Origin of the sequence: Brumicola blandensis (genome assembly GCF_031846165.1) — a bacterium.
GTDB lineage: Bacteria > Pseudomonadota > Gammaproteobacteria > Enterobacterales > Alteromonadaceae > Glaciecola > Glaciecola blandensis.
Genome location: NZ_JAVRIE010000006.1, coordinates 115343 through 306575, shown reverse-complemented (window position 1 = coordinate 306575; position 191233 = coordinate 115343). Strand labels below are relative to the sequence as shown.

The following is a 191233-nucleotide window of genomic DNA, read 5'->3' as shown; positions in this document are numbered from 1 at the left end:
GCGGTGATGTTTAATTGAGCTTTAAAGTAAAGCCAAGGCTTCATTTACTTACCTACTACACGCTACTGCCAAACTTTGCTTTTGCAATAGCCTTACTTATTTTAAGTCAGTTTGGGCTATCAGATAGCTTCAAGTATGGTGCATTTTTTTCAATTGCTTTAGGTTCATTTTGCTTAGCGATAATTTCACTGTTCAAAGGATTATTGTCAGAGATAGAATTTACTGATGGTCACGTAATTTACGTAACTGAATTCGGTGGCTTGGCAGATGTAGACTTATCAAAACTAGTAGCTGAAAAAAGCACAATAACTAAGAGCGCATTGGTCTTAGTTGACGCAAATGGAAATAAAGCAAATATTCAACTAAACCTATATTTTGCGGCTGATGTTGAAAAGGTGCTTACATATATTTTGGATCATATAGAAGATTAAGCCCTAGCGTCGCTCTGTCTCTCAATAGTTATCCTCAACGGTCGTTAGTCAGCTACTTTCGGGTTCGCGAGCATTTGCTGTTTAGTCTTCGCTAGTCGACATCAGTTGTTGTTTTAACGTCAAACGAGTATATTTTTACCTAAATGGTTAACGCAAGGAGGCAGTAAGTGTTTTATCAAGGTCAAGTTAAATCAACCGGTGCTAACAAACGCATCAACCTCGCTACGCTCGCGCAGGACAGTTTTCTGGTTGGGACTATGCCCACCCAAAAAACTGCCCGTTATGCGGGGTGTTAGCGTGCTAGGTAAATAGATCGCTATGAGAGCCAATTCTTGCTAGCTTTAATATGTTGGAATCAACTTTATAAATTAAAACCAAATCAGGCTTTATATGACAGTCTCGATATTCGGACCAATTGCCTGAAAGTGAATGGTCTGAGTATTTTGGAGCAAGGTGCTCACCTTTTTGCAAAGTCGAAATTACGTTACCAACTTCAATAATATCGGGTATTGATAATTTAGTTATTTTCTTAAAATCTTTCTTGAATTGGTTCGAGTATTCAAGGCTAAACATTGTCTAGCTTACCCTCGCTCAAGTGAGAGAGGAGCTCATTTGCATCATCAGCTTTGTTTCCTAAACCACTCTCTAGCTGAAGGATTGCCGCTAGTGTATCTTCATTAGGGCGTTTTGCTTTTAAATCAAAAGGTATACCGCCATGATTGATAACAGCTTTAGCAAAAAGCTTAATTGCTTGTGATGGACTTAAACCAACTTCGTCGCAGATATAAGTAAACGCAACCTTTGTATCGTGGTCTATTCGAGTGCTTAACATTTCCGTTTTCATAAATCACCTCATGTATTACATTGTCATACATTGTATTCTAATATGCTTCGTTTTTCTACAGTTTTGATTTAGGTATAAGCTCATTCTTTCAAGAGTTACTCTCATCTATTTGTCAGAAATTCTATTACGGGTTCGCGAGCATTCGCTGTTTGGTCTTCGCCATCGAACATCAGTTGTTGTCTAACCGTAAAACGAGTACGATTCAAACTGAATGGTTAACGCAAGGAGGCATTAAATGTTTAATCAAAACCGAGTTAAATCAACCGGTGCTAACAAACGCATCAGTTCACTCCCTTCGGTCGCTGGGACAAGCTTACGGGCGCATTTCGCTTCGCTCAAAAGCTGCACCCATAAACTTGCCCTCTATGCGGGGTGTTATTTGCCTTCGAATATCAGTTGACAAGGTACGGCATTGCCGTATTATTGTAATATGGTTTTTATTGAAACAAGTCTCTTTACTAAAATACTCTCCGAATACTTATCTGATGATGAGTACAGAGCACTGCAATCCTACCTGCTACAGAAACCAGATGCAGGCGATATTGTCAGAGGTTCGGGCGGTGTTAGAAAAGTGAGGTGGGCTTCTTCAGGAAAAGGTAAAAGTGGCGGCATACGCGCTATTTACTATTGGAAGAAAGCAGAACATGAAATTTGGATGCTTACTTTGTATAGTAAATCGGAACGCTCAACTATTGCAGGCCATATACTGAAACAAATAGCGGAGGCAATCGACAATGAGTAATCGAGATATTGGTGCCGAAATATTAGCTGGTATAAATGAGATTAAGGAATACAAAAAGGGAAAGGCCTCCCTCAGAACAACAGAACTTAGTGAGCCTTCCGCGCCACAAGTAATTCGTTCAAAACTAAAAATGTCTCAAGTTATGTTTGCTGGATTACTAGGCGTAAGTACAAGAACCTTGCAGGATTGGGAGCAAGGGCGAAGAAATCCTCAAGGGCCAGCAATAGCTTTATTGAGAATTGCTGAGCAACATCCTGAAGTATTTAGTGAATTAAGATAGATGTAGGGGCAAATAACAAAACTATGAAGACGGACATGCCAGAAGAGCACTGGCCTGCCGCTTATAGTAGGTGTTATGTTTCTCTTGTTTTGTGATGCGCACCGCGCTACACTCATTTCATGATCAAATCGTTCAAGCATAAAGGCCTTAAGGTGTTTTACGAAAAAGGTAAAACTTCTGGCATTAAAACTCAGCATGCAAAAAAACTTCGCATGCAGCTCGCGGCTATAAATACCGCGCATGAAATAGAGGATATTAATATTCCGGGCTTTTCCTTACACAAGCTAAAAGGTGAGCGATCGAATATCTGGTCTATATCCGTAAATGGAAATTGGAGAGTAACATTCGAGTTCAAGGATGGTAATGCTTACATTCTAAATTATGAGGATTATCACTAATGAATATGCATAACCCACCGCACCCAGGTGAATTTATCGAGTCAGTCTATCTGGAGCCTTACGGTGTAAGCTGTAGAACTTTAGCATCTCACTTAGGTGTAGCCGCATCAACGCTAAGTCGAGTAGTAAAAGGTAAAAGCGCTATAAGCCCAGAAATGGCGCTAAGGTTGTCAAAAACTCTTGGCAGAACACCCGAAAGCTGGCTCAGTATGCAAGATAATTACGAATTATGGCAAGCTAAGCAAAGCCTAGACTTGGCGAAAGTGCAACGATTAGATTTAAACGCAGCATAAGAGTGCTTTTGCAGTATTGAGTTAGAAGTAAACTGGTTCTTTCAAGAGTCCCTCTCATCTGTTTTTAATGAGTTAATTTCGGGTTCGCGAGCGCATAATGTTTGGTTCACGCTACTAACCATCAGTTGCTGTATCTGCGCCAAACGAGTATTTTTTTACCTAAATGGTTAACGCAAGGAAACATGGAATGTTTTATCAAAACCGCACCAAACCGAAACAACATAACAATCGCATAAACGCCCTCCCTTCGGTCGCTGGGGCAACATTACGTGCGGCTGCACGCAATGCTGCCTGTTATGCGGGTGTTATGTCTGAATGCATGCAGTCTGAAGCTTCATGTGCTGAGTGAACGGAAGGAAGTCGCGATCTGTAAAAAGCAGTGGGATGTTTTTCTCAATGCAAAAAGTAGCGATAATTACATCTGCTGATTTTCGAATAGTAATGCCCTGCTTACGCAAAATTCGATAATTTTCGGCTGCTTTTATTGCAAGGTCAGTAGTAAGCATATTGAATTGATATAGAGCAGCGAGGCTTTGTTTTGCTATCTGATAATCTTTATCGCTTCGGAATCCTTGGAGAATTTCAAGTAGTATCAAGTCACCAATAGCTACATCCTCATGACTTAACGCAAGGTCCAAAAAGTTTGTTTCTTGAGTTTCAATACCTTTGAAATAGTCAATCCAGACGCTTGTGTCGACTAGAATCATTTAGATGCTCTCATCTCTTCAAGGTCCCCGTCCCAATGAAGTTTACCACGAAGGTTTTTAATATTAGTTTGCTTCTTTAACCGAATGAGAGCTTTTAATCCCTCTTCCACCGCCTCCCTTTTCGTTTGTAATCCGGAAGCTCTTAAAGCATCAGCCATAAGTTCATCATCAATAACTATGTTTGTTCTCATATGTCACCAGTGTGTATATATTTTGATTTTATACACATTAACATCTTGTTATATAAATACAATCATATTTTGCATTATTGAAAGCTCTTTCTTTCAAGAGTCACTCTTATCTGTTGTTAATAAGTTCTTTTCGGGTTCGCGAGCATTTGTTGTTTGGTTCACGCTGCCAACCATCAGTTGCTGTATTAGTTTCAAACGAGTATTGTTTTACCTACATGGTTATCGTAAGGAAACAGGGAATGTTTTATCAAAACCTCAATAGATCCAAGCAACAAAACAATCGCATAAACTCACTCCCTTCGGTCGCTGGGGCATCATTACGTGCGGTTGCACGCAATGCTGCCCGTTATGCATTGATGTATACAATTTTTGCGGTTCAATGGTATTCTTAACACATTACAGGAGATTTGCTATGTCTAATGCAGTTGAAGATTTGGTTGATGGTGCACTCTCATTATCAACGAACGAGAGAGTCGCTCTAGTTGAGAAGTTACTAGAAAGTTTAGATGCACCAAATGAAAGAATAAACGCAATTTGGTCCGCAGAGTCTGAAGATAGAATAAGCGCTTATGATGATAAGCGGGTCGGATCAAAATCGGCGGTAGATGTTTTTGCAAAGTACTAATAAAAATAGATTTTTTAGACCTTGCAGAAGCTGAACTAGATGATGCTTTCGAATATTATGAAGACATTCAAAAGGGTTTGGGCAGTCGGTTTATTGCCGAGATAAAATCCACTTTGAGTCGAATTCAACATAACCCTGAAGCTTGGCAGAAATTCGGACAGCGAATGCATCGCTGCTTACTCAATCGTTTTCCCTATTCAGTGATTTATCAAATTAGAGTAGATTTGATTTTGGTTATTGCAATAGCTTGCAATCATCAAGAACCCAATTATTGGATAAACAGAGCCAAAAATTAACATTCTTATTTGGCTCGTTCTTTCAAGAGTCACCCTCATCTGTTTTTAATAAGGTATTTTCAGGTTCGCGAGCATTGGTTGTTTGGTCCACGCTACTAACCATCAGTTGCTGTATCAACGCCAAACGAGTATTGTTTTACTTAAATGGTTATCTCAAGGAAACATGGAATGTTTTATCAAAACCTCAATAAATCCAAGCAACATAACAATCGCATCAACTCACTCCCTTCGGTTGCTGGGACATCATTACGTGCGGCTGCATGCAATGCTGCTCTTTCTTTGGGGTGTTTTAGGTATGAGTAGGTTTTTTACTCGCAGTATTATCATCGTTTTAGGACTGTGTTTATCAGCGTTAGTTTATGCACTTGATGGTGGTAAAAATTCGATTCTATACTGGGGATTGCTGCCTGGATTGCCTTTTGTATTGATTGGGTTATATGGTTTGATAAAAAAGTCAGGTGCAGTTAACAGCAATATGATAGGTGCGTCTGTCGCTTGTGTTTTAGTCACAGCAATAGTGTACGGCAGTATTTATGTTGTACCTCATATTGGCAGTGGAGGTGAAGGCACAAATATTGGGTTAGGCATCGCTTTCATGGGTTTGCCAATTTACTATATTATTGGTGGCTGGTTTGGATGGAAAATTGGTAGCAGATATGGTGTCGAGAGCTAATATTTATCGCTCAATTTAGTAAATGTTTATTTCCCTAATAAGTGGAGTTTTTAATGGTCGAGATAGTTAAAGAAAAAATTAAACCTATATGTCCACACTGTGAAAAAGAGTTGGATAAACTCGTGGAGGTTAATCGTGGTTGGTTTAGTGTAAATAGGGTATTTTGTTGCCCTGAATGCCACAAAATTGTTGGTATGTCTGCAGGAGCGCAATAATTACCATTGGTAGTGTGTAAACATAACAAGCGATTAAAATCGGGCTTTTCTAAGATTGTTCGGTTTCGCTTCGCTACACAATATACTACTCACTCACTGACTCAATCATGGCGATGGTGTCTATAAGTATCGTGTCGCTTATATGGATGAAAAATGTAATGACTGCTATCTATTGTCTTAGCAGCAAGTCTTAAAATAAAAGGAAAAAGAAAAGATATGGAAATGCCTTATAAGGATCTTAAATCCAAAAATTTGAGCTCTCTAGTCAACGTGATCAAAGTAGTTACAGTGATAAGCTACATTATACTGGCCATATCGCTAGTGATAGTGGTATTTGCTAATGTTGGTTTGATTCCTGTTACTGGTGCGCTCATGCTGCCTTACGCAATCTTGGGTCTATTACTGTCTGGCTTTTTGGCTATATTAGTATCATTAGAAGAGACTTTTAGATTAAAGGTCACAAATTCGATTCAGACTAAAGAGAGTGATTTATAAGTGCAAACTTAATGCCTGTCGGCTTTTTGTCGTCTGTTTGTCATTACCGACAGGAAGCCAGTGGTATATAGTTAGTAGCAATCTATAAGGCAAGGCGATATCTATGAAATTACTGAGACTAGAAAAAAGATGGTCCCAAGAAGAGTTGGCGCAGTTAAGTGATTTAAATGTAAGAACTATCCAAAGGGTAGAAAAAGGGGAAAGCGTTGGGATAGAAACTCTGAAATCTTTAGCGTCAGTTTTTGAAATTTCAACAGATGAGCTGATAGATGCAATAGCTCGTGGTAAGCAAACACCGATAAAAGAAAACGAGGTCACTTCCATAGACCAATCTCAACAACGTGAAGCTCGAGAGAGAGTGAAATCTATCAAATATTTTTATGCACTTTCTGCATTTCTAGTTGGGATATTTCTTCTTTTAATGTTGCCCAACTACAACGGAGGAGAGAATTTAGGACCGTTGATTGTCGTATTTCTATCCTTTTTTGCCATCATTGCTGGCTACGCATTTATCGTATTTCAGCCATTTGGTGAAAAATGGGAAAAAGAAAAAATATCCCAATTATTAAATCAACAAAGCGAGAATAGCAGGTCAAACTCTGAGCGCTAAACAGTCAAAGGTCCACAACGATAACATGAAGATAGGTTTGCCGAAAAAGTACAATCAAACCACTTTCTTAAAGTGTTAGGTTTGTGTTGATGAGACTTTTTTCAACTTTAGTTTTTGCAGTCATTCTTCCAAGCTGTTCACTGCTTCCTTCAATTAAAGATAGAGTATATGTTATGGAGCAAGGGCCTAACTCTTACATCGTTACCGTAGGCTGGGGAAAGTTTTCTGAATTAACAAAAATGGCAATCAGTACTGAAGATAAAGTATCGCTATTGTCTGGTTTTGCGCTTGAAGAAGTTGTTGCTAGAGGCTTGTGCGAAAGTGCGGGAGTCCCAAATGGAGATGTTGAATTGTTGGGATGGGAAGGTCGCGGAGACAAAGGTATTAGGGTTGTTTGTACAAACTTGCACTAAGAAAATATTTGGGAAGTTCTTTCTTTCCAGGATAGTTACCGCAAGGAAACATGGAATGTGTTATCAACAGCGCCATAAATTCAAGGCAAATAACAAACGCTTAAACGCCCTCCATTGATAACACAATCGAGCATTACAAACGCAATCAGCATTAGATTCAAGGGAGTAGCAAAGATGCGATATACAGAATGGATGTTAGAACAGTTTCCTGAATTGATAAATGAACCAACCGCAAAAACGTTTGGGTTAATAGATAAGGCAAAAGAACAAGCGAAGTTGAGTATGCGCTTTGTAGGTTACGCTTGCACATTGGTTGCGATAGTTATCGCTTTTATTGTTGCGTCATTTTCAGAGGATTTTACAAACATCGACTTTCCGATTGTACTTGGTGTTGTTTACGGCTTGGTTTATGTCGTCTTAGGTTTAATTCAAAAAAGGGTTGAACAACAAATCATCAAACAGAAAATAACAGAGCTAATGCGAACTAAAGACATGTAATTTTTATGATGCTGATGAGTGACTTTCGAGTTCGCGAGCTGAATTTACCCTCCGCTCCCAGCCATCATTTGCAGTACCCGCAATAAACGGGTACTGTTTTATCCAAGTGATTCTCAAAAGGAAAAATTATGAAAAAGTATCAATACAAAGTTGTCGATACACGAGATGTTGAATCTGCGGGTCTATTCAAAGGCAGACAACGTAGTGATGTCGAAGAGTACTTGAATCTTCTCGGAAATGAGGGTTGGGAACTGGTCAATGTAGATTTTCGTGAGTTGGAAGGTGGCCTTGAGTTCGCTGGCATCATGAAGAAAGAGCTATAAGTTCGAACTCACTAAAAACCGCTGCTATTAACGGTTGTTCGCATCGCCCTAGCTTGCATATGGTGCATACTTCTTATGGCGCAGGCTATTTTAAATCAAGGAAGATATATGGTGTCACTTCGAAACTTTACCGAAGACGATAAAGATAGGCTCACAAGTATTCTTAATAACGAGTCTGTCACTGAGTTTCTGTCAACAAAAATACCCTCCCCTTATACGCCTGAAGATGCTGATTGGTGGATAAATGAAGGCAGCAAAGGTGATTTAATTAAAGCCATTTCGTTCAACGGTATTTTAGTTGGTTGTATAGGTGTAAACCGCGGGGATTTTGAATATGAAAAGTCAGGAGAAATTGGTTACTGGTTGGCTCAAGAATATTGGCGTAAAGGAATAACACGCTCGGCCATTCAGCAAATGACAGAGTTTGTTTTTTCAAATACAGATATCGTGCGTTTGTTTGCCGCAGTATTCTCTGACAATAAGCCATCAATGGCGTTATTGTTAAAATCAGGGTTTAGCCAAGAGGCAGTATTAAAGAAAGCGATATTTAAGAACGGAGTGTTTTTCGACAATCATATATTTGCTAAGTTAGCTATTTAACGATTGAGTCGGGCTCTCTTAAACTCGCTTATGTTTATCGGTTCACTTATGCAGATACAGTTATCAGACGTAGACACAGCCTTAGCAGTTGTCTTGAACCCTGAATTGCAAAGCATGAACTATGATATTTTAAGCAAAAAGTTAGATGGTTTAACTTACGATGAAGTGTTGGAGTTAGCTTCACAGTCAGAAACCAAAATTGACATATCGTTCAATTAAAACCGTCAGATAAGCAATGCCAAACAGCTAATATCACCGTATAGTTCAAGCATGCATTGGGGAATGCCAAACGGCTATATTGGAATAAGGCAGATAAGAAAATGAATAAACCTAAATTTAGCGGTGTATTTGGGTATTTGCAGGCCATTGTGCTGAGCAATGTCGCGGGCGCGATTACTTCCTTTATTGTTGCGTTCTTGGTTTTTTGGCAAAAACAAAGTGACGCTGCTGAAGGGATGAGTTCGATTGCGGACAATGCATTAAGTGTCGGCAGCTTCTTATTTTTTGGCGGGCTGACGTATAGCATGATTGCAATCAGTCCGGTTGTTTTTATGCTTAAAAAACAAAAAAAGACTCAGCAAAGTCTCGCTTTAGCTCTCGCTATTGCACCAGGGCTGTTTATGCTTGGCAGCGGATATTGGGACATATTAGCTTTTAGTTATGGTATTTCGACAGCGTTGGTGTTTTTGTCGATATACTCATTAAGCAATATGCCGCGTAATTAAAATAAAAAATGGGTCTGTTTTTTCGCTGAGACATTAGTCGATCGATTTAGTGAATGTTTGGGAGTCATAACAATGAAAGTCACACTTGTATTAATTATATTAATGTTTAGTCACTTTAGTGGCGCTAGTGATCGCGCCTTTTCGGGCTTAAGTGCTACCGAGTCAGATCCAAAGAAAATGGATTGGATGGTTGGTTTTCCTCCGTCGTCAAATAAACTCATTATGCAACCAGAGTCAGATTTTTTTAGCTTTCCCAAATTACGATGGACTGTTTGTCATATTCGACAGTTGATGCCTACAAAGCAGGTAAGTCGAGGGATTGGTGCGCCATCCTCTCTCAATTACGATATAGATAAAAATATCGATTCATTGACGTTCAAACCCCTTGGAAGTGAGCACGAAATGACATGGAATGAATCACTCCTAGCAAATTATACTGATGGAATTCTTATTTTACATAAGGGCCAAATAGTATATGAAAAGTACTTTGGTTGTTTAGAGGAGAATGGCAAACACGCCGCTATGTCGATGACTAAATCGCTCACCGGTTTAATTGCAGAAATCCTCGTTGCAGAAGGTAAGCTTGATGAAGGTGCGACGGCTTCTTCGATCATTCCTGAGTTAAGCGACAGCGGGTTTGGGAGTGCGACAGTTCGACAAATCATGGATATGACAAGCGCATTGGATTACAGCGAAGACTACTCAGACCCACAGGCTGATATCTGGCTATACTCAAAGGCAGCAAGTCCCCTACCGAAACCTGCGGATTACAGAGGGCCGAATGGTTATATTGAGTATTTACAAACTGTGAAAAAAGAGGGCTCTCATGGCGAAGCGTTTGGATATAAAACAATTAATACCGATGCTCTGGGTTGGATCATTGCTCGTGTTACTGGAAAAGATGTTGCGCAACTTTTTTCAGAACGTATCTGGAGCAAAATAGGCGCGGAACAAGACGGTTACATGACTGTTGATGCCAAAGGAATGCCGTTTGCTGGTGGTGGGCTTAGTGCAAGTTTGAGAGATCTCGGGCGCATTGGATCCTTAATGTTAAACCGTGGCAAGTTAAACGGTCGTTCGCTTTTCCCTGAGACGGTCGTTGAAAGTATCATTGCAGGCGGAGATAAAACTGCTTTTGCAAAAGCTGGATACAATACACTCCCTGGTGGTAGCTATAAAAGCATGTGGTGGGTTTTTCATAACGAGCATGGCGCGTACGCGGCACGTGGCGTCCATGGTCAAACTATCTATATAGATCCAGCTGCAGATATGGTTATTGTTAGGTTTTCTTCTTTCCCGACAGCCAAAAACTCAAAGATTGATCCAACATCATTGCCTGCGTATCAGGTTGTTGCTGAGTATCTAAAAAACAAAAAAGTTAAAAATTGACTATCAAGCGACTATTTTAACTAAATAGTCATTTTGTGAAGTTTCGACCAAAGTTGCCAAAGAATATGCGATTGTTGTTAGTCATGTCGAATATCATAAAGGCCCTATTCAGATGGCAATAGGGGTGGCAACGCAACGGCGATAACCAGATGTTTAATTGCATTGTTATTCTGGTATATTGCGGTTTATCGACAGCGTATTTTGAAGGATTGAAGACTTCGTTTATTCAAACGTGCATTGGAGCCGATTGTTAAATAATAGGGAGATAAGATGAGTTCAGATGGGTTGTTTGTCACCGGTAATTTATTCAAAGCTAGGATCACAAGAATCGAGCCGATGCTAGCGGCCGCTTTTGTAGATTTTGGGGCTGAACGATATGGGTATTTACCTTTTAGTGCTATCCAAGACTATGATGAACGACTACACAAGGAGGGCACTATTATAACGGTTCGTATTACGGCACCTGAAACAGGTAAAAAGGGTGCTGCAGTGGAAGCGTTAAAGGATGCTCCTAATGACGCAATTGTGCATGAACTTTACTCCCCACAGCAAAAAAATATTCTAAAAACGTCTATCAATTATCTCCTGACCTTATGCATGGTTGGCATCATTCTATATTTCATCAGTGGTGGAACGTTCGCCCAAGAAAAGCAGGATGATATTCGGTCTATCTTAATTGAAGAGCTCGATGCGCCCATTAGAGCGGAACAAACCCTTTTTATGATTCATTTACAAGTAGAAGCTCAATATGGATAAAACACTAGGTCTTGTCGGCTGTTGCTTATTAGCTGTTTCAGTCCTTGATTTTTTCTCGCTCTATTCAGTTTTGTTAAGCCTTTTCTAGCAAGGGGTGATTCATGGTGAGGCTGACCCAAGAACGATGGCCGGGCAAATTAGTCAAGAGATTGTGCTACAAATGGTCTCGTCTTTTCACTACCTTATTGCCCTTATATTAATATCTATGGCGGCCTTTAAATATCGTTTAACTACAAGGTGGTTTACGCTGTCGTTGCGTATCTTTGGCGTGATTTTACTATTGACGCCAATTGCGAATTCTTTGATAGGTGTTTACGTTTTATTTATTGGCTGGAAAAAGCCAATTACCAAAGGTGAATAGATCAATGAGACAAGAACTAAGAAGTAAAATTATCGAAGTTTGTAATAAGAAAATTGCCAGTAAAGGAGATAATGTCGGTCTTTCTTTCTATGCCTTTTTTGCCAATAAAAACGATAACCCAGCGCTATTGATGGAAGCCGCTAGCTGGTGGATACAAACGCATAAATTGGATCATTTTGAAAAGGCGCAGAAGATAAAGGAAATGGTTCAGAAGAACTTGTAGCGCTTGATACTTCACCTTCACTTTTTTCAGGATGATTATAAAGATGACTAAATTAGAAAAGTACACGCCAAACCATGTCCCTGGAGTGGAACGAGTATTCAATATTTTTTGGTCGCTCATTTTGCTTGCTTTCGCTTATCTTAGTTTTACGAGCGATTCATTTCACTTGCCGGGAAGAGGTGCTTCAGATGGCATTATCTTTACTGGCTACTCTCTTTGGGTATTTGGCTCAGCGCTTGTATTTGGTGTGGTTAATTTGTTAGTGAATGTTGTTGACCACTATGACAAGCGCAACAATGAAACTCAGTATAAAATGCTGAGTAGGATCTTAACTTCAATTACCGTTATTCTAGTTATTTGGGCAACAAGCCTAGCGTATGGTGACGCTCAACCACAAGCAGTGGTTGTATAACATGGCGCTTTCAAAAGAGTGTGCTTGAGTAAGCCAGCACAATACAGGAGCAGAGTTTTGCAGATTCAAAAAGTACTAAAGATAAGTTCCTTGGCAGTAGTGTCTTGCTTGCTAATTGTATATGGCTTTTATTGGAATGAAGCCAGAAAAGAAGTCTTCTTCCTATGTGGGAATTTTGCGCCAGGCGTCACTAAAGCAGACGTCATCAGGCAACTTGATACAGCAAACCTGTCCAATTATGTTGTTTCTAATAACGACAAGGGTTCAAGCATCATATTTAGCAGTAAGATCAACTTTTCATTTTATCAATGCAGCATTGAAATAGATAAAAAAGGGCTGGTAAGCAACGTTAGGTTTTCGTAATTGATATGAACAAACAAGAAGTTATTCACTCTCGTCTGCAAAGGGCTTATGCACCCAGAAGCAATTTGCAAATTGGTCTTTACTAAAGACTTATCAGTAAAGGAAACAGTATGTCAGTAATAGCAGATACGCCAGCGCCTCCTTATTATGCGGTCATATTCACGTCTACTCGAACCGAAGGTGACAGGGCCTATGTAGAAACGTCAGCCCGCATGATCGAATTAGCAGAACAACATGATGGTTATCTTGGGATCGAATCCGCGCGTGAAGAGTTGGGTATCACCGTATCGTATTGGAAAGACTTAACATCAATAAAGGCCTGGAAAGCGAATGCAGAGCACATTGAGGCTCAAAAAAACGGTCGAAGCGTTTGGTACGACACCTTCAAAATTCGTATTGCGAAAGTGGAGCGAGATTATGGAGTGTAGCCTAGTCACTTCGCAGCTAAGAAAATTAACGATACTAGCGGCACTGCTTAGCTCTGTATTTGTGGTTGATTCTTCCTTTGCAGGAGGCAACTTTTTTCCAATAAAAATAACAGAGCTTCAAGCTGAGGGAACTTTTTTTTCGATAAAAGCTGACATTTTACCAGGAGCAAATGACGCCTATATTGATGATTGTGGGTCAATCAAAATTGTTGGGGAATATGACAAAGCTCGTTGGGAAAAATACACTAAACTCATCAATGTTGATATTCATAAACAAGCTATCGCAATCCTTAGTGCAGCTTTCAAAGATGGTAAGGCAATTAATTTTGGTTATATTAGTCAAGGCCTTAAGAAAACCGAGGAATGTTCTTTTTTGAGCAAAGGACTGTTTTTTGATAGCAAAGGTGTTCACTCAATTCATAGTTCGTTATAGCAGAGTTAAGCGTCAATGACACAGGAAACCAATCACAAGGAAGCTTCACATGAATGATTTTAGGGCTGTTTTAGCCATATTTCTCTTTGCCACTGGTGTGTATTTCATCATCGATATGTTCATGTATGGCTTCAATTGGTCATTGCTCATTTTCAGCATCATCGCTTTTTTATTAGTGCATATCATTTGGCCACCTAAACGCGACGGCGAAAGTAATTGGTACGATATAATAGAGCTCTTGGTTGACCTTCCCTATCAAGGCATGGCTATGATGATTAGAGGCGTAGGAAAGATCTTCAAAAACGGTGATGTAGGACTGGATTTGTAAATCTGGAGTCTCTACTATAAACAAGAGTTTACGAACAAAAACGGTTCACATTAAACAAGGAAGAAACATGCATATCATACTTGGGATATTGGGCGCGCTAGTCACTATTCTAATCCTCGCAAATCGCTTGCAAGACAATGGTATTGATGTTGGCTGGCTGAACCCCTTTAGCTGGGCGCGACGTCGCAAGTTTCGTAAAGAGTATCAAATGCATCCCGCATATACTCTAGAGTCCCCTTTAGATGTAGCTGCCTTATTCATGGTTGCCGTGGCTAAAGCCATGCCAATAAAAGCCATACCGCAATGATGTTTTCACGCTTAATGATAGCGGCGTATCTACTTTCTTCATTTGGGCCTATTTGGGCACAAGAAGTCAGTACGCAGCAGGTTACCACAGAGCCAGTTAGCTCTAATACCCTTACGCATCCGCTAGCGATTGCAGCTAAAGAGCGCTTAGCGCATGAAGTGAGATACGACGGTCGATACATCTCAATTCCTTATCCCAATGGAGATGTGCCTGAGAATATAGGCGTGTGTACAGATGTTGTAATTAGGGCTTATCGAACAACTGGCATCGACTTGCAAAAGCTGGTGCATGAGGACATGAAGAGAGATTTTGATGCCTACCCCTCAAAACGTATTTGGGCCTTAAGTAGGCCCGATGCAAACATTGATCACCGTCGAGTCCCGAACCTGCAGGCCTTCTTTAAGCGTCACGGTGAGTCTTTGGATATCACACAAAGAGCCGAGAATTATTTGCCCGGTGATATCGTGTCCTGGATGTTGCCAGGCAACCTTCCTCATATTGGGATAGTGGTAGACGAATACGATAGTGACTCTGGTAGGCCCTTAGTTGTGCATAATATTGGCAGTGGGCCGCAACTTGAGGATATGTTATTTGCCTACAAAATAACTGGCCACTATAGGTTTTCACCTTGAGTTTTGGGGGCTTTTACCTCAACCCGATTGAGTATCTTTCGCAGGCTGAAAGTGAAGAGTGAGAATGCACAATCTTGTTCACTTATGACTGTAATTCTGAGAGTATGGAATGATGAATACTAACAATAAATCAAAACTTGCTAACAACATCCGAATACTGATTGGTCTTGCTTCTTTACCGTCGTTGTTTTTGGGCTTTATGTTGGTAAGTGCTCTTTTGAATGAGCAAGCGGACACTATTGGTGCCTTTGAAGTGGTTTACGCTTTGGTAGGTTTAGTCGGCGTTTATATTGCGCTGAGTGGTAAACGCCTATTTTGATAACTCATAAACACAAATATTCACGGCACTCGCTAGGTTTAGTGAATCTATTGCGCCACTTCCAGCGATAGTAAATGCCTCTGCATTAAAGCTCGACAATGCATCCCGCGGCACGCCTCTGGCTTCGTTGCCAAATAAATAACAATCAAAGTTTGTGAATTCAGCAGTGTTAACCGCACTTCCCTGCATATCTAAATAGGCAAAACGCGAATAGCGTGTGGCTAATTCGTTTAGCTCTACATCCAATTCAATCGGTACATGAAAAATTGCGCCCATGCTAGAACGCACAACTTTAGAGTTGTATGGATCGACACTATTGGGGCTGAGTAATAGTGTGAAATTGCCAAACCACGCGAGTGTTCTCAGAATAGTACCTAAATTACCAGGGTCTTGAATTTCATGTAGATAAATGACCTTTTGTTGCACAGAGCCAGGCGCTTGTGTTGGCAAGTGGGGCTTTGGCAAAGGTACACAGGCAATAATGCCTTGCGGGCTTTTTGTATCGCTGAGCTGGTCCATTTGGCGTTCGCTAACAAGCTGAACATTCAGGTCGCTTACAGCCGTATTTGCCCATTTTTCATTGCGGTCAGTAACGTATAGAGTAATAGCCGAACGGGCTGCTTTGCTGGTGGCTTTGTACAGTTCTAGAACGAGATGCTCACCTTCCACCAAGTAATAACCGAATTGTGTTCGGTATTTTTTTTGATGTAGCTTTTTTACGTCGTCTAGTTTCATGTCGCCCTGCTTAAACCCGCTGTAAACTGAATCTTGCTTGCCGCATTCCTTGAAAAGCACGTTTTTTGCCGTGATTGCTGGAACAGGTTTGCAAATTGAGCGTGCAAGCTTACAATATGTGCCGTTTTAGCGCTACCAATAGCAGACTCAATCTATGGCTCGATCAAAAACCAGTAAGAAGTGGATGGATGAACATCTGAATGACCCTTATGTAAAAAAGGCGCAAGCAGATGGTTACCGGTCTCGTGCCAGCTATAAATTGATTGAGTTGAATGAGAAAGACAAGTTGTTCTCGACGGGAAGTGTGGTGATGGATCTTGGTTCTGCGCCAGGTGGATGGTCACAGATTGTTGCGCCGGTGGTGGGCGATTCCGGTAGAGTTATTGCCTCAGATATTCTCCCAATGGATGGTATCGCTGGGGTTACTTTTATTCAGGGTGACTTCACCGAAGAAGCAGTTTACGACCAACTGTTAAAAGCGTTAGGTGATGATACTAAAGCCGACCTTGTCGTATCGGACATGGCGCCAAACATGAGCGGTGTGAATACGACAGACCAATACGCATCTATGTACTTGGTCGAACTCGCTTTAGATATGGCGCGTAACGTACTTAAACCAAATGGCAGCTTCTGCGCGAAGGTTTTCCAAGGGGTTGGCTACGAAGAATATGTGAAGGATGTGAGACAGTCGTTTAAACAAGTCTTCGTGCGTAAACCAGCAGCATCACGCCCACGTTCTCGAGAAGTGTATCTCGTTGCAAAAGGCTTTAAAGGCTAATTACTTTTCTAGTAAAGCTCTCTTGTCTGGCACGCCATTCCACTTGTCTGCATCTTCTGGTGCGGACTTCAGTTCGGTAATATTTGGCCATTGAGCGCAAAGCTCTTCGTTTAACTCAAGGTATTCAATTTGGTCAGCAGGCAGTTCGGTGTCTTGATAAATTGCATCTGCTGGGCACTCGGGCACGCATAACGCACAGTCTATGCAGATGACTGGATCAATAGCCAAAAAGTTTGGCCCTTCAAAAAAGGCATCCACAGGGCAAACTGCCACACAATCGGTGTACTTACATTTAATGCAGTTGTCGGTTACTACAAAAGTCATGGAGTGCGAATATTCTCGTTTCTAAATACCGCTGCTAGTGTAATGCACAAATCGCGAAACACAAGTATCTTGGGTGTTTCAAGCTAGGTAAAGTGGCAAGTCGAGAAATGATTCAGCGCTATCTATCAAATCGGATCTGATTTAAAATGGCGTTGAGCGAAAGCTCCGTTCTGACAGAGAGGCTGTCCGGCGTTTTAGAGAGTCATTTCATATGTTGCGTTTAACCGATATAAAACTCCCCCTTGATCATGCTGAGCACGCTATTGAAGATGCGATACTCAGCAAGCTCAAAATCCAAAAGAGCCAATTACTCGGCTTCAATCTGTTCAAGCGTGGCTATGACGCTCGTAACAACAAAAACATTCATTTAATTTATACACTCGACGTAGAAGTTGCTGATCAAGACGCTCTATTCGAACAGTTTTCTCGCGACCCGCATGTGCGTATTACACCGGATATGACTTATAAGTTTGTTGCCCAAGCGCCAGAAAACATGACAGAGCGCCCAGTGGTTGTTGGCCTTGGTCCTTGTGGTTTATTTGCAGCGCTGATCTTAGCGCAAATGGGCTTTAGGCCGATTGTATTGGAGCGCGGTAAAGCCGTTCGTGAACGCACCAAAGATACTTTCGGGTTTTGGCGGAAAAAGCCACTAAACCCGGAGTCTAATGTGCAATTTGGAGAAGGCGGTGCAGGTACTTTTTCCGATGGTAAACTTTATAGCCAAGTGAAAGACCGCAATCATTACGGGCGTAAGGTGTTACATGAGTTTGTGGCAGCCGGCGCTCCCGAAGAAATCATGTATGTGAGCAAGCCGCATATCGGTACCTTCAAACTGGTGAACATGGTTGAAAAAATGCGAGAGCAAATTATCTCGCTTGGCGGCGAAATTCGCTTTAGTACTCGCGTTGAAAAACTCGACTTGAATGAACATAAAGAAGTGCAAGGTTTGCATCTATCAACAGGTGACTATTTAGCCTGCAAGCATGTCATCCTTGCGGTTGGGCATAGTGCCAGAGATACTTTTAAAGCCTTGCATGAGCAAGGTGTATATGTGGAAGCTAAGCCATTTTCTGTTGGTTTTAGAATTGAACACGAACAGAGCATGATTGATCAATGTCGCTTTGGTGACAATGCGGGCAACCCGATTTTGGGCGCGGCAGATTATAAGCTTGTGCATCATTGTAAGAACGGCCGCACTGTTTACAGTTTTTGTATGTGCCCAGGCGGAACTGTGGTCGCGGCAGCGTCAGAGCCAGGTCGTGTTGTGACTAACGGAATGAGCCAATATTCTCGCCACGAACGCAATGCCAATAGCGCGATTGTGGTTGGTATTACCCCTGAGGAAGATTATCCGGGTGATCCGCTAGCGGGTATCGAGTTACAAAGAAAGTTAGAAGAACTTGCATTCTCGGTAGGCGGTGAAAACTACCATGCACCAGCACAACTGATTGGCGATTTTCTTGCAGGAAAATCTAGCGCCGATCTAGGTGAAGTGAAACCCTCTTATACACCCGGTGTGACGCTAACCGATCTTAGCCAAGTTGTTCCAGACTATGTGACCCACGCGATTCGTGAAGCTATTCCTGCATTTGATAAGCAAATAAAAGGTTTCGCGAAACAAGATGGATTGCTGACAGGCGTTGAAACACGTACATCTTCTCCAATTTGTATAAAGCGCGATGCCGATTATCAAAGTATCAATACCAAGGGTTTATATCCCGCAGGTGAAGGCGCAGGTTATGCTGGTGGTATTTGGTCAGCAGGTATTGATGGCATCCGTGTCGCTGAGGCGCTTGCCTTAGACATGCTAGAACAATTACCAAAGTAAGATCAGAGAGTCGCCAAATATGATCGAAATACGCGAAGCCACAGAACACGATTTTGAAGCTATTTGGCCCATTTTTCATGAAGTGGCAAAAGCGGGGGAAACCTATGCTTATTCGCCAGACACAAATAAAGAACAAGCATTCTCTATTTGGATGAGCGCACCTAACTATACTTATGTGCTTGTTGAAAATGGCGAGGTAATGGGGACTTATTATTTGAAGACCAATCAAGCTGGTCCCGGTCAGCATGTGTGCAATTGTGGCTATATGGTATCGAGCCTTGCAAGAGGAAAAGGTTTTGCGACCATAATGTGTGAACATAGTCAGCAAAAAGCGGTCGAATTTGGATACAAAGCTATGCAGTACAATTTTGTAGCGGCAAGCAATGACTTAGCAGTAAAGCTGTGGTTGAAGTTAGGTTTCTCTGTGGTTGGCACGCTACCAAAGGCCTTCAATCATCCTCGCTTGGGTTACGTAGATGCTCTTGTGATGTACAAGTGGTTAGCTGAATAGAGGTCCTTACCGCTGTTTTTCAGGGTATGGTTATAATGTAAATTAGGGTTATTTATGCTTTCAAAAACGATATTTTCTTCGCTAAAGCGCAGCGTAATTTGGCTATGTTTTTTTAGTATGTCATACGCTGCAAATGCAAAGTGGTATTCTGAAAACGCAGCGATTATGGGCACTAACATTTATGTTGAAGTGTGGTCGGAAGATCCTATTCAAGGTCAACTGGGCGTGAAAACAGTGTTGGCAGAAATGGAGCGGATTAATCAGCTGATGAGCCCTTACATAGAAAGCTCTGAGTTAAGTAAAATCAATAACATAGCAGGCAGAGAAGCGCTTGTGATTAGCCCTGAGATGTTTGAGTTATTAGATAAATCGATCAAGATATCAGAACTCACTAAAGGCGCATTTGATATTACGTTCGCCAGCGTTGGATACCTTTATAACTATAAGGAAAACCAACGACCCGACGACAAGACTATTGATTCTCTATTGAGCGCAATTAACTATAAACATATTCAGTTGAATGCAGAAAAAAGTAGCGTTAAGTTTTTAAACGACAAAGTAAAAATTGATTTGGGCGGCATTGCAAAGGGGCATGCAGTAGATAATGCAATATCTTTGCTTGAAAGAATGGGCATTACCAATGCGCTTGTTACTGCGGGTGGTGATACACGCTTGTTGGGAGACAGACAAGGAAAGCCATGGATTGTGGGTATTCGTGATCCACGTAATCGTGACAAACAAGCGGTGTTATTACCGATGGAAAGCTCAGCGATGTCGACGTCTGGTGACTACGAGCGTTACTTTGAGGAAGATGGGCAACGCTATCACCACATTCTTTCGCCAAAAACCGGAAAATCAACCTACGACGTTCAGTCTGTTTCGATTATTGGGCCCAGCAGTACCTATAATGACGCCTTATCAACGGCGGTATTCGTGATGGGCTTGCGCGAAGGTTTGGGTTTGATCAACCGCATCGACGGTTACGATGCGGTTGTGATGGATAATCAACGTAAGATGCATTATTCAACCGGCTTGCAACAGTAAAGAGCAGGCCGTATTCGTAACTATTGTTGTTGTTCAGCCTTTACTAAGACTAAGTCTTCTTGCGGGGGGATCAAGTACTCCGCGCCGTCTTCGGTAATGTGCACCATCTCTTCAACCGAGATGGTTTTAGGTTCGCCGCTAGGTAAGTGCCAACTGTAAAAGCCATCAAACGCGAAGGTCATGCCAACAGCCAACTTTCGCTGTGCGGCGGGTCTAACCGAAACAGCTTTGGAGCCACCTAGGTTTGGACCGGTATCATGAGCAACATAGCCTACCGGATGTCCCGTACTCCACATGAGAGGGAGTGAACCTGTATCTGCCATTACCTTTCTTTGCGCCGCATCCACATCGATACCTCTAATACCAGGCTTCATGGCTGAAAACGCCGCATGACGACCTTGCTTTGCATTCTGCCAATAGGTCGCAATATCTTCTGGCGCTTCCGTTTCACCCTCTTTCAATACATAGGCGAAGCGCTGAATATCGGTCACCCATCTATCATACACGCGAATACCAAAATCAGTCTGAATGACATCTCCGGCTTGTATCACTTTGTTTGTGGCATGGCTGTGCCCGCGGTCTGTACCTGAATTAACATTAGGGTTTTGAGCGGGTGCCCAAGCATCACCGACACCAGCGGCCTTCATTTTAGCTTTCAAAAAGCGTGCAACATCGGCATCTGTGGTCACGCCAGGAATAATTTCTTGGTAAGCCTCAATTTGCCATTGTGCGGTCAACGCAGCGGCTTTGCGCATAATGTCTATTTCTTCAGGCAGCTTAATGGATAGCCATTGATAAACTACTTCATCGGCGGATACCAAACGTTTGCTCGCCTCTGGGCCTAAGGCTTTACTCAATGCGATATGTTGCGTGTAACTCAGACCATCGGCTTGAGCGTTAGTCGACGATATATTAATAGCTACTTTGTTGAAGTTTTTTTCGTTAATGTAGTTGGCAACCATATCAATTGCCGAGCCGCTTCTTTCTACCGAGATCACTTCGTCTAGCAACTGGCTGTCTCGCAGTGCAGTTGATTCACCAGAGGGTGAAAAGGCCATAGAGTGGAATTGACCAGCATGGTTGTAAAACAAAAAGGCAGCTGTTTGGCCGGCGTTTTCACATCCTACATGGTCGGCAAGCGGGTCATTGTTATTTTCTCGGCATATAACCAACCACGCATCTACTTGCGCAGCGTTTAGTGCATTTGGTAAAAGAACAGCGATTCTCTTTTTACGAATTTCTGGCCACGGAGAGGTATCAAAATAGCTAGCTTGAGCAAGTAGTGAGGTGAACAACAAGCTAATTAACGCAACGGCTTTCAACATAATATCATCCTTAATCAACACCTAGTTTTAGGCGTTCGTGTAAATGAGTATATCTTGAAGGCAAAAATTCGCAAACAGCGCGTAACTGAGTGCGAATTTTAGTGTGTAGTGCGTAGTGAAAAAAGCAAACATCCTTGTTTGGCCCTGCTTCCTGCATGGGCTTTTCCCACTTTGACTGTTACCGATTTTGTTTGCGCACTAGGCGCCAATTGTCCCGTTTACAATAGGTTCAAAAGCGGTGAGTGAATCCATTAACGCAGCATTTCCTAAGCCCGTTTGAGGGAATAGTTCTCGCATACGTCCTTGTTCGCCGTGTAATGCGAGGTAATTAAGGATAACGGTTTCTACTAATAAGTTAACGTTGTTCGCGGCTGGTGTTGCTGATGTTTCCACTGAACCGTCTCGACGCATATAGCCGATCTGTTGGCTAACAGCTTGTTCTTCAGGGGTAGCGCCGATCAAGTTTGGCGTACCATTGGGATTGTAAACTAAGAAGAATGAAGCAGCGGTGGACGAGTTATCTCCCGTCCACACTCCTTTGCCTCGACCACCTTCAGAATCGTCAATCATGCCGTTACTAAATACAGAGCCATCGCTGACCACATACATCATGACGGGGGTATTCAAGCGAGCGGCATATTCAAGGACGGCGCCCATGCATCTGCCGGCACGTAAATCTCGCGCTTCACCGGTTGAACGGTTACCCGTATGATAATCGTAACCACCCATGGTAATTGTGCCCGCACCAGCAAAGCCATTCATGACTAGCTTCATTACGGAAGCCGTCTTTTGGAATTCGCGATCACCGTCAAATTCTTCTTGAGTGAAGATACCAGCAGGTCCGACAATATCAGTGTCTAATTCAGGGTTAAGTGACGATGGGTCACCGAATCTATCGGCAATATCCGCACTTTTCACATAACCACAACGGACTAACTTTTTCAGATCGCTATCACTAGCAACTTGCGTGTTCACGTTAGACAGTTTCATGTCGCTAATACGTTGAATTGATTCCATTACTGATACTGCGTCGCCTTGGTTTAACAAGCCAACAAGGTCGCCAGTATCAACTAAACCGGTCACATCAGAGGGGCGATCTACCTTGGTTGGACGCTTTGCAGCATCAATCATGGCAGCGGGTGACATCGAACTACCGCCACTATCAGAGTTTCTTGATCCGATGAGGGTAAGCAATGAGCCATCAGCACCTGCACGGTTAATGCCGTACATTGGGTTGTGTGGGTTATTACCGGTATCATTTTCTGAACGCGCTGGAATAACAGCACCGTTCACGTTTGCTCGATTAGTTATTGCGAGTTTATCTTGGATGCCGCGTAAAAAGCCGCTATCGGCATGGAACGCTAAGCCAAGTTCGTTGTTTATAAAGTCTGAAAGCTCGCCGTCTGGATTTGCAATGCTTGGGATCATATCGCCAGGTAAACCTTGGCGGCTATAGCCTTGGGTGCTCAAGAAGTCTAACTGACCACCACGACCACCAACTAAAACATTTGAGCCAGCAACGTTCACACCGCCGGCCAAATCAAACACGATAAATGGAATTTTGCCTGCACCTTGCGTTGCGATACCGCAATCACCTTTTAGCGCTTCCAAATCAGCTGATAACGAGGCATGCGCTTTATTCGGCGCTAACATGCTCAGTACAGAACCACCTACAACAGCCGCGGTTCCGGCACAAAAGCCTTGAGAAATAAACTCTCGACGTGTGACTGGACGGCCATGGTCTTGGTGAAACAGGGGCGCATCAACATCGGTACCATCACGGCCGCCTAAGCCACCATGATCAGTTCGTGCGCTGGCACCGACAGAGTATTTCTTTGAAAATGTATGTATTGTCTTTTTCATATTATTCACCTTTTCTCTCTGCTATTGCATGACAACAGCAGCACTGCCGAGCACGGCTGCACAAGTTGCTTTCGCTACTGTGGGTGTAGTTTGCGCAGAACAAGAATTGTTATTCGAACAAGTTGTTAAGCGGTCGATGAGTGAGTTTAATTCTGTGCCAACTAAACCTGTATCAGGTTGTGAGGCTAATCCTGGGCCAATCATTCTGTCGACCAGTGGATTTATAAGCGCTTCTCTATCATCGCTATTAAAACCTTCATTCGCATTCTTCGAGAAATTAAATGCTGGGAACATGCCCGAGCGCAGACTGGTATCTTCAACTAAAACGTCACAATAACGTATAGCCATTTGCGTTATAGCCATCTGGTTCGAGGCCAAGAAACTACCCATATCTGTTACACTGGGTAACTGTTGACGAAGTTGATTATAGGTTTCATTTACTTGAGTTTGTGAGGCCGACACGCCAGTCAGTGCAGACATACTGGCATTCACTTCAGCGAAATTACGAATACCGATATCTGATTGTGGCGGTAAATCAACAGGTGGCGCGGCAACTGGAATTTCTGCTGCTGGACGCGAAGACACAGAGTCACCTAATACTTCGAACGTCAGGAAGAACTCGTCTTGAACGGGTCCCTTCAGCACAGGAATAATAGTACCTTGAGTTGAAAGCGGCATACCCAGTTCACCTTCAGATGCTTGCACACCATCAACAGTGAGATTCAAGGTTGCAAATACTTGACCGCCTGTCGCTTCACGACCATTCACACCAATGCGAATACCGGTTAATGTGATGCCATCTAGGTTAGCGTTTTCATCTAAACTGATCATAAATGGTTCGGTAAATAAGTAGCTGTATGTATCGAACTGACTCACTTCAAAGCCAACATAGCTTTGTGGTACGTTGATCACATCTGAAATACCGAACAGTAGGAAGAATTTCTCACCTACACCAGCATCGAAGTTCTTCACGATTTGTTCTTCTGTTAATACACGGTTGTGCATAGCCGCCATACGAATAGTACCCGCCCATGGAACATCGCCAGAGACTTCATTACCCAATACAAACGCGAAGCTATCGTCCCAATCGTTCAAGCCAGTGGCTTCGATTTCATCTTCATCATCAGTGAATTCGCCATTGACATAGATTCGACGACCGCCGTTACCATCATAGTTCACAACTACGTGTTGTAAGGCTGCTTGTAAATCTTCATCTGCGTCACGTGTACTTAGCGCAGGCATACCGTTTGTATCAGTGTTGCCGTGGCGAAGTAACATATCGTAATTATAGAGTGTTTGACCTAGCGTGAAGTTTCTTCTGTCGCGGCCACCTGAATAGCTCACTATTCGTGCTGGTCCTTCTTGAGTGACATTGGCTGGAGCAACCCACGCTTCAATCGCGAATTCGCCAGTGGCTACAATTAAGTCGTGAATTTTTTTACTGTCGCTGGTCGCACCTTGTGCTTTACCGTCAGTAAGCTGTATACCATTGCCACCAACCCATTCGTAACCGCCACTTAAGGTAAGGTTTAGTGCTGGTTCAATACCGCTGGTATCAAATGCAATGTTGCCTGAGCCTGTTTTAAACTCCCATTTTGCGATCACATTGCTTTCGAATCGACCACCGCCGGTTGCTAAAGTACCGTCAAACAGTGTTAGGGCATGCGAGCTAACTAAATCAGGATTTAATTCTGTCACCACAATCGCATCTGACATTGCACGAATAGTGTCTGCTAGCGCTTGGCCATCTGCAGCACAGTTATCAGTCCAGCAGTTATGGAATTCATCACGCAAACGGGCAACGACACGAGAATCTTCAGGTGTATCAAGATTCATTTTCGAAATAGATGCAGCGTAAGCTTCGCTAATATCCGACGACGCTAAATACGGCGAAATTGGAATGGCAGCTGATGACTGGTGACAATCAACACAGTGTGCACGCAATACCGGATATACTTCAGCTTCAAAAAGCGCAGGGCTTTCAGGGAAGTTTTTGTTAGCCCCCGGAATTTTGACTACCGGAGCTTGTAGCTCAATGCTGGTTGCTGTTTCTTCTGTCGCCAACCAGTTGCCGATCCATGTCGTCATAATATCAGCACAAGCATTGTCATCGCTTAGCCAGCAGTTATGGCCGCCAGCGACTTTTGTCACAATGGCAGATTCACTAATTTGCGATTGATTAACCAGTGCATTTACTTCTGAGTAAGCAAGGTTGATGTCATCGAAGCGAGCAAAAGGTGGAGATTGCTGGTCTTGCACGTGACACGCGCCGCAACGATCTGCTTTGGCAATATTGTCCCACACGGCTAATTTAAAGTTTTGTACGTCTGTGGTTGCTGGAGCAGGACCTGAGTAGTTTACTACGGGTTGCTCAACAGGAGGTGGCAATGGCGTTTGTTCAACTTCGGTATCACTACCGCCGCCGCAACTTGCTAATAACAGGATGGCTACACTAGCAACGCCAACATGACGAAGCGCGCTTAAAAAGTTGTTTTCACTTGATGTAGGGTTAGAAGTAAACATGATTATTCCCCCTTGCAGTAGTCTGCTGTGGCGGCAAACACGTTTTTAATATTGTAATTATTTCCTACAAAATCAGCTTGGATATCGCTGATTGCGCTGCGGTCGGCCGCATCTTGAGGGTCACGTAAGCATACATTCTGGAATACTTTTGTTACTTGGCATTGTGCAAAGGTCTGGCTATTCGCTAACTCTTCACCCATAGATTTAGCGCCGCTACCAGTGCCCGGTAGACTAGACGACCAACCGATGGTTTGATTTTGGCCTTCTCGCCAGTAGTTGTCCCACGTATCGTCCATGGTGACAAAACCAAACGGGAAGTTGTTTGAGTTGATCCAGTACTTGGCTTGCACTCGAAGTTGCGTTTCAGGATCAGTTTGTCCTTCACTGTTATATACGATGCTGCCGTTTTCACCTTCAGGATCCGCTTCAACATTATATTCATAATTATAATAAGCAAAGGCTTGAGCTAGCGGGTCCATACCAGAGTGACAACCCGAGCAGGAGTTAGTGAAAATTCGACTATCGCCGCCTGGACTGCGACTGAGATCTTGTCTAATTCTATCTGGTGGTAAACTTGTATCTTTAAATGCTTCCAAATCACCACACATGTGGTTCATTAAGGTAAAGCGGAACATTGCGCGATTAGTACCATCTTTAAAGAATGATTTTGCAGCTGCGCGCGTTGTCATCACACCGGCCGTTGCTTCTGCGGGAATGCCCGTGAGCGAAGACTGAGTTGTGGCAACCAATACGCTTGAAAGGTCTGCACCATTATTTTCTAAGCTTTCGTAATGAGCATTATTGGTTCTGCTATAAGCTGGAGCACCAGTACTGTTATCGCCCACGTATAAGATATCGCCCATTAATACTTGGCGAAAATCCACATCATCTCTTACCATGCCGATCACAGTTGCAGTGTAATCATTTAACGGAGCGAATACATCAAACTCTTCGTTGGTCCAAGGGGTAACCCAATTTTTAATGGTGACGTTGTAGAAGCTTGGCGATGCCATTGCAATTTCGGCAGCGGCTTGAGCGTCTCCAGATTCGATGAGGTCGGCCATTTGTTGAATGACTTCTGCACTACCCGGAACACCTGCTAGGCGATCATGCATGCGCTTGGCTTGTTCTAGGGAACCAGCAGTAGCAGTGGCGCACAATATGATTAGAGGAACAGCAACACACGCCTTCTTTAGCATCCTGCTTGCAGAGGCGATGGTTTGCTTTCCTTTATAGATAGCAGATTTTTGTGATAGCGGGCGTTTGGATTCATTATTAAACAAATACATCGAACCAACTCCTTTTATGAATTTGACCTACGTTATACCCGCCTTTCGTTGTCAGTAAGTTATTTTGTGCAATCAATAAGTGTAGAGTGCTATACCGATTCATACTTTTCTCGGTCATTGATCAAAATACGAACAACGCAATTGGGCTTAAAAGTTGAGCGTTACAAGAAACGTGCCGCGCGGCCTATCTATCTGTTTTAACATATAAATATTTGAGGTGGCCTTGCCTTTCTAGCTTCTTTTTACAAAAATCGGAGTCAAAGGTGTTTCCAATGACAGACAGTGCAAAGGTATTTTTTTACACAAATTCAGTATAAAATTTGAACTTGTTTGCTGGGTGCCTTGCAAGTTCTAGGGTGTAGAGGAAAAGTACGTGGTATGGAGAGATTCACGGATACCCTAATTCTGCCGACAACGCTGTTATATGCCTATTTTTGTATATAACTTATTGTGCAAATCGTTTTATTTTTATATCAGTTTGGTTATAGATAGTCGCAAATGTAGGGTAGAAAAATATACCTAAAACCGACGGTATATTATTTAATCCGTACATATAGAAAACAAGATTGCTGTAGGCACAGTATGCTGTCAGTCTGTTCATCCTGACGCAAATTGTACCTTTAAGCAAGGCTGTTTTAGGTGCAAATAAATATACGTTTAAGGCTAGGTGAGATAAGGCGTTGCACTTTGGTGACACTATAAATCATAGCACTAGAGCAGTATCGTTAGGATGCGAAATAATCTGTAAAGTGAGCAAAGAAAAATGAAAATTCAAGCGTACAAAACTGACAAACCGTTCAATAAATATAGCCGAAACGTTTTTCTTTGCTCATTGCTGTTAGGACTTGCTGCGTGTGGTGGTGAAAACATTACCTCAGAGGAGCAGGACCCCGACCCCGTTGTTGTTGACGTACCAATTGCTGTTATTAAACGCGACTTAAGTGTAGAAGATGCTGATATGCAGCGTTCTATTACTGAACCTGCTTTATTCATACCTGGCGCATCACTCATTATCAAAGCGCGCGCCAATGCTAGTGCAGCAGAAGTTGATATTACTGCTGACGTTTTTGCTGATCGTGTTGACGAAGAGGGTGAGCGCTTACCTATTGATGTGAAAGATCTAGAGAGCTCTTACGATGGCTCACGTCTTATTTTTAGTATGCGTGCGCCAGAAGATGAAGATGCTGATGATGATGAGCAACCTACCTGGAATATTTGGGAATATATTGTTGAGACTAAAGAGCTCAGAAGAGTCATTGGGTCGAACATTGTTGCTGAAGCGGGGGAAGATACCGGACCTGTCTATTTAGCAGATGGGCGCATATTGTTCAGTTCAACACGCCAACGTGGTAATCAAGCGGTCTTGCTTGATGAAGGCAAACCCCAGTATGCAGGCCTTGAGGAAGGTAGAGACGTGCATGCGTCCGTTCTGCATATCATGGATGCAAATGGCGAAAATATTCAGCAAATTTCATACAACCAAAGTCATGACCTAGACCCTCTAGTAACGCCTAATGGAAAAATTATTTTTAGCCGCTGGGATCAGTTTTCTGGCAATAAAGGTGTTCACCTTTACCAAATGAATCCAGATGGAAGCGATTTAGAATTATTATATGGCCGACACAGCCATGTCGATTCAAACGGCGATAATGCAGACATTCAATTCACGCAAACACGAGTGACACCAGACGATCGTATTCTTGTTGCCCTCACCCCTTTTGAAAAGGAAGAGTTAGGGACTGATTTTGTTGCTATCGACGTTGCTAATTATATTGATAATTTCACACCTATTGCCTCGGCCGATTCACTTAGTGGTCCGGCACAAGAGAAAGCATTGTTTGATAACATCGATATTGAAGCTGAAATTTCCCCAGGTGGCTATATAGCCGCTTTGTATCCTCTGTTTGATGGTAGTGGTCGTCAGTTGTTTTCATGGTCTCAGTGCCGCCTATTAGCACCATTGCCTGCAGATGCTGAAGAAGATGCTGTGCGCTCTATCGTGCCTTGTGATGAACAAAATTTAAATGATCCTGAGTTTGAACAAGCGCCGCCTTTATATGGTTTGTGGATGTTTGACCCGGAAGAGGGCACGCAACTACCGTTAGTGGTGCCACAAGAAAACTTTGCCTATTCAGAAGTAGTTGCGGTTGAAAGTCGCCCGTTTCCGGCCGACCCAGATACGACGATAGACAGTACTGAAACGGCCTTAATTGATGCTGGCATGGGTATTATTCATATTCGCAGTGTGTATGACTTTGCCGGTGAAGATTTAAGCCCTGCGGGCTTAGTAAATATGGCCGATCCGACACAAGTAGCCGTCAACGACCGTCCTGCACGCTTCCTACGTATTGTGAAAAGTGTGTCGATTCCAGATGAGGATACTCTCGACTTAGATAATAGCGCCTTCGGCCGTTCACGCGACCAACTGATGCGCGAACTATTGGGTTACACACCTATTCAACCTGATGGTTCAGTGAAGGTGGCAGTGCCTGCTAATTTGCCCTTCGCCTTAAGCATTGTCGATGCTGACGGTAAACGTATTTCAGCACGCCATGAAAACTGGTTGCAAGTGGCACCGGGTGAAACGAAAACATGTAATGGTTGCCACAACGGCAGCAATAACTCTGACATTACATTTCGGCCGCATGGTCGTGCAGATGCAGAAGCGCCTTCAATTAATTTAGGGGCACCTAGCACCGGTGTACCTTTTCCGAACACTAATCCTGCATTGTTTACCGACCTAGGCGAGACGATGGCAGAAACAGTCACACGCATTAACGGTGTGCCAAATTTAACACCAGATATCATTTTTGAAGATGTGTGGACTGACCCCGCTGTGCAAACGCCAGCAGAGTCTTACGAACTTGCTTATGCCGATTTATCAACCGCGCTACCCATTACGCAAAGCTGTGCACAAACGTGGACCTCTATTTGCCGCACGGTGATTAATTTCCCTGATCATATTCAGCCTTTATTCGAGCTAGACAGATCCATTGTCGATGTTGATGGAATGGTCGTGAGCGACAATACTTGTGTAGCCTGTCATAACCGGTTTGATGCTGATAATGTCTTGCAAGTACCTGCTGGTCAGTTAGAACTTACTGGTAATCCGTCGCCAGCTGATGCAGACTTACTCACTAGCTATCGCGAGCTACTGTTTAATGATGTTGAACAAGAGCTTGTCGACGGCGCGTTATTGCCACGTTTGGTTCCAGTATTCGATAATAATGGCGATCCTGTCTTTGAGTTAGATGAAGAAGGCGAGCCTATTGTCGACCCCGAAGGTAACTTCATTCAAGTCACACAACAGGTTCCTGTTGCTTCATCTATGAGAGTGAACGGCGCGCGCGCAAGTGGCCGGTTTTTTGCTGTGTTCGAAGAAGGCGGCAGTCATGAAGCTTGGCTAACGCCAGCTGAATTGAAAATGATTAACGAATGGCTAGATGTCGGTGGCCAAAATTATAATAACCCATTTGATGCACCAACTAATTAATGAAACTACATTTTAACTTTGTTGTACTGCTTGTTTTAACGTGGGCAAGCTGCTTCAGCTTCTCGGCAAAAGCCGATGAACTGGTAGTGACCATCGTTGAACCTTATATTGATTTTCGTACTGGTCCTGCTAGTGAATACCCCATTTTTCACGTGGCTGAACAAGGGGAAGCGATCACCATTTTGAAAAAGCGAACTGGCTGGTACAAGGCTCGCACCGAGAAAGGTGAAGAGGGCTGGGTGTCAGCTGAGCAATTGGGTAAAACCATTAAGCCGAGTGGTGAAGTGCTTTATGTGCCCACCGGAACCTTTGAAGACTACGGCAATCGGAACTTCGAATTCAGTGTTTTTGGTGGTGTACTTGAGAGTGTGACCTCTCTATCGGTTGGCACATCTTGGAAATGGACCGATAACCTTATTGCAGAGGCAACATTTGCACAGGCACTGGGGAACTTTTCTGAAAATATTTTATGGTCAGCGCGTTTGCAACACCATACCTTTCCGGAATGGAAATTAAGTCCTTACTTAACCATTGGCGCAGGCCAAATAAGAACACGTCCGCGCTCTAACTTAGTGCAGAGTGGTGATGAAGTGCGAAAAAGCGATATGTATGAAGTGGGTGCCGGTTTACGTTACTACTTTGCTCGTAACGTAGTGGTGAAACTAGAGTACCGAAACATCGTTGCGTTGACCGACAGAGACGATCAAGAAAGACTAGAAGAAATTAAACTCGGGTTTGCGGTGTTCTTTTAAGATAAAGAATAGTCGGCCTAAAAAACACCGACGCAAGCACGACATTACGATGACCAATACCATGGTGAAATGAATGACAAAACTGAAAACCAGCTTTCAAAACTTAAGCTGCCTGAGCATCGGCAAACTGCTTATCGCAAGCGCCTTGTTATTAAGTGCGCAGGTAAGTGCCAATTCAGCGCCTAGCGCTCAAGATCAAGAGGCCCAAGAGCGTCCGCCAGCCTTAATCGATCCCAATGTTGAGCGTCGTGAAATTGATGAGTCAGATATCGATACAGAAAATTTCGAAATCGGTGTGTTTGGTGGCTTTATTAGTATTGAAGATTTTGAGTCAGATGCCGTAGTTGGCGCTACGATTGCGTATCATGTGAACGAAAATTTCTTCTTGGAAGCTGCCTATGCGCAGACCACTGCAGGACAGACAAGCTTCGAGAAACTCTCGGGTGGCGCGCCGTTTCTTACCGATGAGGAACGTGACTATAGGTATTATAACTTATCACTAGGTTATAACATCAATGGTGAAAGTTTCTTCACAGATACATTAGTCTTTAACTCAGATTTTTACTTTACGGTAGGCGCTGGTAGCACCGAATTTGGTGGTGATGAGCGTTTTACTGTGAGTGTTGGAGCAGGATACCGACTGCTGTTTACCGATTTTTGGGCGCTAAGAATAGACGTGCGTGATCACGTTTTTAATAGCGACATCATCGGGGTAGAAAAGGATGTTCACAACTTAGCATTTACGCTAAGCACAACATTCTTCTTTTAATTGACGGGACCAGACAATGATTTTTAAGCAAACAAATTTAAGTAAGACAAGCTCACGCAAAGCCAGCTCAAAGAGTACTTTGGGCAAATTCATCCTATTAGGCGCAGCCACTTTAAGCTTGTGTTTGGGTGCTGCAAACGTATCTGCGAAACCAGTATCTGGTGAGAAGTCACCTGATTTTACCCTGAAGAGTAAAGATGGCGGTAACATGCGTTTGTCTGAACAGCGCGGCAATATCGTGTTGGTAAACTTCTGGGCAAGCTGGTGTGGCCCATGTCGTGAAGAACTGCCGGCATTTGAAGAGTTGTATCAAGAATATCAAGATTTGGGTGTTGAGATTTTAGCCGTCAACGTTGATGACGACCCTGAGAAGGCAAATGTCTTGCTTGACGATATTGAAGTGAGTTTCCCAGTATTGTTTGATACGTCTGGTGATGTCAGCCAATTATATGATGTAAACGCAATGCCAACGACGGTGATGGTTGACCGTGACGGCAATGTGCGTTTATTGCACCCTGGTTACCGTAAAGGTGACGAAAAGAAATATGAAAAAGCGATTAAAATGTTGATGAGAGAGTAATGACCATGAAATTTTTCAGTAAATCTTCACTCAAATTATCAGTAGTCGCCTTAACAGCAATGTTAGGCAGTGGTTGTGCGAGCACCTTCGAAATATCTAACCCATTGGCGAATCTTGAACCGTGGGTTAAGCCTTATGAGCGCAGTAATTTAGCCGATCCGATTATGAGTATGAATCGTAATCCGGTGGCATTAGCCTATGCAAAGCACGTGTTTGAATCTCGTGAAGGCGCGCGTGGCGCAGATGGTGGCGCAGGTGGTGGTTGTGGTTGCAACTAGCACAGACACAGCAAAAGCCATTCGTCAGAATTTGAAATTGATCAAAGTCTGTTTAGTAACACTCGCGCTGATAGTGAGTTCTATTGTGGTGAGCGTCACTAATGCTGCCGTGTTACCGACAGAGCGTGCTGATGTTCTGTATCACGCTTACGAAGGTGATGGTGTCACGATAGATGGTCCTTCAGTGCTGTTGCGTAAGAATATTGGCGGCAAAGTCTCAGTATCTGCAAATTATTATGTTGATACTGTATCTGGCGCATCTATTGATGTGCGTTCTACCGCAAGCCCATATAAAGAAGTACGCAAAGAAAAAACCGTCGGAGTGGACTTCTTACATAACAAAACCTTGTTGAGTACTAGCTTCACCAACAGTAGCGAAAATGACTTCGAAGCAAACTCAGTGTATGTCGGTATTAGCCAAGATTTCTTCGGCGACCTAAGTACCATTACTTTAAGTTATTCTAAAGGATGGGATGTTGTAGGACGTCGTGGTGACGAAAGCTTCGAAGAAGAAGCTGATCGTCAGAAGTTTGGTTTCGGGTTTAGCCAAGTGGCAACCAAAAGTTTGATAGTTGGTTTTAACGTTGAGCATATATCCGACGAGGGCTATTTAAATAACCCTTACCGTGCAGTTCGCTTCTTAGATTCCAGCACCGACAGAGGTTTCAGCTTTGCAACGGAGTCTTATCCTCGTACTCGTTCAAGTACCGCGTATTCTGTTAATGCTAACTACTATCTTCCCTATCGTGCCGCGGTTTACGGCGATGCCAGAACCTATAGCGATACCTGGGGAATTCAAGCGAAAAACTTCCGTATTGGCTATATCCAACCCTATAAAGACGAATGGTTGTTTGAATTTTTTGTTCGTTATTACGAACAGGACAAAGCGGATTTTTATCAAGATTTATTCAGTCGCCCAAATGAGTTTAACTTCATGGCCCGCGACAAGGAAATGAGCACCTATAACGGTATCACTGCCGGTATTAGCGTTGCTTACGAATGGCAATTCTCTCAAACCGCTATCTTTAAAAAGAGCGCGGTGCATTTTGAATGGGATTACATGAAATTTGCGTACGATGACTTCAGAGATGCTACGGCCGAAGCGCCAGTAGGTGAAGAACCATTGTTCGGGTTTTCTGCAAACGTGTTACGCATTTTTGCTTCAGTTTGGTACTAATTTATGACAACAACTTTGAATAAACTTATTCAACTTAGCGCAATGATGCTGTTTGCACTTTCTATGAATATCGCAATGCCAGTGGCAGCACAAGAACCATCGGAAGATACGGCCAATGATGATGCGCCAGTATTAGCGCCCGTCGCGCAAGTAACGCCTATCCCTGATAGCGAACTGGCGGCAGAGATGGAAACTCTGAAACAAGCGCTAGTGAATTTGAATAGAGACCTATTTATCCTAGAAGAAGACTTACTCTTCCCTTCTAGCACGCAAGTGGCCGTTTATTTAGCGATGGATGTTGGTGAATACTTCAAATTAGATTCTGTCGAGTTAAAAATTGATGGTGAGTTGGCGACTAATTACTTATATACCGACCGACAAGTGAACGCCCTATACAAAGGCGGCGTGCAACGCTTGTATGTGGGTAATGTGAATCAAGGGACGCGTGAAGTTACCGCGATATTCATTGGTACCGGCCCTGAAAACCGTCCGTACAAGCGCGCGGTTACACTTGAGTTTGACAAAGATGATGAAGCTGCCACTGTTGAATTAAAGATTGTTGATTCGACCAGCAAGCAGCAACCTGTTTTTGAAGCTTCATTGCTATAGGGTTTATATCGTTTATGAAGCCTAGTGCGTCAATCCTCATTCGTTTGAAAAACACCGGTAAGCTGCTTTCTGTTGCCGTGCTAACAGCTGCCTTGTCGGCCTGCTTTTCAACGCCAAAACCTGATCCCGAACCGGAAGATACCCGTTCTGCTGAGCAAATATTAGCGCAAAAGCGCCAGCAGGTAGCGTTTGGACAAGTATTGTATAGCTATTTTCAAGACGTGCCTGATCAAACTTTGCTTCAAGAAGCGCTTACTCGCTTAAACGAACAAATCGCACAAACTCCCTACGAGACTGACAACAACGACCGTCTGGAATTGATGAAAGGTGCAGTGAGTCTTCAGTTGGGCATGACACAGCAGGCCGAAATCATATTCAACCGTTTGCTTAGTGACTCTACAGATGACTATATTCGCGCGAATACTTGGTTCTGGTTAGCCAAGTCTGGTTTTGCCCAGAAACGTGACCGCATTAGTCAGCGTGCCTATGCGGCGATTATGGACAATGATTTGGATGACGAGCTGAGTGAAGAGCATTTTGAAGAGTTGTTGTATCAGGTAAGCCACGAAAAAATGGAAGCGGGTGAAGACTGGCTAACGATCGCCAATGAGTTGCCGAGTGATTCTATTTATCAAACCTACTTACTTGCAAACCAAGCAGTGATATCGCATAGCCAAGCGGACTATGAGACCGCGAATAACTATTTTATTGCAGCTAAACAGCAATTAGATAATACACCGATAGAGAATGCAGTGCAGGATCCGGCCGACAATAACAGTTGGTGGTCATGGTTCGACTGGTTTGGCAATGGCTTAAGTGCGACGCAAGAGGAACAAGCCAATAAAGAGCGCAATGCTTTATTTGATCGTCTGAACTACGGTTTGGGCATCAGCCTACTTGATAACAAAGACTACACTAATGCTTTGATCGCACTCCAACAAATTGGTCGTGAATCTTTAGAAGCGGAACAGTCGTTACTTACCTACGGTTGGACCTTAGCACAAGAAAATCGCTGGCCGCTAGCGATGGCGGCTTGGCAATATTTGCGTGACAATAGCCAAGGTATTTATGCCTTGCAAGCCAGTCACGGTTTAGCGTTTGGTTACGAACAACAAGGTGCGTTGGCTGAGGCTTTTCAGTCATTACGTGATTCTTCAAGGCAGCTTGATATTGCCATGAGTACGCTGGAAACGTTTGATTTGGCAGTCCAAGAAGAAGACTTTTTCGACACGGTGACGGACGGCAATTGGCCGGTTGAACATCGTGACCTTCAGATCTTATTACTCAGTGGTGATGGTGAGATAGATTCTGCGTATTTGCTAGATGTAAGGCGTCAAGCTAAGCAACTGCTGAATACACTCGACGGGAATTTGCGCCAGATTGATAGCATGTATCGTTTGCTAGACGAGCGCGAGCAAGCCTTTATTGAACGCAGTGAGAATCTATCACTTACGACCGCTCAGCTTACTTTGGATGAGGCCCTAACTCGCATAGAAACTTATGAAGAAGCGTTGAACGCAGCCAATGTCCCAATGACGCTATTTGCTAATGAAGAACAACTGTCAGCCATTGCTCGATTAGAAAAGTCAGAGCAACGTATTGAGCGCATTAATAACGAACGTGAACGCAAGTTATCGAAGAAATACGCACAGCGCGTCGCCAGATTGAAAGGGTTTTTAGCTTGGCAACTTTCTGAAGCTTACCCTGAAAGCCGATGGCAGCATCAAAAGCAGCTGAATCACTTGAAAGGTGCGTACCAACAAGCGGACAAACAATATCAACAACTCAGCTCTTTACAGAACAACACGGCAATTATAGATGAGCAGCGTAGTCGCGTTGATGCTATGGCGGTGAGCGCAAATGCTGACTATGTGAAAACCAAAGCGTTAGTCGATTCAATCACAGCTAGACTAACGCAATTCTTGCGGGCCAACATGGCGATGCGTATGCAGGAATTAGCTGATCAACAAGTTGCCACACGTTTAGCCATTATCCGTTTGCAAGATTTAGCGCAACCTGAGAGGGGGCGTTAAGATGCAAAAGTTCATTCAAACAGCCCTTATCTTGTCATGCAGTATATTCGTTGCTAGTTGCGGGATATTTAGTTCCGAGGAAGAATCTGTCATCAATGAAGGGGTGAGCAATCGTCCGACCTTGGCTGAGCTAGATTTACAACCTTTAAAGGTTGAACCATCGATAGCACCGCGACTTTCATTGAAAGAGACCCGAGATGAATATGCAGCGCTCCTTCCACTGTTGAAAGATGAAAAACAGAAGCAGCAGGTGGCTTTTCGTTTAGCTGATATCGAAATGCAATTAGCAGAATTGGCACAGGAAGAAGGTATTCCTCTGGAAACTCAGCAAGCACAGAGTCAAGCTGACAGCCGCAATGTTGATACAGGTATCGATCAAGGTATAGGCACGCTGCAACCTGCGAGCTACTTTAATCAGGCCATTTCACGCTATCGCGAAGTGCTTGAACAGCAAGCTTCAATTGTGGCTGAAGCACAGCGCTTAGCCGAAGAAGCGGCCAACTCGACAATTACCGACAAAGAAATTCAAGCAAGACTGGTAGAGGCAAAACGCACTGAAACCAAATATATGGATGCGATGTATCAGCTGTCGCGTGCGCTTGACCTAGACGGCAAAAAAGTCGAGAGCGTCGAAATAGCGCAGCGCTTTTTACGCACTTTCCCTACCGCAACGCACTCTGTGACTAACTATCATATTGAGTTGTATTTCCGAATTGGTGAATACTACTTTACGCGTGGCGATTACCCAGCCGCCGTAGACAACTATGGCCAAGTATTGGCGCTATCTGAACAAACTTCTAGCCTGACCGCAAATAATTTCTACGGTATCTCTGCTTACATGCAGGGGTGGAGCTTCTTCAAACAAGAAGATCATGGCAACGCTTTGGTATCTTTCTCAAAAATGCTCGATGACACCTTAGAAGATAACTCATACACGCAAACCTTTATCAGTGTGGATGAGCTGCCTTTAGGGCAACAAAAGTTGGTGAAAGACACGCTTCGTATCATGGCACTACTATTCTCTTATCAGGGAAATGGTGAAGCAATCAAAGATTTCTTTGCGACCAATGGTCAGCGTGCATATGAGAACCTTATTTATGAAGAGCTTGCTCAGCAACATTTAAACAATGACCGCTTTAAAGACAGCGCGGATACCTTGCTTGTTTTTGCGAATACCTATCCTATTCATGAGCGAGCAGTTGAGTTTTACGTGAAACACATTGATGCATATATCTTAGGTGATTTCCCAGCACTTGTGTTAGAAGCAAAACGCGGTTTTGTTGAAGCTTATGGGGTTGATGGACCGCACTTTGACGGTTTACAAACGCTTGTTGGACGTCAAACCAGTGATTACCTGCGCCAATATCTGAAAGAATTAGCACAAAACGAGCACAGCATAGCCCAAACAGTTGAAGCCATGATGGCAAACGCATCATCTTCAAAAGCAGCAGAGTCTGGCGCAGAAACGGCAGCCAGTTCGTTTGTGGGTAGCCAAGTGAGCGAGGCGCAAAGTTCCTCTTGGAGCACAGCATCAATCAACGATTTAATGAAAACAAAGCAAGAAGCCTTTGAGCTTGCTGCAGTTTATTATGACCAGTTTATCCGTACTTTCTCGCCAGATGATGAAGTGCCACAAATGCGTTTCTACTTAGCTGAAGCCTTAAGCTCAGCAAATAAATTGAATCGCGCAATAGAAAGCTTTGAGATTTATGCATACGAAGACTCGCCGAACCCGCTGGCTAGTGAAGCTGCTTATGCTGCATTAATATTGTTTGAAACCTTGACGGAACGTGCGGTCGACCGGGATGTTAGCTTCAAAAATCAATTAGAAGCTCGCAAGATGGTCAGCCAACAGTTATTCGTTGAAAACTTTGCCAGTGACCCTCGCACAGTCAATGTTGCGCAGTCTCTTATGCAGCGTTTATTCGAGCAAGAGAAGTATATTGAATCAATGCGCTGGGCGAATTGGTTGCTGTCGGGCGATAAGCTAAACGGCTTGGCATATGCTCGTGCAAACTTGCCTGAGGCAAGCCTAAGTGAACAACACATTGGCGTGCACGAGCTAGAGAAAGAAAGCCTTATTTCAGCACGCTTAGTGCTAGCGCATGGTAACTTTGCCTTAGAAAACTATGTGGTGGCGCAAGCTGGTTACGAAACCCTCTTAAGCATATTACCGGCGGATGATGAGCGTATTAAAGAGCTCACTAATCGTCTCGCGGCTACATTCTTCCAGCAGTCTGAACAAGTACTTGCCCGTGCAAATGTGAAAGAAGCCTTAGCTGCACCCATTCCCGAGGGTGAAGATATTGCGGTACTCAGCGAAACACAAAAGTTAGCGTTAGCTGACAGTGTGGCCTTACTGCAACGCATTATGCGTCAAACACCAAATTCGACGTTCAGAGCGGCTGCGCAATACGATACAGCAACTTACTTACTTGCTTTAGAAGACTGGTCTGCGGCCTTGCCGCTATTATTAGATTTCCAAACGCGCTTCCCGAAAAACGAGCTAGTATCCACTATTCCAGGCAAACTCTTGGTCGCATATGAGAAGTCAGAGCAATGGGCTCCCGCTGCTAAGCTATTGATGGCTCAGCATGCAGCAAATCCGGACAGCCAGCTTGGTAGAGAGTCTATGTTTGTGGCGGCTGAATATTACTTAAAGGCAAATGACCGTGAGAAAGCATTAGACACTTTCCGTTCCTATGCGCATCGCTATCCAAATCCGCTTTCAGATGCGAATGAAGCGCGCTTTAAAATGACCGAGTTCTATCAAGAAAGTGGCGAAGAATCGAAACGCCGTTTCTGGTTAAATAAATTGATCGAGGCGGACCGCAATGCTGGTGACCAACGCTCCGCTCGCTCGCGTTACTTAGCTGCGATGGGCTCTATGGTCTTTGCTAAGGATGCCGACAACGCTTACCAAAAGATCAAGCTAACATTGCCACTCAATAAGAGCTTACAGCGCAAGCAAACAGCATTGAAAACAGCCATTGCTCGCTACGACGGCGTGATGTCTTACGGCATTGCTGAGTACACCACAGAAGCAAACTATGCATTAGCAAATCTGTATTCTGTGTTGGCCGTTGATCTGATGGATTCTGCTAGACCAAACGGTTTATCGGCGCTGGAAATGAGTCAGTACGAATTATTGCTAGAAGAGCAGGCTTTCCCGTTTGAAGAAACGGCGATTACCTTGCATGAAAACAATGCCAAACGCGCTCATGATGGTTTGTATGACGATTGGGTGAAAGAAAGCTTACGTACACTAGAAGGTTTCCTTCCTGTGCGCTATCGCAAGCCAGAACAAATTGAGGACTTGAGTGTTGAAGACTTTGAATAACAAACGACTCCTGCAATCGCTGCTTGTCTTGAGCTTTGGCGTCATGATGAGTGCCTGTTCTAGCTTACCTTCTCTCCCAACTTTTGGGAGTGATGAGCAAAGCGCGACAGAAGCAGAGCAAAAAACGGAAGAAGTACTTAACGATGGTACTGAACCAGCAGCGCAAGTAATGAGCGAAGAAGAACTAGCTGAGCAAGCCTTGATGTTAGAGGCTCAGGGCTTGATGGCATCCATAAACGCTTATCAAGTGGAAAACCAAAGTCAGAAAAAGCTGAATGCCAGTCAATTACAGAATGTACAAAATGCGATGAATGCCTTGGCTGCAGGAAACACTGACGGCGCATTAAGCGAGGTTCAGCGAGTACTAGACGATCCCGATTTCTTTGCCGCACCGCATACCTCAGTCTGGGTCTTACGTGGTGATATCCATCAGCGAGCGACAAACATTGAACAGGCGATTAAAGATTACGAAGTCGCTATTGCGCTGTCACCAAACAATTATCAAGCGCTGAATCGCTTGGGCAAATTGCACAGAGATATGGGCAACTTTGAGCAGGCAAAAGAATATTACAACCAAGCCTTAAAAGCGTGGCCTGGTAATGCATCGACTTATCGTAATCGTGGCATTTTAAATGACTTATACATTGGTGATAAAGCGTCAGCCCTTAGCGATTATAGGCTGTATAAAGCTTTACTCGATATACAAGTACAAAGTACTGATACGCCAGCCAAAGCACTGTTGAAAGAACAACGCTTAGCAGGGCAGTGGATCACCGATATTAAACGCCAATTAAAGGCCATCGCGCGGGAGCAAGCTAATGGGTAAATTCGTTTTCAAACGTAGCACTTCATTACTCTTGTTATTGCACTTTGGTCTTTCAGCAGCAATCGCTCAAGAACCAGAGACAGAAGCTTTAGAAGAGCAGTCTCCCATTGATGTGCGCGTCGCATCTGACGGAAATGTCTCAGCTAGCGGTGATGTGCTGCGCTTAGAAGAAACGATTCGTGGAAACAAAGAACAGCCAAAGGTATTGTCAATTGTACCTTGGCAGTTGCCATTGCATCAGCGTATCGATCGCAATGAAAACCGGTGGGCGCCTATTAAAACATCACTTAAGCCACTGGTAAGAAACAAATTTTTAAAGGAGATTAATCTTCTTGAAGGGATACAAAATAGCCAAACTACCACATCGGTTACCGCTGAAAAGTAGCTCTTGGGTATAAATTCAGCAACTTGTTGATGGTACAGAATACATAAGTTCAAAGCGTATTCACATACACTGTCAGTAGTCAAAATTGCATAACTTCACCAAGCCTTCAAAATGCAGTGTTCATAAGAACGATTGAGGCTTGATAAACAACTGATCACTACATTTTGAGAGGATATCATGGATACCATCGTACGCTTTTTCCAAGAAGGGGGTTCGTTTATGTTCCCTATCTCTATCGTTCTAGCTATTGGTTTAGCAATCGCTTTAGAGCGTTATTGGTTCTTGGGTTCTGCCCGTCGCACGAATAAAAAAGCGTTTAAAGAGCTGGAGCCTTTACTTGCTAGCCAGAACTTCGACAAGATTATTCAAATCACTCAAAATAGCACTGCACCCATTGCACGCGTTATTGGTGCCGGCATCACACGTTTAGGTGTAAGCCCTCGTCGTGAAGACATAGAATACGCAATGGAAGAAGGCTTGATGGAAACTGTTCCTCGCCTTGAAAAACGTACACAATATTTGGGCATGCTAGCCAACATCTCAACCTTGTTGGGCTTGTTAGGTACTATCATCGGTCTGATTGCTGCATTCTCGGCCGTCGCAAACGCTGATCCATCAGAAAAAGCGAGCTTATTGTCGCAAAGTATCTCTGTTGCGATGAACACAACGGCTTACGGTTTGATTGCTGCAATTCCTCTATTACTACTTCATTCATTGTTACAAACGAAAACGACTGAAATCGTAGAAAGTATGGAGATGGCTGGCGTGAAGTGCTTGAACACACTCATTGCTAAAGAAAACCTAGCGCCAAAAACACGTACGACTGACCAGTAGGAAGCATTCTCATGATTGGACGACGCCACGGGCGTAACGCCAAGAAAGAAGACGCTGAATTAGACATCACCTCGTTCATGAATTTGATGATCGTACTGGTGCCTGTCTTATTAATGATGATGGTGTTTTCGAGAATTACGGTTGTTGAACTTCAATTACCGGGCATTGAGGCACTTGCTGCCGACGATGAGCCAATTGAAAATCAAAGCTTAGAAATTCTTGTGACCGATGACGCATTAAATATTTTCTTCCCGCAAGGCTATTTGGTACGTAGTGTGCCGAAAATACCCGCCGTGCCTGAAGAAGGTGAAGCGCCTGCTCCAACTGGCACAGAACCTGTTATGCAGCACGATTATAAAGGGCTGCAAACACAACTTAAACTAGTGAAACAAACGCTATTAGCACAGTCTATCGACAAGAAAGACATTGTGTTAATGCTACCGGACGAAACTGACTATCAAACGATTATTAGCTTGATTGACGCGACACGCTCCTACAAGGCCGTTGTTGCAGTATCGGTAGTCGACGCAGAGTTGTTTCCAGAAGTCTCTTTAGCAGAAGCACCAGCTCGCTATGAACTTAAAAATGCGGGAGGTGCACAATGAAGCAATCAGCACGCGCTAAACGCATGGCTCGCGCCAATAAAAGTCGCACAGCAAAGTTGAGTCTAGTATCGCTGATGGATGTTTTTACGGTACTCGTTTTCTTTCTAATGCTAAATGCTTCAGATGTGCAAGTATTGCAACGTGATAACTCTGTTGAACTACCAAAATCAACAGTAAAAACACCAGCAAAAGAAACGCTGTTGTTGATGATCACTGCGCAAGACATTCTGTTGCAAGGTAAGTCATTAGCGAAGACCAATGATTTGTACGAGCAGCGCGAATATACGATTGATGCGCTGAAAACGGAGTTGTTGTATCAAGCTTCGCGTACCGTTGCTGCGCCAGTAGATAGTGATGATCCTGATGCAGAAGATCCGGGCTTATCGATTACTATCATGGGCGATAAATCGGTTCCTTACGAGATCTTAAAGAAAATCATGCAAACCAGCGCTGAAGCCGGTTATACCAATATCGCCTTGGCGGTAGAGAACCAGCTTGAATCAAATAGTGATGTGGCTGCACCAGTTGATGACGCAAGTCAGGGTGGTGGATAATGAGCAGCGCGAACTACAGTAAGGTTTATTTTCATTCAGAGCTCCCTTGGGAAAGCAGTTCAAGGGAAAATGCAGCATTCACCAAAATAACGATCGTGTTGCTATTGCTCACGCTAGCAATTGCGGTGTTTGTGCAAATAACAGAGTTACCTGAGATACCGCGAGCGGAGCGTGAAAAACTGCCACCGCAATTAGCTAAGGTAATTAAAGCGAAGGAACCACCTCCGCCACCGAAGGTGATTGAGCCAGAGCCTAAACCAGAGCCTGAACCTGAAAAACCAAAGGAAGAGCCAAAGCCAGAGCCGAAGCCAGAACCAAAACCTGAGCCTAAGCCAGAGCCGAAGCCCAAACCTAAGCCGAAGCCAAAAGAGCCGACTTTAGAAGAGAAAACGAAAGAGGCGCGTGAAACGGCGAAAAGCAAAGGTGTACTCGCCTTGCAAGATCAACTTGCCAGTATGCGTGATGCCGCCAACTTAAATAATTTGGCGAATACACAGCAAACTCAAGGCGGTGGTCAACAAGAAAGCACGCAACGCAAGATTCTAGGTCGTGAAACTAATAAAACCAGTGGCGGTATTGCGCTGGGAAGTTTGAGCTCCGACGTTGGCGCTGCGGGTGAACTTGAGGGGCGTCGTAATACTGAATTTGTGGCAGCTGAAATAGGTGAGGCGTCATTGGCGACCAAGCGTATTGAAGAAGAGCAGCAAATTATTGGTAGTCGTGATCTCGATAGTATCAGGCAAATACTCGACGCCAACAAAGGTGCAGTATATTCCTTGTATCGTCGTGCCTTGCGTCAAGACCCTTCTATTGAGGGTAAGCTAACCGTGCGTTTGGTAATTGAGCCGGATGGTTCATTGTCAGAAGTGAAGTTAGTTAACAGTGAGCTGGATGCACCTGAACTGGTGGAGAAACTCATTGGACGTATTGGTCTTATTAACTTTGGTGTTCAAAACGTTACCAAAACTGAGTTAGAATACTCGTTCAATTTCTTACCATTTTAGAATTATGAACGATAATAGCTTAAAGGGCGAAGCAAATGCTTCGCCCTCTTCCTCACCTAATGACTCATCAGCAGACACTGCGAGTGAGCCAGCAGCACAGCAAAATCAACAAGCGAACAACCCACTGCATGGCGTTAAGTTACAAGTAATTGTAGAAAAACTAGAGGCTGAATACGGTTGGGAAGGGCTTGCTTATCGTATCAACATCAATTGCTTTAAGTCTGACCCTTCAGTGAAAAGTAGTTTGAAATTCTTGCGCCGTACGCCGTGGGCGAGAGACAAAGTAGAACGTTTATATTTGAAGACTTTCCATAAGAAATATCGTCCTGAGAGCTATTAGCGACAGTTGATCTTTGGGTCAATTCATTGCACAGTTAAGTCATGACATGGCTATCCAGGACCCGCAAGATGCACAGACGCACATTTTCACCCCGTCACCTTTTTTCCTTGTGCTTCATCGTTTGTTTTTCTATTTTCGTATCTGCATGCGGAAGTACGCCTTCCACAAAAGGCACTGCTCAAACGAGCAATCAGGCCCAGAGTAAGGTAGATGCAGAGAAAGCGGCATTGGCCAAGCAGCAACAAGAAGCTGCAAAAAAACAAATTCTCAATTATGCAAAAGCAGATGCTGACTATCGTGCGCTCGTGGCTAAATTCAGATCGGGCCAGGCGAGCAATGGAGATTATGATGCGATTACCCGAGTATATCCCCTCACCTCAAATTACAATCCCTACGCAAGTGCGGAACAAACCCAAAAGCTGGTCGCTTTCGAGCACATGGAAAGCAAACAATGGGATGCCTGTTTGCGTGCCACTGATATTATTTTGAATGAGAACTTCACGAGCTTAACAGGCCACTATGGCGCGATGGTGTGCCATTATGAACAAGGTCAACAAGCGCAGGGCGAGTTTCACAATCAGCTGTTAGATGGGTTCATCGATGCGGTGTGGCGCTCGGGTGATGGGCGCTCGCCGGCCACAGCGTTTTATATCACCAGCAGTAACGATTTATACGCCTTTGTGCAAATGCATGGTTTTATCGTGACTGGCCAGTCGTTGGTTTATCATCAAGAACGCCCGATGGATGCCATTAGTGTTGAAAACCCCGAAACGGGTGAAGAAGCAACATGGTATTTTGATGTCACAGCGCAGTTTAGGCGCGGGATCCTAGACGATCTAGAAGCCCGCTAAGGCGGTAGGTACGCGTTATTCCCGCACATATGTCATTCCCACAGATATGTCATTCCCGCGCAGGCGGAAACCCAACCGATACGCGTCATTCCCACACAGATGTCATTCCCGCGTAGGCGGGAACCCCACTCTATCGTTTACGCACAGGCTTATACTGAGTAGAACAATACCCTCTGCTCACATCGGGGCTGCGGAGCTTAATATGCTTGGTTTTACGTCCGCTCACTCTAGCCCGCCAATTATTAAAGGTTTTACGCTTTATATTGCTGCGCATGATTTCAATCACTTCTGGCTCAGACACGCCAAATAAGCGCTCTATCGCCTCAAATGGCGTGCGATCTTCCCACGCCATTTCGATAATACGCGAGGTCTCATCTTCGCTGAGTAATTTTACTTTGTTTCTGACACTTGTTTTCATGCTTTCCTATACGCAAAAAACTAAAAAGGGGGTCAGAGTTAATTTAAAAAGGGGTCAGAGTTAATTTTTTCTTTCTGTTCGAACAGGTCCTCAACAATGTAAACACGCTGTACGGCATCCTGCCCGCTCCCAAACGGCATTTATGCCGTTTGAAGGTTTACATTGTTCAGGACCTGAACAAACCACAAAAAACTAACTCTGACCCCTTTTTAAATTAACTCTGACCCCCTTTTTGCTGTTTTGCATAGTTTACGAAAAAACAATTCTTGTTAAGGCTTTGTTAAATTTTGTTATTGTAATCGTTTACATTATTGGTTTTAATGGCGTCTGGCGATTTATAGGGCAGTGGAAAATGAAAACAGTTTTTAAACAGACGATGACAAGTATGGTTGTGGCGAGTGCGCTTCTAATTGGCGCGTGTGGAAGTGGTGGCGGTGCAGGAAATTCTTCACCAGATATGCCAACTACACCACCTCCACAACCAGCTCCAAGTCCTGAAACCAGTGAATTGATCAAAGTGAATCAGTTGGGTTTCTTGCCTGATAGCGTCAAAGAAGCAGTGATCCCTGCTACCAATAGCACGAACTTCGAGCTTGTTGATATGAGCACAAACACGGTAGTGATGAGCGGTGACTTAGCAGTAGAACGTACTTGGTCTGTCGCAAACGATACAGTGCAACTCGCCGACTTTTCTTCACTGACTACTCCTGGTGAATATGCACTGCGCGTAGCAGGTGTCGAGACAGATGCTACAGTTGTAATTGGTAGTGACGTATTTCTTAGTGCCCACGATGCTGCGCTGAAAGCGTATTACTTCAACCGTGCCAGTTTTGCCCTCGACGGCGCTTACGCTGCTGATTGGGCGCGTCCTGCAGGTCATCCTGATACAAATGTGTTGGTCCACAGCTCGGCTGCTGATGCTAATCGGCCAGAAGGAACCGTGATCAGTGCGCCAAAAGGATGGTATGACGCAGGGGATTACAATAAATATATTGTGAACAGCGGTATTTCAACATACACACTTATGGCTGCTTATGAGCATTTCACGAGTTTCTATCAGAACCGCGATGTAAACATTCCTGAATCGGGTAATTCGATCCCAGACATACTAGAAGAAATAAAGTGGAACTTGGATTGGATGATGGCCATGCAAGACCCCAATGATGGTGGTGTTTATCACAAGCTCACCACACTCAACTTTTCTGGCACGCAAATGCCACACCTTTCCACTGCACAGCGTTACGTAGTGCAAAAAGGAACAAGTGCTGCTTTAAATTTTGCTGCCGTTATGGCTTCAGCCAGTCGTATATATGCGGACATACCAGAATATCAGAGTGTTGCACAAAGCTACCAAAGTGCAGCAGAAAGTGCATGGACTTGGGCACAAAGCAATCCGAACGTGGCCTATAATCAGCCCAGCGATGTCTCGACTGGAGAATATGGTGACGGTAACTTTGACGACGAGCGTTTATGGGCTGCCGCGGAACTGTTTTTGTTAACGCAAGACCAGCAATATCTGACTAGCTTCAAAGCGATGAGCAGCCGTCAAAGTGCTCAACCAAACACACCAGCGTGGCCTGAAACAGCTACCTTAGGCTATATATCAATGCTATCGGCCGGTAAGATGTTGATTGAGCAGAGCGATTTCAATACCTTTCAAGCGTCTTATATCGCTTTAGCAGACAGCATTGTTGCTCAATATGAAACTTCAGCTTATGGTGTTGCCATGCAAGAGGAAGACTTTGTGTGGGGCAGTAACGCTGTTGCGTTAAACAAAAGCATGGTCTTGCTGTTTGCCTATGAGCTAAGCGACAATATGGCATATAAAAATGCTGCGGTTGGCCTAGTGGATTACGTATTGGGTAGAAACCCAACAGACTATTCCTTCATGACGGGTTTTGGTAGCAAAACGCCAATGGATATTCATCATCGACCGTCATTTGCTGACACTGTTTCTGAACCGGTACCAGGGTTTGTTGCTGGTGGGCCTCAGCCTGGTCAGCAAGACAACTGTAATTATCCATCGCCTTTACCAGCTTTGAGCTACTTGGATGATTGGTGCAGTTACTCAACTAACGAAGTGACTATCAATTGGAATGCACCGATGGTCTATTCATTAGCTGCTTTACATACAGGCCAATAAGTAAAGCGCCTGCAAACGCTGAGCCTTAATCGATTTGGTAGCCTACTCGCTTCTCATTGATTAAGCTCAGTAGTTCGCTTGCTGCTACGGCATCGGACATTGCTCGGTGATGGCGTTGCATATCAATCTCAAAATGCTTAGTTAAGTTTGCCAATGAGTATGAAGGTAAACCCTTATAGTATTTCCGCATCTCTCTAACAGTGCACAATTTTGGACGTCGAAAACGACGCTCTAACCTTTCAAATTCGGCCTTTATGAAGCCGTAGTCAAAGTTAACGTTGTGCGCTACGAATACACAGTCTTTAGTAAACTCGTCTATATCGTCTGCGACTTCTGCAAATAGCGGTGCATTGGCAACTAGTTCGTTATCAATACCGGTGAGAGAAGTGATATTGGCGGGAATGCGTCGCTGTGGATTGATCAACGATTGCCATTCAGCAATCACTTCACCACCACTCACTTTCACCATGCCAACTTCGGTAATTCTGTGATGTTGAGCTCGCCCGCCCGTAGTTTCTATATCGACCACTACGTAGGTCTGCATAGGGTCAAAGGTCCACACGACATTCGTGATGCGCACATCAAAGTTAAGCGCTTGCAGCTTCTGAATGCTCAATAACTGATTACGACGCAATTGATCGCCTTCGGATTTTACTTCTTCAAAACGTAATTTATCGTTTTCTATTAACATTAAATCAGGAAAACCATCGCTTAAATTTTGCCAGTCCTGTGTCATACAACGCAGCAGTGACAAGAGCTGTGATAGTTCGCTGTGTTTTATCAGTAAATTCAGTCGTTCTAAAATGTTCTTACGCCAGCGGAAAACAATGTTTCCTTCGCCATAGTGCTTGGTTGCCACAAAGCTGAGTTGCTGAAATAAGCTAGCTTTGGTGTGGGTGTTGTTGATGCGGGTTTCAATATGTTCCTTGGCCAAATCATAGAACTGATTAGACTTTAATGAAGTGGGCACATGGTCGAACTCATTGCTTAAGCCCAAGCCATCGAGTTCGTATATTTCATACCAAAAATACAAGCCAAATAATGCCCGCCATATTTCGTTTTCGGTGCGAAGAGCCAGGATGTCACGTTGCTCATAATAGGCCACGACGCCGCGCTCAACCGCGCCTTTATGAATTTCGTCAATCGCGATCGTTTGGGAGTTGTCGCGCAACATATCGGTCAACACGCTGGTGCGCTTTTTATGATACTTTCGAGCAAGGAAATCTTCTGCAAAGGCTAAGAGATCTTCACACAAAGGTGCTTGGATAATACTTTCTAACCTTGCTTCCACGGCCTCGGTGTGACCCTGTTTATACGCTTCGCGGATCCATTTCTCGCTGGCTGCACTCGAACCAATATTTTCTAAAACATCGAGTGCATGTGTTGCATCGAAAGACAGTAGATCATTGGCAAGTAACAATTGTAGTCGTTGATGTAATTCTGTGGCCTTGTCACCCATCGGAGAGCACATAGTGGATAGCTGCTCCAAGATATAAGCCTTGTGCTCGTCTTGATGTTTTTGACCTTGAACTTGATCGTTTGGTGGTGAGTGTTTGAAATTCGCCAAAGCAATGCGCACGTCGTTGAGTTGAAAGTGCAGGTTAAATGCACTCTTTGCGCTGTCTATGCTGTCGAAACGCGCTAAAACCTGAGCTTGTTCTTTACGCGTACGCATGACGCCTAAATCTCGCATAGAAAACTGGTTTAGTTTTGCGTGAAAATTACCAAAATAGAGGTATAAAAAGTAATGAATGGGCCTCTCAAAATTGCCCTCCCAATAATCGCTAGCAATACTGCTGTCACAAATTTGTTCGGCGCTAACTTCCGATAACAAGACATCGACAAGCGTCGACTTCGGCGCCGATTTCTTATATTCGATGGCTTCTTCCAGCAACACATTGATTTCTTCCAATAGGCTAAGAATGTCTGCTTTTGTTAAATGCTCGACAAACTCCGCTGCATGCTTGCGTTGAATAGGTCTGAACCATTTGTCCTGAAAAAGCTGATAAAAATTATCATCAATGTTATCGATTTCATCATACACGTACGTACTCGGTTTAATAAATATCGACTTACGATTAACGAACCGAATGATTAAACATTGTTGGTCTTTGCTGAGCGCTTGAAAGCGCTGGATGAACGTTTGATCCTCTTCATCTAATAATGAGGCACATGGGCCTGTCACAAATTTCAAGAATTCATGAAAGTGGGTGTGATAATAGTAGGTTGGTAAGTCGCGCACGTTATCCAAAAAGCTAAATGTTTCTATGCCGCAAAGCATACTAAATAACTGTGTAAATATACAGTGCTGATTTGGATGCTATAAATGCATGCTTCACAATCGTTACAAATGTATGCTTTACTAACATTTCTTTAAACGAATACGCAAAGGAAGCTCATGTTTAGTCATATCATGTTGGGTGCAAACGACATTCAAGAATCAAAGAAATTTTACGACGCAATCTTCGCTGTGCTTGGCTGCAAGCCAGGTGTCATTGATGATAAAGGCCGTTGTTTTTGGTACGAAAAAACCGGTGTTTTCTCAGTAACAAAACCCATTGATGGCCAGCCTGCGACTCACGCAAATGGCAGTACATATGGATTTGCGGCAAAATCAACCGATGAAGTGGACGCTTGGTATCAAGCCGGTTTAGAGAACGGCGGGACAGCCTGTGAAGATGCTCCGGGTTTGCGTAATAATGGCAAAGTCGACCTGTATCTAGCCTATTTACGCGATCCGGCGGGAAACAAAGTTTGTGCGCTTTTTAAGCCTTAATTTTGGCTGTTATTAGTACAATCGGGCCTTAAGGTTGGATACTAATATTTATGAGAGTGCCGTTCGTAGCGCGCTAAAAGAGTTTAGTCTAAAGCAAGCGATCGTACTCTCTCTAATATGTTGCCATCGTGTCGGTAGCTATTATGACCGTTTTAGTAGAGCCGAAACTTGGGGAAATCCAGATAAACTGAGAAACGCGAGAACGGCTGTTTACAATTGGTTGAAAGGCGTTAATACGGATTACAAAGGGCAGAGTGCATCACTTGAAGTTGAAATTCCCGATTCTGATGATTTTGGTTCGGTTGAAGCAACTCTCGCGCAGGTCGCTGCCATTGCTCATTATTATATGGTTGAGCAGCTCGAATCGAAGGAAATACAATTGACACAGTTGGTACTAGATCGCTGTTTAGAAATAGCTGATGTTCGAATCCAAGAGCTATTAGATAAAGATTCAAGAATGGAACCGTCGATCGCTGCAATAGAGTCACATAACATTTATCAAAAAGAAATGCGCTTGCATGTGGAGCTTCTGAAAGGAATAAAAGGTAGCTTAGACCCGGTTGAATTTGTAGATAAAGTGTTAGCAGTAAAGAAAGACAAACAAGAACAATTTGATTTCAGGTTGGACGAAGAAAATTAACAAGGATTAGCATGAAGAATTTACTCACCGTTTTAGTGATATTTTTAACTTATGGTTGCAGCTCGACGGCTAATAATAGCCAATTTACAGGTGATCTCTCGACAAGCTCAACAGATCCTCAATATGGTTATATTGAATCAAAGCCGGTTGAACTGGGTGGCTTTATGCGAGGAACAAAATACGAGGGTGCACACTTTGAGTACTTCAGTAGCTTACTTGGGCCACAAGGGCAGAAGGTGAAGGTCGAGCGCCTAGGCAGCTGTTGTGAATTTGAGGATGCATCTTTGCCTCTCGGTGGTGGTTTACTAGATCGTTATGAGCTTACCTATGAGGGCCAGAAAAAACCGGCTGTCATTTACGTCAATCTCTACCGTTTCGAGCAACCCAAAGCACCGCAGGGGTTTACACTCTTGTAAGGCAATGTCTGAATTAAGGGATTAATTATATATGAAAAATGGCATCAACAACTTCGTTAAAACAGCCAATCAATATCTATTATTTACTGGGCTAATCATTATAGTCGGTTTTTTTGCCTATCAACTCGCCAAAGAAATCTTCAAAAGTGATTATCAAAAACACAATTCAATAGCACTTGTCGATGAAACTGAATTGGAAGAATATCCTATCGAGCTCCAAACAAGTTTCGTTAACAAATATAAGGATGTGTTCCTTTTCAGGGTAAGTTCAAACAGGCTCGCAAGAGAAGATAAAGAAGTCAGCAATTTAAGAAAACCGTTAGCTATGATGAGTAACAGCTTCGGAGGTTATGAGGATCTAGAAACTGTTAATTTCTTATTCACAGGCGCCAGTTATAAAAGAACCTTACTCGACAAAAATTCCCTGATTCTCGATTACACTTTTCTTAACGATACGGTAGACATTGACTCTTACAATCGCCAATTCAAGTTAGATAAACACCTCTTTACCGTTGTGAAAGACGATACGAATAAAGACAAGCAACTGAACCGCAAAGATAGTATCGATCTATTGGCGAGTGATTATGACGGCAGAAATGTCACCACCGTTTTTTCAGATATCGAAAATTATGAAATTGTTGATCACAATGTCTTACTTGTTATCCGAATGGTTGACGAGAAAAAAGAAGCAACTCTTTATGACTTGGTTAGCGGTGCTAAGACAAAGATTGATATTGATGTACCAACGACCTAAGCGTCATGGCGTGAGACCAGGGAGAACAATCAACCAACCTGAATTTTCTGCTTCGCTACCCATTCAAAATATTCGGTCAGCTCTGGATTATCTTGTATTAGCGAGAGGCTGTTGAGGTGTTTGGCTAACTCCATCTCGCTGAAGCGTCGATGTAATCCGTTGTGGCACTGTCTACAAATATCGATGCCCTGAGCTAGCTCGGCTTTGCTGTAGTGTTTTTTGAAATAGTTGCGTCGATGCATCTTTTTTGGGATCAAGTGATGGAAGGTCAGGTGCGTTCGTCGATGACACAGGGGACATTCGCCTAAACTACTTCGGCGAGGATATTTGCGGGTTTGGCTTCGGCTTCTATTTTCCATATTTTAAGTTACGTTATATGTGACGATTACGATTTTGAAAAACATTTTAGTTTTTGCACGTCCTAAAACGCATTCATCTCGTAGTAATATCAAACACGTAAATTTGTATAGGTAGTTCGTATGAGTTTAACCAGTGCAGCCACGTTTGAGTGCCCTTACTGTATGACGTATAACGATCTAGAGATAGACGAACAAAATGATGTGGGTCAGCAGCAAATTGTAGATTGTCAGATTTGTTGCTCACCTATAGAGCTAAGCATAATAGACAACGGCTTTGGTATTGAAATCATTGCCAAACGAGATGACGAATAAAATGACGATAAAAGCTTTCAACGCCAGTGACATTGAAAATATGCCGCAACGAGTGCGAGCAAATTTTATCAATTCACTTTCAGGGTTTAAAAGTGGCAACTTAATTGGTACCACCGATAAACACGGTATCGATAACCTGGCTGTCGTGAGTTCGGTCTTCCATGTTGGGGCCCATCCTCCCTTGCTCGGCATGATAATGCGACCGCATTCGGTACCGCGTGATACCTTGCAAAATATTAAAGATAGCGGTGAATATACAATCAATCATATTTGCACCGACTTAGTTGAAAAAGCGCATCATACATCTGCCCGTTTTGATTCTGATGTGAGTGAGTTTGAACCACTTGGCTTAAGCCCACAAATGAGTGAACAGGTGAAAGCGCCCTATGTACTTGAAGCTCAAATCAAGTTGGGTATGCAGGTGCAAGATATTCAGGTACTCGCAATCAATCAAACTGAATTAGTCATTGGGCAAGTCGTTGAAGTGATTCTGAACGAAACGTGGGTCAGTCAAGATGGCTATGTGGATATTGAATCAGCCCAGTCTGTTGCTGTATCAGGTCTTGATTCTTATCATACCACTTCTCGTTTGGGGCGCTTTAGTTATGCAAAACCAAATGAAAACTTACATCACCTAGATATAAAAACTGGAAAAGCTAGAGAGAACTCATGATCCCGAATTTAGACCAATTATTGATTGTTTGCGGTATTGCAATCGTTGCTGTTGCTGTGATTGTATGGATTTTGGTTAAGTTACCAATGGATGACCAATCTAGCCGCGATGAGTAAATACTAGTTTAAGCTAGATCAAATAAAGTTAATTTTTTGAATAGTTTTTGTAGATGGATCCAAAAACTTTCGGTATAAGTATCAATAGTGGTAAACATTAAAAGCACCACCCTTTGCAAACTCGTCATTTTTTGGCGAGTTTTTTTCGTTTAAGGGCCAGTGTAAAAGAGAATCATTTTTATTTTCGTCTACAAATTGGGAAACGCATTATGAATAACGTTAATCGTCGCGACTTTTTAAAATTATCAGGCTCTACTCTAATCGGCCTTACATTGGGTGGCGTTGCATTAAATGCCAACGCGCAAGAAAAGCTAAAACTAGATGATCCGACAGCTATGGCGCTTAAATACGTTCATAAGTCTGAAGTTGAAGGCAAGAAGTGTTCAAACTGCCTATTGATTCAAGGTGAAGATGGTCAAGAATGGCGTCCATGTGGTGCATTCCCAGGTAAGCTTGTGAATGCAAATGGCTACTGCTCAGCTTGGGCATTAAAGCCATCATAAGATAGTTTTACTAAAAAAGTAAAAAAGGGGTCAGAGTTAATTATTTTTTCTTTCTGATTTGCACAGGCCCTTAATAATATAAACACGCTTTTCGGCATCCTGCCCGCTCCCAAATGGCATCCATGCCATTTGAAGGTTTATATTATTAAGGACCTGAACAAACCGCGAAAAAATAATTAACACTGACCCCTTTTTTGTTATTTTATTGGGCGCATAGCGTCTTTAAAGTGCTTATGTTCATAAGCGCCATTTGCAAAACTTGGTTTGAGAATCGCTTTATTTGCTTTTTCATAGTGGTAGGCCAAGTTTAATAGCAATGCTTCATCCCAAGCAGTGCCCATGAAGCTTAAATTAATGGGTAAACCTTTCATGTCGCCCATCGGAACACTCACTTGAGGGTAGCCCGCAATAGCGGCTAACCAACCCGCTCCAGCAAATCCTCCAGGAAAGCTGTCACCATAAACGGGGTCAATCAAGAAGGCCGGTGTTTGACTCGGCATCATGATAGCGTCTACATTGTGGTCCTTCAGAAGCTTGTCGATGCCATTGTCTTGTGTTGAGACTCTTAAGAATTCTTTGATTTCTTTATAGTCGTCATCATAACCATTCTTTGCTTCTGCCTGAACAAACAAGCTTTGGTCGAAGATAGCGAGCTCTCTTTCACTACTGTCATTGAACTTCATTACATCTGCTAATGTGCGTGTAGTCACCGCTTGTGCACTGTTAGCCAAATATGCATTTAGCTCGTGTTTGAATTCGATCAGTAAAAGATCTAGTGCCTTTCCCCAGAATCCTTCGGGTGTTTCGAACGCTTCAATCATAACCAGTTCAACACCATAGCCTTTCATGATCTGCTGAGCATTTTCAAAGGCTTCAATGATTTCTGGATGGTCACCCTGCACGGCTTTAAATACGCCTATTCGCTTGCCTTTGAGGGTTTTCCCTAGTTCGTTTAAATAATCTTTAGCGTGCAAGTCGGCTTCTTTCGTGTACGAGTCCATAGGATCGCTTCCAGCCATAACTGACAGCATTAGTGCGGCATCTTCAATACTTCTTGTCATTGGTCCTGCAGTGTCTTGCGTCACAGAAATAGGTACGATATGTGTGCGAGATAACAAGCCAACAGTCGGTTTGACACCCGCAATGCCGTTCATGGCAGTTGGGCAAATAATGGAACCGTTGGTTTCAGTACCAATTGCCAAGGAGGCGAATTGCGCAGCGATTGCCGCGCCTGAACCAGATGATGAACCGCAAGGTGTTCTGTCCAAGCTATGCGGGTTTCTTGTTTGGCCACCTAACGCACTCCAGCCGCTGACCGAGTCGTTTGAGCGGAAGTTAGCCCATTGAGATAAATTTGTTTTACCTAAAATGATCGCACCCTCGGCTTTGAGTTTGGCGATAATGGGCGCGTCACGCTCGGTCATATTATTAGCTAACACAATCGCACCGGCGGTTGTTGGCAGTTCGCTGGTTTCCACGTTGTCTTTTACCAGCACGGGTATACCATGTAACTTACCTAAAGCATTGCCTTCAGCTCGATCTTTGTCTTTCTGTTTGGCTTCAGCTAGCGCGTTTGGGTTTAAGGATAGTACTGCTTGTACTTTTGGTCCCTTGCGATCTAAGGCATCGATACGTGCTAAGTAAGCAGCAACCAATGTTTCAGAACTTAACTCTCCTTTTGCAATTAATCGCGCTTGTTCTACGGCACTTAAATCTAATATTGCGGGGGTGCTAATGCTGGTTTGATAAGCTGCTTGCTCATGCTTTGCATGTCCATCCGCCCCGAAGGTGTTGAAAGAAAGTGCTATCAATAGGCCGGTGGCGCTGAGGGTACGAACTAGATTTCTCATATTATTTTCCATGTTATAGAGCAAGCTAATGATGTGAAGCCAAGGCTTGTGCAAATAAGCTACACTGTCTAAGCCGGTCTCAACGGTATTAATTGTTATCGAAAAATGCAAGTATCAAGGTTCTTTTATGGAGGGAAGTTTATGACAAGTGTAAACGAGTCTGCACCACAACATGATAAGTTGAATTATGTCGAGTTTGCAGCGCGCGACTTAAAAGCCACAAGCATATTTTTTAATAAAGCCTTTGCATGGGATTTTACTTGGTATGGTGAGGAGTATGTGGCATTTTCAAATGAAGGATTAGATGGCGGTTTCTATCAAGCTGACTTGAAGACACGTGAAGAAACTGGCGGGGCGCTACTCATCTTTTATTCCAATAATTTGGAGTCAACGATGGCGAAAGTCAGTGAATCTGGCGGTGACATCGTCAAGCCTATTTTTTCTTTTCCGGGCGGACGACGTTTTCACTTCTTAGAGCCCAGCGGTAATGAGTTCGCGGTGTGGTCAGATTTAGGTTTGGAGGAAGCATGAAAATTTACGGTGATATAAAATCAGGTAATTGTTATAAAATTAAACTGACATGCGACTTACTCTCCTTGCCCTACGATTGGATTCACGTAGACATTATGGCTGGGGACACAAAAACCCCAGAGTATTTGGCAAAGAATGCTGCGGGGAAAATCCCCCTTCTCGAATTAGATGATGGTCGGTTTCTGAGTGAGTCGAACGCGATTATCAATTTCCTTGCACACAATACGAGCTTATTACCAAGCGACCCATATGCACTTGCGCAGGTTCAGCAATGGCAGTTCTTTGAGCAATACAGCCATGAACCCTTTATCGCCGTTGCCCGTTTTATCAATAAGTATCTGGGTATGCCAGAAGAACGCAAAGCGGAGTATGAAAAACTTCAAGCAGGTGGACACAAAGCGCTCAGGCTGATGGAGTCGCAGTTGGGAAAAACGCAATACCTTGCTGGCGACAAACTGACTACTGCGGATATAAGTTTGTATGCTTACACGCATGTGAGTGACGAGGGTGGATTTGATTTAGCGAGCAATCCAAATATTCAAGCTTGGCTAAAACGGGTTGAAGCACATCCAAATTATTCAGCTATGTCTTGAAGTATTAATTCAAAATACGGCAGTGAGTGATAAAAACGGCTATTTGCATTCTAAGGTTGGAAACATCAACTGAGAAGTGAGTGAACATACATCCGTTTTGTGCAAAAGGTGGTAGGTTAGGCTGAGCCTTTCGAAAAAGTCTTATATCTAATGAATGACTACAAAGCCAAAGATTATAGACAATGCACTTAAAGTGACAATTCGACATTTAATGAGTTGCTTGCGGTTTTAGTTGACTGACAAAAAAAACATCCAAAAGCCGTCGTTGACGAGTACAGCAAATTTAAATATCGATGCTCTCTGAAATCTCTAATGCGTCGTCAACTTCGATGCCCAGATATCGAACTGTACTCTCTAATTTAGAATGACCGAGGAGCAATTGACACGCCCTAATGTTTTTAGTCTTTTTGTAGATCAAAGATGGTTTGGTTCGCCGTATCGTATGAGTACCATAGTGCGTCCCTTCTAATCCGATTGAGTTTATCCACCCATCGACAATACGGCTATATTGACTAGTAGAAAGATGCGGTGAATCCTTTATACGAGATTTGAAAAGATAATCGGAATTATCAAGCGCTTCTTTTTGAATCAATGCTTTTATTGCTGCTCTAGTCTGCTCAGTAATTTCAAATTGAACAGGTCTGCCAGTTTTTTGCTGAATTATCTTAGCTCGCGACTGAATATTCATTCCTAGCGCAATATCTCTGACACGCAAGGATACTAAATCACAGCCCCTGAGTTTGCTATCTAGGCCAAGACTAAATAATGCTAGGTCCCTTATGTTGCCAGAAATTTCTAACCTGATTCGAATCGCCCATATTTGCTTTTGTTTCAAAGCTAGTTTTTGACCAACGAGCTTTCCCTTATTCCAAGGCTCTTTTTTCTTGTAAACGGCAATTGGGTACATAAGTATTCTCCAGAGTTCAGATAAACAGCAAACTTAGAGAATATGATTGCAATACAAATGCCATGTATAATAGTATTTAATACTACCAATTAGGCTGTGAAGTAAATTATGGGCATGATTAAAAAGAGCATCACTGTTACTGATAAACAAAATGAGTGGATGCAAAGTCAGTTGAAAAGCGGCGAATACGCCAGTGATAGCGAATTACTGAGAGATTTAATACGCAAAGAGCAACGTCGAAACGAAGACATTAATGTCATCAGAGAGGCGCTAATTATGGGGGAGCAAAGTGGTTATTCCACCAAGTCCGCTGAACAAATTTTGCAGGAGTTTAAAGACAAGCGCCGTATAAATGCATGACTATAGGCTAACACTTGCCGCAGAAATGGACCTTGCTGACACTTTAAAATATGGCGAAGCTCATTTCGGTACCCAATCAGCACTTGAGTTTTATGAAGGTCTACTGAACGTATTTCCAAAAATAGTTAATAATCCTGCTCAATTTGCCCGAATTGATGACGTGCGCAAAGGATACCGCAGAACAATTTATCAAACGTATTCCATCTATTTCATCGAGCGCGAAAACTTCATAGAAATAACGCGCGTTATACGCAAGTACCCAGTAAAACTATGACCAAACTGTTAAGAAACGACTAACAGGAATCATCCAGTTGCAGACATAGTCTGAGTGTTTGCAACCTATAGCCAGACATCCATATCTTGACTACCAAGGATGGCCATAACATCTACCCAGTCCTGATTAATACGATAGTAAATAACATCTGCGCGATGAGGAAATCGTCTATAGCCTTGCCTAAAATGGTCGATTGATTGATAAGCTAGAGGTGTTGCTGCTATCTTTTCAAAGGCGTCAAAGAAACTTTGAAAATACTCATCAGCTTGCTTTTCACCAAATTCTTTATAGCCATAGACATATATTCGCCGTAAATCTTCTTTCGCTTCAGAAGTTAAACGGTACTTAGTCACCATCATTGACGCTATGTTTGAACTCCGCAAGCATTTCTTGAGGGGATTGATACACAAAATCGCTTTTTTCTGCTCGGTCAAACTTTTGATTAATATATTCGGCTCGTCTAGCTCGTCTGACTAAATCATTGATTAGTTCACTTTTGTTAGCGTAATCGCCAGCACCATCGACTTGCAGTTTGAGCCACTCGTCGTTCTTTTCAGTTAGAGTTACGCTTTGCCTAGGCATATATTATTGCTCCTATTTAAGTGGTGCAATATTACACCAATCAATTTAGTCTTTCCACTTGAACTTTAGTCCAGATTTGTTTGATCGAAAAACGATAAATAGGGAACCCAAGCGATACTTTCTGGGTGATAACAGGTATAAAGCAAATATTGAAGAGGAAATTAGGGCCTGCTTGCATCCACAAGCAGTCATTCGCAAACTGATAATTAAGCAATCACTACTCGACTCATAACGTTGAATAACACCGTCGTCAAGATATTTGTTTCGAAGGGTCAGAACCACTAGAGGCCGAATCCTCACCTCGGTTAGCAGAAGGTTGCGATATCGCAAATTAAAGCTTTAGGCATTGATGGCAGCTCGAAAAGCTTACGTAGTATGGGGCTTAGAAATGATATAAATACAATTGCACTGAGAGTTTATATGTTACAAGCTTTGCATGAATCAGAATGAAAATAACCAGTTGTTCAACTGACTACTTTTTAATTACAACAACTGTTGCCCTCTTGAATTGGAGGGCATTTCACTGTTCCATATGAGCAGTAAACGCAGCAGTCGCCGCTTAGAGGCTTTAGCAGTGTTTTACATTTATTGCATTCATAAAAAAATTGGCATGCAGTGGTTGGCATTTCTTCTTGCTGGCTGTAATTGCAATGTGGACAAGTAATCGTCGACGAGAGTTCTATTTTTGCCATAGTTTTGTGTTCCTTTGAGGATTTCAATATCGCGCAACTAGTGATGGCCTACGACTTCACTAATGAAGGATAACCGGCATTCTTTGTAGCCTTTGTTAGTGCATCAGTATTTGTTATCTCATCGTCAAATGTTACAACAGCAAGTTTATTTTCAAATGTCACTTCCACTTGTTTTACGCCTTTAACGCGCTCAAGTGCTTTTTCTACTGTTATCGGGCACGTTATACAATCCATGGACGGAACTTCTAACGTAACAGTTACAACTTTCCCAAACGACACCGAACTGCTTATCAATAATAATGTTGTAATCAATAACTTCTTCATTTTTCTCTCCAATTAGAGTTAAGTGATAGCACCTATACGACCCACATGATCCAGTAGTTACTAGTAACAAAAACAAACGCTAACAGTGTGGTAAACCAAAATACTGCTTTTCGTCGTGTTCTTACTTTTGGGACTGCACAAACCTCATCATCCGCACAGTTTTCAACAGGCTGATGTATCCTCCACCCAGCAAAGCCAAATAAAACTACAACCACGAATATAAAAATAGGACGATAAGGGTCTAAGAGTGTTAAATGACTAATCCATGAACCACTTATACCCAATAACAGCAAAATAAGTGGCCCAGCACAGCAGGCACTGGCACCGATCGCTGCGGCGAGCCCGCCTAAGATTGATAGTTGACTACTTTTTGCCATATTTAGGTTTATTACACTATTCTTTTAAGCACAGTATAAACTCCGTATATGGGTACGGAGTCAAGTGATGTGTCATTTTAAGGTTGGAGTGACCTAATTATCGGGCACTCTTTATCACTTGGATTATTTTTACAGTCTGAAACGAGTGAGACAAGGCTGTCTTTAAGGTTAAGCAAATCTCTTAACTTATCTTCAATTACTGCGAGCTTTTGTTCAGCGAGTTGCTGAACATCTTCACAATTACTAGCACTTAATATTAATAATGATGATATTTCCGCCAACGTAAAACCTAAATACTGTGCACGCTTGATGAACAATACTCTTGAAAGTGCTTGTTCTGTATATTGCCTGTATCCCTGAATTGGTTTGATGGGTTGTTCAAGTAAGCCTTTGCGTTCATAGAAACGAATGGTCTCTATACCAACATTTGCCGCTTTGGCGAGTTTACTAATTGTATACATTGGCTACCTTAAATATTTTGGTTAATTCAATAATATACAAAACGTCTAATTAACTCATGCTTCAAAAGAAATATTTGCATATTTATTGAAGTAGACAAAACTAACTGTTACCTGAATTACGTCAAATTCGCTCGGTAATTAGACCGACACTATTCCTTGGTAATTACACTAAAACAGCAAATACAGTGAAAATCTAATGACAGTTTATGCACCAAAACGACCGTCCGGTTACTGCGTCATAGGAGTCGGTTGCCAACCTCGTTCCAACCAATGCTAGCTTTATAGATACAACTCAAAAAAGGTACTTTCCAACCTTAGAATGCAAATAGCCATAAAATCTAATCTTGTAGCAGCAACTAAAAGAGTTATTTTCGCTCTCATCTACGTTGCAGCCAAAACGACTGCATATGCTCAAATAGGCTGAGTAAGGGGGCGACGTCAATCTCTTCGCTTTTCTGCAATACATAGGCAACGGCCTCTAGGGTCGATAAGCCATTGTCGATGCTGGTCTTTCGGATGTGATAAAGGCTGTCTATTTGCTCGTCGAAGTGTAGACTTTTGCAAAAATCCATCCACGGATTTTCTAACCAAATGCGCTTAGCTTTTCGCCATGTAGCATCGATGAAAATGAATGTTTGTTTTTCTTGTTCTGTTTTTTTGTGTAAGTTGGCGCTAACACACATATCCTTTTTGCGTTTAGATACTTCCGTTTCAAAGCTTTGGCTTTCAGCATTCGGAAACACAAAGTAGATCCCTTGCTTTGCATTCAAGCAAGTCGCTTTCAGTGTTAGCATCGCTTCTTCATCGGCGCTAGATATGACGGTTAATTTATTCAGACTTAAGCTTAACAAACGAACGGTATTTTTAGCATTCTTTGCCTCACTTGGGTGCTGAACAACAAGAATGTCGTGCTGATTATTACATTCTTTTACAGCCGAGCACACGCAGGTCGATTGAGGATAGTGGCACGTTAAGCAGACCGCACGTTTTGACAAAACCTCTCCCTATGTAGTGAATCCGGATGACGAATTTCATCAAGTATACTAAAGCTTGAGCAAGTTTAAGACTATCTCTTTGATTTATCATTAATGAATTCAAACTGGCCAGCAGAAAAAAGAATAAAAGCGTTGAGAAAAGAGCACGCGCAATTTAGTCTATGAGTACTCCCTTAATTAATATCAACAATGAGTGCTATGACTGCATCCAAAGAAAAAACTTTTTTAAATGTCGCGGTTTTAACGATATCTGATACCCGCACGGCGGAAAATGATACCTCGGGCAACTACCTTGCAAGCGCTATCGAAGATGCTGGGCACACAGTACACAGCCATCAAATAGTGAAAGACGATGTATATCAAATTCGAGCGATAGCCTCTGACTGGATCGCTAACGAAAATATCCACGCCATTATCACGACTGGCGGTACCGGTTTTTCTGGTCGCGATTCAACACCTGAAGCTATGTCTGTGCTTTTCGACAAGCATGTCGAAGGTTTTGGTGAAGTATTCAGAGCGATTTCTTTGGAAGAGATTGGCGTCTCTACCATACAATCTCGAGCGCTTGCGGGCTTAGCAAATAACACAGTCATCTTTTGTGTACCAGGCTCAACAGGCGCGTGCAAAACAGCTTGGAATAACATCATTGGTAAGCAGCTCGATAGTACTTACAGGCCTTGTAATTTTGTGGGCCATCTCACTGAGAAATGGACGAAGGTATAAGCGAAATGACTAAAAATACCCTTTCTCATGTGGACCAAAAAGGCAACGCGAATATGGTCGATGTTACTGACAAGGCCGTGACCAAACGTGTGGCTGTCGCAGAGGGTTTTATCTATCTGAATGACGAAGCTATGGCGCAAGTGCAAGATAACACAAACGCAAAAGGTGATGTCTTATCAGTGGCAAGAATAGCAGGGATCCAAGGTGCGAAAAGATGTGCTGACTTAATTCCGCTTTGCCACCCTTTAGCATTGACCAAAGTGTCTGTCGATTTTGATATTCAAGCCGAAAAGAAGCGCATTCGTGTTGAGGCACTTTGCCAGCTATCAGGCAAGACGGGTGTTGAAATGGAGGCATTAACGGCGGTTTCTGTTGCCCTATTAACACTTTTTGATATGTGCAAAGCTGTCGACCCCTTCATGCGGATAGAAGGCACACAAGTGATACACAAGGAAGGTGGTAAATCAGGAAACAAGTATGCGTAGTTTGGGCCTTAAGTTGGCACATGACGCTTTCTATAACTGAGACAAAAATGAGGAGTACAGATTGTGGCGACCGTTAAATTTTTTGCTTCGGTGAGAGAGCAACTTCACACGTCTGAAGTCGCTGTATCCATTCACGAGATGACTGGCGAAACCAGTGCGACAGTGACAGAGTTGGTCACCGGCATGATAAAAGATGACGAAAAGTGGCAACTATTAAGCGCCGAGCATTTACTTGTCGCGGTTAATCAAACCATGAGTTCGCGCGATACAGTTATTAAAGATAGCGATGAAATAGCCTTCTTTCCAGCGGTTACTGGCGGTTAAGATTGTTTGGCGCTAGCCAATCAACCGCGGCAAAGACACTCTAACCGCTAAGCCTCCTTCATCGCGATTATACAGGCCGATTTGGCCGTGATGGGCGTCGATAATTTCTCTACATAAGGCTAGGCCTAAACCGCTGCCGCTGGGTTTAGTTGAATAAAAAGGAATGAGCGCGTTGCTCATTACATTGTCGGAAATGCCTTCTCCGCGGTCGAGTACCAGTATGATTACCTCAGTACCACGAAGCTCCACTTCTATAACAACTTGATCCGCTGCAGAGCCAGACTCATGTGCATTCTTAAGCAAGTTAATCAGCAACTGTTCAATTTGTACTTGGTCCGCGTGAATACTGAGATTTGTGGGGGCTACACTATGTGAGTCATCGATGCCTCTTTCCAAGTAGCTAAATTGCCATTGCTGGGATAATTCTTCTATCAACGCTTGCCAGTTAATCGCTTCAATCTTCGGTTCAGGTAGCTTGGCAAATTTACCATAGCCCTGAACAAAATCACTGAGATGCTTGATACGGTCATCGATGGTTTCAAAAACACGCCCCAACTTTTCTTCGTTAAGTTGCTCACTTAATATTTTGCCGCTATGAAGCATAGAAGAAATTGGGCCGAGAGAGTTGTTTAACTCGTGACTGATAACGCGGATAACTTTTTTCCAAACCGCCACTTCTTGGCGGCTTAACTCGCGTGTCATTTGCTTTAAAATATATAAAGTATGAGCTTGATTGTTTAACAAGAAATGACCTGTCGACATATGCCACGTTTGTGGTTCGCTGTCGCTAGGTAGCAAGGTAAATAGGCCTTCCTTTCTTGCTTTTATGGCTTCAGCTGCGCCCTGAGGGGCCCCATCGACCAATGCTGAAAGCATGCTGCCATCTAAACCTTTTGGGCTTTGGAAAAACTGTCTAGCGGCGATATTGCTAAAGATGATTTGCTGTTGGTCGTTGACTAAAAAGAGTACTTCAGGTGAGCTTTGAGTCACTTTATCCAGAAGTAATTCACGCTGATAAAGCCAATGCTTTTCAGCGCGAAGCTGCATGGCGGTGTCGTTGTACAAATCACAAAGATGACCAATTTCGTCACTTTTTTTGTAAGCTAAGGTACTTGAAAATTCGCCGTCTTTTAGGTTGAGTAAACCGGTTTCTAATGCGCTTAAACCCTCTTTTAAATCTCTCAATAAATAACGAGTCGCAGCCATGGCAATCAAGACGGTGGCAATGACGACAACAATCTTACCTGGTAAGCTTAATGGGCTGAGAAAGAGTAAAGGAAGTGTCGCTAGTAGACTGATGCACGCAACGACGATATAAATTCGAGGCAAGGTATTTATGCGCATTAATAGGCAACTCCGTGCTTATCCAGTCTGCGATATAATGCTTGTCGGCTTAAGCCAAAATGACGCGCAACTTTGGCGACGACACCTTGGTATTCTCGCATCGCATCTTCGAGTTCTTGTTTGCTTGGCTCAATTGCGTTTTTAGTGACGTCATTCTTGCTCTGCTGCTTACCCGCAGTATCCATTAGCGCAAAATCTTGCGCTTCTATTACACCTACAGGTTTTAGTACAGCGACTCGTTTACATGCATTTTCTAGTTCCCGAACATTGCCATTCCAAGGGTGTTGGCGCAGTGTATTTTCGGCAGCCAAACTGACTTCGCGGTCGCCTAAAAAGTGGTTTACCAAGGGCATAATGTCGTCAATTCTTTCACTAAGCGACGGAAGGGATAGTTCGATAACGTTTAGGCGATAATATAAATCTTCTCTGAATTCACCGCTTGCGATTGCATCAACTAAGTTTGAATTTGTAGCGGATATCACTCTCACTTTGGTGTGTAAGGTATTCACCGAGCCTAAGCGTTGAAATTCACCGGTCTGCAATACTCGCAACAGCTTCGTTTGGCCAGAGTATGGCAAATTACCGATTTCATCTAAAAACAGCGTGCCGCCATTCGCCGCTTCAAATAGGCCAACCCGCATTTTGTTCGCACCAGTATAAGCACCCGCCTCTGCGCCAAACAATTCGGCCTCGATTAAATCGGCGGGCAATGCACCACAATTAACTTTGATAAATGGGGCTTCATAGAGTGGTGAGTTAGCTTGTATGAGTTCGGCTATTTTTTCTTTGCCGCTACCGTTAGCACCCGTTATCAATACAGATATGTCAGACTTGGCAACCTGCACAGCCATGTCGACGACACGCTGCATACCGGCGCTAGCGTAGACTAAACCAACGTTTTGTGCAGATGTTTTACTACCTTCTAAGGCTTCTTTTTGGCGTTGTAGCTTTTCTGAGGCTTGATTGGCTTTGCCTAGGGCAACAAGGTTGGCGATTGTATTGATTAACTTTTGGTCGTCCCAAGGCTTAGCGATGTAATCCACCGCTCCCGCTTTGACCAATTCAACCGCCTGCTCAAGATCCGTCCATGCTGTGATCAGAATCACGGGCAAGTGAGGGTTAAGCTCACGCATGGCGAAGAATAAACCTTTGCCTTCTTCGCCAGACGTAGTGTCGCGAGTAAAGTTCATATCTTGAATGACCAAAGACACTCGCAACTGATCGACATACTTTAAAGCCTCCGCCGGAGACGTTGTTGTAATCACTTCGTAGCCATGGATTTCTAACAGTAACGACAGGGCCTGAAGTACAGCGGGTGTATCGTCAACAATCAGAATCTTATCCATGTGTTTACCACTCTTGTTTTATGACTTTCAGTGGGACAATATGCCCGATTAAATGTGCCCGACTAAATATGCCAGATCAAATACTACGCGTCGCTATACTCGGAGCTATGTTCGCAGCGCGTATCGCCGGAAAAATAACAGAAACCAAGCTTATCACTAAAACGAACACTGCAGTGGTGAGGATATAATTTATATCCAAAGCCGGGATAGAAAAGCGTGTCATCAATGAATTACCTAAAAAGACGGCAGCGACTGAACCTATAAGCATTCCGCTAATACAAATGATACTGTTTTCAGTTAAAAAGTACTTCACGATTGCTGATTTTCTCGCACCCAAAGCTCTACGTGTTCCAATCTGCTTGGTACGCTTATTAATATTAAACAAGGTCATACCGAATATGCCCAACGCTGTTACTAATACGAGCACGACAATTAATACCACAAGCATTCGCAGCATCAGGATATCAGAGGCATTGTAATTGTCTTTAGCTTCATCCATGCCACGTTTAAACATGATCACCCGCTTGTTGTGCTCTGCTAGTAATATATCATCTATCTGGCGCATTACAGCAGCACGTTGATCGGCTTCAGCGCGAACAATGAACTTTTGCTGCTTGTCCGCTCGCGCAATGGGCATAATAACCACGTTTTGTGCTTGATTGTCCTTCAGCCAAGGACCAACCATTTCTTCAACAACACCCACAATTTTTAATGGGTCATTTCCAAAATAAATAGTTTGTCCTAAACCGTTGCCTTCAGGAAATTTTTGGTCAATAAAAGCTTTGCTTACAATAGCAACTTGGGCTACCGCATTCCTATCGGTGCCAACAACAACCTCATTTTTCTCAAAGTTGCGCCCGTCAAACACACTAAGGCCGAGCGTGTTGAGTATATGCTCATCGCCAGTAAAGTAGGCCGCTCTTATCTCTTCACCTCGTTCACTACTAGGCTGTGAACCAAATGTAGAGGCGGAACCGCTGCCAGAGACAGGCACTGCGTTCACGAGGCTTGCATTTATTACTCCTGGTATATTCCGTATTGTTTCTTCGGTTTGCTCTAACATAACCGAAAGATCATTAATTTCACCAAAGCTACTAATCGAAAACGAAAAAATTTCTTTCTCGGGGTAACCCGTTTCAGTGTTTAAGTATTGAATACGATCGTTAATAATAAATGCGGCATTGCTTACAATGGCCGTGGTAATGGCAATTTGTATGAGCAACATGAGTGCCCCCGCTTTTGAGCGAAGTAGAGCACGAAAAATAGGGATAATTTCTGACATGATTGTTGCTCCTATTGGGTTTTCAAGTAAATAGCTGGCTGCGTTCTGCAGACTAACCAAGCTGGATATAAGCCAGCGAGAATACAGGCCAATATTGCAATGCCTGGCGCTGCCAATAACATGCTAAGGTCCATTGATGCCAATGCGTTGTACTCTTGATTTGTCGTTCTTACGCCCCACAAACCGATCTGAGCCACCACAATACCCAGCGCGCCGCCAAGCAAGCCCAACATTGAGACTTCGATAATATGTTGTAGGAATATCTGGCGCTTATTAGCTCCTAACGCTCGACGCACCCCCACTTCGGGCGCTCGCTTAAGAAACTTACCTAATAACAAGCCCAAGATATTTGCTAAACACACTGCCAGAAAAAGAAAACTTAAACCGACTAGTACTTTGTTATCTTCGGAGACGACATTGTTGTATTCCATCCATTCATTCACGTCCCTTAGCTTGTACTCTGGGGTTTTGCGCTCAAAACGGTCTAGCTTTCCTTGTTCCTCTAGGTACGCAAAAAGGAAACTTTCATAGTCTTTCTTGGTTCGCTGGTCGGGGAGCTCGACCCAAAACTGTAACCAAACGAGTTCGGATTGAAGATAGGATTCGAAACTGTCTATCTCTTCAAACTTCCAGCCATTAGTATTGCCAGAATTATCTAATTGTTGAGCTTCAATCAAGGTGATCGGCAGAAAAATTGATTCGACGCCAGAGAATGCGCCATTGTTAAGATCGTAGTACTTCGTGTGTATGTCCCAGTTTTTTGTAACACCCACTATTTGATATGACCTATCATCCAGATAGATTTGCTCACCCACTGAGTTTGGTCTTCCAAAGTGCTTTTCACTCGTTTCTTCATCTATAACGATGACAGGTGCAGCAAGCTGTTCTTGTTCGATCGTCCATGGCCCACCATAAATAAACTCTAGTTCAAACATATTAAAAAACTGATGCCCAACAACTCTAGTTGCCGCTAAATAAGGCTTCAATTCATCATTGTTCATATGAACGGTAGCCATCCCTTTCATTGAGGCTGTTTTACGAAACGCCGATTCTTGATTATGTAGAAACATCGCGTCTTTATAGGTCAGTTGCAAAGCAATATTGTCTTCGGTCCACCAATCAGTGCCCTCATCAGTGGTATTGAGTTGGACCGCAAAAAGTTGATCGCTTTTTGAGGGGATCGGATCCATCGACATCATGTGATAAACCGATAAGCTCGTCATGGTGATACCGATACCAATGGCGATAGCGCAAACCATGAGAATCGACACCATTGGCGTGCGTTTTAAGCTTCTCCACGCCAGGTCAATATAGTGAGTAAACATGCTTAAGCCTCCACTACCGGCGCTGAAGCCGCAATCGCTTCAATTGTTTTGTTTTGATACATGGTGAAGTCAGCAAGTTGACCGTCAACAACCTGTATATTGCGTGGCGCACGGCGGGCAAGCTCAGGGTCATGCGTTACCATAATAATGGTTGAGCCATCTTCATTGATTTTTTCTAAGAGCTCCATGACTTGACGCGCCATGAGCGAATCTAAATTACCGGTTGGCTCATCGGCTAGCAAGAAACGAGGTTTACCCGCTAAAGCCCGCGCAATCGCGACACGCTGTTGTTGTCCACCCGATAGCTGTTGTGGCAAGTGTTTTGCGCGGCTAGCTAAGCCTACTTTTTCTAAACATTCTTCAATTCGAAGTTTGCGCTCACTTCTCTTTATGCCAGCATATCGCAATGGAACTTCAATGTTTTCATATAGGTTCAAATCTGGAATGAGATTAAAGCCTTGGAAAATAAAGCCAATTTTTTGATTTCGTAAATCAGCAGTTTGGTTGTCGTTAAGCTTACCGATATCTACGCCGTCTAAGCTGAATTCGCCACTTGTAAACGGTTCAAGCATGCCTGCAATATTCAAGAATGTGGTTTTACCTGAACCTGATGGGCCAGTCACTGCTATAAATTCACCTTCTTCTACTTCAAGGTTGAAATCGCGTAAAGCGTGCGTTTGGACTTTTTCTGTTTGATAAACTTTACTGATATTCTTCATACTTAACATGATGTATTCCTTTTTTTAGTTCAAACGCAGTTGTTCGATACCGTTAAATTCGTCGTAATTTGAAATAATAATTTGGTCGTTAGGTTGCAAACCGCTGAGGATTTCAACTTCCCTCATGCTGCTAGCACCGGTGCTAATGTTTATTTTGGTGGCAATATCACCATCAACTTTATAGGCTACGAAACCGCCAGATTGCATGAAGCTGCCACGTCTAACTTTGACGACTTGTAATTTGTTATCGAGTAAAATTCGTGAGGAAACCTGCTGGTTCTGACGGATACCTTCAACAGATTCTTCATTAAAACGTACTCGTGTTTTGACTTGTCTGTTTTCCACTTCTGGAGAAATGGCGGACAAGGTGCCCATGACCGTATTACCAGATACCTTGATTTCAACTGGCATGCCAATCGCAATATCGTTTGCATAGCTTTCCGCTACATTCAGTTCTACTTCGTAGGCACTTAAATCAACTAAGGTCATTAATGCGTCGTTTTTGGCAACGAGTGCTTTGGTTTGGACAAGCAAGTTACCCACAACGCCGTTTACACTTGCTTCGATGTTCAATTGCGCAATCTTTCGTTCTAGTTCTTCAACCACTAGGCTTTGTCTAGCAAGTCGGCTGCGTGCACTATCAAGTTCAAACTGCAGTCTATCTTTTGCGATGGCAACTTCTTCTTTTGCATGTTTCTGTGTGAGTTTCGCCCGAGCAAGGTCATCCACCGCTTTCTCAAAATCAATTTGGCTAATTAAGTTACTTTGAATAGATGCTTGCGCTCTGCGGTTTTCGCGCTGAGCCGCTTCGAGGTCTACTTGTGCAATATCGAGTTGCTTGGTTAATTGCAAGGCTTGGCTACGTGAATCAAGCTCTTGGCGAGATAACTCACCCTCTAATCTATTCATTTCGGAGCGCTGCTGTTGCAGTTCGTTCGCAAGTTCAGGACTTTCAACGACGGCAATGATTTGTCCAACTTTTACGCTATCGCCTGCATTGACTTTCAGTTCCACAAACCCTTGCTCTGGGCTATAAACTTGAGGCGCATTGGCTGCGACGATTCTACCGTTTGCACTGACATCACGAATCAAATCACCCAATTCAACCGTCGCGACTTGTACAGTACTTCTATCGAATGAGCGGCTAGCTTCGGCGTTGAAAATAAAGGCCTTGGCAGCAAATGCAATTAACAAAGCGACAACAGCGATTGAAATGACGATCTTAGTTATATTGCGCTTAGGGCTGACCATGACATCTTGAGCGCTGGTATCTTTAATCATTATCCAAACTCCAATTTTTATCACTTGTACACGAGAAAATTTGTGTTATTTGATTAACAAGGCTAGCAAAAACGACGATGCAAACAGGTGTTATAAGAAGATAAAAAGCCAACATTTGTTTAATCCTTTGTTCATTTTTAATGATATAAAGCGATGTTTGTGCCAACTTTTAAGTGTATGTTTTTGTTGGTTTAATTTTTATTTTGTGGCTTTTTTAAGCGTCCGCGGACACTTGTAGTGTCCGCGCCGGACAGTTTTTCCGATTACACCAATCGGTTTTATTCAGGACCATAAATCTATTTTCCTGCCTATACTGATTCATACGGTTTACTCGCGCAGTAATTTGCTTGCACAGCATTTGCGCACGAATTGTTTTTGCTAGCAAACAATTCCAAAGCTTTGAATAAACCCAAAAGGACTATCCGCTGTTGCCGTCAATCCGGGTTAGGCATGAAGTGGATATTTTTAATGTTCAACACACATATGTTCACGAAGAGGAACAACAACATGAAAAAGCAAAACTTGTTTTCAAAAGCATGTATTGCAGGATTAGTCAGCGCAATTTGTTTGTCTGGCGCCGCAATGTCGACAGCCGCTGAAACGGCGGAAATCACTAAGCCAAAAGGTGCCATGGGAACTGGCAACGTCAGAGATGGCCAAGCAAAAACGAATCAATTTTGGTGGCCAGACCAACTCGATCTTTCTCAATTACGCGATCAAGATGGTCGTTCCAATCCTTACGGTGCGGACTTCGACTATGCTAAAGCATTCAGCGAACTCGATTACGATGCTGCAAAGAAAGACATCGACAAACTACTCACGACGTCTCAAGACTGGTGGCCTGCTGACTTTGGCAACTACGGCCCATTCTTTATCCGCATGACATGGCACAGCGCAGGAACCTACCGTACACTAGATGGGCGCGGCGGCGCAGGTGGCGGTCAACAACGTTTCGACCCGCTAAATAGCTGGCCGGACAATGGTAACCTCGATAAAGCTCGCCGCTTACTGTGGCCAATCAAACAAAAGTACGGCGAAAACCTTTCATGGGCTGACTTAATGGTCTTAGCCGGTAACGTTGCTCTAGAGAACATGGGCTTTGACACCTATGGTTTTGCTGGTGGCCGTGCAGACGATTGGGAGCCTGATATGGTGTATTGGGGCCCAGAAGTTGAAATGCTTGCTAGCGACCGCGAAGACCGTGAAGGTAAATTACAGCGTCCACTTGGCGCTACACACATGGGTCTAATTTACGTAAATCCTGAAGGTCCTCGTGGTAAACCAGATCCACTTGGTTCCGCGAAAAACATTCGCGTGGCGTTTAGCCGCATGGCAATGAACGATGAAGAAACGCTCGCGTTAATCGCAGGTGGCCATACCTTCGGTAAAATGCACGGTGCTCACAAGCCAGCAGATTGCGTAGGTCCTGAGCCAGGTGCAGCACCAATCGAAGAGCAAGGCTTAGGCTGGAAGAACAAATGTGGCAAAGGTCACTCTGAAGATACAGTAACCAGTGGCTTAGAAGGTGCGTGGACGCAGGCTCCGACTCGTTGGACGTCATTGTACTTAAGCAATTTATTAAACTTTGAGTGGAAGCAAACACGCAGTCCAGCAGGTGCAATTCAGTGGATCCCAACCGACGAATCACTGCATAAATCAGTGCCAGACGCACATGTGAAAGGTAAGTTTAATGCACCAGTGATGACAACGGCCGACTTAGCGTTGAAGTTTGACCCTGAGTACAGAAAAATTGCTGAGCGTTTCTTAGCTGATCCGAAAGAGTATCAATTGGCTTTTGCTAAAGCCTGGTACAAGTTAACGCATAGAGATATGGGTCCACCTGCTAATTTCTTGGGTAAAGAAGTCCCGAAAGAAGTGATGATTTGGCAAGATCCGATATCGGAAGATACGCAGTCAACGATCAATTCGAATGATGCGAAAAAACTGAAAAAACAAATCTTAGATTCAGGTTTGTCAGTGTCAGAATTGGTTCGAGTAGCTTGGGCGTCAGCAGCAAGCTATCGTCATTCAGACATGCGCGGTGGCGCAAACGGTGCTCGTATTGCTTTAGCTCCGCAGAAAGATTGGGCGGTAAACAACCCGGCTGAAACGGCGAAAGTCATTAAGGTACTTAAAGACATTCAAGCGAAAACAAACAAAGGCAGTAAAAAGGTGTCTTTGGCTGACCTTATCGTACTAGGTGGTGCAGCGGCAATAGAGAAAGCTGCTGATGATGCGGGTTTCAATGTTGATGTACCGTTCAACCCAGGACGTGGTGATGCCACACAAGCTCAAACTGACGAAAACTCATTCAGCCTACTCGAATTGCAAGCCGATGGGTTTAGAAACTACTTCGATGCTGAGGAAAGTTATAAATCGCCGACTGAAGCACTGGTAGATAAAGCCGACCAGCTAAATCTAAGCGTGCCAGAGATGACAGTGTTAGTAGGTGGATTACGTGCGCTAGATGCAAATCATGCCAGTGCTAGTCACGGTGTACTTACTGGGAAACCAGGTACGCTAAGCAATGATTTCTTTGTGAATTTGCTGGACATGTCGACAGTTTGGCAAAAAGCGTCACAAGAAGGTGTTTATGAAGGACTTGACCGTAAAACGGGCAAGACTAAGTGGACAGCCAGTTCAGTAGATTTGATCTTCGGTTCAAACTCAGAGCTACGTGCTGTAGCTGAAGTGTATGCTTATGACACTTCCAAGCAAAAGTTTGTCGATGATTTTGTTGCCGCTTGGACTAAGGTAATGAACTTAGATCGGTAATAGCTCTCACTATTTTTGATTGTTGATAGAAAAGCCACCTCAATTTAAGGTGGCTTTTTACTTTGGGTCTTGGCTAGCATAGCTGCCGCTAGAGTTTATGGAGAAGCATCAACAAGTTAATTCATCTAACTTCGCTCTATTTCGTCTGGATAGAGTTAAGGTTTCACCACAATCTAAAATTACCGAGTAATCACCTTTGTCATTTGGGCGTAGTTCTACAACATGTTTTCGTTGCACGATCGATGATCGATGAATACGCACAAACAAACTTGGGTCCAGTTGCTTTTCTAGCTCACATAAGGTCTCACGATGTAGGACTGTTTTGCCATCGTTCAGATGAATTTCCGCGTAGTTACCTGCGCCTGCGATATAGTTGATCGTTTCAACATCAATTAGACGAATTCGACCCGGATCTTTAATCACTAAACGCTTTCGGTACTCACTTTGCCTTTCTCTTAACAGCTGTTGAAAGGCTTCTTGAAGGCTTTGGAAATGTTGTGACTCTTTGTCCCGAACGCGCTCTGCAGCACGCTCTATAGCTAGCTCAAAACGTTCGTCTTCAAAAGGTTTTAAAATATAATCTGCAGCACTTAGCTCAAAGGCTTCAACAGCGTAATCATTGTATGCGGTGGCGAAAACAACTGTACTGCGCTCGGGTAAATGTTTCGCCAATTCCAAACCAGAATAGCCAGGCATCTCGACATCTAACAAGACAATATCTGGGTCGACTTCATGTGCTATTTTAAGGGCTTCAGTGCCATCTTTTGCTTCATACACTTTGCCGATGTATGGAATTTCGCTGAGTAACAGTTTTAAGGTTTCGCGTGCTAAGTGTTCGTCATCTGCGATCAGTATATTAAGCATCCTTTGCTCCTATGGGTATGGCTAAAATTGTTTGAAACACACCGTCATTCAGCGGCGTTAGCTCTAGTCTGAATTTCTGATACAAGCGGTTTAATCGTTCCCTCGTAGTAGACAAACCGATGCCAAATCCATCGTGTTTATCACCTCTTGAAATCTTATTGGTTAACACGAACATAAGCTCATTGTCGCTGCGAGTGATGTTCAAATTGACAGGGTTGCTATTCGATTCCATTTGCGAGCCATGTTGCACTGCGTTCTCAACTAATGGCTGTAAAAGCATATTGGGTATTTCAATTTCCATACAGTCTGGCTCAACGCTAATATTGGTATTCAATTTGTCTGCAAAGCGCATCTTTTGGATGGTTAGGTAGCTTTGGATAAACGAGATCTCATCCTTCACTTTGATATCGGTGTGTTCTTTGTTTTCTAATATTTTTCGTAGCATCATACTGAGCTCAGACAAGGCACTTACTGCATCTTTTTCTCTCTTTAATCGAACCAAACTAGCGATTGTATTTAAGGTATTGAATAGGAAGTGCGGGTTGAGCTGAGTCCGTAATGCCTTGAGCTGCTCTTGTACTAGATCATTTTGCACGCGACGCAGTTCCATGCTTTCTTGCATGGCTCTGTGGTAGAAATTGATACTAAGAGCAATGACAAGAACACCCACGTATATTGCAACATCAAGCTGAGCACTATTAGTGAATATATGGGTTGAGACATCCCATAAATCGCTAAGACTATCATCTCGTAGCAGTATTCTAATAGAGCTGCAAAAGAGCCAGTAAAACGATAGGAGTAAGCCCGCCCAAACCGCATGACTCAGAATTTTTGCAGCTAGGTGTTGGTCGCGACGAGCGTTATGACTCACTACTTTGAAGATCACTGCTGTAACGGGTATCCATGTTAAAAACCAAGGGCTCATGAGGACCCATGTTCTTCCCCAAGACAGTTCTTCTGCAGTGCCAAGCACCGTGCCATATTGAATATGAACAAAAATGCCCAACACGGCTACCCAAAAAGCACTGTTGGCCAACCAAAAGTATCGAGACTTTAGCATTCGCATTTCTGTCATAGGTCACAATCACTTGTTTATTTTTTATCCTTTTTATTACCATAAACGTGTTTTATTCAATTAGCCAACTTTTGCACCTCCCCTTTTCACCCTATGTTCGATACCTTTGGCCCCAAGGCTTGATTCTTATGCCTTCAAGGAAATGTCTAAAAATTGTATCTAATTGTAATAATTTGTTATTAAATTCAGTGGATTATCTTTAGTTTTCCGTCCATCACTAAGATGGCTTCTCATACAACGTTGTTGTTTAGCAAAAATAGTTCCCCCCGTTTATCCAGCAATTCATGCCTTTTGTCACATCGTTTTGTCGTTTCGTGGATAGTGCCTAGTGAGACCGTACCTTTGCGCCTAGTTTAGAGTTGGGCAAACCAATTTGCTCACATAAAAATAAAATATCGCTACGCCAATTTCAGCTAGATCGGTGAGCGGTTCTCAGGGGAGAAACCAATGTTTACAAAGTCAAAATTAGCCAACTCGGTCAGTCTGGCGCTTTGCGTGGGTATTATGTCAAGCATGACTATCGCTACGGCAAGCGCGCAAGACACTGCGGAGGCAGAAGAGAAAGTCATAGAGAAAATCTCTGTTACTGGCAGTCGAATTCGAGCACCAGGTATTGAATCGACAAGTCCAATTATTTCTATCGGCGAAGAAGAAATTACATTCGCACAAACACCAGAATTTGAGCGTGTATTACGAGCATTACCTTCCACCATTCCTGCGGATGGTAGTAACGCCAATAACGGTACCGCGGGTGCTGCAACGATTGATCTTCGAGGGCTAGGTGCACAGCGAAACCTTGTTCTTTTAGAGGGCAAGCGAATGGTGCCGTTTAACTTTAATGGTCAAGTCGATACAACTAACATTCCAACGGCCTTAATTGAGCGAATTGATGTGGTAACTGGTGGAGCTTCCGCCGTTTATGGTTCAGACGCTGTAGCAGGCGCAATAAACGTTATCCTAAAGAAAGATTTCGAAGGTGTTTCGTTGTCAATGAATCACTCACAAACGGATGAGTCGGATGGTGATCAAGACAGCATTGCCTTAACCTTAGGTTCCAATTTTGATGATGATCGTGGAAATGCCGTTTTATCTATATCTTGGTTCGAGCGTGAGGCTATTCGATTGGGCCAAAGACCGCTTGGGCAGCTAGGTATTAACTCAAATACTGGCGCTGGCTATTCTGAATTTCTTGCAGGGCAAACGCCAGCTGAACCCGTCGCTGGTTGTGGTGGCCCGAATGTTGTAGATTTTGTGAATGGCAGTGGATCAACAACCGCAATTCCTACCCGCTTTGAGCTGATTGGTACCGGCGTATCTGGACAATTTAGAGACGACAGAACCTTGGGTGATCAATGTAGTCGTTTTAACTTCAACCCGTTCAATTTCTATCAAACACCAGCGCAACGATACTCAGCAACTGCCTTGGCCCACTACACGATTAATGACAATGCCGAAGTTTATGCGTCATTTAATTATTCAAACAGTTCAGTTGATCAACAAGTAGCTCCTTCGGGTACTTTCGGCGCTGCATTTGATCTACCACTTTATAATCCATTTATTAGCGACCAAGCTTTACAATGGATATTAGATGGTGCGAACGATGCAGTGGCTGGCGGCTCCTTAGTAGATGGCGGCAGTTGGACTGATGCTAACGCGAATGGTGTTGTAGATTCTGAGGACTCCTTAAATGTGCGCTTGCGCAGAAGAACCTTGGAACTTGGCCCACGAACTGAACGATTTGATTCAGACATCTGGCAGTTAAATTTAGGCGTACGTGGTGAGATTTATGATGGCTGGGAATATGATGTGTCCTACCAATACGGTGAATCAAACCGAACAACTGTTCGTGATGGATATACAAATTTACCCAATATTCAAGCAGCGCTTGATACGCGAGATGGCGTAACATGTGCTTCCGGTGGTACTTGTGTGCCTATCGATCTGTTTGGTGGTTTTGGTACGATTACCGAAGAGCAGGCTGGCTTTGCGAGAGCTATTGCCATTCAACAACAAAAGTATGAGCAAGAGATTGGCTCCGTGGTTTTCACTGGTCCGGTAGATGCGATTTCGTTGCCGACAGCTGATGCACCGCTATCGATGAGTTTCGGTTTCGAATTTCGGAATGAAACTGGCTTGCTAGAGCCTGATGAATGTCTAAAACTTGCTCCAGCAAGTTGTCAGGGTGGCGCTGGTGGTAATCTACTACCAATTAAAGGTGGTTACAGTACACAAGACATCTATTTCGAAGCATTATTGCCGCTTGTAGACGGTGCCGCATTTGCTGAGAAGATCGATTTGGAACTTGGCTTTAGAACCTCAGACTACGACACTATTGGTACTACCGATTCATGGAAATATGGCGTGAATTGGCGACCGGTTGATGAGTTGCTTGTAAGAGTGATGAAGCAGCGTGCTAATCGCGCACCTAATATTGCGGAATTGTCTTCTCCGGTAACTTCAGGTTTGAGCAACGCCACTTTAGACCCTTGTTCTGTTGAGAATGCCACGAATATTGACGATAGACTTCGCCAACTCTGTATTTCAACAGGTATGTCTGCTGCACAAGTCGGTGTTATACCGGATATTATTTCTGGCCAAATTAACACCTTTGCTGGTAGCGACCCTCAAAACCCGCCTGGTCCAGAAGAAGCTGATACCACTACCGCTGGCTTTGTTTGGACTCCAGACTTTGACACTTTCTCAAGTTTCACTGTGTCAGCCGATTACTACGACATAGATATCAAAGATATTATCGGCAACTTCTCCGCTCAGGAAGTCCTTGATTCTTGCTATATACAAGGACTTGAAGGTGAATGTTCGAAGATAAATCGTGTTGGAGGAGATCTAACCGGGAGTTCAGCTGGTGTTAACTTATTCACTAGTAACTTGAAGTTCTTAAGAGCTGAAGGTTTAGAGATTACCTTTAATGTTGGTTTTGACCTTGATGAATACGGCGACTTAAATTTCTCAGGGAATATAAATAAGTATTTAACACAAGAGTCTCAAAGTTCTGATAACGTACCAGTTATTGATTGTAAGGGCTTCTACGGAACAAGCTGTACGCCGATTTCAGATTTACGTTGGATACAGCGTACTACGTGGACAATGGACGAGTTAACAGTGTCCTTGCAGTGGAGACATATCAACTCAATTGATGTGGAGTTGCCAGAAGCAGCTGGCAGGTTCGAAGCATTCAGAAAGATTGATTCGTATGACTATTTTGACCTGTTCGCTAGCTACAACGTAACGGATTGGGCAGTAGTAACCGCTGGTATCGACAATATGTTGAAGAAAGATCCACCTGTGCTGGGCAACCAGATTGGTGCAACTCGAGCAAACTCGGGTAATACTTTCCCAAGTCAATTTGATACTTTAGGGCGCATTTATAAGGTGGGCGTAAGTTTCACTTTCTAGTACCCTCAAGATCAAAAAACGGAGCCAATAGCAATATTGAGCTCCGTTTTTTATGGTTTTATTTTAGTGTCTTCAAGGTGTTGCGATGAGTAGACAGACTTGGAATGAGGGCATAAAAAAAGAGGGCTAAACTAGCCCTCTCAAGTACCTAGTGTCTAGGGATTAGAAGTAGGTAACAGTTTTATCATACGAGTTTGAATGGGTAAAAATAGTGCTTTGGGATGAAAGGTCGATTTGATGTGATAAGTGTGACAGGAGCGATTGCTAATAGGAAAAACCTATGTATAACAGCAGTTTGCTTGAGTGCTACCAAGGTGGTATTAGCTGTTTGAAATAAACTAACTATACTCAACGATCACACTTGTGATTCTTCAAACCACAGCGGAGATTTTATGTTTAAAGGTATTTTGATTCAGAAAGATGACGACCAGTACACAGCACAATTACAAGACATTGACGATTCAGTATTGCCAGAAGGTGATGTTAGTGTTGATGTGAGTTACAGCACGCTGAACTACAAAGATGGTTTGGCGATTACGGGTAAAAGTCCAGTTGTGAGGTCATTCCCGATGATCCCTGGTATCGATTTGGTTGGGACGGTGACTTCAAGCGAAAATACTAAGTTTGCAGTGGGTGACAAAGTTCTTCTGAACGGCTTTGGTGTGGGTGAAGTACATTGTGGTGGTTTGGCAGAAAAAGCACGTTTAAAAAGCGACTGGTTAATTAAATTACCTCATGGAATTTCAGCACAACAAGCCATGGCAGTTGGTACAGCGGGTTATACTGCCATGCTATGTGTGATCGCTTTAGAAAAAGATGGCGTGACGCCAGATAAAGGCGAAATTCTTGTCACCGGCGCAAATGGTGGAGTAGGAAGTTATGCAATAAAGTTGCTATCTAAACTGGGTTATACCGTCGTTGCTTCTACGGGAAGACCCGCAGAAAGCGAGTACTTAAAAGCCTTGGGTGCCAGTGACATTATTGATCGCAATGCGTTATCTGAACCAGGCCGTCCAATGGCGCGCGAACGTTGGGCAGGTGCAGTTGATTCAGTGGGTAGTCATACTTTGGCAAATGTGTGTGCGAGCACCAAATATGGCGGCACTGTAGCTGCCTGTGGTCTTGCTCAGGGCATGGATTTTCCAGCTAGTGTGGCACCGTTTATCCTTCGCGGGATCACATTACGTGGTATTGATAGTGTGATGCGTCCTTTGGCTGATCGCGAAGAAGCTTGGTCTCGTTTGGCGGAACTCCTCGAAGCGAGTGACTTTGACGATATAAGTCATGTCATTGGTCTTGAGGATGTGGTGAACACTGCTGGTGAGCTACTCGCGGGGAACGTGAGAGGGCGTGTTATCGTTGACCTGAAGTCATAACCTCTAAGTTAGTTTGGAAAGGAAGAGTAGGTAGAGCACCTACGCTTCCATCCTGCTAACCAACGCTGCTCAACTTCTTGCTGCGGTGAATTTTCAACTCGACGAGTGAGGATGTCACCGCAGGCTTTGGTGAACGCTTGATTAATGTTTTTCTTATCTGTTTCCATGGCGAGCAATACTTGTAATAAACCCCAACCTTGCCCTTGGTATTTCTCTGAATCTGCGGTGCCTTCCCCTTTGAAGTTAACGTAATCTATCAGCGCGTACATGCCGGCTTCAGTTTCTGCTAGTGCCTTAAATCGCTCGTTTACCAAGGATTTTTCCACAGGATCGTTAAGCTCATTTAACATGGTATCAAGCGCGCCTTGCATGCGTTGATAAATGAACTCGACCTGTTGTTCAAAAGTGGATGCCATGAGCTTGCGAAGCGACATCATCTTTTCGCTATTTTGTGCGTTGTAAAATGCCGGTTTGGTTTGCCAAGGGCAGTCTCGCTCGGCAAGCAACCATTGCGGAACGGCTACATCGCGCGATTCAAAATAAGAAATTAAACCCGGAAAAGTTTCGGTAAACGGGCTTTCTAGGTTTTCTGGAAACCAAATAAAATGACCAATGCCCAGACTGGCAAAAGATTCACCATCATTCCAAGCGACCAAATGCTCTGCTTTACCGCCTGTTTCATTCAAATAAATCTTTTCGCCAATCAACTTCAATTGCTCAGACGTGAGTGCCTGCACAGCATTAGCCGCAGAGCTTAAGTGTAAGAATATAAGGCTAAGAAAAACTAAAACTGCTTTCATAAAAAAAGGGGTCAGAGTACATTTATGACATCATACTAGGGAAAGATGAATGATGAATAAACAAAAATATAAAAAGGTTTGCTAAACGCAATAATCGTGCGCGCGTTAAAACGATAAAAACTCATCTAAAACATCACTATTTGTCATCTTTTTTCATCCGCTTGCGAACATTTTTATAATGCAAGTAAGCCGGTAAAATCACGAAAAATGCGATTGTTAATGAAATCCAGTGAGTGCCGTTACTAAACAAAGACAGCTTAGAAACTTCATAAGCGATTTCATTATTAACTTCATGTGCGTATGCAAATGTACCGATTGCAGCCTCGTGTGCAACGGAGAATCCGTGGCTAAAAGCGCTTTCCCAACCTAAAGATGAAAGTGAAGCATAGGCTTTATATCCTATTGCGGATGAGCCAAACGCGAGGCCCCCAATTGCAGCAGCGCCAAAGCTGAGAAGGCCTAGACTAACAGCACCAATACTAAAAAAACCTACTGAAATAACCCCTACGCTAACGGGCGCCACCGCAATAAGCCCCCAAGCGAAGATGACGCCATATGCCTTGCTTCCAGCTGCAATCCATCCAACTGCCGCGGAGTCGCCATGTTCGGGAGTGCCAAATTGAAAGTGCATTAATGGAATGCCAAACAATTTGAGTGCACTTTTGTATTCTCGCCTTTTGTAATCCTTCTGATCAATTTCCCTGTAAAATGCTTCGGGTTGAAATATACGTTCCCTAGCCCTTAACTCTTGGACTTGATGCAGTGTTGCGAAGGTAAGTAAAAAGTAACTAAGAATAAACAGGAAAACCAAGGCATGGGCAAAGAGAGTATACAGAATTGCATCATCTGGTTGGTTCAATGCAATATGTTTTAGTGCATAAGTGCCGGAAAGCCAGATAAGCGCAAACATCATATACAAGCCAACTACTTTGTATGTTAACTTTCTCTCACTCTCGGTTCTTGATTGGTAGAGACCGGCACGTAAACCAAAAAATGCACTGATGAGACCAGAAAACGACGCCAACAGTGTGAATAAGGTTGCGGCCTTAAATGTTGAAGCTGTTTTCATTGAACCGGCACTCAGCGCAGCCGCAGATGCAGATTTAGTCACATCTGTTAGCATCGCAGCAACACCTGCGGTAAAGACGGCCCCGGGTTTGCTTTTATCTAGAGCGGTGCCCACAAAGTTTAGCATGGCCGTTTTCAATAGCTTTCTGCCACGAGAGAGTCTTTGTTTGGTTGTATCAATCGTCAAGTCAAGTTCATCGGCAACGCGTTCGATTGACTGTTGCTGTCGATAAAACAAAATTAATGGTTCTCTGTAAATAATGTCGAGATTGCTTAAGGTATTCCAGAGCAGTACTTGTTCTTGTTGCTCTATCGCCGACTTCTCCATACTGAGCGAAGAAAAATCAGTCAATATTTGTTCTTCAATATCTTCTGCACCTGTCGCAGGTTGGTTCTTTTCTTTTCGCAGATAATGGCTGATTTTGAATCGCAGAATTCCGCACAGCCAAGGTTTCAATTTTTCTGGCTCACGTAAGGTATGCAATTTTAGCCATGACTCAATAAACACTTCTTGAGCTAGGTCTTCGCTTTGTTTGATATCGCCAATTGAGGCAAAGGCAAGTGAGCATAATAAGTTTTGATAGCGCGACACAATTTCACAAAACGCATCACGATCGCCACCTAAAGATATCAACACTAAAGTGGCATCGTCCGTCTTATTAATTGCTTTTTGCGGTGTAAACATACTTTCTCATTTTAATAACGAAGGTCTTCTAATCAATAAGTGCCATAAAGAAAATAAAAGTGACAAATTATTTCCTATTTTTGACTTCTTTTTAAAACTTTAAATTTTCATGTCACCTTTTGTCTTTCCATCGACACTTACTCTATAAGGTCTGACCGCTCTGTTTGTCATTATGCAAGCAGCTAGCGTGAATCAGTTCAACTATATTACCTTTGGAGCAAACTTATGAAACAGCGATTTACCTTATTAAATAAACGTCCTCGTGCTACACACTTACTGAGCGCCGCGTTTGCAGCATTGCTTATTGCAATGTCTGGATCCTCAATTGCGGACACTGAAACTATCTTAATAGATGATTTTAGTGACAAAACTAATAATAGCTTTGGTTTACCTAGGCAAATTTTGGACGACACCATGGTGGGTGGCAGCACACAAACCGAGATTGATGTTAATAATGGCATAATACATTTAGCAGGTGAAATTGTGCCACCGCGCGGACAACCGGGTTGGGCAAGTACGGTTTTGCTGCTTGATGGCGAGGGTAAACCTTTTGATGCTAGTAAATACAAGGGCATCAGTATGCTGGTTAAAATAGACAGCGGCAGTATTTCGATCTCGGCCAATAGCACGGAAATAACTAACTTTGATTATCACTCATCGGTCGTTTTGGCGCCAGCCGACGGTAAGTTTCACCAAGTAGACATTCCTTTCGATTCGCTCAAGCGTAGTTGGTCAGAGCAAACTGAACTAAATACTCAGACAATCAATAGTTTAAGTATTGTGGCGTATGGCATACAAAAAACAACTTTTGATTACGAGATAGATAAGGTCAGTTTTTACTGAGTTGATCAATTTGAGAGCACTCAACAACAATGCCCAACAATACTCTACATAAAAGATGACGGAAATGGCGATACAACATAACTCACGATTGGACTACCTTGATGCTGTAAGAAGTTTTGCTTTGATTCTAGGGATAGCATTTCACACAGCATTGTCCTTCATGCCCATCTTTATTGGTTGGGCGGTAATGGATATGTCAACCAGCGATATTCTGCCAAACTTTGTATTGGTCAGTCATTCCTTTCGGATGGCGCTGTTTTTTCTGATTGCTGGCTATTTTAGTCATATGACTTTGAGTAGAAAGGGTATAAAACCCTTTATCCAATCTCGATTAATGCGTATAGGTCTGCCCTTACTTATAGGTTGGTTTGCCTTGCGACCATTATTGGTTTCAGCTTGGGTCATGGGTGCTGAAAGTATGCGAGGTGATGTCAATATTGTGAATGGGCTGAAAGCAGGTTTTGCTAGCTTGGCTGAATTACCTCAAGGACTGCTCACCGGTACACATCTATGGTTTCTATATTATTTATTGTTAATCTCTTTCTGTGTTCTCGTATTTAGATGGCTGATCAGTTTACACGGGCCCAGTAAGCATCGACTTTCTATGCTCGCAGATCACATTGTTGGCATGACGAGTCGCTCATCGTGGATGATTTTGTTGATTGCGTCACCAACAGCTATTGGCTTGTGGTTTATGCAGAACTGGGGCTTGGATACACCAGATAAATCTCTATTACCCCATGTGCCATTGCTTTGCCTTTATGGTGGTTTCTTTGTGTTTGGTTGGTTGCTACAAAGAGATGTAACGATGATTGAGTCTCTCGCTCATATTACTCTCACAAAGATTGCTTTGTGTATTGCTTCTATCACCGGAGCAATTTATCTATCTGGTTTCCAGGGTAATATTGGCCACCCGCATTACAGCTTATTAAAAGCCAGTTTTATGCTGAGCTATGCCGTTATGATGTGGTCTCTCATTTCATTGAGTATTGGGGTTTGTAAAAAATGGCTATCTAGTCCGAACAAACTGGTTCAATACGTCGCAGATGCTTCATATTGGATGTATCTCGTTCATCTGCCAATTGTTATTTGGCTACAGATTGCGTTCGCTGAACTTCAGCTCCCTTGGATGCTTAAGTTCGTTAGTGTTTTTCTATTAACGCTTGGAACTTCAGTTCTGCTGTACGATTTAATGGTGAGGTCTACTTGTATCGGCACTCTGTTAAATGGTAAGCGTAAGTCGAGAGTGTTATTTACGAGAAGAATTACACCTGTGAAGATTGGCGAATGAGGTTGTGATACACGTGATGCAAACGGTCTAGTTCGTCACGTTGTATACTGGGGTTTTGAAGTAAACCTTGAATACTCTGGTCAAGTTCATACAAGGTTTGGCGCATATGAATGTTAGGAACTAAACTTTGCATCCATGTAATTGCTGCAACACGCTCACCGGCCGTAACGGGTGTAACTTTGTGTAGGCTACTTGAGGGATACAATACTGCATCGCCGGCATTGAGTTTAACTTTCTGCTCACCAAATTCGGTTTGAATAATAAGCTCACCACCGTCGTATTCATCAGCTTCTGACAAAAACGTTGTCATAGACATATCTGAACGTAATACTTCGTTATTATGGGGCATGCGCATAATGGCGGCATCAACATGAAATCCGTAAGTTTCACCACTGGAATAGCGATTAAAACACGGTGGAAATATGCGATGAGGTAGTGCTGCCGATATCAATTTTGGTGTACTGCCAAAAATGCCAAGTAATTTATTAGCAAGTGCTTGCACCTGTTTATCGCTAGCATCAGTTTGGCCGTTTTGCTTGACGCCAGAGGCCATCCCCATCGCTGTTTCTTTTCCGTCATTCCAAGGTACTTGATTAAGCGAACTACGAAACTCTTCTACTTGTGTTTTGCTTAGCAACTGCTCAATTAAGACCATTGAAATACTTCCTATTTAGTACTATTAAAACTCATAAGTAATAGTGGCACGAGCTGAACGCCCATCACCCAAGTACATAAATGCACCTGAACGGTAAGCAGCTGTCCAATATTCTTCGTCAGTCACATTCCCAAGATTCAAGCGAACAGTGGTTGACTCGTTCACACTATAGTTAGCAAACAAGCTTACAACCTTATAACTAGGCACCACAATGCTGTAATAGCCATTGGTACTGTTATAACTTGCCGCAGTATCAGGTTGGCCGCCGTACATTTCGCCTTTATGGGTGAAATCACCACCAAAGGCGAAGTCTTCAGTTAACTGATAACGTAATTGAGCGTAGAAGCTGTTGCCAGCAAAGTTACTTAGCTCTAGGCCAATATTGTCTTCGTCATAAGAATCTAACACTTCGGATTCCATCACAGCAGCACTAATTTGGACACTGAGTTTTTCGGTAATATTACCGTTCATAGCAAATTCAAAACCATCTACACGGTTTTTACCTGTGTTGAGTGAACCAAGGGTTGAATAGGCATCACCCACACTTTCCATCACATCTGACTTAGTTAACTGAAACCATGCAGCAGCTATAAATAGCTTTTCATCTAATATTGACCACTTAGTACCCAGCTCAATGTTTTCTACAATTTCAGGGTCTGCTACAGATGCTTGATCAGGGTCACCGCATAAACCGCCGTATCCACAGTTTGCACCAAGGTCAGATTCACCGCCGTTTATATTAGTTGCCGTTGAGTAAGTAGCATATACATTTGCATCATCGGTAATGCTATATACTAAACCTAAATGGCCGTTGTAGAATTCATCATTGTATGCGTAATCAAGCTCAGTACCTCGGCTCACAACGTCATTGCTGTAATCAATACTATCAAATCGTAAACCTGCAAATACCTGCCAATTTTCGTTAATGGTTGCAGTATCCATAACGTAAAAGGCGCTTGTTTGTGCTTTGAACAAGGCATCAGAATCACCGCGAGTGATGTCTCGACCAATCAAATTACTTACGTTGTCATACAGGTTACCCGACGGGTCAATAAGGCAATAAGCTGCACTCGCACCGCGGCGACCACTTGTAACACAATTCGTATCGCCGGTACTTTCATAGCTATATACGCCGTTATCGACTTCTTCGTCGGTAAATTCAAAACCAAATAGTAGCTTGTGTTCAATACCCGCGGCATCAACATCCCAAAGCAAGTTAAATTGCGTAGCGAAATACTCTACTTCCTGCCAACCTTGGTGAGTGCTTAGATTCACTGTATCTACGCCGGGTGCCAATGGGTCAGAGTCATCTCTAACGGTGCCTCTAGCACCAGTAGACATATAACCATTACTGGTTTCACCATAACGTGTTGAATTGTAGAAGGTCATATTTTCGTTTATGTCGTATTCAGTGCGCACGGTAAATGCGAATACCTCAGAATCTAAAAAGTCTTCATCTTGTGCGTAAACAGGAATGTCTTCTATTGGTGAGCGAGTTTCACTGTCAAAATAACTCCCTAAATCTGGGGTGTCTTCTGCTTCTAAATAGTAAAGATCAGTATAAACGCGCAGGTCATCAAGGTTGTCGTATAAGCCTGAAAGTAAAATCCCGTTACGACTGCGGCTAATACCCTCACGACCTGGCGCATCTTCTTCTGCTGCTAATATATTCACACGTGTAGCAAAGTTGGTGCTTATAGGTGTGTTGTAATCAAGCCCCAATCTATAATAATCGTCAGTACCGATACTGGCATCAACACGGCCAAAATCATAAGCAGTTGACGCTTTCTTAGAGATACTGTTTACAGCGCCGCCTGAAGATCCGCGCCCTGCAAAAGTAGAGCTTGGACCTTTGGTGATTTCGATTTGCTCAGTAGCAAAGCTTTCACGTGTCGTCATACCTGGGTCACGCAAACCATCAACAAATACATCTGAACGAGCTTCGTGGCCTCGAATAATGTAGCGGTCACCAAATGCATTGCCGTTTTCACCGGTACCTAGTGTAACGCCTGCTTGAGCAGCAAGGATTTCTTTGAGGTCACTTTTTCCAGACTCTTCAATTTGATCTTTAGTAAGGACCGTAATTGTTTGAGGAGTGTCAACTAAATCAGCCATGCGGCGAATATCGCCAGAGTTCTTTACGTTGTACAAAGAGTTACGAACGCCATGGACGCGTATTAGCTCGATTGCCTCTTCTGTGCATTGCGTATCAGCTTTATCACACTGTTCAACGGTATCACTTGCAAAAGCGTTACCCAAACCAATGGCTAACGTCGTTAATAGTGCGCCGGAGCCTAGTGAAGAAAGGGTTCTATTTTGAGATGACATAGTAAATATCGGTCCTTGGATTAATGATTGTGTTATTAGTTCAAGGGCGAGTGTAATAAATTTAAATGAGCATGTAAATGCAAATGATAACAATTATCATTTGATTTCTTGGATTTAAGATCTTATCTGTTCTTAAATACGTCCGAGAAGTAGCTTTCTGCTAACTGTCCACTTAATAAAAATAGACCCGCCTAACTGCTCGAAAACAGTTGGCGGACAATGTCAGAGGCGGTGAGCCTTAATAGGTTGCTAGTGAGGTACTTCTAGAGGATTTCGGTTTGTCGACGCCTTACTCAATATTCTGGATCTGCTCACGCATCTGCTCAATCAACACCTTCAACTCAACCGCAGATTGCGTCACTTCGGTATTAATTGATTTTGAGCCCAGTGTATTGGCCTCGCGATTGAATTCTTGCATCATAAAGTCCAAACGTCGGCCAACGGCACCGCCTTTTTTCATGATGGATAAGGTTTCGTTTACGTGGCTATTTAAGCGATCAAGCTCTTCTGCCACATCCATCTTTTGCGCCAGCAGCACCATTTCTTGTTCAACGCGAGTGGCGTCCAATTCCATTTTTGCTTCGGTAAACTTCGCGCGAATACGGTCTTTTTGCCATTCGATAACCGTTGGCATGTGCGCAGCTACTTTTTCTGATTCAGCTTGGATAGCTTCTAGGCGTTGAACAATAAGTGCTTTCATGTTTTCGCCTTCACTGGCGCGCGAGGCAACAAAGTCTTTGAAGGTTTCGTCAAAGCACTTGAGCATGTCTGCTTGTATGGTATCCATATCGGCTTCTTGCGCGGCAATAACGCCAGGCCAGCGCAAAACTTCGATTGGATTAGTCATTGCTACGTCGCCTTGCTTTTGAACCCATGCGGTGGCTTCTATTACTTTCTTGGCGAGTTCTTCGTTCACGTTGATGCTATTGCTTGCTGCATCGTTCATGTTAAAGCGAAGCGCGCATTCTACCTTTCCGCGCTGAAGGCCTTTACGAAAGCGTTCACGCAAAATGGGTTCAAGGCTTCTAAATTGCTCTGGTAAGCGGAAGAAGGTTTCAAGGTAGCGCTGATTAACCGAGCGAATTTCCCAAACGGCGTTGCCCCATTCCGCTTTAATTTCACGTCGCGCAAAGCCAGTCATGCTGTAAATCATAGTATTTCCTAATCGAGTTATAAGTGAATATTGGTGCTCGACTGGTTATTTCTGAAATGTGTTGAAAATGATAACCAGCAACAAGCCACAATAGTTTAACAGGCTTTGGTTATTTCGCATCAACTACGTTATAATCCGCGCTTCAAAATTAAGGAGTCAACCATGCGTCCAAGCGGCAGAACTGCTAGTCAAATTCGTCCCGTAACAATTACCCGTAATTTCACCTGTCATGCAGAAGGGTCTGTATTGATTGAGTTTGGCAATACTAAAGTGCTTTGTAATGCATCTGTAGTTGAAGGCGTGCCTCGCTTTATGAAAGGCCAAGGCAAAGGTTGGATAACAGCTGAATACAGCATGTTACCGCGCGCAACGCATACTCGTTCAGATCGCGAAGCGGCTCGTGGCAAGCAAGGCGGCCGTACCTTAGAGATACAACGTTTGATTGCACGTTCATTGCGTGCAGCGGTTGATTTAAAACTCCTTGGTGAAAATACAATTACGTTAGACTGTGACGTTATCCAAGCCGATGGTGGCACGCGCACAGCGTCAATCACCGGTGCCTGTGTTGCCTTAGTCGATGCTCTCACTTGGATGCGCAAGAAGGGGATCTTAAAAGCGAACCCTATGAAGCATATGATCGCCGCGGTATCAGTGGGTGTTTATAAAGGTAACCCAATTGCGGATCTTGAGTACCTCGAAGATTCGGATGCTGAAACCGATATGAACGTAGTTATGACGGATACTGGCAAGTTGATCGAAGTTCAGGGCACAGCGGAAGGCGACCCGTTCTCCTTCGACGAAATGAACGAAATGCTGTCATTAGCCAATGACGGAATTAAAGAGCTTTTCGATGCTCAGAAAAGTGCTTTAGCGTAAACCCGTTCGAGAAGATAGCAAGTTGGCGTCGCTAGGCGCCAAAGTAAAAAACGTAATGTGGAAAGGTCATGCAGGATTATAAAAAAGAATTCATAGAGTTTGCGATAGCGCGCAACGTTCTTCGTTTTGGCGAGTTTACACTTAAGTCTGGACGAGTCAGTCCATACTTTTTTAATGCGGGTTTATTCAATAGGGGTGGCGATTTAGCTAAGTTAGGTCGTTACTACGCAGCCGCTCTGCAAGCTTCGAATGTCGATTTTGATGTGCTATTTGGCCCTGCTTATAAGGGCATTCCTATAGCAACAACCACTGCTGTTGCGTTATCTAATGACCATGACAAAGATGTTCCTTATTGTTTTAATCGCAAAGAAGCGAAAACGCATGGTGAAGGTGGCAACTTAGTAGGCAGCCCACTAGAAGGCAAGATCATGCTGGTGGATGATGTGATTACGGCTGGTACCGCTATTCGTGAGTCTATGCAGTTGATTGAGCAACATGAAGCGAGTCTTGCCGGTGTATTAATTGCGCTAGATCGCCAAGAAAAAGGCAAAGGCGAGTTATCCGCTATTCAAGAAGTGGAAAGAGACTTTGGTACACAGGTTATTTCCATTGTGAGCTTAGCAGATGTGATTGAGTATTTAGCTGAAAAAGGCGGATACGAAGACGCATTTTCTGCAATCAACAACTATCGCGCGCAATACGGGATCTAATGACGGACATATTTGAACAAGCAGATCATCAGTTAGACGCCATTGGCTTGCGTTGTCCAGAGCCTGTCATGATGATCCGCTTGCAAATCCGTAAAATGCAAAACGGTGAAACCTTAGCTATCAGTGCAGATGATCACTCAACAACTCGCGATGTCCCCAGCTTCTGCCGTTTTATGCAACATACCTTAGTTGCTTCTGATACTGCACAGGCACCTTATCGCTACGTCATCAAAAAAGGTGTGTAAAAAGCAAAAAAGGGGTCAGAGTTAGTTAAAAAAGGGGTCAGAGTTAATTATTGTTTCTTTCAGGCTTGCACAGGTCCTTAGTAATATAAACACGCTTTTCGGCGTCCTGCCCACTCCCAAATGGCATCCATGCCATTTGAAGGTTTATATTACTAAGGACCTGAACAAACCGCGAAAAATAATTAACTCTGACCCCTTTTTTAACTAACTCTGACCCCTTTTTTAACTAACTCTGACCCCTTTTTAATGCGCGCGCTATGGTCACCCTTAATATGGGGACAAGCTCGACAAAGTGATGTTTTGTTCCATCACAATGTTGCCGTTCAGATCTCTTAAACCGAAATGAATTTTAGGATCGGCTGGTTCCCAATCCACGTTGATAAAGCCAAAGTTCACATCAGAACTTGCACCAGAGACTCGGTGCTTGTTCGGACTGACTTGCTTCCATTCTTCGGTTAAGCCAGAGCTAGTGATGTCCCAAAGCGGATAATCCATGGTTTCTTGATACTTCGATATTTCTCCCCAATGTGTATCGCCACTGATGATCATGACACCGTTTACTTTGTGTTTTTTGATCAAATCAAACAAACGCTGTCGATCGTCAAAGTTGGCCCACGATTCCCAGCCCGTAAAGTCTGCGATTAATTGCAAGCTTGAACCGACAATCTTTATTTTTTCATCTTGTTGTAATTCGTTTTCAAGCCAAACCCATTGTTGCTCACTTAACATTGAGCCTGTTGATTTTTCGTAAGGACCCATGTCCTTTGGTTTTCGATCTGCGTAGTAGGCTAATGTGCCAACCGAACTTAAATCATCTCGCATGTAGCGCAAGTCAGGCAATATAAGCCTTATTGCCTGCTCTCCTTCGCCAATGACATAACTACCATAGAGTCCGTCGGAATGTTTTCTGCGAGGACTGTTTAAAGGTACCTTCCAAAAATCCAACATAATCTCTTTAGATGCTTTTTTATTGGGGTACTCTTTACCAGCATCGTTTTCACCAAAGTCATGATCATCCCAAATGGCGTACACCGGTACTTTGTTTCGTAAAGCTTTGAATCCCTCATTGCTTCCCAGTTTTTCATATTTATTACGAAGCTCCTGCATATCGTTGGTATCACCATAAATATTGTCGCCTAAAAAGATGAAAGCGTCGGCAGGTTGCTTGAGTATGGCATCAAAAATAGGCATCTCTTTGTCTTGATGGGAGCATGAACCAAACAAAATATGACTGGTCTTTTCTTGTGCTTGAGCGACACTGGCAATGATTGTGATGCACAGCATGCTAAGCATTAGCAAACCAAAATATTGGAATTTACTTGTTTGTTTCATCGGTGAGTCCTTGAATTGATTTTTTTGCACTTGAGTCGTAATCATGAGGGTCAAAGCCGAGCAATTTCAGAGCGCTTGGAGCGAACTGTGATTGTGTTTGTTCCACCTTGGTTTTCACCAAACCTTTACTATGCACATCAGGCCCGATGGCAGCAAACCAAATATGTTCTGAGCCAACTATACCCTCTTCGAATGTTGATAATGAGGTCATATAATCTCTTACTGCACTTGCTGAGGCGTGATGCTGCCAATCATCTGGATTGGCCCCGCGGCCATGATCAGTAATGATCAACAAATTAGTGTTGTTTTTGTATTCAGGCATCTTTTGCAATGTTGTCCACAAATCTCGCAAGTAATCGTCAGTTCGGCGAGCACTATCGAGATAGGCGTCATATTTGCCATTGTGCGCGAAGTCGTCTGTTTCGCCCAGATTAATAACAAGCACTCTTGGTTGTTTGAGTTGCAAATAGGTCTTTGCAAAACCATAGGTAAACGCATCATGGCGAACGGTAGACCATGGGCTAGGAATTTCAGACTGAAGTGTGTTCAAGACGTCTATTCTTTTAAGTAGGTCCTCTGTTCGTTCTGGTTCCGCTGGGTTTAATGTCGTGGGTATTGGCATGGCCTCAAAGCCAGCATTAATGAATAAGCGACTTCGTTCTCTGTTATAGATCATTGGAAACACATCCCAACCAGAGAAAACAGCGACTTGATTAGCAAAGCCTTTTTGCTTGTTTAGCCACTCTAAGAAAGTGATGTTTTTATTCGACACCTTGGCATTTGAGGTTAGAGTTGGATCTACTTTACCTGTAAATATTTCGTTGTAACCAGGGTATGAGAAATGCTGTTGATTTTCGATTGACATATTTGAGCCAGCATTGCGATCACCCATGATCATTCCTTTTTTCGCAATAACACCACTTAGGAATGGCATCAGCTTTTGTTGCCTTGCCTCCGCACTTTTGTCCCAGAAACGCATTTTTAGTGCTTCTGGATTTTGGACGAAATCTGGGTGTTCAATGAGCTTGGCGTCAGCCCCTTGGAATACTTCTTGCCATCGTAAACCGTCAATGGTGACGATAACTAAGTGTCGTTTAGATGACTCTTCTTGAGTAGCGGCGCTTGCACTGCTTAGGTTAACAACACAAATAAAACACCAAACAAGTACGAGTAAGATGAAATTTTTAGGAATGACTGTTTTCATAAACTTTCCTTTGCGAATGAAAAAACCCTGACCAAAAGTTGGTCAGGGTATACTAAAGGTGCCTTAGGGAGCAGGCAGGGAACATCGGTTTACCTTTTAACTTTGCGCTTGTTTAAAAGGTAAATTGAAGGTTGACGGCCGCCGTTCTAGGTGCACCAATCCAAGCAGATTGACCAGCGATTCCACCTAAGTAACTCTCGTCAAATAGGTTATTTAGGGTAAAACGGACTTGCATGTTTTGCACACCTTCGAAGGCCGGTTCAATATCTACAGCTGCATAGAGATCGGCGACACTGTATGCTTCTGCAACGCTTGTATTTGCTGCATCGATGAAACGGTCTCCGACATATTTGTTGGACAAGCCCGCGCTATAGTTACCTTTGTTGTAATCTAAAGAGACAACAAACATGTCTTCCACGGAACCAAACACGGTGTTACCCGCTTCTATGCCTAAACCAAGTTCATCAGGTACGTCTTTATAAGTTGACTCATTATTAGTGTATGAGCCATAGAGACTAAAATATTCGCCAAGCTGAATAGATAGAGACGCTTCAATACCTTCAGATTCAATACCACCAACGTTTACATACGAGCCATTCGTACCAATGTTATAGTCAATTCCCGCGTCAGGTGTATCGGGTGGCAAGAAGGTGATGCGGTTTTCGAAATCAATAGAATAGAAGGTGAGGCTTGCATCAATGAACTCGGAATTGTAGCGAAGTCCTAAGTCAAAGTTCTCTGCGGTTTCAGGCTCAATTTGCGTGAGCGTTGACGCATCGCGCTCTAATACCGTGTCTTTGATGGCTGCAAAATTTTCGGCATAACCCGCAAAAACTTCTAACCCTTCTATTGGAAGGTTTGCCACGATACCGGCAGAGAGTAAGGCATCAGAGTCTGAATCAATGCCAGCTACGTTATTACTTGCGTCGAAATTGTCTTTGCTATCTAGTTCAACAATGAATTTCTTCACACCGACACGAGCTTTGGCCCATTCAAAATCAATTTCATTTTCGAGATATAGCATAGTGGTATCGACAGCAAAGCTACGGTCGTATTGGATCCAGTATGGTGTATGGTCGAACTCGAAACTGGAGGCTGAATCAATTATTTTATGCCAATCACGATATTCATCGCGGCTATAGTCCTCAAACCAAATACCAGCGCGAGTTACGTTTTCAAAAGAGTCGGTTGTGATGATATAAGCAAGGTCTGCATTGAAACCAAATCGCTGCTTGCCGTAATGTGTATGGCGGTATGAACCCACCGGTATTGCTTCTGGACCAAAACAGTCGGCATCAAATGCTGGACCAGCGCCGCCATATGGGAAGACGATTGAGCTAACGCAGTTGTCAGCAGGCGCTAAAGCAAAGCCTTCGCGATCAACAAAAGTGATAATACCATTTGATGAACCACCACGGACGGTAGTCGTTGAATCAAGTTCGGTTTCTGGTCTACCTGTGTCGACAGTTAAATCGTTTAGGTAGGGTGGAACCCAGTCCCCACGACCTGAGTTATCGTGAAAATAAACGTTACCTGAAAAAGATAAATTGTCTGATTCATAGTCTGCTTGTACATATGCAAACAAATTTTCACGCAAAGTTGACCAGCCTTTTCTATATAGTTGGTCTACGTATGGCACACCTGTCCATTCTGCGGTTAAACGGTCGGACTCTGGATTTGTTTCGAATTGAGCTTTGCTGACTCGTTGGTAGTTGTCTTCATGGGAGTCATCATATGATACGTAAGCGCTTAAACCCCACTCAGCGTTCAAGTCTGAAATTAGCTTTGCAGCAATGTGGTCTTTGCGGTTTTCCGCCGATTGATTGACCCAGTCTGTATTACTTGCACTAGATACACTGACCCAAGCATAAGTATCACGTGCAATTTCACCTGTGTTGTATCGTACAAAGTATTTTCTTGCGTCAAAGTCTCCTAGCGAAACACTCATTAACAAGTTTTCTTCTTCAGTTGGGCTGATCGTAGTGAAGTTTAAGGTGCCACCTAATGCTTCATTGGAGCGAGAAGCAATGTCAGCAGTCCCTTGGGAAACCTCTATTAGGGCTAAGTTCTCAGTATCAATGAAACGGTTGGCTTTCGCGCCACCACCATAGTTTGAATTGCCGTTTGCGATGCCATCAACTGTGATACCAATTTGTTGTTCATCTAAGCTAATTTGAAAGCCTCGTATTGATACAGTTGTAGACCAGTCGTCAGAACCAAAGGTGTCACCTTCATTAATGAGAACCCCTGGAAGGTTGTCTATACCTGCAAGCACACTGGTCAGATTGCTTTGTTGTTTGAGCATCGACTCGGTGGTTTCGTTGTTAGCGTATGAAACGCTTTTGCCAACGACTTGAATTCTTTCAACGGCGGCTTCCGTTGCTTCTTCTTCTGCCATTGCATTTGTATTCATTGCGGCTAAACAAGCTAAACTAAGATAGCTGAGTTTGGTATTCATGTGAAAAAGTCCCTATTAACATTTTTATATTGAGTGCACGCATACAATAGGGATTTACGATTGCAGTTATCTTTCAAATATATGAAGTAATTGGGTCGTTTGGGTGACAGAACGATTGCAGAACTATTGCGCTAAAATGACAGGCATAGAAAAAGGGGTCAGAGTTAATTATTTTGTCTTTCTGATTTGAACAGGCCCTCAATAATATAAACACGCTTTTCGGCATCCTGCCCGCTCCCAAATGGCATCCATGCCATTTGAAGGTTTATATTATTGAGGGCCTGAACAAACCGCGAAAAATAATTAACTCTGACCCCTTTTTAAATTAACTCTGACCCCTTTTTTGCTGTTATTTAGCTTTTGGGCTTCATGAACTTAATGGTCCAGCGGTCAGTGTTACCTGATACTGATTTAGCACCGACTTCATATTCAAGCTCATCATCTTCACGATAATGTAGTGTGCTGAAGTCGACTAGCACAAAACCAGCTTCTTGAATTTCTTTGATAGCAAGTACTGGGTCGATTCTACGACGGTTACTACTATTTTGCGGTTCCATGTGACGTGCAGTGTGATCAACAACACCATAAATACCACCTGGCTTTAGCGCATTGAACGCCAGTTCATTCATTTTCTTGCGACCTTGCTCGCTGAAGTTGTGATAGTTCCTAAATGTCAGCACAACATCTGCGTCTGTTACGCCTAAGTCAGTCGCTTTCATTGAATAGAAACGTGCTCCTTCTTCTCTATACAATTCAGCGTCTTTGGCGACGATACGCATTTTTTCGAAACCAGGCTTATCTGATAGGTTCGTTTCGATACGACTAGTGCCAATGGCTGCAAAGTATTCGCCTTTTTCATTTAGCGCTGGTGCTAATAACTTAGTATACCAACCGCCACCAGGGATTAACTCCACCACCTTCATGTCGTCTTCGACTTCAAAGAATGTCAGTGTTTGCACAGGTCGGCGATTTCTATCTCGATCGACCTCAGCTTGGGTGCGCAGATCTGATGCCATCGCTGCTTCAATCTTTTCTTTAATTGGGTCTGCACTGACTAATGCAGATGCACTTAATAGTGCGCATACCATACTGAGGGAAACTAACTTTTTCATTGATTTTTCCTTTGTCGTTATCTCACGTTTGTTATTATAAATTGTTACTTCTTTACGATCTTACTTGTACACAGTATAGACACAAATTGTTGCTATTACGTTTCACATGAAACGAATTAACTGTGCTCATTATTCTTTGGGCTGACTAGGTCAACATAAACCACCATATAGTGATAACGATGACCAGCGCAATCAGCCCTGTTTGCCATTTATACTTTTTCACTAGCTTTTCGGTTTTATCACCAAAATAATAAACCAGCACGGCCAAACCAAAATAGCGGATGACTCTGCCAATAGCCGTTGCCAGCATAAATAATGGCAATGAGTATGCCGCGACACCCGCAGCTAACATTGCAATCTGCAGTGGAATAGGGGTAACACCAGTACTAAAAGTGAACCAAAAGCCATCAGTTTCCATGCGTTTCTGAAAACGAGTAAATTGTGCTTCAGTTGTGATGTGCTGCATAACAAAGTCACGGGTCAAATCAAATAAGAAGTATCCGAAGGCATAACCAAGCAGTGCGCCTAATAAGCAGCCGACGGTAGCAAGTAAGGCAATTAACCATAAGCTCTCACGGCGCTTTTGCATGACCGGCACCATGAGAGCCTCTAATGGGATGGGAACGACAGTTGATTCAAGAAACGAGGCTAAAGTAATACCAGGAAGCATATACTTTGAATTAATAAGTCGTTTCATCTTCTTTTTGATGGACATGTGAGGCTGATTTCTCGCTGGTAAGCACGCATGAATGCGCAATAAAAAAGAGGTGGATTGCACCTCTTTTGTTTCTTATCGCAAAGTTTACTATACCCATCAAGGGCAGTGAACAATGATTATTTTTGTTTTACTACAACACCGTCTTTCATTACGAAGTCTATGTTTTCCAACAACGAAATATCTTCTAATGGGTCACCCTTCACGGCAACCAAATCGGCTAATTTACCAACACTGACTGTACCCAGTTCGTTGTCTATTTTAAGTAGCTTGGCGGCATTGACGGTTGCTGAGCGAATCGCGTCCATTTCTGACATTCCAGCTTCTACCATAAGGGCAAACTCTTGGCCGTTGTTGCCGTGTGCTGAAACACCTGAGTCGGTTCCGTAGGCAATCAATACGCCATTCTCATGTGCTCGCGCGAAAGTCTTTTGGATAAGAGGCCCGATAGCAGCCGCTTTGGGACGAACGATATCAGGAAAGTATCCATCGATTTTGGCTTTTTCTGCAACAAAGTTACCCGCTAAAATCGTAGGAACATAATACACATCATGCTTGCGCATTAACTTAATGACTTCACGATCCATATAGGTGCCATGCTCGATAGAATCGACGCCCGCTAAAATTGCGCGCTTCATGCCTTCTTTACCATGAGCATGCACTGCTACCGTCATGCCGTAGTCTTTTGCTGTTTGCACGATGGCTTCAAGCTCATCGGTCATAAATTGTGGATTTTGACCGCTTTTGGCAACACTGAGTACGCCGCCAGTTGCCGTGATTTTAATAAGATCAGCACCATCTTTATAACGTTGTCTTACTGCTTTTCTAGCCTCAGCCACGCCGTTAACAACGCCTTCTTGTGGGCCCGGGTTACCCATTTGGTCATGACTCATGCCATTGCTTGGATCAGCATGTCCGCCGGTAGTTGCGATCGACTTTGCAGAGGTATAGATGCGTGGACCTAAGGTCACCCCTTTGTTAATGGAGTTGCGCAATGCCACTGTTTCATTTTTCATGTCACCTAGATTGCGCACTGTGGTAAACCCAGACATTAAGGTTTTCTCAGCATAATCAACCGCGGCAATGGCGTAGTCAGCTTCATTCGAAGTGAAGCGCTTCATGTAGCTCGACGGTCCTTCATTTTGAAAGGACAAATGGACATGCATATCCATTAAGCCAGGCATCAAGGTGCTACCACTTAAATCGATAAAAACATCACCTTCGCCACCCTCATCTTTTCCTTCTACAATCTTAATGATTTTGTTGTTATCGACGATAACAGTCATATCACTTTGGCTTTTAGAATCTTGTGAGGTGATAAGCTTGCTCGCAAAAATGTGTGTTGCAGCTTGAGCTTGAAAAGCCAGTAGCAGAGCAGCCGTTGCCCCAATGATTTTAGAAAGAGGCAAGAGAGATGTTTTCATTGTTAGTTCCATGCGTTATCTTATTTTTGTAGCTACACATTAGGATATATTTTTCAGCAAATCAAAGGAATATGAAGGGAATGCGCAAAATAGGGTTTTAATTTGTTTACAGAGAGTCGAAATTTGTAAGTTTCGATTTTGAAGGTGTTATCTATGCGGCGTGACCAAGCAATCATCAACGAAGAAGTCGTTTATCCCGACAACTACGAGTTGGTTTCTACAACGGATACTAGAGGCATAATCACTTATGCCAATCCTGTTTTTTGCGAAGTAGCGGGGTATTCCGTCGACGAACTTGTGGGTAAAAATCACAATATTGTCAGGCACCCCGATATGCCAAAAGCCGCATATAAAGATATGTGGGACCATCTAAAGAAGGGTGAGTCATGGCATGGAATCGTTAAGAACCTATGTAAGGATGGACGTTACTATTGGGTCGATGCCTTCGTGACTCCTGTCTATGATGGCGAAGAATTAGTTGGTTACCAATCGGTTCGTGTAAAACCTGAAAAAATCCAAATTCAACGAGCGACAGAGTTCTATGCACTGATCAATGAAGGGAAAAAGCCACAGAGCTCTGAACTTAGCTATTCACAAAAAACACGCTTATTTTTAGTCATCATCGCGGTGGTTGCCATTTTCACTTCGTTTGTATCTGACTGGTATGCTGGTTTTTCAATTATTGCTCTGGCAATGACAGGTTTGGTTATATTTAAAACTGAGCTGATTGAGATCCCCAAAATGGCATTCGACCTTAAAACTGAATATGACAGTGTGAGCCGTTACATTCTGGCGGGCCGGGGCATTTCAGGTATCGTAAAATTTCATTTGGGTATGAACAAAGCCATGCGACGTACCATCCTTGGAAGAACCCTAGATGCAACGCGAGAGTTAAACAACATTGCACAAAATACGCTGGCTATTGTTGAACGAACCACCCAAGGTATCCATCAGCAAAAAGCTGAGATGGAAAAAATCTCAAATGCCGTGAAAATGATGACAGCAGGCAGTCAAACGGTAATGAGCAGCACAGAAGCAACTAATCAGCGAGTGAAGCTCACGAATGAACAGTGTGCAGAGGCGCGTGAATTGATTATCAAGGGACGCGATGGTGTCAGTGGTCTATCTGAAGTTGTTGAACAAGCTTCTGTGACGGCAGATGAGCTCATGCAGGCCTCAGACAAAGTCTCAGAAACGATTGGTGAAATAGACTCCATTGCTGACCAAACTAACTTACTGGCCTTAAACGCGGCGATAGAGGCTGCTAGAGCGGGTGAATCGGGTCGGGGCTTCTCGGTAGTTGCTGATGAAGTTAGAGCTTTGTCGACTCGCACGCAAGAATCGGCCGCCAATACAATGAATAGCCTTGCCCAAATGCGTGAAACGCTAAAAGAGTGGGTAGTGAAAATGCATGATAGTCGAGACAATGCGGTAGCTAGTACAGAGCAAGCTAATCAGTCTGCAGATTCGATCCAAGAAATCTATACCATGATTGACGGCATATCGAATCACTTAACCGGTATTGTTGATTCAACGGGTTCACAGGATAGCATGTGTAATGAAATTGAGACGCACATTGATGGTATTCAAAGTGTTGCTGATGCTAACTCGGCCTTGGCCCAAGAGATGGAAGACAACGCACGGTCGCTTTCAGAGAATATACAAAGAATGGTTGGAATGACTAACACTTTCGGAGACAAATAACTGTCTCCGAAAGCCAGTGTTGGAATGCGCGCTAGAACTTACTTGCTATATAAATTGGCATTCTTAATACTTTCAAAATCGTTAAAACGAACGCCCTGTTCTTTCATCACTTTCAATATCTTATCACTGATCAGTTGGCGCAAATAAAACGGCTGATTCGGCACAAAGTGATGGATAGTATGCGTTTTACCAAAGTTAAAGCAGAACAGGTGGAAGGGCGCGTACAAGCGGCTAGTTAACACGTGTGTTTGTTCGTATACGTTGTTCACGTTGCCATAGTAGTGCATAGACGACGTGACAAAGTTTAAAGAGCTTGAGCGGATGATGTTAGGCAATACCAACACAACCATCAAGAATTCAAATACAGATAAAACTGATAATCCCCAAGCTGGCATATAACTTTCAAGCGGCACTACCAAGTTTAGTAAGTGATAAACAATCACGCTGTAAAGAACGACAAAATAGGCCGTCGCTATTGGGAACGCAGCGTGGAAGACTCTACCGAAACTAAAGCCATCAATTTCTTTGTTGTAGCGCTTGCGGAATACGACTAGACCTAATAAGCCGTCAACAATAACTAAGAACCGTAGGAAAGGGTTTTTGATGCCGTTACCCACTAAGCGCTCTTCTAGATCTTGCTGTGTACCTGATGTTTTATGATGATGTAAATGTATTTTGCGACGATACCATGGGTTGATGGTATTCGGGCGCATTATCCACACCATGAGCATCATAAAGTTATGCATCATCGGGCGATTACTAAAATACTGTTTGTGGATCAAATCGTGTTCTAATTCATGCGATATAGAGGTGATAACCGCGGCCAGTAATACGCAAACCCACGCAGGAATAAGGTCGTAAAAATAAAGCGAAGCCACACCCACAAGGGCACTGAAAGAAACAAGCAGGATGCCTAATCCAAGCATGTCTTGATGAGATAAGATCTTATACTTCTCTCGAAGCAATTTTTCTTCGTCCTTGATTGCTTTTACAATGGTCTTTATTGATAACTTGGTGTCTGAATTAGTCATAAGTCTTTAAGCGTACGAATTTTATGCGAGAGACTATACCTGATTTCCTACAAAACTCGAAGTGTAATTGAGTAAGACTTAGGTATGTTTGGCAACAAGCCCGTACGATTTCCTGTGAATAAATAAGCTGAGAAAAGTAAATACGTAAGATTACCGCTTTGGTTTACCGATGCCAAAACAAAATAGTGAAAATGCCTTAATAGCTTCCAATATTGAAGTGATAGTCAGCGCTGCTGATTTGCAAAAAACGCTTTCCTTCATTTTGCTTCGTTTCGGCAAGATCGACCCATTGATATAGCACGTTTTGGTGTAGCCTAGCCCATAAGTTCCGTCTTACCAGACAATAGGGGACTTCGGTTCCGTTGAATTCACGTAATTCGACAGGGTGATCTTCACTCAGTATAAACTCGTCACCAATTTGTGTTTTTACGCTTAGGCCTTTCTCTGTTTGCTGCCAATCAACAATGATAAAAGGCACGTCCTCGACCTGAATTCCGATTTTCTCAACCGGTGTCACCAAGAAGTAATTGAAGTCCTCTTTCTTTAAGACACTAGCGAGCAAGTGGACCAGCTTTGCTCGTGTGAAGGGTGTGCCTTCGTGCCACCAGTCGCCATTGTTTTTGATGACCAAATTCATGTCACCACAAAAAGGTGGATCCCATTTGTCGACAGGCGGTAAGGATTGTTTATTCGCGCCAGAATCACTCAGTTGCTGGGCGATTGCACCTAAATCCATTTAACGGTCCTGCAGAGCATCTTTTAAATCTCGAAGAATGTCTTTGATTCGACGTGTGTTCTCTGGGCCAGTGCGCAACAACTGCTTTTGTGGGCCTGACAAGTTTTCTAATTTATCATCGCGATACTTATACATCACACTGTCGGAATAAACCTCTATTGGCAGTGGTACTACAGGCGTGTCCAACAATTCATTGATGGCATCCAGCAAGGTAGTATCAAAAGAGGAATTAGGCATGGAGATCTCGGCATACTTTTCTTCAATAATCGGGCGATAAGTGTCCAGCAAAGAGAGCAAGTCATCGGTACTCATTGATTCTAATGCATCAACATAGCTGTTATATCTTTTGAAGCTGGCCGCATCTATCCATTCTCTATCTGCTTGCTGATATATTCTGAAACTAGAATCTGGCTTAGTCAGTAAGCTGTGGTTAGGCGACATTTCTTCATTTGCTATATTGTTTACGTTAATCACAAACTTTTGCAAAAGACCTTCATCCACTAAGTATTTTGCTACTAGCGGAGACTCAGCTATGGCAAGTAAGGCACTTTTTACCGCACCATCACTTTCGTCTAAAGGCTCTGGTTCAATTTCCATTGAGGGAGGTGGTGGCGTTTCATCGTTAGCTTCAAGCTCTAGGGATTGGATTTCTGGTGTGCCTTCAAATACGTCCGGCTCAGGCACATTGCGTTGACCCGCATCGGCGCTATTGAGGTTATTTAAAGATTCGTCATTGAATGCACTTTGCTCAGGCTCTATCTCCACCGCGACAGGCTGAGAAACGATTGTCTCTGGCTCGCTACTAGAGGGCCAGAAAAAAGCCACTAACAAGATCACAAAAAGCACCCCAGCCGCAATAAGATATGGCTTCATTTGTGCCATTTGACTAGACGTTTGCGTTTCTTGTTCAGACATAGATTAGCTCCCTAATTGACGTAACAATAAAAAATTAAACACACAGGTTAACAGACCATACTTATTACGACTATTGCCATTGGACAAGGTTCAACTTGCTTTTAGCCATACCGAAGTGATGTTCGAATTAACTAGATTTGAACTGAACGGCATGTTTCGCGTAATAAGCTAAAGAACCGGTAACAAGTAAATCACTGGCTTGGTTGCCCACTGCTCATATAAATATAGACGAAAAAGATTAACTCAATATGAATATCAAGTTCCCCATGTCGCAAATTGCGAAAAAGCCGCTCAAAATAGAGCGTTTAGAAGTTCAATCATTTGAAATGAATGTTTACCTAGTAAAAATAACGGTAGATGGGCAATCTGGGTTTGTGACAGATAAAAAAGACAGTCCAATGCGCTTTCATAATTCGCAAATGGTAAGAGACCTATTTGAACACTGCGAGGTTGAAAAATCAGTGATGGTTCATGACTCTCCCTACGATGAGATGATTGGCAACCCAGTTAAAGCCAGTGATCTGACTGAGATGCCGTTCTCTATGGAACAACCATACTAAGCGGCAATACCCTACTAGACGGCAATACCAACATGGGCACATCAAATCGCTATGAAACCGTTTGTAATTTAGGACTGTTTCGCCGCTGACAGTAGAAGCTGAAACTCGTTTTCAGATACTGGCATGATCGATAAGCGCCCGCCTTTTTTAACAAGACCAATTTCACTGATGCTTGGCATGTTCTTAATCGTTTTTAAGCTGAGTATGTTATTAAAAGTCTCTACATGTTCTAGTTCAACCATAACCCAACGAGGATTGTCGGGGCTCGATTTGGGGTCAAAATACTTACTTTCCGGTTCAAACTGTAAAGGGTCTACAAGGCCGGTTTGGCTAACCTTAGCTAAGCCTACAATGCCCACATCCTTGCAACTAGAATGATAAATAAATGCTTTGTCGCCAACGAGCATTTGGTCGCGCATAAAGTTACGAGCTTGGTAGTTACGAATACCGTCCCAGCCCTCACGTTTATTTGGGCAGGCGGCCAAATCATCTATGCTAAAAGCATCGGGTTCGGTTTTGAAAAGCCAATATTGAGTCATGTATTATTCTCGTCTTTTTGTTAACTTTATTCGTAACAGTAGTCATCAGAAACTAGGTCGATATCGACGACACCCGATACGGTAACTAATACGCAATCTCCAACAGTCGCCTTGCTATCCTCCAAAATGACGGTGTGGTTGTCGCCATATAAATCTTCTAACTGATACTGATACCCGTCGGTATCACCTTCTACAATTGAAGTGACCAATGCGCCAAAAAATGCTCCCCACATTGCCCCAAATAACCGGTCTCTGCTATCGCCGTAGGCATTAGAAAGTAAACCATCTATAGCACCAATGGCAGCACCTTCTTCGACATGAGACTCAAATTCAACCTCTTGCATCGATTCTACCGTTGCGTAGAACGTTGTTACCATTTGATTGCGTGCACTGTTATGTATCTCACCTGAGCTGGTGCAGGCTGAAATAAAAAAGAGACTGAGAATGACGCTAATTAAAGAGTATTGTTTTCGCATAATTTGTCCAAGCAATCGTGGGCTTTTCTAAAGCATAGTAGAATCTGATAGTAACGCATCTAGCTGAACGCAAACTGAACTCCGCGCCACGGCACGTTGAACGTTTACGCCCACTTTAACGCTCGAATACACCGATTGCTAAAGATCACCAGGAACAAAAATGAAGTTATCTTTTTTATAGGGACGCTGCTATCCAAGCATCTACTTTGCGCTCAAGGATAGTTAACGGCAAGCCGCCACCGCCTAAGATGGTGTCATGGAATGCTCGAATGTCGAACTTATCGCCGAGAGTATCTTCTGCTCTTTTGCGCAGTTCTTGAATCTTGATCATTCCAATTTTATAACCCGTTGCCTGACCAGGGAGCACTAAATAGCGACGCACTTCAGATAATCCTTGCTCATTAGTAATAGCAGAGTTTTCTTGAAAATAACGGATCGCTTGCTCTTCACTCCAACCTTTGGCGTGCAAGCCAGTATCAACAACTAAGCGAATAGCACGCCACATCTCTGAGCCTAAACGACCGAAATCAGACAAAGGATCTTCGTAAGTTCCTGGCATTTCTTTCGCTAGTAGTTCTGAATAAAGCGCCCAGCCTTCGCCATAAGCATTCAAATAGCTTTGCTTTCTAAAGGTAGGTAAGCCGCTTAGCTCTAGTGAAATTGCTAATTGCATGTGATGACCCGGTAAACCTTCATGATATGCAATAACCTCTAGTTCTCGTTTCGGCATGGCTGTCATATCAGAAAGATGCGCGTAATAAACGCCAGGACGTGAGCCATCTGGTGTGGATGGCATATAATGTTGCGCAGCACCGTCTTGCTCTCTAAATGCCTCGACTCTTTTCACTACCATGTCAGCTTTAGGAAGAATGCCAAAGTAATTGGGTAGTTGTTCTTTGATCTTGTTGATGGCAGCGGTTGCATCGTCGATATAACCTTGGCGACCTTCATCCGTGTTCGGGTAATATAAGCGTTCGTCGTCCTTCGTATCACGTAAAAATACGAAAAATTCCTGTAACGTGCCTTCAAAGCCAAATTCTTGTTGAACAGCTTTCATCTCTTCACGCAACCTTGCTACATCTTTCAGGCCAATCTCATGGATTTCATCTGCGCTTAAACTGGTTGTAGTTTGGTTCGATAAGCGCTCATTGTAGTAATTTTTACCATCTGGAAGGTCACCTGCGCCGAGTGCTTTTGTACCCGCATTTACTTTATCTTCTTCTTGCCAAGCAATAAGTGCTTCATAAGCAGGTTTAAAGTCATTCAACAACGCAGTTTTAATTTTTGCTAATAGCTCATCAGCACTTTTTTGCGTTATTGCCTCATTGCTAACTAAACCGTCAATTTTAGATTTAGCATCCGCCCACAAGTCACTATCATTATCTGTTTCATCAAAAGGTTGACCAGATATGATTTTCTTTGATTCAGAAATGACTGCGTCAAAGGCGAAGTAAGGGGGACGTACGCCCTTCTCTGCTGCTGTTTTTGAAAATTCGATAAGTTGCTTAATTGCTCTTGCACTTTCACTAATTCTGGACAGATAGTTTTCCATATCTTGCTGGTTTTCAACACGATGGATAGCAATCAATAATTGTGGGAAAAAGCTATGCATTGCTCCCATTTGTTCAAACACATATGTGTTGTAACGAAACTTGTCTTCTTCAGCAATCTGCTCGGCAAGGTAAACCCAAAGATCATAGGAGATTTTGGTCTCCTCGTTGAGCTTGTCGTAGTCAAAGCTACTTTTGAGTTCTGCCAATTGCTTTGCATGCATCTCGACATACGCGTCATAACCAGCCTCTGAAAAGTCATCTATTTCATTTTGGCGCTCATCGCGGCCAAGATAAGCAAGTTGAGTCGGACTCTGCATCACCTGCTCTTCATATTTTTTATCAAACCAAGCGTTTAAACGAGCGCTTTCAGCTTGAATCTCTTCGCTAGTGGGCACATTCATCGACTGAGCTTCAGACATCTGTGTAGAATTTGCTTCAGGCTCTGCTGGAGAGCACCCGAATATGGAAATAGAGCTAACAAGTAGTAATGCGGAAATACGCATGGTGGCATCCTTTCAGAGTGGGCTTAGTGTATCATTGAGATTAGGATAAAAACCTCACTTAAGCAACATTACAAAGCGCTTTGTTATTAGAGCTTTTACGTTAGACTAAGTATTACAAACATTAATGTATAGATAACTAGAATGAGCGCTGACGATAACGGGAATACAATTTTAGATAAGCTACAACAACCTGACATGTTAGAAGAGGCTTATCGAAAGTCGCCAGAATCGTTTAAGGCTGAGTTATCCCGTGCTATGGAAGTCAATCGCGACTCCGAAACCTTGAAGGTTTGGCATGCTCGCATCCATTACAATGCACCAAGCTCATTCACTCACACCTCCTTTTTGTTTTTGCTCGGCGTTTGTCTACTAGCGACCTTTTTAGTGAAAATCCCCGTATTTTTTCAAGTTGAAGGCGATTGGTACTATCCACGTTTTGTCCCTTTGATTGTGCTTACTTCATTGATTATGTACTTTCTACAGTCGGCACCTAAGGCCAATACTATCAAGTTGGTCGCACCAAGCCTTGTCGCCTATGTGGTTTATCTTCTGGTGCTACCCTTTGATGAAAACTCTGCCTCAATAGTAATGGCGCTTCTGCATTTTCCTTTAGTGTGTTTTAGCTTGCTAGCATTCAGCTTCATGTCTGATGACTGGAAGAGTGCTGCTGCTCGTTTAAAGTTCATCAGATATATCGGAGAGGTGGGCATTTACACTGTGCTTATTCTATTAGGTGGCATGGTACTTACTGGTATTACTTTGGGTCTATTTTCAGTTATCGATTTAGACATCATGCAATGGTATTCAGAGTATGCGATCGTTATGGGCTTAGTATCTGCGCCTCTTGTAGCAACTTATCTGTTTGATACCACATTAAATCGACAAACAAAGTTTGCCCCGATACTTGCAAATGTATTTTCGCCTTTGTTTCTTATTACCGTGATGGCCTATTTGTTCGCGAGCTTTTTACAAGGCAATAACCCATTCACCGACAGAGACTTTCTAATCAACTTCAATGGTCTACTCATACTCATTTTGGCTTTAACCGTTTTTTCCATCTCTGGGAAGAAGAGGAGTGAAGACGTTCAAGTGGCTGACTACATCAACGTTTTGTTGGTCAGTGCGACGCTGGTGGTGAATGTCATTGCCCTTTCAGCCATCATTTTTCGCTGGGCAGAATATGGGATGACGGTCAATCGTATAGTAGTCACGGGTGCAAACTTACTGATCTTTCTGCACCTGATTTTACTGCTTAAACAATATGTCGCTTGTCTTCGCAAGAATGAGGGATTCACTCGCTTGGAGTCCACCGTAGCGAGCTACTTACCTGTCTATACTTGCTGGTCGTTGATAGTGGCAGTGCTGCTGCCACTGGCCTTTCAGTTTGAGTAACTGGTAATAAGCAGTTTACTTATTATCTCAGCGTTTTAGCCCACGCGAACACTTCATCCCAGATCGCTGTCGCATCGCGTTTAAAGTAGCCCATGTGGTCAACTTTTTGCAGGCCACAATCGCTTGGCTGTAAATCAATGTTGGTGATTTGTGCATTTTTATAGCCTTTGAAGAACGCATCTCTTGAGGCGGGCTGAGCCCACTTATCGTCGATCGCATTCACAGCCACCAAAGGTTTGTCGTATCGGGCAAACACCTCATGCATGTGTTGCATTTTTGGGTCATCAAAAAAGTAATGCGGAAACTTACACCAGTGTTTCCATTGGCGATAAACGTTTAGAGGTAAATTTTCACCCATGCCGAAACTGTTCCATGCAAGATAACCATTGAGCTTCACTACAATAGGGGCAATTACGTTCCACAATAGGCGGACCTTGAAGCGCTCAAGAGCTGGCATCCAACCATGCCAACCCGCTCCCGCACCAAAAATATAGGCACCATCTATATGCTCGATGTTTGGTAAAAGGCCAAGCGCGTGGCCACCGTAGGAATGCCCCACCATAATTAAACGACATGAAAGTTGGCGTGTTCTACGCTCAGTTTGCGCATATTCAATGCCGGCGGCTAGGTCTTGTCTCGCCCAGTCGAGATAATCCATGTGATAGCCTTTAAGTGTTGCCGGTGCCGACTCGCCGATGCCTCTATAATCTAAAGTAATGACTTCAAACCCCTGACTAACTGCTGCTTCAGCGAAGCGTTTATAAAAACCTTGTGGCACCCCGGTTGCACTTCCAATGACTATAATTCCAGTAGGATCTTCAGAAGATTCGCTATTGGGTTGATAGTGATACGCTCGAATACCCACGTTATCCAGTGTAAGTAAATCAAGAGGCTTCTTAATTGTTTGAGGTGTTTGTATGTCTGACATTTTGAACTCAACTTAACGCTAACTTAGATTTAGTATAAAGTGTGAAGTTAACTACAGGGTCAAGTGTTAAAACACAAAAAGTGAGAAATTATGAATGCTAATAAGTTAAGTCAGTTGACTGGAGTAGCTAAAGAGACTTTACGATACTATGAAAAAGTAGGCGTAATTACGCCGCCAGAACGTTCTGCAAATGGCTATCGTATTTATCAAGATTGGCACATCAGAGAGCTAAAGTTCATTAAGTTAGGGCAGTCGGTTGGTTTTACACTGAATACCATAAAAGAGGCGATACCTAAGCTCAAAAACCCAGATCCTAACTGCCCTGTCCTAGAGAAAGTGTTGAGTGACCAAGTGAATGCTATTGATGAAAAAATAGCTGAACTTCAACAAGCGAAAAGCACCCTAAACGTTTGGTTGGCTCGTAATTCAGCTTGATTGGTCATAACTCATCTGACCCTGCCGAGCGGCTATTTTGCACAAGAAATTAGGCCATAGCTATGTGCACGATAATTCAGGAAAGCTGCATTTTACATGATGTTCTGACTGGGAGGTCGCATCCACAAGGAGTCATAGCCAATACCTCCTACGTCATTCCTGCGCAGGCAGGAATCTCCGGCCACACAAGAAATATTTCAATAGCAATTAGCTTTATATTTTTGAAATAGTTCTGCTTTTTTAATTTACTATGCTGTTTTGGAGATTACCGCCTTCGCGGTAATGACGTAGGGGTTCGCGGTAATGACGTAGGGGTTCGCGGTGGTGACGAGCAAGAAACTGCCTTGGAGCAGCCAACCAAATTAGGTCTACGCTTTTCTTTCGAAGTGTCAGATCAGATACGAGCTAGTAAAATTCAACCTAATCTGTCTTATCTGCAGATGGCCGGTCTTCATCAATAATCTCGGGTGCTTGTAAAATTGCTAAGGCTTCTTGAGTCGCGGTTAGCTGGTTTTGAATACTCACCTTCTTGTCGCCTTCGGCTGCTTTCAAATCAATTTCTAGCTGGCCGATTTGTTTTAGTAGTTCTTGCTCTGAGCGTTCTTTCGTTTCGGCTTGCTCAGCCTTGTCAAAGATCAGATCCTCTGGCAGCTTTTCGTCTTCTTTCACTTTCACTTTTACTTTGGCTCTTGCTTTTGCTGGCAGTACAACCATGTCATCTGGCAGTTTACGTTGATTCATAAAGCCCGGAGAAACGATTTCAATTTTATCGTCATGCAGTACATCTAAAATATTGGCATACAAACGAGAGCGTGCCGAAATCATGCTTTTTACTTCCGTTAACAAACCAGACACGCGATAAGTAATTGCGTGATCACCAAGTTCAATGATTTGAACAAACGGATCACTGAGCTCGCTTGATTCAGCGGCCTTCAGTAGTAGTGTGTCTATACGGTCGTGGTGAACGTCATAACCCAGCGAGAGGCTGGCTGAAATGATCGTTCCTGAAGAGCGCACAACCTGCAATGGATGTGACGTTAGGTAAGAGTTGGTAAACGCAATGAGTTCTCGCTGTTCGGTTTGAATTTCGGTATCAAACAAACCCTTTTCAGTGACTCGACCAAAATAACCTTCAACACGAATGAAATCGCCGGTTCTAAATGGCTTGGTGAAGCGTAGTACAATGCCTGCCATAACATTGGCAACAATAGTCGTTGAGCTAAACGCAATAACACCAGAAAGTAGAATACCAATAAGGCTAATTACTTGGTTTCGCGTGCTTTCGGTAACAGGCAAAGCAATGGCTATCGCAATTAAACCCACAATATACAAGAGTAGTAGTATCAGTTTCCGTGGGAGCTTTGCATCGGGGTGCATGCTTTTGTCACCCAGCAACACTTTATGGGCACCTATCAAGAAGAACACAACAAAAAGTATTGTTAGCATAAAGGGAACAAGTGCTAAACCCAGCGCTAGTATTGTATCCATGTTGCTCCTTTTCACACGTCCAAGTGTTTGTTTAGTCTTTGATTACCACAGGGCTTATGTAAGGTGCTAAAGCAGATTTGAAATCTAATCCTGCGCCCAATTTATTTGCCAACAGTACCATACCTGTAATTTTTCTGTTGACCAACGCCACATCGAACTTTGGTGTCGCGGTTGCTGTTCTATCTGCAATGAGCGGTATGGTTTCGTTTTGTATTCGCTTTATCAAGCCTTGCGCTTTGATATTGTATGTTTCGTTAGCATACTTAGTTTGTAGGCACTCACTTGCAATGGTGCATGCGTTTAAAATGATATCAGTGACCTTGCTAGACATGTTTTTGTCAATCAATCCTAACTCAAGAAGCGCTAGCTCCATGCCTTTTCGATCTTGGTTTTGCATCGCTATCGCCATGGCCTTGTAGTGCTCAGATGTATGGTCACTCAGGGTTCTACAAGCACCGAAATCTAACAAGACAATTTTTCCTGAGTCCTTTTGATAGAGATAGTTGGCAAAATTAGGGTCACTTTGCATTAACTGAGTGTCAAATAGCTCGATATATGTCAGCGCCATTAGTTTTTCACAAATATCGTTCGCTAGTACTTGATGCTGCTCGCCACTAATCCCCTCATCTAAAGAGCTGATACTGCTACCCTCTACATATTCCATCGCAAGAATGTCACTACTTGTAAGCTCGTCAACAACGAAAGGCACAATAAAGTGTTCGTTCTGGGCTAGATCCTCTCGGTAGGCTTTAAGAAACTGAGCTTCTTGCAAATAGTCTGCTTCGGTTTTTAATTGGGCTTTGGCTTCATCTAATAAAGGGTCGATATTGATATGCTTGGGCAGCGCACCGGTTAATTTAATTAAACCGACGACGTTGTCTATATCGCTATCGATGCTCTCTCTCACGCCGGGATATTGCACTTTGATTGCCAACTCTCGACCATCATGCAATTTAGCGCGATGCACTTGACCAATACTCGCAGCGGCAATCGGTTCCAGCGAAAAGTAGGCAAATTGTTTATGCCACTCTTTGCCCCATGCATTTTCTAAGGTAGCGACTAACTGTGTTTTAGGCATCGCATCTGCGTTTTGGCGCAATCGAGAAAGAATAGGTTCCCACTCCGCCGGTAATAACTCTCCCGCATCCATGGATAGCAATTGACCAAGCTTCATTGCTGCTCCGCGCATGTGAGCCAATCGTTCTGTGATAGAGTTCGCGTTGTCGGTAGTCAGCAAAGACTGAGAAAATGATGGTCGCTCGCCATTGAGGAGCTGTTTAGCCGTGCCTTTTAGAATATTACCGGTGACAGCACCGGCTAGGCCACTTAACTTCGCAAACCGAGCTAAGCGGCTAGAGGGAACTTTTCGGGGTTTCAGAGTGTGCTCTTAGGCGGCAAGAATAATAGGAGCAAGAATAAAACATCCCATGCCTATCACACTGCCAACACCAAAGCCTAACCAGCCATTTTTGTCAAAATAGCGCGCTAGTACACCACCAAAAATACCTGTCCATAACATTACGCTATACACCGAGCCAATAATGCCGACACTCGTGCCAGTGAATAGTACAAAAAGAATGAAGAAGCACATAGATGCAGACATGAGCACCCAAACTATATTCTTCTTATTCTTAAATTCGTCTAAAGGTCGGTATTGCTTATCTGACATAGCATTTCCTTACGGATTTTTAATTAATGATGTTTAAATTCAACACTCAACAATTCCGTGTTATCGGTAAACGTTAAAGTTTGAATATCGCCCATACCCTCTACATTAATCGTATTTGTCTGTTTGTGCCAGATATCTCTTAAAGCATTATGTTCGATAACCATGCCATCTAAGCTTTCTGGTGCTGGCGCCTCTTGATAAACCCAAAAGTGCTTACCGTCTAATTCGGTGCCGACAAAACTAAGTCCTAATGCTTTATGATCTAAGGTGTAAATTGCAAAGCGTTCGGTGACATATTTCGCAAAGTCGGCTTGCGTTGTTTCATTCGCGATAATGTCAGCCTTACCATCAAAGATCTCTTTTACCGCATGCTCAGCATCATGCAGATTGAAACGATGCATGATCTCTATATTTTGAGTGCGAGGATTAAACAACACAGTACTTATCGCCATCTTTTGTTGATGCGCAGCGACTTCACTGACCTGTAATACGCTTGCCACTAAAGTAAACGCCATACAGACTGACAAAGCCAGTGACATTGCTGCCACTCGGCTTGACCGTGCTACATTCGAAAAGAAAACCTTTTGCATTAATTATCTTCTTCTTCCGCAGCTTTTTTCTCGATTTCAGCATCGGACTTAAGTTTTGTTTTACTGTCTTGCATTAAGTCACGACGAACACCGCTTGTATTCTTTTTGCTTTTGTATGCTTCAATTCTAGAAGGAATGATTCGACGTGGATAATGGTTATTTTCAATATCTACATCTGCAGTTTCCCAACGCGGATCAACAGTGACCGATTTAAGTATCTGACCTTTCTCCGTCACAATAAGCTTTGATACAGCTTTCGGAGTTCTGCGCCAAATTTCAGCAGGAATATACATGTTTTCTTTTTTACCATCTTCAAACTCAAGCTCAAGAATAATTGGCATTACCAAACCACCCTTGTTTGAGAAGTCGAGAACGTAGTAGTTCTTGTCTTCTTTAATAGCTCTCTCGAAGACGCGCTTCTCCCAAGGATCCATTTTACTCAAGAATTTGCGGTATTTATTGCGCTCTTTGTTGGTAACGGTCCAAGGATCGTTTTCGTCATAGAAGTCTGAAACGTCATCGTTGCGATCTACCCACAATTCGATGCCTTCGGCTTTGTTGCGCTCATCAGTAAGTGACAATGGTTTGTCTAACTCAACTTGACGCTGGCGAGCAAAATCGATGTCAGGATCTTCAGTGTCTAAACGCAGTTTATAAACATGATCAAGTGAGATATCTACGTGGTCAGTTGAATAAAACCATCCGCGCCAGAACCAATCTAGGTCGACACCAGAAGCTTCTTCCATGGTACGGAAAAAGTCAGCAGGGGTTGGGCGCTTGTACATCCAACGTTGTGCATACTCTTTAAACGCAAAATCAAATAACTCGCGACCAAGAATAGTCTCTCGCAAAATATTTAAGGCTGCAGCAGGCTTAGTATAGGCATTAGGTCCAAGGCGAAGCACTGAATCAGATTGCGTCATAATTGGCACCTGAGTACTGGATTTCATGTAGCCAGTAATATCGCGCGGCTCAACACCCCATGGAATTTTTGGGTCCCATTCACGACCAGCAACGCCATCTAAGAAGCTATTTAAACCTTCATCCATCCACGTCCATTGGCGCTCGTCTGAGTTCACAATCATTGGGAAGTAAATATGACCTACTTCGTGAATAACGACACCAATCAAAAAGCGTTTTTCCGCTAAGGAATACGTGCGCTCGCCATCGTCTTGTAGTTCTGTGCGTGGGCCATTGAAAGTGATCATTGGGTATTCCATGCCGCCCACTGGACCATTAACTGATTGGGCAACTGGATATGGGTAATCAAATGAGAATCGGCTGTATACTTCCATGGTATGGATGACAGACTCTGTGCTGTACTTTTTCCATAAATCGCCACCCTCTTTCGGGTAGAAAGACATTGCCATTACCAGTGGTTGATCTTCGCCACCTTGTTGATAACCTTTTGCATCCCACATAAATTTGCGTGAACTAGCCCAAGCGAAATCTCTGACTTTTTCGGCTTTGAAGCGCCACGTTTTTGTTTTGCTGGTACCGTCTTTTTCGTTATCTAAGGCTTCTTCTTCAGTCACGATGAATACTGGTCGTTTGGCTGTTTCGGCTTTCTTTAAGCGATCACGCTGTGTTTTCGTTAGCACATCGTTTGGATTCGCCAAGGCACCTGTTGAAGAAACCACATGGTCAGCTGGAACGGTGATGCTCACATCGTAATTACCAAACTCTAGGGTGAATTCACCGCGACCAATAAACTCTTTATTAGTCCATGCTTCGTAATCAGTATAGGCAGCTAAACGCGGGAACCACTGCGCTAATAAGAATATATCGTTACCACCGTCGCGTGCGTCATCAGGGAAATGCTCGTAGCCTGAACGGGCTGAAACAGCATCTTCTTCAACAATGTTAAACGCAAAATCAATATTAAATTGAGTGCTTGTATTCGGCTTTAATGGTGTAGGTAAATCTACACGCATTAAGGTACCTACAACAACATACTTTAGGGCATTACCATTGGTGTCGGTGATTTTTTGTAAATCGTAACCAAGTTCAGTATCTTCAACAAATTGCTGTCTGCGCAATGCACCAAGGCTTAAGCGTGCTGGAGTATCACCGCTGGCCCCCTGAGTCGCAGGACCTCGGTTGCCAATGCCGCCAAACGTGGTGGTAAGCGCTGACATCGAGTCTTCACGAAACTTGTTTTGGTCGAGTTGGATCCACAAATACTTGAGTGTATCCGGAGAGTTATTTTGATAAGTGATGGTTTGGCTAGCACTTAAACGACGCTTCTCTTCGTCGAGTTTTACATCAATAACGTAGTCTACTTTCTGTTGCCAGTACATGTGACCTGGCTCACCCGCTGCATTTCGATATACATTTGGTGTCGGTAGCGCTTCATCTAATTGGCGAAATTTGTCTTCAAAGTCGCCTTTGGTTTGTTTAATAGCAGAACTTGCATGCACGTTTGTAGCGATTACGCTTGCTGCAGACAATAAAGTAAATACTGTCGCAAAAAGCGAAGTTCGTTTTAGTCTCATTTGTTTTTCCCTGTCACCGAAGAGCAGTAGCGTTTGCTTGGCTTTGCATGCAGATTGTAGTCTACAGTCACCCACTACTTATTTATTAGTTCGTTTTTTTCTTACTATTGTATCGACTTTACCTTCAAAGAAAAGTGTCCCTGCATATTCCCTTATAATTTGTGCGCTTTTTTTCTAAAGAAAGCGCTGTTTTTTCTTGTTTAGCCGCAGTTTTTCAGTATTCTCAGAGCATATATATATTTTGTAACAAATATTAACTCATGACCTCGTTTACATGGCAAAGGGCTGTAATCAAAGTAGGCAGCGCCCTAGTTTCTCCTGATGGGAAAGGCTGTAGTGCCGAATTCCTTCTATCCATAGCAAAGTTCATTACGTCTAGTCGCCAACAAGGCAAGGAAGTCGTATTGGTTTCTTCAGGCAGCGTTGCTGCTGGTAGGCGATACGTAAAAACTGGAATGAAAGCTAGCATTGCTGAAAAACAAGCGATGGCCGCGATCGGACAAACCCAAATGATGGCAAATTGGGCACGTTTTTTTGATTTTCCATGCGCACAAATATTACTTACTTCTGACGATCTCCATGACCGCAAACGATATGTGAATGTCAAGAATACCTTACGCGAACTGTTAGCGAACGGGGCATTACCTATCGTTAACGAAAATGACACGGTGGCGGTGGATGAAATTAAGGTAGGCGACAATGATAATTTAGGCGCGCATACGGCATTGGTTGCTCAAGCAGACACGCTTATTATTTGCACTGATGTTGATGGTTTATTCGATGCCGACCCTCGGAAAAACCCTGCGGCGAAGTTGATTTCTCATGTCGGCGAAGTCACACCTTCGATCAAAGCCTTAGCCGGTGGTGCAGGCTCCGCTGTCGGCACAGGTGGCATGGTGACCAAGCTTCAGGCTGCTGAAAAATGCACGCACAGCGGTATTCAAACCCTCTTAGTGAATGGGCAAAAAGCAGACGTGTTCGATGCCCTACTCAAGGGTCAGTGCGCAGGCACACTATTTCAAGCGAAACAAAGTACGCAATCGGCGCGCCATCATTGGTTAAGTCACTCCTTGCAAGCCAAAGGACATGTCAATATTGACGGGGGGGCATTTCAGGCCCTAAAAAATGCCGGTGCATCATTACTGTCAGTAGGTATCGTCGATGTTAGCGGTCACTTTTTCGGCGGCGATGCAGTGAATATATTATTTGAAGGTGAGGTAGTGGCAAAGGGCATTAGTTTGTATTCAAGTGCCGAACTACAAGGTATTCAAGGTAAAAATAGTAGTGACATAGAGGCGATACTTGGCTTTTGTCATGGAGAAGCTGCCATTCATCGTGATGACTTGGTGCTAGTGAATAAATACAGGAAAAATACACATGACTGAGTCCAATATCTCTTTCGATATTACTGCTACTGCCAAAAGGGCGGCTGCGGTGAAGCATCAAATTGCTGGGATCACATCAGCACAACGCCAAGCTCTATTGTTGTTAATTGCACAAAACTTGCTAGATAACGTGCCACAGATTTTAGCTGCAAATCAGAAAGACATGGCAAATGCAGAAGCTGCTAAAATTTCCTCCGCGATGCTAGATCGCTTAAAGCTAGACGAACATGCTATTCATAATATTGCAGAAGCGGTGAAACAAATTGCTTTTCAACCTGAATTCTTAGGCAGTATTTCAAATATGCAGCCTCAAGCGTCAGGGATCCAAGTAGGGAAAATGCGGATCCCTCTTGGTGTTGTTGCCATGATTTATGAGTCGCGACCGAACGTGACGATTGATGCGGCGGCTTTGTGCCTAAAATCGGGTAACGCGGTCATTCTGCGAGGTGGTAAGGAGGCGCAACATAGCAATCAGGCTCTAGCCAGTATTTTGAAGCAATCTTTACACGAAATGTCTCTCAGTTCCGATATTGTGACCGTTATTCCGCTTGCTGATCGTGACGTGATGGCGACCATGTTGACCTTAAGTCATACCATAGATTTGGTTATTCCGCGCGGTGGCGAAGGTTTGATTAATTACGTTACAGAACATAGTCGAATCCCTGTCATCCAGCATTTTAAAGGGGTTTGCCATCTTTTCGTCGATAAAGCGGCAGATATAAACAAAGCGCTGGCCATTTTGGAAAATGGTAAAACCCAAAGAACAGGTGTCTGTAATGCCCTTGAAACCCTATTAGTCCATACAGATGTCGCTGATGAATTTTTACCCAAAGTTGCGAAAATGTTTGAGTCTAAGCGAGTAGTGGTGCATGCTTGTGAGCAATCGATAGGATATTTCAAGGCTGCGCTGCAGGCCAATGAAGATGATTGGCATGCTGAATATCTTGCATTAGAAATCGCCGTTAGAGTGGTTAAAAATGAAGAGCAGGCATTTGAGCATATTCGCGAATATGGTTCCGGACATACAGAAGTTATCGTCACCGAAGATTTTTCTCTAGCACAGCGCTTTGTTAAAGAAATTGATTCATCTGTTGTGATGGTTAATGCGTCATCTCGGTTTTCCGACGGTGGCGAGCTTGGTTTAGGTGCTGAAATCGGCATCTCAACTAGTAAGCTACATGCTTACGGTCCAATGGGGGCTGAATCTCTAACGACACAGAAGTTTGTGGTGTTTGGAGATGGCACTGTGCGTGAGTAAAACGCATCATAAATTGGCACCAGTTGAAACAAGCAAATTGAAGCATGGAAGCAGTACAAAATTACCCACAGTGATGCGCTAATCACTGCGGGATAATGCAATACATATATGTGATACATATAATTATAACTATAACGGGCTTAAGCCCGACGATGTAAAAGACATTATGATTGATTTCGAAACCATGGAAGAAGAGCGGTTGTTGAATAGTTTCAGCAAGCATCAAAAAGTGCTGGCTGTTGCTTTAGCGACCCTGTTTATTGGCTCTGAGTCGGCCTCAAGTGAAGTAGCTGAACCGCTAACCTTCGCTACGGCTTTTGCTGCCTATAAAACACAACTTAATTCTGCGAAAGCATCACCAGATACCATTCTTGAGCTTGCGACCTTGAGCTATGAACTTGGTAGAAAAAAATATGGTGAGCGCCACCTGACGAGCTATTTGCTGCGCCAAAACCTAGCCCACGCCTACTTGGATGCAGGAGAATTTCAATTAGCCGCCTCGCACTATAAAAGCATTCTTGATTACTACGAAAATACGCTTGGGGATGATTCCCAATCATACTATTTCGCGTTACTTGATATCATCAATTTATTAAAAATAGCACGTAAGTTAGACGGACTTGAGCCCAAAGACTTAAGCCTTGGCGTTTTTTCTGATCACCTAGCCGTCGACAGACTCATTGAAATCACCCCAGATATTATTGCCATGATGCCCGAGAGCGCAATGCTATTTCGCGCACAAACGGTCAAAACGGCTGTTTCAAACTCCTTATTAATAAAACCATCGCTAATAAAAAAACTCGCTGAAAAGCAATTAAAAGAGTCTTTGAAGGTGTACGGTGAAATGTCTGCAAGTACGGCCGAAGCACGTTTCTTCTTAAGTAAAATTTACAGTCATGAAGGAAAGTACGGTAAAGCTATCGAACAACTTGAGCAAGTAGTGCAAGAGTTTGAAGATGCGCCTGATTATTCCAACCCTTTTACCCTAGCTTCACATGCAAGGTTAGTGGTCTTGTTTCAAGAGCAAGGCGAGCATGATCTTGCGACCCAACATTGTCGTGCAGTGGGGTGTTTGAGGCCTTGGGACAATAATAAAGAGCAAACCCCCTTATATAGAATAAACCCGATGTATCCGCCGGCAATGTTAAAAGCGCACAAAGACGGTTGGGTTAAAGTGCGTTATGATATTGCCGAAGATGGCTTTGCAGAGAATGTAAAAGTTATTACGAGTTCGGACTCACATTTTGAAGAGCCTGCTGCGGTCGCAATAGGGAAATGGCGGTTTGCACCTAAAACAATCAATGGAAATGCGGTAATTGCAAAAGGACTCGAAGTAATACTTCAGTTCAAAATAGATGCGCGTTAATCATTCATAAATACTGAGATCGCATGCCTGAAATTAAGAAGCTGCTAGACAACAATATTCGCTGGGCTGAGCAAACACAGCAAGCAGATCCACATTTCTTCAATAAGTTATCTGAACAACAAACCCCGATGTATTTGTGGATCGGTTGTTCAGATAGTCGCGTGCCCGCAAACCAAATTGTTGATCTTCTACCCGGCGATATCTTTGTCCATCGTAATGTAGCGAATATGGTTATTCATACCGACTTTAATTGCTTGTCTGTGCTGCAATATGCCATTGACGTGCTGAAAGTGAAACACGTCATTGTTTGTGGTCATTATGGTTGCGGTGGCGTTGAGGCGGCAATGGAGCAAGGCAGTTTGGGTCTCATTGATAATTGGTTAGCACATATTAAAGATACAGCCGATGAAAATAGCGCACTATTAGAAGGCTTAGATAAAAGTGAACGTGCGGCAAAATTGTGTGAGTTAAATGTACTACAACAAGCTGAAAACGTGCGTAGAACCAGTGTTTTTAAAGACGCAATGAAACGCAATCAAGATGTAAAAATTCACAGTTGGATCTATAGTCTGCGCAACGGCAAAATCAAAGTTCTTTCACCCCCTGAAGCGTAAAATCTCACAAAACAGTTGAAAAATTGAGCAATATGGCAAAAGATAGAGAAGACAAAGGGAAGTAGTCCCTCGCATCATTCAGTCTTTTTTGCAGCTTAGAGTTCCCTAAAACTATTTCTATACACAGTATAAGGAGATATGAGATGGGGTGGCTCAGCAGAATATTTAGCTCAACCGGCGTAGATGTAGTGGCGTCAGTAGGAAAAGCCGTAGATGATCTTATTACCAGCGATGAAGAGTTAGCACTCACCGAAATTCAAAAGCAAAAGGTGACGACGGCTTATAAAGTGCGCATGCAAGAAATTCTAATGGAGGTCGACCAACGGGCCCTAGAATATGAAGAGAATCTTGAACGGTCGCTGACCGAGCGGCATAAAATCGACATGAAAAGCGACAGTTGGCTGTCTAAAAATATTCGCCCGATGACCCTCATATTCATGACCTTAGTCGTTACCTTGCTAGCATTTTCAACCATTTTTACATCCTCTTTTACCGCTGAACAAAACGAAACTATTAAAGCCTGGATACCCTTCTTCCAAACCATCATGCTAACCATTTATGGTTTCTATTTTGGCTCTCGTGGCTTAGAGAAAATTCAAAAGATTCGTGCATCAAAGAATGAACCTTCACGTCTGAAAGGCCTGATTTCAGCTGTCGATCAAGAACCAAAAGGGTAGATGACATGAAGCGAGGTAGAGTTAAGTCAAACTCTGGTTTGAATCTGAGAGAAAAACCGAACGGTGAAAAAGTGGGTTTGCTCAAGCATAACGATATCCTGGATATTATTGATGAAGTCACTTTCTATCGAGTGAAAACCTCGACTGGAAAACTCGGCTTTGTGCATGGTGATTATGTAGAGAGTTTGCCTGACACTCGACAGTTTGTTGAAACCGATGGTGAGAAGCTCCAAGCTAGCATCGACTCACCGTCTGATGAATTTGAATTGATGGAGTATACAGCGTCACAGTTCGTTGGCAGCGCAGTGAAGGTAGATCGCGACTTTGCTGCTCACTTGAATAAGGTCAACGAGTTTGCGAAAGCGCGTGACTTGAAGATTTATGTCACCTCTTCCACGCGCAGTATTAATCAACAAGTTCAAGGTGCGATTGTGCCGCCTGCAACCCGAAGCTGCCATTTCATTGGTCATGCAATTGATATGAACTTGATGTTAGATGGGAAGTTATTCAACTCGAGGGCGCTTCGCCGAAATAATATTACCAACCTTCCTCCCGCGATAGGTGCCTTCATTGACGATATTCGAGCTGATGAACACTTGCGATGGGGCGGAGACTTTAGAACCGAAGATCCGGTGCATATCGACGACAATTTTTACCATCGCAAAACGCTACTTTACAAAGCAAAGTTATTTAGTCGTGTCAGGCAATTAAACACGTGAGCCTGTTGTGCAAGACGATTTGTGAGTTAGCGTAAATGCAAATAGACACATTGAGTTTACCTTATAATGACTTTGCAAAGTCCTTGGGATATGATGAGCTCTATCAAAAGTGTCCACTTATTTAACAAGGATTGTTAATTATGACTAACAAAGTCATCCTTTCTTTTTTATTCTTATTAGTGTTGAGTTCTAGTGCGCTATTTAGCGCTAATAGCTTTGCACAAGCTCAACAGATCCCAGCTGAAGTATTCGGTGCTTTGCCTGAATATGAAGGTCCACAGCTGTCACCTTCGGGCACCAAGATAGCCTTCATAAAAAATGTGACGCACCCAGAGCATCGCTCGTTATTAGCAACCTATGATTTCAAAACCGGTAAGCAAACCTTGTTGTTTAGTTCAGATAACGAAACGGTTGGTTTTCGCTGGTTTCAATGGGCGAACGAGGATACTTTACTGGTCAGCCTTCGGTTTCTAACGCGCAAAGGTTCTTCTCGCTATACTCACACACGTATGATGTCGTTGAAGTATGATGAAGCCGACCAAGATCCTGTCTTTTTACTTGCGCCAAAGCGTAATCGTGAAGCAAGAGGTCAGCGCCAGCGAGATAGCCAAATTGGTGACATTGTTGTTGATATGCTAAAGAGCGACGCTGACCACATTCTTGCCGCGATCGATAATCATACTTTTGGTATGCCGTCTGTGTACAAAGTAAATCTCAAAACGGGCAAAAGCAGCACTGTTGAGATGGGCAAGCACAATATTCGTGACTGGACGACTGACCAACAAGGCAGGCTTCGGATTGGCGAAGCATTTGACTATGAAACCGGCGAGTCGATCATTTATGAGCGTAAAACAAACGATGACAGCTGGCGTAAAATTTATACATTTCGGCCGATAGAAGACCCATCAAAAGTGATTTACGTTCAAGGCTTCGGTCTTGACCCGAACGTTCTATATATCACTAAATACAAGGGCTACCACTTGGCATTGTATAAAGTTGCGTTAGATACGATGCAAGAAACGCTGGTCTACAGTCACGACGAATATGACGTTGATGGCAGCCTGGTGCGATCTACTCTTACAGGTGAAGTGATTGGTGTAAATCATCGCAGTGCGAGGCATGGTATCCACTTCTTTGATACAAAAGATTATGCCTTGCATGATGCCCTGGCCAATGCCATACCAGATCAGTCTAATTATTTACTCAATACCAGCATAGATCAGCGAAAGTATTTGATGTATAGCCAATCATCTAATACGCCAGGTCGCTTCTACATCGGTGACCGCGACAAAGGAAGTTTGAATTACTTGTTTGGCGAATATGCCAAGATTGATCCGAATGTTTTATCTACGTCTAAACGCGTCGTTTACAAAGCGCGGGATGGATTAGAAATTGAAGCCTTTATTACCCTGCCAAAAGCTGGCAAGGCACCCTATCCCTTAATTGTTCATCCGCACGGTGGACCAGGCGCTAGAGATACTGGTGGCTTCGATTATTGGGCACAATTCTTTGCTAGTCGGGGGTATGCGGTCATTCAGCCAAATTTCAGAGGTTCTAGCGGCTTTGGTCTTGATTTTTCAGAGGCACAAATGCGCGCATGGGGTTTGCAGATGCAGGATGATTTGAGCGATGCGGCAAATTGGATGATAGCGGAAGGCTATGCTGACAAGAACAAGATGTGTATTGCTGGTGCGAGTTATGGTGGTTATGCCGCCACAATGGCAACCGTAAAAACGCCTAATTTATTTAAATGTGCCGTGAGCTTTGCCGGTGTTACCGACTTGTTCAAAAGAGTCAAAAGACAAAGAAACGACTTCCTTGGTGGCGAGCTTATTGCTAAAAATCAAATTGGTGACGATACAAGTGATTTAAAAAAACGCTCTCCTTTGCACAATGCCGAGAAAATAACTGCGAGCACCTTGCTAGCACATGGCGAGTACGATGATGTCGTGAACATTGAGCAGTCGCGTATCTACGCGTCGACACTCGAAAATTTAGGTAAAGATGTGGAATACCTTGAGCTGAAAGACGGCGACCATTACTTGTCTAACTCTAAGAATCGTCAAGCTTTCTTCAGGGCAATGGACGCGTTTTTAGCAGAACACCTAAAATAGCTCTTCTGCTAGCCAACCTTAGGTGAACTCGTCATTTCCGACTTTGGTCGGAAATGTCTCGATACCGCCTAAGAAGCTCATCAAAAACACTTCTATGCTGTTTTAGTCTCGCTAACTCAGCCGTGGTCCTCACCATTTATATTTGCGGTATTGCAGAATCGGTAGCTTAGTTGTCTATACGTTTTATCATGTCTGCTAATTGCTCAATTTGTGAAACCGTTTCTTTTACCAAGGTGTTTATTTCGTTTGATGAGTCTTTTGAATTACCCGCAAGTGTTCTTACCTCGTCAGCAACAACAGCAAAGCCTCTACCAACTTCTCCTGCGCGCGCAGCTTCAATTGCAGCGTTTAATGCTAACAAGTTGGTTTGTTCTGATATTCCATTAATCGTTGCCACAATCTGACTAATGGTTTGGCTGGTACCCACCAGACTATCCATTGAAGTTTGCGTTTGATTAACAGCCTTCTTGCGTTCGCTAACGTCGGTTGCAAAGAAAACATATCGACTAATATCACCCGAGAAACTGCGCAATACGCATAAGCGTGCATCAAATGCTTTTAGCTGTTCAGCTTGGCCTACCTCAATTAATTTTGATAAAAAGCCATCGCTGGCAAGCCTATCTTTTTCTATAGAAGATAAGTTCCTAAACACTTCCTTACTGAAGCTTTCAACTGTATAGCTAGGTTTTAAAATATTGCGTAATAAATCATTTGCCTCTATCAAAGAGCCATCAGGCTCAAGCTCCATCATACATAAAGCTTCACCTATGGCGTTAAGTCGATTGGTAAAATCTAAGGCCATTTGTTTCACTTTGGTGATATCAGCTTGCACAGCAATATAGTTGAGTAAAACACCGTCTTTAATAACCGGGTTAATAGACAGTGATGTCCAATATGGGCTACCGTCTTTTTTATAGTTTAAAATTTCATCATAAAATGGGGTTCTTTCGTGCAAGTGATGGCGTATCTTCGCAACGGCATTGGGGTCAGTTTCGGGCCCTTGCAAAAAGCTGCCAGGTTTCTTACCTTTTACTTCCGTCAATGCATAACCGGTCAAGCGCTCAAACCCACTGTTTACATATTCAATTAAACCCTTGGCATCACTAATAATGACGGCGTTATCTGTTTCATTGGCTACCAGCGACAGCATTTGCTGCATTTCCCGCTGCTCAACTTCTTGTGTCACATCGCGGATGAAAGCCGTATAAATGGTTCGTCCTTGAAGTTTTATTTTTGATAATGATAGCCGGCCCCAAATGGTGGAGCCGTCTTTGCGTTCAATCTTGACTTCACGACTTGTGCCAACAATTTTATCTTGCCCTGTTTGTCGATTAGCATTCACTAGGTTGTCATGTTCCGCTTGCAACATCTTAGGCACGAGCATTTTGACGTTTTTACCGATAACCTCGCCGTGACGATAGCCCCACAGTTCTTCAGCGGCAGCATTGTAGAAGGTAATATGGTTGTTTTCATCTATCGATACAACGGCATCTAGGGCTTGCTGCAATATCTGCTCTACAGTTTCTCTAGCTTCTCTTTCACTCGTTACGTCACGCACAAAGGCCGTATAATGTTAACCATAACTTGAGACAAAGAAAGCTGAACCCACAGCCTTACTCCGTCTTTACGTTGTAGCTCAACTTCACGAGAGCTTCCTACTATTTTATCTTTTCCTGTTGCGCGGTGAGTATCAATATAATCATCATGGTTTGACTTATGCTCCTCTGGGACTAACTTCCTAATATTCTGACCTAAGACTTCCTTAGGATGGTACCCCCAAAGTTTTTCAGCGGCCGCATTGTAAAACGTAATATTGTTTTTTTCGTCGATACTAACAACGGCCACAATTGATTGTTTGAGGGCTTGTTTAGAAGCTGAATCACCAAAATTAAACATATAAAATACCGAAAACGATTATCCTAAATACATCCAGAAGCGGAAGGTCCATGGCTCTAAAGAAAATACGGATAGAAAGTGAGTTTGCAAAACGTCATCCGCCCTAATTTCTATCGACAAAATAACTATAAACTAAAGTATAATAAAAAGACTGACGGAAGATTCGACGAAAGCAAATTTTTTTGACAAGCGTAAAGGCACGTAATTAGTCAAGTAGGGCATGACTTTGTACTTGAATTGTGGAACAATTCGCGCCTATTTTTTGTACCACCATTATTTGTGAACCTGTATAAATGAGCCAAGCCGCGGTTAGCGTAGCCTCCAAAAAGCAATTGCCCCTACTAGAATTCATCGCCCTTATGGCGTTGTTGACCTCTCTCGTTGCCTTGAGCATCGATGCAATGTTGCCTGCCTTAGATATTATAGGTCAAGATCTCAACAGTCAGAGCACACAGCAAACGTATTTGGTCATTTCCTTATTCTTCGGTGGCATGGCGCTTGGGCAAATATTCTTCGGACCTTTCTCTGATGCTCGAGGTCGGCGACTCACGATTCTAGTCGGATTAATCATTTTTATAATGGGTACTTTTATTTGTTACTTTGCACAGTCAATTGAAGTGCTTCTGTTTGGGCGTTTAGTTCAGGCTTTCGGCGTATCAGGGCCACGTATTGCATCAATGGCGGTAATCCGAGACCAATATGCTGGTGATGCCATGGCAAGAGTCATGTCGTTTATCACGGTAATTTTTATCTTAGTACCTATGATAGCGCCATTGGTAGGACAAGCAGTAATGGAGCAGTTTCATTGGCGTGAAATTTTCACTGTATTTTGGATAGTGGCTGTTATTTCAGGCTTATGGTTTTTTCTTCGTCAAGGCGAAACCTTGCCAAGGGTTGAGCGGAAGCGCTTTGCTTGGCATCAGTTTTTCCGTTCTTGTTGGTGGTTGTTAAAGCAACGACAGGTGATGGGATATTCAGTAGCCATGGGTTTTATTTTTGGTTCATTCCTCGCCTATTTAAGCGGTTCTCAGACTATCTTCCAAGAAATATATGACACTGGAACATGGTTTCCACTTGTGTTTGCAACATTGGCTTTTTCAATCGGCCTTGCATCCTTATTTAACGGGATGATGGTAATGAAGTGGGGCATGCAATCGCTGTGTGATAAAGCGGTATTTTTCTCGATGGTGTTCGGTATAAGCTTAACTGTTGTCACAGTGCTGTATGACGGTATTCCTCCCATGGGCTTGTTCATTGGGATTATGTTTTTTGGTTTCTTTTTTATCGGTATGCTCTTTGGCAACCTGAATGCCATGGCGATGCTACCAGTAGGCCATATTGCTGGTTTAGGTGCTGCTTTTATTGGCTCTTTTACTAGTTTGTTAGCGGTGCCTATAGCAACATTCATCAATCAGTTCTTAGATAAAGATTTGACGCCAATTGCTTTGGGATTTTTAGTATTTTCAGTATTGTCTTTCTTTGCGGTGCAATTCGGCAAGAAACATGAAACATGAAAAAGCGAAGTGTAGAAAATAAAACTCGATCACAAAGAGAACAACAATACACCAGCAAACGCACATTTATCTCGCCAGCCAATAGAAAGACTGACTATGCCACCAATATAGCTTAACAAAGTGAAACATATTGGCATTACGGGCTCAGGCATCTACACTTAGCATTATTGAGATCCCAAAAGGGTGAAAAATCGTAAGAAATACTCGACCTTAAAGATACATTCACAGTAAAGTATGTTCACTAAATAAAGCTTAATAAGCGAAAAATAAAAATTGGAGCAACAAACAACGATGAGCTTATTTTGGATAACAGCAATATTGCTGGTTGGTGTATTAGTGCCGGTAGTCACAGAGCGCTTCGGTCGTAGGATCAACACTTTATGTACAATGGTCGCTCCAGCCATTGGTCTTATTTATATTCTAAGCCTGCTGCCCAGTGTATTGGCAGGCAACACCGTCACTGAACATTTAGCATGGATTCCTTCTGTCGGCCTAACGCTATCAATGCGGCTTGATGGCCTAGCGCTTATGTTTGCCTTACTCATACTGGGTATTGGCCTACTGATAATTTTATATGCCCGCTATTATCTGTCAGAAAAAGAAGCCGTTGGCCGATTTTTCGCCTACTTGATATTATTTATGACGGCCATGCTGTCGATTGTATTGTCCAACAATGTTTTGCAGCTTTGGATGGCATGGGAAGTAACTAGCATCAGCTCGTTCTTACTTATCAGCTTTTGGTCAACAAAATCAGAGTCACGTAAAGGTGCTCGGATGGCCCTCACGGTAACGGGCGCTGGTGGTTTAGCTTTACTCGCAGGCTTGTTACTTGTGTCGGATATGGTCGGTAGTTATGAACTTAGCGTCATTTTAGCCAGTGGCGATTTAATTAGAGAGCACGCCTTATATCCTGTTGCGCTTATCCTTATTTTATTGGGTGCATTTACTAAGTCAGCCCAATTTCCTTTCCATTTTTGGTTGCCCCATGCGATGGCAGCACCAACACCGGTCAGTGCTTACCTGCACTCAGCGACAATGGTAAAAGCAGGCATTTTCTTATTAGCTCGGATGTATCCAGTATTGTCAGGCACTGAGATGTGGTTCTTGATTGTCAGTATGACAGGCCTAATCACCTTGTTAATTGGCGCTTATATCGCGCTGTTTAAGCATGACTTGAAAGGTCTACTGGCGTACTCGACGATCAGTCATTTGGGATTGATTACTTTGCTACTCGGCCTGGATACAAAACTCGCTGCTGTTGCTGCCTTGTTCCATATTATGAATCATGCAGTGTTTAAAGCGTCGTTATTTATGGCCGCGGGTATTATCGACCATGAGTCGGGGACGCGCGATATGCGTAAGTTGAATGGTTTGTGGCAGTTTATGCCATATACCGCGACACTGGCGATGGTGGCAGCTGCATCGATGGCTGGCGTGCCCTTATTTAATGGCTTTTTATCTAAAGAAATGTTCTTAGCGGAAACCTTGCATTCTTCAGCGCTCGGCTTCTTGTCTTGGGTTATTCCGGTACTCGCTACCTTGGCAGGCGTATTCGCTGTCGCTTACTCTATGCGATTTATTCACGATGTCTTCTTCAACGGTGAACCTAAAGACTTGCCGAAAACACCCCATGAGCCGCCTCGGTATATGAAGATCCCAATTGAAGTCTTGGTTGTACTTTGTCTATTGGTGGGAATATTCCCAGAGTACATAGTCGGCGATTTACTTGCATCGGCAGCGTCTTCAGTCGTCATTGGTGATTTGCCTTATTACAGTTTAGCTATTTGGCATGGGTTTAATATTCCCTTACTTATGAGTGCAATTGCGATTGTTGGTGGCTTGTTGATATACGCTTATCGACGCCATCTATATAGATTCCAAGCCAAATTTAAAGAGCCTGACGAAAAGTTGATTTTTGAAGCTTACGTGCAGCGAATGGTCAACAAAGCAACCAAAATTCATGAGTACTTCAGCAACGGTTCGCTACAACGTTATGTGGCGACAATGTTATTTTTTACTATTGCGATTACCGCTGTACCTCTAATTAACTTAAACACAGTCAATCAGCATCTACCTGATCAAGACATTAGTGGCGTCGAAATTACCGCGGCTATTATTTTATGCTTAAGCGCAATTGCGACCGTTATATATCATCGCAAGCGGATGCTCGCATTGGTCACCATATCAGTCGTGGGCCTAATCACGTCTATCGCATTTGCACGTTTTTCCGCACCAGACTTAGCGCTTACCCAACTATCTGTTGAAGTGGTTACGGTTATTTTGCTTATGCTCGCACTCTACTTTTTACCACAGAAGACGGCGACAGAATCATCCCCGTCTCGCGTTGTTAGAGATCTCGCAATAGCTGCGTCGGTTGCAGGCTTAGTGGCGACAATTAACTACGCCTTTATTACACAGCCACTGGATACGATTTCTGAATTTTTCTTAGCGAATAGCAAAACAGGCGGTGGCGGCACCAACGCCGTGAACGTGATTTTGGTTGATTTTAGAGGACTTGATACTCTTGGCGAGATTTTGGTGCTAGGTATCGCGGCCTTAGGTATATTTAAATTATTAGCTCGTGTGCGCTTATCGATGCCATCGGCTAATGAGAATGGTTTAGCTTGGTCTGAAGATCGCCATCCTCCAATCCTCACCATGATTTCGCAGAGCTTGTTACCACTTGCTCTACTTGTATCGTTTTATATCTTTTTGCGCGGGCACAACATGCCAGGTGGTGGTTTCATCGCAGGGCTAATCACCTCTGTCGCCATCATCCAACAATATATTGCCCATGGGGTGGAATGGGTGAAACCACGCATTAAAGTCGATTATCAAACCCTAATATCTTTGGGTGTATTAATCGCTGCGCTCACCGGTGTAGGGTCTTGGTTCTTTGATAGACCATTTATGACGACTTGGTTTGATTACTTTGATATCCCATTCATTGGTGAAATTGAGCTTGCTAGCGCCCTCATATTTGATTTGGGTGTTTACTTAACCGTAGTAGGTGCCACCCTACTGATTTTAGCCAACCTAGGTAAGCTCACCTCGGTTCATCGCCCAACTGCGGAGGAATAATGGAAACTGTATACGTCATTTGTGTGGGTGTGCTGACATTTTGTGGGGTGTTTTTATGCCTTCGTGGTCGCACATTTTCAGTCGTTGTGGGCCTAACTATGCTCTCTTATGCGGTTAACTTATTTTTGTTTTCAAGCGGACGCTTAAGCTTAGATGGTGCTGCCATTCTGGGGATGGCTGATGAATATGCAGATCCCTTACCCCAAGCACTTACTCTCACAGCGATCGTGATCGGTTTCGCCATGATTGCTTTTGTGGTGATTCTGGCAATAAGAGCTCGCGCTGACTTAGGTAACGACTTTGTGGATGGTACTAACCCTCCTGACACCGACAAACTGGTGAAAAAGGAAGAGGAAAAGGCATGACTCTACATTTGGCAATCCTGCCTATTTTAATTCCTATGATTGGTGGCTTACTGATGTTGTTGCCACCTTTTGCTGGTGTCAAAAGGTATCAGCTCAGACGTGCCGCAGCCTTAATATTGGTGTTGGCACAACTGGCTTGTGCGATAGTGCTCATGCTTAGCGTGGTCAAGAATGGCGCGATCATGTATGCAGTGGGTGACTGGCAGCCACCTTTTGGTATTATTTTGTATGCTGATAAGCTTTCGGTGATGCTGATAGCCTTAGGTAGCGTATTGGGTCTAGGGGTTACCTTATACTCGTTTGCAGGTAGTGACCGAGAAGGGAAGTACTTTCACCCTCTGGTCCAATTCCAGCTATTAGGCATTTATGGCGCGTTTTTAACAAATGACCTGTTCAATCTATTTGTATTCTTTGAAGTCTTATTGATAGCCTCCTATACCTTACTGATTCATGGCGGAGGCAAGCAAAAAACGGCTGCAAATGTACATTATGTGATTTTAAACCTCATCGGCTCGAGTATTTTCTTGTTTGCGCTTGGTACACTTTATGGTGTTACCGGTACCTTGAATATTGCCGATATGGCGATGCGCATAAGCGAACTAAATCAAAGCGAGGCGCTCATCGCACAAGCGGGTGGCGCGCTCATGTTGATCGTTTTTGGTTTGAAGTCCGCTATGTTACCGATGCATTTCTGGCTGCCTCAAACTTATTCCGTTGCGAGTGCACCCATCGCTGCCTTGTTTGCAATAATGACCAAAGTTGGTGTGTATTGTATTTTCCGTGTCTATACCGTGATTTATGGAGATCAAGCGGGCCAGTTAGCCAATGTTTTTCATGATTGGATTTGGCCATTAGCGATTCTTTCGATTATTGCGGGCACAATTGGTGCGCTAGCGAGTGCTAATTTGCGCATGTTAATCGGTAACCTGGTGATTGTATCGGTCGGCACATTGCTGATTTCCTTTGCCCTGGGCACGCCTGAGGCAACTGCTGCTGGGCTTTTATATTTGGTACACAGTACACTTGTTACCGCCGCCCTATTTTTAATTGCTGACATGTTGAGTAAACAAAGAGGCAAAGCCTTAGATTACTTTGTGATTTCAAGAAAAATAAAGCAACAGGCCCTCTTAGGCATTATCTTCATCGTCGCCGCTATGGCTGTCGCGGGCTTACCTCCGTTTTCTGGGTTCCTAGGCAAGCTTGTGATATTACAATCCGTTACCTTAGCTGACGAGAGAGTGTGGGTATGGAGCGTTATTTTACTATCGAGCCTTATGACGATTATTGCGCTCTCTCGGGCAGGTACTACATTATTTTGGCGGTCTACGCCAAGTAACGACAACGATGATGGTGCTGGCGTGTCAAAATGGCAATTAAGTGGCGCCTTATTACTTCTGGGTGCATCGCCAATGCTGAGTATTTTTGGTGCTAGTGTGATTGAATACACCAATAGCGCGGCTATCCAGCTGCATGATATTGATTACATCATCAACATCATGAAACTCGACACAGGGGGCAAATAATTATGTTAGCTCGTTTATTCCCCATGCCATCTCACAGTCTAATGTTGCTAATAGTCTGGTTAATGTTAAACACCACGCTAAGTTTAGGTCATATTCTCTTAGGCAGTGTTCTTGCCATTGTCATCCCGCTTATTTGTGCGCCGTTGCGAGTGCCACAGCCTAAGATTAAGCGACCTTTTAAGGCGATGTTATATGTTCTAGTGGTATTAACAGACATTGTTGTTGCTAACGTGCAGGTAGCTTTATTAGTTGTTGGCCCGCAAAGGAAAATCAAACCAGGATTTGTAGCAATTCCCTTAGATTTAACTGATGTGTTACCCATTACCGTTCTTGCTAGCACGGTAACCATGACCCCAGGTACAGTTAGCGGCGAACTTTCTAGCGATAAAAAGTGGCTCTATGTTCATGTATTAGATATGCCTGACAACGAACAAGATGTCATTGACTTGGTGAAGAACCGTTATGAGGCGCGCGTAAAGGAGATTTTCGGATGCTAGATATTGCCGTTGTAATTGTGGCAGTTATGTTATGTATTGCCTTGGTGCTGAATTTGTGGCGTTTGGTGATAGGGCCTCACGTTATTGATCGCATACTTGCGCTTGATACTATGTACATCAACAGTATTGCTCTTATCTTGTTGTACGGTATTTTTAATGAGACACCCTTGTATTTCGAAGCTGCGTTACTGATAGCCATGCTTGGCTTTGTGAGCAGTGTAGCGTTTGCTAAGTATTTGTTGCGCGGCGATATCATTGAATAGGAGACACCCATGAGTTTTATAGCGGAACTTACCATCTCGATACTCCTAGTCTTAGGTGGCCTTTTTGTGCTTATCGGCTCTATTGGCTTGTTGCGACTACAAGACCTTTACGTGCGCTTGCATGCACCGACTAAAGCGACGACTCTCGGTTTAGGCGGTATCCTTATTGGTTCAATGGTTTACATGTACACCCAGAATGGTTATATAAGCGTTAATGAGTTACTCATTACTTTATTTTTAGTAATTACTGCGCCAGTGACTGCTCATATTTTAGCAAAGGCGGCCATGCACCATCGTGTAAAAATGATGGAGCGCACGCGCAATCAACACTTGGTCGAGCGTGCCCGTATGCAGCTACCGCCTGCTGAAGAGTCGGAAACAACAAACGACGACATAAAATAATTACGCTCTAGAAAATAAAAAGCCCGACCAAAAAGGCCGGGCAAAAGGAGCTAATTAAAGCACCTAACGACAGAAAAGGTGTGAAACTACTTAAGCTTTACATCGATTAACCAGCCATCACACTAGGGATTAAAAAATGTGATGGATGGTCGAATCTATGCACTTTCCACAATAGCTTTCATATCGGTCATGTATCCGCGAAGTTCTTCGCCTATACTTTCCACGCCATGAGAACGAATTGCTTTGTTCACTTCAACTAGTTTCATATTGTCCACGCCCATGGACTGATTTGCTAAACCGCCACCAATGTGTTCAGCAGTAATCTTTGGCATCACTTTCTCTAACAATAATGGTACTGCTGCGTTCGCAAACAGATAGTTACCATATTCTGCAGTGTCAGAAATCACGACGTTCATTTCATACAAACGCTTTCTTGCAATGGTGTTAGAAATCAAAGGTGTTTCATGCAACGATTCGTAGTACGCTGATTCTGGTAGGATGCCGGCTTCAACCATGACATCAAACGCTAACTCAACACCTGCTTTTATCATTGCGACCAACAAAATGCCTTTATCGAAAAATTCTTGGTCTGAGATTTTGCCACTGAACTCAGGCGCATTTTCAAATGCACTTTGCCCAGTTTCTTCGCGCCACTTAAGTAAGTTCGCATCGTCATTTGACCAATCTTCCATCATCGTCTTGCTAAACTCGCCACCAATGATGTCGTCTTGATGTTTTTCAAACAAAGGACGAAGAATGGTTTTCATTTCTTCAGAGAGGTCATGCGCAATGATTTTTGCAGGGTTTGACAACCTGTCCATCATGTTGCTTACACCACCAATCTTTAATGCTTCGGTAATTGCTTCAAGGCCATACTGAACCAAGGCACCGGCATAAGCCGCGTCAACGCCGTCGGCAATCATCTTATCGTAGGCTAGGATTGCTCCTGCTTGTTGCATACCACATAAAATGGTTTGCTCGCCCATAAGATCAGACTTCACTTCAGCAACGAATGAGCTTTCGAGCACGCCTGCACGGTCGCCGCCAGTTGCTGATGCAAGTGCTTTAGCAATCGCCCAACCTTTGCTTTCGGGATCGTTCTCTGGGTGAACAGCAATCAAGGTTGGCACGCCGAACCCGCGCTTGTATTCTTCTCTCACTTCCGTACCTGGGCACTTTGGTGCACACATCACAACAGTGATGTCTTCGCGAATTTGTTGGCCTTCTTCAACGATATTGAAACCATGTGAATAACCTAAGGTTGCGCCTTTTTTCATTAAAGGCATAACCGCTTCAACAACGCTTGAATGCTGCTTGTCAGGTGTAAGGTTGTAAACTAAATCGGCTTCTGGGATAAGATCTTGGTAAGTTCCGACTGTAAAGCCGTTAGATGAAGCCCGTTGATATGACTCACGCTTTTCATCTATAGCTGCTTGGCGAAGCGCATAACTGACGTTCAAGCCAGAATCTCTCATGTTCAAACCTTGGTTTAAACCTTGTGCGCCGCAACCTACTATCACGATCGATTTACCTTTCAAGTAATCGCAGCCTTCTGCGAACTCATCTCTGTGCATGAAACGGCAGCGACCTAGTTGGTCGAGCTGTTTGCGCAATGGTAATGTGTTGAAATAATTAGTCATTTAATACTCTATATAATTCTGAATCTGCTTTTTAAGCATCTAACGCGAACAAGAAAATGAATGCACTGTTCCGCGTCTTATTTTTGTGTCCGTGACGACATGCTTGAATCTTATTTTATGAAAGTTGTTTTATAAAGTGATATATTTGAAATGTAATGTTTCAAATAATGAAACGATGCAAGTTTTTCAGCGCTAATGGTTATAATAAGGTAAGTATGAAATGGAGTTAAAGGCCTTACAAATGTACCGGCACCTGGCCAAGAGTTTGCACTTTGGAAAGACGGCAGAAGCTATGTTTGTATCACCACCCACTTTATCGCGGGCTATTTCTCGTTTAGAGGAAGAGTGCGGAGCGACGCTGTTTGTGCGGAATAATCGTAGTGTTAAACTCACTGCTGCAGGAGAGCGCTTTTTGGCGTTTGCTGAACAAACTCATGAAGCTTGGTTACAAGTACGAACAGATATAGGTTATCAACAAACACAGCTGAGTGGCTCATTGGCATTCTATTGTTCGGTAACCGCCAGCCAAAGTCACTTACCTGACTTATTGGATAAACTTGACGCACGCTATCCACAAATTGAGCTTAAATTAGATACGGGTGATCATGCATTGGCCCTTGATTACGTGCAACAACATAAGGCGGATATGGCGATTGCCATTCACACACCAGATTTTCCTCAACACGTTGGCTTCCAAAAAATAGATAGCGTTCCTTTAGTCTTAATTGTACCTAAGGCCGTGAATGCCACAAAAATCAGTGACATTGTTTGGCGTGATCATAAAGTGGTTATGCCAGGCACTGGGCCATCGAAAAGGATAATTCACCATTGGTTTACAGAGTTGGGTGTAAAGCCTCGGGTTTACGCCAGCGTTTCGGGTAACGAAGCCATTGTTAGTATGGTTGCGCTGGGCCTAGGTGTTGGCTTTGTTCCAAAGATCGTACTCGATAACTCAGTAGCAAAAAGCAAAGTAAGCAGTATTGAGGTGCCAAGCATTGAGCCTTACTCACTAGGTCTTTGCTATCTTAGAGAGCGAGCAAATGAATCTGTTTTAAAAGCACTCTTATCGCTCTTTATAAACACGTAGCTTTCTACAGTTCACTTTGGTATCAATCGATTTTTTACTTATCCCCCTTTCTCACATTGTTTGCTTTTCGAAACAAAATGTAAAGCATGCTTGACTTTAAGTAAAAGCAAAGCTATCTTGTCATTAAGTAAAGGACGCTTTACTTTTTGTTTGAATGCTGTCTGCACTTTGCACTATCTGTTTTGTTTAAGCAGAACAAGTGTCTGACAGCATATCCATTAACAATGTATAAAGTGAGCAAAATATGACTACACAAGAAATGAACAAAAATACTCCTGGTGAAAGCATGAAGTCGAAGACACGTCGCAATACTAAGCAACTCGCCCTGTGGACAGGTCTTTGGTTAGTGAGTTTGGCGCTAGTTGCCTTCGGTCCAAAGTTTTTATGGGACTTTCATACCGTCGTTACTGTTTGTACCGTGATCACCAACCTGGTGATGGGTTACAAAATGATCATGGCAAATAAGCAACACCTCCAAGATTTGGATGAATTGCAACAGCGCATTCAGCTAGAAGCGATGGCTTTGTCATTAGGCATTAGCATGGTGTTTGGCGCTATCTTTGGCTTAATTGAAGGCATTCGACTAGTGACATTTTCACCTAATCCTTCAGCGATTTTATTCGTCATGGGCATTACTTATTTTGTAGGCGTACTGTTCTCTACAAGGAAGTACGCATGAAAAATCGATTTAAAGTACTGCGAGCAGAGCGAGATTGGACACAAGCCGATCTTGCTGATGCGCTAGATGTTTCAAGGCAAACGATCATCGCGATAGAAAAAGGGAAGTATGACCCCAGTTTGTCTCTGGCCTTTAAAGCCGCGAAACTATTTAGTATGACTGTTGAGGATATATTCCAAGCCGAGGAGTAAAGCGAGTTTTATAGCGTTACTAGATTTCGGTTAATTCATTTAACATGCGGTCGAAGCTTCTGAAGCTAAGGGCTTCGGCCAAGTGTTGTTGATTCACCCGTTCTGCTCCCTCCAGATCTGCTATGGTTCGAGCAACTCGCATAGTCCGGTGGTATGCACGCATCGACAGTTGCATGGTCTCCATAGCCTTAGCCAAAAATACGCCTTCCAATTCAGTAAGGGGGCAATATTGATTAATTTCATTCGTATTCAAGGCTTTATTCAAGCGACCTTGTCGCTGTAGTTGCGCTGCTTGGGCCTTTATTACTCTTGCGAGAACCTGCGCACTGTTTTCTACTTTAAGGCTTCCATTCTGTTTTCCACCTTCTACAGGTTTGCTTCTTAGTGTTTTGCCTAAATCGACTTTAGGCACATTTACCTGTAAATCGATACGGTCTAGAAAGGGCCCTGAAATACGATTGAGGTATTTTAGTACTTGATCAGGGCTAGCTCGATTGTCGTCGATATCACCGGTAGGGCTTGGATTCATTGCTGCTACTAACTGAAAATCAGCTGGATACACCACTTTTTGTGCTGCCCGCGAAATATTAATTTCACCGGTTTCCATCGGTTCTCGCAACACATCTAATATGTGCCGGCCAAACTCAGGTAACTCATCTAAGAATAATATACCGTTATGGGCTAAGGATATTTCTCCGGGTTTAGGGTAGCTACCACCGCCAACTAAGGCTGTTGCAGAACTCGTATGATGAGGCTGACGGAAGGTGCGTTGACGCCAAGTGTCTGGGCAAATAGCTTCGCCAGAAATAGAGCGAATAGCTGCTGAAGCCAATGCCGATTCCTCGTCTAGCTCTGGTGTAATTGAAAGTAAGCGATTTGCTAACATGCTCTTGCCCGTGCCAGCTGGACCAAAAAATAGAAGGTTGTGCCCGCCAGCCGCCGCTATTTCTAGCGCCCTTTTCGCATGTTGCTGGTCGATAATATCGGCGATATCGTTGTTTGCGTGCTCGGTACTTAGCATATTGGCTTCTTCAATACTCTTGCTCGTGCTGGCCTGAACAATATGTGCCTGAAGTTTTTGTTTACCCGTTAGATGCAAGTACACATCTACGAGGGACTCTGCAGCAATGATATGTGCTTTGCTTACCAAACTAGCTTCATTGCCATTATCCTTGGGCAAAATAAGTTGGCGATCCGATTTTGAAGCGGCAAATGCCATAGGTAAGGCACCTTGAATGGGACGCAATTTTCCCGACAGTGCAAGCTCACCTATAAACTCGAATTGGCTCAAATCTACTCTTTTGAGTTGGTCGCTAGCCGCGATAATGCCAATCGCGATGGCAAGATCGAATCGACTCCCCCCTTTTGGCAGATCGGCTGGGGCCATGTTTACCGTGATTCTCTTAGCTGGAAATTCGAAGTCAGCATTGATCAAAGCGCTACGCACACGGTCACGTGATTCCTTCACCGTAGTTTCAGGTAAACCAACCAAATTAAAAGCGGGTAAACCATTCGAAAGATGAACTTCGATAGTCACCAATGGAGCCTCAACGCCTAGGTTGGCTCTCGTGTAGACGACAGATAATGACATATGCAGTCCTTTGCATAATAGGATAATGTGAGAATGATAGCGTTTAAAGGGAAGGATTGAAGCTGAACCCAAGGACGTTTTCTTTAATAAGAGCTTGCGAAGCTAGATAAAATAAGGCACATTTGTTGAGTGACGACAATCTGAATCAAATTTTTAAGCATCTTCGTAGTTTCCCTTTTGGCTGTGTTAAACCGCCGAAGGTAGCCAGAGCGAGGGCGCAGCGCGTTGTTAAAATAGTAGCGAACACTTTTTTAACACGCACCTATCACCCTCCTGATGCGAGGGTTTTTTTGTTTTAAAGCCCATCAAATTTTAAATTAGTTAGCCAAAAGATTGAGGATACAAACATGCCTAAGTTACGCTCAGCAACCACGACACAAGGTCGCAATATGGCAGGCGCTCGTGCCCTTTGGCGAGCAACGGGGATGAAAGATAGTGATTTTGGAAAGCCAATTATTGCCGTCTCCAATTCGTTCACCCAATTTGTACCGGGGCATGTTCACCTAAAAGACATGGGGCAATTAGTTGCTCGTAGTATCGAAGCTGCGGGTGGTGTAGCGAAAGAATTCAACACCATCGCTGTTGATGATGGCATTGCAATGGGTCACAGTGGCATGCTCTACAGTCTGCCATCACGAGAAATCATTGCAGATTCTGTTGAGTATATGGCGAATGCTCATTGTGCAGATGCACTCGTATGTATTTCAAATTGCGACAAGATCACCCCCGGAATGCTGATGGCTGCTATGCGTCTGAATATTCCAGTCGTATTTGTATCTGGTGGCCCAATGGAAGCCGGTAAAACAAAGCTAAGCGATCAAATTATCAAGCTAGACTTGGTTGATGCCATGGTGGCGGCTGCGGATGACAAAGTGTCACAGGAAGATTCTGATGAAATTGAACGTTCTGCTTGCCCGACTTGCGGTTCGTGTTCAGGCATGTTCACTGCCAATTCAATGAACTGCTTAACCGAAGCGCTCGGCTTATCCTTGCCAGGCAATGGTTCAATGTTAGCAACACATGCTGATCGTGAGGGTTTGTTTAAACAGGCGGGGGTTGAAATTGTCGAGCTATGTAAACGCTGGTACGGCGATAACGATGCCGCAGCACTTCCGCGTAATATTGCGAATTTCAATGCCTTCGAAAATGCCATGAGTCTTGACATTGCGATGGGCGGCTCTACCAATACTATTCTGCATTTGTTAGCGGCTGCAATTGAAGGTGAAGTTGAATTCACGATGGACGACATTGACCGTTTATCTCGCAAAGTCCCACATTTATGCAAAGTTGCTCCGGCTACACCACAGTATCATATGGAAGATGTTCATCGGGCCGGTGGTGTGATGGGCATTTTAAATGAGCTGAACAAAGCGGGTTTGCTGCATGGGGACAACCCACATGTCTTAGGTAAAACAATGTCTGAAGTCATCAGTGACTGGGATATTACCGACGAGAAGAACCAAAAGGCACTGGAGTTTTATAAGGCAGGCCCGGCAGGTATTCGCACAACCAAAGCATTTAGCCAAGATTGCCGCTACCCAAGCGCGGATATAGACAGAGAAGCTGGCTGTATTCGCAATATCGATAATGCCTATAGCCAAGAAGGTGGTCTAGCAGTGTTGTTCGGTAATTTAGCCGAAGACGGATGTATCGTGAAAACAGCCGGTGTAGACGAATCGATTCATGTGTTCACAGGTCCTGCTCGTGTTTATGAAAGCCAAGATGATGCAGTCGCAGGCATACTCAATGATGAAGTAGTCTCGGGCGAAGTCGTCGTTATTCGTTATGAGGGACCAAGAGGTGGTCCAGGTATGCAAGAGATGTTGTACCCGACCTCTTATTTGAAGTCCAAAGGCTTGGGTAAAGAGTGCGCTCTGATCACCGATGGGCGTTTCTCAGGTGGTACATCTGGTTTGTCTATCGGTCACTGCTCACCAGAAGCCGCTTCGGGTGGTGGCTTAGGTTTGGTCAAGAATGGCGATATCATTGCTATCGATATTCCTAATCGCTCAATGAACTTGGTCGTTGATGAAGCTGAATTAACAGCACGTCGTGACGCTATGAACGCGTCGGCAAACCCATGGAAACCAGTTGATCGCAAGCGCGAAGTCACAACCGCTTTGAAAGTTTTCGCTATGTTAGCGACCAGTGCTGACAAAGGCGCAGTTCGCGATCCTTCAAAATTGGAATACTAATGCAGAATTGTTTTACCGTTAAATCATGCCAAGATCTAGGGAGCCTTTGTGACTGAAGTTGACCAAAATGCGTATCAATATCTCACTAAGATCTTGTCAGCACCCGTATACGAAGCCGCTGTAAACAGTGACTTAGACTACATGGCAAAGCTTTCCAGTGAGCTGAAAAATCGTGTTTATTTAAAGCGAGAAGATCAGCAGCCAGTGAAGTCGTTTAAGATTCGCGGTGCTTATAATTGTATTCGCCAGCTTAGCGATGAGAAAAAGCAAGCGGGAGTGGTAGCCGCATCAGCTGGCAATCATGCTCAAGGCGTAGCATATGCCGCTCGAGCACTAAAGATTAAAGCAACGATCGTAATGCCAGAAACAACACCCGATATCAAAGTGGATGCGGTAAAACGCTTTGGTGGCGCAAACGTTAACGTAGTGCAGTATGGAACGAGCTTCGACCAAGCAAGCGATATGGCGAAGGTGTTATGCAAGGAGCATGGATATTCTATGATCCCGCCATTCGACCATCCTGACGTGATTGCAGGGCAAGGCACTATTGCTAAAGAAATGCTTGAGAAAAACCCCAACCTTGAATACTTATTTGTTGCTGTCGGTGGCGGTGGACTTGCGGCTGGCGTTGCAATTTATATCAAGCAGCTTCGTCCGGATATCAAAATTATTGGTGTCGAATCAGTGGAATCTGCCTGTTTAAGTGCAGCGTTGGAAAAAGGTGAGCCTGTCACTCTGCCAACCGTGGGAATTTTTGCTGACGGTGTGGCGGTAAAAACGATTGGCAGCGAACCTTTTCGCATCTGCCAAGAGCATCTTGATGATGTCATAACGGTAAGCAACGATGAAATTTGCGCGGCTATTAAAGATATTTTTGATGATACAAGAGTGATTGCTGAACCCGCTGGCGCTCTATCCATTGCGGCTATTCGCAAGTACACCAAACAGTACAAGCTTCAAGGTGCAGTCATTGGCGGTATATTGTGTGGCGCGAATATTAACTTCCATACCTTGCGTTATGTGTCTGAACGTTGTGAGTTAGGTGAGCAAAAAGAGGCTGTTTTCGCTGTAAAAATCCCAGAAACAAAAGGCGCATTTAAGGCTTTTTGTGCCATGTTAGGTGGTATCACCATTACAGAGTTCAACTACCGCTATGCAAAGGGCGAACAGGCTAATATTTTTGTAGGTGTGAAGTTAAAAAGAGGCAATGCTGAGTTACAAAGCTTATTGAAGAAGCTCAATAAAAACGGTTACGAGTGCTTTGATATGTCAGATAACGAACTTGCCAAATTGCATGTTCGACATATGGTGGGTGGTAAACCACAAAGCCAGATTAATGAGCATATTTTTTCATTCGCTTTCCCAGAGTATCCAGGCGCACTAATGCGATTCTTAGAGGGGTTAGGGGAAGAGTGGAATATTACGTTGTTTCACTATCGAAATCATGGGGCTGCAGAAGGCTTAGTATTAGCAGGGTTCGATATTGACGATAACAAGCGTAGTTTGTTTGATGGGCATGTGGCGGAACTAGGTTTTGATGTGCATGAACACCAAGATAACTTAGCTTATAAACTTTTCTTATCAGGGCAAGAGTAGGCTTAATCCTACGATGTTCTTCATTGCAGTGTTGCTCGTCATTCCAACACTACAGCGTCATTCCTGCGAAATTCGTCATTCCTGCGAAATTCGTCATTCCTGCGAAGGCAGGAATCCCAAACTCAAATCAAGGCAAATTGTTACACCTTATAAACATCCAATAAGTTACGCATATCGCCAACAAGACTAGAGAGTTCATCACACATAATCTTCATTTCATTAGCACTTACGTTGTTTTGATTGCTAATGACATTGACTCGGTCGATGCCTTGTTTGATGTCAATTGAGACTTGTTTTTGCCGACTTGTCATTTCAGCTGTTGCGCTATTCAATAACTTGATTTCATCAACGGCTTTTAGGGCTTGTTGCAGTACTTCACCTGTTTTGGTTGTCGATTCTACGGTTTCCATGGCTGATGTTTTGTTGGCAGCCATTGCAGTTGAGGCTTCTTTGCTGCCAGCTTGAAGTTTTTCGATCATTACCCGTATTTCTTCTGTTGATGTTTGTGTTCTGCTTGCTAACGAACGAACTTCATCAGCAACAACAGCAAAGCCTCTTCCTTGCTCACCCGCTCTTGCTGCCTCAATAGCAGCATTTAACGCGAGCAGGTTAGTCTGCTCAGCAATGTTTCTAATGACATCCATTACGCCACTTATTTCTTCACTGGAGCGAGCCAACTCTTCAATGACAGAAACAGAACTTTCAGTATTGGACGCTTGTGTTTGAATATCTGCAATGGTTTTTGCGAGGGTACTAACGCTTAAATTCGTTTCTTTATCGGCGCTAATAGCGGCTTCGTCAGCTTTATTGGTGTTCTCCTCAACGATAACTGCTTGTCGCTCTAACTCAGTTGCTGAGTCAGCCATGTTGACAGCCTCAGTACTTAGTGTTTTTACAGAAGAGTGAGTAGCCGTAGCTAATTCATTTAGTGCTAGTGTTTTTTCAATGAGTGAATTTGAAATGGTTTGTACTTCCGTGATGGTCAACTGTACTTTCTCAAATAAGCGATTGAGACCTTTGGCCATCTCACCAAACTCGTCCTTTTCATCCTCACTGAATCTGAGGCTCAAGTCACTGCGTCCTGAAGCTATCTCGTTTATAGAGTCGATGTAATTTGCTATTCGCTGTCCGACAATTTTATTTAGCAGTAAATATACTGTTCCTAAGACGAGGAGCCCTAAAATGAGTTGCCTTAAAATTGCCCCAAAGACACTTGATAATACATTAGAAGAAATTTCTGATTTGCTTGCTCCAATAATTACCTGATAACCCCATTTCTTGTAGTCAATAGTCGTTAGTTCCCAATCATCAGGACTAGACATTGCTTGTTTAACAGAATCAATTTTCATGTGGTTTGAATGGGCACGAACTTGCCTTTTTGCGTCAAGTAAAACGACAAATCCTTGTTCCAATATTCGGCCTGATTCAATGATACTTTGAATCACTTTGAGGTCGGCTGAGTAACCAACATACCAAATTCCAATGGTGTCTCCATTTGGGTCTTGTAAAGGCGCATACCCTGTCAAATAGGGTTTGCCTAGAATATCTACTTGTCCATAAAAAGGTTTACCTCCGTTGATATTCACAATTGCTTTGCCGCTTGGACTGAGCTTTGTGCCAATTGCTCGCTGGTCATCTTTTATTACATTGGTGGCAATTCTTATGTAGTCGCTTCCGGTCTTACTGAAGATTGTTGCCGTACCATCCATAATATTTGTCAGTTCATCAACGAGAGTAAAGTTGTTGCCTTGGCCGCTATCACCCAAAAATAAGTTGTTTGCTACCACTCCGTTCACCTGAACCTGTCCTTGTTGGGTAGCCGCACCTAGCTCTTTGCCCATTTTTTGGAGCAGTCGCATGCTATTCTGCACGCGCTTCGCCATAATTTCGTCAGTGGTATCGAGTACATCAAGTACATGTTTGGTTTGCTTTGAAACCTCTGAGTCTATATCTGCTCGCGTCTGACTAGCTTGTTCTATAGCACTAATCACCGCCAGTATAATTGTAAAAATACAAATAACAGATGCTACGTAGTAGAAAAACTTTTTCTGTATTGTCATGTTGGCTACCTAGATATGGACAGTTGGTTTTTGTATCTAATAAGCGTAGCAAAACATATACCAATTGCTGGATAACTTTCGATTACGGTGACAAGTTTTTTTACACTTTTTGAAATTTTAGATAGGAAAATTTGAGTTACTCTCACTAAGTATATGAACTTTAGGCTATAAATACTAAAGGCTTGAATGTTGCATAAATGTTAAACGTACCCAGTTAGGGCCAACAAAAAAGAGATAATTATGACTAAATTTAAATTAATTTGTGCATCCTTTGCGTTATTATTAATTAGTGCGGGAGCAAATGCGTCACTCATCACAGGTTGGACCGTTTCGGGTCCGGACTCTCCTACTGCTACTCAGACACAGTTTAACTCGTGGAATTTAGCGTATAACAGCACTAGATTAGCTGGAGATCCAGTAACATTCATTGCTTCTGCTACAGTAGTAGATAGCGGAGATTATACGTTTGATTGGAACTTTAAGGGATTCCACGCATTCTTCAATGTTACAGCTTTCCTAAGAACCAGCTTAAGCGACGTGTTGGTAAATGCAGGCCCAAGTAATTGTTGCTCGACGCCTTCCAATGGGTTCGATTATTCCGGCGTTTATACATTCGATAACGTAAATGCGGGAGACGTAATTAGTTTCACTTTTGGTGGAGACAATTTTGATAGCAACTCTGCAATACGAGGTTCATTGACTCTAACTCAAGATGTTTCAGCGCCATCTGTATTTGCGCTTTTGGTGTTAGGTTTTGGCGTATTATTAGTGCGTAGAATCAAAAAATAGCAAATAAAATAAGGCCTATCATGCAAACTAAGCGTCGTAGGCCTTTTCTTCTCCATCCATACAAACTTTATTGTCTTCCCCGCACCGCCGAAAATAAGCACGCAATGACGACAAAACTTAAAGACATTTTGAGTGCTAAGGAAACCGTCAGCATTAATGCTGGGTTTTGTTCTGGGGTGAAAGTTGCGTCACCGATGTAATGGTGCATCATCAGGTTCACTAGGCTCATTCCCACTAAGTTCCCAATAGTGCGAGATAGGTTCATAGAGGCGGATGCAACACCCACTTCTTGCTCGTTGACTGCACCCATAATTGCACTGTTATTTGGGGTGGAGAATAAGCCAAAACCTAAGCCTACCAACGCTAAACCTGCGCCAATAAATGCAGGCTGGCTATTCACGTCAATTTGATTAAGCATAATGAAGCCACACGCCACTATAAAACAACCAGAAGTAGCGACGATACGGGGCTGGAATCGGTCTGAAAGCTTGCCTGCAAAAGGCGCAACGATTGCCATGCAAAGCGCTTGCAATAGAAGTATCTGGCCAGCTTCGGCAGGGCTTAAACCGTTCACATATTGTAGATATAAGCTTAGCAAGAAGATGATGGCGAAGTTGCTAGCATACATGAGTAGTGAGGTTGAGAGTGAAAGGCTAAATACACGGCTCTCTTTGAACATTTGTACGCGAATAAGCGGCTGCTTTACATAGCGCTGGTGTTGAATAAAGCCTAATAAACTTAAAACAGCAACACCCAGCAGTCCAATGCCTAAGACACTCGGAAGCTTGCTGAACCCGTAAACCAGAGAGCAAGAAAATAGAATGAATATGGCCGAACCGATCCAATCAAAGCGAGAGTGGTGGTCATTCTTCCAATCACCAGGCAAATAAACTTTGATATACACTAGAAGAGCAACAACCAAAGGAATTTGGAAATAAAATACCGAACGCCAGCCTAGCAGTTCGGTCAACCAACCACCCAATGCGGGTGCCAAAGTAAGGCCGATATATACACATGAAGCAACAATGCCCAGTGCCGTTCCCCGTTTGTTTGAGGGCGCAACGGCTGTGATAATTGCGACTCCGGTTCCAAATATCATTGCGCCAGAAGCGCCCTGTATGAAACGCCAAAACAAAATCCAATCGATATTCGTAGCAATTGCGCACATTCCCGCCGCTATGGCGTTAAGTGCAAGTCCCCATACATATATTCGTTTACGGCCGTAATTGTCGGCAATTTTGCCGAAGGGAAGCATTAAAGCTACATTGCTTAAAATATATAGAGTAGGCAGCCATGCTACCTTTATCGCATTTGCTTGAAGGTCTTCGGCAAGTGCTGGTATGGCGACGTTTACCGCAGCCATACCCATAGGTGCTATCAAATAACCTGCGCAAACAGCGATAAGTGCGATAGTGTCGAGTGGTAGTTTACGCAAAGACTTTCCTAAGCTGTTTCAGTGTTTTGTTCCTGTTTGCGGATGAGAGGGTTAGCGTACATCAATAATAGTTTACGTTGCTCGGCGTCGCTCAATCTTGCAAGTCTCTCTAATAAATATGCATGCGCCATTTCAGCGTTTTGACTGGAAGCCCTCATATCTTGGCGACCGAGTAATCGCGCTGCTTCTATCGATGTTGGATAAATACGTAGGCCATGTAGTACTTCCTTATCGATATAGCTAGCGACTTGTTTCGCATTCTCAAAGTCGCCGCCAACGAGCTTACCAAAGTGGACATGTACTTTACCTTTTTGACCAGTAATACCACTTACAATACTTTGCATGTCCTCATTATCTGGCTTGTCATATTTCCCTTCTTGCTCTGCTTGATACAGCTCTTTCGCTTTGTGAATATCGCAAGGATCAAATTCATAGGAGAGTGACACAGGCACAATTCTCAAGTCTCTAATATAATCACCAAATGACATATCCTTTGGCTTATTTAAACTCAGCATTGAGACGATAGCGGGATTAGTTAGGTCGATACCGTCTTTAGCTCTTCCCTCACGCTGAGCAATCCAGATATGTTGGCGGTCATTTTTAAGGGTGTGTTCAATATACTCACTGAGCAGTTTTGCGGCTGCGAGTTTCTCACGCCTGCCCTCCACTGACCGCTCAACAACAAAGCATTTATTCAGTCTGATGAGGTCAGCAACCCAGTCTTTGTGTAGTAAATTATCGCCAACAGCAATGCGCACGGTATCTTGACCATTAATATGTAAAACCCAATTAACGAAAGCAGGATCTAAAGCGATGTCTCGGTGGTTACTGACAAATAGACAGGGTTTGCTTAAATCGAGCGTATCTAAGCCCGAGACCGTGAGCTCTGCGCACGTCTTTTTTATCATACGACGCATGTATGGTTCGACTAGAATTTGAAATTCTGAGAGCGAATTTATATCTGCGAATTTACGCTTGATAAACATTTTCGTTATCAGGCTTAGCAATGGGTAGCTTGCCCTTGGCCATTTCGCAAACTTGAATTTAACCAAGGTCATGATGAAGTCTTTCTTATTCGCTAGCCTTTGCAACACAGTGCTTAATTCGGCATTACTAAATGGCTTTATTTTGTCAAATTTGTGGGTCATTCCTAGCCTTATTGTCTTTCCGTCATTCCAGCCTACTACCGTCATTCCAGCCTACTGCCGTCGTCCCCGCTTACTACCGTCGTCCCCGCTTACTACCGTCGTCCCCGCGAAGGCGGGGACCTAGATCCCTGCCCACTATGGTCATTCCCACTTACTACTGTCATTCCCACTTACTACCGTCATTCCCGCGAAGGCGGGGACCTAGATTCCTGCCTTCGCAGGAATGACATACCTTCGCAGGAATGACAAAGCTTCGCAGGAATGACAAGCCTCCGCAGGAATGACAAACCTCCGCAGAAATGACGTGCCTCAGATCTTTTCCAAATGCTGCACTATTTCCGGCCAAACCAACTCGTTAATCACTTCTTTCATGGCTAAACTGTCTTCTGAGAATTCAAGCGTGCCATCATCAAGTGTGGTGAGCAGCTTATTTTCTCGTAGGGCATTCACGAAACTTCCCAATACGTTCTTGTCGTAGAACTCAGGTGAACTCATGCCATAAAGGGTTGAAAGACGTTCGGCAATAACACAGCTCTGTTTCTCAAGTTGAGTACGGCCGAGTGACTTCTCTTTCTCAAGCACACTGAGTACAACTGCGTAGCGTTGCCAAGTTTCTTGCATTGCTCGGCTGAGTAACCACGCAGAATGGAAACTATCGTCGCTGGAAGCTGGTGGCGCTAAGTAGCGGCCACTTTGTACTAACAAGCCTTGGGCTTTCATCTGTGATATCAATGTGTCGGCATACTCACTCGCTTGCTCTAATGACAAATGCATGAAGAACTCGCGTTTCAGCAAGGGATACATGCGTTCAACGATTGATATGATTGCGGCTTTTTCTTTTTTCTTAGCACTGAAAATAACCGCCATAATTAAACTAGGCAAAGCAAAAACATGCATGATGTTATTACGGTAATAGGTGAGTAATACTGCATTGTCAGGCTTTGTCGCAACGAGTTTGCCGTACTCATCTTCCGACTGTTCAAAACGCTTTAGGGCCAGTGTTGTTTGAACCAACTCGATAGCGTCTTCGTCTGGCATGGTGAAGTCGCCGCTAAACGGTGCGTTTTTAAGAAGTTCGAGGTAGTCACTGATAGCGCGAGTTAATTCTGACTCGCTCATGATCTGGGTTTTTGACGATAGCAAACATAGCGCTACTAAAGCTGTACCATTCAATGCCGCGGCACGATTGATTCGCGTCATAATAGTATCTGCAAGCTTGTTCACGGCAGGCGTTAACCACGTTGGTTTTTTATCTGGATCATCCACATTAACATCGCGCCACTCTTTCACGTTCTCATCTAAGAATTGATTAATAAGTAGTGGCTCGCCGAAGTTTACGAAGCCCTGACCATAATTTTTCAACTTACGAATGGCAGAGAAAACTTGTGTTGGCGATTCTTTTTTCTTCGACTTGCCTTTCAATTCTTTTTGGTAACTTTTTACTTCCATAACGTGCTCATAGCCCAGATAAACAGGGACAATTGAGACTGGACGATTGATACCTTTTAAGGCGGCTTGTAAGGTCATTGCAAGCATGCCGGTCTTTGGTGGTAGCAAGCGACCTGTTCTCGAGCGCCCGCCCTCCGGGTAGTACTTAACTGAATAGCCTTTGTTAAATAGCAATTCTAGGTATTCTCTAAACACAGCGGTATAGAGTTTGTTACCGGCAAAACTGCGACGTAGAAAAAACGCACCACAACGTCTAAATATCTTACCCACTGGCCAAAAGTTTAGATTAATACCTGCAGCGATATGCGGAGTCACTAGGCCCTCATGATAAATAACATAGGTTAATAATAGGTAATCCATATGTGAGCGATGACACGGTACATAAATGATCTCGTGGCCGTTTTGAGCCAGTTCTCGCACGCGATGAGCGTGTCCGACATGTATGCCGTTATATATTTTATTCCAGATACGCCCAAGCACTCTATCGCCTATACGAATGAGACCTTCGCGATAGTCGGCCGCAACTTCATCAATATAAGCTAAGGCTTTTTTCTTTGCTTCATCAGGGCTGATGTTTTTTTGTCTGACTTCTTCTTGCATGGCCAATTGAATAGAGTCGGCACCGAGAAGTGAATTGTATAGAGTCGAGCGTTCTAAAAGCGTTGGGCCTGACATTGCTTGACGTTTTCGCTGAAAGTGAGTCCTCGCTACTCGTACTAGCTTCTGAGATATCTTTTGGTTAGAGCCATGTAATTGGGCCATCTGTTTAGTGGACACAGCTTTACTGTAACTAACGATGTTGTCACGACCTAAGAATAGTAAAATGAATAGCTTTCGTAACCAGCTTGGCGATGCTCTATCAGCAAGTAATTGCGCGAATCCGGAGGACTCTTTGCCTGCTGAGCGACCCCAAGATATTGATACAGGCACAACCTGCAAGTCTAGTTCGGGATTTTCTCTATGTAATAGAAACATTTTTGTAAATACGTCTTCAATAGATGTTTTCTTTACTTTTCGGGAAAATAGGCTTTGAGGACGATTGATATAATAGCAGCGCTTATGCTCCTCACCTAAGAACCCTATGGGCGATATGGGATTGGGTAAACCTAAGCCTGCAGCTGACAATTGCAAGGCAACTAAATCGGTAATCGATTCAGTTTGAATTAAGTATAAAAGGGGCTTCTTTTTATCAATACCGAGCTCTGACTCGATGTTAGTAGGCACACTCTTCACTGAAATTAGCCAGCGAATTGGCAGTGTAAAAAGCTTTCGCAAAAAAGCGCGTACGCCACTCATGTATTCTTCCTAATATAAAAATTAACCTGACAATAATAACATGACAGCGATAATTTATATTAATTCCTTGAAAAACAAACGTAACAAAAGACAAATTGATGATTGCCATTTATTCGATCCTGTATATACTTACACCTAACTGTATAGAAAAACAGGCTGTTTATGCGTCCACTAACTCCAAGACAACAAGAAGTGCTCGACCTAATCAAAAGCACCATGATCGACACGGGTATGCCCCCAACTCGCGCAGAAATTGCACGAAATTTAGGCTTTAAATCTGCTAACGCAGCGGAAGAGCATCTAAAAGCACTGGCGAAAAAAGGCGTGATTGAAATTATGCCGGGTACTTCGCGCGGTATTAAACTGAATTGTGCACTTGAAGATGAAGTGGAAGAAGGTTTACCGTTAATTGGTCGTGTTGCAGCGGGTGAACCCATCCTAGCAACAGAACATGTAGAGTGTCATTACAAAGTCGACCCAGATTTGTTCAAGCCAAGCGCCGACTTTTTGCTTAGAGTCGATGGCATGAGTATGAAAGACATCGGTATTCTCGACGGCGATATATTAGCGGTTCACAGAACAACTGATATTCATAACGGTCAGGTTGTCGTCGCTCGTGTTGATGAGGATGTTACGGTAAAACGGTTTGAAAAACGCGGAAGCCAAGTACTACTACATGCAGAAAACGACGCTTTCTCACCGATTAAAGTCGATTTAGCTTCACAACCATTCAATATAGAAGGTATTGCAGTTGGTGTTATTCGTAACTCTGATTGGATGTAAACATGAGTTAACTCTTCTTTCTACTCGACATATACCCAACTAACCCAAGCACCGCTTTCAGCCGGTTCTTGGGTTTTTTTAAATAAATCAATCGCTTCTTCCCTCTTCATTAATTCCGTCTCTGCTTGAGTTACTTATCAATTCTTTATTGTTTATTTATTGCGCATTAAGCAAATAGGGAATAACCATATTCATTCAAATTGCAAAAAAACACTAGACTAAGTAGGGACTTTGTTTAATCATTAGGCATTGATTTACATATCATTAAAAATAATAACAAAACCTTTACATTGGAGTGTAAAAATTGAGCGCTCTAATGTTGTTATGCAAAGGAGTATCAGAGTGAAGCGAATTTCAACGTTGCTAGTAGGCGCTATGCTGGCGCTTAGCAATCCGGCAATCGCGACGACTGCTGCGGAACGATCAGATATTAACTTACGCGAAGGCGTTACCGATATCAGTGCACAAGTATATGATTTACATATGCTAATGTTCTGGATTTGTGTAGTCATTGGTGCCTTGGTATTCGGCGTTATGTTCTATTCCATGATAGTTCATCGCAAGTCAGTGGGCGCTAAGCCAGCGAACTTTCACGAGAATGTAAAGGTTGAGGTGCTTTGGACAGTAATCCCTTTCATTATCCTTATTGCTATGGCTTGGCCCGCGGCGAAAACCTTAATGGCGATGGAGGATACCAGCGAAGCAGATATTACTATACTAGTCACTGGCTCCCAGTGGAAGTGGCATTACAAGTACCAAGAAAACCCAGATGTTGAATTCTTTTCTTTGCTGGCCACTCAGCGAGAGCAAATTCAAAATAAGTTTCCTAAAGGTGAAAATTATCTTCTTGAAGTTGACCGACCTTTAGTCATCCCTACGGGCAAAAAAGTGAGATTCCTAATTACTTCAGATGATGTAATTCATTCATGGTTTGTGCCTGATTTTGCAATTAAGAAAGATGCTAACCCTGGTTTTATCAATGAAGCATGGGCGAATGTTAACGAACCTGGTATTTACCGTGGTGCATGTGCAGAGCTATGCGGAAAAGACCATGGCTTTATGCCGGTGGTAGTCATTGCAAAAGAGCCGGCAGAATACGACGCGTGGATAAAAGAGCAAGAGTTAGCTGCCATACGTGCAAAAGAAGAAGAACAACGTTTACTTGCGATGAATATGAGTATGGAAGAGCTAATGACCCAAGGTGAGAAGGTTTACAACATTGCCTGTGTCGCTTGCCACCAACCAAACGGTGAAGGTCTTCCACCCACATTCCCTGCTTTGAAAGGCAGCGCGATTGCATTAGAGAAGCAAAACATTCCAGCGCACATTGATTACATCATCAACGGCAAAAACAACATGCCTGCGTTTGGTAAGCAGTTGAGTATGTCTGAGATTGCGGCGGTAGTGACTTACGAGCGTAATGCTTGGGGCAACAACACTGGCGACATGGTGCAAGCTAAAGACGTCAACGCTGTGATAAACGGTCAATAGGAGGTCATCACGATGAGTACAGATACAGTTAAAGATAGCCAAGACACTCACGCTGCTAGTGATGGCGCACACGACGACCATCATCATGAGCATCATATTCCAACAGGGATAACCCGTTGGTTGTTTACGACTAACCACAAAGACATAGGTACATTGTATTTGTGGTTCGCATTCATTATGTTCCTCGTGGGTGGTGCAATGGCGATGGTTATTCGCGCAGAGCTCTTCCAACCAGGACAGCAAATTGTTTCACCTGATTTCTTCAACCAAATGACAACAGTGCATGGGTTAATTATGGTCTTTGGTGCAGTTATGCCTGCCTTTACCGGCCTTGCAAACTGGTTGGTACCAATGATGATAGGTGCGCCGGATATGGCTTTACCTCGCATGAATAACTGGAGCTTCTGGATACTGCCATTTGCCTTTTTAATTCTGCTTTCATCGCTATTTATGGAAGGCGGTGGCCCTGGCTTCGGTTGGACCTTCTATGCGCCTTTATCTACTCAATATAGTAACGACAGCACTGCCTTGTTTGTGTTCTCTGTGCATATTATGGGTATTTCCTCAATCATGGGCGCGATTAACGTTGTCGTTACCATCTTAAATATGCGTGCTCCAGGCATGACGTACATGAAGATGCCGCTGTTCGTATGGACGTGGTTGATTACGGCGTTTTTACTTATTGCTGTTATGCCAGTCTTAGCCGGTGCGGTTACGATGGTACTGACCGACAAATACTTCGGAACAAGCTTCTTTGACGCTGCCGGTGGTGGTGACCCAGTGATGTTCCAGCATATTTTCTGGTTCTTTGGTCACCCAGAAGTATACATTATGATTCTACCTGCTTTCGGTATCATCTCCGCGATTGTGCCTACCTTTTCGCGTAAAAAACTTTTTGGTTACGCCTCTATGGTGTATGCAACCGCTTCGATCGCGCTTCTTTCGTTCATCGTTTGGGCGCATCACATGTTTACCACCGGAATGCCAGTGGCCGCGGAAATGTTCTTCATGTTCGCGACCATGTTGATATCGGTGCCTACAGGCGTGAAAGTCTTTAACTGGGTAGCGACAATGTGGCGCGGCTCATTAACGTTTGAAGTGCCAATGATGTTTGCTATTGCCTTTATCGTGCTGTTTACGATTGGCGGCTTGTCTGGCTTGATGTTGGCCATTACACCTGTCGACTTCCAGTATCACGATACCTACTTTGTTGTTGCTCACTTCCATTACGTACTGGTTACAGGTGCGGTCTTCTCTATCATGGCGGCTGTCTATTATTGGCTACCGAAATGGACGGGTAAGATGTTTGACGTGACTTTAGCTAAGTGGCATTTCTGGTGCTCACTAATTTCTGTAAACGTGTTGTTTTTCCCTATGCATTTTGTGGGTCTAGCAGGTATGCCTCGTCGTATTCCTGACTATGCGCTTCAATTCGCAGATTTCAATAAGTGGATCAGTATCGGTGGTTTCGCCTTCGGATTATCTCAGCTTATTTTCTTAGTATTGCTTATCAAGGCATGTAAGAAACAAGGTGAGCCTGTTAGCGACCAAGTTTGGGAAGGGGCTGAAGGTTTAGAATGGGAAATCCCGTCACCTGCACCTTACCATACGTTTGAAACGCCGCCGGTAGTGAAATAAGAAACGGTAGTTGAGACGATGAATCCTGAAGATAAATCGCTTAATGACACGGCTAGAGACGCTGAAGCAAGTAGTGCTGATGCGTCTACGGCGCCCAAAACGCGCGCTGAAATGGCAGCTGAAAATGCGAAAACAGTAAAGCGCTTGGTATTAGTTGTTGTTTGTATGTTGGGTTTCAGCTTCGCATTAGTGCCTCTATACGATGTGTTCTGTGACTTAACCGGTATCAACGGTAAGCCATCGGATCAAGCGGCTGTGTATGAGTCGGTAGTGATCGATGAATCGCGCACTATTAAGGTAGAGTTTATTACCCGTACCCACTCTGGAATGCCTTGGGAGTTCAAAGCACAAACAGCTGTAGTGCGTGTGCATCCTGGCGAAATGGGTGAAGTCGAATTTTACGTACGAAACCCATCAGACCGCGACATTATTGCTCAAGCAATTCCATCCGTGTCACCTGGTACGGCTGCGCTCTACGTGAATAAAACAGAGTGTTTTTGTTTTAAACATCAACCTTTGAAATCAGGCGAAGAAGCCATCATGCCGATGAAATTCTACGTTGACCCACAATTGCCCAAAGATATAAGTGTTTTTACTTTGCAATATACCCTTTATGACATATCTGCAAAGGTACAACCCGCTGTTGAAGTAGCAATGAATACAGCTAATGGAGAATAAAATGGCTCAAGAACAATACGAAAAATACTATGTGCCCGAACAAAGTATATGGCCCATCGTGGGCGCAGTGGCTTTGTTTCTAATAGCAGTTGGCGCTGGTAATTTTGTAATCGAAAATAGCAATGGAACGGAAGGCTTTGGTTTTTATGTTCTGCTAGCCGGTTTAGCGTTATTGCTTATCATGATCACAGGTTGGTTTAAAAACCAAATCGACGAATCAATGAGTGGCTTGTATAGCGCTCAGTTGGGCCGATCTTACCGTCAGGGTATGGCCTGGTTCATTTTCTCTGAAGTTATGTTCTTTGCGGCTTTCTTTGGTGCATTGTTTTATGCCAGAGCGATCGCGATCCCATGGCTAGGCGGGGCATCAAATAATGTCAGCACCAACGAAGTGTTATGGAACGGTTTCGAAGCCACATGGCCTCTTCTTGTTACGCCTGCTGATGCGATAACAACAGGTGAACCTTCAACGCAAGCTATGCCTTGGACTGGACTGCCATTAATCAATACGGCCTTATTACTAGCGTCCTCAGTAACACTGCACTTTGCACACGTAGGGCTAGAAAAAGACAAAAGAACACAGCTAACCGTATGGTTAGGAATTACTATCCTATTGGGTTGTATTTTCTTGGGTTTGCAAGTGCAAGAATACATTCACGCTTATCGTGATCTCGACCTCACGCTCGATTCAGGCGTCTACGGAAACACTTTCTTCTTGTTAACAGGCTTCCATGGAATGCATGTTACCTTGGGAACAATAATACTCATTGTGTTGTTTTTTAGAGTATTGAAGGGGCACTTTACGCCGAAAGAACACTTTGCTTTCCAAGCGGGTAGTTGGTATTGGCATTTTGTTGACGTAGTGTGGGTAATGTTATTCTTTTTTGTCTATATTCTTTAAGAATATAAGCTACTGACATTGTTGAGTAAATAAACAACAATGGGCTACTCCGTTTGAGTAGCCTGCTGTTGATAAGGTGAAGGATTCGGTTTAATCAATCCCGTTGCAACACCAAGCAAAATAATGCCAATGATGAGCGCCGAAGCAAGTACTCGTCTACCAATATATTTACTCATATTTTCATCTTGTTTGTTTTTCAACATGATCACCATAGCTTTGAACAAGCTGACCACCATAAAGATCAACAAAGCACCAATGACAATTTTCACAACTAACATGCACTCGCTCCTATTATTTTTATTCTTTCTTTTGCGGGGCAAAAAGAATTTTCAAAGGTTTATTAACGAATATGTGGCTCCGTAAATTACCTATAATACCTACCTTAATCACTTTGGTATGTGTTGTCATTATGTTTGGCTTAGGTATCTGGCAATTGGATAGAAAAGCTGAAAAAGACGTGCGTCTTGCCCAAATCGAAGAACGACGAACAAGCGAAGCTTATACGCTATCTGAATTGATGTTGATCGCGGGAGAAGAGAGTACAACATCACAAACAGAAGATATTCAAGATTACCCTGTTCAAGTCATCGGCGAAGCAAACATAGACAAGCTGTTTTACATCGATAATAAAATTAACGAAGGCCGAGTCGGTTTTGAAGTTGTTGTTCCAATAAAGCTTAATAGTGACCTTTCAAGCCAAATAAGCAAAGGAGCGTCGTCTGATCCCACTTTTGTTCTAGCTAATTTAGGTTGGTTACGTGGTTCAGGAATCAGAGGAGAGTTGCCAAACATTCCCCAGGCAGATCTAGCGTTAATCGCTGGTACAAATAACGTGTTTCGCGGCGTAGTGAAGTACCCGTCGAATAACGCCATGGTATCGGAAACAAACATCTCATTCGGCGAATTTCCCGCATTACTACAGCAACTAGACTTAGCAAAAGCTGCAGAACACCTGCAATTAAGCGGTGACAAAAGTCTGCTTCCGTTTATTATCAATATTGATAAAAACCCGCAAACCGAGTTTGTCAGAGAGTGGCAACCGGTCGTGATGGCACCAGAAAAACATTTGGGTTATGCCGCTCAATGGTTTGGTTTAGGTATTGCAGCCTTAACTATTTACTTATTGAGTTTAATGAAACTCCTCCATTCTAAAAATAATAAAGAGACATAAGATGCAAGCAAAAAACTCATCATCGAAGAAAACGAAATTCACTGCCCTAGCGCTTATTGTCGTTTTCATTCTTCCCGTTGTTCTTGCCAAATTAGCGCTTGATAATGATTGGTTTAATAAAGGTGCTACAAACAGAGGACAGTTACTCGACCCTATTATTGATGCTAGTAGCGTATTTGTAGACACCAGTGAGGAACCGCATTGGCGTTTGTCTTACGTCATCCCTGAAAGTTGCGATGTTGCTTGTGAGAATGCGGTATTTAGTATTAGCCAGGTAAGGAAGGCTGTTGGGCGTGAAATGGATAGGGTAGACGCAGTTTTTATCGCTACGGAAAACAGCGATACGAAAGCAGTAGCAAACGTAGTTTCCAAAGAATATGGCAAGCTGTTAAATTTAGATTCAGAAAGTGTTAATAAATTGTTTAAACAGGTCGGCAATGATGGTATTTTCATTATAGATACACTCGGAAATGTAGTATTGCGATACGACATCACGCTTGAACGAGACCAAGCAATTATGGACAGCCGTGACATATTGGCAGACCTACGCAAATTACTGAAATTGTCGCGCATCGGCTAGAACAGGATAAAAGAATAATGAAGAAGTTAGTGCTGGCTAGCATTTTTTTGGCACTAGTTGTTATTGTCCTAGGCGCTTATACACGTCTAACGGACGCAGGGCTTGGATGTCCTGATTGGCCAGGATGTTATGGCACCTTGCTTGTTCCGCAAACGGAAGAGTTAGTAGAACGCGCGAATCAAGCGTTCCCTGAGCGTCCGGTTGAAGCTGAGAAAGCTTGGAATGAAATGATCCATCGCTACTTTGCTGCTGGCTTGGGCTTTCTTATTTTGGTCATTTTCCTTAGCGCTCTCGTTAAGCGACTGAGAGGGAAGAATGTCCCGATAAAACTTCCCTTCGTGATATTTTGCTTGGTGTGCTTTCAAGGTGCGCTGGGCATGTGGACAGTTACCTTAAATCTATTACCTGTAGTGGTAATGGGGCATTTGTTGGGTGGTTTTACCGTTCTCTCTTGTCTGTTTCTATTGTATTTGCGCCTCACTCCATATCGTATTCCAGGTGGTGACTCGCAAATCAGAAAGCTCGCCAAATTTAGCCTTATTGGAATACTTATCTTAGTTTGGCAGATTGCATTGGGCGGCTGGACTAGTGCAAATTACGCATCAGTGTCCTGTGTCGAACTTCCAATCTGTCAGGGAGATTGGTTTAGCCAGATGGACATCAGTGGAGCCTTTAGTGTTCCCGAAGCTGAAAACTATGAATTCGGTGTACATAGCCCTGAAGAAAAGGTCACGATGCATGTTATGCACAGAATTGGGGCTATTATCACATTTTTATATCTGTGTTGGTTCGCTATCGCGGTTTACAAAAAATCCTCGTCGGGTTTGATGAAACGCCTAGCCGTAACGATGACTTTAGTGCTGGGCTTACAAATTATTCTTGGTGTTAGTAACGTTGTTTATAGCTTGCCATTGGTTGTGGCGACAATGCATAACGCGGTGGCTGCATGTTTGTTGCTGGTAATGATAATGATGTCTTACACCATGTATCGCAAGTATTGACGGCTGTCTAAAACAGTTAAACATAGTGGTAAATCACTCATCACAACAAAAATATAAAAGTGATTTATGAAGTAAAATTTTCTAGGAGAAGCACATGGGTCAACAAGCTATCGCTTCGAAAGCTATTCGCAATCAAGCCACTTGGCGTGACTATTATGAAATGACAAAGCCCCGCGTGGTAATGCTACTTTTACTGACCGCCTTGGTTGGTATGTGCTTAGCCACATCAACTTGGATAGACTTGCAGGTCTTAATCTTTGGCATGTTGGGCATTGGTTTATTGTCGTCTTCAGCAGCTGTTATTAATCATGTTGTTGACCATAAAATTGATAGTGTGATGGCACGTACTTTTAATCGCCCAGTGGCGAAAGGGAAAGTATCTCCCCAACGAGCTTTAGTGTTTGCCTTCGTGATTGGTGCGATCGGCTTTGTGAGCTTAGCTGCATTTGTAAATATGCTAACAGCTTGGTTAACTTTGGCTAGTTTAGTCGGTTATGCAGTGATTTATACGTCTTATTTAAAACGTGCAACGCCACAAAATATTGTCATAGGTGGCTTAGCTGGAGCCGCTCCTCCGCTTTTGGGTTGGGTAGCCGTTACCGGTGAGATACACGCGTATGCACTCTTGTTGGTGTTGATTGTTTTCACTTGGACGCCACCCCATTTCTGGGCTTTGGCTATTCATCGCGAAAAAGACTATGCAAAAGCAGAGATACCCATGTTGCCTGTTACTCATGGAATCGAATTCACTAAAACGTGTGTATTACTCTATACGGTCTTGCTCTGCTTAGTGTGTGCATTACCTTATTTAGTGGATATGAGCGGGCTCATCTATTTGATTGGCTCTACTATTCTCAACGCTGGTTTTATGTATTTCGCGATTAAGCTGAAATATAGACCTGAAGCGTCTACTGCAATGGACACATTTAAGTTTTCCATTTTACATCTAATGATTTTATTTGTGGTATTACTAGCTGATCACTACATTCCTTTGTAAACTTCTATTAAATATTTAGGTCTACTGAGTAGGCCTCTTTTCATTATGTGTTGGATACTATTCTCATGAACCAAAATAAATTGGTTGGCATTGTTGCTGTCCTGTCGTTAATTCTCGGTATTTATTTAGCGATTACTATCGCGCCGCCTTCCAGCATGGAAAAGCCGCTGAGCGAGCAAACTCAACATATGAGTTGGTATCCTCAAGCCAGAGCGCTAGCCGACTTCGAGCTTACCAGTCACACAAATGAAAAGATGACCAAAAGCGACTTAAAGGGCTCTTGGACCTTAGCATTTGTGGGGTATACCTTCTGCCCAGACATTTGTCCTGTCACCTTGGCTGAAGTGAATAAAATATATCCTGAATTACAAGAAAATGTGACGTCTACTCCTCTACAAATATGGTTTCTATCCGTTGATCCCAAACGCGATACTGTCGAAAGGTTAAATGAATACGTTAACTATTTTAATCCTGATTTTCTTGCAAGTACGGGATCTCACGACCAACTTTTTCCCTTGGTAAGAAGTATGGGAATGATGTATTCAATGAGCGAAAGCACTGACAATCCAAATTATCTTGTCGATCATAGTGCATCTATTGTGGTCATAAATCCTGACGGCAACGTGGTTGGACGCTTTAAGCCAAAAATGGAACCTGGCCAACTCGCCATCAGTGACATGGAAGAACTGAAAGTAGACGTTCCCTTGTTACTTAACAATGGCTGATTGCGATTTTATTATTCAACCCTGCAAGCCAGCGGAAGCTGAACAGCTTGCTGCATTGGTTTTTCAATCTGAGCCCATCCTGCTTAGTTACCTGTTCGGTGGTGAAGAACAGTGCCTATCATTCCTTCGCTATGCTTGTGCCCGAGCCGATGGCCAATTTAGCGCAAGTAGACATTGGGGAGTGAGTGATGCAAATAATCACGAGTCTGATGTGCTGCTAGGTGCTTGCACCACATGGTATTCACCTATGTCTGACGTATTTCAATATCAGACCTTAGAGGCGTTGAAGGGCTTTTTCGATGTCAAGCAACTTGGCCACCTACTGATCAATCGAGAAGCACTAGACCTCTGTTTTACAAGCCCAACTAAAGATCAGCTATGCTTAGGGCACTTAGCCATTATTCCGAGTGCTAGAAATCTTGGCTTAGCCACTTCCCTTATTGCTTTTGCAAAACGCAAAGCACAGAAGATGAAAAAGTTAGCGTTGGTGCTAGATGTTGAAAAAGGTAATACGGCAGCACTAAACTGTTACCTGAATGCGGGTTTCAATGTTGTAAAAGAAAATCATTTTCTGCCCACTGAGCAGTGTTTTTTACGTTTGGAGTTGCCTATCCAAGCTTAGATATTTGGTTTACTTGTAGCATGAAACTTAAGGCGTGAGCAATGTGTTCAGAATCTAGTCTAATGAAACTACACAATTGCGGCCTTTCTGCTTGGCTTGATACAAAGCTTCATCTGCAAGACCGATTAGTTTGTCGAGTTCAACCGAATGTGGAAGTGCACTAACGACACCAATACTCAATGTGACTTTATGCTCGGGCGTTATATTCTTTGAATCGAAATGTTCGCGCAGTTTGTCTGCAAGTTGATGAGCCTCTCGGGTGTTTGTGTTGGGCAAGAAGATGAGAAATTCTTCGCCTCCCCAGCGTAATGGAATATCGGACTCTCGCAATCGTTTCTTTAGCTCTTTACCAACCTCTTCAAGAACTTCATCGCCAGTAGCGTGGCCATATTCATCGTTAATTCGCTTAAACCAATCTAAGTCGATGAGAATAATTGCCATAGGTGTTTTGTTACGTTTACCTAATTCCCATAAAGGGTGAACTAAATCGGAAAAGGCACGTCGATTGTAAAGATTTGTCAGTTGGTCAAGCCGAGCGTTAATTTCAGCGCTCTTCCTGGCTTCTTGAGCCAACTTAAAGTTAAACCCTAGAGAGATTGATAATAGTGACATTTCTAAAAGCATACCAATTTCAATGCCTCGGAATGCCCACTGTGAATAAGGAATGACTCCCCAAGTAGCAAGGCTGGAGATGGTTGCTCCACCGGTACCCATAATCACCGCAGGCACGAAAAACATTGCCAATGGGTTGCCGCTTTTATAGGAATAATAGCCAATAACCAGCATCCAGATCGATAATGTCGTTAAGATGATTAACTGAGCCATTATTGCAATGGAGCGGTCATCTATTATCAAGAGGCCAAGCGCCAGTATCAAAAGGGCACCATAAAGTTTATACCTAAATGCATACAGTGATGGTAAATAGGTGCGAGTATTTAGAAATTCCAATGTGAAAAGCACGCCAGAAAACAAATAGGCAAACATCAAGGTTGGCATAAGAAGCTGCTGTAACCCGACAGACTCTGGCCACAATATCCAAAACCCATGCCCTGTATAAGTGTAGTTAAAAGCTGTGAATGCCAGCAAGTAAAGTGAATACAATAGGTATTTTAATTCTTTTAAATAACTGTATAAGGCAATGTTATAAATAAACAGAATGCCCAAAATGCCATAAAGTGCACCATAGAAATAGGCGTTTATTGATGCTGTGCCAACATGGCTTTGTTCCGAACCAATATAAATAGGAAGCGTTAAAGGATCTTTTGAATGAACGCGAAAATATACGTCTGTTTGCCCTGGAGGGAAGTCATATGCTACCGCTGGCATACGTCGTGAAATTGGCCGTTTAGTGAACGGTACAGAATCTCCAATAGCCGCCTCTTGAAGTATTTGCTTATTGTGAACAAAATAAACATCAACTTCATCCAACCAAGCGTTATCAATTTTAATGACTAGGCTGTCATCATTTTTGCTAGTGTTAATGACTGGCAGTACTGCCCATAGTGTATCTTGAGTAAATCCAAAGCTGACTTGAGTCTCGCTATTATGCGAAAATTGTTGCTTCTGAAACGCTATTATTGCTTCGTTAATCGTCATTTCACTAGACGCATCAGAGAAAAGGTGGAGTTGCTCATTAACGAGCTTAATATCAGTGTTTATTTCATTTGTATGCGCGCTCACTTCACCCGCAAGCATTGCACTTGAGATAATGATAAAGATGATAACCGTGCGAAAAACTGACATCACTTTGGTTAATTCTCCTATTGCCGAACTCGTGTTAAGGCAAATTCCACAACATTGCAATTTACGCTATTCATTCTTGCCGAGAAGATCCGGTCTATGCCTCAGCCAATTGCTAATGACAACAAGAGCGCTATACTAAAAACGATTTACGGCGAGGTCAGAAAGAGTAACCGAGCATTCTGATCTATTCAATATATATCTGAATCAATAAGAAGGATAACTAATATGGCTAGGGTTTTGAGATTTTGAACATCGAGAGTTTTAATCCGAAGCAGGTAAAGTTGTTTAAAAAAACGCTGTTGAGAAATATCTATCTTGCCTTATTTGTTATCATCGTTGGCTTAATAGTACAAGCTAATCAATCGCTTTTTAGTGGAAGCAAACGAGATGGGATACTATTGATCTTCGCTATAGCTTCTATCCCTCTGGGCATTTCTTTTCTCGTGTATCAAGCTTGGAAAATAGGGACTAACCCAAAGTATTTACTGTTTGATCTTGAGGCTAAGGTGTTAAAAATGCCAAAGGCACAAGATCTAAGTTTTAACGCTTTATCCAGTTGTTTGTTGAGGTATGAAAGCGGCAGATACGATCTTGATATTATCTATAAAAACGGAAAAATTCTGACAACAGGAAAAATGTACATTTCTTGTTTGGATAGTATTCAAGTGGAACAAGCTTTTGCGATCATCAACGAGCTTATCGCTGAAGCAGCGTAAAGTTAAGCCCTTATCTTATCACCACGCCTTCAATTCATATCTTCCTTTTAGCTAGTTTTGATTGCTTTATTTAATACTAGCTTCTAGACTTTCGACTGGAATACTGAATTTTGAAATTTTCAAAAACAACACAAGGAAATATCGTGGAATATAAATATATAAAACAAACAGTACTAGTTTGTGCGGCTGTCGCAATATCTATTGTTACCTCTGGCTGTGCATCAACCAGTTCTCAAGTGATTGAAACGCCTAAAGTCGCTAGTTACAACACTAGTTATAGTGGCGTGAAAAACAAAATTGTTGTTGGTACATTTGTTAATCGTTCTAGCTTTCAAAATGGCATTTTTTCATCTGGAACCGATCGACTGGGCAGTCAAGCTAAGACGACATTGATGGGTCACCTTCAACAGACAAATCGCTTTGTAGTTTTAGATAGAGACAACATGGCTTTATTAGCATCAGAATCAAAACTGACTGGCGCCACGCAGAATCTTTCAGGTGCAAAGTTCGTGGTTACTGGTGATGTAACTGAGTTTGGCCGAAAGGATATAGGTGACAAGCAACTGTTTGGTCTGTTGGGCAAAGGAAAGTCGCAAATTGCATATGCTAAAATCACTCTTAATATTGTTGATGTGACAACTTCTGAGCTCGTTTATTCAGTGCAAGGTGCGGGTGAATATAGCTTATCAGAGCGAGAAGTTATTGGCTTCGGTAGCACAGCTGGTTACGACTCAACCTTAAACGGAAAAGTATTAGATTTGGCAGTCAGAGAAGCGGTCAATAACCTAGTGAATGGATTAGAATCTGGGAATTGGAGCCTGTAAATATGAAGCAAATTCAACGACTGTTGTTATTGTTAACAACTGCTGCAACGCTTAGTGCCTGCGTAACGGCGCCTAAGCCTCTGTATTATCATGGTGAACAAGCTGAGGCTGTTTATTCCTATTTGAAAGCTGATGATTTAAGTATCAGTGAGCAAATTTTACTTATGGAACAAACGATGCAAAACGCTAGTTCGACAGGTTTACCTCTAGCGCCAGGTTTCCACGCGCATTTAGGTATGTTGTATTTTGAGTCAGGCAATACCTCTGGTGGTATTGAACAATTTGAAGTCGAAAAGTCTTTGTTTCCAGAATCAAGCAAATATCTCGATTATCTATTGGCTCAATTACAAGGAAGTGATGCAAAATGAAGACATTATATTTAGCGATTATGGTCATTGGTACAGCTATTTTATCAGGCTGTGTAAGTCCGCCCCCAGCGTATGACTATTCAGAGTTTCGACTTGCAGATCCAAAATCGGTTGTTGTTCTTCCGCCAATTAACAATTCACAAGAAGTCGTCGCTGGCTACAGCGTAATGTCACAAGTTGCCGCACCTATTTCTGAATCTGGTTTTTATACTTTCCCAATTGCCATTGTGAATGAAACCTTTAAGAACAATGGCTTGACTGTAGCAAATGATGTGCACGCGGTTCCGTATCAAAAACTATATGAAATCTTTGGTGCTGATACTGCACTGTATATGACTATCGAAAATTACGGGACCAGCTACGTCATCGTATCGAGTGACACTGTCGTTACAGTATCTGCAAAATTAGTGGATTTACGCTCTGGAGCAGTCCTCTGGCAGAATGCAGCTACTGCTTCTAGCGCTGAGACGAGAGGTAACAGTGGTGGTGGATTGATCGGCATGCTTGTTGAAGCTGCGGTGAACCAAATTATCGAAACAGTTGTCGATCGTGGTTTTGATATCGCTGCAATTGCAAACGCACGTTTGTTGAATGCGGAAAGCTATAATGGTTTGTTGTATGGTCCTCGCTCGCCCAAATATGGCCAGCCTGTAGTTAGTGAGAAACAAAAATAGAAGCTTAATTAGCCCACTGTTTGTCAGTGGGCTTCTTACCTATCAATCCAAATAAGTACCGTTATCCTGCGCTGTAAAGTAAGGCAACGAATACCAGTAGAAGCGAGATGGATCGCGCAAGCTTGGTGCTGTGCAGTTAATGCGAGTGCGGCCAGGGTAAAACTTCGCTTTTACATTAATGCTAAAGCCGGTGTTCGTTTCCTTGATAGGTAAGGTTTCACCTCTGAAATAGCATGCAACGCGGGCTAATAAAATGTCGTCGAACTTAACATCTATCTCGACGGTACCAAGCTGCTCTTCTATCAACATCACGTAACGTTGCGGACGCACATCGGTGACTGGCATGGCTAAGCTGTTAATTTTTGTCTTGAGTGTTTCTAAGTTCGCGTATCTGCCCGCTGCTGGGTATCGCGGTAAAGCTTGTAAGTCGCTATATGGTCCAACGGCGCCCGACTGCTGCCCAAAGCCAATATAACCCATGTCTTTAAGAAGGGCTTTTACCTTGGTGTCGAATTCACCGAAGGGGTAAGCTAACCACTTCAAAGAATAACCCAGCTTTTCAGTCAGTAGCTGCTCAGCCATCTCGATATTGCGTTTTATTCTAGCTAGCCACTGTTCATCACTTTCATTGGCATAACGATCTAATAAGTGAAGATGGTCTAGCGTGTGATTAGCAAAAGTAACACCCTCGCTTTTCATCGTTTCAAGGTCTTCCCAGCTAAGCTGAGAACCGGTACCAATTTGCGATGGATTGATAAAGATTGTGTAGGGAAAGCCATACTTTTTTAATATCGGGTGACCATTCTCTAAAATATTTTTATAGCCATCGTCAAAGGTAATAACAACAGCTTTATTAGGTATTACTTCACCTTTTTTCAGTAAGTCCAAGGCCTTCTGCAAGCTGATGACGGTATTGTTTTCTGCAAGGTAGCTCATGTGTTCTTCTAGTTCCGCAGGCGCGATAGAAGTGACTCGAGGAGTGTCTTCGCTCACATGGTGGTATTGAAGAATCACAAAGCTACGATTTTGATGAGTTTGATTGGTTTGAGTATTTTGACTAAGACTAAAGGCGGGAAATGCACAAACAAATAAGATAAAGGACAGTATAATGCTCAGAATCATAGATTCTGAAGCTGTTGATTGTATGCGTGTTGAAATCATCTTAGCGCTCCTTTTGCTGGCCCTAGTTCTGTGCAATTATAGCATCTAATTCCTCTTCACGAAGAACATACTTCATAGGTAACATAAACGGACATGCCAAAAAACGTTAAGCCAAATGGGCAAAGCAAGGTAGCGCAGGACAATGCAAACCGTTCACATCCTTGGCAATTATTAATACTGGCAGTTCCTCTAATCTTAGCCAATATAACTACGCCGCTCTTAGGTTTAGTTGATACAGCGATTTTGGGGCATATGAATGAGGCTGCTTATTTAGCTGGTGCGTCAATTGGCACATTAATTCTCACACAACTGTATTGGATTTGTGGCTTTATTAAAATGTCGGTAACTGGCTTAAGTGCGCAAAGCGCAGGTGGTCAAGATAAAGCTGACGAAGCCCGCTTAAAAGTACTGATACAGGGAATCACCTTGGGTTTGGTTCTAGGCCTGATATTTGTCGTATTGCAGTCGCCGATTTTAAGCGCTGGGCTCTATTTCGCTCAATCAAGCGATGAGTTTGCACTGAGTACACAAGCTTACTTTTCTGTGCGCGTATGGGGCGCACCTGCCGCATTAATTAACTTGGCTTTAGTGGGTTGGTTAATTGGTCAACAAAAGACTCGCACCATATTGTTATTACAGGTGGTAGTTAACTTGATTAATATTGTTTTTAGCGTTCTGTTTGTCTTTGGTTTCGGTTGGGGCATTGAAGGAGTCGCAGCAGCAACGGTATTGGCAGAATATTCTTTGTTGGCTTGTTCACTGTATGCCGCATTGCGGATTGTCAATCTGAACTTATATCAGGCAGCATGGTTGAAGTTTTCGGCGTTGAAAGCTTTGTTAAACCTCAATACTAATATTTTATTTCGAAACCTTGCGTTGCAATTCACCTTGGCCTTTGTCACGTTCACAGGTGCTACTTTGGGTACCCAAACTGCTGCTACAAATGCGATTCTAATGCAGTTCTTCGCGCTCATCGCCTTGGGTTTAGATGGTGTCGCGAATGCGGTTGAAGCCCTTGTTGGTGAACAAAAAGGCCGACGCAATTTAAGTATGTTAAAACGACAGGTGAATACAGGGTTGTTTTGGTCCAGTATTTTTTCGCTGGTGTATGCCATTGTATTCTGGCTTTTCGGGTCTGATATCATCAACCTTCTCACTGACCAACTTAGCCTACGTGAAAATGCCAAGTCTTATCTAGGCTTGATGATAGCCTTGCCCTTGATAGCTCATTGGTGCTTCTTGTTTGATGGTGTGTTTGTCGGTTTAACTCACGGTCGAGCAATGCGTGACAGTATGATATTGAGTGCGGCGGTTGGTTTTTTCGCAGTCTGGTGGATGGTATCGACGCTAATACAGGGAAGTGATGCGTACGCTGGTATGGAGAACTATGGTTTGTGGCTAGCGTTACTGAGCTTTCTTGCTTCTAGAGGCCTGATCTTAGGCTTGTGGTATGGCTACTTGCTTCGGAAGCCAGATGAGCGTTTGTGGATCTAGCAGCTGCAGAGTATCTGCAGCTATTAGTTATTCAGGCTTCTTCGCTTTGTTTTGCCACCCGGCTTGGAAGTAATCGGCAGATGAGGATTTGTACATAGCCATAAATAGACATACAAGCCCCAATAGTGAGAAATACTAAAGCGACAATTTTCGTGCTATTTATAAATGTGTCTGAAATGCCGTCAAAGATATTGAAATAGCTTATGCCCATATCTGAATACCAAATAGCGACACCCACCATAAATACACAAAAACCTTTAATGAACCGCTGCCAGTGGCGCAAGGGCTCGGTAGTTATTTTGTCGATCAAACTGCTCATTCACAACCTACCTAGACGAGTATTAGCTCGTATCATAGAACGAGTCAGAGACTCGTTCAATTAAACTCTAGTAGTAAGAATGTTCGCCAGCTTCATGCTCCGTTGCGTCTTTTACTGCAGTAATTTCGCCTTCAAACTGCGCTAGCATTTGCTTCTCAATACCGTCTTTGAGGGTTACATCGACCATGGAACAACCATTGCAACCACCACCAAATTGTAGCACAGCTGTACCGTCTTCGGTAACTTCAACTAACATTACTTGGCCGCCGTGACTGGCAAGGCCTGGATTAATATCAGTCTCAATCATGTAGTTAATTCTTTCGACTAAGCTGGCGTCGTCAGAAAGTTTTTTAGCTTTTGCGTTAGGTGCTTTTAGAGTTAGCTGTGAACCCATTTGATCGGTAACAAAGTCGATTTCCGCTTCTTCTAAGTACGGGGCGCTTTCTTGATCTACAACGGCGTTGAAACCGTTAAATGGTAGCGTAATATCGCTCTCTTCAACTGCATCAGGTGGGCAATAAGAAACGCCGCACTCAGCAGTGGAGGTACCTGGATTAACAACGAAGACACGAATGTTAGTGCCTTCACCTTGTTGTGAAAGTAGTTTGCCAAAGTGGCTTTGTGCTGATTCAGATATGGTGATCATGATGACCTCTATACATTGGTGCTATAATAGCGAAACGATAATGGCGGTATAATAACAAAATTACTTGAGTAAAACAGTCAAGTATTTGATTTTTTGCACACAAGTTGTAAAACTGTCGGGCAAATCGAAACCAAAGGACACTTTATGTTGAACCTACACGGCATTTCTAGCCGAATTCGCAGGCAATTTGTTGCTTTAATCACAATGAGCTTATTTTGTAGTTTGTTCGCAGTAAGCAGTGCAACTGCAAAAATCAGCGACTTGGACTATTTACCTCAAAATCAAAACTACGATAAGTCCATTCCTTTGCCTGCCGATATTCTAGGCTACCCTGTAGGAACGTGGCACGTGCGCCATGACCAACTAGTGAACTACATGTATGCTGTTGCAGAGGCGTCTGACCGAGTGACAGTGAAAGAGATAGGTAGAACGCATGAGCATCGGCCTTTATTGTTATTGACGATCACCAGCCCAAGTAATCACAGTAATATAGATGCGATTCGTCAGCAGCATATTCAACAAATTGAGAACGGTGAATCGGTACCACAAGATGCCCCTTTAATTATCAATATGGGTTATAGCGTTCACGGCAACGAACCTTCAGGTGCAAATGCTTCTATGCTTGTGCTTTATTATCTAGCGGCCTCGAACGGAGACGAAGTCAATACCCTGTTGAATGAAAATGTGGTTTTGCTTGATCCTTCATTGAATCCTGATGGCCTGTCACGTTTTGCTCAGTGGGCAAACTCACATAAAGGCAAGACACTCGTGAGTGACAAGTTGCACAGAGAGCATAGAGAACATTGGCCGTCGGGCAGAACCAACCACTATTGGTTCGATTTAAACCGTGATTGGTTGCTACTTACTCACCCAGAAAGCAAAGCAAGAATTCGCGAGTTTCATTCATGGAGACCTCATATTCTGACGGATTTCCATGAAATGGGTACAGACAGTACTTACTTCTTCCAGCCGGGAATTGCATCGCGTAAAAACCCTTGGACGCCAGACACCAATGTAACGCTAACGGCAGCTTTGGGCGATTTCCATGCCAAAGCTTTAGACAATGATAAGCAACTCTATTTTACCCAAGAAAGCTTTGATGATTTTTATTATGGTAAAGGCTCAACTTACCCAGATGCTCATGGCAGCATCGGTATTTTGTTTGAGCAAGCGAGTAGCCGAGGACATTTGCAAGATTCCATCAATGGCTTGTTGAGTTTCCCAGATACTATCCAAAACCAAGTCACTACCTCCTTATCTACCTTTAAGGGCGCCCTAGCAAATAAAAAGGCGATATTGGCGTATCAGAAACAGTTCTATGCTGATACTAAAGACCTGATGAAAGATGACAAGATTGAAGGTTTTGTTATCCAAGGAAATAAAGATGAAAGTCGTTTCGAGCGTGTCGCATCGATTTTGGCGTCGCATCAGATTGATTTCAAATATGTCAGCAAAAGCACTAAAGTGAAAGGTCTTGAGCTAGCTGCCAATAACGCGATTTATGTGCCGGCGAAACAAGCCCAATACCGCTTGTTGCGTTCATTATTTTCGGAGCGTCAGCGCTTTGCAGACAACACATTCTATGACGTTTCAAACTGGAATTTACCATTAGCTTTTAATTTGAACTACGCATCGTTGAATCGGTCTGAAGCTCGCAAATTGTCTACAAGTAATGAATATGTGAAAAGTGCGGTGTCTACCGGTATTGAAGCAGATGCTTACGCTTATGCCTTCGAATGGCACGATTACGAAGCACCAAAATTGCTTCAATTTTTATTGAGCAATGATGTTCAAGTTCGAGTGGCAGGTGCCGATTTTACAGCGCAAGTGTCTGCAAATGGAAAGGTCTCTGAACGTGATTTTAGCCGTGGAGCGATACTTATTCCTGCTGCTTTGAAACAACCTACCGACCTTATAAAAATGTTGAGCGAACAAGCTAGTGCTCTCAACTTGGCTGTCTACAATGTCGCATCGGGTCTCACCTCGAAAGGCATCGATTTAGGTAGCCGACGTTTTGCGCCAGTCAACTTACCGAAGGTCCTTTTGATTGGTGGTAAAGGTACGTCTCAGTATGAAGTAGGCGAAATTTGGCATTACCTAGATACGCGTTTAGGTTTACCAGCAACCTTACTTGATTTGTCAGACCTGAATGGGCGTGATATCTCTGACTATACGCACATTATTTTCGCGTCGGGCTCATATTCATCAGTGAATGAAAAGACCGTTGAGAATATGAAACAGTGGGTACAAAAAGGCGGTGTGTTGATTGGCCAGAAGTCAGCGGTACGATGGTTTAGTCAGAACAAATGGATTGATAACGAAGTATTGTCCAGAGCTGATATCGACGATGCTTTTGATACTGACGACTTAGGATTTGGTGATCAAAGCGCATTAGCAGCTAAAAAGCTGATTGCAGGATCTGTTTACAGAGCTGACGTCGATTTATCTCACCCATTAATGTTTGGTTATGAAGAGTCAACATTACCCTTGTTTAAAACCAATAACATGATTGTTTCTCAAGGCGACAACCCGTTTGACGAAGTCGCGACCTACTTGAAAGAGCCATTGGTTGCTGGCTACACTGCCGACGAGTTGCAAAAAATGATTGGCAGCACACCGGCGATTATCGTTAAGCGTACTGGAAGAGGTTCTGTTATTAGTTTCGTTGATAACATTCATTTCAGAGGATATTGGGATGGCACCAACAAACTGATGGCGAACAGTATCTTTATGGCGCCTTTGATTAACTAAATTATATTCTCGATATAACTACACACTCTCAGTAGCAGTGCCCAACTTGTTTGGGCTGCTACTTTTTTCTTACAACATTTCAGCACCTAAAAGAACCAAGTCCTTATCCAATAATCCAGTCAGCAATACTTCCCCTTTATTGTTTACCCTAAATTGCCCATACCGAGCATCTCGATATATTGGTTCATCCCCTTCAGCAAAAAAGAAACCATTTGTGGCGAACTTAACTTTATTTTGTCGCACGCGATATTGCAGTTTTCTCTGTTGAGGACCTAAGGGAATAGATTCCGCGTTGTCTGCTTCAATAGAAACGAAGCTCGCAACCTTATTCTCGTCAAGTTGGACAATCACGTAAGCTGTTTCTGGTAAAAGTGGCTGGGAAGCTTGGTTGTCAGAATCATCTTTCTCAGTCTGGCTTGATTCATCATATGAAGCTCTAATCTGACGTGCGATATCGAAGCGTAAAGTCATGTAGTCTCCCTGCATCAATGAGCGTGGATCCACCGGTGCCAATTCGATGTTAATGACTTCGCCCTCAGTGATGTGGGATTGCTTTTGCCAAATAGAAAAGTTGATCAGTAATAAAATGATAAGAGTCGCTGCACCAACAATATATTTCTTCATACTTTCCTTAATCATGACTTTCTCCTATGGCTTGTGTTGGTGAGGACTGCGTTTTTTTACTGACATAAAGTAATACCAGACAAGCAGTCCCAACACCCATTAATACAAGAGACTTATTGAATAAACTAATATCTAGCCAATAGTAATAGGCTGACAAGTTAAACAAAGCCGCTACAACGCCAATAGCTAGAAGGAAATGATTTCTTGAACCAAAGGCCAATAACAAAAGCATTATGCTTAAGGCGAGTCCGTTGGCATAAAACGTTAAAACGCAAACCGTGATGAGCAGCAGAATATGGCTTATAGCCACTTTGCTTGTTATTTTTAGGTTTTGTTTTGTGTACAACTGATGTAATACAAATAACAATACAGCGATAGATAGGCTTTCTTCTAACCAAGCACCCACGCCGCTCAGAATGACAAGCTCGTTATTTTCGTCGAAGTTAAAGTATCCAAAACTTACCTTTGTAATAACTAGGCCGATGGTTAAACCGTAAGTGATGGCGCGAGTAGCGGCTAACTTTGAGCTCAATGTAAATTCATTTAACCAGAGATAAGCGACTAAGAGCATCATTAATGGCGTGAACAAACTGGCTACTCCGGACTCATATAGTGCGATCGATATGCAAATTACTGAGAACAGAGCGGACATGAAGCGGTTTATGCGATTAGGCATGATCAGTGCAACAGCCATTTGAATGAAAGCAAAAACTATCCACTGTGCTTGAATATCGAATTCTAGATGAAGGAATATTGCGACTGCTAACAGGCCTTGACCCGCAACACTAATGGCTAGACTGAACTGCGATAAAAACTCAGAGTTCGCGTTTTTCTGAAGGGTGAAGGCACCACCAAGGAGCGCTAAGCCAACAATCGACGACGCGATACCACTTTCAATCATAGCGCCTAAAGCCAGTGCCATGAACCCTAGTAGAAATAGCGATGCCAACCAGCCACAAAAGCCCATCAGCACACTAATATACCAAGGCGTTTCTTTTTCACTTTTATCAGGCTGTGGCATAGCACAAACACCAGCGGTACTGAGTGTTTCAAACCAATGATTTATACTAAGCATGACTTGTCTCCACAGTTTTCATTTCTTCGTGTAGCTTTTTCAACCAGAAGGTCGACATAGCCCCGCCTCCAATGGTTAACCCTGCACATATGAATAAGGCGAGTTCATATGCATTATTATCGAGAAGTCGGAAGACCACCATATTAAGCACAAATACAATGCTGAAGCAGGCACAGGCGAGCACAAAGATCTGACGTTGTTGCATGTAAAATAAATAAGCAATTACGCCAAGCCACGCTAACCATGCTACGAATTGGAGACCCTTAGTATCGTCTGATACATAAGCCCCAAATATCGCGTCGGCAGCACCAAAAGTGGCAATGTAAGTGCCATATACTGCGAGTAGTCCTATAGCCCAAGCTTTATTAAGAAAAGCCAATTTCTGTGCTGCGAAGTGCCAAGCAATCAAACTGCCAAGGCTGGCTGCCCACATCACATTTAAAATAAATGTGTCGGAGTAGTAAAGTGTTAAAAAGAGAACTAAGGCTGCATTGAGTAAGGCAAGCCATAACATCCAAATAGGCGCAAAGCGACTCACTAACACCCAAGGGGTGACAACCAAAGCCCAATTGAAGAATAACTGCCATGGATCGGCACCCGTTTGATAGGTTTGACCGAACAAGGCCATCAAAGCGCCAACCGCTAACATACTGCAGAAGAGTGCCCCGTTTGCTATCAATGGATTGTTTTGATACCGCAAATACGCCAGCACACTGATAATGATGAATCCTTCAACGATCGCAAACTTTGCGAAACGACCGATGTCTTGCCAATTAGCCGCAATGAAAAATATCAGTCCGCAGGAAAGTGCCAGCACGCCAGCCCACAGTAATAAGTGATCAATAAAGCTTTTCCACTCGCTGGTGGATGGATTGAACTCGATCGCCGATTTCGCTTCTTCGATATTTTGAGCATTGAGCTGGTTTTGCTCAATAAGGACGCTCAATGCCTTTCGTTTAGTGTCTTGTAGTTCCAAACTAATGCCTGCGGCAATTGTTGTATATGTGTTCAACATACTAAAGTACGTTGCATTAAACGCAATAAAATTGATTCAAGGCTTTTGATATAAAACTTAAGGTATCAATATTTAATACTTTGTGGCTCAATTGCTTTATCTAGCTCACTAAAGTCACCGCCATACACCAGACCGATATTGTCATATGTGGATTTTGTTCGAGCACCGCCCGTGCAGCTGAATTCATCGTTGCCCCCGTCGTTAACACATCATCGATAATTGCAATGTGCTTATAATCTCCATTGAGGCAGCACTCAAAAGCCTGATCAACGTTATTTATGCGGTCTTGCTTCTGCAAATTTGCTTGAGCTTTGGTGTGTCGCACTCGACGAAGTAAGGGCGCGTTTGGAATATGTGTGTGCGTGGTAAGCCAGTCCGCTAACACTTGTGATTGATTATAGCCTCGTTGCCAGTAGCGCCTGAGCGATAAGGGTACAGGTATTAATATTTCAGGTAACATACTTGTGTCTGATTTCTCCGGCGCTTCACACACATTGTTTACCGCCATTATTTTGAGCATGAAAACGCGCTGGTAAAATAGTGAAGCCAATGCCCTGCCAGCTACTGGTTTATTGTTAAATTTCAAATCTCTGACCATGAAGTCAAATGGCCAAACATAGTCTCCGATAGCATAAAGATAATCATATTGCGGGGTATCTAAGTATTTAAGGATATCCGGACTTGTGAGCAAATTGTCGTGAGTAGTCAGTGGGGAGATGAAATGTTCACAATAGCCACAAATTAGGTCCTTACTCGACTGACGGCACAAGTAACACTGTCGATGTGACAAAGATAACGCTAGTCTGCGATAGCCTAGGCCTGCTTTTTTTAAACCTTGTACTAGTCCTTTTTGCCAACTACCCATATACTTTCGCGCCAACGTATTCTGTTTATCGTAAAAGGTTACCACTGAAATGAGCACTGCCGCGCCGGCCAAAAGTACGGTTATCACTCTTGTTTTTATTCACGGTTGGGGAATGAACTCTGGCGTGTTTTCGCAATTAATTGAGGCATTGCGAACTCTCGATGAAGAGAGCGAATCAGTCTCTCATGTAGTATTCGATTATCTCTGCTTAGATTTACCCGGCCACGGCGCGCAACACGATATCATTCCTTCGCCCTACGAACTCAGCACCTTAGCTGATAGTGTTGGTTCGCAAATTCCTGAAAACAGTGTTCTGATTGGCTGGTCTCTAGGAGGTTTGGTCGCTCAGTATTTGGCTATGAATCAACACCCTAATATGCTGGCTTTAATTACTATTGCATCGACTCCTAAGTTTCAAATGGCTGACGCTTGGCCTGGTATTAAGCCCGAAGTATTATCGATGTTTACGGAACAGTTATCACTTAATCACCATAAAACGCTATCACGATTTTTAGCGATCCAAATGATGGGTGTAGAAAATGCTAAGGCGCTGATAAAGCAAATTTCAGCATCTATTGATGCATTGCCTACGCCTCATCCTAGTGCACTTGCTGCGGGGCTAGAAATATTACAACATGCTGACTTACGCCAAGATATAGGGCGAATTGTTGTACCCACTTTACGACTTTATGGTCGCCTCGATAGTCTTGTTCCACATTCTGCAATCAATCAAATTCAACACTTGCAGCCAAACAGCCAAACGCTCATTTTTAAGCATGCTTCACACGCTCCTTTTTTAACGGACGCGAAGGTTTTCGCTGAGCACTTGCGAGGGTTTATCTCTGCTATGCTCTTACACAGCTAGCATGGCCTAAGAGGATGTTGACTAAAAAAAACCTTGTGCATAAACTGGGAAAGGAAAATAACAAGTATCTATTCATGGTGAATAGTTTTTAACAAGGACGAAAAGATGTATAGGCTTTTAATCGTTATCTTTGCACTCACGTTGATGTCATGTAAATCAAGCCCAGATTACCTCAACTCTCAGCAGCTCACATCGCAATATAAAAATGTAGGTTTTGTTACTTTCCGAATGGAATCTCAGTTAGCCTTCTTCCAAGCTGATATGGAAACATTTTATCGCCCACGCATTACCGAGGCTTTACAAGACTTAGGCTTTCAAGTAGTTGACGCCAGCAGGTTATATGAGGTGATGGAAGCGTTAGAAAAAGACGCGCCAGGACTGTTCAACCCAAATACCGGGCAAAAAAATAGCGAATTAGAAAATGAACTTTTTATAAAAGCCATGCAACAAGTAAAACAAGAGCTAAATTTAGATGCATTTTTGTTTGCAGGTGTAGATGCCGTCAGAGCTAACTTTAGTAACAACTTATTGTTAGGGCACTATGCAAGGTGGTATGGGCAAAGCGAAGTCTATTTAGCTGATGGTGTTGATGCCGGTGCAGTATTGAGTACTTTGTTCACACAGGAAGAAGGCTATTTGCCCGGCGCGAGGTTATACCTTCGATTCCGTGATGGGCAGAACAATATATTGTCGGTTGGTTCAGGTGGCATTGAGTTGCTAGCCCGTTATGATGACGATGGTGAAATAGAGCCGAAAACTAGCGATTATTTATTTGATGACAAAGCGCAGTTGGCGGAGGCACTAGATTTCGCTTTAGAAGATTTAGCTAGTCATAAATCACGCAAAAAATGAAGTTATTAAGCTACTTATTTATCGTTTTTGCTGTGTCCGCATTAGCGGGCTGTAAAACCTTGAATTTCACTTTCCATGATCCTAAACCTACGGGTAGCCAAATAGTACTGCCGATTGAGACTAACGTTCAATCAAGCGCCATTTTTATTTGGCTGCCGCCCGCGTTTAAAAATGAGTTTGCAAGCTACACAAACGCTTTTACAAAAGATGCAGATAGTTATTTTCTGCAACAGGGCATTTCCAATCAGCATTCTGAAGATCAGGCGTTATTCAATGCAAACGCGGCTGAGTATGGCGGTATCTTTGATTCACGAACTGGTCGTTTAGATAAAGACACGCTGAATCTAGCAATCAAGAAAACCGCAACCGAGCTCTTTAGTTCTCACCCGGATGCTCAGGTTATTCTCTTTATCACGCCATATAAAGAAACTGTTACGCTGTTTAACGGGTTTGGTCAGTGGTCCAATATTGAACAAAAGCAGTCGACTGTTCCTGGAGACTCAAGTGAGTCGAGGCGAGCAACGAGTCTTCGTCTGAACTACTTACTGCGCGATGGGCAGCCTCAATTACATAACATTGGTTTAGACATGCAAGATGAGCGCTTTGCAGAAGTAGGCAAATATAAGCACATCGTAGAGTATGTATTCAAACCCGTATTCAAGAAAGCTAGAGACAATAAAACGCAATAATGTGAATGGAAATCACAGAGGTGGTGAGGCACATTTAGCAGCACTTAGTGACTTGTGAATAAATTTTTTCAAATAAATGAAAAAAAACACTAAAGAAAATTTAGATCCCGCCGATACACCGGATAAGGGAAGGAATATCCTCAGTCTTTGTGTAGTAAGATCAGGAATATTGTTTCAATTATTAAGCGTAGAGGTCATCAATGCCCAACGGTATCGAAAATAGTAATTTGTCCAGCGCACTGTATGCAGGCGTGCAAGGCTATAATCAGGGTGCAGAGCAGGTAACTCGAGCATCGATTGATTTGGCTTCATCAAATAATCCAAATAGACAATCGCCGGTCAACATTAACCAAAGCGCAGTTGAAATCATTTCTGGTACAAACCAAGCCGAAGCATCTGCGAGAGTCATCAAAGCGGCAGATGAGACCTTGGGCACGATTATCGATACTTTTGCTTAATTCATCGCAGACCAGTTAGAGAGGACTGAACTCGCCATTATGAATATCGTCACCCCAATCCCTAACAGTTTTGGATACCCTACCTCCAACGTAGGAACTGATTCTGCGCGCAGGGATAATGTGCAAAGAGAGATTATTCCGTCTCTGACACAGGGTGAAAAAAGTGCAGCTGACAAAGGTGTGGGCGCAGAAGCAGATCGCAACAATCAATCAAATAATTTAGCAAACCTCTTACAAAACCCAACTTACGATAAACCGACTATTAACCAAGCCTTAAATAACCCGAATGCTGGCGATGCAAGTAAAGACAACGGGAGCGATCAAAGTGCAGGTCGAGAGGGGGCAGAGTCTGAACAAGAAAAACGTCAGCAACAGTCTGAAGACAAAAAAGTCGAAGAATTAAAAGACCGAGACAACGAGGTAAGATTGCATGAGCAAGCGCACGCCGCAACAGGCGGTCAGTATGCTGGTGCTCCAACTTACGAGTATGAAACGGGTCCCGATGGTAAACGCTATGCTGTTGGCGGTGAAGTATCTATTGATATAGCCGAAGCAAAAACCCCCAAAGAAACAGTGCGTAAAATGCAGCAAGTAAAAGCGGCGGCATTGGCACCTGCAGAACCGTCACCGCAAGATTATAAAGTTGCCGCACAGGCATCGCAGAAAGAACAAGCAGCAAGAGCTGATATTGCCCAAGAGAATGTTGAAAAATTGAATGGCGATAAAAGTAATGCAACTGCTATTGGTGAGACTCCAAACGACAATGATTCAAGCGACTTTTCAGATATTTCAACTGAGCCTGCTGGGCAAAGTCGCGCCAGCTTGAAGGCTGATAACACTGATATTGAATTCAGTGAGCAAAGCCAAGTTGCGTCACAAGTGTTAAACAGTGTTTACTCTCTAAAGGCTGCAACAAGTAATTTTAGTTTGTTTGTATAAATTTATGATAATTACTCATTAATATTTTGAGTTTTCTGTCGACTACTTCTATAGTTTTTGTGTAGACAACACCAGAATGGAGAAGCAAATAACATTCATTAATTCATCTACATCACTGAATTTATTACGGTTATTGCTAGGCATGTTTTTGATTGCTCTGGTAGGTGTAGGCGTGTCTGTCCAAGCGCAAGAGTCAACCCCGTCCAACCCTGATTCACTAGTGGTCGTTGTGAGTACTAAGAATGCCATCGACACCTTGGATAAAAAACAGCTGATTGACATTTTCATGGGACGATTTAAAAGCTTTCCGAATGGTGATTTTGTTACACCGATAGATTATTTTGCAGGAAGTCCTCAACGCAAAGAGTTTTATGAATTACTCGTGGGTAAGAGTGAGCGCAAGATAAATGCTTATTGGTCTCGTTTGCTTTTTTCCGGTCGTGCAACCCCCCCAGAAAAAGCATCCTCAGTTCCTGACATCATTCAAATGATGAGAGAAGATGTGAACGTACTCGCTTATATTAATGCTTCAAAAGTGACTAAGGAGATGAAAATTGTTTATCGATTTGAATAAACCGAAGTCCTCAACGGTGCCTCTATTGTTGCTAGCAAGTATATTTACTTGTGGGCTGACGGTGAGTAATGCAAAAGCCACTGAGGTTAGTTTTAGCGGTTTTACTAACTTGTCTCTTACTTATGCCGAGCATGACAAATTAGCTTATCGGAGTTCTTTGCAGAAAAATGGGCGAGAGGGTTTGTCTTTTGCTCCAGATTCAATTCTAGGCCTACAATCGAATATTGAGTTTAATGACAAGTTTGATGCCGTTGGGCAGATCATATTGCAAGACCGAGACAATACTCAATTTGCAAACTATATAGAACTTGCTTTTTTGCGCTATCAAATAGATCGTCACTGGTCTGCGAAAATCGGTCGTTTCAGCACTAATAGCTATTTATATACTGATTATCGAAATGTGGGGCATTTGCTCAATTGGGTGCGACCTCCAGTGGAAATGTACTCCACCGCAGGCGCTCTGGGTAGCATGGATGGCTTACAAGCTTCTTACATTCAAGATGCCGATTTTGGTGCAGTAAAAGTTGCTCTCTCGTATGGCCAATCCAATTTCATTGATGATGTTGAAGGTGGTGAACTTACTATCGATTATTCTGAATTGGCAGTTCTAAATATCGAACTTCAATCTACTGACTGGCGATTTCATGCGGCATTCATCCGTTCAACATTAGATAATTTCGATACCGTGGGCATTGACGATGTGAAGAATCTGGAAGGAAACGTGCCACCATTATTTTCACCTTTTGCACGAGAGCTCGTTGGCAACATCGTACCCGATGGCAAGGTTATTACTTATGCATCTGTCGGAGGCCAGTATAATGTTGATAGTCTGGAGCTGAATGCTGAACTTTTTGATTATGACAGTGACTGGGTTTTAGCCGGCGGCTCCGTTGGCGGATATATTAGCGCGGCCTATCAGCTGGGTAACGTTAAGCCTTACTTGACGCTAGCGACTCACAATCGTAGATTGGCTCCTGAGGTGATAGATTATGAGCGTGCTGAATCATTACTTCCTCCAGTTGCATTTCAGCAGTTAGTCATTTTATCTGCTGAATCAAACGAAGCTGTTCGCGGGGCATCATATGACCAAAAGTCTATAAGTGCTGGTGTTAGATGGGATTTTCATGAAGCATGGTCGTTTAAGGTTCAGTTTGACCATTTTAGAACAAGTGAGTTTGGTAGTGGTTTGTTTGGCGTTCAAGCAGGTTTATTGACGCCAAAGGAAGAACTCTCTTTAAATGTTTTGAGCCTAAGTTTCACCACCATTTTTTAGTTTAATTGGAGCTAATTGTGAAGCTATCAGTACGTATCAGTTTAGTTATCTGGCTCCTTTCGTTGGTGATCTCAACGGTCTTTGCGTTCTTAAACTACCAATTTCAATTGCAGCAGGCTACCCAACAATATCAGGAGTTAACTGCTCGATTGGCAGAAACCGCAAACAGAACCAGCGCAATTGCGGCCTATTTGGCTGATACTGAATTGGCTCAGCAAGTAGTCGATGGTTTAGTTGATAACGATTTGGTCGCAGCGGCTAGTATCAATATGCCCACCGAAAATTTACTCATCAGTGCCGGAGATACATCACCAAGAAGCCAAGCGATAAATATCGACTTAAAAGATCCGTTCACTGAAACTGAAATGGTAGGCCGTTTGACTGTTATCCCGAATGCACGCTTCATACAGCAGCAAGTTACCAGTAGCGCCCTGCAAAACGCTTATCTTTTAATAGGCTTGGGCCTTATTCTAGCCGTAGCAGTTGGCCTGTTTGTGCGCTCGAAACTAACCCAGCCAATTAAGAAGCTAGCTGATGCATTGACCTTAGTCGATCCAAGTACACCTGAGTTTAACTCTCCTATTCATATAGATTACAAACAAAAAGACGAAATTAGTGCATTGGCTCGCAAAACAAATGGGCTTATTGGCGCATTGAAGCAACAGTTCATGTCTGAGCGTGAGCTTCGTGAGGCAACAGAAGAGTTACAAAGACGCTTTAGGCTGTTGTTTGAGCAAGCAACAGCAGGTATTGCTTTATTGTCTAATGAAGGAGATATCACTATTGGCAACCCAGCATTTTATCAATTGTTTGGTGAGGAAGTGGAAGGCCACAATTTTGCGAATTTGTTTGAATCACCAGGCTTAGTTAAAAAACAGATAAACATGCTGAGTGAAGATAATGCTGATTCACAAATAGATATTGATCTAACGTATTTACAAAAGGATGAAAAACGCTATCTACATTGTTTGTTTTCTTCAATTTCAGACTCTCGTAAAGCTGAACGTAACGAATCTCAACAGCTTGTCGAAGTGATCATTTATGATATTACTCATCGCAAAACAGAGGAAGTTAAGGCGCGTTATGAAGCGGACCATGATTCACTCACCGGTTTGCTGAATCGTCGTTCAGGCTCTCTTCAATTAAGCGAGTTACTAAAGACTCGGCAAGAGAAGCAAAGTACTTTTGTTTTGATGATGATTGACCTCGATAAGTTTAAACCCATTAATGATACTTATGGACATGACGTTGGCGACGATGTTTTACAAGCGATCAGCACACGTTTACTCAACAATGCTGAAGAAGAGGGCGGCACTGCAGTCAATATTCGTTGGGGTGGAGACGAGTTTCTTATTGGTTTGATGCTTAATGATACGAATGAGTTGTCTGCCTATACTGAGGCATTGATTGAAACGATTTCTGCACCGATTGAAATCAACGAAGATTTACAGGTTCAAGTGGGAGCGAGTGTCGGGGTAATTATTCTTGAGCCTGAGCAGCAAGCCATTCTTGAAGCTTTAATCACAAGAGCTGACGAACTCATGTATGAAACGAAACAGCAGAAAGCAAAACGCTACACTATCGTAAACTATGCAGTTTCGTCTGACTGAGTAGTCCACACGATATCTTGATAATTGAATCCAGCATGTAAGGTCGGCTTAATAATTTCAAAATAGGGTGATAGGTCGAAATCTCTGGGCGTAAAGTGACTGTAATGTCGTTTGGCCAAAATCACTTTTTCTCTTATATTTGCGGGTGAATTCGTATCTGTTTTTAAGGGTAGAATGGGGTAGCGTATTGATTGAAATGCTTGAGCAACTAAGGTCGAACAAATTGCTTTGGTGGGATCACCACTACCAAACTCAAGCAAGCGTCTTCTGAAGCGCTGAGGTATTGGCGGTGTGGGTAGTAAAAAACGCATCAAGTCGAATATGTTTTTGGTATCGTATTGGTGGCCGATACGAGCAGTAAAATAATTGATCAACGCTTGGGTATCTTTTGCACTTAAATTAACAGGCCGACAAATTCTCAAATTAAAGCCATTGTACTTATTCATTGGAACCGTGATAACACCTTCTACGAGGTCGGCTTCTAATAATGCCTTATGACCCTCGTGCTCACCAATATAAACTGCTACATGAGACCAGGTAGACTGTGTGAGATATTTGATTGCTGAGCTAATTCGACTATTCCCTTCAACTAGTATCAGATCGCCAGGCTGTAAATTAGCCGTAAGTTGATCTTCGCTAAGTGTGCTAAAGGTACGATATTGTGTGCTGGGTTTACTAAGAAACGCAGCAAGCTTGTCGCCTACTGCGTTGCCTATTCTTGAGAAGAAACCGCTTGAACGGCTTGTTTCTTCACTTGGCATGCTTACTTCTTCGCCTTGGCAAAGGCATCTGCAAAGGCATTACCCATGGCAGCATTCCCTGTATTAGGTTTATTCTTAGCAGGAGCATTGCGTTGGCCGCTATGCTGGTTCTTCGATTGTGAACCTTTACCTTGTGACGAACGATCGCCTTTTGGCTTGTTGTTTGAACTGGCTTGAGGTGTGTCGTCCATGCGCATAGACAAGGAAATGCGCTTTCTCGCAATATCCACTTCCATGACCTTTACTTTGACTACATCACCGGTTTTCACCACTTCTCTGGGATCACTGATGTAGGTGTTGGTCATAGAAGATATATGAACTAAGCCATCTTGGTGAACACCAATATCAACAAATGCGCCGAAGTTGGCAACGTTGCTAACAACGCCCTCCAATATCATGCCCTCTTTGAGGTCATTCATGGTTTCAACGCCTTCTTTGAAGCTAGCTGTTTTGAACTCTGGACGCGGGTCGCGCCCCGGTTTATCAAGCTCTTTTAGTATGTCCACGACTGTTGGTAGACCAAACTCTTCTGTGACAAATTCTTCGGCTTTTAAGCTTTTCAACAATTCGGTGTTACCAATCATATCGTTTACGGCGATATCTGCCTTGCTGGCGATAGTATCTACGACTTGATAAGTCTCAGGGTGAACCGATGAGGCATCTAAAGGGTTCTTGCCGTTCATGACTCTTAAAAAGCCGGCAGCTTGTTCAAATGCTTTTGGCCCTAAGCGCTCAACCTTTTTAAGTGCCTTACGGTCAACGAAGGCGCCGTTTGCATCTCGAAATTGAACGATATTATTGGCTAAGGTTTTGTTTAAACCTGACACATGAGTTAACAATGCTGGGCTGGCGGTGTTTAAATCGACGCCTACCGCGTTCACACAATCCTCAATCACGGTGTCGAGAGACTTGCCAAGTTGGCTTTGACTGACGTCGTGCTGATATTGCCCAACACCAATCGCTTTTGGCTCAATTTTCACGAGTTCAGCGAGTGGATCTTGTAAGCGTCGGGCAATCGATACTGCACCACGCAATGATACATCCATGCCAGGTAATTCATTGGAAGCGAGTTCAGATGCAGAGTAAACCGAGGCGCCAGCTTCACTAATAACGATGCGCTGTACTTTCAATTCAGGAGTGGCTTTCATCATTTCACCGACCAGCTTATCGGTTTCTCGTGAGCCAGTACCGTTACCGATACTGATCAAATCGACTTTATGCTGTTGGCAAAGGGTGGCGATAGTGCGCTTTGACTTATCCCACTGGTTTTGTGGCGCATGAGGAAAGATGGTAGTGGTGTGCACGACCTTACCCGTTGCATCGACAATAGCGAGCTTCACACCCGTTCGAATACCCGGATCTAAGCCCATGGTAACTTTTGGCCCAGCAGGGGCAGCCATGAGCAAATCATTCAGGTTTTTCGCAAACACTTTAATCGCTTCCGCTTCGGCTTGTTCACGTAAAGTGGCAAACAATTCTGTTTCCATATGCAAGAGGATTTTAATTTTCCACGTCCATTGAACAACAGAGGTGAGCCACTTATCTCGTGCAGAATCACTTAGGCGAAGTTGCAGTGTTTGTTGGATAAGGTCTTCACCATGTGAACGACGCACACCTTCTTCTTGCTGCGGATCGGCATCAATATTAATTTGTAGAATACCTTCGTTACGCCCGCGAAACATTGCAAGAGCGCGGTGTGAAGGGATTTTGGCGTACTTTTCTGTGTACTCAAAATAGTCTTTATATTTCTGACCTTCAGCTTCTTTGCCGGGCGCAACCACGCTTTTCACATGAGCATTTTTCGTCAAGTAATGACGGATTGATTGCAGTAATTCTGCATTCTCAGCAAATCGCTCCATGAGGATGAATTTAGCGCCATCTAAAGCAGCCTTCTCATCAGCGACCCCAGCGTCCGCATTGATATATTGCGCAGCCAAGGTTTCTGGATCGGCGTCAGCATTATTAAACAGTTCATTCGCAAGGGGTTCCAAACCAGCTTCAATGGCAATTTGGCCTTTGGTGCGACGACGAGGTTTGTACGGTAAGTATAAATCTTCTAAGGATGTTTTGTTGTCGGCAGCTAGAATTTTAGACTTGAGTGATTCGTCTAGTTTGCCCTGTTCATCAATCGATTTAATGATCACTTTACGACGGTCTTCAAGTTCGCGTAAATACCCGAGTCTTTGTTCTAAATTACGCAACTGAGTATCGTCTAACCCTTGTGTCACTTCTTTTCTATAACGCGCGATAAATGGTACTGTGGCGCCCTCGTCTAGTAGATTAACAGCTGATTGAATTTGTGCGGGGGACACGTTTAGCTCGGAAGCAATTTTCTCGATGATCATGAACAACTCAATAATTGAAAACTTTGAATGGGTGTTTCAAGGGCGCAAGACCGCCGCCACTTGGCTATATAGCCGGATTATAGCATTCAGTGTTGGCGGTGAAAGTACTTTATGCATTAAAATGTATTAAGAGGCGAGTTTATAAACTGCCTTAATTGAGATTTATAACCAGCGGACAGTATATTGAAGACCAAGTTGATTACACGCGAAGGCTACACCAAGCTAAAGCAAGAGCACGACTATTTGTGGCATGAAAAGCGCCCTGAAATTACCAAAATTGTGACTTGGGCTGCCAGTTTGGGAGACCGCTCAGAAAACGCCGACTATACATTCAATAAACGCGTTCTTCGTCAGATTGATAGACGAGTAAGGTACTTGAGGAAGCTACTACCCGACGTCACGATTGTTGATTACAACCCACAGCAAGACGGTAAAGTTTTTTTTGGTGCTTGGGTAGAAATTGAGAATGAGGCAGGTGAAACGAAGCGTTTTCGAATTGTTGGGCCGGATGAAATATATGGTGATGTAAAAGACTATATTTCAATAGATTCACCCATGGCAAGAGCCTTACTAAAGAAAGAAGTCGACGATACGTTTGTGGTTAAAACGCCCGAGGGCGCTAAAGAATGGTATGTGAACTCGATCGAGTATCAGAAAAGCTAACAAAAATATGAAAACACCCACAACGCGATTTAACGCATTATGGGTGTCGCTTCACTTGAACTAACGTTCGGTCATTGCTAACGAGTCGTTTTACAAAGACTTCATCAGCTCCTCAACAGCGCGTTCTAATTGCGGATCTTCACCTAATGCTTTGTATGCAGGAGGATTGAACACTTCAATATCTGGCATTGCGGGCACAAAATCCATATTTTCACCGCTTTCTTTCACCCACCAACCTCTGAACGGCATTCTGACTCTAGAGCCATCGACAAGCCCATATGAGCCGGTACTGATGACAGCGCCAAAGGTTGGACGGCCGATTAATTTTCCGAGACCTAATGCTTTGTAAGCATGTGAAAATATTTCAGCGTTGGAGTAACTATTCTCGTTACTAATTGCCACTGATGGCTTGGTCCAAGCGGATAGCGGTAAGCGTTCTGAAAACGGATAAGTATCTTTAAACTTACGATGTTCTTTTTCCAGATCCTCTGCAGCGCCACGAGGAATGGTGTAGGAGTGTTGTTTCACATTTAACACCGCCATAAGGTAGTCTGTCGTCCAACCGCCACCATTGTAGCGAACATCTATGACGATACCGTCTTTGCCATAACCTGCAGCCATTAACTCCCTTTCAAATCGCTCAAAGCTGGACCAATTCATGCCGCGAATGTGCAAGTAGCCCAAGCGACCGTTTGAGTATTTTTCAGTTAATCTACGGCGCTCATTTACCCAATCATCATATAATTCGTTGCGTAAGCTACTCACCGGCCAGATGACGACCTCTTCGGTAGTCGACTCAGTATCAGTGCTTTGTTGTGCACCGCGCATCACTTCAAGAAGAACAGGTGTATTGACTTGACCATTAAGCAAGGCGTGAAAATTTTGGTTTAGTACTGATTGCTGGTTGACGCTCACAATAGTGTCGCCTATTTCTAGCTTGCTCTCATCTCGATGCGCTGGACTGTTCGGAAGCACTTTTGAAATAGTGTAACCCTGAGCGTTGTTGCTACCTTCTATGCCAAGAAGGCCAGTTTCGATGTCTTGGGTCTCTTTAGGGTTATCACCACTGGATAGCCCCATGTGACTTGCATTGAGCTGTCCCAACATCAAATTAAAGATGTATTGGAAATCTTCATGGGTTGATGCTTTCAGCGCCAATGGCTCATATTTCTTGCGTAGGGCATCCCAATCTTTGCCGTGGAAATTTGGATCGTAAAAGCCGTCATTAAGTGCCCGCCAAGCATCAGCAAAGATTTGCTCTCGTTCATTGGCGTAATCAATCTTCATATTCGAGACGACTTTCATGTCTTTCGACTTATCGCTTTTAGTATCGATACGAACCAGTTTTCCACGCTGAGTGAGGGCGAATACATGTTTGCCCTTATTACTAAGGCTTAGCTGACGAGGGAAAACATTACCTTTCAGTACGGTCTTTTTATCTTCGCCATTCCATTTTATTTTGTACAAACTGCGGTCTATTTGATAATTCTGACGGCCTGAACCACCAATACTGTAATAGATATGCTCGCCTTTTTGGTCGAATACCAGTTGGTCTTCATTGCCAGCAAATTGGGTTACCTGAACTAAGCGTAAGTAGATATCATCGAAGTCGATAGTGATTTTTTTCGTTTCTGCTACCTCGGTATCATCGTCAGAAGCACCTTCTTCATCACCTTCTTTCAGCTCATCATTCTTATCTTTTTTCTTATCGTCTTTTTTGTCATTCTTTGGCTTGTCCATTTTGCTCAAACGCTTCCACTCTTCGGTTGAGCGCTGCCAGTCTTTCTTGTTTAACCAAGCAAACCAAATATCAAAATCACCATTATTTCGCATTGAGCTGAAACCTAATTTAGTACCATCAGGGCTCCAAACGGGGTTTACATCATAGCGAGGGTGCATGCTTACATTTACTGGTGCGGATGAGTTATCCGCTGCATGAATATAAATCTCTTCATTGAAATTTAAGTCTGATAGAGAATATGCCAACCAGGTGCTGTCAGGTGACCACGCTAGGCCAGAAGGGGTGTCCCAGCCATCCAGAAGCGTCAGTGAGTCACTTAATACGCCTTCATCACTGATTTGTGCAGTAATTAGCTTGCCACGGCCTTGTAAATACGCGACCTGCTTACCGTCGGGAGATACGACGGGATTTCTTTCATCTTCAGCGGTGTTGGTTAGTTTTGTTACCTTATGCTTTAAGCTAGCAAAAAGATTTTCTTCATCAATATCTGAAGATTTCAGCATATAGATATCGTTTTGACCTTCTTTGTCAGAAACGAATAACAGGGTATTGTCGTTTAACCAAGTGACATCACGGTCTCTAGAGGGACCTTGGGTTAAATTTACGCTGCGTTCATCCTTCTCATCATTGCGAGTGATATAGATATCACCGCGCATTGTGTATGCCGAAAGCTTACCGTCTGGCGAGACCGCATATTGGTTTATACCGTTAGTGGTTTTTCTTGCTACATTGGGATCAAAACGGAAGTCGCCGGTCACATTAATGTCGAGCGTTTTTTTACGCTTTTTTCGAACATCGAAACTGACCACTTCATCGCCAGCTTGATACACAATTGTGCGACCATTGTCTGTTGTACTAAAGTGGTTTATACCGAAATCAGTTTCTTTCGTAATCTGCGTAATCTTGCCATTTAACTCCGCCTTATGAACATTGTACTTGCCACTGCGGGGCGAAATAAAATACAGGCTTGAGTTATCGATCCACTTAGGCATGAAGTCGGTGCCTTTAAACGTGGTGAGTTGAGTGTAAGTATTTTTTTCAATATCGTAAATCCAGATATTACGATTGGCTGGTCCACGGTAATCTTCTCGGGATACGCGCGCAGTGCCTCTTACAAAGGCAACTTTTTTACCGTTTGGCGACATTGTTGCATCCAAGCCCAATGCATCCATGAAACGCACTTCTGTGCTTTGACCTGCTACATCAACAGCCATTATTTCGGCTTCACGCTCTACTTGCGCGTAAGTGCGGCGACTGGCAAACATAATGGTGTTGTTGGGAGCAAAATCGGTAACGCTGTCGAAGGATGAGTGGAAGGTAAGCTGCTTAGGCATGCCACCATTGGCGTCGATAATAAAGACGTCAGTGCTGCCAAATCGGTCGCTACTAAAGGCGATTTGTTTACTATTATTGTCCCATGAAGGACGCGATTCATAGCCTTCATGAATAGTCAGGCGGTTTGCTCTGCCGCCTTTAGCATCAACCGTCCAAATGTCACCCTGATAGGTG

Annotated in this window: 194 protein-coding genes (1 of these 194 only partly in view); 121 read left to right on the top strand and 73 right to left on the bottom strand. The window is 43.2% G+C overall.

The window, feature by feature from the left end; all coding sequences use genetic code 11:
• Positions 1 to 14: 14 nt before the first annotated feature.
• Positions 15 to 431, top strand: coding sequence for a hypothetical protein (locus RM544_RS15125; RefSeq protein ID WP_311362640.1), 417 nt, complete (start codon positions 15 to 17; stop codon positions 429 to 431).
• 300 nt (positions 432 to 731) lie between these two features.
• Here the strand turns inward: RM544_RS15125 and RM544_RS15120 are convergent, their stop codons facing one another.
• Both RM544_RS15120 and RM544_RS15115 read right to left on the bottom strand, forming a co-directional pair.
• Positions 732 to 1004, bottom strand: a complete 273-nt coding sequence (locus RM544_RS15120; RefSeq protein WP_311362639.1) for a type II toxin-antitoxin system RelE/ParE family toxin — start codon at positions 1002 to 1004, stop codon at positions 732 to 734.
• The gene (locus tag RM544_RS15115; protein WP_311362638.1) at positions 997 to 1275 is read right to left on the bottom strand and encodes a type II toxin-antitoxin system RelB/DinJ family antitoxin; all 279 of its coding nucleotides are present in this window, start codon (positions 1273 to 1275) and stop codon (positions 997 to 999) included. The genes RM544_RS15120 and RM544_RS15115 overlap by 8 nt, the downstream gene beginning before the upstream one ends.
• A gap of 412 nt (positions 1276 to 1687) precedes the next feature.
• On the opposite strand from RM544_RS15115, the gene RM544_RS15110 reads away from it, so the two are divergent.
• The 4 genes from RM544_RS15110 (at position 1688) to RM544_RS15095 (ending at position 2988) form a co-directional block, all read left to right on the top strand.
• Positions 1688 to 2017, top strand: coding sequence for a type II toxin-antitoxin system RelE/ParE family toxin (locus RM544_RS15110; protein ID WP_311362637.1), 330 nt, complete (start codon positions 1688 to 1690; stop codon positions 2015 to 2017).
• Positions 2010 to 2297, top strand: a complete 288-nt coding sequence (locus RM544_RS15105) for a helix-turn-helix domain-containing protein (protein WP_311362636.1) — start codon at positions 2010 to 2012, stop codon at positions 2295 to 2297. The genes RM544_RS15110 and RM544_RS15105 overlap by 8 nt, the downstream gene beginning before the upstream one ends.
• Before the next feature lie 119 nt (positions 2298 to 2416).
• Positions 2417 to 2695 (top strand): type II toxin-antitoxin system RelE/ParE family toxin, encoded by a 279-nt coding sequence (locus tag RM544_RS15100; protein WP_311362635.1) that lies wholly within the window; start codon positions 2417 to 2419, stop codon positions 2693 to 2695.
• Positions 2695 to 2988, top strand: coding sequence for a HigA family addiction module antitoxin (locus RM544_RS15095; protein ID WP_311362634.1), 294 nt, complete (start codon positions 2695 to 2697; stop codon positions 2986 to 2988). Before RM544_RS15100 ends, RM544_RS15095 begins: the two co-directional genes overlap by 1 nt.
• A gap of 305 nt (positions 2989 to 3293) precedes the next feature.
• Here RM544_RS15095 and vapC read toward each other — a convergent pair whose 3' ends face one another.
• Together vapC and RM544_RS15085 are read right to left on the bottom strand one after the other, a co-directional pair.
• Positions 3294 to 3695: a type II toxin-antitoxin system VapC family toxin gene (gene vapC, locus RM544_RS15090; RefSeq protein ID WP_311362633.1), complete on the bottom strand. Its 402-nt coding sequence runs from the start codon at positions 3693 to 3695 to the stop codon at positions 3294 to 3296.
• Positions 3692 to 3886, bottom strand: a complete 195-nt coding sequence (locus tag RM544_RS15085) for a type II toxin-antitoxin system VapB family antitoxin (protein WP_311362632.1) — start codon at positions 3884 to 3886, stop codon at positions 3692 to 3694. The genes vapC and RM544_RS15085 overlap by 4 nt, the downstream gene beginning before the upstream one ends.
• Before the next feature lie 412 nt (positions 3887 to 4298).
• On the opposite strand from RM544_RS15085, the gene RM544_RS15080 reads away from it, so the two are divergent.
• From RM544_RS15080 to RM544_RS14980, 22 genes are all read left to right on the top strand, one after another.
• Entirely contained in the window at positions 4299 to 4511 is a 213-nt protein-coding gene (locus RM544_RS15080) for an addiction module protein (RefSeq protein ID WP_311362631.1), read from the top strand.
• Positions 4475 to 4807 (top strand): type II toxin-antitoxin system RelE/ParE family toxin, encoded by a 333-nt coding sequence (locus tag RM544_RS17680; RefSeq protein ID WP_432264492.1) that lies wholly within the window; start codon positions 4475 to 4477, stop codon positions 4805 to 4807. Before RM544_RS15080 ends, RM544_RS17680 begins: the two co-directional genes overlap by 37 nt.
• 163 nt (positions 4808 to 4970) lie before the next feature.
• Complete coding sequence (locus RM544_RS15075) at positions 4971 to 5480, top strand: hypothetical protein (RefSeq protein ID WP_311362630.1); 510 nt, start codon at positions 4971 to 4973, stop codon at positions 5478 to 5480.
• 431 nt (positions 5481 to 5911) lie between these two features.
• Entirely contained in the window at positions 5912 to 6190 is a 279-nt protein-coding gene (locus RM544_RS15070) for a hypothetical protein (RefSeq protein WP_311362629.1), read from the top strand.
• 103 nt (positions 6191 to 6293) lie between these two features.
• Positions 6294 to 6800, top strand: coding sequence for a helix-turn-helix domain-containing protein (locus RM544_RS15065; protein ID WP_311362628.1), 507 nt, complete (start codon positions 6294 to 6296; stop codon positions 6798 to 6800).
• A gap of 89 nt (positions 6801 to 6889) precedes the next feature.
• Entirely contained in the window at positions 6890 to 7213 is a 324-nt protein-coding gene (locus tag RM544_RS15060; RefSeq protein WP_311362627.1) for a hypothetical protein, read from the top strand.
• A gap of 174 nt (positions 7214 to 7387) precedes the next feature.
• Positions 7388 to 7711: a hypothetical protein gene (locus tag RM544_RS15055; RefSeq protein WP_311362626.1), complete on the top strand. Its 324-nt coding sequence runs from the start codon at positions 7388 to 7390 to the stop codon at positions 7709 to 7711.
• Positions 7712 to 7839: 128 nt separating this feature from the next.
• Complete coding sequence (locus RM544_RS15050) at positions 7840 to 8034, top strand: DUF4177 domain-containing protein (protein ID WP_311362625.1); 195 nt, start codon at positions 7840 to 7842, stop codon at positions 8032 to 8034.
• 108 nt (positions 8035 to 8142) lie between these two features.
• Positions 8143 to 8634, top strand: a complete 492-nt coding sequence (locus RM544_RS15045; protein WP_311362657.1) for a GNAT family N-acetyltransferase — start codon at positions 8143 to 8145, stop codon at positions 8632 to 8634.
• Between the two features lie 48 nt (positions 8635 to 8682).
• Positions 8683 to 8853 carry a hypothetical protein gene (locus RM544_RS15040; protein ID WP_311362624.1) on the top strand — a complete coding sequence of 57 codons (171 nt, stop codon included), beginning with the start codon at positions 8683 to 8685 and terminating at the stop codon, positions 8851 to 8853.
• Positions 8854 to 8954: 101 nt separating this feature from the next.
• Positions 8955 to 9359 (top strand): hypothetical protein, encoded by a 405-nt coding sequence (locus RM544_RS15035; RefSeq protein ID WP_311362623.1) that lies wholly within the window; start codon positions 8955 to 8957, stop codon positions 9357 to 9359.
• Positions 9360 to 9431: 72 nt separating this feature from the next.
• A complete protein-coding gene (locus RM544_RS15030) occupies positions 9432 to 10748 on the top strand; it encodes a serine hydrolase domain-containing protein (protein ID WP_311362622.1) in 1317 nt (438 codons plus the stop codon).
• A gap of 270 nt (positions 10749 to 11018) precedes the next feature.
• On the top strand, positions 11019 to 11504 hold the full coding sequence (locus RM544_RS15025; RefSeq protein ID WP_311362621.1) for a S1 domain-containing protein: 486 nt from the start codon (positions 11019 to 11021) through the stop codon (positions 11502 to 11504).
• A 124-nt stretch (positions 11505 to 11628) separates the two neighbouring features.
• Positions 11629 to 11865 (top strand): hypothetical protein, encoded by a 237-nt coding sequence (locus tag RM544_RS15020; protein WP_311362620.1) that lies wholly within the window; start codon positions 11629 to 11631, stop codon positions 11863 to 11865.
• 4 nt (positions 11866 to 11869) lie between these two features.
• On the top strand, positions 11870 to 12088 hold the full coding sequence (locus RM544_RS15015; RefSeq protein WP_311362619.1) for a DUF6500 family protein: 219 nt from the start codon (positions 11870 to 11872) through the stop codon (positions 12086 to 12088).
• Between the two features lie 43 nt (positions 12089 to 12131).
• Positions 12132 to 12500 carry a hypothetical protein gene (locus RM544_RS15010; RefSeq protein ID WP_311362618.1) on the top strand — a complete coding sequence of 123 codons (369 nt, stop codon included), beginning with the start codon at positions 12132 to 12134 and terminating at the stop codon, positions 12498 to 12500.
• A 473-nt stretch (positions 12501 to 12973) separates the two neighbouring features.
• Positions 12974 to 13291, top strand: coding sequence for an antibiotic biosynthesis monooxygenase family protein (locus RM544_RS15005; RefSeq protein WP_311362617.1), 318 nt, complete (start codon positions 12974 to 12976; stop codon positions 13289 to 13291).
• A gap of 61 nt (positions 13292 to 13352) precedes the next feature.
• Entirely contained in the window at positions 13353 to 13724 is a 372-nt protein-coding gene (locus RM544_RS15000) for a hypothetical protein (RefSeq protein WP_311362616.1), read from the top strand.
• Positions 13725 to 13773: 49 nt separating this feature from the next.
• Positions 13774 to 14052 (top strand): hypothetical protein, encoded by a 279-nt coding sequence (locus RM544_RS14995; RefSeq protein WP_311362615.1) that lies wholly within the window; start codon positions 13774 to 13776, stop codon positions 14050 to 14052.
• Positions 14053 to 14119: 67 nt separating this feature from the next.
• Positions 14120 to 14359 (top strand): hypothetical protein, encoded by a 240-nt coding sequence (locus RM544_RS14990; RefSeq protein WP_311362614.1) that lies wholly within the window; start codon positions 14120 to 14122, stop codon positions 14357 to 14359.
• The gene (locus RM544_RS14985) at positions 14359 to 14991 is read left to right on the top strand and encodes a DUF1287 domain-containing protein (protein ID WP_432264491.1); all 633 of its coding nucleotides are present in this window, start codon (positions 14359 to 14361) and stop codon (positions 14989 to 14991) included. The genes RM544_RS14990 and RM544_RS14985 overlap by 1 nt, the downstream gene beginning before the upstream one ends.
• Positions 14992 to 15100: 109 nt before the next feature.
• Positions 15101 to 15310, top strand: coding sequence for a hypothetical protein (locus RM544_RS14980; RefSeq protein WP_311362612.1), 210 nt, complete (start codon positions 15101 to 15103; stop codon positions 15308 to 15310).
• Here RM544_RS14980 and RM544_RS14975 read toward each other — a convergent pair.
• Entirely contained in the window at positions 15302 to 16045 is a 744-nt protein-coding gene (locus RM544_RS14975; protein WP_311362611.1) for a TrmH family RNA methyltransferase, read from the bottom strand. The genes RM544_RS14980 and RM544_RS14975 overlap by 9 nt on opposite strands.
• Before the next feature lie 154 nt (positions 16046 to 16199).
• Between RM544_RS14975 and rlmE the strand changes: the two genes are divergently transcribed.
• Positions 16200 to 16823 (top strand): 23S rRNA (uridine(2552)-2'-O)-methyltransferase RlmE, encoded by a 624-nt coding sequence (gene rlmE, locus RM544_RS14970; RefSeq protein WP_311362610.1) that lies wholly within the window; start codon positions 16200 to 16202, stop codon positions 16821 to 16823.
• Here rlmE and fdxA read toward each other — a convergent pair whose 3' ends face one another.
• Positions 16824 to 17147, bottom strand: a complete 324-nt coding sequence (gene fdxA / locus RM544_RS14965) for a ferredoxin FdxA (protein ID WP_311362609.1) — start codon at positions 17145 to 17147, stop codon at positions 16824 to 16826.
• A 211-nt stretch (positions 17148 to 17358) separates the two neighbouring features.
• Between fdxA and RM544_RS14960 the strand changes: the two genes are divergently transcribed.
• The 3 genes from RM544_RS14960 to RM544_RS14950 all read left to right on the top strand — a co-directional run bounded on the left by RM544_RS14960 (position 17359) and on the right by RM544_RS14950 (position 20530).
• Positions 17359 to 18975, top strand: coding sequence for an NAD(P)/FAD-dependent oxidoreductase (locus RM544_RS14960; RefSeq protein ID WP_311362608.1), 1617 nt, complete (start codon positions 17359 to 17361; stop codon positions 18973 to 18975).
• Between the two features lie 19 nt (positions 18976 to 18994).
• A complete protein-coding gene (locus RM544_RS14955) occupies positions 18995 to 19486 on the top strand; it encodes a GNAT family N-acetyltransferase (RefSeq protein ID WP_311362607.1) in 492 nt (163 codons plus the stop codon).
• A 117-nt stretch (positions 19487 to 19603) separates the two neighbouring features.
• Entirely contained in the window at positions 19604 to 20530 is a 927-nt protein-coding gene (locus RM544_RS14950) for an FAD:protein FMN transferase (RefSeq protein WP_311362606.1), read from the top strand.
• 20 nt (positions 20531 to 20550) lie between these two features.
• Here RM544_RS14950 and RM544_RS14945 read toward each other — a convergent pair whose 3' ends face one another.
• From RM544_RS14945 to RM544_RS14930, 4 genes are all read right to left on the bottom strand, one after another.
• The gene (locus RM544_RS14945) at positions 20551 to 21855 is read right to left on the bottom strand and encodes a M24 family metallopeptidase (RefSeq protein WP_311362605.1); all 1305 of its coding nucleotides are present in this window, start codon (positions 21853 to 21855) and stop codon (positions 20551 to 20553) included.
• A 198-nt stretch (positions 21856 to 22053) separates the two neighbouring features.
• The gene (locus RM544_RS14940) at positions 22054 to 23718 is read right to left on the bottom strand and encodes a hypothetical protein (protein ID WP_311362604.1); all 1665 of its coding nucleotides are present in this window, start codon (positions 23716 to 23718) and stop codon (positions 22054 to 22056) included.
• A 21-nt stretch (positions 23719 to 23739) separates the two neighbouring features.
• On the bottom strand, positions 23740 to 26241 hold the full coding sequence (locus RM544_RS14935) for a LamG domain-containing protein (protein ID WP_311362603.1): 2502 nt from the start codon (positions 26239 to 26241) through the stop codon (positions 23740 to 23742).
• Between the two features lie 2 nt (positions 26242 to 26243).
• Positions 26244 to 27530, bottom strand: a complete 1287-nt coding sequence (locus tag RM544_RS14930) for a hypothetical protein (RefSeq protein WP_432264489.1) — start codon at positions 27528 to 27530, stop codon at positions 26244 to 26246.
• Between the two features lie 763 nt (positions 27531 to 28293).
• Between RM544_RS14930 and RM544_RS14925 the strand changes: the two genes are divergently transcribed.
• The 17 genes from RM544_RS14925 (at position 28294) to RM544_RS14845 (ending at position 45960) form a co-directional block, all read left to right on the top strand.
• Positions 28294 to 31023, top strand: coding sequence for an HzsA-related protein (locus RM544_RS14925; RefSeq protein ID WP_311362602.1), 2730 nt, complete (start codon positions 28294 to 28296; stop codon positions 31021 to 31023).
• Positions 31023 to 31775, top strand: a complete 753-nt coding sequence (locus RM544_RS14920; RefSeq protein WP_311362601.1) for an SH3 domain-containing protein — start codon at positions 31023 to 31025, stop codon at positions 31773 to 31775. The genes RM544_RS14925 and RM544_RS14920 overlap by 1 nt, the downstream gene beginning before the upstream one ends.
• Positions 31776 to 31848: 73 nt before the next feature.
• On the top strand, positions 31849 to 32544 hold the full coding sequence (locus RM544_RS14915) for an outer membrane beta-barrel domain-containing protein (protein ID WP_311362600.1): 696 nt from the start codon (positions 31849 to 31851) through the stop codon (positions 32542 to 32544).
• A gap of 16 nt (positions 32545 to 32560) precedes the next feature.
• Positions 32561 to 33124, top strand: a complete 564-nt coding sequence (locus RM544_RS14910; protein WP_311362599.1) for a TlpA family protein disulfide reductase — start codon at positions 32561 to 32563, stop codon at positions 33122 to 33124.
• A gap of 5 nt (positions 33125 to 33129) precedes the next feature.
• A complete protein-coding gene (locus RM544_RS14905; RefSeq protein ID WP_311362655.1) occupies positions 33130 to 33402 on the top strand; it encodes a DUF4266 domain-containing protein in 273 nt (90 codons plus the stop codon).
• A complete protein-coding gene (locus tag RM544_RS14900) occupies positions 33368 to 34579 on the top strand; it encodes a DUF3570 domain-containing protein (RefSeq protein ID WP_311362654.1) in 1212 nt (403 codons plus the stop codon). Before RM544_RS14905 ends, RM544_RS14900 begins: the two co-directional genes overlap by 35 nt.
• A gap of 3 nt (positions 34580 to 34582) precedes the next feature.
• The gene (locus RM544_RS14895) at positions 34583 to 35188 is read left to right on the top strand and encodes a hypothetical protein (RefSeq protein ID WP_311362598.1); all 606 of its coding nucleotides are present in this window, start codon (positions 34583 to 34585) and stop codon (positions 35186 to 35188) included.
• 14 nt (positions 35189 to 35202) lie between these two features.
• Positions 35203 to 37221: a hypothetical protein gene (locus RM544_RS14890; protein WP_311362597.1), complete on the top strand. Its 2019-nt coding sequence runs from the start codon at positions 35203 to 35205 to the stop codon at positions 37219 to 37221.
• A 1-nt stretch (position 37222) separates the two neighbouring features.
• Positions 37223 to 40561: a tetratricopeptide repeat protein gene (locus RM544_RS14885; RefSeq protein ID WP_311362596.1), complete on the top strand. Its 3339-nt coding sequence runs from the start codon at positions 37223 to 37225 to the stop codon at positions 40559 to 40561.
• Entirely contained in the window at positions 40542 to 41387 is an 846-nt protein-coding gene (locus RM544_RS14880; protein ID WP_311362595.1) for a tetratricopeptide repeat protein, read from the top strand. The genes RM544_RS14885 and RM544_RS14880 overlap by 20 nt, the downstream gene beginning before the upstream one ends.
• Complete coding sequence (locus tag RM544_RS14875) at positions 41380 to 41772, top strand: hypothetical protein (protein WP_311362594.1); 393 nt, start codon at positions 41380 to 41382, stop codon at positions 41770 to 41772. The genes RM544_RS14880 and RM544_RS14875 overlap by 8 nt, the downstream gene beginning before the upstream one ends.
• A 177-nt stretch (positions 41773 to 41949) precedes the next feature.
• Positions 41950 to 42606 carry a MotA/TolQ/ExbB proton channel family protein gene (locus RM544_RS14870; protein WP_311362593.1) on the top strand — a complete coding sequence of 219 codons (657 nt, stop codon included), beginning with the start codon at positions 41950 to 41952 and terminating at the stop codon, positions 42604 to 42606.
• 11 nt (positions 42607 to 42617) lie between these two features.
• Positions 42618 to 43211 (top strand): ExbD/TolR family protein, encoded by a 594-nt coding sequence (locus RM544_RS14865; protein ID WP_311362592.1) that lies wholly within the window; start codon positions 42618 to 42620, stop codon positions 43209 to 43211.
• Entirely contained in the window at positions 43208 to 43765 is a 558-nt protein-coding gene (locus RM544_RS14860; RefSeq protein WP_311362591.1) for an ExbD/TolR family protein, read from the top strand. Before RM544_RS14865 ends, RM544_RS14860 begins: the two co-directional genes overlap by 4 nt.
• Positions 43765 to 44769, top strand: a complete 1005-nt coding sequence (locus RM544_RS14855) for an AgmX/PglI C-terminal domain-containing protein (protein WP_311362590.1) — start codon at positions 43765 to 43767, stop codon at positions 44767 to 44769. Before RM544_RS14860 ends, RM544_RS14855 begins: the two co-directional genes overlap by 1 nt.
• Before the next feature lie 124 nt (positions 44770 to 44893).
• Positions 44894 to 45109, top strand: coding sequence for a VF530 family protein (locus RM544_RS14850; protein WP_311362653.1), 216 nt, complete (start codon positions 44894 to 44896; stop codon positions 45107 to 45109).
• A gap of 68 nt (positions 45110 to 45177) precedes the next feature.
• The gene (locus RM544_RS14845; RefSeq protein ID WP_311362589.1) at positions 45178 to 45960 is read left to right on the top strand and encodes a DUF4919 domain-containing protein; all 783 of its coding nucleotides are present in this window, start codon (positions 45178 to 45180) and stop codon (positions 45958 to 45960) included.
• Positions 45961 to 46090: 130 nt separating this feature from the next.
• Here the strand turns inward: RM544_RS14845 and RM544_RS14840 are convergent, their stop codons facing one another.
• A complete protein-coding gene (locus RM544_RS14840) occupies positions 46091 to 46378 on the bottom strand; it encodes a TIGR03643 family protein (RefSeq protein WP_311362588.1) in 288 nt (95 codons plus the stop codon).
• Between the two features lie 352 nt (positions 46379 to 46730).
• Between RM544_RS14840 and RM544_RS14835 the strand changes: the two genes are divergently transcribed.
• A complete protein-coding gene (locus RM544_RS14835; protein ID WP_311362587.1) occupies positions 46731 to 48521 on the top strand; it encodes a glycoside hydrolase family 9 protein in 1791 nt (596 codons plus the stop codon).
• 25 nt (positions 48522 to 48546) lie between these two features.
• Here the strand turns inward: RM544_RS14835 and RM544_RS14830 are convergent, their stop codons facing one another.
• A complete protein-coding gene (locus RM544_RS14830; protein WP_311362586.1) occupies positions 48547 to 50763 on the bottom strand; it encodes an exonuclease domain-containing protein in 2217 nt (738 codons plus the stop codon).
• Positions 50764 to 50919: 156 nt separating this feature from the next.
• Here RM544_RS14830 and RM544_RS14825 point away from each other — a divergent pair, with 156 nt between their 5' ends.
• From RM544_RS14825 to RM544_RS14810, 4 genes are read left to right on the top strand one after another with little or no spacing between them, the layout of a single operon-like run.
• Positions 50920 to 51297 carry a VOC family protein gene (locus tag RM544_RS14825; RefSeq protein ID WP_311362585.1) on the top strand — a complete coding sequence of 126 codons (378 nt, stop codon included), beginning with the start codon at positions 50920 to 50922 and terminating at the stop codon, positions 51295 to 51297.
• A gap of 34 nt (positions 51298 to 51331) precedes the next feature.
• Positions 51332 to 51937, top strand: coding sequence for a DUF416 family protein (locus RM544_RS14820; RefSeq protein ID WP_311362584.1), 606 nt, complete (start codon positions 51332 to 51334; stop codon positions 51935 to 51937).
• 11 nt (positions 51938 to 51948) lie between these two features.
• Positions 51949 to 52353 carry a hypothetical protein gene (locus RM544_RS14815; RefSeq protein WP_311362583.1) on the top strand — a complete coding sequence of 135 codons (405 nt, stop codon included), beginning with the start codon at positions 51949 to 51951 and terminating at the stop codon, positions 52351 to 52353.
• A gap of 31 nt (positions 52354 to 52384) precedes the next feature.
• Positions 52385 to 53107, top strand: a complete 723-nt coding sequence (locus RM544_RS14810; RefSeq protein ID WP_311362582.1) for a hypothetical protein — start codon at positions 52385 to 52387, stop codon at positions 53105 to 53107.
• A gap of 29 nt (positions 53108 to 53136) precedes the next feature.
• Here RM544_RS14810 and RM544_RS14805 read toward each other — a convergent pair whose 3' ends face one another.
• Complete coding sequence (locus RM544_RS14805; RefSeq protein ID WP_311362581.1) at positions 53137 to 53466, bottom strand: hypothetical protein; 330 nt, start codon at positions 53464 to 53466, stop codon at positions 53137 to 53139.
• Positions 53467 to 53586: 120 nt separating this feature from the next.
• Between RM544_RS14805 and RM544_RS14800 the strand changes: the two genes are divergently transcribed.
• The 3 genes from RM544_RS14800 (at position 53587) to RM544_RS14790 (ending at position 55070) form a co-directional block, all read left to right on the top strand.
• Positions 53587 to 53778 carry a zinc ribbon domain-containing protein gene (locus RM544_RS14800; protein WP_311362580.1) on the top strand — a complete coding sequence of 64 codons (192 nt, stop codon included), beginning with the start codon at positions 53587 to 53589 and terminating at the stop codon, positions 53776 to 53778.
• 1 nt (position 53779) lies between these two features.
• Positions 53780 to 54451, top strand: coding sequence for a flavin reductase family protein (locus tag RM544_RS14795; RefSeq protein WP_311362579.1), 672 nt, complete (start codon positions 53780 to 53782; stop codon positions 54449 to 54451).
• A gap of 325 nt (positions 54452 to 54776) precedes the next feature.
• Positions 54777 to 55070 (top strand): high-potential iron-sulfur protein, encoded by a 294-nt coding sequence (locus tag RM544_RS14790; RefSeq protein ID WP_311362578.1) that lies wholly within the window; start codon positions 54777 to 54779, stop codon positions 55068 to 55070.
• Positions 55071 to 55267: 197 nt separating this feature from the next.
• Here RM544_RS14790 and RM544_RS14785 read toward each other — a convergent pair whose 3' ends face one another.
• Positions 55268 to 56920: an amidase gene (locus tag RM544_RS14785; protein WP_311362577.1), complete on the bottom strand. Its 1653-nt coding sequence runs from the start codon at positions 56918 to 56920 to the stop codon at positions 55268 to 55270.
• Between the two features lie 141 nt (positions 56921 to 57061).
• On the opposite strand from RM544_RS14785, the gene RM544_RS14780 reads away from it, so the two are divergent.
• On the top strand, positions 57062 to 57451 hold the full coding sequence (locus RM544_RS14780) for a VOC family protein (RefSeq protein WP_311362576.1): 390 nt from the start codon (positions 57062 to 57064) through the stop codon (positions 57449 to 57451).
• Complete coding sequence (locus tag RM544_RS14775) at positions 57448 to 58044, top strand: glutathione S-transferase family protein (RefSeq protein ID WP_311362575.1); 597 nt, start codon at positions 57448 to 57450, stop codon at positions 58042 to 58044. The genes RM544_RS14780 and RM544_RS14775 overlap by 4 nt, the downstream gene beginning before the upstream one ends.
• 283 nt (positions 58045 to 58327) lie before the next feature.
• Here RM544_RS14775 and RM544_RS14770 read toward each other — a convergent pair whose 3' ends face one another.
• Entirely contained in the window at positions 58328 to 58951 is a 624-nt protein-coding gene (locus tag RM544_RS14770; RefSeq protein ID WP_311362574.1) for a tyrosine-type recombinase/integrase, read from the bottom strand.
• Positions 58952 to 59065: 114 nt separating this feature from the next.
• On the opposite strand from RM544_RS14770, the gene RM544_RS14765 reads away from it, so the two are divergent.
• Together RM544_RS14765 and RM544_RS14760 are read left to right on the top strand one after the other, a co-directional pair.
• Complete coding sequence (locus tag RM544_RS14765) at positions 59066 to 59311, top strand: type II toxin-antitoxin system ParD family antitoxin (RefSeq protein ID WP_311362573.1); 246 nt, start codon at positions 59066 to 59068, stop codon at positions 59309 to 59311.
• A complete protein-coding gene (locus RM544_RS14760) occupies positions 59304 to 59585 on the top strand; it encodes a type II toxin-antitoxin system RelE/ParE family toxin (RefSeq protein WP_311362572.1) in 282 nt (93 codons plus the stop codon). Before RM544_RS14765 ends, RM544_RS14760 begins: the two co-directional genes overlap by 8 nt.
• Before the next feature lie 65 nt (positions 59586 to 59650).
• On the opposite strand, the gene RM544_RS14755 is transcribed toward RM544_RS14760, so the two are convergent.
• From RM544_RS14755 to RM544_RS14725, 7 genes are all read right to left on the bottom strand, one after another.
• Entirely contained in the window at positions 59651 to 59944 is a 294-nt protein-coding gene (locus RM544_RS14755; RefSeq protein ID WP_311362571.1) for a type II toxin-antitoxin system RelE/ParE family toxin, read from the bottom strand.
• Positions 59931 to 60167 (bottom strand): ribbon-helix-helix domain-containing protein, encoded by a 237-nt coding sequence (locus tag RM544_RS14750; protein ID WP_311362570.1) that lies wholly within the window; start codon positions 60165 to 60167, stop codon positions 59931 to 59933. The genes RM544_RS14755 and RM544_RS14750 overlap by 14 nt, the downstream gene beginning before the upstream one ends.
• Positions 60168 to 60646: 479 nt before the next feature.
• Positions 60647 to 60859 (bottom strand): GDCCVxC domain-containing (seleno)protein, encoded by a 213-nt coding sequence (locus tag RM544_RS14745; RefSeq protein ID WP_311362569.1) that lies wholly within the window; start codon positions 60857 to 60859, stop codon positions 60647 to 60649.
• Between the two features lie 48 nt (positions 60860 to 60907).
• On the bottom strand, positions 60908 to 61183 hold the full coding sequence (merP, locus tag RM544_RS14740; RefSeq protein ID WP_311362568.1) for a mercury resistance system periplasmic binding protein MerP: 276 nt from the start codon (positions 61181 to 61183) through the stop codon (positions 60908 to 60910).
• A 32-nt stretch (positions 61184 to 61215) separates the two neighbouring features.
• Positions 61216 to 61560, bottom strand: coding sequence for a mercuric transporter MerT family protein (locus RM544_RS14735; protein WP_311362567.1), 345 nt, complete (start codon positions 61558 to 61560; stop codon positions 61216 to 61218).
• A gap of 77 nt (positions 61561 to 61637) precedes the next feature.
• A complete protein-coding gene (locus RM544_RS14730) occupies positions 61638 to 62021 on the bottom strand; it encodes a MerR family transcriptional regulator (protein WP_311362566.1) in 384 nt (127 codons plus the stop codon).
• Positions 62022 to 62398: 377 nt separating this feature from the next.
• Entirely contained in the window at positions 62399 to 63016 is a 618-nt protein-coding gene (locus RM544_RS14725; RefSeq protein ID WP_311362565.1) for a tRNA-uridine aminocarboxypropyltransferase, read from the bottom strand.
• 198 nt (positions 63017 to 63214) lie between these two features.
• Here RM544_RS14725 and moaB point away from each other — a divergent pair, with 198 nt between their 5' ends.
• The 3 genes from moaB (at position 63215) to RM544_RS14710 (ending at position 64548) form a co-directional block, all read left to right on the top strand.
• A complete protein-coding gene (moaB, locus tag RM544_RS14720; protein WP_409220084.1) occupies positions 63215 to 63739 on the top strand; it encodes a molybdenum cofactor biosynthesis protein B in 525 nt (174 codons plus the stop codon).
• A 5-nt stretch (positions 63740 to 63744) separates the two neighbouring features.
• A complete protein-coding gene (moaC, locus tag RM544_RS14715; protein WP_311362563.1) occupies positions 63745 to 64224 on the top strand; it encodes a cyclic pyranopterin monophosphate synthase MoaC in 480 nt (159 codons plus the stop codon).
• A gap of 63 nt (positions 64225 to 64287) precedes the next feature.
• On the top strand, positions 64288 to 64548 hold the full coding sequence (locus RM544_RS14710; RefSeq protein ID WP_311362562.1) for a MoaD/ThiS family protein: 261 nt from the start codon (positions 64288 to 64290) through the stop codon (positions 64546 to 64548).
• Between the two features lie 12 nt (positions 64549 to 64560).
• Here RM544_RS14710 and RM544_RS14705 read toward each other — a convergent pair whose 3' ends face one another.
• The 6 genes from RM544_RS14705 to RM544_RS14680 all read right to left on the bottom strand — a co-directional run bounded on the left by RM544_RS14705 (position 64561) and on the right by RM544_RS14680 (position 71845).
• Positions 64561 to 65892 (bottom strand): sensor histidine kinase, encoded by a 1332-nt coding sequence (locus RM544_RS14705; protein ID WP_311362561.1) that lies wholly within the window; start codon positions 65890 to 65892, stop codon positions 64561 to 64563.
• Complete coding sequence (locus RM544_RS14700; protein WP_311362560.1) at positions 65892 to 67238, bottom strand: sigma-54-dependent transcriptional regulator; 1347 nt, start codon at positions 67236 to 67238, stop codon at positions 65892 to 65894. The genes RM544_RS14705 and RM544_RS14700 overlap by 1 nt, the downstream gene beginning before the upstream one ends.
• A gap of 76 nt (positions 67239 to 67314) precedes the next feature.
• Positions 67315 to 68520: an ABC transporter permease gene (locus tag RM544_RS14695; RefSeq protein WP_311362559.1), complete on the bottom strand. Its 1206-nt coding sequence runs from the start codon at positions 68518 to 68520 to the stop codon at positions 67315 to 67317.
• A gap of 11 nt (positions 68521 to 68531) precedes the next feature.
• Entirely contained in the window at positions 68532 to 69845 is a 1314-nt protein-coding gene (locus RM544_RS14690; RefSeq protein ID WP_311362558.1) for an ABC transporter permease, read from the bottom strand.
• A gap of 2 nt (positions 69846 to 69847) precedes the next feature.
• Entirely contained in the window at positions 69848 to 70573 is a 726-nt protein-coding gene (locus RM544_RS14685) for an ABC transporter ATP-binding protein (protein ID WP_311362557.1), read from the bottom strand.
• Between the two features lie 15 nt (positions 70574 to 70588).
• Entirely contained in the window at positions 70589 to 71845 is a 1257-nt protein-coding gene (locus RM544_RS14680; protein WP_311362556.1) for an efflux RND transporter periplasmic adaptor subunit, read from the bottom strand.
• 507 nt (positions 71846 to 72352) lie between these two features.
• Between RM544_RS14680 and katG the strand changes: the two genes are divergently transcribed.
• The gene (katG, locus tag RM544_RS14675) at positions 72353 to 74620 is read left to right on the top strand and encodes a catalase/peroxidase HPI (protein WP_311362555.1); all 2268 of its coding nucleotides are present in this window, start codon (positions 72353 to 72355) and stop codon (positions 74618 to 74620) included.
• 108 nt (positions 74621 to 74728) lie between these two features.
• Here katG and RM544_RS14670 read toward each other — a convergent pair whose 3' ends face one another.
• Complete coding sequence (locus RM544_RS14670; protein WP_311362554.1) at positions 74729 to 75484, bottom strand: LytR/AlgR family response regulator transcription factor; 756 nt, start codon at positions 75482 to 75484, stop codon at positions 74729 to 74731.
• The gene (locus RM544_RS14665) at positions 75477 to 76544 is read right to left on the bottom strand and encodes a sensor histidine kinase (protein WP_311362553.1); all 1068 of its coding nucleotides are present in this window, start codon (positions 76542 to 76544) and stop codon (positions 75477 to 75479) included. Before RM544_RS14665 ends, RM544_RS14670 begins: the two co-directional genes overlap by 8 nt.
• A gap of 462 nt (positions 76545 to 77006) precedes the next feature.
• On the opposite strand from RM544_RS14665, the gene RM544_RS14660 reads away from it, so the two are divergent.
• Together RM544_RS14660 and acuI are read left to right on the top strand one after the other, a co-directional pair.
• Positions 77007 to 79973 carry a TonB-dependent receptor domain-containing protein gene (locus tag RM544_RS14660; RefSeq protein WP_311362552.1) on the top strand — a complete coding sequence of 989 codons (2967 nt, stop codon included), beginning with the start codon at positions 77007 to 77009 and terminating at the stop codon, positions 79971 to 79973.
• Positions 79974 to 80365: 392 nt separating this feature from the next.
• The gene (acuI, locus tag RM544_RS14655) at positions 80366 to 81349 is read left to right on the top strand and encodes an acrylyl-CoA reductase (NADPH) (protein ID WP_311362551.1); all 984 of its coding nucleotides are present in this window, start codon (positions 80366 to 80368) and stop codon (positions 81347 to 81349) included.
• 8 nt (positions 81350 to 81357) lie between these two features.
• Here the strand turns inward: acuI and RM544_RS14650 are convergent, their stop codons facing one another.
• On the bottom strand, positions 81358 to 82149 hold the full coding sequence (locus RM544_RS14650; RefSeq protein ID WP_311362550.1) for a hypothetical protein: 792 nt from the start codon (positions 82147 to 82149) through the stop codon (positions 81358 to 81360).
• A 136-nt stretch (positions 82150 to 82285) separates the two neighbouring features.
• Positions 82286 to 83902: an RNA polymerase sigma factor gene (locus RM544_RS14645; RefSeq protein ID WP_311362549.1), complete on the bottom strand. Its 1617-nt coding sequence runs from the start codon at positions 83900 to 83902 to the stop codon at positions 82286 to 82288.
• A gap of 225 nt (positions 83903 to 84127) precedes the next feature.
• Here RM544_RS14645 and RM544_RS14640 point away from each other — a divergent pair, with 225 nt between their 5' ends.
• Together RM544_RS14640 and RM544_RS14635 are read left to right on the top strand one after the other, a co-directional pair.
• Positions 84128 to 84745 (top strand): CIA30 family protein, encoded by a 618-nt coding sequence (locus RM544_RS14640; protein WP_311362548.1) that lies wholly within the window; start codon positions 84128 to 84130, stop codon positions 84743 to 84745.
• Positions 84746 to 84809: 64 nt separating this feature from the next.
• Complete coding sequence (locus tag RM544_RS14635) at positions 84810 to 86036, top strand: acyltransferase family protein (protein WP_311362547.1); 1227 nt, start codon at positions 84810 to 84812, stop codon at positions 86034 to 86036.
• Here the strand turns inward: RM544_RS14635 and RM544_RS14630 are convergent.
• The 3 genes from RM544_RS14630 to RM544_RS14620 form a co-directional block, all read right to left on the bottom strand.
• Positions 86011 to 86691: a Fe2+-dependent dioxygenase gene (locus tag RM544_RS14630; RefSeq protein WP_311362546.1), complete on the bottom strand. Its 681-nt coding sequence runs from the start codon at positions 86689 to 86691 to the stop codon at positions 86011 to 86013. The two genes, RM544_RS14635 and RM544_RS14630, sit on opposite strands and share 26 nt — an antisense overlap.
• A 24-nt stretch (positions 86692 to 86715) precedes the next feature.
• Positions 86716 to 89019: a TonB-dependent receptor gene (locus RM544_RS14625; protein WP_311362545.1), complete on the bottom strand. Its 2304-nt coding sequence runs from the start codon at positions 89017 to 89019 to the stop codon at positions 86716 to 86718.
• A gap of 289 nt (positions 89020 to 89308) precedes the next feature.
• On the bottom strand, positions 89309 to 90172 hold the full coding sequence (locus RM544_RS14620) for a YicC/YloC family endoribonuclease (protein WP_311362544.1): 864 nt from the start codon (positions 90170 to 90172) through the stop codon (positions 89309 to 89311).
• A 162-nt stretch (positions 90173 to 90334) separates the two neighbouring features.
• Between RM544_RS14620 and rph the strand changes: the two genes are divergently transcribed.
• The 3 genes from rph (at position 90335) to tusA (ending at position 92003) form a co-directional block, all read left to right on the top strand.
• Complete coding sequence (gene rph, locus RM544_RS14615; RefSeq protein WP_311362543.1) at positions 90335 to 91048, top strand: ribonuclease PH; 714 nt, start codon at positions 90335 to 90337, stop codon at positions 91046 to 91048.
• Positions 91049 to 91116: 68 nt separating this feature from the next.
• A complete protein-coding gene (gene pyrE / locus RM544_RS14610) occupies positions 91117 to 91758 on the top strand; it encodes an orotate phosphoribosyltransferase (protein WP_311362542.1) in 642 nt (213 codons plus the stop codon).
• Complete coding sequence (gene tusA, locus RM544_RS14605) at positions 91758 to 92003, top strand: sulfurtransferase TusA (protein ID WP_311362541.1); 246 nt, start codon at positions 91758 to 91760, stop codon at positions 92001 to 92003. The genes pyrE and tusA overlap by 1 nt, the downstream gene beginning before the upstream one ends.
• A gap of 267 nt (positions 92004 to 92270) precedes the next feature.
• On the opposite strand, the gene RM544_RS14600 is transcribed toward tusA, so the two are convergent.
• The 6 genes from RM544_RS14600 to RM544_RS14575 form a co-directional block, all read right to left on the bottom strand.
• On the bottom strand, positions 92271 to 93335 hold the full coding sequence (locus tag RM544_RS14600; protein WP_432264488.1) for an alkaline phosphatase D family protein: 1065 nt from the start codon (positions 93333 to 93335) through the stop codon (positions 92271 to 92273).
• Positions 93319 to 94539 carry an alkaline phosphatase family protein gene (locus tag RM544_RS14595; RefSeq protein ID WP_311362540.1) on the bottom strand — a complete coding sequence of 407 codons (1221 nt, stop codon included), beginning with the start codon at positions 94537 to 94539 and terminating at the stop codon, positions 93319 to 93321. Before RM544_RS14595 ends, RM544_RS14600 begins: the two co-directional genes overlap by 17 nt.
• 112 nt (positions 94540 to 94651) lie before the next feature.
• Entirely contained in the window at positions 94652 to 96997 is a 2346-nt protein-coding gene (locus tag RM544_RS14590; RefSeq protein WP_311362539.1) for a TonB-dependent receptor, read from the bottom strand.
• Positions 96998 to 97350: 353 nt separating this feature from the next.
• On the bottom strand, positions 97351 to 98109 hold the full coding sequence (locus RM544_RS14585; protein WP_311362538.1) for a class I SAM-dependent methyltransferase: 759 nt from the start codon (positions 98107 to 98109) through the stop codon (positions 97351 to 97353).
• Between the two features lie 145 nt (positions 98110 to 98254).
• Positions 98255 to 98824 (bottom strand): YqaA family protein, encoded by a 570-nt coding sequence (locus RM544_RS14580; protein WP_311362537.1) that lies wholly within the window; start codon positions 98822 to 98824, stop codon positions 98255 to 98257.
• 119 nt (positions 98825 to 98943) lie between these two features.
• Entirely contained in the window at positions 98944 to 100248 is a 1305-nt protein-coding gene (locus RM544_RS14575; protein ID WP_311362536.1) for a metal-dependent hydrolase family protein, read from the bottom strand.
• 153 nt (positions 100249 to 100401) lie between these two features.
• On the opposite strand from RM544_RS14575, the gene RM544_RS14570 reads away from it, so the two are divergent.
• A complete protein-coding gene (locus RM544_RS14570) occupies positions 100402 to 101952 on the top strand; it encodes a methyl-accepting chemotaxis protein (protein WP_311362535.1) in 1551 nt (516 codons plus the stop codon).
• Positions 101953 to 101990: 38 nt separating this feature from the next.
• On the opposite strand, the gene RM544_RS14565 is transcribed toward RM544_RS14570, so the two are convergent.
• The 3 genes from RM544_RS14565 to RM544_RS14555 form a co-directional block, all read right to left on the bottom strand.
• Positions 101991 to 102983 carry a fatty acid desaturase gene (locus RM544_RS14565; protein ID WP_311362534.1) on the bottom strand — a complete coding sequence of 331 codons (993 nt, stop codon included), beginning with the start codon at positions 102981 to 102983 and terminating at the stop codon, positions 101991 to 101993.
• Positions 102984 to 103179: 196 nt separating this feature from the next.
• Positions 103180 to 103719, bottom strand: a complete 540-nt coding sequence (locus RM544_RS14560; protein ID WP_311362533.1) for a DUF1285 domain-containing protein — start codon at positions 103717 to 103719, stop codon at positions 103180 to 103182.
• A complete protein-coding gene (locus RM544_RS14555) occupies positions 103720 to 104634 on the bottom strand; it encodes a DUF3014 domain-containing protein (RefSeq protein ID WP_311362532.1) in 915 nt (304 codons plus the stop codon). It lies immediately after the preceding gene.
• 248 nt (positions 104635 to 104882) lie between these two features.
• Here RM544_RS14555 and RM544_RS14550 point away from each other — a divergent pair, with 248 nt between their 5' ends.
• Positions 104883 to 105194 (top strand): DUF6482 family protein, encoded by a 312-nt coding sequence (locus tag RM544_RS14550; protein ID WP_311362531.1) that lies wholly within the window; start codon positions 104883 to 104885, stop codon positions 105192 to 105194.
• A 68-nt stretch (positions 105195 to 105262) separates the two neighbouring features.
• Here RM544_RS14550 and RM544_RS14545 read toward each other — a convergent pair whose 3' ends face one another.
• The 3 genes from RM544_RS14545 to RM544_RS14535 form a co-directional block, all read right to left on the bottom strand.
• The gene (locus RM544_RS14545) at positions 105263 to 105733 is read right to left on the bottom strand and encodes an EVE domain-containing protein (RefSeq protein ID WP_311362530.1); all 471 of its coding nucleotides are present in this window, start codon (positions 105731 to 105733) and stop codon (positions 105263 to 105265) included.
• Positions 105734 to 105759: 26 nt separating this feature from the next.
• Positions 105760 to 106209, bottom strand: coding sequence for a hypothetical protein (locus RM544_RS14540; protein WP_311362529.1), 450 nt, complete (start codon positions 106207 to 106209; stop codon positions 105760 to 105762).
• A gap of 175 nt (positions 106210 to 106384) precedes the next feature.
• Positions 106385 to 108265: a DUF885 domain-containing protein gene (locus RM544_RS14535; RefSeq protein WP_311362528.1), complete on the bottom strand. Its 1881-nt coding sequence runs from the start codon at positions 108263 to 108265 to the stop codon at positions 106385 to 106387.
• A gap of 141 nt (positions 108266 to 108406) precedes the next feature.
• On the opposite strand from RM544_RS14535, the gene RM544_RS14530 reads away from it, so the two are divergent.
• Positions 108407 to 109657 carry a hypothetical protein gene (locus RM544_RS14530; RefSeq protein WP_311362527.1) on the top strand — a complete coding sequence of 417 codons (1251 nt, stop codon included), beginning with the start codon at positions 108407 to 108409 and terminating at the stop codon, positions 109655 to 109657.
• Positions 109658 to 109679: 22 nt separating this feature from the next.
• Here RM544_RS14530 and RM544_RS14525 read toward each other — a convergent pair whose 3' ends face one another.
• Entirely contained in the window at positions 109680 to 110585 is a 906-nt protein-coding gene (locus tag RM544_RS14525; RefSeq protein ID WP_311362526.1) for an alpha/beta hydrolase family protein, read from the bottom strand.
• Positions 110586 to 110675: 90 nt separating this feature from the next.
• Here RM544_RS14525 and RM544_RS14520 point away from each other — a divergent pair, with 90 nt between their 5' ends.
• On the top strand, positions 110676 to 111020 hold the full coding sequence (locus RM544_RS14520; protein ID WP_311362525.1) for a helix-turn-helix domain-containing protein: 345 nt from the start codon (positions 110676 to 110678) through the stop codon (positions 111018 to 111020).
• 420 nt (positions 111021 to 111440) lie between these two features.
• Here the strand turns inward: RM544_RS14520 and RM544_RS14515 are convergent, their stop codons facing one another.
• The 5 genes from RM544_RS14515 to RM544_RS14495 all read right to left on the bottom strand — a co-directional run bounded on the left by RM544_RS14515 (position 111441) and on the right by RM544_RS14495 (position 117262).
• Complete coding sequence (locus tag RM544_RS14515) at positions 111441 to 112508, bottom strand: mechanosensitive ion channel family protein (protein ID WP_311362524.1); 1068 nt, start codon at positions 112506 to 112508, stop codon at positions 111441 to 111443.
• Between the two features lie 31 nt (positions 112509 to 112539).
• Positions 112540 to 113697 carry an ABC1 kinase family protein gene (locus RM544_RS14510; RefSeq protein WP_311362523.1) on the bottom strand — a complete coding sequence of 386 codons (1158 nt, stop codon included), beginning with the start codon at positions 113695 to 113697 and terminating at the stop codon, positions 112540 to 112542.
• Between the two features lie 198 nt (positions 113698 to 113895).
• Positions 113896 to 114177: a hypothetical protein gene (locus RM544_RS14505; RefSeq protein WP_311362522.1), complete on the bottom strand. Its 282-nt coding sequence runs from the start codon at positions 114175 to 114177 to the stop codon at positions 113896 to 113898.
• Between the two features lie 23 nt (positions 114178 to 114200).
• A complete protein-coding gene (locus RM544_RS14500; protein ID WP_311362651.1) occupies positions 114201 to 114692 on the bottom strand; it encodes a DUF6702 family protein in 492 nt (163 codons plus the stop codon).
• 74 nt (positions 114693 to 114766) lie between these two features.
• The gene (locus RM544_RS14495; protein ID WP_311362521.1) at positions 114767 to 117262 is read right to left on the bottom strand and encodes a M1 family metallopeptidase; all 2496 of its coding nucleotides are present in this window, start codon (positions 117260 to 117262) and stop codon (positions 114767 to 114769) included.
• Between the two features lie 260 nt (positions 117263 to 117522).
• Between RM544_RS14495 and proB the strand changes: the two genes are divergently transcribed.
• The 7 genes from proB (at position 117523) to RM544_RS14460 (ending at position 125395) form a co-directional block, all read left to right on the top strand.
• Positions 117523 to 118647: a glutamate 5-kinase gene (gene proB / locus RM544_RS14490; protein ID WP_311362520.1), complete on the top strand. Its 1125-nt coding sequence runs from the start codon at positions 117523 to 117525 to the stop codon at positions 118645 to 118647.
• A 7-nt stretch (positions 118648 to 118654) separates the two neighbouring features.
• Positions 118655 to 119905: a glutamate-5-semialdehyde dehydrogenase gene (locus tag RM544_RS14485; protein ID WP_311362650.1), complete on the top strand. Its 1251-nt coding sequence runs from the start codon at positions 118655 to 118657 to the stop codon at positions 119903 to 119905.
• 166 nt (positions 119906 to 120071) lie between these two features.
• Positions 120072 to 121271 carry a TonB family protein gene (locus RM544_RS14480; protein WP_311362519.1) on the top strand — a complete coding sequence of 400 codons (1200 nt, stop codon included), beginning with the start codon at positions 120072 to 120074 and terminating at the stop codon, positions 121269 to 121271.
• A 23-nt stretch (positions 121272 to 121294) separates the two neighbouring features.
• A complete protein-coding gene (gene can, locus RM544_RS14475) occupies positions 121295 to 121885 on the top strand; it encodes a carbonate dehydratase (RefSeq protein ID WP_311362518.1) in 591 nt (196 codons plus the stop codon).
• Between the two features lie 143 nt (positions 121886 to 122028).
• On the top strand, positions 122029 to 122562 hold the full coding sequence (locus tag RM544_RS14470; RefSeq protein ID WP_311362517.1) for a hypothetical protein: 534 nt from the start codon (positions 122029 to 122031) through the stop codon (positions 122560 to 122562).
• Between the two features lie 5 nt (positions 122563 to 122567).
• On the top strand, positions 122568 to 123281 hold the full coding sequence (locus RM544_RS14465) for an SH3 domain-containing protein (protein ID WP_311362516.1): 714 nt from the start codon (positions 122568 to 122570) through the stop codon (positions 123279 to 123281).
• 140 nt (positions 123282 to 123421) lie between these two features.
• A complete protein-coding gene (locus RM544_RS14460) occupies positions 123422 to 125395 on the top strand; it encodes an alpha/beta hydrolase family protein (protein WP_311362515.1) in 1974 nt (657 codons plus the stop codon).
• A 166-nt stretch (positions 125396 to 125561) separates the two neighbouring features.
• On the opposite strand, the gene RM544_RS14455 is transcribed toward RM544_RS14460, so the two are convergent.
• Together RM544_RS14455 and RM544_RS14450 are read right to left on the bottom strand one after the other, a co-directional pair.
• Positions 125562 to 126953 carry a PAS domain S-box protein gene (locus RM544_RS14455; protein ID WP_311362514.1) on the bottom strand — a complete coding sequence of 464 codons (1392 nt, stop codon included), beginning with the start codon at positions 126951 to 126953 and terminating at the stop codon, positions 125562 to 125564.
• Positions 126941 to 127291 carry a PAS domain S-box protein gene (locus RM544_RS14450; protein WP_311362513.1) on the bottom strand — a complete coding sequence of 117 codons (351 nt, stop codon included), beginning with the start codon at positions 127289 to 127291 and terminating at the stop codon, positions 126941 to 126943. Before RM544_RS14450 ends, RM544_RS14455 begins: the two co-directional genes overlap by 13 nt.
• A gap of 293 nt (positions 127292 to 127584) precedes the next feature.
• On the opposite strand from RM544_RS14450, the gene RM544_RS14445 reads away from it, so the two are divergent.
• The 7 genes from RM544_RS14445 to RM544_RS14415 all read left to right on the top strand — a co-directional run bounded on the left by RM544_RS14445 (position 127585) and on the right by RM544_RS14415 (position 134936).
• On the top strand, positions 127585 to 128805 hold the full coding sequence (locus RM544_RS14445) for a multidrug effflux MFS transporter (RefSeq protein WP_311362512.1): 1221 nt from the start codon (positions 127585 to 127587) through the stop codon (positions 128803 to 128805).
• A gap of 291 nt (positions 128806 to 129096) precedes the next feature.
• Complete coding sequence (locus RM544_RS14440) at positions 129097 to 131886, top strand: monovalent cation/H+ antiporter subunit A (protein WP_311362511.1); 2790 nt, start codon at positions 129097 to 129099, stop codon at positions 131884 to 131886.
• Positions 131886 to 132251 (top strand): Na+/H+ antiporter subunit C, encoded by a 366-nt coding sequence (locus tag RM544_RS14435; protein WP_311362510.1) that lies wholly within the window; start codon positions 131886 to 131888, stop codon positions 132249 to 132251. The genes RM544_RS14440 and RM544_RS14435 overlap by 1 nt, the downstream gene beginning before the upstream one ends.
• Entirely contained in the window at positions 132248 to 133774 is a 1527-nt protein-coding gene (locus RM544_RS14430) for a monovalent cation/H+ antiporter subunit D (protein ID WP_311362509.1), read from the top strand. The genes RM544_RS14435 and RM544_RS14430 overlap by 4 nt, the downstream gene beginning before the upstream one ends.
• A gap of 2 nt (positions 133775 to 133776) precedes the next feature.
• The gene (locus tag RM544_RS14425; RefSeq protein ID WP_311362508.1) at positions 133777 to 134271 is read left to right on the top strand and encodes a Na+/H+ antiporter subunit E; all 495 of its coding nucleotides are present in this window, start codon (positions 133777 to 133779) and stop codon (positions 134269 to 134271) included.
• On the top strand, positions 134265 to 134534 hold the full coding sequence (locus tag RM544_RS14420) for a K+/H+ antiporter subunit F (RefSeq protein ID WP_311362507.1): 270 nt from the start codon (positions 134265 to 134267) through the stop codon (positions 134532 to 134534). Before RM544_RS14425 ends, RM544_RS14420 begins: the two co-directional genes overlap by 7 nt.
• Before the next feature lie 9 nt (positions 134535 to 134543).
• On the top strand, positions 134544 to 134936 hold the full coding sequence (locus RM544_RS14415) for a Na+/H+ antiporter subunit G (protein ID WP_311362506.1): 393 nt from the start codon (positions 134544 to 134546) through the stop codon (positions 134934 to 134936).
• A gap of 155 nt (positions 134937 to 135091) precedes the next feature.
• Here the strand turns inward: RM544_RS14415 and ilvC are convergent, their stop codons facing one another.
• Positions 135092 to 136576 carry a ketol-acid reductoisomerase gene (ilvC, locus tag RM544_RS14410; RefSeq protein WP_311362505.1) on the bottom strand — a complete coding sequence of 495 codons (1485 nt, stop codon included), beginning with the start codon at positions 136574 to 136576 and terminating at the stop codon, positions 135092 to 135094.
• Positions 136577 to 136796: 220 nt separating this feature from the next.
• Between ilvC and ilvY the strand changes: the two genes are divergently transcribed.
• The 3 genes from ilvY to RM544_RS14395 all read left to right on the top strand — a co-directional run bounded on the left by ilvY (position 136797) and on the right by RM544_RS14395 (position 138533).
• Positions 136797 to 137663, top strand: a complete 867-nt coding sequence (ilvY, locus tag RM544_RS14405) for an HTH-type transcriptional activator IlvY (RefSeq protein ID WP_311362504.1) — start codon at positions 136797 to 136799, stop codon at positions 137661 to 137663.
• A gap of 244 nt (positions 137664 to 137907) precedes the next feature.
• Entirely contained in the window at positions 137908 to 138342 is a 435-nt protein-coding gene (locus tag RM544_RS14400; RefSeq protein WP_311362503.1) for a hypothetical protein, read from the top strand.
• The gene (locus tag RM544_RS14395; RefSeq protein ID WP_311362502.1) at positions 138339 to 138533 is read left to right on the top strand and encodes a helix-turn-helix transcriptional regulator; all 195 of its coding nucleotides are present in this window, start codon (positions 138339 to 138341) and stop codon (positions 138531 to 138533) included. Before RM544_RS14400 ends, RM544_RS14395 begins: the two co-directional genes overlap by 4 nt.
• Positions 138534 to 138552: 19 nt before the next feature.
• Here the strand turns inward: RM544_RS14395 and RM544_RS14390 are convergent, their stop codons facing one another.
• A complete protein-coding gene (locus RM544_RS14390) occupies positions 138553 to 140124 on the bottom strand; it encodes a YifB family Mg chelatase-like AAA ATPase (RefSeq protein ID WP_311362501.1) in 1572 nt (523 codons plus the stop codon).
• Positions 140125 to 140471: 347 nt separating this feature from the next.
• Here RM544_RS14390 and ilvD point away from each other — a divergent pair, with 347 nt between their 5' ends.
• Together ilvD and ilvA are read left to right on the top strand one after the other, a co-directional pair.
• On the top strand, positions 140472 to 142319 hold the full coding sequence (gene ilvD / locus RM544_RS14385; RefSeq protein WP_311362500.1) for a dihydroxy-acid dehydratase: 1848 nt from the start codon (positions 140472 to 140474) through the stop codon (positions 142317 to 142319).
• A gap of 48 nt (positions 142320 to 142367) precedes the next feature.
• The gene (ilvA, locus tag RM544_RS14380) at positions 142368 to 143915 is read left to right on the top strand and encodes a threonine ammonia-lyase, biosynthetic (RefSeq protein WP_311362499.1); all 1548 of its coding nucleotides are present in this window, start codon (positions 142368 to 142370) and stop codon (positions 143913 to 143915) included.
• Positions 143916 to 144055: 140 nt separating this feature from the next.
• On the opposite strand, the gene RM544_RS14375 is transcribed toward ilvA, so the two are convergent.
• A complete protein-coding gene (locus tag RM544_RS14375; protein ID WP_311362498.1) occupies positions 144056 to 145975 on the bottom strand; it encodes a methyl-accepting chemotaxis protein in 1920 nt (639 codons plus the stop codon).
• Positions 145976 to 146215: 240 nt separating this feature from the next.
• Here RM544_RS14375 and RM544_RS14370 point away from each other — a divergent pair, with 240 nt between their 5' ends.
• Positions 146216 to 146764: a hypothetical protein gene (locus RM544_RS14370; RefSeq protein WP_311362497.1), complete on the top strand. Its 549-nt coding sequence runs from the start codon at positions 146216 to 146218 to the stop codon at positions 146762 to 146764.
• A gap of 67 nt (positions 146765 to 146831) precedes the next feature.
• Here RM544_RS14370 and RM544_RS14365 read toward each other — a convergent pair whose 3' ends face one another.
• From RM544_RS14365 to plsB, 3 genes are all read right to left on the bottom strand, one after another.
• A complete protein-coding gene (locus tag RM544_RS14365) occupies positions 146832 to 148199 on the bottom strand; it encodes an MFS transporter (RefSeq protein ID WP_311362496.1) in 1368 nt (455 codons plus the stop codon).
• A gap of 8 nt (positions 148200 to 148207) precedes the next feature.
• Positions 148208 to 149347, bottom strand: coding sequence for a 1-acyl-sn-glycerol-3-phosphate acyltransferase (locus RM544_RS14360; RefSeq protein ID WP_311362495.1), 1140 nt, complete (start codon positions 149345 to 149347; stop codon positions 148208 to 148210).
• 309 nt (positions 149348 to 149656) lie between these two features.
• Positions 149657 to 152092, bottom strand: a complete 2436-nt coding sequence (plsB, locus tag RM544_RS14355) for a glycerol-3-phosphate 1-O-acyltransferase PlsB (RefSeq protein ID WP_311362494.1) — start codon at positions 152090 to 152092, stop codon at positions 149657 to 149659.
• A gap of 162 nt (positions 152093 to 152254) precedes the next feature.
• Here plsB and lexA point away from each other — a divergent pair, with 162 nt between their 5' ends.
• The 5 genes from lexA to RM544_RS14330 all read left to right on the top strand — a co-directional run bounded on the left by lexA (position 152255) and on the right by RM544_RS14330 (position 157583).
• Positions 152255 to 152875, top strand: a complete 621-nt coding sequence (gene lexA / locus RM544_RS14350; RefSeq protein ID WP_311362493.1) for a transcriptional repressor LexA — start codon at positions 152255 to 152257, stop codon at positions 152873 to 152875.
• A 375-nt stretch (positions 152876 to 153250) separates the two neighbouring features.
• Positions 153251 to 154366, top strand: a complete 1116-nt coding sequence (gene coxB / locus RM544_RS14345; protein ID WP_311362649.1) for a cytochrome c oxidase subunit II — start codon at positions 153251 to 153253, stop codon at positions 154364 to 154366.
• A 12-nt stretch (positions 154367 to 154378) separates the two neighbouring features.
• The gene (ctaD, locus tag RM544_RS14340) at positions 154379 to 156004 is read left to right on the top strand and encodes a cytochrome c oxidase subunit I (RefSeq protein ID WP_311362492.1); all 1626 of its coding nucleotides are present in this window, start codon (positions 154379 to 154381) and stop codon (positions 156002 to 156004) included.
• Between the two features lie 111 nt (positions 156005 to 156115).
• Positions 156116 to 156682 carry a cytochrome c oxidase assembly protein gene (locus RM544_RS14335; RefSeq protein ID WP_311362648.1) on the top strand — a complete coding sequence of 189 codons (567 nt, stop codon included), beginning with the start codon at positions 156116 to 156118 and terminating at the stop codon, positions 156680 to 156682.
• A 1-nt stretch (position 156683) separates the two neighbouring features.
• Positions 156684 to 157583: a cytochrome c oxidase subunit 3 gene (locus RM544_RS14330; RefSeq protein ID WP_311362491.1), complete on the top strand. Its 900-nt coding sequence runs from the start codon at positions 156684 to 156686 to the stop codon at positions 157581 to 157583.
• 44 nt (positions 157584 to 157627) lie between these two features.
• On the opposite strand, the gene RM544_RS14325 is transcribed toward RM544_RS14330, so the two are convergent.
• Positions 157628 to 157861: a DUF2909 domain-containing protein gene (locus RM544_RS14325; protein ID WP_311362490.1), complete on the bottom strand. Its 234-nt coding sequence runs from the start codon at positions 157859 to 157861 to the stop codon at positions 157628 to 157630.
• Between the two features lie 71 nt (positions 157862 to 157932).
• Here RM544_RS14325 and RM544_RS14320 point away from each other — a divergent pair, with 71 nt between their 5' ends.
• The 6 genes from RM544_RS14320 (at position 157933) to RM544_RS14295 (ending at position 162679) form a co-directional block, all read left to right on the top strand.
• The gene (locus RM544_RS14320) at positions 157933 to 158754 is read left to right on the top strand and encodes an SURF1 family protein (RefSeq protein ID WP_311362489.1); all 822 of its coding nucleotides are present in this window, start codon (positions 157933 to 157935) and stop codon (positions 158752 to 158754) included.
• A gap of 1 nt (position 158755) precedes the next feature.
• The gene (locus RM544_RS14315) at positions 158756 to 159334 is read left to right on the top strand and encodes a hypothetical protein (protein WP_311362488.1); all 579 of its coding nucleotides are present in this window, start codon (positions 158756 to 158758) and stop codon (positions 159332 to 159334) included.
• Between the two features lie 17 nt (positions 159335 to 159351).
• On the top strand, positions 159352 to 160335 hold the full coding sequence (locus RM544_RS14310; RefSeq protein ID WP_311362487.1) for a COX15/CtaA family protein: 984 nt from the start codon (positions 159352 to 159354) through the stop codon (positions 160333 to 160335).
• A gap of 94 nt (positions 160336 to 160429) precedes the next feature.
• Positions 160430 to 161332 (top strand): heme o synthase, encoded by a 903-nt coding sequence (gene cyoE, locus RM544_RS14305; protein WP_311362486.1) that lies wholly within the window; start codon positions 160430 to 160432, stop codon positions 161330 to 161332.
• Positions 161333 to 161397: 65 nt separating this feature from the next.
• Positions 161398 to 162057 (top strand): SCO family protein, encoded by a 660-nt coding sequence (locus RM544_RS14300; protein ID WP_311362485.1) that lies wholly within the window; start codon positions 161398 to 161400, stop codon positions 162055 to 162057.
• Entirely contained in the window at positions 162050 to 162679 is a 630-nt protein-coding gene (locus RM544_RS14295) for a GNAT family N-acetyltransferase (RefSeq protein ID WP_311362484.1), read from the top strand. The genes RM544_RS14300 and RM544_RS14295 overlap by 8 nt, the downstream gene beginning before the upstream one ends.
• A gap of 54 nt (positions 162680 to 162733) precedes the next feature.
• On the opposite strand, the gene RM544_RS14290 is transcribed toward RM544_RS14295, so the two are convergent.
• Positions 162734 to 164422 carry a diguanylate cyclase gene (locus RM544_RS14290; protein WP_311362483.1) on the bottom strand — a complete coding sequence of 563 codons (1689 nt, stop codon included), beginning with the start codon at positions 164420 to 164422 and terminating at the stop codon, positions 162734 to 162736.
• Between the two features lie 281 nt (positions 164423 to 164703).
• Between RM544_RS14290 and RM544_RS14285 the strand changes: the two genes are divergently transcribed.
• The 4 genes from RM544_RS14285 (at position 164704) to RM544_RS14270 (ending at position 167004) form a co-directional block, all read left to right on the top strand.
• Positions 164704 to 165138 carry a hypothetical protein gene (locus RM544_RS14285; RefSeq protein WP_311362482.1) on the top strand — a complete coding sequence of 145 codons (435 nt, stop codon included), beginning with the start codon at positions 164704 to 164706 and terminating at the stop codon, positions 165136 to 165138.
• Between the two features lie 158 nt (positions 165139 to 165296).
• Positions 165297 to 165962, top strand: coding sequence for a CsgG/HfaB family protein (locus tag RM544_RS14280; RefSeq protein WP_311362647.1), 666 nt, complete (start codon positions 165297 to 165299; stop codon positions 165960 to 165962).
• A gap of 2 nt (positions 165963 to 165964) precedes the next feature.
• On the top strand, positions 165965 to 166330 hold the full coding sequence (locus RM544_RS14275) for a DUF4810 domain-containing protein (RefSeq protein ID WP_311362481.1): 366 nt from the start codon (positions 165965 to 165967) through the stop codon (positions 166328 to 166330).
• Positions 166327 to 167004 (top strand): DUF799 domain-containing protein, encoded by a 678-nt coding sequence (locus tag RM544_RS14270; protein WP_311362480.1) that lies wholly within the window; start codon positions 166327 to 166329, stop codon positions 167002 to 167004. Before RM544_RS14275 ends, RM544_RS14270 begins: the two co-directional genes overlap by 4 nt.
• Before the next feature lie 42 nt (positions 167005 to 167046).
• On the opposite strand, the gene RM544_RS14265 is transcribed toward RM544_RS14270, so the two are convergent.
• Entirely contained in the window at positions 167047 to 168165 is a 1119-nt protein-coding gene (locus RM544_RS14265; RefSeq protein WP_311362479.1) for a polysaccharide deacetylase family protein, read from the bottom strand.
• Between the two features lie 93 nt (positions 168166 to 168258).
• Here RM544_RS14265 and RM544_RS14260 point away from each other — a divergent pair, with 93 nt between their 5' ends.
• A complete protein-coding gene (locus tag RM544_RS14260) occupies positions 168259 to 169659 on the top strand; it encodes an MATE family efflux transporter (protein WP_311362478.1) in 1401 nt (466 codons plus the stop codon).
• A 31-nt stretch (positions 169660 to 169690) separates the two neighbouring features.
• Here the strand turns inward: RM544_RS14260 and RM544_RS14255 are convergent, their stop codons facing one another.
• Positions 169691 to 169978, bottom strand: coding sequence for a hypothetical protein (locus RM544_RS14255; RefSeq protein WP_311362477.1), 288 nt, complete (start codon positions 169976 to 169978; stop codon positions 169691 to 169693).
• 67 nt (positions 169979 to 170045) lie between these two features.
• Complete coding sequence (gene nfuA / locus RM544_RS14250; RefSeq protein WP_311362476.1) at positions 170046 to 170624, bottom strand: Fe-S biogenesis protein NfuA; 579 nt, start codon at positions 170622 to 170624, stop codon at positions 170046 to 170048.
• A 144-nt stretch (positions 170625 to 170768) separates the two neighbouring features.
• On the opposite strand from nfuA, the gene RM544_RS14245 reads away from it, so the two are divergent.
• Complete coding sequence (locus RM544_RS14245; RefSeq protein WP_311362475.1) at positions 170769 to 173375, top strand: M14 metallopeptidase family protein; 2607 nt, start codon at positions 170769 to 170771, stop codon at positions 173373 to 173375.
• A gap of 69 nt (positions 173376 to 173444) precedes the next feature.
• Here the strand turns inward: RM544_RS14245 and RM544_RS14240 are convergent, their stop codons facing one another.
• The 4 genes from RM544_RS14240 to RM544_RS14225 form a co-directional block, all read right to left on the bottom strand.
• Positions 173445 to 174014 (bottom strand): GDYXXLXY domain-containing protein, encoded by a 570-nt coding sequence (locus RM544_RS14240; RefSeq protein ID WP_311362474.1) that lies wholly within the window; start codon positions 174012 to 174014, stop codon positions 173445 to 173447.
• A complete protein-coding gene (locus RM544_RS14235; RefSeq protein ID WP_311362473.1) occupies positions 174007 to 175074 on the bottom strand; it encodes a DUF4401 domain-containing protein in 1068 nt (355 codons plus the stop codon). Before RM544_RS14235 ends, RM544_RS14240 begins: the two co-directional genes overlap by 8 nt.
• The gene (locus RM544_RS14230) at positions 175067 to 176089 is read right to left on the bottom strand and encodes a DUF2157 domain-containing protein (protein ID WP_311362472.1); all 1023 of its coding nucleotides are present in this window, start codon (positions 176087 to 176089) and stop codon (positions 175067 to 175069) included. Before RM544_RS14230 ends, RM544_RS14235 begins: the two co-directional genes overlap by 8 nt.
• Positions 176090 to 176189: 100 nt before the next feature.
• On the bottom strand, positions 176190 to 176954 hold the full coding sequence (locus RM544_RS14225; RefSeq protein ID WP_311362471.1) for a ComF family protein: 765 nt from the start codon (positions 176952 to 176954) through the stop codon (positions 176190 to 176192).
• Between the two features lie 49 nt (positions 176955 to 177003).
• Here RM544_RS14225 and bioH point away from each other — a divergent pair, with 49 nt between their 5' ends.
• From bioH to RM544_RS14185, 8 genes are all read left to right on the top strand, one after another.
• Positions 177004 to 177819 carry a pimeloyl-ACP methyl ester esterase BioH gene (gene bioH, locus RM544_RS14220; protein ID WP_311362470.1) on the top strand — a complete coding sequence of 272 codons (816 nt, stop codon included), beginning with the start codon at positions 177004 to 177006 and terminating at the stop codon, positions 177817 to 177819.
• Between the two features lie 105 nt (positions 177820 to 177924).
• Entirely contained in the window at positions 177925 to 178671 is a 747-nt protein-coding gene (locus tag RM544_RS14215) for a hypothetical protein (protein WP_311362469.1), read from the top strand.
• The gene (locus RM544_RS14210) at positions 178668 to 179360 is read left to right on the top strand and encodes a hypothetical protein (RefSeq protein WP_311362468.1); all 693 of its coding nucleotides are present in this window, start codon (positions 178668 to 178670) and stop codon (positions 179358 to 179360) included. Before RM544_RS14215 ends, RM544_RS14210 begins: the two co-directional genes overlap by 4 nt.
• 200 nt (positions 179361 to 179560) lie before the next feature.
• The gene (locus RM544_RS14205) at positions 179561 to 179818 is read left to right on the top strand and encodes a flagellar basal body rod C-terminal domain-containing protein (RefSeq protein ID WP_311362467.1); all 258 of its coding nucleotides are present in this window, start codon (positions 179561 to 179563) and stop codon (positions 179816 to 179818) included.
• Positions 179819 to 179857: 39 nt separating this feature from the next.
• A complete protein-coding gene (locus tag RM544_RS14200) occupies positions 179858 to 180757 on the top strand; it encodes a putative metalloprotease CJM1_0395 family protein (protein ID WP_311362466.1) in 900 nt (299 codons plus the stop codon).
• A 142-nt stretch (positions 180758 to 180899) separates the two neighbouring features.
• Positions 180900 to 181331, top strand: coding sequence for a type 2 periplasmic-binding domain-containing protein (locus tag RM544_RS14195; protein WP_311362465.1), 432 nt, complete (start codon positions 180900 to 180902; stop codon positions 181329 to 181331).
• Complete coding sequence (locus tag RM544_RS14190; RefSeq protein WP_311362464.1) at positions 181312 to 182604, top strand: hypothetical protein; 1293 nt, start codon at positions 181312 to 181314, stop codon at positions 182602 to 182604. Before RM544_RS14195 ends, RM544_RS14190 begins: the two co-directional genes overlap by 20 nt.
• A 17-nt stretch (positions 182605 to 182621) precedes the next feature.
• Complete coding sequence (locus RM544_RS14185) at positions 182622 to 184214, top strand: diguanylate cyclase domain-containing protein (protein ID WP_311362463.1); 1593 nt, start codon at positions 182622 to 182624, stop codon at positions 184212 to 184214.
• Here RM544_RS14185 and RM544_RS14180 read toward each other — a convergent pair.
• Both RM544_RS14180 and RM544_RS14175 read right to left on the bottom strand, forming a co-directional pair.
• Positions 184193 to 184975, bottom strand: coding sequence for a YiiX/YebB-like N1pC/P60 family cysteine hydrolase (locus RM544_RS14180; protein ID WP_311362462.1), 783 nt, complete (start codon positions 184973 to 184975; stop codon positions 184193 to 184195). The genes RM544_RS14185 and RM544_RS14180 overlap by 22 nt on opposite strands.
• Positions 184976 to 184977: 2 nt before the next feature.
• Entirely contained in the window at positions 184978 to 187320 is a 2343-nt protein-coding gene (locus RM544_RS14175) for a Tex family protein (RefSeq protein ID WP_311362461.1), read from the bottom strand.
• 183 nt (positions 187321 to 187503) lie between these two features.
• Between RM544_RS14175 and greB the strand changes: the two genes are divergently transcribed.
• The gene (gene greB, locus RM544_RS14170) at positions 187504 to 187983 is read left to right on the top strand and encodes a transcription elongation factor GreB (RefSeq protein ID WP_311362460.1); all 480 of its coding nucleotides are present in this window, start codon (positions 187504 to 187506) and stop codon (positions 187981 to 187983) included.
• Positions 187984 to 188073: 90 nt separating this feature from the next.
• On the opposite strand, the gene RM544_RS14165 is transcribed toward greB, so the two are convergent.
• On the bottom strand, positions 188074 to 191233 hold the 3' portion of the coding sequence (locus RM544_RS14165; RefSeq protein ID WP_311362459.1) for a S41 family peptidase. 122 nt of this gene lie beyond the right edge of the window; the window shows 3160 of its 3282 coding nt (coding positions 123-3282); its start codon lies beyond the right edge, outside the window; its stop codon occupies positions 188074 to 188076.

Excerpts from the sequence above, each read along its gene's own strand:
- ilvD (WP_311362500.1), top strand. The coding sequence starts at position 140,472 with ATGCCTAAGTTACGCTCAGCAACCACGACACAAGGTCGCAATATGGCA.
- RM544_RS14835 (WP_311362587.1), top strand. The coding sequence starts at position 46,731 with ATGAAAACAGTTTTTAAACAGACGATGACAAGTATGGTTGTGGCGAGT.
- RM544_RS14335 (WP_311362648.1), top strand. The coding sequence starts at position 156,116 with ATGGCAGCTGAAAATGCGAAAACAGTAAAGCGCTTGGTATTAGTTGTT.
- RM544_RS14840 (WP_311362588.1), bottom strand. The coding sequence starts at position 46,378 with ATGAAAACAAGTGTCAGAAACAAAGTAAAATTACTCAGCGAAGATGAG.
- rlmE (WP_311362610.1), top strand. The coding sequence starts at position 16,200 with ATGGCTCGATCAAAAACCAGTAAGAAGTGGATGGATGAACATCTGAAT.
- RM544_RS14670 (WP_311362554.1), bottom strand. The coding sequence starts at position 75,484 with ATGCTTAATATACTGATCGCAGATGACGAACACTTAGCACGCGAAACC.
- RM544_RS14630 (WP_311362546.1), bottom strand. The coding sequence starts at position 86,691 with ATGGTCTTAATTGAGCAGTTGCTAAGCAAAACACAAGTAGAAGAGTTT.
- RM544_RS14225 (WP_311362471.1), bottom strand. The coding sequence starts at position 176,954 with ATGGGTAGTTGGCAAAAAGGACTAGTACAAGGTTTAAAAAAAGCAGGC.
- RM544_RS14290 (WP_311362483.1), bottom strand. The coding sequence starts at position 164,422 with ATGTCAGTTTTTCGCACGGTTATCATCTTTATCATTATCTCAAGTGCA.
- RM544_RS14500 (WP_311362651.1), bottom strand. The coding sequence starts at position 114,692 with ATGGCGTTTACTTTAGTGGCAAGCGTATTACAGGTCAGTGAAGTCGCT.
- RM544_RS15105 (WP_311362636.1), top strand. The coding sequence starts at position 2,010 with ATGAGTAATCGAGATATTGGTGCCGAAATATTAGCTGGTATAAATGAG.
- lexA (WP_311362493.1), top strand. The coding sequence starts at position 152,255 with ATGCGTCCACTAACTCCAAGACAACAAGAAGTGCTCGACCTAATCAAA.
- RM544_RS14550 (WP_311362531.1), top strand. The coding sequence starts at position 104,883 with ATGAATATCAAGTTCCCCATGTCGCAAATTGCGAAAAAGCCGCTCAAA.
- RM544_RS14215 (WP_311362469.1), top strand. The coding sequence starts at position 177,925 with ATGTATAGGCTTTTAATCGTTATCTTTGCACTCACGTTGATGTCATGT.
- can (WP_311362518.1), top strand. The coding sequence starts at position 121,295 with ATGCCTGAAATTAAGAAGCTGCTAGACAACAATATTCGCTGGGCTGAG.
- RM544_RS14420 (WP_311362507.1), top strand. The coding sequence starts at position 134,265 with ATGCTAGATATTGCCGTTGTAATTGTGGCAGTTATGTTATGTATTGCC.
- RM544_RS15075 (WP_311362630.1), top strand. The coding sequence starts at position 4,971 with ATGGAATGTTTTATCAAAACCTCAATAAATCCAAGCAACATAACAATC.
- RM544_RS14555 (WP_311362532.1), bottom strand. The coding sequence starts at position 104,634 with ATGTCTGAACAAGAAACGCAAACGTCTAGTCAAATGGCACAAATGAAG.
- RM544_RS15040 (WP_311362624.1), top strand. The coding sequence starts at position 8,683 with ATGCAGATACAGTTATCAGACGTAGACACAGCCTTAGCAGTTGTCTTG.
- RM544_RS14780 (WP_311362576.1), top strand. The coding sequence starts at position 57,062 with ATGACAAGTGTAAACGAGTCTGCACCACAACATGATAAGTTGAATTAT.
- RM544_RS14260 (WP_311362478.1), top strand. The coding sequence starts at position 168,259 with ATGCCAAAAAACGTTAAGCCAAATGGGCAAAGCAAGGTAGCGCAGGAC.
- RM544_RS14760 (WP_311362572.1), top strand. The coding sequence starts at position 59,304 with ATGCATGACTATAGGCTAACACTTGCCGCAGAAATGGACCTTGCTGAC.
- RM544_RS15015 (WP_311362619.1), top strand. The coding sequence starts at position 11,870 with ATGAGACAAGAACTAAGAAGTAAAATTATCGAAGTTTGTAATAAGAAA.
- RM544_RS14925 (WP_311362602.1), top strand. The coding sequence starts at position 28,294 with ATGAAAATTCAAGCGTACAAAACTGACAAACCGTTCAATAAATATAGC.
- RM544_RS14940 (WP_311362604.1), bottom strand. The coding sequence starts at position 23,718 with ATGAAAAAGACAATACATACATTTTCAAAGAAATACTCTGTCGGTGCC.
- RM544_RS14325 (WP_311362490.1), bottom strand. The coding sequence starts at position 157,861 with ATGTTAGTTGTGAAAATTGTCATTGGTGCTTTGTTGATCTTTATGGTG.
- RM544_RS14665 (WP_311362553.1), bottom strand. The coding sequence starts at position 76,544 with ATGCTAAAGTCTCGATACTTTTGGTTGGCCAACAGTGCTTTTTGGGTA.
- RM544_RS15095 (WP_311362634.1), top strand. The coding sequence starts at position 2,695 with ATGAATATGCATAACCCACCGCACCCAGGTGAATTTATCGAGTCAGTC.
- RM544_RS14445 (WP_311362512.1), top strand. The coding sequence starts at position 127,585 with ATGAGCCAAGCCGCGGTTAGCGTAGCCTCCAAAAAGCAATTGCCCCTA.
- RM544_RS14265 (WP_311362479.1), bottom strand. The coding sequence starts at position 168,165 with ATGATTTCAACACGCATACAATCAACAGCTTCAGAATCTATGATTCTG.
- RM544_RS14735 (WP_311362567.1), bottom strand. The coding sequence starts at position 61,560 with ATGGCAAAAAGTAGTCAACTATCAATCTTAGGCGGGCTCGCCGCAGCG.
- RM544_RS14565 (WP_311362534.1), bottom strand. The coding sequence starts at position 102,983 with ATGACTAATTCAGACACCAAGTTATCAATAAAGACCATTGTAAAAGCA.
- RM544_RS15005 (WP_311362617.1), top strand. The coding sequence starts at position 12,974 with ATGTCAGTAATAGCAGATACGCCAGCGCCTCCTTATTATGCGGTCATA.
- RM544_RS14530 (WP_311362527.1), top strand. The coding sequence starts at position 108,407 with ATGAGCGCTGACGATAACGGGAATACAATTTTAGATAAGCTACAACAA.
- RM544_RS14895 (WP_311362598.1), top strand. The coding sequence starts at position 34,583 with ATGACAACAACTTTGAATAAACTTATTCAACTTAGCGCAATGATGCTG.
- RM544_RS14575 (WP_311362536.1), bottom strand. The coding sequence starts at position 100,248 with ATGAAAACATCTCTCTTGCCTCTTTCTAAAATCATTGGGGCAACGGCT.
- RM544_RS14960 (WP_311362608.1), top strand. The coding sequence starts at position 17,359 with ATGTTGCGTTTAACCGATATAAAACTCCCCCTTGATCATGCTGAGCAC.
- RM544_RS14400 (WP_311362503.1), top strand. The coding sequence starts at position 137,908 with ATGACTACACAAGAAATGAACAAAAATACTCCTGGTGAAAGCATGAAG.
- RM544_RS14460 (WP_311362515.1), top strand. The coding sequence starts at position 123,422 with ATGACTAACAAAGTCATCCTTTCTTTTTTATTCTTATTAGTGTTGAGT.
- RM544_RS14690 (WP_311362558.1), bottom strand. The coding sequence starts at position 69,845 with ATGTTTACTCACTATATTGACCTGGCGTGGAGAAGCTTAAAACGCACG.
- RM544_RS14560 (WP_311362533.1), bottom strand. The coding sequence starts at position 103,719 with ATGGATTTAGGTGCAATCGCCCAGCAACTGAGTGATTCTGGCGCGAAT.
- RM544_RS14855 (WP_311362590.1), top strand. The coding sequence starts at position 43,765 with ATGAGCAGCGCGAACTACAGTAAGGTTTATTTTCATTCAGAGCTCCCT.
- RM544_RS14930 (WP_432264489.1), bottom strand. The coding sequence starts at position 27,530 with ATGTATTTGTTTAATAATGAATCCAAACGCCCGCTATCACAAAAATCT.
- RM544_RS14210 (WP_311362468.1), top strand. The coding sequence starts at position 178,668 with ATGAAGTTATTAAGCTACTTATTTATCGTTTTTGCTGTGTCCGCATTA.
- RM544_RS14765 (WP_311362573.1), top strand. The coding sequence starts at position 59,066 with ATGATTAAAAAGAGCATCACTGTTACTGATAAACAAAATGAGTGGATG.
- RM544_RS14470 (WP_311362517.1), top strand. The coding sequence starts at position 122,029 with ATGGGGTGGCTCAGCAGAATATTTAGCTCAACCGGCGTAGATGTAGTG.
- RM544_RS15115 (WP_311362638.1), bottom strand. The coding sequence starts at position 1,275 with ATGAAAACGGAAATGTTAAGCACTCGAATAGACCACGATACAAAGGTT.
- RM544_RS14705 (WP_311362561.1), bottom strand. The coding sequence starts at position 65,892 with ATGCGCATAAATACCTTGCCTCGAATTTATATCGTCGTTGCGTGCATC.
- RM544_RS14270 (WP_311362480.1), top strand. The coding sequence starts at position 166,327 with ATGAAGACATTATATTTAGCGATTATGGTCATTGGTACAGCTATTTTA.
- RM544_RS14595 (WP_311362540.1), bottom strand. The coding sequence starts at position 94,539 with ATGAAAACAGTCATTCCTAAAAATTTCATCTTACTCGTACTTGTTTGG.
- moaB (WP_409220084.1), top strand. The coding sequence starts at position 63,215 with ATGACTGCATCCAAAGAAAAAACTTTTTTAAATGTCGCGGTTTTAACG.
- RM544_RS14245 (WP_311362475.1), top strand. The coding sequence starts at position 170,769 with ATGTTGAACCTACACGGCATTTCTAGCCGAATTCGCAGGCAATTTGTT.
- vapC (WP_311362633.1), bottom strand. The coding sequence starts at position 3,695 with ATGATTCTAGTCGACACAAGCGTCTGGATTGACTATTTCAAAGGTATT.
- RM544_RS14795 (WP_311362579.1), top strand. The coding sequence starts at position 53,780 with ATGACGATAAAAGCTTTCAACGCCAGTGACATTGAAAATATGCCGCAA.
- RM544_RS14275 (WP_311362481.1), top strand. The coding sequence starts at position 165,965 with ATGAAGCAAATTCAACGACTGTTGTTATTGTTAACAACTGCTGCAACG.
- katG (WP_311362555.1), top strand. The coding sequence starts at position 72,353 with ATGAAAAAGCAAAACTTGTTTTCAAAAGCATGTATTGCAGGATTAGTC.
- RM544_RS14295 (WP_311362484.1), top strand. The coding sequence starts at position 162,050 with ATGGCTGATTGCGATTTTATTATTCAACCCTGCAAGCCAGCGGAAGCT.
- RM544_RS14650 (WP_311362550.1), bottom strand. The coding sequence starts at position 82,149 with ATGAAAGCAGTTTTAGTTTTTCTTAGCCTTATATTCTTACACTTAAGC.
- RM544_RS14985 (WP_432264491.1), top strand. The coding sequence starts at position 14,359 with ATGTTTTCACGCTTAATGATAGCGGCGTATCTACTTTCTTCATTTGGG.
- RM544_RS14975 (WP_311362611.1), bottom strand. The coding sequence starts at position 16,045 with ATGAAACTAGACGACGTAAAAAAGCTACATCAAAAAAAATACCGAACA.
- RM544_RS14510 (WP_311362523.1), bottom strand. The coding sequence starts at position 113,697 with ATGCGCGGAGCAGCAATGAAGCTTGGTCAATTGCTATCCATGGATGCG.
- RM544_RS14785 (WP_311362577.1), bottom strand. The coding sequence starts at position 56,920 with ATGAGAAATCTAGTTCGTACCCTCAGCGCCACCGGCCTATTGATAGCA.
- RM544_RS14790 (WP_311362578.1), top strand. The coding sequence starts at position 54,777 with ATGAATAACGTTAATCGTCGCGACTTTTTAAAATTATCAGGCTCTACT.
- tusA (WP_311362541.1), top strand. The coding sequence starts at position 91,758 with ATGACGGACATATTTGAACAAGCAGATCATCAGTTAGACGCCATTGGC.
- RM544_RS14860 (WP_311362591.1), top strand. The coding sequence starts at position 43,208 with ATGAAGCAATCAGCACGCGCTAAACGCATGGCTCGCGCCAATAAAAGT.
- RM544_RS14450 (WP_311362513.1), bottom strand. The coding sequence starts at position 127,291 with ATGTTTAATTTTGGTGATTCAGCTTCTAAACAAGCCCTCAAACAATCA.
- bioH (WP_311362470.1), top strand. The coding sequence starts at position 177,004 with ATGAGCACTGCCGCGCCGGCCAAAAGTACGGTTATCACTCTTGTTTTT.
- RM544_RS14770 (WP_311362574.1), bottom strand. The coding sequence starts at position 58,951 with ATGTACCCAATTGCCGTTTACAAGAAAAAAGAGCCTTGGAATAAGGGA.
- RM544_RS14845 (WP_311362589.1), top strand. The coding sequence starts at position 45,178 with ATGCACAGACGCACATTTTCACCCCGTCACCTTTTTTCCTTGTGCTTC.
- RM544_RS14320 (WP_311362489.1), top strand. The coding sequence starts at position 157,933 with ATGTGGCTCCGTAAATTACCTATAATACCTACCTTAATCACTTTGGTA.
- cyoE (WP_311362486.1), top strand. The coding sequence starts at position 160,430 with ATGGGTCAACAAGCTATCGCTTCGAAAGCTATTCGCAATCAAGCCACT.
- RM544_RS14540 (WP_311362529.1), bottom strand. The coding sequence starts at position 106,209 with ATGCGAAAACAATACTCTTTAATTAGCGTCATTCTCAGTCTCTTTTTT.
- RM544_RS14950 (WP_311362606.1), top strand. The coding sequence starts at position 19,604 with ATGTCATACGCTGCAAATGCAAAGTGGTATTCTGAAAACGCAGCGATT.
- RM544_RS15020 (WP_311362620.1), top strand. The coding sequence starts at position 11,629 with ATGGCCGGGCAAATTAGTCAAGAGATTGTGCTACAAATGGTCTCGTCT.
- RM544_RS14885 (WP_311362596.1), top strand. The coding sequence starts at position 37,223 with ATGCAAAAGTTCATTCAAACAGCCCTTATCTTGTCATGCAGTATATTC.
- RM544_RS14945 (WP_311362605.1), bottom strand. The coding sequence starts at position 21,855 with ATGTTGAAAGCCGTTGCGTTAATTAGCTTGTTGTTCACCTCACTACTT.
- nfuA (WP_311362476.1), bottom strand. The coding sequence starts at position 170,624 with ATGATCACCATATCTGAATCAGCACAAAGCCACTTTGGCAAACTACTT.
- RM544_RS14955 (WP_311362607.1), top strand. The coding sequence starts at position 18,995 with ATGATCGAAATACGCGAAGCCACAGAACACGATTTTGAAGCTATTTGG.
- RM544_RS14390 (WP_311362501.1), bottom strand. The coding sequence starts at position 140,124 with ATGTCATTATCTGTCGTCTACACGAGAGCCAACCTAGGCGTTGAGGCT.
- RM544_RS15055 (WP_311362626.1), top strand. The coding sequence starts at position 7,388 with ATGCGATATACAGAATGGATGTTAGAACAGTTTCCTGAATTGATAAAT.
- coxB (WP_311362649.1), top strand. The coding sequence starts at position 153,251 with ATGCTGGCGCTTAGCAATCCGGCAATCGCGACGACTGCTGCGGAACGA.
- RM544_RS14195 (WP_311362465.1), top strand. The coding sequence starts at position 180,900 with ATGTTTTTGATTGCTCTGGTAGGTGTAGGCGTGTCTGTCCAAGCGCAA.
- RM544_RS15060 (WP_311362627.1), top strand. The coding sequence starts at position 6,890 with ATGAGACTTTTTTCAACTTTAGTTTTTGCAGTCATTCTTCCAAGCTGT.
- RM544_RS14700 (WP_311362560.1), bottom strand. The coding sequence starts at position 67,238 with ATGGATAAGATTCTGATTGTTGACGATACACCCGCTGTACTTCAGGCC.
- RM544_RS15065 (WP_311362628.1), top strand. The coding sequence starts at position 6,294 with ATGAAATTACTGAGACTAGAAAAAAGATGGTCCCAAGAAGAGTTGGCG.
- RM544_RS14520 (WP_311362525.1), top strand. The coding sequence starts at position 110,676 with ATGAATGCTAATAAGTTAAGTCAGTTGACTGGAGTAGCTAAAGAGACT.
- RM544_RS15025 (WP_311362621.1), top strand. The coding sequence starts at position 11,019 with ATGAGTTCAGATGGGTTGTTTGTCACCGGTAATTTATTCAAAGCTAGG.
- RM544_RS14415 (WP_311362506.1), top strand. The coding sequence starts at position 134,544 with ATGAGTTTTATAGCGGAACTTACCATCTCGATACTCCTAGTCTTAGGT.
- RM544_RS14175 (WP_311362461.1), bottom strand. The coding sequence starts at position 187,320 with ATGATCATCGAGAAAATTGCTTCCGAGCTAAACGTGTCCCCCGCACAA.
- RM544_RS14310 (WP_311362487.1), top strand. The coding sequence starts at position 159,352 with ATGAAGAAGTTAGTGCTGGCTAGCATTTTTTTGGCACTAGTTGTTATT.
- RM544_RS14935 (WP_311362603.1), bottom strand. The coding sequence starts at position 26,241 with ATGTTTACTTCTAACCCTACATCAAGTGAAAACAACTTTTTAAGCGCG.
- RM544_RS14825 (WP_311362585.1), top strand. The coding sequence starts at position 50,920 with ATGTTTAGTCATATCATGTTGGGTGCAAACGACATTCAAGAATCAAAG.
- RM544_RS15035 (WP_311362623.1), top strand. The coding sequence starts at position 8,955 with ATGAATAAACCTAAATTTAGCGGTGTATTTGGGTATTTGCAGGCCATT.
- merP (WP_311362568.1), bottom strand. The coding sequence starts at position 61,183 with ATGAAGAAGTTATTGATTACAACATTATTATTGATAAGCAGTTCGGTG.
- RM544_RS14905 (WP_311362655.1), top strand. The coding sequence starts at position 33,130 with ATGAAATTTTTCAGTAAATCTTCACTCAAATTATCAGTAGTCGCCTTA.
- RM544_RS14990 (WP_311362614.1), top strand. The coding sequence starts at position 14,120 with ATGCATATCATACTTGGGATATTGGGCGCGCTAGTCACTATTCTAATC.
- ilvC (WP_311362505.1), bottom strand. The coding sequence starts at position 136,576 with ATGACTAATTATTTCAACACATTACCATTGCGCAAACAGCTCGACCAA.
- RM544_RS14205 (WP_311362467.1), top strand. The coding sequence starts at position 179,561 with ATGCCCAACGGTATCGAAAATAGTAATTTGTCCAGCGCACTGTATGCA.
- RM544_RS14505 (WP_311362522.1), bottom strand. The coding sequence starts at position 114,177 with ATGTCAGATAAGCAATACCGACCTTTAGACGAATTTAAGAATAAGAAG.
- RM544_RS14525 (WP_311362526.1), bottom strand. The coding sequence starts at position 110,585 with ATGTCAGACATACAAACACCTCAAACAATTAAGAAGCCTCTTGATTTA.
- RM544_RS14695 (WP_311362559.1), bottom strand. The coding sequence starts at position 68,520 with ATGTCAGAAATTATCCCTATTTTTCGTGCTCTACTTCGCTCAAAAGCG.
- RM544_RS14465 (WP_311362516.1), top strand. The coding sequence starts at position 122,568 with ATGAAGCGAGGTAGAGTTAAGTCAAACTCTGGTTTGAATCTGAGAGAA.
- RM544_RS14515 (WP_311362524.1), bottom strand. The coding sequence starts at position 112,508 with ATGGATACAATACTAGCGCTGGGTTTAGCACTTGTTCCCTTTATGCTA.
- RM544_RS14685 (WP_311362557.1), bottom strand. The coding sequence starts at position 70,573 with ATGTTAAGTATGAAGAATATCAGTAAAGTTTATCAAACAGAAAAAGTC.
- RM544_RS14585 (WP_311362538.1), bottom strand. The coding sequence starts at position 98,109 with ATGAAAAAGTTAGTTTCCCTCAGTATGGTATGCGCACTATTAAGTGCA.
- RM544_RS14680 (WP_311362556.1), bottom strand. The coding sequence starts at position 71,845 with ATGATTAAAGATACCAGCGCTCAAGATGTCATGGTCAGCCCTAAGCGC.
- RM544_RS14730 (WP_311362566.1), bottom strand. The coding sequence starts at position 62,021 with ATGTATACAATTAGTAAACTCGCCAAAGCGGCAAATGTTGGTATAGAG.
- RM544_RS14430 (WP_311362509.1), top strand. The coding sequence starts at position 132,248 with ATGACTCTACATTTGGCAATCCTGCCTATTTTAATTCCTATGATTGGT.
- acuI (WP_311362551.1), top strand. The coding sequence starts at position 80,366 with ATGTTTAAAGGTATTTTGATTCAGAAAGATGACGACCAGTACACAGCA.
- RM544_RS14600 (WP_432264488.1), bottom strand. The coding sequence starts at position 93,335 with ATGAAACAAACAAGTAAATTCCAATATTTTGGTTTGCTAATGCTTAGC.
- RM544_RS14545 (WP_311362530.1), bottom strand. The coding sequence starts at position 105,733 with ATGACTCAATATTGGCTTTTCAAAACCGAACCCGATGCTTTTAGCATA.
- RM544_RS15050 (WP_311362625.1), top strand. The coding sequence starts at position 7,840 with ATGAAAAAGTATCAATACAAAGTTGTCGATACACGAGATGTTGAATCT.
- RM544_RS14230 (WP_311362472.1), bottom strand. The coding sequence starts at position 176,089 with ATGTTGAACACATATACAACAATTGCCGCAGGCATTAGTTTGGAACTA.
- RM544_RS14235 (WP_311362473.1), bottom strand. The coding sequence starts at position 175,074 with ATGCTTAGTATAAATCATTGGTTTGAAACACTCAGTACCGCTGGTGTT.
- RM544_RS14640 (WP_311362548.1), top strand. The coding sequence starts at position 84,128 with ATGAAACAGCGATTTACCTTATTAAATAAACGTCCTCGTGCTACACAC.
- RM544_RS14645 (WP_311362549.1), bottom strand. The coding sequence starts at position 83,902 with ATGTTTACACCGCAAAAAGCAATTAATAAGACGGACGATGCCACTTTA.
- RM544_RS14750 (WP_311362570.1), bottom strand. The coding sequence starts at position 60,167 with ATGCCTAGGCAAAGCGTAACTCTAACTGAAAAGAACGACGAGTGGCTC.
- RM544_RS15080 (WP_311362631.1), top strand. The coding sequence starts at position 4,299 with ATGTCTAATGCAGTTGAAGATTTGGTTGATGGTGCACTCTCATTATCA.
- RM544_RS14535 (WP_311362528.1), bottom strand. The coding sequence starts at position 108,265 with ATGCGTATTTCCGCATTACTACTTGTTAGCTCTATTTCCATATTCGGG.
- RM544_RS14920 (WP_311362601.1), top strand. The coding sequence starts at position 31,023 with ATGAAACTACATTTTAACTTTGTTGTACTGCTTGTTTTAACGTGGGCA.
- fdxA (WP_311362609.1), bottom strand. The coding sequence starts at position 17,147 with ATGACTTTTGTAGTAACCGACAACTGCATTAAATGTAAGTACACCGAT.
- RM544_RS14425 (WP_311362508.1), top strand. The coding sequence starts at position 133,777 with ATGTTAGCTCGTTTATTCCCCATGCCATCTCACAGTCTAATGTTGCTA.
- RM544_RS14240 (WP_311362474.1), bottom strand. The coding sequence starts at position 174,014 with ATGATTAAGGAAAGTATGAAGAAATATATTGTTGGTGCAGCGACTCTT.
- RM544_RS14660 (WP_311362552.1), top strand. The coding sequence starts at position 77,007 with ATGTTTACAAAGTCAAAATTAGCCAACTCGGTCAGTCTGGCGCTTTGC.
- RM544_RS14910 (WP_311362599.1), top strand. The coding sequence starts at position 32,561 with ATGATTTTTAAGCAAACAAATTTAAGTAAGACAAGCTCACGCAAAGCC.
- RM544_RS14315 (WP_311362488.1), top strand. The coding sequence starts at position 158,756 with ATGCAAGCAAAAAACTCATCATCGAAGAAAACGAAATTCACTGCCCTA.
- RM544_RS15085 (WP_311362632.1), bottom strand. The coding sequence starts at position 3,886 with ATGAGAACAAACATAGTTATTGATGATGAACTTATGGCTGATGCTTTA.
- RM544_RS14995 (WP_311362615.1), top strand. The coding sequence starts at position 13,774 with ATGAATGATTTTAGGGCTGTTTTAGCCATATTTCTCTTTGCCACTGGT.
- RM544_RS14200 (WP_311362466.1), top strand. The coding sequence starts at position 179,858 with ATGAATATCGTCACCCCAATCCCTAACAGTTTTGGATACCCTACCTCC.
- RM544_RS14875 (WP_311362594.1), top strand. The coding sequence starts at position 41,380 with ATGGGTAAATTCGTTTTCAAACGTAGCACTTCATTACTCTTGTTATTG.
- RM544_RS14440 (WP_311362511.1), top strand. The coding sequence starts at position 129,097 with ATGAGCTTATTTTGGATAACAGCAATATTGCTGGTTGGTGTATTAGTG.
- RM544_RS14775 (WP_311362575.1), top strand. The coding sequence starts at position 57,448 with ATGAAAATTTACGGTGATATAAAATCAGGTAATTGTTATAAAATTAAA.
- RM544_RS14915 (WP_311362600.1), top strand. The coding sequence starts at position 31,849 with ATGACAAAACTGAAAACCAGCTTTCAAAACTTAAGCTGCCTGAGCATC.
- proB (WP_311362520.1), top strand. The coding sequence starts at position 117,523 with ATGACCTCGTTTACATGGCAAAGGGCTGTAATCAAAGTAGGCAGCGCC.
- RM544_RS14375 (WP_311362498.1), bottom strand. The coding sequence starts at position 145,975 with ATGACAATACAGAAAAAGTTTTTCTACTACGTAGCATCTGTTATTTGT.
- RM544_RS14635 (WP_311362547.1), top strand. The coding sequence starts at position 84,810 with ATGGCGATACAACATAACTCACGATTGGACTACCTTGATGCTGTAAGA.
- RM544_RS14580 (WP_311362537.1), bottom strand. The coding sequence starts at position 98,824 with ATGTCCATCAAAAAGAAGATGAAACGACTTATTAATTCAAAGTATATG.
- RM544_RS14890 (WP_311362597.1), top strand. The coding sequence starts at position 35,203 with ATGAAGCCTAGTGCGTCAATCCTCATTCGTTTGAAAAACACCGGTAAG.
- ctaD (WP_311362492.1), top strand. The coding sequence starts at position 154,379 with ATGAGTACAGATACAGTTAAAGATAGCCAAGACACTCACGCTGCTAGT.
- RM544_RS14810 (WP_311362582.1), top strand. The coding sequence starts at position 52,385 with ATGAAAAATGGCATCAACAACTTCGTTAAAACAGCCAATCAATATCTA.
- RM544_RS14570 (WP_311362535.1), top strand. The coding sequence starts at position 100,402 with ATGCGGCGTGACCAAGCAATCATCAACGAAGAAGTCGTTTATCCCGAC.
- RM544_RS14330 (WP_311362491.1), top strand. The coding sequence starts at position 156,684 with ATGGCTCAAGAACAATACGAAAAATACTATGTGCCCGAACAAAGTATA.
- RM544_RS14395 (WP_311362502.1), top strand. The coding sequence starts at position 138,339 with ATGAAAAATCGATTTAAAGTACTGCGAGCAGAGCGAGATTGGACACAA.
- RM544_RS14620 (WP_311362544.1), bottom strand. The coding sequence starts at position 90,172 with ATGATTTACAGCATGACTGGCTTTGCGCGACGTGAAATTAAAGCGGAA.
- RM544_RS14255 (WP_311362477.1), bottom strand. The coding sequence starts at position 169,978 with ATGAGCAGTTTGATCGACAAAATAACTACCGAGCCCTTGCGCCACTGG.
- RM544_RS14435 (WP_311362510.1), top strand. The coding sequence starts at position 131,886 with ATGGAAACTGTATACGTCATTTGTGTGGGTGTGCTGACATTTTGTGGG.
- RM544_RS14745 (WP_311362569.1), bottom strand. The coding sequence starts at position 60,859 with ATGGCAAAAATAGAACTCTCGTCGACGATTACTTGTCCACATTGCAAT.
- RM544_RS15030 (WP_311362622.1), top strand. The coding sequence starts at position 9,432 with ATGAAAGTCACACTTGTATTAATTATATTAATGTTTAGTCACTTTAGT.
- RM544_RS14300 (WP_311362485.1), top strand. The coding sequence starts at position 161,398 with ATGAACCAAAATAAATTGGTTGGCATTGTTGCTGTCCTGTCGTTAATT.
- RM544_RS14800 (WP_311362580.1), top strand. The coding sequence starts at position 53,587 with ATGAGTTTAACCAGTGCAGCCACGTTTGAGTGCCCTTACTGTATGACG.
- RM544_RS14900 (WP_311362654.1), top strand. The coding sequence starts at position 33,368 with ATGGTGGCGCAGGTGGTGGTTGTGGTTGCAACTAGCACAGACACAGCA.
- RM544_RS14805 (WP_311362581.1), bottom strand. The coding sequence starts at position 53,466 with ATGGAAAATAGAAGCCGAAGCCAAACCCGCAAATATCCTCGCCGAAGT.
- plsB (WP_311362494.1), bottom strand. The coding sequence starts at position 152,092 with ATGAGTGGCGTACGCGCTTTTTTGCGAAAGCTTTTTACACTGCCAATT.
- RM544_RS14870 (WP_311362593.1), top strand. The coding sequence starts at position 41,950 with ATGGATACCATCGTACGCTTTTTCCAAGAAGGGGGTTCGTTTATGTTC.
- RM544_RS15100 (WP_311362635.1), top strand. The coding sequence starts at position 2,417 with ATGATCAAATCGTTCAAGCATAAAGGCCTTAAGGTGTTTTACGAAAAA.
- RM544_RS14495 (WP_311362521.1), bottom strand. The coding sequence starts at position 117,262 with ATGAGACTAAAACGAACTTCGCTTTTTGCGACAGTATTTACTTTATTG.
- RM544_RS14625 (WP_311362545.1), bottom strand. The coding sequence starts at position 89,019 with ATGTCATCTCAAAATAGAACCCTTTCTTCACTAGGCTCCGGCGCACTA.
- RM544_RS15070 (WP_311362629.1), top strand. The coding sequence starts at position 5,912 with ATGGAAATGCCTTATAAGGATCTTAAATCCAAAAATTTGAGCTCTCTA.
- pyrE (WP_311362542.1), top strand. The coding sequence starts at position 91,117 with ATGCAGGATTATAAAAAAGAATTCATAGAGTTTGCGATAGCGCGCAAC.
- RM544_RS14755 (WP_311362571.1), bottom strand. The coding sequence starts at position 59,944 with ATGATGGTGACTAAGTACCGTTTAACTTCTGAAGCGAAAGAAGATTTA.
- rph (WP_311362543.1), top strand. The coding sequence starts at position 90,335 with ATGCGTCCAAGCGGCAGAACTGCTAGTCAAATTCGTCCCGTAACAATT.
- RM544_RS14980 (WP_311362612.1), top strand. The coding sequence starts at position 15,101 with ATGATGAATACTAACAATAAATCAAAACTTGCTAACAACATCCGAATA.
- RM544_RS14480 (WP_311362519.1), top strand. The coding sequence starts at position 120,072 with ATGATTGATTTCGAAACCATGGAAGAAGAGCGGTTGTTGAATAGTTTC.
- RM544_RS15010 (WP_311362618.1), top strand. The coding sequence starts at position 12,132 with ATGACTAAATTAGAAAAGTACACGCCAAACCATGTCCCTGGAGTGGAA.
- RM544_RS14865 (WP_311362592.1), top strand. The coding sequence starts at position 42,618 with ATGATTGGACGACGCCACGGGCGTAACGCCAAGAAAGAAGACGCTGAA.
- RM544_RS14590 (WP_311362539.1), bottom strand. The coding sequence starts at position 96,997 with ATGAATACCAAACTCAGCTATCTTAGTTTAGCTTGTTTAGCCGCAATG.
- RM544_RS14815 (WP_311362583.1), top strand. The coding sequence starts at position 51,949 with ATGAAGAATTTACTCACCGTTTTAGTGATATTTTTAACTTATGGTTGC.
- RM544_RS15045 (WP_311362657.1), top strand. The coding sequence starts at position 8,143 with ATGGTGTCACTTCGAAACTTTACCGAAGACGATAAAGATAGGCTCACA.
- RM544_RS14180 (WP_311362462.1), bottom strand. The coding sequence starts at position 184,975 with ATGCCAAGTGAAGAAACAAGCCGTTCAAGCGGTTTCTTCTCAAGAATA.
- moaC (WP_311362563.1), top strand. The coding sequence starts at position 63,745 with ATGACTAAAAATACCCTTTCTCATGTGGACCAAAAAGGCAACGCGAAT.
- RM544_RS14370 (WP_311362497.1), top strand. The coding sequence starts at position 146,216 with ATGACTAAATTTAAATTAATTTGTGCATCCTTTGCGTTATTATTAATT.
- RM544_RS15120 (WP_311362639.1), bottom strand. The coding sequence starts at position 1,004 with ATGTTTAGCCTTGAATACTCGAACCAATTCAAGAAAGATTTTAAGAAA.
- ilvY (WP_311362504.1), top strand. The coding sequence starts at position 136,797 with ATGGAGTTAAAGGCCTTACAAATGTACCGGCACCTGGCCAAGAGTTTG.
- RM544_RS14360 (WP_311362495.1), bottom strand. The coding sequence starts at position 149,347 with ATGACCCACAAATTTGACAAAATAAAGCCATTTAGTAATGCCGAATTA.